The following is a 223828-nucleotide window of genomic DNA, read 5'->3' as shown; positions in this document are numbered from 1 at the left end:
TTGGGCGCGGCTGCTGGACTGGAAGCTGCTGGACAGCAGCAACGATGAAGACGGCGTGCGCCTGCACTGGCAATTGCAGCTGTGCGACTGGAAGGTCGACCTGCATGCGCACCTGGGCCAGAGCATGGACCTGCGCCTGAGCACCGAGCATCAGGACACTGAACCCTGCCAGTTGAGCCAGGCTTTGCACGCTTACTGGCGTATTGGCGACGTCGGTGAGGTAGCGCTGTCTGGGCTCGATGGCGCCCAGGGTTACGACCAGTTGAACCGCCAGGCCTGCCAGCAGCAGGGCGAGTTGCGGGTCGAGGGCGGTTGCCAGCGGGTGTTCCAGCACGAAGGCGAATTGCAGCTCAAGGATCACGCCTGGCAGCGCGAGCTGTGCATCGATACCGGTGACGATGCCGACACCGTGGTCTGGCATCCGGGGAGCCGGCCGCTGCTGGGGGTGAGCTGGAATGAGGTGTCGCGGTTTGTCTGCGTCGAAGCGGCTGCCGGGGGCACCGACAGCCTGCGCCTGGCGCCGGGAGAGCAGGCGCACCTGAGCTTGCAGGCGCGGGCTGCGGTGTAGGGCGCAGGTTGCGGTGTAGCCGGCAGGCCGGCGAACCGGCCTGCCTCAGTTGAACTCGTCGCCCACCGGGTAGCGGCTGGCGTTGAGGCTTTCCTTGATCTTGCGCAGGTGCGGCTGGAAGTCCACGCCCCGGCGCAGGGTCATGCCGGTGGCCAGCACGTCGAGCACGGTGAGCTGGATGATCCGCGAGGTCATCGGCATGTAGATGTCGGTGTCTTCCGGCAGCGGAATGTTCAGGCTCAAGGTACTGGCCTTGGCCAGGGGCGAGTTCTCTGCGGTCAGCCCCAGCACCGATGCGCCGTTTTCCCGGGCAATGCGTGCCACTTCCACCAGTTCGCGCGTGCGGCCGGTGTAGGAGATGATCACGAACAGTTCGCCGGTGTGGGCCACCGAGGCGATCATGCGCTGCATCAGCACGTCGGCATGGGCGGTGACCGCCAGGTTGAAACGGAAGAACTTGTGCAGCGCATCCATGGCCACCGGGGCCGAGGCGCCGAGGCCGAAGAAGTGGATCTGCCGGGCCTGGATCAACAGGTCGACGGCCTTGCTGATCAGGTTCGGGTCCAGGGCCTGGCAGGCGCTGTCCAGGGAGGCGATGGCGCTGCCGAAGATTTTTTGCGTGTAGGCTTCGGGGTTGTCGTCGGCCTCCACCGCGCGGCTGACGTAGGCCGCGCCGCTGGCCAGGCTCTGGGCCAGTTGCAGCTTGAGTTCCGGGTAGCCGCTGACGCCGAAGGAGCGGCAGAAGCGATTGACCGTCGGCTCGCTCACCGAAGCGGCCTGGGCCAGGGCGGCGATGCTGAAGCGAGTCGCCTGCTGCGGGTTGAGCAGGATGACTTCGGCGACTTTACGTTCCGCTTTGTTCAGTTCTTCAAGGCGGTTCTGGATCTGCTCCAGAAGATTTCGCACTCGGTCCATTAAAGTTTCCTAGATCGGCTAGACAGGCGCCGCGGCAGAGCCGCGACAAGCGCCCGCAATGCGAAGTTGAGAGGAGGCCTATCCTACTGATGGCTCGGAACGACCACCACCTGGAATCTGTATTTTGTAAAAATGTTGTGTTTATTACTACATTTTTCCTTGAGTGATGCCTTGAAAAAAGGTATTTGTAGCTTAACTTGATAAAAGAACAAACATCATGCCTTCGATTACGGTTGAACCCTGCACCTTTGCCTTGTTCGGCGCGCTGGGCGATCTGGCGCTGCGTAAGCTGTTTCCTGCCTTGTACCAACTCGATGCCGCCGGTCTGCTGCACGACGACACGCGGATTCTGGCCCTGGCCCGTGAGCCGGGCAGCGAACAGGAGCACCTGGCGAACATCGAAACCGAGTTGCGCAAGTACGTCGGCGACAAGGACATCGATGCCCAGGTTCTCAAGACCTTCCTGGCCCGCCTGAGCTACCTGCACGTGGATTTCCTCAAGGCCGAGGACTACGTGGCGCTGGCCGAACGCGCCGGCAGCGAACAGCGGCTGATCGCCTACTTCGCCACTCCGGCCGCGGTCTATGGCGCGATCTGCGAGAACCTGTCCCGGGTCGGGCTCAACCAGCACACCCGCGTGGTCCTGGAAAAGCCCATCGGCTCGGACCTGGATTCCTCGCGCAAGGTCAACGACGCGGTGGCCCAGTTCTTCCCGGAAAACCGCATCTACCGGATCGACCACTACCTGGGCAAGGAGACGGTGCAGAACCTGATCGCCCTGCGTTTCGCCAACAGCCTGTTCGAAACCCAGTGGAACCAGAACTACATCTCCCACGTGGAAATCACCGTGGCCGAGAAGGTCGGCATCGAAGGCCGTTGGGGTTACTTCGACAAGGCCGGCCAACTGCGGGACATGATCCAGAACCACCTGCTGCAGCTGCTGTGCCTGATCGCCATGGACCCACCGGCGGACCTCTCCGCCGACAGCATCCGTGACGAGAAGGTCAAGGTGCTCAAGGCCCTGGCGCCGATCAGTCCGGAAGGCCTGACCACCCAGGTGGTGCGCGGCCAGTACATCGCCGGCCACAGCGAGGGCCAGTCGGTGCCGGGTTATCTGGAGGAAGAAAACTCCAACACCCAGAGCGACACCGAAACCTTCGTCGCCCTGCGGGCCGATATCCGCAACTGGCGTTGGGCCGGGGTGCCGTTCTACCTGCGCACCGGCAAGCGCATGCCGCAAAAACTGTCGCAGATCGTCATCCACTTCAAGGAACCGTCACACTATATCTTCGCCCCCGAGCAGCGCCTGCAGATCAGCAACAAGCTGATCATCCGCCTGCAGCCGGACGAAGGCATTTCGCTGCGGGTGATGACCAAGGAGCAGGGCCTGGACAAGGGCATGCAACTGCGCAGCGGTCCGCTGCAACTGAATTTTTCCGACACCTATCGCAGCGCGCGGATCCCCGATGCCTACGAGCGGTTGTTGCTGGAAGTGATGCGCGGCAATCAGAACCTGTTTGTCCGCAAAGATGAAATCGAAGCCGCGTGGAAGTGGTGTGACCAGTTGATCGCCGGGTGGAAGAAGTCCGGTGATGCGCCCAAGCCGTACGCGGCCGGGTCCTGGGGGCCGATGAGCTCCATTGCACTGATCACGCGGGATGGGAGGTCCTGGTATGGCGATATCTGATTTGCAACTGCCGGCGGGTGTAGCCGCCCACGAGTTCCGCAGCCCGACCCTGTTGGCCGAAGGCCAGGCACTGCGCGTGGCCCACCTGCTGCGCGAGGCCATTGCCGCCCGCGGCAAGGCGACCCTGGTGGTGTCCGGTGGTCGCAGCCCGGTGGCGTTTTTCCAGGCCCTGGTCAAGCAGGAGCTGGATTGGTCCAAGGTGCTGATCACCCTCGCGGACGAGCGCTGGGTGCCGGTGGAACACGCCGACAGCAATGCCGGCCTGCTCAAGCGTTACCTGCTTCAGGGGCCGGTGGCCAAGGCCGGTTTCTTAAGCCTCTACAGCGCTGCGGCCAATCTGGAGGAGGCGGCCCAGCAGGCCGATCGTCTGCTGGCGGAGTTGCCGGGCATCGATGTGCTGGTACTGGGCATGGGCGATGACGGACACACCGCGTCGCTGTTTCCCAACAGCCCGAACCTGGCCGAAGCGCTCCAGGCCGACGGCACTCGCCGCTGCTGGCCGATGCTGGCGCCAAGCGTGCCCCATCAGCGCCTGAGCATGAGTCGGGCCTTGCTGGCCTCGGCCCGTCATTCGCTGTTGTCGATTTCCGGTCAGTCCAAGCTGGCCACCCTGAGTGCCGCACTGGCTGGTGACGCTGTCGCCGAGATGCCGATTCGCGCCTTCCTGCAAACCCCGTTAGAGATTTACTGGTGCCCATGAGCCAAGGATCAGCCGCTATGACAAACCTATCCCCGACCGTTTCCATGGCGGACAAAGTTGCCCTGATCGACAGCCTCTGCGCCAAGGCGCGGATCCTGCCGGTGATCACCATCGCCCGGGAGCAGGATGTACTGCCACTGGCCGATGCCCTGGCCGCCGGTGGCCTGACGGCCCTGGAAGTGACCCTGCGCTCCCAGTTCGGCCTCAAGGCCATCCAGATCCTGCGCGAGCAGCGTCCGGAGCTGGTGACCGGTGCCGGCACCGTGCTCGATCCGCAGATGCTTGCCGCGGCGGAGGCGGCGGGCTCGCAGTTCATCGTCACCCCGGGGATTACCCGTGACCTGCTGCAAGCCAGCGTGGCCAACCCGATCCCGCTGCTGCCGGGGATCAGCAACGCCTCCGGAATCATGGAGGGGTATGCCCTGGGTTATCGCCGCTTCAAGCTGTTCCCGGCGGAAGTCAGTGGCGGTGTGGCGGCGATCAAGGCCCTGGGCGGGCCGTTCGGCGAAGTCAAATTCTGCCCGACCGGCGGCGTCGGCCCGGCCAATATCAAGAGCTACATGGCCTTGAAGAATGTGATGTGCGTGGGCGGTAGCTGGATGCTCGATCCTGAGTGGATCAAGAACGGCGACTGGGCGCGGATTCAAGAATGCACGGCCGAGGCCCTGGCCCTGCTGGACTGAAGTTTTATCTGATTCGTTGGTGTGTTCTACGGCTTTACGGTGCGCTTGGTCGGTGCACCGTTTTTTTTGCCTGGAGAAAAGTCCGGTAGCGTTCGAGCGCCCCGGCCTGCAACGCGGCGATGCTTGGCAGGCGCGGCTGTTGCCGGGCCGGGGGCGCTGCTCGCGGATCTTAATGGCGGGCCAGATCGGTCACGGCCTGGATCAGCCGCTGCATGTGCTCAAGGGGTGTCGCCAGCCCCGGCGTGATGCGGATGCAGGGGCCGAACCCTGCGCCGTTGCGGACCACGGTGAACAGGTTGTAGTCCTGCAGCAGGCGATTCACCAGGGCCTGCTGGTCTGGGTGCCCGGTGAAGCGCAGGGCGCTGATGGCGCAGCACAGGCGCGGGTCCTGCGGGGTCATGATCTCGACCCCCGCCAGCTCGCGCAGCGCTTCGCTCCAGGTGTGTCGCAGGTAGTTCAGGCGCGCGCCCTTGGTTGCCGCGCCGCCCATGGCCCGGTGTTCCTCGAACACCCGGGGCAGGGTCATCAGCGCAGGAATGTTCGGGGTGCTGTAGGGCGTGCGGGCGCGCACGTCGTCCCTTGGAAAGTGGAACTCGTCCATGTCCGGGTCGATGTCGTCCAGGCGCTCGGGGTGGATATAGAGAAAGCCCAGGCTCAGCGGTGCGCCGATCCATTTATGCAGGTTGAAACCGGCGAAGGCGATGCCCAGCTCGGCCAGGTCGAAGTCGATCTGGCCCAGGGCATGGGCGCCGTCGAGGATGATATCGACACCATGTTCCCGGGCCGCGGCGGCAATCGCCTGGACCGGCATGACCAGGCCGCTGCGATGAGTGACGTAGGTCAGGGGCATCAGTTTGAGCCTGGGGTAACGCTGGAAGGCAGTGGTGTAGGTGCCGACAAGGCTGTCAAAACTGGCAGGGTGCACGTGGACGATTTCTATCACTTCGACCCCGCGCTGGCGGGCCAGCCAGCGCATGGCGCTTTTGACCGTGTCGTACTCCAGGTCGCTGACCAGGACCTGGTCGCCCGGTTGCAGGCGGTTGTAGTTGCGGATCAGCGACTGCAGGGCGTCGGAGGCGCAGCGGGTCAGGGCCACGGCATTGTCCGGGACCCCCAGCAGTGCGGCCAGCTGGCCGCGGATCTGCAGGGCGTCGACCTGTTCGAAGCGCTGGCGTACCAGCACCGAGTTGCTGCGGTTCACCCACTGGATGTGGTGCTGGTATTCCTCGGCCACGGTGCGGGTCATGCGCCCGAAATAGCCGTTTTCCAGGTTGATCGGGCCCGGTTCGAGGTCGAACTGGCGGGCAATGCCTTGCCAGTGTTGTTCGTCGCGGGCAAGTGTGTCGGCAGTCCTTGGCATGGCGGGCTCTTGTTCAGTGACGGGGCTTGGGTTTGCCGTGTTTGGCGCGCAGCGGGTCCAGCAGGTCGGACAGGCCGTTGTGGTCGATTTCCTGCATCAGGGCCAGCAGGCCACCCAATTCCCCCTTGGGGAAGCCTTCGCGGGCGAACCAGTTCAGGTAGGGGCCGGGCAGGTCGGCGAGGATGCGGCCCTTGTATTTGCCGAAGGGCATTTCCCGGGTGACCAGCAGTTCAAGTGTTTCAGGAGTCATGGGGGTCGCCAGGCGGTGGTACGAACGCCTGTGAAAATACAGGCATTCTGCATGCAGGCCAAATGACAGATCATGCAAATAACGCGGATACAGATTTTTGGATATTTTCTAACTTTTTGAAATATAAGTAAAAAATTTATATCCAGTGTCTGGCATGGCGGGTGCAAAGGTTAGGTCAGCAGTTAACTCAACCGTTGACTCAACTCTCCCCACCCGTAAGGAACCAGAAAATGACTGACTTGAATAAAGAAGCGATTTCGGTACTCAACAGCCTGATCGAGACCAGCAAGGACGGTCAGGAGGGGTTCAAGACCTGTGCCGAAGACATCAAGCATCCGGAGCTCAAGGCGCTGTTCATTAAGCGCTCCAGCGACTGCGCGACGGCCGCTGCGGAATTGCAGGCGGTGGTGCGCTCCATGGGCGGCGATCCGGAAACTTCCACCAGTGTCAGTGGCGACCTGCATCGCCGTTGGGTCGACCTCAAGTCGCTGGTGACCGGCAAGGACGAGGAGTCGGTGCTCAACGAGGCCGAACGCGGTGAAGATCACGCGCTGAAGTCCTACAAGGAAGCCCTGGAGAAAATCGGCAAGCACAACCTGGTGGGGATTCGTGATGTGGTGGAGCGCCAGTACCACGGCGTGCAACGCAATCACGATCAGGTCAAAGCCTTGCGCAACCAGGCCCGTGCCCGTTCGTAAGTCATAAACCTGTCAAAAACGCCAGCCAGCCTGGCGTTTTTTTATGCCCGGGATTTAGTGCTGGACGGGATTTAGTTAGCTAGCTAATAATTAGCCCGCGCCCGCTCGTGGCGATCACGACTATGGTTAATTCATCCCTTCGAGAGTCCCGGTTCGTGCCTATTACCTTGCAGGCGTTGCTTGCGCCCAGCCTTCCCGCTTTGCAGTTCGCGATCAAGACCCTGTTGGGCGGCGGTCTGGCGCTGTGGCTGGCCTTGCGCTGGGGCCTGGAGCAGCCGGCCTGGGCGCTGATGACCGCGTTCATCGTCGCCCAGCCGTTGTCCGGAATGGTTCTGCAAAAGGGGCTGGCCCGGCTGCTGGGGACCTTGATCGGTACCCTGATGTCGGTGCTGTTCATGGGGCTGTTCGCCCAGACCCCCTGGCTGTTTCTGCTGGCCCTGGCCCTGTGGCTGGGGGTGTGTACCGCCAGCTCCACGCTGCTGCGCAGTGCCTGGTCGTATTCCTTCGTGCTGGCGGGCTACACCGTGGCGATCATCGCCTTGCCCGCCATCAGCCACCCGTTGACCGTGTTCGATCAGGCCGTGGCCCGTTGCACGGAAATCTCCCTGGGGATCATCTGCGCCACGGCCAGCAGTGCCCTGATCTGGCCGATGCGGGTAGAGCGGCAACTGGCGGATCAGGCTCGCAGCGCCTGGCACAGCGGAATGCAGGCGGCCCGCGCGACCCTGGCCGGCGATGCGCTGGCACGTCAGGGCTTGCTGGAGATACTCGGGCGCATTGTCGCCGTGGATTCCCAGCGGGAACACGCCTGGTTCGAAGGGCCAATGGGCCGCCAGCGAGCGCGGGCCATCAGTGGCCTGAGCCAGAAGCTGCTGATGCTGTTGCGGATTGCCCGGTCGGTACGCCGCCAGTGGAAACAGTTGGACGCCGACGAGGCCAGGCAACTGCAGCCCTTGATGGAGCCGGTGCAGGAGGCCCTGGGCGGCTCCGACAAACAGGCTCTGCAGGCGTTGCGTCCGCGCCTGCTGGAGGCCTCCCATGATTCCCGGCTCAGCGCGGCGCAGAGCTTTTGCCTGGCACGCCTGGCGCTGCTGCTGGACACCGCCCTGGCGGCAAGCAACGCGCTGGAAGCGGTGCAGGAAGGGCGCGCGCCGCTGGAGCAGCCGGCGACCCTGACGCCTCATCGCGACCTGTCGCTGGCCCTGGTGTTCGGTGCTCGCAGTGCCTTGGCATTCCTGACCGTGGCCAGCTTCTGGCTGGCCACGGCCTGGCCGGCGGCCTCCGGGGCCATGCTCCTGACCTGCGTGGTCTGCAGCCTGTTCGCCAGTCGTGAAAACGGCGCGCAGATCGGCATGAGCTTCATGCGCGGGATCTTCCTGGCGATTCCGGCGGCGTTCCTGGTGGGGCAGATCCTGCTGCCGCAATGGAGCGGATTCGCGATGTTGGCCATGGCCATGGGGGTGCCGCTGTTCTTCGGCGCACTGGGCATGGCCAAGCCGCAGATCGGCGCCACGGCCACCTCGTTCTGCCTGCACTTCATCGTGTTGATCTCGCCGATGAACCGCATGAGTTTCGATGTCGCCAGTTTCTTCAATAACGCCCAGGCCATGGTGCTGGGGGTGGGGGCTGCGGTGCTGGCCTTTCACCTGTTGATCCTGCGCGATCCGGCCTGGCATGGCCGGCGTCTGTTGGCGGCGACCCTGAGCGATCTGGTGCGCCTGACCCGGCGTAACCTGCGGGGCGCGGAAAGCTGGTTCGGCGGGCGCATGGCCGACCGTCTGCTGCAACTGGCCCGGCATTACCCGGAGCTGCCGGAACCGGCCCGCAGCCGCTGGGACGATGGTCTGCTGGGCCTGGATATCGGTGACGAACTGCTGCACCTGCGCCTGAGTCTGGCGGTGGCCCAGGTGCCGGTCAGTGCCGCGCAGCGCGAGTATTTCGAGCACTTGCAACGGGTTCTGCAACAGGGACCGGCGGGCCCCTGCCAGGAAGCGCTGGCGCAGCCCAGCGCTACGTTGCTCGCCGCCCTGGAACAACAGCCGCCCAGCGACGCCTTGAAGCTGGCCAAGGGCGCGGTGGTGCAATTGCACAACAGCTGGCGCAGTTGGTGCCGGCAGCAGGAGGACAGCCATGGGGCTGCGTGAGTGGTCGTTGGGCGGGGTGCTGCTCAGCCCGTTTCTGATTTATGTGGTGCTGGCCCTGGTGGTCACCGCCGGCCTGCGAGGGCTGGTGCGAGTCACCGGGCTGGGGCGCTGGATCTGGCATGAAGCCCTGTTCGATTGCGCCCTTTACGTGTGTGTCCTGACCCTGATCACGGTGGTCCTGGGACCTTTATAAGGAGTTGATTATGCGTACACCCGTACGTGTCGTAGTGACCTTGTGCCTGGTGGCGGTGGCGATCTTCGCCGGGTATCACCTGTGGCAGTACTACATGCTCACGCCCTGGACCCGGGATGCGCGGATCCGTGCCGATGTGGTGATCGTGGCCCCGGACGTATCCGGCTGGGTGCGCGAGCTCAAGGTGGCGGACAACCAGCATGTCAAGGCCGGTGATTTGCTGCTGAGCATCGATCGCGACCGTTTCGAGGCCGCGCTGGAGAAGGCCCAGGCGGTGGTGCAGACCCGCCAGCAGCAACTGAGCCTGCGCGAGCACGAGGCCAGCCGCCGCGCCGCCCTGGGGCCCCAGGCCATCAGTGCCGAACTGCGGGAGAACGCCCAGATCAACGCCGGTATCGCCCGCGGCGAACTGCGCCAGGCCCAGGCCGAGGCCAAGGTCGCCGAATTGAACCTGGCCCGCAGTCAGGTGCACGCGCCCCGCGATGGGCACATCACCAATCTGCGTCTGGCCGAAGGCAACTATGTCAACGCCGGGCAGCCCGTGATGGCGTTGATCGATGATTCGACGTTCTACGTGCAGGCCTATTTCGAGGAAACCAAGCTGCCGCGGATTCAGGTCGGCGATCCGGTGAAGGTCTGGCTGATGAGTGCCGGCGATGCCTTGCAGGGGCACGTGCAAAGCATCAGCCGGGGTATTACCGATCGCAACGCCACCCCTGACGGGCAACTGCTGGCGGAAGTCGAACCGACCTTCAACTGGGTGCGCCTGGCCCAGCGGATACCGGTGCGGATCAAGCTCGACAAGGTGCCTGAAGGCATCAACCTGAGTGCCGGCATGACCGCCAGCGTGCAAGTGGAGGAGGGGGGCAAACGGTAGGAACCGGCAAACCGCTGGGCGTCGCCTGTGCCGGCAAGCCGGCTCCTGCCGTGAGCTAGGCTCAGCCGATGGTGATGGCCGGCAGGGTCGGCAAGGTCACGGTCTGTTGCTTGCGTGGGGCAAGGATCTCGGCCTCGCCGTCCACCACCAGCTCATCGCGCTGATTGAACACGCGGGTGGCGATGCGCACGCGGAACTTGGGCAGTTTTTCGAGGATTTCCAGGCGCACGGTCAGGGTGTCGCCGATCTTCACCGGCTTCTGGAAGCTCATCTGCTGGCCGATGTAGATGGTGCCCGGGCCTGGCAGCTCGCAGGCCACGGCGGCGCTGATCAGCGCGCCGCTGAACATGCCGTGGGCGATGCGCTCCTTGAACATGGTGGCGGCGGCGAACTCGGGGTCCAGGTGCACCGGGTTGTGGTCGCCGGACATGGCGGCGAACAGCTGGATGTCACGTTCTTCGACAGTCTTGCTGTACTGGGCGGTCTGACCGACTTCCAGGGCTTCGTAAGGGGTGTTGGTAACCTGGGTCATGTTGCTGAAATCCTCTGACAGATAAATGAACGTAGCGACTGCGCCAGCCCTTACTCCGCGCGGGGCGGGCGACGGTGTAGCAGGGCCTGATCGAGCCAGGCTAGGACGTCGTGGGTCACTTGGTCACGGTTGCTTTCGTTGAACAGCTCATGACGCGCTTGCGGGTAGATATTGAGTTGCAGGCACTGGCTGCCGGCCTCGCGCAGGGCGTTGGCCAGATCCTTGAGACGCTTGCCGGCGCTTACCGGATCACATTCACCGCCCATCACCAGCAACGGCAGGCCCGGATCGATCTGCGCCAGGTTGGAAATCTTGCTGATCTGCTGCAGGCCGCCCAGCAGGTCGATCCATAGCTGGTTGCTGCAGCGGTAGCCGCACAAGGGGTCATTCACGTACTTGTCGACTTCCACCGGGTCGCGGCTGAGCCAGTCGAAGGCGGTGCGATTGGGTTTGAAGGCCTTGTTGAACGAGCCGAAGGACAGCCACTCGATCAGGGCGCTGCGTCCTTTTGCGCCCTGGCGCCAGCGTTCGAAACGGGCGATCAGGCTGGCGATGCGGTACAGGGCCACGGGCTGGAAGTTCGAGCCGCTGAGGATCGCCCCATGCAGGCTGGCGCTGTGGTGCAGCAGGTACGCCTGGGCGATGTAGCTGCCCATGCTGTGGCCCAGCAGCACGATGGGGGTGCCAGGGTGCTGCTGGCCGATGTGCTGGTTGAGGCTGGCCAGGTCGCCGACCACCTTGTTCCAGCCGCCGTGATCCGCGTAGTGGCCGAGCACGCCGTGCTGCGCGGTGTTGCCGTGGCCGCGCTGATCCGGGGCATAGAGGCCATAACCTTGGGCGCACAGGGCCGCCGCCAGTCGGGCATAGCGCCCACTGTGCTCGGCCATGCCGTGGGACAGCAGGATCACCGCCTTGAGCGGAGGCTCGGGCAGCCACTGGTTGACGAAGAGCCGTTGGTGGTCGCTTGTGGTCAACCAGAAGGTGTCGTGGGTCATGGCGATTCCTTTGCTCGGAGACGCTGCACTTTATAGCGCATCAAGGTGTGTCCGTCCGATTCGTCGGCCTGTTGGACGCAAGATTCACACAGTTAATGACACACTTGCGCATATTTGCCTGAATCGCCATAGCTGCTAACGTCCGAGGAGCCCCGCCGCTGATAGCGTTACAGTGGCGGCCCGGACCGTTCAGGCAAAAAGAGGACAAGAATAATGCAACCTGATTTCTGGAATGATAAGCGCCCCGCCGGCGTGCCCAACGAGATCGATCTGGGGGCCTACAAGTCGGTGATCGAGGTGTTTGAGCGTTCCTGCAAGAAGTTTGCTGACCGCCCGGCGTTCAGCAACATGGGGGTGACCCTCACCTACGCCGAGCTGGAACGCTACAGCGCGGCCTTCGCCGGTTATCTGCAAAGCCATACCGACCTGGTTCCGGGGGATCGTATCGCGGTGCAGATGCCCAATGTCCTGCAGTACCCGATCGCGGTGTTCGGCGCGCTGCGGGCCGGGCTGGTGGTGGTCAACACCAACCCGCTGTACACCGCGCGGGAGATGCGTCATCAATTCAAGGATTCCGGGGCCCGGGCCCTGGTCTACCTGAACGTGTTTGGGCAGAAGGTTCAGGAAGTGTTGGGCGACACCGACATCCAGTTCCTGATCGAAGCCAGGATGGGCGACATGCTGTCCAGTGCCAAGGGCTGGCTGGTCAACACCGTGGTGGACAAGGTCAAGAAGATGGTGCCGGCCTATCACCTGCCCCAGGCCATCGCCTTCAAGAGTGCCTTGCGCCTTGGGCGCGGCCTGGGGATCAAGCCGCTGCAGGCGGGGCTGGAGGATGTCGCCGTGCTGCAGTACACCGGTGGCACCACCGGCCTGGCCAAGGGGGCAATGCTGACCCACGGCAACCTGGTGGCCAACATGCAGCAGGCCCGGGCCTGCCTCGGCCAGCACGGGCCCGATGGCCATACCCAGTGGCGCGAAGGCCAGGAAGTGATGATCGCGCCGCTGCCGCTGTACCACATCTATGCCTTCACCGCGAACTGCATGTGCATGATGGTGACCGGCAACCACAACGTGCTGATCACCAACCCGCGAGACATCGGCGGCTTCATCAAGGAGTTGAAGAAGTGGCGGTTTTCCGCGCTGCTGGGGTTGAACACGCTGTTCGTGGCGCTGATGGATCATCCGGAATTCAAGAACCTGGATTTTTCCAGCCTCAAACTGACCAACTCCGGTGGCACGGCCCTGGTCAAGGCCACGGCGGAACGCTGGCAGCAACTGACCGGATGCCGGATCACCGAAGGCTATGGCCTCACCGAAACCTCGCCGGTGGCGTGCACCAACCCCTACGGCGACCGCTCGCGGTTGGGCACGGTCGGTCTGCCGGTGCCGGGCACCACCTTGAAGGTCATTGATGACCAGGGCAACGAGCAACCGCTGGGCGAGCGCGGCGAGCTGTGCATCAAGGGGCCGCAGATCATGAAGGGCTACTGGAACAAGCCCGAAGCCACCGCGGAGGTGCTGGACGCCGAAGGCTGGTTCAAGTCCGGGGATATCGCGGTGATCGATCCGGACGGTTTTGTGCGCATTGTCGATCGCAAGAAGGACATGATCATCGTCTCGGGTTTCAACGTGTACCCCAACGAGATCGAAGATGTGGTCATGGCGCACCCCAAGGTCGCCAACTGCGCGGTGATCGGCGTGCCGGACGAGCGTTCCGGCGAGGCGGTGAAGCTGTTTGTGGTGCCCCGTGAAGCGGGGGTCAGCCTGGAAGAGCTCAAGGCCTACTGCAAGGAGAATTTCACCGCCTACAAGGTGCCCAAGCACATTGTCCTGCGTGAGTCGCTGCCGATGACGCCCGTGGGCAAGATCCTGCGCCGCGAGTTGCGTGACATCGCCTGATCCTTGAGTTCCTCCCTCGGGGGCCAGCCGGTTGACGCAACGGGCTGGCCCCCGAGTCATTTAAGGGGTGCAAAGCCCCGGACTAGAGCGGAATTCAAAGTGATAGAATTTTTACTCTAAAAATGACCATTAAATGGTCTTGAGTCAAAAATGTGACTATTCAGGCCTTCTTTGGCTCTAGGCGGCCTTTTTCAAAGCTGCTACTCTCGGCGCGCTTTGTGACTTCTCGGCCTGAGTAAACAGCCAGACTCACCAACAATAGACACCAATAAAAAACACAGACAAATAATAATCGCATCAACTGCGGTGATGAATTCGCGTTGCTGAGGAGTGGGCTTCCATGATCGAAGACTTTTGGAAGGATAAGTACCCAGCTGGAATTGCTGCCGATATCAATCCAGACGAGTATCCGAATATTCAGGCGGTATTGAAACAATCCTGCCAACGTTTCGCTGACAAACCGGCCTTTAGCAACCTTGGCAAGACAATCACCTACGGTGAGTTGTATGAATTGTCCGGGGCCTTCGCCGCGTACCTGCAGCAGCATACCGATTTGCGGCCCGGCGATCGAATCGCTCTGCAACTGCCCAACCTGCTGCAATACCCGGTCGCGGTATTCGGCGCGATCCGCGCCGGTCTGATCGTGGTCAACACCAACCCGCTGTACACCGCGCGGGAAATGGAACACCAATTCAATGACTCCGGGGCCAAGGCCCTGGTCTGCCTGGCCAACATGGCCCATCTGGCGGAAAGCGTGGTGCCCAAGACCGGGGTCAAGCATGTGATCGTCACGGAAGTGGCGGATCTGCTACCGCCACTCAAGCGCCTGCTGATCAACAGTGTGGTCAAGTACGTGAAGAAGATGGTGCCGGCCTATCACTTGCCCCAGGCGGTCAAATTCAATGACGCCTTGAGCAAGGGCCGCGGCCAGCCGGTGCAGGAAGCCAATCCCGCCAGCGGTGACGTGGCCGTGCTGCAGTACACCGGCGGTACCACCGGCGTGGCCAAGGGCGCGATGCTGACCCACCGCAACCTGGTGGCCAACATGCTGCAGTGCAAGGCGTTGATGGGCTCCAACCTCAATGAGGGCTGCGAGATCCTCATCACGCCGTTGCCGCTGTACCACATCTATGCGTTCACCTTCCATTGCATGGCCATCATGCTCATGGGCAACCACAACATCCTGATCAGCAACCCGCGGGACTTGCCGGCGATGGTCAAGGAACTGTCGAAGTGGAAGTTCAGCGGTTTTGTCGGCCTCAACACCTTGTTCGTGGCCCTGTGCAACAACGAAGCCTTCCGCAAGCTGGATTTCTCTGCGCTGAAAGTCACCCTCTCCGGAGGCATGGCCCTGCAGCTGGCGGCCGCCGAACGTTGGAAGGAAGTGACCAACTGCCCGATCTGCGAAGGCTACGGCATGACCGAAACCAGCCCGGTGGCCACGGTCAACCCGATCCAGAACATCCAGATCGGCACCATCGGCATTCCGGTGCCTTCGACCCTGTGCCGGGTGGTCAACGACGCCGGCGAAGAGCTGGCGCTGGGCGAAGTCGGCGAGTTGTGCGTGAAGGGCCCGCAAGTGATGAAGGGCTACTGGCAGCGCCAGGACGCCACCGACGAAGTCCTCAGCAGCGAAGGCTGGCTGAAGACCGGTGACATTGCCCTGATCCAGCCGGACGGCTATATCCGCATCGTCGACCGCAAGAAGGACATGATCCTGGTTTCGGGCTTCAACGTTTACCCCAACGAACTGGAAGATGTGCTGGCCTCGCTGCCGGGCGTGCTGCAGTGCGCGGCGATCGGCATACCGGATGAAAAATCCGGCGAGACCATCAAGATCTTCATCGTCGCCAAGCCGGGAGTGACCCTGACCAAGGAACAGGTGATGGAGCACATGCGCGCCAATGTCACCGGCTACAAGGTGCCCAAGGCCGTGGAGTTCCGCGATGCCCTGCCGACCACCAACGTTGGCAAGATCCTGCGCCGCGAACTGCGTGACGAAGAGTTGAAGAAGCTCGGCGTGAAGAAGTAGGCCGCAGCGTCCACAAAAAAGCCCCGCCAGTGCGGGGCTTTTTCATGGGCGCGCGCCAGCGGCGGCTTATTGCTGGAACTGGGCAAAGCTCACGCCGGTGCCGGCGGGGCGCACGTCCTTGAGGAAGGAGTCCTTGTCGGCGCTCAGCTCCAGGCTCAGGGCGGCCTTGCGCTTGCCTTGGTTGCGGATCACCAGGCCTTCGAGTTTTTCCCGCAGGAACACCGTCGGCACTTTCAGGTGCAGCAGTTGGTCGGTGTCCGGGGTGTGCAGCAGCAGGTGGACCCACTCGTACTGACCGATGGCCAGGCGGGTAACCAGGATATCGAACCACCAGATGTTGCGATTGCGGTTCAGCTCCGCGAAATGGCAGTTGTTGACGCCCAGCACCGCACCGCCCAGTTCCTGGTTTCTGCGGGCGATGGCCTGCTTTTTATCGAGTTTCATAACATTCCTACGGGGATTGGATCTTCAGTGCTTGGCCTGAACAGGCCGAGCATTCTCCCGGGTTGCCCGGCAAACATAAAGCGCAACCTGGCAACGGCGATGAAATGCCCGACGAAAAAAATTGAAACTCTGCGCAACGGCCACGAGTCAACCTTGGGTAACGACGCAAATCCTCTTTGTTTGATCAATGAATGTTCTACGGAGAAATACCATGGGCAGCACAGCAGATAAGGCAAAAGGTCTGGCCAACGAAGCCATCGGCAACGTCAAGCAAGGTGTCGGCAAGGCCACCGACAACACCAAACTGCAAGTAGAAGGCAAGGTGCAGGAGAAGAAGGGTGAAGCCCAGCAAGCCTTGGGCAAAGCCAAGGATGCGGTGAAGAAAACCATCGACAAGGCCTGAAACTCCCGGGATCGATGATGCACCGCAGCGGCCATCCAAGGATGGCCGTTTTTATGTTCAGGCTCAGAGGGGCAATCAGCCAATCCACGTGTTGTCATGGTTGCGGTTCGCCAACTGAGCTAATTTGTTGTAGAAAACGCCCCCTGAGTCGCTTTCGACTTCAACCTTTTTGCGGCGAAAGGAGACGCTATGATTTTTCCGGACCTCAAAGGTTTGCCCTTGCACCGAGTGCTGATTCGCACGGTGCATGAATTCATTGCGGACGAGATGTCCACCTACGCCTCGGCACTGGCCTACCAGATGCTGTTCTCGCTGTTCCCCTTCATCCTGTTTCTCATTGCCCTGATCGGTTTCTTGCACTTGCCGGACTTCTTCAGCTGGCTGCGCCTGCAATCGGAACTGGTGTTGCCGCCCCAGGCGCTGGAGCAGGTCAACCCGGTGATCGACCAATTGCAGCAGTCCAAGGGCGGGCTGCTTTCCGTGGGTATCGTCATCGCGCTGTGGACCGCCTCGGCCGGCGTGCGCCTGATGATGAGCGCGATGAACGCGGCCTACGACGTGGTCGAGGGGCGGCCGATCTGGAAGCGTTTTCCGCTGTCGATCTTCTACACCGTGGGTATCGCCGGCATGCTCCTGGCCGCTGCGGCGCTGATGGTGCTGGGGCCGCAGGTGATGACCTGGCTGGCCGGGCAGGTGGGCCTGGAAGAGTTCATCGTCACCCTGTGGACCATCCTGCGCTGGCCGGTGATCGTGCTGCTGATGATGGTGGCCGTGGCCCTGATGTATTACGTGATGCCGGATGTGAAGCAGAAATTCCGCTTTATCACCCCCGGTTCGGTGCTGGCGGTGGTGGTGTGGATCGTCGCGTCCCTGGGGTTCGCCTACTACGTGAAAACCTTTGCTAACTACAACGCCATGTATGGCAGTATCGGCGCGATCATCGTGCTGCTGCTGTACTTCTATATCTCTTCGGCCGTGCTGTTGCTCGGAGCGGAGATGAATGCGGTGATCGAACACATGTCGGCCGAAGGCAAGGACCCTGGCGAAAAGGACTTTGACGGGCTCGGCGATAAACAACACGTTTCTGGACTGGGCCGGGACCACTCGCTCCATCCCACTACTGACGAAGCCTGAACATGATCCGTGAAATCCTCAAAATGGGCGATGAACGCCTGCTGCGTATTGCCCCGCCGGTGCCGCCCGAGATGTTCGACAGTCCGCAGTTGTGGGAGCTGATCGACGATATGTTCCAGACCATGGAAAGTGTCGGAGGCGTGGGGCTGGCAGCGCCGCAGATCGGTGTCGACCTGCAGCTGGTGATCTTCGGCTTCGAGCACAGCGAACGTTATCCGGACGCCGAAGCGGTGCCCCAGACCATCCTCATCAATCCCCTGATCACTCCGCTGAGCCCGGTGCTGGAAGAAGGCTGGGAAGGCTGCCTCTCGGTTCCCGGACTGCGCGGAGCGGTGCAGCGCTACCAGCACATTCGCTACGAAGGCTTCGATCCCAAGGGCGAGCCGGTGGTGCGCGTGGCGTCGGGCTTTCACGCCCGGGTGGTGCAGCATGAATGCGATCATCTGATCGGTCGGCTGTACCCGTCGCGGATCAGTGACTTCAGCAAGTTCGGGTTCACTGAGGTGCTGTTTCCCGATCTCGATCCCAACGCCGACGATTGATCTTCCGGCCTCGGCTCACGGGGGCTGGTCGCAGGCCGGGGCGCCCATGGCCAGCAACGGCTTGCTGCGTTGGTAGCGGGCCAGGCGTTCGGCCAGGGGCGCTGGCAGGTGCGTCGCGCGGGTGAAACTCATGCGTTGATACAAAGTTTCCAGGTCCGGGTGGCAGAACAGCCAGAGCGGGCCTGGCACGGCCTGTCGGGCTTGCTGCACCAACTGCGCCGCCAGCCCCTGGCCACGGTGGGACGGGGCGACGAACAAACCTGTCAGCCAATGCCCCTGAGCCACCGGGGCCAGGCTCATCCCGGCAATGACCTCGCCCTCCCTGACCACCCACAGCTGACCCTCGGCCGAGGCACGCATGGACGAACGGTGCTGGCGATAGAACTTGTTCAGCAAGGGACGAGAGGCCTCGTCGAGCGGGCCGATCTGCAGGCTGGGCATGAGGTTTCCGGGGTTGCAACGGGACACGGCGGATTATAAAGGAACCCTGGCTGTCCATAGGTGCTATACCTCAAGCCTATCCCGCCACAGTGGAGTCGCAGTCATGTCCAAAGGTATGAACGCCAAGAAAAACGCCAAGAAGAAACCGGCCAAGAGCGCGGACGAGAAACGCGCCGAGAAAAAGGCCAAGAAAACCGAAGTGAACATCTTCGGCCATTGATCGCTTTGATCAAGCCCGCACTGCGGGCTTGGTTTTGTCTGCTCTCGGGCGCGCCTGGTTCTCTCCAGCTCCTCTATGCCATTTCCAGCGCCAGTGCCTCTCGCACGGTCGGGCGCTGCTCGATTCGTGCCTGGTACTTCAGCAAGGCTGGCCAGGCGACCAGGTCGATGGCAAACACCGCGGTCCAGCGCAGCACGGTGAACAGATAGGCATCGGCAATGCTGAACTGTCCACCCTGCAGGTAGTCCTGGTGCTCCAGGATCTGCTCCAGCAGCGCCAAGCGCTTGAACAGCTTTTGCCGGAACAGGTCCTTGGCCTTGTCATCCAGCGCTGAGTTGAACAGCCAGCCCATGATTCCGTGAACCTCGCTGGTGATGAAGTTCAGGGTTTCCTGCAGCCGTACCCGTTGCCAGCTGCCCTGTGGGGCCGCCAGACCGGCCTCGGGCTTGAGGTCGGCGAGGTACTGCAGGATCGCCGGGCCCTCGGTCAGCACTTCGCCGTTGTCCAGTTGCAGGGCGGCAACGTAGCCCTTGGGGTTGATGGCGAGGAAGTCCTCACCATCGGCCGTGCGCTTGCTGCGATTGTCGACACGGATCGCTTCGAACGGCAGTTGCAGTTCCCGCAGCACGATATGGCAGGCCAGGGAGCAGGCTTGAGGGGCGTAGTAGAGTTTCATCGGCGGCTCTCGAGTGAAGGGTCGAAGCAGTGTCGGCGAGGCTGCTGGCATGGGTAAAATTCATTTTTCAGAAAGCAGCCATAAGGACAGCTACTGCCATGATGAACCTGATGCACTGGCGCCTGCTGGTGGCGATCGCCGAGTGCGGCACCATCACCCGTGCCGCCGAGGAAGTGGGGATGACCCAGTCCGGGGCCAGCCAGGCTCTGGCGCAGATGGAGGACATGCTTGGTGTACAGGTGTTCATCCGCGAGCGTCGTCAGGCGCTGCCTACGGCTATCGGCCTGCAGGTGCTGGAGCAGGCGCGGGTGATGCTGGGGGCCCTGGCCCAGGTGCGGCGCCAGGTCGACGCGGCCCGCGGCATGCTCCACGGCAGCCTGCGCCTGGCGGGGTTTCCCATGGTCCTGGCGCAGGTTCTGCCGCCCTTGCTGCGGCGCTTCAGGCAGTTGCACCCGGGGATCGAGGTGGTGCAGCTGGAGGTCAGCGACGATGAGGTCGAAGCCCTGCTGGAGGCGCAGCTGGTGGACCTGGGGGTGGTGCTGAACCCCGCGGCCGGGCGTCGTTCGTGGTTGCTGGGGCTGGACTCGTGGGTGGCGGTGTTGCCCCGGGAGCACCCCTGGCAGGCGGCGAGCATCGACCTTGCGACCTTGCTGGCACAGCCCTTTGTCCTGGCCACTGGCGGTTGTTCGGTGAATGCTCGCAGTCTGGCTGCCGACGCCGGCGTGCCACTGGCGGACGTGCGGATCGAAGTGCGGGAGTGGAACAGCGCATTCAGCCTGGTGCGTGAAGGGCTGGGGGTGACCCTGGTACCGGAAAGCACCCTGCCGGAGCTGCGCCAGGGGTTGCGGGTGCTGCCGTTGAGTCGGCCCATCGAGCGTCGGTTTGCCCTGGTAGCGGCACCGGGTCGTGAGGCCAACGGTATGGTTCAGGCGTTCGTGCAGATACTTGAGGGCGGTTAGTCAGAACATTCTTTAATGCCTTGTTGGGCACTTGTTGAGAATGCTTCCAATGATGTTGAAAGTTGTGAAAACCGACTGACTGGTGGCCTTGCATAGGGGGCGCGGCTGTCTATGCTCAGTTGTGAAAAAACCTATGGATAGCGTTGTCCGGTACTGTCCCATCACCCCTCGATGTTTGCCCTTGCAGCGGGTGTTTGCACATTGTTTATCCAGGGAACGGCAGCGATAACATGAACAAAGACGAGAGTGCGCAACTAGAGGCACCAGCGGTTCGGGAGTAATTAATTAGATGGAGTTTCTTTTCTTTGTTGGGTCGGCCCGTTTATCGGGCATCAAGAAAAGGATGGCTTGATAAGAGCGTTGCAATATGAACTCTCCGATTGAACATCATTGATCACCTGACAATTCCTCTCTCATATGAAGGGGGGTGTTTGCCGTGTTTTATCGAACGTTGTAGTGGCTCAGTTGAAAGACTAGGAACTTCCGTCAATCAAAAGACAGCGTTGAAGGTGATACAACCATGTTTAACCTACATCACAAGGCTGACCTGCAAGAGATCGAGCGTTTTAATTGTGCGCTGGCCGAGGCCAACGCCAAGCTGGCGGCAATCAGCCGCTCCATGGCGATGATCGAGTTTTCGCCCGATGGCATCGTGCTCGATGCCAACGAAAACTTCTGCCAGACCATGGGTTATTCCGCTGAAGAGATACGTGGCAAGCATCACCGGATCTTTTGCGAGGAAGAGTTCTACCGCAGCGAGGAATACGCCAAGCTCTGGCGCGACCTGGGGCGGGGAGAACCGGTCAGCGGCACCTTCCTGCGGCTGAACAAGCGGGGCGAGGAGATCTGGCTCGAAGCCAGCTACATGCCGGTGTTCGATGCCGATCGTCGGGTCAAGAGTGTGATCAAGGTGGCGTCGGACATCTCCGAACGCATCCATATCGAACATGAAAACCAGAGCCTGCTGAATGCCATCGGCCGTTCCATGGCGATTATCGAGTTCAGTCCGGACGGCACTATCCTCAAGGCCAACGACAACTTCCTCAAGACCATGCAGTACCCCTTGAATGAAATCCTTGGCCAGCACCACAGCATGTTCTGTCACCGGGCTGAAGCCGAGTCATCGGAGTACAAGCAATTCTGGGCTTCGTTGAACCGTGGCGAGTATCACTCCCATCGTTTCGAACGGGAAAACAAGTACGGCCAGACGGTGTTCCTGGAAGCCTCGTACAACCCCCTGTTCGACACCAAGGGCCGCTTGTACAAGGTGGTCAAGTTTGCCAGCGATATCACCCAGCAGATGACCAGCCTGCAATCCGCCGCCGAATCCGCCCACAGCACCTCGGTACAGAACGACGCCTGTGCCCAGAAGGGCTCGCAGGTGGTGCAGCAGACGGTGCAGATTATCCAGCAGATCTCTCACGACCTGAACGCAGCGGCGCGCAGCATCGATGCGGTGAGCAAGCAGTCGGAGATCATCGGCAGCATCGTCCAGACCATTCGCGGAATCGCCGACCAGACCAACCTGCTGGCGCTCAATGCGGCCATCGAGGCGGCTCGGGCCGGCGAGCATGGGCGAGGCTTTGCGGTGGTGGCGGACGAGGTGCGCAGCCTGGCGGCGCGCACCAGTCAGGCCACGGTGGAAATCGTCGAAGTGGTGCGCAAGAACCACGACCTGTCGATGAGCGCGGTCACCAGCATGCAATCGAGCCTGAGCCGCACCGGCGTCGGGGTCGAACTGGCCAATGAGGCGGGGGAGGTGATCCTGGAGATCCAGCAAGGCTCGCGACATGTGGTGGATGCCATCAGCCAGTTCAACTCGACCCTGCAGTTGCAGTGATCGGGGGGCGGCGGGCACAAAAAAGGGTTCCCGTTGGGAACCCTTTTTCGTCGTGCGCGATTACAGCGAGGCGAGGAATTTCTCGTCGATCGGCTTGGCGCTGGTCTTGGTGTCAGCCTCTTCCTTGGCCAACTGCATCTTGTCCTTCAGGCGCTCGGCGATTTCCTGGTTGATCGCCAGCTGGCGCTCCGGTGGCAGGTCTTTCAGGTCCTCTTCGGTCAGGCCCATATCCTTGAGGATGCTGTCGCGCAGACGCTGTTCGGGCGTCTTGCTCATGTAGTCCTTGAACTCGCTCAAGGCGCTGGACTCGGTGGCGCTATTGGCCTGTGGCGTGCTGGAAGTCGGCGGCGTGGCCTGGAGCAGGACACGGGTCTTGGCGAACGCGGCATTGACGTTGTCGTCCACGGTATTGCCTTGCAGGCTGGACTGGGACGTCGGCACGGTGACGGAGTTCTGGGCCTGCTGCAGCATGCCGCTGTACAGCGCGCTGGCGGCTGCAGTGGTCGGGTCCATATCGGTGCGCGAGGTGGGCTGCACCGAAACGGATTTCTGGGCGTTGACCAACATTATCGGGAACCTGTGTGAGAGAACTAGGCGAGTAGTTCAGCAAGATCCATGCCTAATAAAATCGGCCTTCAATATCAAGGGATTGGCGCGCTCGAGCACTGCCGGGCTGTCCGCGGGCGGACAAGTCTTGCCGCTTTCTGGCAAGCGCCGCCCGGGTTTGCCGAGGGCCGCGCTCAGTAGGTGATGGGTATGCCGAAGTCCTCCTGGAAGGCGTCGTCCACCGGCTCATAGCCGAGGACCCGCGTGGTGTCGCTGAGGTCCAGGCGCTTGAAGCGATTGTTGGAGATACCGTGGCCGATGAAGTGCTGCACCCCGGGGGTTTCCACGGCCCGTTGCAGCAACTGCAGGGCGTCTCGGGGGCTGAGCCAGGCGCTGAGGTCGCGGCTGCTGGTCAGCTCGTGATGCTCGGGGAACTCGAAGGCGCCGATGCGCAGGGCGATGCAGGACAGCCCGCGCCTGGCGGCATAGAAGGCACACAGTGCCTCGCCGTAGCACTTGCTGACCCCATACAGGTTGGCCGGCATCACCGGCATGTTGGCCGTGATCTGTCGATCCACCGGGTAGCCTTCGATGGTCTGGGCGCTGCTGGCGAACACCAGGCGCCGGCAGCCGGCGTTGACGGCGGCCTCGAACAGGTAGGTGGTGGCGAGGATATTGTTGGGCAACAGTTGCTCGAAACTGGCGCTGGCATGGGGGATGCCGGCCAGGTGGACGACGACGTCGATGCCCGGCAGGAGACGGCCAATGGTCTGCGGGTCGTCAAGATCCAGGCGCACGAAGCGGTGGGGCGCCGGGATCTCGAAGTCCGGTTCGACGCGGTCGGTCAGGGTGAAGCGGTAGCGCTCCTGCGAGCCCTGGAAGAATACTTTGCCGATCCGGCCACAGGCGCCGGTCAGCAATACGTTGAGTCCATCCATGTCCAATCTCCGGTGGCTAGGTAATGCTGTGGCCCAGGCTAGGGGGTGCCGTTGCGTCCGTGCAGGCGAAAGCCCGGACGCAGGCTGAGGCGCTCGTAGTAGGCGTCTATGGCGGGGAAGTCCGGGTGCTCCATGGGGGTCATCTTCCAACGGTTGACCGAGAGCCCGAGGACGATGTCCGCCAGGCTCGGGTGCTCCCCGAGGACATAGGCTGCGGAGCGCTGCAGCTGTTGTTCGAGTATCGCCATCTTGGCGTTCCAGGCCTGCAGGCTGGCGTCGATGCGCCGAGAGTCCTGGTAGTCCGCATGCCGGCGCACCAGGCCCATGAAGGCGTAGCTCCAGGCCGGGTTGAGTTCGCAGGCCTGCCAGTCCATCCACTGTTCCACCAGGGCCCGGGCCCGTGGGGCGATTGGCAACAGGCCGCTGCCGGGGTGCAGGTTGGCCAGGTAGCGGCAGATGCTGTTGGACTCCCACAGGGCGCCGGCGTCATCGATCAGCACCGGAACCTGGGCATTGGGGTTGAGGGCGAGGAACTCGGGAGTGTGGGTCGATTGGAAGCCGCTGCCCCAATCTTCCTGTTGGTAGGAAAGGCCGAGTTCCTCGCAGGTCCACAAGACTTTTCTGACGTTGATGGACGAGGCTTTGCCGAGAATTCTGTAGGGGGTTCCCATGACGCTTCCTTGTTCGTGGCTCAGGCGGGCCATGGGAATCTATCAGTGTGCCTGGTCCTCGGCGATGGCCAATGTGCCTCCGGATGTTTGTCCGCGCTTCAGGCCGGGTCGGGCAAGGCCGAGGCCGGCAGGCCGAAGACCCGGTCGAACAGCCAGTTGAAGACGAAGGTGTAGCAAGGGATGAACAGGATCAGCGCCAGGTCCAGGAGAAAGGCCTGTACCAGGCTGATGCCCATCCACCAGGCAATCAGCGGGATCAGGAACACGATCAGGGTCAGTTGAAAGCCCACGGCGTGGGCGATGCGTCGCTTGACGGTGCGGGTGCGTGACGGCTGGCGGCTTTCCCAGCGTTCGAACAGACTGGTGTAGATGAAGTTCCAGGTCACCGCGATGCTGGTGATCACCACCGCCAGCGGGCCGGTGCTGCTGGGCGAGGTGCCGGACAGCAGGGCCAGGCCGAGGGCCGAGAAGGTCATGCCGAACACCTCGAACAGGGATACGTAGAGCAGTTTGCGTTTCACGCCTTGCATGGGAATTCCTCGGTATTGAATGCAGGTGGCCAGGGCTGGGCTGGCACGGGGCGCGAAAGATAGCTTCAATGTCCATGATAGAAAAAGTCGGAAGCTTTCAGTTTTACTGATAGGTTGTGCCCATGAATTTTTCCAGCGACAGCATCCAGTTGTTTCTTGCCGTGCTTGAGCGCGGTTCCTTTTCTGCGGCGGCCCGCGCCCTGGGCAAGGTGCCCTCGGCGGTGAGCATGGGCATTGCCAACCTTGAGGCCGAACTGGGGTACGCCCTGTTCGATCGCCGTCATCGCGAGCCGGTGCCGACGCCCCTGGCCCTGTCGCTCGCGCCCCATGCCCGGCTGATTGCCGATCAGCTCAAGCAGTTGCAGGTGCATGCCATCGAGCTGTCCCTGGGGCTGGAGAGCACACTGTCGATCGCGGTGGTGGATGACATCGACAAGCAGCGGTTGCTGGCAGCCATCAAGCTGCTGGCCGAGCGCTATCCGTTGCTGGATGTGGAAGTGCTCAGCGCTCCTCAGGATGACGTGCTGCAACTGCTGCACAGCGGACGGGTCAGTGTCGGCGTGGCCTTCGCCGGCCTGAGCGTGAACGCCCTGGAATACTTCCAGTACGCCGGCAGCGAACGGATCATCGCCTGTATTTCACCCCGGCATCCGCTGTTTTTGGCCAGTGATGGGGCGCTGTATCTGGAGGAGTTGATCCGGGTTCGCCAGGTGGTGGTGGCCAGCCGCGACCTGCCCATCAGCGATACCCGGCCCCTGGTGGGCGAGTCGCTGTGGCGCACCGACAGCCTGGCCATGGCCCTGCACATGGTGGAGGCCGGGATCGGCTGGGGCAATTTCCCGCTGTCGGTGATCCAGCCGCTGCTGACGGCAGGTCGCTTGCAGCGCCTGAAGTTCAAGAACCTCGACAACGGCCTGTCGCTGCCGGTGCATGCGGTGTGGCTCAAGAGCCGGCCGCTGCAGAAGGGCGCCCTGGCCCTGGTGCAACTGCTCAGTGGCGAAGATCCGGCGCTGGGGCCGCTGCCCGGCCCCGGGTTCTAGGCCAGGGCCTGCTGGCGCAACCAGCGCAGCAGCAGACCGGCCGCCGAGTCGTCGCTGATCGCTTGGGCCGAGAGCAGGTAGTAGGCACTGCCGTCGGCGACGAAGCCGAATGGGGCGCACAGCAGTCCGTCGCGCAGATCGTCGCGCACCAGTTGCCAGGGGGCGATGGCCAGCCCCAAGCCCGCCACCGCGGCTTGCAGGCTGAAGTAGAAATGCTCGAAGACCTGCTCCGAAGACGCCTGAGGCCGCGGCATCGGGTGCAACTGCAGCCAGTGTTCCCAGGCTTGCGGCCGGGTTGCGCTGTGCAGGCGCGGGGCGTGGTCCGCGAGAACTGCCTGCTCGTTTGACTGCGGCGCCCAGTCAGGCTGTTTGTCCGGACGGCACACGGGGCCAATGGCTTCGTCGAACAGCCAGTGGGCCTGGGTCTGCTCGCTCCAGGCGAAATCATTGCGGCGGATCGCCAGGTCGATGCCGGCGTTGAACGAGAAGGGCCCGCCGCCAGCCAGCAACTGGATGGCTATGTCGGGGTGGGCGGCCTGGAACGCCGGCAGGCGCGGAATCAGCCAGCGCATCAGCAGGGTCGGTTCACAGGACAGCACCAGCGGTGCCCCGGGGGGCGGAGCCCGCAAGCGGCGGCTGGTGTTCTCGATCAGGTCCAGGGCCTGGGTCACGCTGTGCAGCAGTTCGGCCCCGGCCGAAGTGAGAAACACCCGGTGACTGCGTCGCTCGAACAGGGCAGTGCCCAGGTCGTCTTCCAGGCTGCGCACGGCGCGGCTGATGGCGCCGTGGGTCAGGTGCAGGGCTGCGCCGGCCCGGGTGAAACTCTCCAGGCGAGCGGCCGCTTCGAAGCAGCGCAGGGCGCCTAGGGGCGGCAGGCGTCGGCGCGAGGTCTGTGAGTTTTTATCACCAAGAGTGTCAGTTTTCATCGTTGGCCTTACCCCGGGAGATCCCCATACAGTAGCGCCGGATTGTATAACCAAGGCGTTGGCAACGTGACAGAACTGTTAGTCGTAATCACCATCACCATTCTCGCGGTACTCAGCCCTGGGGCCGATTTTGCCCTGATCACCCGTAACAGCCTGATGCTCTCGCGCCGTCACGGCGTGCTGACTGCAGTGGGGATCGGGCTCGGGGTCATGCTGCACATCGGTTACAGCCTGCTGGGGGTGGGGCTGCTGTTGCAGCAGTCGCCGCTGTGGTTCACCGGGCTGAAGCTGGCCGGGGCGCTGTATCTGATCTACCTGGGCATCCGCTTATTGCGCAGTCCCGCCCAGGGACCGGAGGACGTGGCGGGGTGTAGCCAGGTGTCGTCCTGGGCGGCCTTGCGCAGCGGTTTCCTGACCAATGCGCTGAATCCGAAGACGATGATCTTCGTCCTCAGCCTGTTCATGCAGGTGATCCAGCCGGGCACGGGGGTGGCGGTGCAGATCGGCTACGGGGCGATCATCGTCCTGGCCCACCTTCTGTGGTTCGTGGCCGTGGCGCTGTTTTTTTCGGCACCGGCCATTGCCGACCGGCTGTTGGGCTACAAGCGCCGTATCGATCAGCTGTTCGGGGTGCTGCTGATCGGGTTCGGGCTGTTGCTCAGTGTGCTTGGCGTGCAGCCCTGAGGCCTCAGGTACTTTCCCGGATCCGCAGTTCGAACCCCATGTCCACCACGGGCTCGGTCACGCTGTTACCGGCCAGCAGGGTCAGCATCTGCTCGGCGGCGCGGCGGCCGATGGCTTCCCTGGGGGTGCTGATGCTGCTCAGGCGCGGCACCATGTGCTCCGAGGACGGCAGGTCGTTGAACCCCAGCACCGCCACTTGCTCCGGGATCTTGATCCCGCAGCGCATGGCTTCGAGCAAGGCGCCCTGGGCCAGGTCGTCGTTGCCGAAGAAGATGGCGTCCACTTGCGGCTGGCTTTGCATCAGTTGCAGGAACAGTTCGCCGCCCAGGCCGACGGAAGACGGGCGCGGGGTCAGCAGTTCCAGGTCGGGGTTGTACAGCCCGGCGTCCTGCAGGGCGCGGCGGAAGCCTTCGCCCCGCAGCAGGGTGCGCTGATCCAACTGCGCGCCGACGTAGGCCAGGTGCTTGCGGCCGCGGGAAATCAGGTGCCGGGCGGCAGTCTCGCCAGCGTTCAACTGGGAGAAACCCACGCAGTTGAGCCCGGCGCCGGAGTCCAGATCCATCATGTAGACGCAGGGAATGTTGTTGGCCTCGATCATCCGCCGGGAGCTTTCGGTACGGTCGAAACCGGTCAGCAGCAGCCCGCGCGGCTGGTAGGTCATGTAGTTGCGCAGCAGGTTTTCTTCTTCGTCCCGGGAATAGTGGTAGTTGCCGATCAGCACTTCGAAGCCCTTGGGCCGCAGGACCTGATGAATGGCTTCCAGGGTTTCGATGAACAGCAGGTTGGACAGCGACGGCACCAGCACCACCACCGACTGGCTCTGGGCCGAGGCCAGGGCGCGGGCGGCGGAGTTGACCACGTAGTTCAGCTCCTGCGCGGCCTTCTGCACTTTTTCCACCAGCTCGGTGGCCACGCTGCTGACGCCGCGCAGCGCCCGGGAGGCGGTGATCGGACTGACACCGGCCAGTCGCGCCACTTCGTTGAGGGTAGGGCGCCCCGTGGTACGGGAGCTTTTATCGTTTTTATGAGGGGTCATCAGACGGCTTGCCAAACAAAATTCAAGTCACTAAGGTAGCGCTGTCCTGAAACAGCTGCAATGCGTGAGCGAGGTGTGCCTGACCCTCGCTCTTTGGTTTGGCGGACTATATACGCGGCAACCCACAAAAATGACAAGAAGGCGTCGGCAGACACTGTTTTTGTACTAGAACTAGAACTAGCGAAGGTAGCGCTGTCTGCGCGCTGAGGTGTTACATGAGTCAACCAATTACCGCCCTGGTCATCATGGGTGTTGCCGGCTGTGGCAAATCCAGCGTCAGCCAGGCCCTGTGCCAGCGCAGCGGCGCCACGGCCATTGAAGGCGATACGTTCCACCCTGCCGCCAATATCGCCAAGATGAGTGCCGGCATTCCCCTCGACGACGACGACCGTGCCGGCTGGCTCGACAGCCTGTGCGAGGAGTTGCGCCGCACCCTGGCCGCCGGCCAGCGCCCGGTGCTGACCTGTTCGGCGTTGAAGCGCAAATACCGTGAACGCCTGCGCGCCGCCACCCCCGGCCTGGGTTTCATCTTTCTCGAACTGACGCCGGCAGTGGCCGCCGATCGCGTGGCACACCGGCCAGGGCATTTCATGCCTTCGACCCTGATCGACAGTCAGTTCGCCACCCTCGAATCCCCCGTGGGGGAGCCGCTCACCCTGGCCCTGGATGCCAGCACCCTGAGCGTCCAGCGCCTGGCCGAACTGGCCAATCAATGGTGGCTGGAGCATGGCCTTGAACCTTCGCGCTAAGCGTCGGTTCGAAATAGGTAGCGCTATCCCACTCGGCCCTTGTTTTTAACGCTTTAATAAAAACAACAAACCGGAGGCAATTCCATGTTTGGCATGTCCCAAGAGACCTATCTGCTGGTTGATGCAGTGGTCACAATCATCGGCCTGATCGTCTTGATCACCCGATTCAAGCTGCATCCCTTTATTGCCCTGACCATCGCCGCGGGCTTCCTCGGCCTGACCTCGGGCATGCCAGTGGACAAGATCATCAAGGCGTTCCAGGACGGCTTTGGTGGCGTGCTCGGTTTTGTCGGCATCATCCTGGCGCTGGGCACCATGCTCGGCAAGATGATGGCCGAGTCTGGCGGCGCCGATCAGATCGCCCAGACCCTGATCCGCTCGTTCGGCAAGGAGCGGGTGCAGTGGGCGATGATGTTCGCCGCCTTCCTGGTGGGCATCCCGTTGTTCTTCGAGATCGGCTTCGTGCTGCTGATTCCGCTGGTGTTCATCGTCGCCCGGCGCACCGGGGTGTCGCTGATCAAGATCGGCATTCCGCTCCTGGCCGGCCTGTCGGCGGTGCACGGCCTGGTGCCGCCGCATCCGGGGCCGCTGCTGGCCATCGGCGTGTTCGGCGCCGACATCGGCAAGACCATTCTTTACGGCCTGATCGTTGCCCTGCCGACCGCCATCATTGCCGGTCCGATCTACGGCACCTTCATTGCCAAGTACATCCCGGGCCACCCGTCCCAGGAGCTGGTGGACCAGCTGGCCCGTGAAAACACCTCGCAGAACCTGCCGAGCTTCGGCGTGACCCTGCTGACCGTGCTGTTGCCGGTGTTCCTGATGCTGCTCAAGACCTTCGCCGACGTGGCGCTGCCGGACGGGCATTTCTTCCGCATCTGGATGGACATGATCGGCCACCCGATCAGTGCCTTGCTCCTGGCCTTGCTGCTGTCGCTCTACACCTTCGGCTACAAGCAGGGCATCGGCTCCAAGCAGATCCTCGGTTTGCTCGACGCCAGCCTGGCGCCTACCGCGGCGATCATCCTGATCATCGGTGCCGGCGGTGGCTTCAAGCAGATGCTGGTGACCAGCGGCGTGGGTGATGTGATCGGCCACATGGCGGTCAATGCGCAGATCTCGCCGATCCTCCTGGCCTGGCTGGTGGCGGCGGTGATTCGCATCGCCACCGGTTCGGCCACCGTGGCGACCATTACCGGCGCGGGCATCGTGGTGCCGGTGGTGGGGATGATCCCCGGGGTCAACCGCGAGCTGCTGGTGCTGGCCACCGGTGCCGGCTCCTTGATCCTGTCCCACGTCAACGACGCCGGTTTCTGGCTGGTCAAGCAGTACTTCAACATGACCGTGGCCGAGACCTTCAAGACCTGGACGGCGATGGAAACCATCCTCTCGGTGGTGGGCCTGATCTTTATCCTGTTGCTGTCGTTGGTGGTTTAAACGGCGGGGTTGACCCCTGTAGCTGCTGTCGAGCCTGGGCAAAGGCCCGAAGCTGGATAGGCAACTGAATCGCCGCGAGTGCTACGCACTCGTTCGCAGCCTGCGGCAGCGGCTACAGTACAGGCACAAAAAAAACCGCATCGCTGCGGTTTTTTTTGTGGCTGAAAGGCTCTCAGCTTTTCTGCACCAGGCCATCGGCGCGGAACATGCTGCGAATGCCGCGCACCGCCTGGCGAATCCGGTCCTGGTTCTCGATCAGGGCGAAGCGCACGTGATCGTCGCCGTACTCACCGAAACCCACCCCCGGCGACACGCAGACCTTGGCCTCGGCCAGCAGCTTCTTGGCAAACTCCAGGGAGCCCAGGTGTGCATAGGCTTCGGGAATCTTGGCCCAGACATACATCGAGGCCTTGGGGTTCTCCACCATCCAGCCCAGCTCATGCAGGCCCTTGACCAGCACATTGCGCCGTTGCCGGTACTGCTCGGCAATGTCCTTGACGCACTGTTGGTCGCCTTCAAGTGCCGCGATTGCTGCTACCTGCAGGGGGGTGAAGGTGCCGTAGTCGTGGTAGCTCTTGATCCGCGCCAGGGCACTGACCAGCTCCGGGTTGCCGACCATGAAGCCGATGCGCCAGCCGGCCATGTTGTAGCTCTTGGACAGGGTGAAGAACTCCACCGCGATGTCCTTGGCCCCGGGCACCTGCATGATCGACGGGGCTTTCCAGCCGTCGTAGACGATGTCGGCGTAGGCCAGGTCGTGGATCACCAGCACGTCGTACTGCTTGGCCAGGGCGATCACTCGCTCGAAGAAATCCAGCTCCACGCATTGGGCAGTGGGGTTGGAGGGGAAGCCCAGGATCATCATCTTCGGCTTGGGGATCGAACCGCGAATGGCCCGCTCCAGTTCGGCGAAGAAGTCCACGCCGGGCACCAGTGGCACCGAGCGCACCTGGGCGCCGGCAATCACCGCGCCGTAGATGTGGATCGGGTAGCTGGGGTTGGGCACCAGCACGGTGTCGCCCTGGTCCAGGGTGGCCAGCATCAGGTGCGCCAGGCCTTCCTTGGAACCGATGGTGACGATGGCTTCGCTTTCCGGGTCGATGTCGACCTCGTAGCGATCCTTGTACCAGCGGGAAATCGCCCGGCGCAGCCGTGGAATGCCTTTGGAGGTGGAGTAGCCGTGGGTGTCCTCACGCTGGGCAACGGTCACCAGCTTTTCGACGATATGCGGCGGAGTCGCGCCGTCGGGGTTGCCCATGCTCAAGTCGATGATGTCTTCGCCGCGCCGACGCGCAGCCATCTTCAGCTCGGCAGTGATATTGAAAACGTAAGGGGGGAGACGATCGATGCGCGCAAAGCGGCGCGGCGAACCTTGTTCGGCCATTGTTGCCTCGAAAAGACGTAAGCGCCCGGAACCGTCCGAGCGACGTTGGCCACTGCGGTGGCCTGCGGGGCAGACGATAAGGGCGGCGCCGGCGGCTTGTCCAGAGGGGCGGAAAATTATTTTCGCAGCGTCGGGGGGATTTGCGGGGGGCGATGATTTGCCGCTATAACGTGCACGCTTTTTGCCTGCAAGGGCTGCGGCCCAGGTCGGCCAGGGCGATTTTCCAACGCTCGGCGGACCAGGACAGCCCTTCGAACCACCGCATCAAACGGGATGAATGATGGAGTTTACCAGCGGCTTCTTGCTGAGCCTTTCGCTGTGCCTGGACATTGGCGTGGCCAATATCGCGATGATCACCCTGGCCATGCAGCGCGGCTATTTCCAGGGCTTCTGCCTGGGCCTGGGGACCTGCGTCGGTGACCTGATCTATGCGCTGCTGGCCCTGGCCGGGATGACCGTGCTGCTGCAGTACGAAAGCGTGCGCTGGGTGCTGTGGATTGGCGGTTCGGCGCTGCTGGTGTATTTCGCCGCGAAGATGATTTACGCCGCGCTGCACCACAGCGCGGTGCTGGCCACGGCCGGGGAGGCGGACAAGGGCTCGCCGCGCAAGGAGTTCCTGCGCGGGATCTTCCTGGCCATGTCCTCCCCCAGCGCGATCCTCTGGTTCGCCGCCGTGGGCGGCACCCTGATTGCCCGATCCGGGGGCGGCGGGATCGCCAATTCCGGGCTGTTCCTTGCCGGGTTCTTTTGTGCCGGGCTGCTCTGGACCCTGGGCCTGTGCCTGGCCGCGACCCAGGGCGGCAAGCTCCTGGGGGACAAGCTGCTGCGCTACTCCTACCTGGCATCTGCGGCGATCTTCTGCTATTTCGCGGTGTACGTGATCCTATCCGGCTACCAGGAGTTTATCGTCGGCGCCGGCGTGAGCGACCTTCCGGCACTCTGATCCAGGCCCTGGCGATTGGCTTCTATACTGGATCCGAACCCATCATTTCTGCGGCAGGAGTGGCATTCATGGATGAGCAAAAACAGGGCGCAGGTCCCGAACCGCGCTTCGAAAGAGAGCGTTTTCTGCTGATCGCCGGCTTCAGCGAGCGGTTTACCCCTGGCACCGGCCAGGACATCGGCCAGCTGTGGCAGCGTTTCATCCCCCACATCGGCCGGGTGCCGGGGCAGGTGGATGAGGTGACCTACGGCGTCTGCTGCAACCCCGACGGCCAGGGCAGCTTCGAATACCTGGCCGGGGTCGAGATCAGCAAGCTCGACGATCTGCCCGAGCGTTATCGCTGGATCGAAGTGCAGCCGCAGAACTACGCGGTGTTCGAGCATGGCGGATCCCTGCAGGAGCTGCCCCAGACCTTCAACTACATCTGGAACACCTGGTTGCCCCAGTCCGGCCGCGAGGCCGCCAATGCGCCGGAGTTCGAGCGCTACAGCGCCGATTTCAACCCCGAGACCGGCAGCGGCGTGGTGGAGGTCTGGCTGCCGCTCAAAAGTGAATGATCCCCTCGGGGGCGCGGTCCGGCCCCCGATTTTCCCCGCCTGCCGCGCAATCTATACGCCGTCTTAATACCGCCCCCTGCAATCAGTGCCCGACCTTGATACGCCCTCACCTAACCTGCGTGGCGCAGAGGAGAGCGGCGCACGGCCCGTGGCCGACTCCCTGCCGGCGCCCGTTGCCGGGTGCCTGACCGGCTGCCTCCGGCGCCGCCATGGGCGGCGTCGGCGCGGCCTCAATGAATTAAGGGGAAAAGCCTTGCTGACACTGGAATTCATCTACGGCGCCAGCGGTTTTTGCGCCGTGCTGCTGTTTGTCTACCTGGGTTACGCGCTGATCCGTGCCGAGAAATTCTGATGACCGCACCCAGCGCTACCCCGGCATTTTCATTCGCCCGTCCGGGCATTTTCGAGAAAGGAAACCAGCCATGTACGACCTGATCTTCGTGGGCCTGTCCCTGGGGTTCTTTGTACTGACGGCCCTGGTCATCGTCGCCATGGGCAAGATTTGAACGGAGCATCGACATGTTGAGTACTGTGCTGGAATACGCGGTGATCCTCGGGGTAATGACCGGGCTCGCCGTACTCATGGGCAAATGGCTGGCCCGGGTCTTCAGCGGCCGCGGCCACGCCTTGCCCGAGCGGGCCACCTACCGCCTGCTGGGGATCGACCCCGGCGAAACCATGGGCTGGGCCCGCTATGGCTCGGCGCTGTTGCTGTCCAACGCGGCGATGATGCTCCTGGGCTACCTGGTGCTGCGCCTGCAAAGCGTCATGCCCCTCAACCCCCTGGGGCTGGCGGCGCAGACCCCGGACCTGGCGTTCAACACCGCCGCGTCCTTTATCACCAACACCAACTGGCAGGCGTACTCCGGGGAAAGCAGCCTGTCGAACTTCAGCCAGATGGCGGTGATCACCTTCCTGATGTTCGTCGGCGCCACCGCCGGTGTTGTCGCCGCGGCCGGTTTCATTCGCGGCCTGAGCCGTTCCAGCTCGGCGGATATCGGCAACTACTGGGTCGACTTCACCCGCACCCTGTACCGGGTGATGCTGCCTTTGTGCCTGGTCATGGCCCTGGTCTATGTCTGGCAGGGCATGCCCCAGACCCTCAACTCCCAGGCCCTGGCCACCACCCTGGAAGGCGCCCAGCAGCAGTTGATCGTCGGCGCCGTGGCCAGCTTCGAGTCGATCAAGCACATCGGCACCAACGGTGGCGGCTTCTTCAGCATGAACGCTGCCCATCCGTTCGAGAACCCGACCCCGCTGACCAACGTCCTGCACATCCTCAGCATGTTGCTGATCCCTTCGGCGCTGACTTACGCCTTCGGCAGCATGCTGCTGCGGCGGCGTCAGGGCTGGGTGTTCTTCGGCACCTTCCTGGTGATGTTCGTCGGCTTCCTGGCCATCGTCTTCACCGCGGAGCAGGGCGGCAACCCGCTGCTGACCCAGGTCGGTGTCGACCAGCAACTGTCGGCGACCCAGAGCGGCGGCAACATGGAAGGCAAGGAGCTGCGCTTCGGCATCGCCGACACCGCGCTGTTCGTCACCACCACCACCGGCGCCACCACCGGTTCGGTGAACGCCATGCACGACTCGCTGACCCCCATGGGCGGCTTCGTGCCCCTGGCGCAGATGATGCTCAACTGCGTGTTCGGCGGTGACGGCGTGGGCTTTATCAACCTGATCCAGTACGCCCTGCTGACGGTGTTCCTGGTGGGCATGATGATCGGCCGCAGCCCGGAATTCCTCGGCAAGAAGATCGAGGCCCGGGAGATCAAGCTGGTGATGCTCTCGGTGCTCGCGCACCCGATCTGCATCTTGGGTTTCACCGCCCTGGCAGCGTTGTGGCCGGACACCCTGAACAGCCTCAACAACCTTGGCCCCCATGGTTTCAGCGAGGTGCTCTACGCCTACGCCTCGGGCACCGCCAACAACGGTTCGGCATTTGCCGGGCTCAACGCCAACACGCCGTTCTTCAACACCACCATCGGCCTGGCGATGCTCATGGGGCGTTTCTTCACCATGCTGCCGATGCTGGCCGTGGCCGGTTCCCTGGCGGCGAAAAAGAACATCCCGGCCGGTGCCGGCACCATTCCCACCGCCACGCCGCTGTTCATGTTCCTGGTGGTGTTCGTGGTGCTGGTGGTCGGTGGCCTGACTTTCCTGCCGGCCCTCGCGCTCGGCCCGCTGGTGGAGCAACTGCAGTTGCTGGCCGGCCAGACCTACAAGTAAGGGGTTGTGATGACTACGCAAATGCAAACCCAAGGCACCACTGTGGTGCTGTTCAAGGGCCTGTTGCGCCCGGTGCTGGTGGCGGCAGTGTTATTCATGCTGCTGACCGGGCTGGCCTATCCGCTGGCGACCACGGTGCTGGCCAACCTGCTGTTCCCGTTCCAGGCCCAGGGCAGCCTGGTGCAGCGTGACGGCCTGGTGGTGGGCTCAAAGCTGATCGGCCAGTCCTTCAGTCGCCCGGAGTATTTCCAGGGTCGCCCGAGCATGACCCTGGGCAGCGATCCGCTGGACCCGAGCAAGAGCGTGCCCCAGCCCTACAACGCCGGGGCCAGTGGTGCCAGCAACCTGGGCCCCACCAGCCAGAAGCTGGTGGACAGCGTGACCGCGCGGGTCAGCGCCTACCGCCAGCTCAACGGCCTGGCGGCGGACATTCCGGTGCCGGTGGACGCGGTGACCGCTTCGGCTTCCGGCCTGGACCCGCACATCTCCCTGGCCAACGCCCAACTGCAACTGAACCGGGTGGCCCGCCTGCGCAACCTGCCGCTGGCCGAGCTGCAGGCGCTGCTGCAGGCCCACAGCGAAAGCCGCACCTTCGGCCTGCTGGGCGAGCCCCGGGTCAATGTGCTGCAACTCAATCTCGCGCTGGATGCCCTGGCACCCGTGCCTGCCTCGCCCCTTGCGGTCAGTGAGTAAGAGATACCGATCATGAGTAAGAACCCTCGTATAGCGTTGTTCGACCGTGGGCTGCTGTCCACGGCGTGCCTGGATGCGGTGAAGAAGCTGCTGCCCCAGGCGCAGTGGAAGAACCCGGTGATGTTCGTGGTCTACCTGGGCAGCATCCTCACCACCCTGCTGTGGTTCCAGTCCCTGGGCGGCGAGGGCGAGGCCTCCAGCGGCTTCATCCTCAGCATCACCCTGTGGCTGTGGTTCACCGTGCTGTTCGCCAACTTCGCCGAAGCCCTGGCCGAGGGCCGCAGCCGGGCCCAGGCCGCCAGCCTCAAGGGCATGAAGCGCCAGACCCTGGCCAAGCTGTTGCAGCAGCCCAGGCATGGCGCCGCCTGGCTGCCGATGGCCGCCAGCGAGCTGCGCAAGGACATGGTGGTGCTGATCGAGGCCGGCGACCTGGTGCCTTTGGATGGCGAGGTCATCGAAGGCGTGGCCACGGTGGACGAGAGCGCCATTACCGGTGAATCGGCGCCGGTGATCCGCGAGGCCGGGGGCGACTTTTCCTCGGTCACCGGCGGCACCAAGGTGCTGTCCGACTGGCTGGTGGTGCGCATCAGCGTCAACCCTGGCGAGTCGTTCCTGGACCGCATGATCTCCATGGTGGAATCGGCCAAGCGCCAGAAAACCCCCAACGAGGTGGCCCTGACCATTCTCCTGGTGGGGCTGACCCTGCTGTTCCTGCTGGTGATCGTGACCCTGAGCCCGTACTCGATCTTCGCCGTGGCCATGAGCGGCACCGGCAGCGTGATCAGCGCCACGGTGATGGTGGCGTTGCTGGTGTGCCTGATCCCCACCACCATCGGCGGCCTGCTCTCGGCCATCGGCGTGGCGGGCATGAGCCGGATGATGTCGGCCAACGTCATCGCCACGTCCGGGCGCGCCGTGGAAGCGGCGGGGGACGTCGACGTGCTGCTGCTGGACAAGACCGGCACCATCACCCTGGGCAACCGTCAGGCCAGTGCCTTCCTGCCGGCCCCGGGGATCAAGGACAGCGAGCTGGCGGACGCCGCGCAACTGGCTTCCCTGGCCGACGAAACCCCGGAAGGCCGCAGCATCGTGGTGCTGGCCAAGCAGAAGTTCGACATCCGTGGCCGCGATATCGAGGCCCTGGGCGCCAGCTTCGTGCAGTTCAGCGCGCAGACCCGCATGAGCGGCGTCGACCTGCCGGAGGGGCGCAGCATCCGCAAGGGCGCGGCCGATGCCATTCGCCGGCACATCGAAGCCCTGGGGGGCAGCTTCCCGCCAGCCTTGCAGGCCAAGGTGGATGAAGTCTCGCGGCGCGGCAGCACGCCGCTGGTGGTCAGCGACGGCGCCCAGGCCCTGGGCGTGGTGGAACTCAAGGACGTGGTCAAGGGCGGGATGAAGGAGCGCTTTGCCGAACTGCGGCGCATGGGCATCAAGACCGTGATGATCACCGGCGACAACCGCCTGACCGCAGCGGCGATTGCCGTGGAGGCCGGGGTCGATGACTTCCTCGCCGAGGCCCGTCCCGAAGACAAGCTGCAACTGATCCGCGACTACCAGGCCAAGGGCAAGCTGGTGGCCATGACCGGCGACGGCACCAACGACGCCCCGGCCCTGGCCCAGGCCGACGTGGCCGTGGCGATGAACAGCGGCACCCAGGCGGCAAAGGAAGCGGGCAACATGGTCGACCTGGACAGCAACCCGACCAAGCTGATCGAAGTGGTGGAAGTCGGCAAGCAGATGCTCATGACCCGCGGCGCCCTGACCACCTTCAGCGTGGCCAACGACGTGGCCAAGTATTTTGCTATCGTACCGGCCGCGTTCGTCGCCACTTACCCGCAGTTGGCGGCGCTGAACGTGATGCACCTCAACAGCCCGAACTCGGCGATTCTCAGTGCGGTGATCTTCAACGCGCTGATCATCGTGTTCCTAATCCCCCTGGCGCTCAAGGGGGTGAAGTACCGATCCATCGGTGCGGCGGCCCTGCTTAACCGCAACCTGCTGATCTATGGCCTGGGCGGGGTGCTGGTGCCCTTTGCCGGGATCAAGCTGATCGACATGCTGCTGGCCGGGCTTGGCCTGGTCTGAGGCAAGGACTGACAATGCGGCGCTCCCCGGAGCGCCGCATTGTTCATTTAAGGAAGCTCATGACTGTGCTCGATGCGAGTTCCCCGCCCCGCGACGGGCGTCCCGACCCCGACGCGCTGCTGGAAAAGCTGCAGCAGGACGAACAGGCCGCCCAGCGCGGCAAGCTGCGGATCTATTTTGGTTCCAACGCCGGGGTCGGCAAGACCTGCGCCATGCTCACCGCCGCCCGCAGCGAAGTGGCCCTGGGCCGCGACGTGGTGGCCGGGGTGGTGGAAACCCATGGCCGGCGGGAAACCGCCGAGCTGCTGCAAGGCCTGGAGGTGCTGGAGCGTCACCGCCTGATGCACCGCGACTACGCCTTGCCCGAATTCGACCTGGACGCCGCCCTGGCGCGGCGTCCCGCGGTGCTGCTGGTGGACGAGCTGGCCCACAGCAACGTCCCCGGTTCGCGCCACCCCAAACGCTGGCAGGACGTGGAAGAACTGCTGCGGGCCGGGATCGATGTCTGGACCACCCTCAACGTCCAGCACCTGGAAAGCCTCAACGACATCGTCAGCGGCATCATCGGCATCCGCGTGCGCGAGACCGTGCCCGATCACCTGTTCGACGAAGCCCACGAAGTGCTGGTGATCGACCTGCCGCCGGATGACCTGCTGCGCCGCCTCAAGGACGGCAAGGTCTACATGGGGCCCCAGGCCGAGCGCGCTTCACGGCATTTCTTTCGCAAGGGCAACCTGTTGGCCCTGCGCGAACTGACCCTGCGTCGCACCGCCGACCGGGTCGATGCGCAGATGCGCGACTACCGCCGCGAACGCTCGATCAATGCCCTGTGGCCGGCCCGCGAGCGCCTGCTGGTGGGGGTGGCCGGTGATCCGGCGGACGAACGCCTGGTGCGTGAGGCCGCGCGCCTGGCGCAGAAGCTCGAAGCCGACTGGATGGTGGTGCACGTGGCCTCGGCGCAGCGCCGCGGCCACGGCTCCAGCCGTTATGCGGCGGCGATGAAGACCCTGGCCCTGGCCGCCGAGTTTGGCGCCGAAACCGCGACGCTGCCCGGCCTGGACGTGGCCGAGGCGCTGGTGGCCTGTGCCCGCGAGCACAATGCCAATCGCCTGGTGCTGGGCCATTACCCGCGCAAGGTCTGGCAGTTCTGGCACCAGTCGGTGAGCGACCGGATCAGCCGCCAGCATCCGGAAATCGATCAGATCGTGATCGCCAACGGCCCCTTGAGCCGACGCCCGGTGCCTGCGGACAAGCCCGAGGCCGGGCTGCCACCGAGCCGCGCGCCGGCCTACCTGTGGGCCAGCCTTGCCTGTTTTGCCGCCACCGCGGTGGCGGCGCTGCTGCTCCAGGTGTTCGACCCGGCCAACGTGGTCATGCTGTTCCTGCTCACCGTGGTGCTGGTGGCGCTGCGCTTTGGGCGCGGCCCGGGCGTCTGGGCGGCGATGCTGGCGGTGTTGTGCTTCGACTTCTTCTTCGTCCAGCCGGTATGGTCGTTCACGGTCAACGACACCCAGTACTTCTTCACCTTCGCCCTGATGCTCGGCATTGCCCTGATCACCGGCCAGCTCACCGCGCGCCTGCGCCATCAGGCGCGCACCGCCGCCGAGGGCGAGCGCCGTGCCACTTCCCTGGCCGGGCTGGCCCGGGAGCTGTCGGCGGCGCTGACCGAGGAGCAGATCTGCGCCGTGGCCCTGCGCACCTTCAGCGGGGTGTTCGAGGCCCGGGTCGGGCTGGCGCTGCCGGACGCCGACAATCGCGTGCGCGCCCTGAGCGCCAATGTCCTGACCATCGACGAAAGCATCGCCCAGTGGGCCTATGACCACGCCCAGCCGGCGGGGCGCGGCACCGACACCCTGGCAGCCGCCAAGGGCTGCTACCTGCCCCTCAAGGCGCCGATGCGGGTGCGCGGGGTGCTGGTGCTGGAACTGGCGGATGCCGAACGCCTGGCCGAACCGGAGGAGCGGCGCCTGCTGGAGGCGTGCATGAGCCAGCTGGCGATTGCCCTGGAGCGCGTGCATTACGTCGAAGTGGCCCAGAGCACCGTGGTGCAGATGGAGGGTGAGCGCATGCGCAACACGTTGCTGGCGGCGATCTCCCACGACCTGCGCACGCCCCTGACCACCATCATCGGCGCCGCCGACGCCGCCTTGCCCCACGCCACCGAGGGCCCGCTCAAGCCCCTGCTGGCGGGTATCCACGATCAGGCCTCGTCCATGCAGCGCCTGATCGAGAACCTGCTGGACATGGCGCGCATGCAGGAGCGTGGCGTGCGTCTCAAGCGCCAGTGGAACTCCCTGGAGGAAATTGTCGGCAGCGCCCTGCGCCAGTTGCGCGAGCCGTTGGCCAAGCATCAGTTGCGGGTCGTCATGGCGCCGCAGTTGCCCCTGGTGGAAGTGGACGCGCTGCTGCTGGAACGGGTGCTGGTGAACCTGCTGGACAACGCCGCCAAGTACACTCCGGCCGGCACCCTGGTGCAGATCAGTGCCCGTCAGGTCGACCAGCAGATCATTTTGCAGGTCAGCGATTCCGGCCCCGGCTGCCCCAAGGGCAGTTCCCCGGACAGCCTGTTCGAAGCCTTCAGCCGCGGCCAGCAGGAGTCCGCCGTGGCCGGCATCGGCCTGGGCCTGGCCCTGGCCAAACGCATCGTCGAAGCCCATGGCGGGCGGATCGAGGCCCAGCCTCACGCCGACGCCGGGCTGAGTTTTGTCATCACCTTGCCGGCGGGACAACCGCCTTCCCTGGAAGCCCTATGAGCAGCCCACGCATCCTGATCGTCGAGGACGAAGCCAATATCCGCCGCTTTGTCGGCATTGCCCTGGAGGACGAAGGCTTCCAGGTGTTCGAGGCCGACAGCGTCAAGCGCGCGCTGATCCATGCAGCCAGCCGTCAGCCGGACCTGGTGATCGTCGACCTGGGCCTGCCGGACGGCGACGGCAAGCAACTGATCAGCGAGCTGCGCGGCTGGCTGGCGGTGCCGATCCTGGTGCTTTCGGCCCGGGATCGGGAAGACGAGAAAGTCGCCGCCCTGGATGCCGGGGCCGACGACTACCTGGTCAAGCCGTTCGGCGTGCCGGAGCTGCTGGCGCGGATTCGCGCGCAGTTGCGCCGTCATGGCCAGAGCGGCGCGGCAGCGGCCACCAGCAAGGTGAACTTCGGGGTGATCGAGGTCGACCTGGCGACCCATGAAGTGCGCCGCGAAGGGCAGTTGGTGCACCTGACGCCAATCGAATACCGTCTGCTCTGTGCGCTGATCCGCGGCCAGAGCCGGGTCCTGACCCATCGCCAGCTGCTGCTGGAGGTCTGGGGCCTGGATTACGTCGACCGCGCCCATTACCTGCGGGTGCACATGGCCCATCTACGGCAGAAGCTGGAGGCCGATCCGGCGCAGCCCCAGCATCTGATCACCGAGTTGCAGGTGGGTTATCGCCTGGTGGGGCTCTGATCCCGGCGCGTGGCGCCGCTCAGGGATTTCTCGCCGCGGCGCCGCTCATGCACAAAGTCGATGTACAGGGTGATGCAGCCGAAGGTGGCGATGCCGAACAGCAGAAAAAGGCCGATCTGGATGTTGCTCATGGGGAAGGTCCTGTGGGCAAGACGCGGCACGACCGGCTCGACAGGGCCGGCCAGCAGGCGTCGGGGAGCTGATAGATAATCCCTGGGCGGCCTGCTTGCCAGGGTTTATATGAAAGCTTTACGGCGTCCCCGATGATCCCTATGCCCTGCATACGCCAGGCTCGGCACGGCGCCACTCTTGCTAGAATCCGCCACCCTTCACCGACTTCAGGTTGCCGCCCCATGACCGCTTCGAACCCGCTGATCCGCACCGTACTGCCCACCGACCTGGACCGTTGCTTCGCCATCGAAACCCTGGCCTACGAAGGCGACGAAGCCGCGACCCGGGAAAAGATCGCCACCCGCATCGCCACCTGGCCCGAGGGTTTTATCGTCGCCGAGGTGGACGGCGTGGTGGCCGGCTTCATCAACGCCGGCGCCACCTTCGAGGTGCAGATGGCCGATGAAGCCTTCAAGGAACTGATCGGCCACGACCCGGCCGGTTCCGAAGTGGTGATCATGTCGGTGGTGGTGCACCCGGACTTCCAGGGCCTGGGCCTGTCCCGGCAATTGCTGAACGCCTTCATCGCGCGCATGGGCCAGATGGGCAAGGCGCGTATCCACCTGATGTGCAAGGAACGCCATGTGGCGTTGTACCAGCGCTTCGGTTTTGTCTACGTCAAGGCGTCGGCGTCGGACCACGGCGGCATGGCCTGGCATGAGATGGTGCTGAGTCTTGCGCGCTGATGCCGTGAAACCGTCGGTTTGATGAAGAGAAACGCGGCGGATCTGGATCGTTCCTGGCCCACTCGGGTCACTCAGAACGCCAGCACCATCCGCCGCTCATAGCCGATCCGGCCCTTGCAGGCCTCGCCGTTCTCCACCCAGCCCAGCTTGCGGTACAGCCTGAGGGCTGGCTGGTTGTCGCCGTCCACCGCCAGGTTCAGGCCCTTGAGTCCGGGCCACTGTTGGCGCGCGGCGGCGGGAATGGCTTGCAGGCAGGCCTGGCCAAAGCCTTGACCCTGGAACCGCTGGTCCACTTGCAGGGCGTGCAGGCTGGCGCTGTCGGCGTCGGCCCAGGCCGGCAGGCAGGGCGGGCGCTTGAGCAGCACAAAGGCCACCGGCCGCTCGTCGCTGAGCAGGGCAAAGCCCTTGATCGCCCCCTGGGGCGCATTGACCAGGGAGTGCAGCGCGCCATGAATGTCCCCGCTAAACGCCTTCTGTCCGGGCCGCACTTCAAGCTCCAGCAAGCGCGCATGCTGGTGGCTGTCGAGCTGTTCATAAGGCACGAGGCGTGTGGTCACGGGCAGGGCGATCCGGTCGGGAGGAGGGGGCGGATTCTAGCGATTTTGTGCAACGGGTAAATTTTTTTCTGTGGCTTGTCGATTGCGCGAATGGCCAGGCGACTAAGGGTGAACCGAACAGCCAGGGCCCGGTGTGCCGGGGCTGTTCACCGCGGTTGATTTCACTCACGAGGAGTTTGGCCATGCTCAATCCATCCAACGAAGCGCAGGTGCGCAGCCTGATCGATCATTGGCAGCAGGCAGTGGTGGCCCGGGATATCGAGCGCATCGTCAGCTATTACGCCGATGACATCACCTCCTTCGATGCGGTCGGGGCCTTGCAGTTCAAGGGCAAGGCCGCCTATCGCGCGCACTGGGAGGCGTGCATGCAGGTTTGCCCCGGCCCGGGCATTTTCGAGTTCCACCAACTGCAGGTGCGGGCCGACGAAGACTTGGCCTTCGCCCACTGGCTGGCCCATTGCGGCGGCACCGACGCCGAGGGTGTGACCAAGGCCTGCTGGATGCGCGTCAGCGCCGCCTATCAACGTCGCGACGGCCAGTGGCAGGTGGTGCATGAGCACTGGTCGGCGCCGTTCGACATGCTCACCGGGACCACCCGGTTCGACCTGCAACCCTGAACAGCGAGCGGTTCGCCAAAGTGCAAAACAGCGACCATAGTTGCTCAGCCCGAGTCCGGAGGTGCCCATGAAATACCTATGCCTGGTCTACAGCGACGAGCGCTTGCTGCACAGCCTGCCCGACAGTCCCGAGGACGCCGAGTGCCTGGCCTATGCCGAGTCGGTGCAGGGCAGTGGGCGGATGCTCGCCGCCGAGGCGCTGCAATCGGTGCAGTGCGCCACCACGGTGCGCATGCGCGGCGGCAAGCTGTCGATCACCGACGGCCCGTTCGCCGAAACCAAGGAACAGCTGGCCGGTTTCTACCTGATCGAGGCCCGGGACCTGAATGAAGCGATCCAGGTCGCCGGGCATATTCCGGCCGCCCGGGTCGGCAGCGTCGAAGTGCGTCCGGTACGTGAATTGAAGCCCTGAACATCCCCCTGAACAGGAGTTTTTCGATGACATTCCCAACCGCGGGCCGCAGGTCCGCCGAGCATGAACTGTCGATCAGCCGCTTGATCGACGCACCGCGCAATACGGTATTTCGCGCCTGGACCGAGCCGGCCTTGCTGGTCCAGTGGTGGGGGCCCCATGGCATGACCACCCCGGAGTGCGAAATGGACCTGTGGGTCGGCGGCCAGTTTCGTACCCTGATGCGCGCTCCGGACGGCAGCGAGTACCCGACCATGGGAGTGTTCCTGGAGATCGACGCCCCGTCGCGGCTGGTGTTTACCGATGCCTACCTGCCGGGCTGGATTCCTTCGGGCAAGCCGTTCATGACGGCGCAAGTGACCTTCGAGGAGCAGGGCAACAAGACCCTCTACACCGCCCGTGCCATGCACTGGAGCGAAGCCGACCGCAAGGCTCACGAAGCCATGGGCTTTCATGACGGTTGGGGGCAGAGCCTGGAGCGCCTGGTGGCGCTGGTGACCCAGGGCCTGCCGGACTGATGGCCGAGCAAGACCGGGAGGCGCTGGCGGGGCTGGTGGCGCAGGTCTATCGCGAGCAGTCGCGGCGGATCCTCGCCACCCTGATCCGCCTGCTGGGGGATTTCGACCTGGCCGAGGAGGCGCTGCACGAGGCTTTCTTCGTGGCTGTCGAACGCTGGCAGGCCGATGGCGTGCCCGACAACCCCCGGGCCTGGCTGGTGTCGGTCGGCCGCTTCAAGGCGATTGACTCCCTGCGCCGACGAGCGCGCTTCGCGGCCTCCCAGGCGGCGCTGCTCAGCCAGTTAGAACAGCTCGAACAGGACGACTGGAGCGTCGAGGATGTGCAGGATGACCGCCTGCGGCTGATCTTCACCTGCTGCCACCCGGCATTGGCGGCGGATGCCCAGGTGCCATTGACCCTGCGCGAGATCTGCGACCTGAGCACCGAGGAAATCGCCCGGGCCTTCCTGGTCACCCCGGCCACCATTGCCCAGCGCATCGTGCGCGCCAAGGCGAAGATCCGCGACGCCGGGATTCCCTATCAGGTGCCGCAACTGAGTGAATTGCCCGAGCGCCTGGAGAGCGTGCTGCGGGTGATCTACCTGGTATTCAACGAGGGTTACTCGGCCTCCATGGGCGCCGAACTGACCCGAGATGAGCTGACCCGCGAAGCCATTCGCCTGGGCTACCTGTTGCTGGAGCTGTTGCCCGAGGCGGAGGTTATGGGCCTGCTGGCGCTGATGCTGTTGCACGAGTCACGGCGCACGGCGCGGATCTCTGCCACTGGCGAGTTGATCCTGCTGGACCAGCAGGACCGTTCGTTGTGGCAGCAGGACTTGATCGCGGAAGGTTGCGCCCTGGTGGAGCGCGGCCTGCGCAGCGGGCACGCGGGGCCTTATTGCCTGCAGGCGGCGATTGCCGCGGTGCATGCCGAGGCCGCGAGTGCGGAACAGACCGATTGGGCGCAGATCGTCGGTCTGTATGACATCCTGCTGCGTTTGCAGCCTTCGCCGGTGATCCGCCTCAACCGTGCCGTGGCCCTGGCCAAGCGCGATGGACCGGCTGCGGGGCTGGAGCAAGTGGAGGCCATCCTGCAGCGTGGCGACTTGCAGGATTACCACCTGGCCCATGCCGCGCGGGCCGATTTCTGCCGGCAACTGGGGCATATCGCCGCCGCGCGCGAGTCCTACCAGCACGCCTTGGCCCTGGCCCGGCAAGGCCCCGAGCGACGCTTTCTCGAACAGCGCCTGGCCGAGCTCGGCTCCCGCTAGAAGCTGGCGATTCAGGGCGGCTGGCGGGGGGCGGCCAGGAGCCGGTGAACGCGGTCATTGCAGCATCCGCGCCAGCAACCAGCTGCCCGCCGGACCCGGTGGGTGCAGGCGTGACCAGAGCGCGTCCACCGCCACGGTGCGTGGCCAGCCCCGGACCTGCAGCTCCTGCAACCTGTCTGCGCCGAACCCTTCCACCAGCCAGCGCGGCAGGGGCGCCCAGCCAAAGCCGCCCTGCGCCATCTCCAGCAGCATCAGGTAGCTGGGGGCCGACCAGACCCGGCCCTGGCTCCGGCTCTCGTAAGGGTTGAGCACGGTCGCCAGGCGCAGTTCCCGGTGCTGGCGCAGGGCTTGTTCGTCGACCTGATCCCGCTCTGCCAGGGGATGGTTGCGCGACACGTAGAGTGACATTTCACCCCGTTCATCCAGGGTCTTGTGCTCCAGGTCCGCCGGGTAATCGTCCTGCTGCTCGGCAAAGGCGATGTGCGCCCGGCCGCTCTGCACCAGGGCGATCAGGTCCTCGCACTCGGCGATCAGGCATTCCAGCTCCAGGTCCGGATAGCGCTGTTCGAAGGCGCTGAGGCAGCTTTCGAAACGATCCGACTGGTAGGTGTCGGACAGGGCAATGGTGAGTTTCGCCTCGACCCCTCGGGACAGTTGGCTGGCGGTCATTTCCAGGCGGCTGGTGGCGGCGAGGATCTCTTCGGCGCACTGCAGCAGCACGTGCCCGGCCGGTGTCAGCCCGGGCTTGCGGCTGCTGCGGTCGAACAGCTGGACATCCAGGTCGATCTCCAGGCTCGCCACCGCCGCGCTGATGGTGGACTGGCTCTTGCCCAGCTTGCGTGCGGCAGCGGAAAAGGAGCCCTGGGTGGCGGCCTGGACGAACGCCAGCAGCACTTCATGTGAGGCCATGAACTATCGCCTTGATCGATGGTTATTGATTATCAAGTATCGGCCTGCTCTTGGATGATCGCCAGCACCTTTACTTCAGGAGTACGGCAATGAGCCTGCCTAAATCCCTTACCGAACGTATTTTCCAGGCGGTCGCCTTTGAGCTGCTGGCGGTGTCGATCTGTACTCCGCTGCTGTCCTGGATCATGGACAAGCCCATGGTCGACATGGGCCTGGTGACCCTCGCCATCGGCCTTCTGGCCCTGGGCTGGAACGTGCTGTTCAACGGTCTGTTCGATCGTTTGCTCAAGCGTCTGGAGCTTGAACACACCGCCAGGACCCGGGTCCTGCATGCCTTGCTGTTCGAAGGCGGGCTGGTGGCCTTCTGTGTGCCGCTGATTGCCTGGTGGCTGGATATCAGCCTGTTGCAGGCCTTGCTCCTCGACATCGGCGTGTTGTTGTTCTTCCTGCCCTACACCTACCTCTACCACTGGGCCTACGACGTGCTGCGGGGCAAGTGGCTGCAAACGCGCCTGGCCCATTGAACGGGAGGGCGTCCCGGGATTGACCGCCTTCGGTGGCGGGCGGCGAAAATCTCCGGGGCGCCTATCATGGCGTAGACACCGGCGGCGACGCAGCAGACAAAACTGGACACTGTCCTGATGTTTTTCTGAAAATATGCGCCAGCAGGTTCGAGTCACTGAACCTGCCGCCCTCCCGACTATCTGAAGACCATGACTATTTCCCGCAACTGGATCATCTGCGAGCACTGCGATTCGCTGTACGAATCGGTGCCGCTCGGCAAGGGCCAGGCCGCCCAGTGCTCGCGCTGCGGCGCGCTGCTGGCCCGCGCCCGTCACCTGAGCGTGCAGCAGCTGTTCGCCCTGTCGATCACCGCCGGGGTGTTATTCGTCTTCGCCAACCTGTTTCCGGTGATCAAGATCAGCCTCGAAGGCCTGAGCAACGAGGCGACCCTCTGGCAATCGGTCGAGGCCCTGGCTCAGGGGCGCATCAGCCTGATCGCGGCGATCACCGGCCTGACCATCATTCTCGCGCCGTGCCTGCAGATCATCCTGCTGTGCTGGGTGCTGGGCTTTGCCAACGTCGGCCGTGCGGCGCCGGGCTTCAAGGCCTGCATGCGGGCCCTGGAGCACCTGCGCCCCTGGAGCATGCTCGAGGTGTGCCTGCTGGGCATCCTGGTGGCCATCGTCAAGCTGGCGGGGATGCTCGATGTGCATCCGGGGATGGGCCTGTGGGCCCTGGCGATGCTCACGGTGCTGATCATCCTGATCTCCGGCAAGGACATCCGCTACCTCTGGGATGACCTGGAGGGCCGCTACTGATGAGTGCGCCGCCCTACGCCCGGGATTACCAACTGATGCTGTGCCACACCTGCGGCCAGGTCTGCCAGGACTTCGAACACCGCTGCCCGCGCTGCGATGCCGTGGTGCATGCGCGCAAGCCCAACAGCCTGGCGCGTACCTGGGCCTTTCTGCTGGCCAGCCTGATCTTCTACATCCCGGCCAACCTGCTGCCGGTGATGCACACCAGCATCTTTGGCAGCGCCAGTGAAAACACCATCATGAGCGGCGTGGTGGAGTTCTGGAAACACGGCTCCTGGGACATCGCCCTGCTGATCTTCATTGCCAGCGTGGTGGTGCCCTGCAGCAAGTTCTTTGTCCTCGGCACCCTGTTGGTGACCTGCCAGCGCCGCAGCCTCTGGGCCCAGCGCGAGCGGGCCAAGCTGTACCGCTTCATCGAGCTGATCGGCTACTGGTCGATGCTCGACGTGCTGGTGGTGGCCCTGGTGGCGGCCCTGGTGCAGTTTCGTGCCCTGAGCTCCATCGATCCGCGGATGGGCATTCTGTTTTTTGGTTTGGTGGTGGTGCTGACGATGTTGGCCGCCATGAGTTTCGATCCCCGGCTTATCTGGGACGCAGAGGTTGAAGATGTCTGAGCATCCAGGTTCCAACGCAGCAAATCCTCGGCCCGCGCCTGGTGCTCCGGCGCTGCGCACGCGGCGCTTCAATGTCTCGCTGGTGTGGCTGGTGCCGATCGTCGCGGCCCTGGTGGGGTTGTCGATGGTGGTGCACAAGTCGCTGTCGGCGGGGCCGGAAATCACCATCAGCTTCCAGACCGCCGAAGGCCTGGAGGCCAACAAGACCCAGGTCAAGTACAAGAACGTGGTGATCGGCAAGGTGACCTCCATCGCCTTGAGCGACGACCGCAAGAAGGTGCTGGCCAAGGTCGAGCTGGATCAGTCCGCCGAGCCCTTTACCGCCGACGACTCGATGTTCTGGGTGGTGCGCCCTCGGATCGGCGCCAACGGCGTTTCCGGGGTCGACACTCTGCTCTCCGGAGCCTTTATCGGCGCCGACGCCGGCCGCTCGGAAAAGCGCAAGGACAGCTTCAAGGGCCTGGAAACCCCGCCGCCCATCACCTATGGGCAGAAGGGCAAGCGCTTCACCCTGCACACCGATGACCTGGGCTCGCTGGATATCGGTTCGCCGGTCTACTACCGGCGCATTGAAGTGGGGCAGGTGGTGTCCTACCAGTTGGCCAACAGCGGCAAGGGCGTGGACGTGAAGATCTTCGTCAACGCGCCCAACGACAAGTACGTCACCACCGACACCCGCTTCTGGAACGCCAGCGGCGTCGACGTGACCCTCGGCGCCAACGGCCTGAAGGTCAACACCGAGTCGGTGTCGTCGATCCTCGCCGGCGGCATTGCCTTCGTCGAACCCAAGTACAGCCCCAATGCCCAGCCGGCCGAAGAGAACGCCGAGTACACCCTGTTCGGCGACCAGGACACCGCCCTGGCCCCGCCGGACGGCGCGCCCTATTACATCCGCATGCGCTTCGACCAGGCCCTGCGCGGCCTGTCGCTCAATGCCCCGGTGGAGTTCCTCGGGGTGAACATCGGCAAGGTGGTGTCCATGGACCTGGACTACGACGAACAGCGCAAGTATTTCCCGACCCTGGTCGGCGCGGTGATCTATCCCGAGCGCCTGGGCAAGGCCCACGAAAAACTGGTGAAGCAGACCGGCGGCGAAGACGACGCGCGCTCGGCCAAGCTGATCGGCACCTTCGTCAAGAACGGCCTGCGGGCCCAGCCCCGCAGCGGCAACCTGCTGACCGGGCAGCTGTACATCTCCCTGGACTTTGTCGCCAACGCCAAGCCGGTGGCCTACGACGCGGCGGCGCGGCCGCTGGAGATCCCCACCATCCCGGGCAGCATGGACAAGTTGCAGGAGCAGTTGCAGGCCGTGGTCGACAAGATCAGCAAGCTGCCGATTGACTCGATTGCCGCCAACCTCGATGGCAGCCTCGCGCAGATGCAGAAGACCCTCAAGCAGGTCAATGGCGAGGTGCTGCCGCAGATGCGCGACACCCTGGAGCAATCGAAGAAGACCCTGGCCAGCGCCAACGAGAGCTTCTCCGAGGACTCGCCGCAGCGCCAGAAACTCAGCCAGGCCATGGAAGAAGTGCAGCGCACCGCGCGTTCGGTACGGGTGCTCAGCGACTTCCTCGGGCGTCATCCGGAAGCGCTGATCCGCGGGCGCCTCAAAGACAACCAACCGGATGCCTACCAGTCGCCATCCTCCTCTGTTCGCGAATCCGTACCGGAAGCCCAGCCATGAAAACCCGTGCCCTGTTGCTCTGCCTGACCCTGGGGCTGGCCGCCTGCAGTTCCGCGCCCACCCGTTACTACACCTTGCTGCCGCCAGTCGCCGAAGGCAGCGGCGCGGCCCGCGCTGATGGGCCGCAGTTCGAAATGTCCACGGTGCGCATTCCGGTGCAGGTGGACCAGCCGCAACTGGTGGTACGCCAGGACAGCGGCAGCCTGGCGATCCTCGAAACCCAGCGCTGGAGCGCACCGCTGGTGGACGAATTCCACGATGCCCTGGCCAGCCAGATGGAGCAGAAACTCGGCACCCGCAACCTAGAAGGGCTGCCCAAGCAGCCCGGGCGTCCGGTGCTGTCATTGCAGACCGATGTGCGGCGTTTCGAATCCCTGCCCGGTCGCTATGCGCTGATCGATGTGGTCTGGAGCCTGCGCCTGCGGGGCGAGGGCGGCCCGGCCCGCAGCCTGACCTGCAGCAGCCAGATCCGTCAGCCGGCGGGTATCGAACTGAGCAGCCTGGTGCAGGCCCACCAGCAGGCCATCGCCCAGCTGGCCGGGCAGATCGCCGCCGCCGCGCAGCGCTGGACCTGTCCCTGAATCAGCCCTGTCGCCGCTGCCGCAGGCGGTGAACGGCTTGGGCGGCATCCCGATGCAACAGAGGCCAGGATGCTGAGGCCGCTGCGGGTTTGGCGGGCGATCGCCGGGCAAGGCCCTGTGGGCCTACGAGGGGGCTCAGCGTCGTGCCAGGTGTTGCTGGGGCGCGAGGAAGGCGTCGTGGAAGTAGGCACGCAAGGCCTGCATCGCCGGGGTGAAGGTGCGTTCGCGATGCCAGGCCAGCCCCACGCTCATCGGCGTGACCGCGTCGCTCAGGCTCAGGGTCTCGATGCGCTTGCCCTCCAGGGACCAGGGCCGGTGCACCAGGTCCGAAAGAATCGCCACGCCGCTGCCGTTGGCCACCATGCTGCGCACCGCCTCCACCGAGCTGGTGCGCACCCGCACGTTGGGCTGCTGGCCGGCCTGTTCCCAATAGCGCATGGCGCTCTGTTCGGCTTCGTCGACGGTGAGCAGGATGAACGGCTCCTGGGCCACGTCCGCCAGGCTGATGCTGGTGCGTTCGCACAGCGGATGGTGGGCCGGCAGCCATAGCCGGCGCTCGGAGTTGAACAGGGTCTGCGAGACGATGTCCGGGTGGGTCAGGTTGGCGGTGAGCACCACCGCCATGTCGAAGCGGCCTTCCAGCAAGCCTTGTTCGATGGCCTGGCGTTCCTGTTCATGCAGCTCGATGGTGACGTCCGGGTGCCAGTGCTCCAGGCGCTGCAGGTGGTGCGGCAGGAAGTAGCCGATCACCGTGTAGCTGGCCGCCAGGTGCAGCACGCCGCTGGCCCGGTAGTCCGGCAACGGGCTGTTCAGGGCATCCTCGACGCTGCGCAGTATCACGTAGGCGCGGTTGAGAAAGTGCCGCCCGGCATCGGTCAGGTTCATGCCCTGGGCCGAGCGCACGAACAACTGCACGGCGAGCATGGCCTCCAGTTCCTTGATCGCCGTGGTCACCGCCGACTGCGAAATGTTCAAGTGAATCGCCGCCTGGGAGATCTGCCCGATCTCGGCGGTGGCCACGAAATAGCGCACCTGGCGCAAGGTCAACGACATGGCCCATTCCCCTCTTGTCCTGTAGGAGCCGGCTTGCCGGCCAAGGCCATCGCGCGAACGCCGATGCCGTCACCTACAGCGCTGTCCGATAGTTTTATCTGTTTTTCAGAAGAAGCTCTATCTGATAATAGATCTTCCCAAGGGGTCAAGGCCGCTCTAATTTCTGTTGCACGAAGTCACAAGAGTTGGAGCAACAGTGATGCAGGCAGTGGATTTCAATTCGGACATGGGCGAGAGCTTCGGCCCCTGGACCATCGGCGATGGCGTCGACAACGAACTGATGGGCTTCATCAGTTCGGCCAACATCGCCACCGGCTTCCATGCCGGCGACCCCGGCACCATGCGCCGCACCATCGAGCAGGCCAAGCGCCGTGGGGTGGCCATCGGCGCTCACCCGGGGTTTCGCGACCTGGTGGGTTTCGGTCGCCGGCACATCAATGCCCCGGCCCAGGAGCTGGTGGACGACATGCTCTATCAGCTCGGCGCCCTGCGTGAGCTGGCCCGGGTGCAAGGCGTGAAGCTGCAACACATCAAGCCCCACGGCGCGCTCTACATGCATCTGGCCCGGGACGAGGAGGCGGCGCGGCTGCTGGTGGAAAACCTGCGCAAACTGGAGCCCGAGCTGCTGCTGTATTGCATGCCCAACTCGGTGATCTGGCACGTGGCCCGGGAACTGGGGCAGCCGGTGATCCGCGAGTTCTACGCCGACCGCGACTACGACCTCAGCGGCTCCATCGTGTTTACCCGCAATGTCCGCGCCCTGGACCCGACCGCGGTGGCGGCCAAGGTGCTGCGCGCCTGCCAGACCGGCCTGGTGCGCACCGTCGAAGGCGAGGAGTTGTTCCTCGAGTTCGATTCCATCTGCCTGCACAGCGACACCCCGGGCGCCCTGGATTTGGTCGAGGCCACCCGCACCGCGCTGGACCAGGCCGGCATCGAGGTGCGCGCACCGCGCTGAGCGCATCCAGAGCCAGCCATCGACAAGAAGCACCGCGCACAGATGCGGGCCTCACCCGAGTTTTGAATTTTTGCCTGCCTTTCTACAACTATTCCAAAAGGAACAGACATGGCCGAACACAGTGTTATCACCCCCTTGCCGGGCACCTTCTATCGCAAGGCCACCCCTGAATCGGCGCCTTTCGTCGAGGTCGGCGACCTCGTCAGCGCCGATACCGTGATCGGCCTGATCGAAGTCATGAAGCAGTTTTCCGAACTGACCGCCGGGAGCGCGGGCCAGGTCAGCGCCTTTGCGGTGCAGGACGGTGATCCGGTGGAACCGGGTCAGGTCGTCGCGACGCTCAAGCAGTGAGGGCCGGGGCATGACTCAAGCAATCAAGAAATTGCTGGTGGCCAACCGTGGCGAGATCGCCGTGCGCATCATTGGCGCGGCCAAGGCCCTGGGCATTCCCACGGTTGCCGCGTGCAGCGAGGCGGATGCCGACTCCATGGCCGCGCGCCTGGCCGATGAAGTGCAGATCATCGGCCCGGCCCGGGCCGACAAGAGCTACCTGAATATCCAGGCCCTGCTCGCGGCCTTGCAGGCCAGCGGTGCCAACGCGGTGCACCCGGGCTATGGCTTTCTTTCCGAGAACGCCGGTTTCGCCGAGGCAGTGGTCGAGGCCGGGGCGATTTTCGTCGGGCCCAGCGCCGAAACCATCCGCCGCATGGGGGACAAGGCCGAAGCCCGGCGCACCGCCCAGGCGGCCGGGGTGCCGGTGGTACCCGGTTCACCGGACGAGCTCTTTGACCTGGAGGCCGCGCTCAAGGCCGCTGACAGCGTGGGCTTCCCGCTGTTGATCAAGGCCAGTGCCGGTGGTGGCGGGCGCGGGATCCGCCTGGCCCAGAACGCTGCACAACTGGCCGAGGAGTTCCCGCGGGCGCAACGCGAAGCCCAGACCGCGTTCGGCAACGGCGCGGTGTACCTGGAGCGTTTCATCGGCCGCGCGCGGCATATCGAGGTCCAGGTACTGGGCGATGGCCAGCACGCGGTGCACCTGTTCGAGCGCGAGTGCTCACTGCAACGGCGGCGGCAGAAGATCTTCGAGGAAGCGCCGTCGCCGGTGCTCAGCGCCGCGCAGCGTGAGCAGTTGTGCAGCAGCGCCGTGCGCCTGACCCAAGCCTTGGGCTATCAGGGCGCTGGCACCCTGGAATACCTGTATGACGACAGCACCGGCGAGTTCTTCTTTATCGAGATGAACACGCGGATCCAGGTCGAGCACCCGATCAGCGAGCTGATCACCGGCGTCGATCTGGTCCAGGCCATGTTGCGCATTGCCGGGGGCGAGCCCCTGGGGTTGCGCCAGAGCGATATCCAGCTCAATGGCGCGGCCTTGCAGATGCGCCTGAACGCCGAAGACCCGGCGCGGGATTTCTTCCCCAGCCCGGGTCGGGTCGAGCAACTGGTCTGGCCGCAGGGGCCGGGAGTGCGGGTCGATAGCCACCTGTACCCGGGCTATGCTGTGCCGCCGTACTACGACTCGCTGCTGGCCAAGCTGATCGTCCACGGAGCCGATCGCGACCAGGCCCTGGCCCGGGCGCGCCTGGCCGTGGAGCAGACCACCCTGAGCGGCATGGCCAGTACCTTGTCGCTGCACCGTGAACTGCTGGCCGAACCCTGGTTGCAGCAGGCCGACTTTCACACCGGAACCCTGGAAACCTGGCTGGCCACGCGCCGCGCCGGAGGTGTCGCATGAGCCAGCCGATCCGCTACAGCTTTGGCGCCGACGAGCACCTGTTCGCCGAAGTCAGCGACAGCATGTCCCTGGAAGCCTTCTTCAAGGGCATGGCGGTGACCCGCGCCGTGGAGCGCCTGGAATTGGACGGGGTGCTGGATGTGTGCCTGGCCAATGCCTCGTTCCAGATCCGTTTCGACCCGGACCGCATCGCTCCGCAAGCCCTGCTGGAAGCGGTGCAGCAGGCCGAGGCCGGAGCGGTGGCCGAGCGCAGCCTGCACACGCGGATCATCGAGATCCCGGTGCTGTACAACGACCCCTGGACCCATGAAACCCTGATGCGCTTTCGCGACCGGCACCAGGACCCCAGCGCCACCGATCTTGAGTACGCGGCGCGGATCAACGGCCTGGCGGACGTCGAGGCCTTCATTGCCGCCCACAGCGGCGCGCCCTGGTTCGTCTCCATGGTGGGCTTCGTCGCCGGGTTGCCGTTCATGTTCCAGATGGTCGAGCGCCAACGGCAGTTGCAGGTGCCCAAGTACCTGCGGCCGCGCACCGATACGCCCAAGCTGACCCTGGGCCACGGTGGCTGTTTCGGCTGCATCTACTCGGTGCGTGGCGCCGGTGGCTACCAGATGTTCGGCGTCACTCCGGCACCGATCTACGACCCGCAGCAGCAACTGGCCTACCTCAAGGCGCACATGGTGTTCTTCCGTCCAGGGGACATCGTGCAGTTCAAGCCCATCGACCGCGAGGCCTATGACCGGGCGGTGGCCGAGGTCGAGGCCGGGCGCTTCGACCTGCGCATCCGCGAGGTGGAGTTTTCCCTGGATGCCTTTCTCGCCGATCCGGTCGGCTATCCCAAATCGCTGCAGGAGGTGCTGGCATGATCAAGGTCATCAAACCGGGCCTGGCCACATCGGTGCAGGACTTGGGCCGCGAAGGTTTCTATCACCTGGGGATTCCGCCGTCCGGGGCCCTGGACCAGTACGCCCTGAGCGCGGCCAACCAATTGGTCGGCAACCCGGCAGGCGCGGCGGGGCTGGAGTGCACGCTGCTCGGGCCGGAGCTTGAGTTCAGCGCCGACGCCCTGGTGGCGGTTTGCGGCGCCCACATGACCCCCAAGCTCGATGGCGTGGACATGCACCTGGACACCGCCTTTGCGGTCAAGGCCGGGCAAGTGCTGCGCTTCGACTTTCCCAAGGCCGGGGCCCGAGCCTATCTGGCGGTGGCCGGTGGCATCGATGTGCCGCTGGTGTTGGGCAGCCGCTCGACCTACGCCCTGGGCGCCCTCGGTGGCTTCCAGGGTCGGCGTCTGGCGGCCGGGGATGAGCTGCCGGTGGGCGTCGCCAGCGGCAAGGGGCGAGCCGGTGCCAGCTTGCCCATGGCGCTGCGCCAGTCCCTGGGCGGCGAGATCACCCTGCGGGTGGTGCCGGGCCTGTACTACGAACGCTTGAGCGACGCGGCCAAGGCCAGCTTCTTCGCCGAACCCTGGACCGTGGGCTCGGAAGCGGACCGCATCGGCTACCGCTTCAAGGGCGGCAGCGCCTTGAGCTTCCAGCCCCGGGAGCAGCCGTTCGGCGCCGGTTCCGATCCTTCGAACATCGTCGACAGCTGCTACCCGATCGGCTCGATCCAGGTGCCGGCGGGGCTGGAGCCCATTGTCCTGCACCGGGACGCGGTGTCCGGTGGCGGCTACGCCATGATCGGCACGGTGATCAGCGCCGACCTTGACCTGATCGGCCAGATGCAGCCCAACCAGAAGGCCCGCTTTGTCGCGGTGACCCTCGAAGAAGCGCTGGAGGCCCGGCGCTCCTACAAGAAAAAGCTCGGCTGTCTGAGCAAACTGTTTCCTTCCTGATTCTGCCCGCCGCATCGCGCGGGCCATGCCAAACGGTACGCCAACGCCGCACTTCGGTGCGGTGACGGCTGCCCGCGCTTCAACCCTTGATCGGTTCTGGAGTACACGCACATGGCAGCTTTATCGCAAGCGAATCAAACCGGGCAGACCCCGGCCAACGTGGCCCTACCCAGCGATGCACGCATGGGCCGGCTGTCCCTGACCATGGCCTGGTGGGCGGTGTGCAGCGCGATGTTCTATATCGTGGTCGGCGCCTCCCTGGCCTTGTCCTATGGCACCCGCAATGCCTTGATCGGCATGCTCCTGTCGGTGCTCAGCTATGGCCTGATCAACAGCGTGCTCAGCCGTTTCGCCATGCGCAGCGGGCTCTCGGTGGCGCTGTTCTCGCGGTTGCTGTTCGGCAGCACCGGGGCTTGCCTGGCGACCCTGATCTTTTTCTCCACGGCCATCTACTACGCGGTGTTCGAGGGCTCGGTGATCGCCGTGGCGCTCAACCACCTGTACCCGCAACTGCTGTACCCGCTGGCGGCGCTGGTGGTGGTGCTGTACAGCGTGCCGCTGATCCTGGGCAGCGTGCAGCACTGGCTGGACAAGCTCAACGGCGTGCTGCTGCCGGTGTACCTGGGGGGCTTGCTGTTCGCCGTGGGCCTGTCCATCAGCCGTTATGGCTACCAGCCGCAATGGCTGGATTTCGGCCCGGCCAATCCCAGCAGCACGGGCTGGTGGGATTGCTTCGTGGCCTACATGGGGGTGTGGATCCTGATGCTGTTCACCTTCGACTACGCGCGCTTCGGCAAGCCCGCAGATGCCGGCTACCACGGTCGCTGGAACTTCGGCATGCCGTTCTACGCGGTGACGTTCCTGCTCAACGGTGCGGCGGGGATCTACCTGGTGAGCAGCATTCCCCATGAGGGCGCCCTCAATGAAGTCTCGGTGGTGATGGCCATCCTGCAGTTGATGGGGCTCTGGGGCCTGTTGTTCGTCTGGGCCACCCAGACCCGGATCAACACCGCCAACTACTACCTGGCGACCCTGAACATGCAGGCGTTCTTCGCCCGCTTCGGCTTGCGCGGCTCCTACCTGATGTGGGCGGTGGCCGTGGGCATCATCGTCTACGGCCTGATGCTGGCGGACGTGTTCGCCTACCTGCTCAAGGCCCTGGCCTATCAGGGGATCTTCGTGGTGGCCTGGGTGGGTGTGGCCCTGGCGCAGATCCTGCTGGGGCGTACCGACGGCGCGGCGCTCGATCGCGTGGCGGCCTTCAACCCGGTGGGGCTGACGGCCTGGTTCGGCGGCACGGCCCTGGGCCTGATGCTGATGTGGGCGGGGGGCGGCCTGGCGAGTTTTTCCGCGCCACTGACCGGGGTCCTGGCGTTTGCCTTGCAGGCCGGGCTCGCCGCTCGCTTGCAGCGCGGCCTGCCCGCCGCCGGCTGAGCGGGCGACGGCGCAGGCGCTGGCTGCTCAGAACAGTTGGGTGAACAGCCAGTACAGGCTGCCGGAGAGCAGGATCGCCGCCGGCAGGGTCAGGACCCAGGCCATGGCCAGGTTGCGGATGGTGCGCATCTGCAACCCACCGCCATTGGCCACCATGGTCCCGGCCACCCCCGAGGACAGCACGTGGGTGGTCGATACCGGCAGGCCGAACAGGTCCGCCGCGCCGATGGTCAGCATCGCCACGGTTTCCGCCGAAGCGCCCTGGGCGTAGGTCAGGTGGGTCTTGCCGATCTTCTCGCCGACGGTCACGACGATGCGCTTCCAGCCGACCATGGTGCCCAGGCCGAGGGCGATGGCCACGGCGATCTTCACCCACAGCGGAATGAAGCGGGTGGCGTTGTCGATCTGCTGCTTGAACAGCTGCAGCTTGTCCCGGGTGTCCTGATCGAAGTGGCCAACCTGGTGCTTGTCCATCAGGCGGATTGCTTCGCTGGTCAGGTACATGTCGTTGCGCACGTTGCCCATGGCTTCGGCGGGTACCTTGGCCAGGGAGCCGTAGCCCTTCACTTCACTGCCGATGGCACCGGTCAGGGCGGCCAGGGCGGGGATCAGTTCCGGTGTCGCTTGCTTGCTGCGCATGTACTCCGAGAGCACCGCGCGAGGATCGGCCGGTGCCGGTTGCGGGGCGCTCTTGATCAGGGCTTGCTGGGTGACTTCGGCCACCGCGGCGAACTGCAACGACTGGTCGGCGGGCATGGTGCGGTTCAGCGCGTAGGCCATGGGCAGGGTGCCCACCAGGATCAGCATGATCAGGCCCATGCCTTTCTGGCCGTCGTTGGAGCCGTGGGCGAAGGACACCCCGGTGCAGGTCAGGATCAGCAGGCCGCGAATCCACCAGGGTGGCGGCGCGTCGCCCTTGGGCGCCTTGTACAGGGCGCGGTTCTTGACGAACAGGCGCAGGGCCAACAGCAGCAGGGCGGCGAACACGAAGCCGATCAGTGGCGAGAACAACAGCGCGTAGCCGACCTTGGTGGCCTGGCTCCAGTCCACGCCGCTGGTGCCGTCGCGGCCGTGCATCAGTGCGTTGGCCACGCCGACGCCGATGATCGAGCCGATCAGGGTGTGGGACGAAGAGGCTGGCAGCCCCAGCCACCAGGTGCCGAGGTTCCACAGGATGGCGGCGATCAGCAGGGCGAAGATCATGGCGAAGCCGGCGGAGGAGCCCACTTGCAGGATCAGCTCCACCGGCAGCAGGGCGATGATGCCGAAAGCCACCGCGCCGCTGGACAGCAGCACCCCGAGGAAGTTGAACAGGCCGGACCAGACCACCGCGAACTGCGGCGGCAGGGAGTGGGTGTAGATCACCGTGGCCACGGCGTTGGCGGTGTCGTGGAAACCGTTGACGAACTCGAAGCCCAGGGCGATCAGCAGCGCCACGCCCAGCAGCAGGAACGGGGTCCAGGTGGTGACCGTGGTGCCCAGCTCGTGCATGTCGTGCACCAGGCTGTAGGCGGTGAACAGCAAGCCCATGGCCAGCACGGCGAAGAAGATCACCAGGGTGAAGGCACCGGGTTTTTTATCCAGTTGCGGTTTGATGTCGGGGCTGGGAGACGCGGCAGTCAGTGACGGGGTGGCCATTGCCGGACAATCCTGTTGCTGGAAAGGAGTGTCGCCCATGATCGTTGCCAAATGTTACAGGGAGACTGCCTCAGATCAGTGTTTGCGCAATTGAGCCGTTCCGTTGATCCGATCCCGCTCATCCCGTAGGAGCCGGCTTGCCGGCGAAGAGGCCCTCAAGCCAAGCACCTGCCTTGGCGGACGCCTGCGCCGGCAAGCCGGCTCCTACAAGGCGGGGTCAGTAGTCCTGGCGCTTGCGGAAGGCCCAGCGCCCGGCGATCAGGGTGAAGGTGGCCACCAGCGCCACCAGGATCCAGAAGCCCTCCGGGTCGCCGGAAAACGGAATGCCGCCGACGTTCATGCCGAAGAAGCCGGCAATGATGTTGATCGGCAGCGCCAGCACCGTGACCACGGTCAGGGTGAACAGGGTGCGGTTGGTCTGTTCGTTGAGGTTGGCGGCAATCTCTTCCTGCAGCAGTTTGATCCGTTCGCCCAGGGCCGTGAGGTCGTTGATGATCAGGGCGAACTCTTCGGTGGATTTGCGCAGCTCCTTGACGTCGTCCTTCTGCAGCCATTGCGGCGGGCGGTTGAGCAGGCGCAGCAGGGAACCCGGTTCCAGGGCCAGCAGGCGTTGCAGGCGCACCAGCACCCGGCGCATGGCCCCCAGTTCGGCACGGTTGCTGGAGACCCGGGCGGCCAGGAGCTGGTCCTCGATCTGGTCGACGCTGAGGCTGGTCTTGCGCACGATCTGGGTCAGCACCTCGCCCTGGTCGCGCAGCAGGTGCACCAGCAACTCCAGGGGCGAGCGAAAGCGTTCGCCGGCCTTGACCGAGGAGCGCAGCTTGTCCACCGAATGCAGAGGCTGCAGGCGGGCGCTGATGATCAGGTTGCTGCGCACGCAGACCCACAGGGTGGAGATGTCCGAGGACACCATGCTGCTGAAGTTGAACACCACGTCGTTGACCACCGCCAGCAGGGCCGAGTCCACGTGTTCGATGCGGGTCGAGCGCGAACCTTCGTGCAGGGCTTCGAAGAACTCCTCGGGCAGTTGCAGGTGGGCCTTCATCCAGCGCTCGCAGGCCGCGTGGGCCAGGTTCAGGTGCAGCCAGAGGAATTCATCACTGTCCTGGGGGTGTTGCAGGGCTTGCAGGGCCTTGGCGGAATCCAGTTCATGACCGCGTTCGCCGGGGCGAAAACTGAAACCGTAGAGCAGGCCAAACAGATCGGAATCGCGGTGAATCTGGTCGAGGCTGTGGTTCATGGGGGCTCGCAGGAGGGACAGTGCCTGGCGCGGGTTTTTCAGGTTCACTTGGGCCACATCATGGCAAGGCTCTTTGACAGTTTTGTGACGTTTGTACGTGCACAATCCGCGGCGCTCTACCGGTGGTCGGCGACGTTCAAGAATGCCGCGCGGATGCCGATCACGCTCACATGCAACACGCATTCGACCCGGTTCGAATGTGCCTGACAGGGAAGTTCGGACCTACGCAAGCCCTTGAGTGGGCCTGCTCTATCCCTGCCATGAGATCTTCTCGATGTTTTTGCAAAAATCCCTGAGAGCGCAAATTCTTGCCCTGCTGAGCGGTAGTCTGCTGGCGATGCTGTTGATCGCCCTGGCGTGTTTTCACTTGTTGTCCGGTGGCGTGCAGAGCTACCGCGAGCTGATCGACGGCCCGCTGCGCAGTTCACAACTGATCGACGAGGCCAACCTGCAGTTCAAGAGCCAGGTGCAGGAGTGGAAGAACGTGCTGCTGCGGGGCAAACAGCCCCAGGAACTGAACAAGTACTGGCAGCAGTTCGAAGACCGCCAGCGCGATGTGCAGAACATCCTCGGCCAGTTGGCCCGGACGCCCGGGATGGAGGCTTCTCTCAAGAGTCGGGTGCAGCGTCTGGCGGATGAGCACCGGCAGTTGGGTTCGGCCTATCAGAAGGGCCGCGATGCCTACGTGGCTGGCGGTGCCGACCCGAGCGCCGGTGACGCCGCAGTGAAAGGCGTGGACCGGGCTACCAGCGAGCAGATGAGTGAGCTGGTGACCGAACTGCGCAAGAACGGCGAACAGCAATCCCGCGAGATCAGCACGGCGGCCGACCGCACGGTGTGGATGGGGATCCTGGTGATGCTGGTGTCCGGCCTGCTGATCGGCCTGCTCAGCCTGTGGCTGGTCAACCGCAGCCTGGTGGAGCCGATCCGCCAGTTGATCGACTACGTCGCCCAGCTCAGCCGTGGCCAGTTGGCCCAGCGGGTGGCCAGCGAGCGTCAGGACGAACTGGGCAAGCTGGCGGCCGCCGCCAACACCCTGCGCGACTTCCTGGCCCAGACCTTCAGCAGCCTGCAGCGCAGCGCCTCGGACCTGGACAGCTCCAGCGGCGAGCTCAATGCCATCGCCACGCTGATGTCCCAGGGCACCAACGAACAGTTCAGCCGCACCGATCAGGTGGCCACGGCGATGAACGAAATGTCCGCCACCGCCCAGGAAGTGGCACGCCACGCCGCCGACGCCGCGCGTGCCGCGGACGATGCCGACCAGTCGGCGCAGCAGGGCGAGCAGGTGATGCAGAGCACCATCCACAGCATCACCCAGATGCGTGGCGAGATCGCCAACACCGCGACCGTGATCCGTCGCCTGGAAGCCGACAGCGGGCGTATCGGCAAGGTGCTGGAAGTGATCCAGGGGATTGCCGAGCAGACCAACCTGCTGGCGCTCAATGCCGCCATCGAAGCGGCCCGGGCCGGTGAGGCCGGGCGCGGATTCGCCGTGGTTGCCGACGAGGTGCGCAGCCTGGCGCAACGCACCGCGGCGTCGATCATCGAGATCAACCAGATCATCCAGAGCGTGCAGACCGGCGCGGTGGACGCGGCCCTGGCCATCGAGAGCGGCCAGTCCCGCAGCGAGCAGAGCGTGCAGCAGGTGACCGAAGCCGGTGCCATGCTCGAACGCATTACCCAGGCCGTGGAGGCGATCCGCGACATGAACCGGCAGATCGCCACCGCCGCCGAAGAGCAGACCTCGGTGGCCGAGGACATTTCCCGCAACCTGACCGAGATCACGTCGATTGCCAGTACCAATCTGGACAATGTGCAGCGCACCGAGGCGGCGAGCCGTGACCTGCATGGTCTGTCGGGCCAGTTGAACGAGGTCACGTCGCGTCTGAGCGCCTGACGCCGATCATCCTGTATCGGCCTGCTTACCAGGCCGATACAGGATCACTCTCAATTGGCGGGGGACGCTGTCGATGACCGGGTATCTTTCCCCAATCAGGACCCACGCCATGGTCAGCATCACGTCAATTGCCATCAGCCAGACCCCGGTCACCCCGAGCAAGACGCGGATTGACGCCAGTGCCGGCGACAGCAGCGCCACCAGCACCGGCAACGCCACCGACGTCGGCGCAGCCGGCAAGGTACCGGCTGCGGGCGGCGCCGCGGCGGCCGGGGACAGCTCCGGCAGCGAAGACTCCAGCAGCGATACGGTGAAGGAGCTGCGCAAGCAGATCGCACAGCTGCAAAAGCAGTTGCAGGAGCAGCAACAGCAGCTGCAAGCGGCGCAGACCAGCCAGGAAAGTGCCGACGCCAAGGCGGCAGCGGTGGCGGCGGCCCAGGCTCAGGTGGCCACTACCAGCGCGTCCCTGCAAACCGCGACGGCGGCCTTGCTCCAGGCGTTGCAGGAGTCGGAGAGCGGCTCCTCGGGCTCGCTAGTCAGCACCAGCGCCTGAACTGTTCGTCCGCTACACGGCACAAGGCCGCGCCCCTTTTCGGGAGCGCGGCCTTGTGCCGTGTGGCGGGTTAGCGATCCTGCTTGTTGCTCAGGACCTTGCCGGTCTTGGCGTCCAGGTCCACGTCCCACTCGATGCCTTTGCTGTCACGCAGTTCCACCTGGTAGACGTAGGCGCCGGTGGCGGTCTGCTCCAGCTCGGTGTCGGTGATGCTGGCGGCGGTGGTGCCGGGGTGCTGGGCCAGGGCGGCCTGGTTGAGTTGTTCCAGGTCCATGATGGCGCCGGACTTGAGCAGGCCCGGGATCAGGTCCGGACGGACATCGGCCTGGGCCAGGCCGGCGGTCAGGGTCAGGGCGGCAGCGGCGAACAGTGCAGAGAAACGGGTCATGGTGTTGATTCCTTGGCTTGATGGCTTTCGATGGGCACAGATTAGCCAGTGCAACTTAATTCACCCTTAATTCAGCGCCGTGTTTGCGTCGTTTGTTCAAGCCGCGGGCCGGGTGACCCCGGCAAGCTGGGCTCTCGCTTTTTAAGGAGACACCAAGAATGAAACGCATGCTGGCGTGGTTGTACGGTCCCTTGTTTCTTGGCGGATTCATCGCCGGTGGGGTGTATTGGATGAGTGGCGGGCAGGCTTGTGCCCTGGGTTTGCTGGTGCTGTTCGCTGCGGCGCTGCTGGTGTCGTTCCTGGCGGAGTGGGCGCTGCCTTACGAGCCGGCCTGGAACCGCTCCCAGGGCGACCGGCTGCGCGATGCCTTGCACGCGCTGGTCAATGAAAGCCTGAATGCGCTGGGGCTGCTGGCCTTGCCGGGGCTGGTGGCCGTGCTCGGTGGCGATGGCCTGTGGCCCCGGGACTGGCCGCTCTGGGGGCAGTTGCTGCTGGCGATAGTGATCGCCGACGGCGGGATCAGCCTGGCCCATTACGCCAGCCATCGCTGGGCCTGGCTGTGGCGCCTGCACGCGGTGCACCACAGTGTGCAGCGCCTGTACGGTTTCAACGGGCTGCTCAAGCACCCCCTGCACCAGATGCTGGAGGCCTCGGCGGGGTTGCTGCCGCTGGTACTGCTGGGCATCCCGTTGCCGGTGGCGCAGCTGCTGGCCCTGGCCATTGGCGTTGCCTTGCTGTTGCAGCATTCCAACGTCGATATGCGCATGGGGCCGCTGCGGCGGGTATTTGCCTGGGCTCCGGTGCATCGCTTTCACCACATGAAGTATGGCCGCGCCGGCGATGTGAACTTCGGGCTGTTCTTCAACCTCTGGGACTGGCTGTTGGGCACCGGGTTCTATCGGGACGACTACGCGATGCGCCAGGGCGACCTGGGCATCGGCAGCCGCCCCGACTACCCACTGGCGTATTGGCCGCAGTTGCTGGAGCCGTTCAGGGTCCAGCGCTATGCGGCCGAGCCCAAGGTGCCTGCGGCGCTGCGCCGGCCGGTCAATCCAGCAGGCGAGGCCTGAGGGTTTTCAGGGCCTGGCCGGCGGTGACCCCGAACAGCGCTTTCAGGGTGCGGGAGAAGTGCGCGCTGTCGGCAAAGCCGGCGCCGTGGGCCGCCTGGGCCACGGGCTGGCCGTCGAGCAACAGGGCCATGGCCAGGCGCAGACGCCGCCACAGCACCAGGCGCCGCACCGGCACGCCCACGTCGCGGGCGAACAGGCGCTCCAGCTGGCTCAGGGACAGGTGGGCCCTGGCCGCCAGTTGCGCCGCCACCACCTTGCCTGCGAGCCCTGCATCCAGGGCCTGCAGGGCCCGCGCCACACGCCGGTCGGCCAGGGGCAGGCGCGGGCAGGCGCGCAGCGCCGCCTCCAGTGTGGGCAACGAGGGGTGCAGGTTGTGAACGCAGGCCAGCAGGTCCTCGGCGGCGATCGACAACGGCTCGGCATAGACCGTGAAGGCGTTGTCGGGCGCCTGGAGAATGGCATGCCGCTGCAGCGCCTGGATCATCAGGAAGTGTCCGCTTTGACGCGTGCCGTCGAGCTCCAGCGTCACCGGTTGCTCGGGGGCGATGATCAGTTGATGGGCGTAGTGGGCATGGGGCGCGGTGCGCCCCATGGCTCCCTGTATCAGGCCGAAGTCATGCCCCAGCCAGAGCTCGCCGCTCCAGTGCGAGACAGACATTCAGTAACCGCCGGCCTCCAGCAGTTGGGCCACGCTGGCGTTGGCCGGACGCTTGAAGTACTTGAGCAGCTCGGCGCTGCGGTTGGTGAAGATACCGTCGACCCCGGCGTCCATGACCTTCTTGAAGTCCACCGGCTCGTCGAGGGTGTAGGCGTGTACCAGCAGGCCCTGATCGTGGGTGTACTGATTCATCCAGGGTTGCACCAGATCCGCGTAGCTTTGCTCGCCGCCCGCCGTCAGTGCCGTGGAGGGACCGGTGCCGATGGCGCCCTGGGCCTTGGCGTAGTCGATCCAGCGTTTGAATTCGCCGGGGTCCTTGGGTTGCTGCTTGGCGTAGAAGGCCGCCTTGTCGGTTTCGCCGCTGTTGGCGAAGGTGACGCTGGACGCCGGTTCGATGCTGCCGGGCCCGATCCACAACAGCAGCACCTTGGGCACCTGGGGCATTTCCTTGTGCAGCAGATCCAGGCTGTGTCTGTCGAAGGTCTGCAGCACCACCTTGCCTTTGCCCTGGCCCACGGCCAGCTCGCTCTTGGCCAGTTTTGAGCCCGCCGGGCTCAGCCAGCCGCGATCCTGGAGCTTTTCCTTGAGCTCGTGCTCGATGCCGGGGAACAGCTGCGGCTCCTTGGTTTCGATGTACAGCCCGGGCTTGTGCTGCGTGCTGCCTTGGGCGATGTCGATGATCTCGTCCAGGGTCAGGATCTTCAGGCCGGCAAAGCCCGGCCGGGCGCGATCCGGATGCGCCTGGTTGAACCAGCTGCCGGCGTCGAGGTGCTTGAGCTCGGCCATGGTGAAGGCGTTGGGCGGGCTGTCCTTGCGCTCGGGGAATTTCTGCGCCACGTCGGTGGTGCGTAGCAGGTTGTTGTCATGCAGGGCGAAGAGCACGCCGTCCTTGCTGCGCTGCAGGTCAAGTTCCAGATAGTCCGCCCCCAGATCCCGGGCCAGCCGGTAGGCCGCCGCAGTGGACTCTGGGGCATCGAACGAGGCGCCACGGTGGGCGATCACGGCTGGCTGGGGGATGCCCAGGCGCGCCGCCAGGGCATTCGGATCCGGCTGTTCAGCGGCCTGGGCCAGGCCGCAACCGAGCATCAGGCTCAACATCAGGGCGCAAGGGGTGAAGGTCGCTGGCATGCTCGAAATCCTTTCGTGGAGGCGGGGGCAAGGACCTATCTTTTAGCAACACAATGACGCTTGTGCTATCTCAAGGGCGACATAAATCCTTCTCATGCGCATCATTCAGGGTTTTTTCCGGCGCTTTGCAGTACTCTTGGGCGCGCAGTTTCCCCAGCAGAGGGAAGCCTGAAAACAGCCCTTTCCTTGCCTCGCGTGTAGACCATCGATCACCCAGTCCTGTGGGACTTACCGTGAGGTTTACCATGAGCATCACCTCTGAACTCATCTGCCAGGCCGCCGACCAGCTCAAGGGTTTTGTCGGTTTCAATCGCAAGACCGGCCGTTACATCGTGCGTTTCAGCGAAGACTCCTTCGGCATGGATGTGGCCGACGACGCCATAGTGCCGGCCAGCGAATTTGTCTGGGCGCCGGTGTCCGATCAGGCCATGAGCCTCAAGCGCGAGCAGATCCAGTTGTTGCTGGACCAGAACATCGACGATCGGATCAACATCAGCGAACCGCTACGGGTCTATATGCGCCGTAGCGATCTGCCGGAAATCCAGGCCGTGCGCAGCCTGCTGCCGACGGCTCAGGATTGATCCGGTGGCCGGCCTGAACCGCTGTGGGCCGCGGTTCAGGCCTGGGCTTGGGGGTCGAAGGCGTAGGCCCGTTCGACCTGGCCGACCCGGGTATGACAGGACTGGTACCAATCCTTGCGTCCGCGCTCGCGGATGGCGCTGTGTTCGGCGTGGTGCTTCCACGCCAGGATTGCCGCCTCACTGCTCCAGTAGGACACGGTGATCCCGAAGCCGTCCGCGCCCCGAGCCGATTCGACCCCGAGAAAGCCCGGTTGCCGACGCGCCAGTTCCAGCATGCGCTCGGCGGCCTGATCGTACTCGGGGTCCGCGGCACCGCGTTGGGAGCTGAAGATCACGGCGTAGTAGGGCGGGGCGGGTGTCTGGCCGATCATCCTCGGGTCTCCAGGCAGGCATTGAGCAGGGCGCTGACCAGGGGCGGCGTGTGGCCCTTGAGGGCCGCGCGTTCGGGCTGGAACAGGGTGGCGACGAAAAATGGATGATCGGCGAGCTCCACGGCGCGCAGATCTCCCAGGCGGTCGTGGCCGCTGGCGCGCAGGGCGCCAGCGAGCAGGGGCCCGGCAAAGTCCGGATTGACGCCGTAGCGGCAGCGATAGCCTTCCTCGATGTGCCGGGTGCCATAGGCCTTGGCGATCCGACTGCCGTCTTGCAGTTCGATGCGCTCACGGGCCTCCACCAGGGCGCAGCTCAAGGGGGTGAGCAGTGCGCGCTCGGCATCGGGGGCGATCTCGCCGTGTTCGGCATCGGTCCAGCCCAGCACGTTGCGCGCGTATTCCAGGACCGCATGCTGAAAGCCGCCGCAGGTGCCGAGGAAGGGGCGCTGTTGCTCCCGGGCCACGCGGATCGCCAGCAGGGCGCCGTGGATATTCCGGTAGGGGCTGCCGGGCACGCACCAGATGGCGTCGAAGCCTTGCAACAGGTGCTCCTCAGTCAGCTCGGCAGTGGCCAGCCATTGCACGTCGAGGGTGATGGCGGCGTCGGCTGCGGCCTGATCCAGGGCCAGGGGAATGGCCTGGTGCGCGGTGATCAGTGGGTCGTGATCCCCCACCAGGGCGATGCGCAGGGTGGGGGGCGAGGCGGGTGCTTGCATGGGCTTCTCCGGTAGGGGCACTGACTTGTCGATTGCCTGGGGCCACTATAGATTGGCGTCCACGCAATCAATATTGGCGTTTACCCAAGTGATCAATGCAGCAGCGCACTATCAGCTGGACTACCCCGATCTGTCGCTGGTCCTGGCCCTGGTCCGTGGCGGCTCCCTGGCCCGTGCCGCGGCCCTGCTCAAGGTGGATGTTTCGACGGTGTTTCGTGCCGTGCGCCGCCTGGAGGCCGGGCTCGGTCAGCAACTGTTCGACAAGAGCCGTGCCGGCTACCTGCCTACCAGCCTGGCCCAGGCCCTGGCATTGCAGGCCGAACAGGCGGAACAGGCCCTGGAGGCGGCGCGGATCGGTGTGGCCCAGGGCGGCGAGGTGATCAGCGGCACGGTGCGCCTGACCTGTACCGATTCGGTGTTGCAGGGCCTGTTGCTGCCGGCCCTGGCGCAGTTCATGCCCAAGTACCCGGCGCTGGTCATCGAACTCTGCACTTCGAATGATTTCGCCAACCTCAACCGTCGCGATGCGGACATCGCCGTGCGCCTCACCGCGACGCCTCCGGAGCATCTGGTGGGGCGCTGCCTGGGGGCGGTGGCGTATCGGGTGTGCACCAGCCCGGCGTATCGGCACCGGGTGGATTGCACCGATCTGGCGCGGGTGGCCTGGATTGCCCCGGATGACTTTCTGCCGGATCACCCCACGGTGGTCTGGCGCCGTCAGCAGTGGCCCGGCGTGCAACCCAGTTATCGCTGCAACAGCATGCTGGCGGTGACCGAGCTGGTGCGGGCCGGCCTGGGGGTGGCGGCGTTGCCGGACTTTCTCCTGGGCGGTGGCGACCTGGAAGCCCTCGGCGAGCCCCTGGAGCATGCAACCGCCTTGTGGCTGTTGACCCGCCCGGACTGTCGGGCCCTGCGCTCGGTGGTGACGCTGTTCGATGAGCTGGGGCGTCATCTGCGCTGGCCCTGAACAGTTCAGGCCGCTGGTGGCTCCTTGCGGACGAAGTGCGCGTGCATCTCGCTGGTGAGGTTTTCGATGCGTTCGCTCAGTTGCTTGGTCATTTCCGTGAGGCGGGTGTTCTGCTCCAGCAGCTCCAGCAGTTGCCCGGTGGTTTGCGCGGCCTGGGCCTGGCGTTCGCTGTTGGCGATGGCCAGGGCCTCGCGGTGCTGGGCGTCGGCGTCGGACTGGGCCTTGTCGCGGGCGGCCTGGCGGGTCTGGGCCAGCAGGATCAGCGGCGCGGCGTAGGCCGCCTGCAGGCTGAAGGCCAGGTTGAGAAGGATGAAGGGATAGACGTCGAACTGAGTGACGCCACTGAGGTTGAGGGCGATCCAGATCACCACGATCAGGGTCTGTGCCCCGAGAAAGGTCGGGGTGCCGAAGAAACGGGCAAAGGCCTCGGCCTTCAAGGCGAAGGCATCGTTGCCGAAGGTGGGGGCCAGGTGGGCATGGGCGCGGTGAAAGCGCAGGTGATCGGTGACCGGAGTGGTTTCTTCGGGCGTGTTGCTGGAACTCATGATGGCCTCCGCCAGGCACTGGGACGTCAGGCCACTATAGTCCTCAAGGCTGTCCCGGACGTCATGATCGACGCCGGGAAACCCCTCCCTTACAGCGCATCGCGTTCGTTGGCGAACATGCTCACGGCTTGCACCGCGTCACTGGCCCCATCGCGAATCTGCAGGATCACAGTGCCGGCCTGATCCGCCAGTTGCACGCCCTTGGCCGCCCGTTCCCGGGTGCCGTCCATGCTCTTGATGGCTTGCAGGGTTTCGTTCTGGATCATGTCGATCATGCTGGCGATTTCCGCAGTCGAGCCGCTGGTGCGCGCTGCCAACTGGCGAACCTCATCGGCCACCACGGCGAAGCCGCGCCCCTGTTCTCCGGCCCGGGCGGCCTCGATGGCGGCATTGAGGGCCAGCAGGTTGGTCTGGTCGGCAATCCCGCGGATGGTGTTGACGATGGCGGTGATCTGTTCCGAACGTTCGCCCAGGCGGGCGATCAGGGTGGAGGAGTCCTCGATGTTATGGGCGATCTGGCGCATTTCGCTGGCGGCCTGCTGGATCACGCCGGTGCCTTGCTCGGCGACTTTCCGGGTCTGTACCGAGATGTGATAAGCCTGGCTCGCGCTATGGGCGTCATGCTCGTGTTTCTCCACCTGCTGGGTGACGTCGGCGGCGTACTTGACCACTTTGCACAGGCGTCCGCTGGCGTCGTAGACCGGGTTGTAGTTGGCTTCCAGCCACAGCGTGCGGCCGTGCTTGTCGATCCGTTCAAAGCGACCGTTGAAGAATTCGCCCTTGTTCAGGCGATTCCAGAAGTCCTGGTAGGCGCTGCTGTTGACCAGCTCGGGCTTGCAGAACATCCGGTGATGCTTGCCCTGGACCTGCGCCAGGCTGTAGCCCATGCGGCTGAGGAAGTTGGCATTGGCGCTGATGATGCTGCCATCGAGGTTGAACTCGATCACGGCCATGGCCCGGTCGATGGCATCCAGCTTGTTGCGTGCCTCGGCCTCTTCCTGGATTCGAGTGGTGACATCCAGGGCGTACTTGACCACTTTGTACACCGTGCCCGAGGCGTCGCGGATAGGGTTGTAGCTGGCTTCCAGCCATAGGCTCTGCCCGGCACTGCCAACCCGTTCAAAGGTTCCGGACTGGAACTGACCTTCTCTGAGGCGTGCCCACAATTGCTGGTAGTCGCTGCTGCGGGCGTACTCCGGGGTGCAGAACAGGCGGTGGGATTGGCCGAGGACCTGGTCTTCGCGATAGCCCAGGGTCTTGAGGAAGTTGTGGTTGGCGCGCAATACGCAGCCTTGCAGATCGAACTCGATCACCGCCATCGAGCGGTCGATGGCCTCCAGCAGGCTCGATTGCTCGGCAACGGTCCGGTTCAGGGTGTCGATGGTCTTGTTGTGGCGGTTGAATAGCATGTGGGCAGGTGCTCTGTGGGAGAAACGTTGCGTCGATCCCTATTGAGTGCGCCGGTACGCCGAATGCTCCCCGGCGCTCGGCATTATCTGCTCAATGTCAGCGTTCCATGACTGACAGAAGATACATTCGCAGCGATGCAACGGGGACGCTTCAGGCGCGCGTCGGTGGCCGCGTCAAGGGAGACGTAGCGGCTGCGAATCGATTTAGTTGGATTGATTGGCTTCGGTGGCGGCAGTTGCGGTTGTGGGCATCCGTTGCAGCGAAGTGGCGGCATTATGATGGCAACTGCCTGGATAAATCCAAATAAACTTGTACAAAAATATTTTTTACTTCCTTTTTGTATAAGTTTTTTCGGTTTTATGCCAAATGCGATTGTGCTGCATAGCCGTTGGCATCGTTGCTGGCTATCCGGTTGCGTCCGGTTTTTTTCGCCTGGTACAGGGCCTGGTCCGCGGCATTGAGCCAGGTGGCCGGATCCTCGAAACCGGCATCGAAGGCGGCCAGACCAATACTCAGGCTGACATTCAGCTCGTTCACTTGCGGGTGCCGGTACTGGCTGAAGACCCGGCGCAGGCGCTCCATGATATCGAGCGCCTGCTGCTGGCTCATGCGCGGCAGGATCACGCAGAACTCGTCGCCACCGTAGCGGCCGGCCAGGTCATCGTGGCGCAGGTTGCGTCGCAGTTCGTTGCTCAAGTGACGCAGCACGGTATCGCCAATGATGTGGCCGTAGGTGTCGTTGATCGCCTTGAAGTGGTCGATGTCGATCAGGGCGATGCAGGCGTGCATCTGCCGCTGCCGGCACTTGTGGAACTTGATGTGCAGCAGGTCCTTCCAGGAACCGTGGTTGAGCAGGCCGGTGAGGCTGTCGGTGCGGCTCAGGGCGCTCAGGGCGCGCTTGTGTTCGGACAGTTTGATCGCCAGGCGATAGCAGACCATGCCCACCGCCAGGGGATAGAGGGTCAGCATGGGCAGGCAGGCGTAGATCTGCAGCGGGCTGATGTGGGTGGTGATGTGTGGCCCGAACAGCGCCCAGGACAGCAGCACCCCGGTGCATTGGGCCAGACTGCCGCGAATGAACAGGCGCAGGCCACCTGCGGCCACGTTGTTCATGGCCATCATCGAGAGGATGGTGACCGCCGGCAGCGGGTTGAACTGCATGGTCGCGGCCCAGAAACCGCCCAGCAGCGAGTCATACAACAGATTGCGCCGCTCTGCCCGGTAGGGAAACGCCGAACGGGCGGACAGTTGATAGGCCAGGTGGGGCCAGATCAGGCCGTTGAACAACAGCAGGCCCCATATCCAGTCGGGCAGTGCCAGGGGAGCGAGTGCTGCGAGGACACTGATGCCGCCGATGCCCAGGCCGATGATCCTTGGCCAATAGATGCGTCGGGCAAATGACAGCCCTTTGCCGCGTTGGTTTTCCATAAATTCCTGCACCAGGTTTTGCACTGAAACACTTTGTGGTGTTTTTTGCGGCCTTGCCGTTTATCGGATCAGTCTGGTGAATATTGTCATTTATTCCACTAGGAATAATCAGTGTCCTTCGAAGCCATTTCACGGTGGCCGGGGCAGGGCATGCCGGTCGATCGCGCTGAATCAGGCCTGGTAGTGGCTCAGAAACATGTCCAGTGCCGACTCGATGACCCGGGTCTGCAGGTCCGCCGCCAGGGGCGGTTGGCCCAGGGTGATCTGCGGCCAGAACGCGAAGCTCTTGAGCAGCCCGTGCATCTGCTGGGCAGCGAACTCCGGGTCCAGCGGCTTGAGACGACCGTCGGCCAGGGCGCCGCGGATCCACAGGGTCAGGCCTTCCTCCCGTTCGCCGAGTCGCGCCACCATGTCCTGAGCCCGCTCGGGGGAGTGGATGGTGGCAGCAATGGCCACTCGGGCCAGGTCGAGGAAGTTGTCGTCGGCCAGCAGTTGCAGCTTGGCCCGCAACAGGGCTTCCAGTTGCTCGCGCAGGGGCTGGTCGTGGCGATAGACGACGTCCGCTTGGGCGCTGATGCTGGCCCAGAGCTTGTGCAGGATCTCGGCGAACAACTCCTCCTTGCTTGGAAAGTGGTTGTACACCGTGCGCTTGGATACTCCGGCCGTGGCGGCAATCTTGTCCATGCTGGTGATGTCGAAGCCGCTGGCGCGGAATTCGCTGATCGCCGCCTGGATGATGGCATTGCGTTTAAGGTCGGTGAGGCGCTTCGGAGCTGTCATAAGTTGGGTTCGATCAGGGTGGGCGGCTAAATCAATCGGCAGTCTACTTCGTCTTAATCCTGTTGCAATGTAGAAACTACACTGTGTAGTGTAGTTCTCCTTCAAAACGATGATTGGCGGCTGATGCTTGCGTGCCTTGGCCAGTAGATCGTCCCGTAGAACCACCTCGGAACCTTGCCGCGTTCCACGGAGTCCTTTCAATCATGGCCAATGTCTCGTCCAGCCTAACCCGCGCCTCTGGTCAGCCAACCTCTCGTCAGGAGCAGGGCGCCTTTCGCAACCATGCATCGGTGCGACGTGCCGGTTTCGGCAAGACCCTGCAGATCTTCTGGAACATGCTGTTCCACAAACCGCGCAACACCCGCCCTGCAGGGGCGATTCCGGTGCAGGAACTGACCCGCGAGCAATTGCTGGCAGCGCCTAATCACAGCGTGTTTCGCCTGGGCCACTCCACCGTGCTGCTGAAGATGCGCGACAAGTTCTGGATCACCGACCCGGTGTTTGCCGAGCGGGCCTCACCGGTGCAATGGGCCGGGCCAAAGCGCTTTCATCAGCCGCCCATCAGCCTGGAGGCGCTGCCGGAGATCGAGGCGGTGATCCTGTCCCACGATCATTACGACCACCTGGACCACCAGACGGTGCTGACCCTGGCGGACAAGACCCGGCACTTCCTGACCCCGCTGGGCGTGGGCGACACCCTGATCAAATGGGGGGTACCGGCGAGCAAGGTGCGGCAGCTGGATTGGTGGCAGGGATGCGACGTCGATGGCATACGTTTTGTCGCCACGCCGTCGCAGCACTTTTCCGGTCGTGGCCTGTTCGATGGCAACCGCACCCTGTGGGCCTCCTGGGTGATGATCGATGGCCCGACACGGATCTTCTTCAGCGGTGACACGGGGTATTTCGACGGCTTCAAGCGCATCGGCCAGCAGTACGGTCCCTTTGACCTGACACTGATGGAAACCGGGGCCTACAACGTCGAATGGCCCCACGTGCACATGCAGCCGGAGCAAACCCTGCAAGCCCATATCGATCTGCGTGGCCGCTGGCTCCTGCCGATCCATAACGGCACCTTCGACCTGGCCATGCATGCCTGGCACGAACCCTTCGACCGTATCCTGGCCCTGGCCTGGGAACGCAGCATCAGCATCACCACGCCGCAGATGGGCGAAGCCTTCAGCCTGACGCAGCCTCAGCGGGGCAGCACCTGGTGGCTGGAGGTGGATGGCGTGCTGGAGCAGATGGGCATCGAGTCCGCGTGAACCAGGACTGGCCACGAAGGTGGCCAGTTACCCGATTCATCTGGTTTCGACCCTGGCGCTGAGCGCCGGTCTGGTGTCGGCCGCTGCCCGGGGCCGTCGATCATTCGATCATGGCGTAGTCAGGGCGCTCCATCGGATTGGGGGTCGCTCCACGGATGTTCATGCCGCGGCCGGGGGTGAAGCCGGGGAAGAACACCAGGCCTTGCGCCTCAAGGCAGAAGGCCAGGGCCAGCCGGGTGACGTCACGCACCTCGTAGCCGGCCTCAAAGCGCTGAATGGCTTGCACCGAGACGCTGGACTCGCGGGACAGCCGGTCCATGTCCCAGCCCAGCATGTCGCGGGCCTGAGCACAGTGCTGCGGAGTGAACTGATAAAGGGCGATACGTTCCAGGGTTATTTTCATCGCTAGAGAGGCCATGGTTTTCTCCGGGAGGTTAGGCAATGCGTTGGCTTGATACTGGTTATTTGTACAGTGGTTTTGCTTGCTGATCAAACTCAATTACGGCCAACCCCCGAGCCTTTGGTCACAAGGTTTTACCTGGGAACGCAGCCTCCTGATTCAGGTAGGTGCTGGGGGATTGCCCCAATACCCGGCGGAACATGGTGGAGAACGCCCCGGGGCTGTCGTAGCCGAAGTCCAGGGCGATGCGGGTGACCGGCTCGGCTGCAGCCAGCCGGGCCAGGGCCAGGACCACACAGGCCCGTTGTCGCCATTGAATGAAGCTCATGCCCGTCTGCCGGCGAAAGCTGCGGTTGAAGGTGCGCAAGCTGATATGCAGCTGTCCTGCCCAGTGTTCCGGGGATTGGTGAATATCCGGGCGAGCGAGGAAGGCCTGGCACAGCCCCAGCAGTGCACCGGCGGCCGGCAGGGGGATATGCAGCGGCAGCGGGCGACTGCGCTGCAACTCAAGCAGAAGGAGGTCGATCAGCAATCCGTCCCTGCCGTGCTGCGGGTACTCCAGGGGAAGCTCCACCGCCTCCAGAAGCAACTGGCGCAACAGGGGCGAGACGCTGATCACCTGGCAGTCGCTGCTGTCCAGCGGCGCTGCTGCGGGTTCGATGTACAGACTGCGGGTGCTGACCCCGAGCATCAGCACCTCATGTTCCACCCCGGGCGGGATCCAGACCGCCCGCTGCGGCGGCACCACCCAGTTCCCCTGGGCCGTGCCCACCTGCATCACGCCGGTGGCGCCATACAACAGTTGCGCCCGGCGATGACGGTGGCGCGGCAGGCGCTGGCCGTCGGCATAGTCGGTGCCGATGGCCACGACCGGACGCGGTGTCCGGTCCAGTGAGTCGATGGAGATGTTGCGCATGCGACGAGGTTCCTGGCTGGCGTAAACGCAAACATTATTGGCTGACTTGCTGAAGTCGGCCAGGGCTCGATCTTTTATTGTCCGCAGCTTCTTTCCCGGACGGATGCGGCTCGATGTTCTATCTACTGCTGGCAGTTTTTGGTTGCATGACCGGCGTCAGCGCGGTGCTGTTCGGCTTCGGCGGCGGTTTTGTGGTGGTGCCGCTGTTGTACTGGATGCTGCTGAGCAGCCAGGGCGCCGACTCGGCGGCGGGGCATTCGGCCATGCACATCGCTGTGGCCACTTCGACCTGCGTGATGATCGTCAATGCTCTGCTGGCCAGTTGGCGGCATCAGCGGGCCGGCAATCTTGTTCGCCATTACCTGTGGCCTCTGGGGGCCTACATCGCCCTGGGGGCAATGTGCGGAGCGGCCGCGGCGATGTGGGTCAGCGGCGAGGTGATTCGGTATGCCTTCATTGCCTACCTGGGCATCACCATTGCCGACTGCCTGCTGCGGCGCGGCTTTCTTGAGCCGGTGAACCAGGCTCAGGCGCGTCGCCTGGGCACCGGCGAAACTCTATTGGGTGGTGTAGGAATAGGCGTAATCGCGACGTTTCTCGGGGTGGGGGGCAGCGTCATGACAGTACCTCTGTTACGCCGTTGCGGTTTGAGCATGACCCAGGCCACCTCCATGGCCAATCCCCTGAGCGTGCCGGTGGCCCTGGCCGGAACCGCTACCTACCTGGCCCTGGCGCACTTCAGTCCAGCCGATTTCGGGCCCGGGTTCATCGGCTATGTGGACCTGTTGGCGTTTTCGCTATTGTCCCTTGGCTCGTTGCTGGGTATCCGTCTGGCCACGCCCTGGATCGGTCGTATCCCGGATCGGGTGCATGCGCGGGTGTACATCGGCCTGCTGCTGGTGGTGCTGGTCAGCCTGTGCCTGACGTGACAGGGGCATCGCCGCGGGCAGAACCTGGTGGGGGCTGAGACTACTGTGCGTGAAGCCCCGGTGCCTCGCGGATCACGAAGTGGTCCAGGTTCTCGATGTTGGCGCTGAAGACCCCGAAGGTCGCTTCGGGGTTTTTCTTGCTCGGCACTTGCTTGAGTGTCGGGGTGACACCGTAGAAGAAACAGTACAACTCGCGCTGGCTGTCGATGGCGCTCTTGATCTCTTCGAGGAAGGCTTTGCGCTTGCGATAGTTGTCGATCAGTTTCTTGCTCAGGTAGACGTTGACCGAGTAGGGCTTCTTCTTCGATTCGCCATCGGCCTTGAACCAGACCTTGTGCTCGAAATCGATGCGAAAGCTCTGGGTGTAGTCCTTGATTTCCTTGATCTTGCCCCAGTAGATCAGCCCCTTGTTGTCCAGCAGGTACTCGATCTTCTTGAAGAACGAGGCGTAGGACGCGGTGTGCTCGCCGATCTTCAGCGGCATGCGCTTGAGCAGTTCCTTGTCGTCGATGTTTGACACGAAACATTCCACCGGGTGGGCGAAGACACAGGTCTTGTCCGGGGTGCTATCGCGCCCGGCGTGGTTGTGTTGCAGGCCCGCTGGCACGGCGGGCGGATTGTCCCGGGGCGTCTCTGCCGCCGCAGTCGGGCTGCTCGGTCGGCGCTTGTACTCGCGGCGGGTCAACAGCAGTTCCGAAGGGAAGTGTTCCTCGCGTTCATCCTCGGCGGCTGCGCCTTCGATGCTGCCGGCACCTTTGCTGAGCCGGTAAGGGCAGCTTTCTATATGCAGCGTGCCGGGCAGGTTCTTGAAGTGCGGGGTGCGAAGGTAATTGACGTTCTTGGCATTGAAGGTGCCCAGCTGATTGGCGGCATCGAAGGCAGCGCGACATTCATCGTTGGGGCACTGGAAGTTTTCCTGGGCGGAATCGAAAGCCACGGTTTCATCGAAATTCAGATCCCGCACGTCATAGATCGACAACTTGTCGTCGAGGCTGATGCAGTAGGCGGTATCGAATTTCATGAGCGCTTTGATCCTTAAGCGGGGGAGGGGTCTTTATAACCACAGCTCCTGCAGCCTGCACGCATTTTAATGGGCCATCTGCGCAGTCTGTTTCCACGGCCAATAAAAAAGCCCTGAACAAGTCAGGGCTTCTTATTTGTTGCATTGAACCGCGAATCAATCCCAGCTCAGTGCACCGCCAGTTTGATACTCGATCACGCGGGTCTCGAAGAAGTTCTTCTCTTTCTTCAAGTCCATGATCTCGCTCATCCATGGGAACGGGTTGGTGGTGCCTGGGTACTCTTCCTTCAGGCCGATCTGCGACAGGCGACGGTTGGCGATGAACTTGAGGTAGTCCTCCATCATCGCCGCGTTCATGCCCAGCACGCCGCGCGGCATGGTGTCGCGAGCGTATTCGATTTCCAGTTGGGTGCCCTGGAGGATCATCTGGGTGGCTTCTTCCTTCATCTCGGCATCCCACAGGTGCGGGTTTTCGATCTTGATCTGGTTGATCACGTCGATGCCGAAGTTCAGGTGCATGGATTCGTCGCGCAGGATGTACTGGAACTGCTCGGCAACGCCGGTCATTTTGTTGCGGCGGCCCATGGACAGGATCTGGGTGAAGCCGCAGTAGAAGAAGATGCCTTCCAGAACGCAGTAGTAGGCGATCAGGTTGCGCAGCAGCTCCTTGTCGGTGTCGACGGTGCCGGTTTCGAACTTCGGATCGGAGATCGAACGGGTGTACTTCAGGCCCCAGGCGGCTTTCTTCGCGACCGATGGAATCTCGTGGTACATGTTGAAGATCTCGCCTTCATCCATGGCCAGCGATTCGATGCAGTACTGGTAGGCGTGGGTGTGGATCGCCTCTTCGAATGCCTGGCGCAGGATGTACTGGCGGCATTCCGGGTTGGTGATCAGGCGGTACACGGCCAGTACCAGGTTGTTGGCAACCAGGGAGTCGGCGGTGGAGAAGAAGCCCAGGTTGCGCATGACGATGCGGCGCTCGTCGTCGGTCAGGCCTTCCGGGTTTTTCCACAGGGCGATGTCGGCGGTCATGTTGACCTCTTGCGGCATCCAGTGGTTGGCGCAACCGTCGAGGTACTTCTGCCAGGCCCAGTCGTACTTGAACGGCACCAGCTGGTTGAGGTCGGCGCGGCAGTTGATCATGCGCTTTTCGTCAACCGCGACGCGGGCGGAAGAGCCTTCCAGCTCGGCCAGGCCTTCGGCGATGTCGAGCTGGTCCAGGGACGCCTTGGCCCGGGCAACGGCAGCGGAGTCATTGGCGGTCACGGCGCGAGCTTCCAGAGCTGCGGCACCACCGGCGCTGTCGAGGCGGTCCATGTTGGCTTCAGTGGCGTGGCCGGCGTTGGCGCCTTTGACTGCAACTTCGCCTTCTTCTTTGTCGAATTCGTCCCAGCTCAGCATGACGTGTCGTCTCCTGCTCGAGGGCCAGATGCCCGTGTGAAAACAAAAGGGTTGGCTTTTCACACGGCGCTACTGGCCGCGTTAAATCAATAGAAATCGTTTGTTGCAGCTGTGAACGCAGGCAATAAACAGAAATATGTGTCCTGTGTGCCTTGAGGCTGCTGTCGGGCGGAACTGAGGCTTTCGGTTCCGGCGCGTGATTCAGCAGGTCGTTTTCATCCGGTAAGGGAATGTTGCGGGCCCGTTTTGAGGACGCATTATAAGGATATTTTCCGGCTCGTGGGGTGACCGATGGGCGCAGGCGGGCCGAGGAAGGCAGGGGATCCAGAGCAAAGCGCGGGTTTACAAGGCTTTGACCGCGGAAGATTTTTTTCGGGCTGAAAAAAATCAGCCGGAAATGGCCAAAAAATAGCCAATTTTACTAGATGTTGTGTTTTTGCAAGCCATTTCACTGTTTTGAACACAACTCAAATCCACCTGGATTGGGCCAGGCAAGGGGCTGGGAACCGGCCTCGGCGGTGGCGAAAAGGTTGCGTGCGATTGCCGTGGTCGCACGTCGCGGGGGCGATGCTGTTGGCCGGACCCCGAACGGGGGCGCTGGCGAGGCATCTTTGCCGCAAGAGGGATTTCTTGCGGCCGGCAGTCATCAAGGTCTATGCAATGAACTTGGCTATTAACCGTTAGAGCAACCGTTGCCCATTACGCGGTATTGAAGAATATGCCGTTGACCGTGGGAGTCTTCATATTCCATACGCGCTGGTACAACTTCGCATACTTCTGGAACTTCGCTCATGGAGATAACTTTGGCGATATCCAGATCAGTGGAGTAAGTGTATTCCTCTACCGGTACTTGTTGCTGTGCGACATCAGTCGGGATCTCATCAGCCATCGCGGTAACGCACAGACTACTGAGGGCCAGAACTAATAAAGCTTTCATTTGCGTTTTACCTTTCTAAGGTCGTGTGGGGTCACGCAGCCTTTATGAGGCTGCGTGTGGAGCTTGAGTAAACGTTTGATTAACTGCCTTCGTGGGGGCTGCAACTTGGTTAATCAGATTGCCTGTTTGGCGAGACGGATTTTAGGCCCCGGGTGGCGGGTCATATAGGTGTACTTTTGATAAACACCTTTGACAGTTTTTGTAACAATCGCCGAAAAAGGCCTGTCCGGATGCCTGCTTGAATATTTTTGCCGAGGCTGAATGTCGCTGTAACCAGCGTTCTTGAAGGGGTGCGGCAAATAGCCGGGCATTTCGCAGGGGGTTGTTACTACCATCGTCGAATGGTTCTATAGGCGCCCCCCGGCTACAACGGGGTCATACAAAAACAACTATGTCACCGAGGTAAGAAAGATGAGTGCGGCTTCTCTGTATCCCGTTCGTCCCGAGGTTTTGGCCAATACGCTGACTGACGAGGCGACCTACAAGGCCATGTACCAGCAGTCGGTCGTTAACCCGGACGGTTTCTGGCGTGAACAGGCCAAGCGTCTCGACTGGATCAAGCCTTTTACCACGGTGAAGCAGACTTCCTTCGACGATCACCATGTCGATATCAAGTGGTTTGCCGATGGCACCTTGAACGTCTCCTACAACTGCCTGGATCGTCATCTCGCCGAGCGTGGCGATCAGATCGCGATCATCTGGGAAGGCGATGATCCTTCCGAAAGCCGCAACATCACTTACCGCGAACTGCATGAAGAAGTCTGCAAGTTCGCCAACGCCTTGCGTGGCCAGGACGTGCACCGTGGCGACGTGGTGACTATCTATATGCCAATGATTCCCGAGGCGGTGGTGGCCATGCTGGCCTGTACCCGTATCGGTGCGATCCACTCGGTGGTGTTCGGCGGGTTCTCCCCTGAAGCGTTGGCCGGGCGCATCATCGACTGCCGTTCGAAAGTGGTGATCACCGCCGACGAAGGCATCCGTGCCGGTAAAAAGGTTCCGCTCAAGGCCAATGTCGACGACGCCCTGACCAACCCGGAAACCAGCAGCATCCAGAAGGTCATCGTGTGCAAGCGCACCGGTGGCGACATCAAGTGGAACCAGCATCGCGACATCTGGTACGAAGACCTGATGAAGGTCGCCGGCAGCGTCTGCGCGCCGAAAGAGATGGGCGCCGAAGAAGCGCTGTTCATCCTTTATACCTCCGGCTCCACCGGCAAGCCCAAGGGTGTGCAGCACACCACGGGCGGCTACCTGCTCTATGCATCGCTGACCCATGAGCGGGTGTTCGACTACCGTCCGGGTGAAGTCTACTGGTGCACCGCCGACGTCGGCTGGGTCACCGGCCACACCTATATCGTCTATGGCCCGCTGGCCAATGGCGCCACTACGGTGCTGTTCGAAGGCGTGCCCAACTATCCGGACGTGACCCGGGTGGCGAAGATCGTCGACAAGCACAAGGTCAACATTCTCTACACCGCGCCGACCGCGATCCGCGCCATGATGGCCTCGGGCACGGCTGCCTGCGAAGGCGCCGATGGCAGCAGCCTGCGCCTGCTGGGTTCGGTGGGCGAGCCGATCAACCCGGAAGCCTGGGACTGGTACTACAAGAACGTCGGCCAATCCCGTTGCCCGATCGTCGACACCTGGTGGCAGACCGAAACCGGCGCCACCCTGATGAGCCCGCTGCCGGGGGCGCATGCCCTGAAGCCGGGTTCTGCCGCGCGTCCGTTCTTCGGCGTGGTGCCGGCCCTGGTGGACAACCTGGGCAACATCATCGAAGGCGCCGCCGAAGGCAACCTGGTGATCCTCGATTCGTGGCCAGGTCAGGCGCGCACGCTGTACGGCGACCACGACCGTTTCGTCGATACCTACTTCAAGACGTTCCGTGGCATGTACTTCACCGGTGACGGTGCTCGTCGCGACGAAGACGGCTACTGGTGGATCACCGGCCGGGTGGACGATGTGCTCAACGTTTCCGGGCACCGCATGGGCACCGCCGAGATCGAAAGCGCCATGGTTGCGCACCCGAAAGTCGCCGAAGCGGCGGTGGTGGGCGTGCCTCACGACATCAAGGGCCAGGGCATCTATGTCTACGTGACCCTCAACGGTGGGGAAGAGCCGAGCGAAGCCCTGCGTCTGGAACTGAAGAACTGGGTGCGCAAGGAGATCGGTCCGATCGCCTCGCCGGATGTCATCCAATGGGCGCCGGGACTGCCGAAGACCCGTTCCGGGAAGATCATGCGGCGGATTCTGCGCAAGATCGCGACGGCGGAGTACGACGGTCTGGGAGATATCTCCACCTTGGCCGACCCAAGCGTGGTGCAGCATCTGATCGACACCCACAAGACCATGAACGTCGCCTGAGGCGGGTTCCGAGTCACCCAGCCCCGTCCGGCCTTGCGCCGGGCGGGGCTTTTTTGTGCCGGGGCGATTCCCCGGCAAACCGCCTGCTACAGCCTCCGCGCGCCTGGAGCGAGGCACGCTTGCCGGTGCAGGCGAGCGAATAAATATCGGATTTATCCATGTGCCGGGTGCGAATGTTACCGATGCCGTCGAAGATGTAACCCGGCGCCCATTTTCGGGGCAATGGGAAACGCCGAGCCCCATTTCAGGGCTGTTTATATCCATATAAAAAATAAGTCATCACGCTGCGCTTGCCGTAATAGAAGGCTTTGCCAATAATAGGCCCGCAATTTGCAGCGTAGATCGGTTCCCTATCATTTGCTCTTGCATAGTTTTGAAGAGCTGTCAATGTGCTCCCCCGGTATTCTCGATGCTTCTGTAATTTGTTGTCGCATTGAGGAAATATCGGCTTCCAGCCTGTCGTTAGAATGCCGGTCACTCGCTCGTCGTTGCCTGTGTGTGAGTCCTCTCCCGGGCTTTTAAGGACGCAGCGCCGTCTTTGCAGTTTTACCCATTCGCATATTGGGCTGTCGCTCACTCTGCCGTTTTCGCCCTTTACCGATGGAGTTCTAAGATGAAGAAACTCGTGCTTCTTGGCGCCCTGGCACTGTCCGTGCTCTCCCTGCCGACTTTCGCCGATGAAAAGCCCCTGAAAATTGGTATCGAAGCGGCCTACCCTCCGTTTGCCTCCAAGGCGCCGGATGGCAGCATCGTCGGTTTCGACTACGACATCGGCAACGCTCTGTGTGAAGAGATGAAGGTCAAGTGCGTGTGGGTCGAGCAAGAGTTCGACGGCCTGATCCCGGCACTGAAAGTGCGCAAGATCGACGCCATCCTCTCGTCGATGTCGATCACCGACGATCGCAAGAAGTCCGTGGACTTCACCAACAAGTACTACAACACCCCGGCACGTCTGGTGATGAAGGCCGGCACCCAGGTCAGCGACGGTCTGAGCGAGCTCAAGGGCAAGAACATCGGCGTGCAGCGTGGTTCGATCCATGAGCGTTTCGCCCGTGAAGTGCTGGCTCCCCTGGGCGCACAGATCAAGCCTTACGGCTCGCAGAACGAAATCTACCTGGATGTGGCCGCCGGTCGTCTCGACGGCACCGTGGCCGACGCTACGCTGTTGAATGACGGCTTCCTGAAAACCGATTCGGGCAAGGGCTTTGCCTTCGTCGGTCCGGCTTTCACTGACGTCAAATACTTCGGCGACGGCGTAGGGATCGCAGTGCGCAAAGGTGACAAGGCCGAGCTGGACAAGATCAACGCTGCCATCGCTGCCATTCGCGAGAACGGCAAGTACAAGCAAATCCAGGACAAGTACTTCGACTTCGACATCTACGGCAAGTAAGACCGTCGAAACAGTCAGTCCGAGATGGCGCAAGCAGCAGAATCTCTGAAGTTTGCGCCATTTTTTCATCCCAATTTTCGAGGACCTGAATCATGTTGAAAGGCTACGGGGCTGTCATCCTCGATGGCGCTTGGCTGACGCTTCAGCTCGCCTTGTCGTCCATGGCCCTGGCCATTGTTCTGGGTCTGATCGGGGTCGCGCTGCGTCTCTCGCCGGTGCGCTGGCTGGCCTGGCTTGGCGATCTGTATTCCACGGTGATCCGTGGCATTCCCGATCTGGTGCTGATCCTGCTGATCTTCTACGGCGGCCAGGACTTGCTGAACCGCGTCGCGCCGCTGCTGGGCTACGACGACTACATCGACCTCAATCCGCTGGCGGCCGGTATCGGCACCCTGGGCTTCATCTTCGGTGCCTACCTGTCGGAAACCTTCCGTGGCGCCTTCATGGCGATCCCCAAGGGGCAGGCGGAAGCGGGCATGGCTTACGGCATGAGCAGCTTCCAGGTGTTCTTCCGGGTGATGGTGCCGCAGATGATTCGCCTGGCGATTCCCGGCTTCACCAACAACTGGCTGGTGCTGACCAAGGCCACCGCGCTGATTTCGGTGGTGGGCCTGCAAGACATGATGTTCAAGGCCAAGCAGGCGGCGGATGCCACTCGTGAGCCTTTCACCTTCTTCCTCGCAGTGGCGGCCATGTACCTGGTGATCACCAGCGTCTCGTTGCTGGCATTGCGTCACCTTGAGAAGCGCTACTCGGTAGGCGTAAGGGCGGCTGATCTATGATCTTCGACTACAACGTCATCTATGACGCCTTGCCGCTGTACTTCAGCGGCTTGCTGACCACCTTGAAACTGCTGGCACTGTCGCTGTTCTTCGGCTTGCTGGTGGCTCTGCCCCTGGGGCTGATGCGGGTCTCCAAGCAGCCGCTGGTGAACATGACGGCCTGGCTCTACACCTACGTGATCCGCGGCACGCCGATGCTGGTGCAGCTGTTCCTGATCTACTACGGCCTGGCCCAGTTCGAAGCGGTGCGGGAGAGTTTCCTCTGGCCCTGGCTGTCCAGCGCGACCTTCTGTGCCTGCCTGGCCTTTGCCATCAATACCAGCGCCTACACCGCGGAAATCATCGCCGGCAGCCTTCGGGCCACGCCCAATGGCGAGATCGAGGCGGCCAAGGCCATGGGCATGTCGCGCTACAAGATGTACCGCCGCATTCTCCTGCCGTCGGCCCTGCGCCGGGCGCTGCCGCAGTACAGCAACGAAGTGATCATGATGCTGCAGACCACCAGTCTGGCGTCCATCGTGACCCTGATCGACATCACCGGCGCGGCGCGCACGGTCAACGCGCAGTACTACCTGCCGTTCGAGGCCTACATCACCGCCGGCGTGTTCTACCTGTGCCTGACCTTTATCCTGGTGCGCCTGTTCAAGCTGGCCGAAGGCCGCTGGCTGCGCTACCTGGCACCGCGGAAGCACTGACATGCAGCGTATCGATCATCCATTGCCCTGGAGCCATCTGGGTAGCGAGCGCAGCATTTCGGTGTTCCGTTTCGGCAGCGGCGAGCGCAAGGCCTATATCCAGGCCAGCCTGCATGCTGACGAACTGCCGGGCATGCGTACCGCCTGGGAGCTGAAAAAACGCCTGGCCGAGCTGGAGGCCCAGGGCGCCCTCAACGGTGTTGTCGAGCTGGTGCCGGTGGCCAATCCGCTGGGTCTGGGACAGTTGCTGCAAGGCAATCACCAGGGCCGTTTCGAGGCCGGCAGTGGCAAGAATTTCAACCGTGATTTCGTCGAGTTGAGCGCGCCCGTGGCCCAGCGCCTGGACGGGCGCCTGGGGGATGATCCGCACGCCAATGTACGCTTGATCCGTCAGGCCATGGCTGAGGTGCTGGCCGAGTTGCCGCCGGCAGCCAGCCAGTTGCAGGGTATGCAGCGGGTGCTGCTGAGCCATGCCTGCAATGCCGATGTGGTGCTGGACCTGCATTGCGATGCCGAGGCCGCGCTGCACATGTATGCCTTGCCGCAGCACTGGCCGCAATGGCGTTCCCTGGCGGCGCACCTGGATGTGAAGGTCGGCCTGCTGGCGGAGGACTCCGGTGGCAGTTCGTTCGACGAAGCCTGCTCGCTGCCGTGGCTGCGCCTGTCGCGGCAGTTCCCTGATACGCAGATTCCCCTGGCCTGCCTGGCGACCACCCTGGAGCTGGGTGGTCAGGCCGACACCGGGCGCCCCCAGGCCGAGGCTTACGCCGAGGGCATCCTGGCGTTTCTGGCCGAGCAGGGGCTGATTGCCGGTGAGTGGCCGGCACCCGGGCACGACGCCTGCGAGGCCATGCCCTTTGAAGGCACCGAGCTGCTGTATGCGCCGCACCCCGGCGTGGTGAGCTTTCTGCGTCCGGCCGGGAGCTGGGTGGAAGTGGGCGAGCCGATTTTTGAAGTGATTGATCCCCTATCCGATCGGGTCAGTACGGTGTGTGCTGGCACCAGCGGCGTGTTGTTCGCCGTTGAGCGGCTGCGTTATGCCCAACCCGGTTTCTGGCTGGCCAAGGTGGCGGGGCGCGAAGCGCTGCGTCACGGGCGCTTGCTCAACGACTGACTGTTTTTGTGAGAACCGACCGCATGTACAAACTTGAAGTCCAAGACCTGCATAAGCGCTATGGCAGTCACGAAGTGCTCAAGGGCGTGTCCCTGAAGGCCGCGGCTGGCGATGTGATCAGCATCATCGGCTCCAGTGGCTCGGGCAAGAGCACCTTTTTGCGCTGCATCAACCTGTTGGAGCAGCCCCATGCCGGCAAGATCCTGCTGAACAACGAAGAGTTGAAGCTGGTGGCCAACAAGGACGGCGCGCTCAAGGCTGCCGATCCCAAGCAGTTGCAGCGCATGCGCTCGCGCCTGTCGATGGTGTTCCAGCACTTCAACCTGTGGTCGCACATGACCGCGATTGAAAACATCATGGAAGCACCGGTGCACGTGCTGGGGGTGTCCAAGGCGGAGGCTCGCGAGAAGGCCGAGCATTACCTGGCCAAGGTGGGCGTGGCGCACCGCAAGGATGCCTACCCGGGGCACATGTCCGGTGGTGAGCAGCAGCGCGTGGCCATTGCCCGGGCGCTGGCCATGGAGCCGGAGGTCATGCTGTTCGACGAGCCGACCTCGGCCCTGGATCCGGAGCTGGTGGGCGACGTGTTGAAGGTCATGCAGGCCCTGGCCCAGGAAGGCCGCACCATGGTGGTGGTGACGCACGAAATGGGCTTTGCCCGTGAGGTGTCGAACCAGTTGGTGTTCCTGCACAAGGGTGTGGTGGAAGAGAGCGGCAACCCGCGGGAAGTGCTGGTGAACCCGCAATCAGAACGTTTGCAACAATTCCTCTCCGGTAGCCTCAAGTAATCACTGCCGTTATGCACCAAATTAGGTCATGCTGCGCACCGCGCGCCAGATGGTCTAACTTGGTGTTGCCACCCTTGGCTTCTAACACTGTTTTCGTTTCGGATTGCCCGCCATGACTGCCCATCGAATTGGTTTCCTGATTTGGCCCAGCACTAAAGCCTTGACGCTGGCGCTGGCCGAGGAGGCCTTGCGTGTTGCTCAGCGGGTGCATCCGGAGGTGGTTTATGAGTTGGCGTTCCTGCAGGCCGAGGCACCGGCCGAAGGCGCCTGGCAACTGCCGGGCGAGCCTTGGGCGGGCAAGCTTGAGGGCTGCCAGAAGCTGTTCCTTTTGGCAGACGAGCCGCCCGGCCCCATGAGTTCCGGGCTCGGCAGCGCTCTCAAGCAGCTGGTGCGGGCCGGCTGCGTGATTGGCGGGCTGTCGGCCGGGGTGTATCCGCTGGCGCAGTTGGGCCTGCTCGATGGTTATCGGGCAGCGGTGCACTGGCGCTGGCAGGACGATTTTGCCGAACGCTTTCCCAAGGTCATCGCCACCAGCCACCTGTTTGACTGGGACCGTGATCGCCTGACCGCCTGTGGCGGCATGTCGGTACTGGACCTGTTGCTGGCGGTGCTGGCGCGGGATCACGGCGCCGAGCTGGCGGGTGCGGTTTCGGAAGAGCTGGTGGTGGAGCGCATCCGCGAGGGCGGCGAGCGGCAACGTATTCCGTTGCAGAATCGTCTGGGGTCCAGCCATCCAAAGCTGACCCAGGCGGTGCTGCTGATGGAGGCCAATATCGAGGAGCCGCTGACCACCGACGAGATTGCCCAGCATGTCTGTGTATCCCGTCGGCAATTGGAGCGCATCTTCAAGCAGTACCTGAACCGCGTGCCCAGCCAGTACTACCTGGAGCTGCGCCTGAACAAGGCCCGGCAGATGCTGATGCAGACCAGCAAGTCGATCATTCAGATCGGCCTGTCCTGTGGTTTCTCCTCCGGCCCGCACTTCTCCAGCGCCTACCGCAACTTCTTTGGCGCCACCCCGCGCGAAGATCGCAATCAACGGCGCAGCAGCAGCCCGTTCGAACTCTCCTCCGTACCTTCCGAGCGCGGTTGATCCGCCTTCTGTAGGCGCCGGCTTGCCGGTGCAAGCGTCCTGACGCCCGCTCACCGGGCCTGCGCTGCAGCTAACTACCTGGATAATTACCTTGGGCAAAATGCCCGCTGAATCTGCCGCTAGAGCCCTGCGCAGTTTAAACTGCGCCTTTGCGACGCTATTTGTCGCATTGCCATAAACCCGCGTAAAACCGGGGTTGGCGCTATAAGAAGTTGTCGCTTGGCGACAAGGCCGGGCACAAAACTGTCCTTACAATCCCTCCATCGCTCGCCAGTTCCAGGCGGGTGTTCCTCTTCAGGAGACTCCGATGTCCGTTGAGCAAGCTCCGGTGCAACGCGCCGATTTCGACCAGGTGATGGTTCCCAATTACGCACCTGCGGCTTTCATTCCTGTGCGCGGCTCGGGGTCCCGAGTCTGGGACCAGTCGGGACGGGAGCTGATCGACTTCGCCGGCGGCATTGCGGTCAACGTACTGGGCCACGCCCATCCGGCGCTGGTGGGGGCTCTGACCGAGCAGGCCAACAAGCTGTGGCATGTGTCCAACGTCTTCACCAACGAGCCGGCCCTGCGCCTGGCCCACAAGCTGATCGACGCCACCTTCGCCGAGCGCGCGTTCTTCTGTAACTCCGGTGCAGAAGCCAACGAGGCCGCCTTCAAGCTGGCCCGTCGCGTGGCCCACGATCGTTTCGGTGCCGAGAAGTACGAAATCATCGCCGCGCTGAACAGCTTCCACGGCCGTACCCTGTTCACCGTGAACGTCGGTGGCCAGTCGAAGTACTCCGATGGCTTCGGTCCGAAAATCACCGGCATCACCCACGTGCCGTACAACGACCTGGCTGCACTGAAGGCCGCGGTTTCCGATAAGACCTGTGCGGTGGTGCTGGAGCCGATCCAGGGCGAAGGCGGCGTATTGCCGGCCGAGCTGGCTTACCTGCAAGGCGCTCGCGAACTGTGCGATCAGCACAACGCGCTGCTGGTGTTCGACGAAGTGCAGACCGGCATGGGCCGTAGCGGCGAGCTGTTTGCCTACCAGTATTACGGCGTGACCCCGGACATCCTCACCAGCGCCAAGAGCCTGGGCGGCGGTTTCCCGATCGCGGCGATGCTGACCACCGAAGCGCTGGCCAAGCACCTGGTGGTCGGTACCCACGGCACCACCTACGGCGGTAACCCGCTGGCTTGTGCGGTGGCCGAGGCGGTGATCGATGTGATCAATACTCCGCAAGTGCTCAACGGCGTGAAAGCCAAGCACGACCGCTTCAAGACCCGACTGCTGCAGATCGGCGAGAAGTATGGCCTGTTCACCGAAGTCCGCGGCCTGGGCCTGTTGCTCGGTTGCGTGCTCAGCGAAGCCTGGAAAGGCAAGGCCAAGGACGTGTTCAACGCCGCCGAAAAAGAAGGCCTGATGATTCTGCAGGCCGGTCCGGACGTGGTGCGTTTCGCCCCGAGCCTGGTGATCGAAGACGCCGATATCGATGAGGGCCTGGACCGCTTCGAGCGTGCCGTGGCGAAACTGACTCAAGCCTGATTCAGGTTGCAGTACTCCTCGGCGCCGGCTGTTGCAGCTGGTGTCGAGCCCCATTCCTGTGCCGGGCTGTCCCGGCATTTTTTTCCCTGCGTCGGACGGTTTCCGACCTGTTTTAGAGTAAGGAGTGACACCATGCTGGTGATGCGCCCCGCGCAAATGGCTGATCTGGGCGAGGTACAGCGTCTGGCTGCAGACAGCCCGATTGGTGTCACCTCCTTGCCGGATGATGTGGATCGCCTGCGCGACAAGATCGCCGCGAGCGAGGCTTCGTTTGCCGCTGAAGTGAGCTTCAACGGCGAGGAAAGCTATTTCTTCGTTCTCGAAGACACCGACAGCGGCAAGCTGGTGGGCTGCTCGGCCATCGTCGCGTCCGCCGGTTATTCCGAGCCGTTCTACAGCTTTCGCAATGAAACCTTCGTTCACGCGTCCCGCGAGCTGAAGATCCACAACAAGATTCATGTCCTGTCCCAGTGTCACGACCTGACCGGCAACAGCCTGTTGACCAGTTTCTATGTGGTGCCGGAACTGGTGGGTTCGCCCTGGTCGGAGCTCAACTCCCGCGGCCGCCTGCTGTTCGTTGCCAGTCACCCGGAGCGTTTCGCCGACTCGGTGGTGACCGAGATCGTTGGTTACAGCGACGAGCACGGTGATTCGCCGTTCTGGGACGCCATCGGGCGCAACTTCTTCGACCTCAACTACGCCGAGGCCGAGCGCCTGTGCGGCCTGAAAAGCCGGACCTTTCTCGCCGAGCTGATGCCCCATTACCCGATCTACGTGCCGCTGCTGCCGGACGCCGCCCAGGAAGCCATGGGCCAGGTGCACCCGCGGGCGCAGATCACCTTCGACATCCTGATGCGCGAAGGTTTTGAGACCGATCACTACATCGACATCTTCGACGGTGGCCCGACCTTGCATGCACGGGTTTCGGGGATTCGTTCGATCGCCCAGAGCCGCGTGGTGCCGGTGAAGATCGGCGAGGCCATCAAGGGCGGCGGTCGTCAGTATCTGGTGTCCAACGGCCAACTGCAGGATTACCGCGCGGTGCTGCTGGAGCTGGATTACGCCCCGGGCAAACCGGTGACCCTGGATCTGCAAGCCGCCGAAGCCCTGGGCGTCGGCGAAGGTGCCAGCGTGCGTCTGGTGGCGGTTTAAAGCCTGCTTCCACGACCTGGAAAGCATGCCTGGAAAGCAGCGAGTTTCGCGCAGGCCATCAGCGGCCTGCGTCTGAGGAGATAGCATGATCGTTCGTCCCGTACGCAGCAGCGATTTACCCGCGCTGATCGACCTGGCCCGCAGCACCGGCACCGGCCTCACCACCTTGCCGGCCAACGAAGAGCGCCTGACCCACAGGGTCGGCTGGGCGGAAAAGACCTTTCGCGGCGAAGCCGAGCGCGGCGATGCGGACTACCTGTTCGTGCTGGAAGACGACAACGGCCGGGTGGTGGGCATTTCCGCCATCGCCGGTGCCGTCGGGCTGCGCGAGCCCTGGTACAACTTTCGGGTCGGCCTGACGGTCAGCGCCTCCCAGGAGCTGAACATCTACCGCGAGATCCCCACGCTGTTCCTGGCCAACGACCTGACCGGCAACTCCGAGCTGTGCTCGCTGTTCCTTCACGCCGATTACCGCACCGGCCTCAACGGCCGCATGCTGGCCAAGGCGCGGATGCTGTTCATTGCCGAGTTCCCGCAGCTGTTCGGCAACAAGATCATTGCCGAGATGCGCGGCATGTCCGATGAGAATGGCCGCTCGCCGTTCTGGGAAAGCCTGGGTCGGCACTTCTTCAAGATGGAGTTCAGCCAGGCCGACTACCTGACCGGGGTTGGCAACAAGGCGTTCATCGCCGAGCTGATGCCCAAGTTCCCGCTGTACACCTGCTTTTTGTCCGAGGATGCGCGCAACGTGATCGGCAAGGTTCATACCGACACCGAGCCGGCCCTGGCCATGCTCAAGAGCGAAGGCTTCAGCTACCAGGGCTACGTCGACATCTTCGATGCCGGCCCGGCGGTGGAATGCGAAACCAGCAAGATCCGCGCGGTGCGTGACAGCCAGGCGCTGGTGCTGGCCATCGGCACCCCGGGCGACGACGCCACGCCGTTCCTGATCCACAACCGCAAGCGCGAGGACTGCCGCATTACCGCGGCGCCGGCACGCTTTGCCGCGGGCACCCTGGTGGTCGATCCCCTGACCGCCAAGCGCTTGCAACTCAACGCCGGCGACCAGGTCCGCGCGGTTCCGCTGTCTGCTTCTCGGGAGTCGAAATAATGAGCACGCTGTACATCGCTGGCCAATGGCTGGCCGGCCAGGGCGAAGCCTTCACCTCGGTCAATCCGGTGACCCAGGCGGTCATCTGGTCCGGCAACGGTGCCACTGCCGCGCAAGTGGAAAGCGCCGTGCAGGCCGCCCGCCAGGCGTTTCCGGCCTGGGCCAAGCGTTCCCTGGAGGAGCGTATCGGTGTGCTCGAAGCCTTTGCCGCTGCGCTCAAGGCGCGTGCCGACGAACTGGCCCGCTGCATCGGTGAGGAAACCGGCAAGCCGCTGTGGGAAGCCGCCACCGAAGTCACCAGCATGGTCAACAAGATCGCCATCTCGGTGCAGAGCTACCGCGAGCGTACTGGCGAGAAGAGCGGCCCTTTGGGCGACGCCACCGCTGTGCTGCGACACAAGCCCCACGGCGTGGTGGCGGTGTTCGGCCCTTACAACTTCCCTGGGCACCTGCCCAACGGGCACATTGTTCCCGCGCTGCTGGCCGGTAACAGCGTGCTGTTCAAGCCCAGCGAGCTGACGCCGAAAGTCGCCGAGTTGACGGTGCAGTGCTGGATCGAAGCCGGCTTGCCGGCAGGCGTCCTCAACCTGCTGCAAGGCGCCCGGGAAACCGGTATCGCGCTGGCCGCCAATCCGGGTATCGATGGCTTGTTCTTCACCGGTTCCAGCCGCACCGGCAATCATCTGCACCAGCAGTTCGCCGGGCGTCCGGACAAGATCTTGGCGCTGGAAATGGGCGGCAACAACCCGCTGGTGGTGGATCAGGTCGCTGACCTGGACGCGGCGGTGTACACCATCATCCAGTCGGCCTTCATTTCGGCCGGTCAGCGCTGCACTTGCGCCCGCCGCCTGCTGGTGCCGCAAGGCGCCTGGGGTGATGGGTTGCTGGCGCGCCTGGTGGCAGTCAGCGCGAGCATCGATGTGGGTGCCTATGACCAGCAGCCGGCGCCGTTCATGGGCTCGGTGATTTCCCTGGGCGCCGCTCGCGCGCTGATGGATGCGCAACGGCAACTGCTGGCCAATGGCGCCGTGGCCTTGCTGGAAATGACCCAACCCCAGGCTCAGGCCGCCTTGCTGACCCCAGGCATTCTGGATGTGACGGCGGTGGCTGAGCGTCCGGATGAAGAGCTGTTCGGGCCGTTGCTGCAAGTGATCCGCTACGCTGATTTCGATGGGGCGATTGCCGAGGCCAACAACACTCAGTACGGCCTGGCTGCCGGCCTGTTGTCGGATTCCGCCGAGCGCTACCAGCAGTTCTGGCTGGAAAGCCGGGCGGGCATCGTCAACTGGAACAAGCAGTTGACCGGCGCCGCCAGCAGCGCGCCGTTCGGTGGGGTGGGTGCTTCGGGCAACCATCGGGCCAGTGCCTATTACGCGGCGGATTACTGCGCGTACCCGGTGGCTTCCCTGGAAACCCCGAGCCTGGTGCTGCCGAGCGCGTTGACGCCGGGTGTGCGCTTGTCCTGACTGGCGTGGCCTTTTCGCCGGTAAGCCGGCTCCTGCAGAACGCTGTGGGAGCCGGCTTGCCGGCGAGCGAGCGCACTGCGTTCGCCATGTGTAGATACCGATGCCTATAACAAACAGATTCGTGGAGCCTCGCTGATGAAATCCTATGAAGTCAATTTTGACGGTTTAGTGGGGCCGACCCATAACTATGGCGGCCTGTCCTACGGCAACGTGGCCTCCCAGAGCAACAGCCAGCAGGGCTCCAATCCCAAGGAAGCGGCGCTGCAAGGCCTGGCGAAAATGAAAGCGCTGATGGACATGGGCTTTCAGCAAGGCGTGCTCGCCCCGCAAGAGCGCCCGGACGTGGCGGCCCTGCGCAAACTGGGTTTTGCCGGCACTGATGCCCAGGTCATCCAGCTAGCCGCCAAGCAGGCCATGCCACTGCTAGTCGCCAGTTGCTCGGCATCGAGCATGTGGGTGGCCAACGCCGCCACCGTCAGCCCGAGTGCTGACACCGCCGATGGCCGCGTGCATTTCACCGCCGCCAACTTGAACTGCAAATACCATCGCAGCATCGAGCACCCGACCACCAGTCGCGTGCTGGGGGCGATGTTCGCCGACCAGAAACACTTCGCCCATCACGCCGCGTTGCCGGCGGTGGCGCAGTTCGGCGATGAAGGCGCGGCCAACCACACGCGCTTCTGCCGTGATTACGGCCAGGCCGGTGTCGAGTTCTTCGTCTTCGGTCGCAGCGCGTTCGATACCCGTTACCCGGCACCGCAGAAATACCCTGCGCGCCAGACCCTGGAAGCCTCGCAAGCCGTGGCTCGCTTGCATGGCCTGAGCGAGGAGGGCGTGGTCTATGCCCAGCAGAATCCATCGGTGATCGATCAGGGCGTGTTCCACAACGATGTGATCGCGGTGGGCAATGGCGAGGTGCTGTTCTATCACGAGGATGCGTTCCTCGAGACCGAGAAGATGCTCGCCGAGCTGCAGGGCAAGCTGGGTCGGCGCGGCGGCAACTTCCAGTCGATCTGCGTGCCGCGCGCGCAAGTGACGGTGGAAGACGCCGTGCGCTCCTACCTGTTCAACAGCCAGCTGCTGTCCCGCGCCGATGGTTCGATGCTGCTGATCGTGCCGGAGGAGTGCCGCGGCAACGAGCGCGTCTGGCAATACCTGCAAAGCCTCACCAGCTCGGGCGGACTGATCCGTGAAGTGAAGGTCTTCGATCTCAAGCAGAGCATGCAGAACGGCGGTGGCCCGGCTTGCCTGCGCTTGCGGGTGGCCTTGAATGAAACTGAGCTGGCGGCGGTCAATCCTGGGGTTATCATGACCGCGCCGTTGTACGACACCCTGACCCAATGGGTTGGCAAGCACTACCGCGACCGTCTGTGCGAAAGCGATCTGGCGGACCCGCAGCTGCTGCTTGAGTGCCGGACGGCACTGGATGAACTGACGCAAATCCTTAAACTGGGCGCGGTTTATCCCTTCCAGATCAATTGAAAGCCCGCGCCCGGCCCATTCGACCGGGCGTGCCGCTTCACCCCAGATGAGAACGACCCCCATGAGCGATACCCTGCAGCTGATCCTTGAAGACAGCGACGGCACCCAACTGCAAACCTCCTGCACCCGTTTCGCGGTGCTGTGGCAGGGCAAGGAAGTATGGATTCAACAGGACGGCCGCGGCCAACTGCTGATCGGCGTGGACGTGGAGGAGGGTGACGACGAGTACGCCAGTCTGCTGCTGCGTCCGCTGGCGACCAACCTGGTCAGCCTGCAACTGGAAATGGAACCGGCCGACGCCGGTGACGATGATCACGTGCATGGCCCCGACTGCGGCCACGCTCACTAAGGAAGCCGCGCTATGCTCGCCCTCGGCAAACTGCTTGAACTGACCCTCGCCGGCCGTGAACCGGCAGAGAAGACTCAACTGACTGTCGACGGCGTGCGCATGCGCTGGCTGAGCGAGGGCGCCCTGGAAGTCCGGCCGCCCGAAGCTCGCGATAACGGTCTGGACCTGCTGCTGTCAGCCGGTATCCATGGCAACGAGACGGCTCCCATCGAGCTGCTCGACCGTCTGTTGCACGACATTGCCCGGGGCGACCTGAAGCCTCGGGCACGCATTCTGTTCCTGTTTGGCAACCCCGAGGCCATGCGCCGCGGCGAGCGTTTTGTCGAGCAGGACGTCAACCGGCTGTTCAATGGCCGACATGAATCGAGCAGTGGTATCGAAGCCCTGCGTGCCTGCGAGCTGGAGCGTCTGGCGGCGAGCTTTTTCAGTCTGCCGCAGCGCCAGCGCCTGCATTACGACCTGCACACGGCGATCCGCGGTTCGAAGATCGAACAGTTCGCCCTGTATCCGTGGAAGGACGGGCGTCAGCATTCGCGCCGTGAGCTGGCGCGCCTGCGGGCGGCGGGCATGGAAGCGGTGCTGCTACAGAACAAGCCCTCCATTGTCTTCAGCGCCTACACCTACGATCAGCTGGGGGCCGAATCCTTCACCCTGGAGTTGGGTAAGGCCCGGCCGTTCGGGCAGAACCAGGGGGTCAATGTCGAGCGCCTGGAAACCCGCCTCAAGCAGATCATCGACGGCAGCGAGCCCGGGCAAGAGCAGGACAGCCTCGATGGCCTGCAGCTGTTCAGCGTGGCGCGGGAAGTCATCAAGCACAGCGACAGCTTCCACCTGCACCTGCCGGCGGACGTGGAGAACTTTTCCGAACTGGAAGTGGGTTACCTGCTGGCCGAGGACATTGCCCAGACCCGTTGGGTGATCGAGGAGGAGGGCGCGCGGATCATTTTCCCCAACCCCAAGGTGAAGAACGGCTTGCGTGCCGGGATTTTGATCGTGCCGGCCACCGCCGACGGCCTGGCCTGAGGTTCGCCGGCAAGCCGAACCCCGCAGGGGCCGGCTCGCCGATGATGGGCTAACGCTTAAACCGCGACCGCACGCTGCTCATTGCGGCGCAGGGCGCGCAGCTTGTGCAGGGTGTCGGCGCAGGTCTTCGCCGCTTCCTGGCCCTTGTGCACGAAGTGCTCGAAGAAAAACTTCTGGTGCTCCTCACCCGCATGGAAGTGATGCGGGGTCAGCACCACCGAGAAGACCGGCACTTCAGTTTCCAGTTGCACTTGCATCAGGCCGCTGATCACCGACTGGGCGACGAACTCATGACGGTAGATGCCGCCGTCCACTACCAGGCCTGCCGCAACGATGCCGCTGTAGCGACCGGTCTTGGCCAGCAGCTTGGCGTGCAGGGGAATTTCGAAGGCGCCACCGACTTCGAAGAAGTCGATATCGGATTCCTGATAACCCTGAGCGAGCATTTCGGCGACAAAGCCCTGACGGCTCTGGTCGACTATTTCCTTGTGCCAGCAAGCCTGGATGAAGGCGACGCGCTCGTTGGGGTGGTGTTTGTTTTTGCTATCGATTGCGGTGGGTTGCATCTGTTCTGACTCCTGTTTGTATGAAAAACAGGGCGTATATGAATCGAATGGGATTTAAGGGTACGCGCAGAGCTCCCGTGGAGAGTCCACGTCTGCCTGGCAGCGGCCCTTAGGCGCCAATCCCGTTCTCTCTTCATCCGGACTATGACCGTCGGCCCCGGGATCGCACCGGGTCTGCTGACCTTGTCGGCACCTGTGGACCTGCCACGGGTGTCACCAAGCGCTCGCGGGCTATGCACATTGCGCGCAATTACCGCCGGTGGGGAATTGCACCCCGCCCTGAGAACGATTGCCCGGGGTTTTCCCGGGCGGTGAGTTTTTAACACAGATCTGGCGGGGAAGCATCGCGCCTTTTGGATAATGTTCATCGGATTTTTCATCCTCTGGCGCAAGATTTTCTACAGTTGCTGCTTGATTAATCGTCCACAGGGCCGCAGTAATTCGCTTCGAAAGGGAATTCCCCCTGTCCAAGCGTGGACCCTGGTGTCCCCCTGTAGCTGGAGCCTGATGTGATGAGCGTGATCGATCTTCGTAGTGACACCGTGACCCAGCCGACCCCGGGCATGCTCGATGCCATGGCGCGCGCCCGTACCGGAGACGATGTCTACGGCGAAGACCCGACGGTCAATCGGTTGGAGGCCGAGCTGGCCGGGCGTCTGGGGTTTGCCGCGGCCCTGTTCGTGCCTTCCGGCACCATGAGCAATCTGCTGGCATTGATGGCCCACTGCGAGCGGGGCGACGAATACATCGTTGGACAGCAGGCCCACACCTATAAATATGAAGGCGGTGGCGCCGCGGTGTTGGGCTCGATCCAGCCCCAGCCGCTGGAGCTGCGGGCAGATGGCTCCCTCGACCTGGAGCAGGTGGCGGCGGCGATCAAGCCGGATGACTTTCATTTTGCCCGCACGCGCTTGCTGGCCCTGGAAAACACCATGCAGGGCAAGGTGCTGCCCCTGGCCTACCTGGCCCAGGCTCGAGCCTTCACCCGTGAGCGGGGGCTGGCCCTGCACCTGGATGGCGCACGGCTGTACAACGCGGCGGTGAAGCTGGGGGTGGATGCCCGGGTGATCGCCGGGCACTTCGACTCGGTATCGGTGTGCTTGTCCAAGGGCCTCGGCGCGCCAGTGGGTTCGGTGTTGTGCGGCTGCACAGCGCTGATCGGCAAGGCGCGGCGCCTGCGCAAGATGCTGGGTGGGGGCATGCGTCAGGCTGGTGGCCTGGCGGCGGCGGGACTCTATGCCCTGGAGCATCAGGTGCAGCGTCTGGCGGATGACCATGCCCACGCACAATTGCTGGCTCAAGGGTTGAGCCAGGCCGGCTACAGTGTCGAGCCGGTGCAGACCAACATGGTGTACGTCGAGATGGGAGAGCGGGCCGAAGCCCTCAAGGCATTCGCCGCCGAGCGGGGGATCAGGCTCAGCGCGGCGCCACGCTTGCGTCTGGTTACCCATCTGGACGTGGATGCCGGGCAAATCGAGCAGGTGGTGAGCACTTTTGTCGAGTTTTCCCGTAACTGACAGTGTTCTCCGTCCAATTGACTGTTTGTATCGTACAAACACGCTGTACCAAGTGATTAACGCCGATATAATGCGGCCCTTTGCCGTCGTTTCGTCTGTTGACGTTGCGCACAGGCCTTTGGCCGCAGTCTCCGTGGAAGAACCTAATGAAAAGCGCAGAAATCCGTGAAGCCTTCCTTCGCTTCTTCGAAGAGCAAGGCCACACCCGTGTAGCCTCCAGCTCTTTGATCCCAGGCAACGACCCTACCCTGCTGTTCACCAACGCGGGGATGAACCAGTTCAAGGACTGCTTCCTGGGCCAGGAAAAGCGCGCCTATACCCGCGCTGTCAGCAGCCAGAAGTGCGTCCGCGCCGGTGGCAAGCACAACGACCTGGAAAACGTCGGTTACACCGCTCGTCACCACACCTTCTTCGAAATGCTGGGCAACTTCAGCTTCGGTGACTACTTCAAGCGCGATGCCATCACCTTCGCCTGGACCTTCCTGACTTCCGACAAGTGGCTGAACCTGCCGAAGGAAAAGCTCTGGGTCACGGTTTACGCCAGTGACGACGAAGCCTATGACATCTGGACCAAAGAGGTCGGGGTGCCGGCAGAGCGCATGGTGCGCATCGGAGACAACAAAGGCGCGCCTTACGCTTCGGACAACTTCTGGACCATGGGTGATACCGGCCCTTGCGGTCCTTGCACCGAGATCTTCTACGATCACGGCGCCGACATCTGGGGCGGCCCACCCGGCTCGCCGGAAGAAGACGGTGACCGCTACATCGAAATCTGGAACAACGTGTTCATGCAGTTCAACCGCACCGCCGATGGCGTGTTGCATCCGCTGCCGGCACCGTCGGTGGACACCGGCATGGGCCTGGAGCGGATCAGTGCGGTGCTGCAGCACGTGCACTCGAACTATGAAATCGACCTGTTCCAGAGCCTGCTGGATGCCGCGGCCAAGGCCATCGGTTGCACCAACGATGCCCAGGCCTCGTTGAAAGTGGTGGCCGACCATATCCGTTCCTGCGGTTTCCTGATTGCCGACGGCGTGCTGCCGTCCAACGAAGGCCGCGGTTATGTGCTGCGTCGGATCATTCGTCGTGCTTGCCGTCACGGCAACAAGCTGGGGGCCAAGGGCAGCTTCTTCTATCAGATCGTCGCCGCGCTGGTTGCCGAGATGGGTGAAGCTTTCCCTGAGCTGAAATCCCAGCAGGCGCATATCGAGCGAGTGCTCAAGGCCGAAGAAGAGCAGTTCGCCAAGACCCTGGAGCAGGGCCTGAAGATCCTCGAGCAGGATCTGGCCGCACTGGACGGCTCGGTGGTTCCGGGCGACGTGGTGTTCAAGCTCTACGACACCTATGGTTTCCCGATGGACCTGACCGGCGACATCGCCCGTGAGCGCAACCTGACCCTCGATGAGGAAGGTTTCGAGCGCGAGATGGAAGCCCAGCGTGTGCGTGCCCGGTCTGCCAGCTCCTTTGGCATGGACTACAACAGCCTGGTCAAGGTTGATGTGGCCACTGAGTTCACCGGCTACCAGGCCACCAGCGGTTCGGCCAAAGTGGTTGCCCTCTATAAGGAAGGGCAGTCGGTAGACATCCTTAATGAAGGCGAAGAGGGCGTCGTGGTGCTTGACCAGACCCCGTTCTACGCTGAGTCCGGCGGTCAGATCGGCGACTGCGGTTACCTGCAGGCCGGCAGTGCACGTTTTGATGTGCGCGACACCACCAAGACCGGTGGCGCGTTCCTGCATCACGGCGTACTGGCCAAGGGCAGCCTGATCGTCGGCGCCCCGGTTGAAACCCAGGTCGACGCCGACGTGCGTCACGCCACCTCGCTGAACCACTCGGCCACCCACTTGCTGCACGCTGCCCTGCGCCAGGTGCTGGGCGAGCACGTCCAGCAGAAGGGCTCGCTGGTGGACAGTCAGCGTCTGCGTTTCGACTTCAGTCACTTTGAAGCGATCAAGCCTGAGCAGATCAAGGCCCTGGAAGACATCGTCAACGCCGAGATTCGCAAGAACACGGCGGTGGAAACCGAAGAGACCGACATCGACACCGCCAAGAAGAAGGGCGCCATGGCGCTGTTCGGCGAGAAGTACGGCGACAGCGTGCGTGTGTTGAGCATGGGCGGAGACTTTTCGGTGGAGCTGTGTGGTGGTATCCACGCCAATCGTACCGGCGACATCGGCTTGCTGAAGATCACCAGCGAAGGCGGCGTGGCGTCGGGCGTGCGGCGTATTGAAGCCGTTACCGGTGCTGCGGCTCTGGCGTACCTGAACGCTGCGGAAGAACAACTCAAGGAAGCGGCGACCCTGGTCAAGGGTAGTCGCGACAATCTGATCGACAAGCTGTCGGCGGTGCTGGAGCGTAATCGTCTGCTGGAGAAGCAGCTCGAGCAGTTGCAGGCCAAGGCTGCCAGCGCTGCCGGTGACGATCTGTCCGCTCAGGCGGCTGACGTCAAGGGCGTGAAGGTACTGGCTGCGCGCCTCGACGGCCAGGACGGCAAGGCGCTGCTGGCGCTGGTGGATCAGTTGAAAAACAAACTCGGCCGCGCAGTGATCCTGCTCGGCAGTGTCCATGAGGAAAAGGTCGTACTGGTTGCCGGTGTAACCAAGGACCTGACTGGCCAACTCAAAGCCGGTGATTTGATGAAGCAAGCCGCTGCGGCAGTGGGCGGTAAGGGCGGTGGTCGTCCAGACATGGCCCAGGGCGGTGGTGTTGATGCTGCTGCACTGGATGCCGCGCTGGCCTTGACCGTTCCATTTGTCGAGCAGGGCATTTAAGGCGCCGAGCCGGGCCCGTCGTCTAGTGGCGGGTCCTTGCGCTGTGCAGTTTGATTGTTTAACGGGCGCCCCTTTACGGGCTGAGGCGGCTTAGAAAATGGCTTTGATCGTACAGAAATTTGGAGGCACTTCGGTCGGCTCTGTGGAGCGGATCGAGCAGGTCGCTGACAAGGTGAAGAAGTTCCGCGAAGCCGGCGATGACCTGGTGATTGTGCTGTCGGCGATGAGTGGCGAAACCAACCGCCTGATCGATCTGGCCAAGCAGATCAGTGGCGAAGCCATACCGGTTCCCCGTGAGCTGGATGTGATCGTGTCCACCGGTGAGCAAGTGACCATCGCTTTGCTGGCCATGGCATTGATCAAGCGCGGTATTCCAGCGGTGTCCTACACCGGGAATCAGGTGCGCATTCTCACCGACAGTGCTCACAATAAAGCGCGAATCCTGCAGATTGATGATCAGAAGATTCGCAGCGATCTGAAGGCTGGTCGTGTGGTCGTGGTTGCCGGTTTCCAGGGCGTTGATGAGCACGGCAACATCACCACGTTGGGGCGTGGCGGTTCCGATACCACCGGGGTGGCGCTGGCCGCGGCCCTGAAGGCTGACGAGTGCCAGATCTATACCGATGTGGACGGTGTCTACACCACCGACCCGCGTGTGGTACCCAAGGCTCAGCGCCTGGACAAGATCACCTTTGAAGAGATGCTGGAAATGGCCAGCCTCGGATCCAAGGTACTGCAGATCCGCGCGGTCGAGTTTGCTGGCAAGTACAACGTTCCGCTGCGCGTGTTGCACAGCTTTCAGGAGGGTCCGGGCACCCTCATTACTATTGATGAAGAGGAATCCATGGAACAGCCGATCATTTCCGGCATCGCTTTTAACCGCGATGAAGCCAAGCTGACTATCCGTGGCGTGCCAGACAATCCTGGCGTGGCCTTCAAGATTCTCGGCCCGATTAGCGCGTCGAACATTGAAGTCGACATGATCGTGCAGAACGTTTCGCACGATAACACCACCGACTTCACCTTCACCGTTCACCGCAACGACTACCTGGCTGCCCAGACCGTGCTGGAAAACACCGCACGTGAAATCGGTGCCCGTGAAGTGGTCGGTGATACCGACATTGCCAAGGTTTCGATCGTTGGTGTCGGCATGCGCTCTCATGCGGGCGTAGCCAGCCGGATGTTTGAAGCCCTGGCGAAGGAAAGCATCAACATCCAGATGATCTCCACTTCTGAAATCAAGGTGTCGGTGGTGATTGAAGAGAAGTACCTGGAGTTGGCGGTACGTGCGCTGCACACCGCATTCGAGCTTGACGCTCCGGCCCGACAGGGCGAGTGATGCGTGTTTGAAAGGGGCGCGGTCTGACCGCGCCCTTTGTGTTTTTGATCGGCACGGGAGAAAACTGTTCTTTTGCCCGTGCTAGTCAATACTTAGGCGTGTAGGACTGCAGCCGCCCTGGTTGTAGGCCGACACCCTTTTTTTTGCAGACTGTAGTCCCTGAAAATGTAATGCGTGAGGAGATAGGTATGCTGATTCTGACTCGTCGGTGCGCAGAAAGCCTGATCATTGGTGATGGCGAGATCACTGTGACCGTGCTCGGCGTCAAAGGTAATCAAGTGCGTATTGGTGTCAACGCCCCCAAAGAAGTGGCGGTTCACCGTGAGGAAATTTACCTGCGGATAAAGAAAGAGAAGGACGAAGAACCAAGCCATTAATTTTTATCGTTTTTTTTGTTTGCAAACGGGGAGAAAGCTGGTTAATATACGCCCCGTGTTGCGGAGAGCTGGCCGAGTGGCCGAAGGCGCTCCCCTGCTAAGGGAGTACACCTCAAAAGGGTGTCGGGGGTTCGAATCCCCCGTTCTCCGCCATTATTTGCTTAGTACGTTGTAATCTGGCTTCTTCTGTAAGTTGTTGAAATTACTAGAAAAAGTGCTTGACAAGAAGATTAAACGGCCTATAATGCGCGGCAACAAATGCACTCGTAGCTCAGCTGGATAGAGTACTCGGCTACGAACCGAGCGGTCACAGGTTCGAATCCTGTCGAGTGCACCATTTAAGAGTTAGTTGCAGCGATGTAGTTAACTTGGCTTCAACCAGTTGTGGTCTGGTCTAAAAACACAAAATGCACTCGTAGCTCAGCTGGATAGAGTACTCGGCTACGAACCGAGCGGTCACAGGTTCGAATCCTGTCGAGTGCACCATACACCAGAAAGCCCGCATCGAAAGATGCGGGCTTTTTGCTTTCTGCGATTTACCCATCTATCTCTCTTCTTACGGTTTGGGGCTGGAACGGCTTGGTTCGTTGGCAGTCGAATAGCCAGCCTGCCTCCAGGTTTTTTCTGTTGGCATGTGTTTTCTGTTTCGGCGCGGGCGTCGCAGTTTCACAGATTCGGACGCTGCTTAGGTTTGTGCCGCAAGCGCTTGTTCTTGCCACGATTTTTTAACGTTTAAAGCTGCCAAGGGGTGTATCATTGCGCCCGTCAGCCCCGCCGGGGCTTGTGGAATACCTCCATGGACTTACCCAGTAGTTATTCAGTATCCCGTTTTCACAATCATGAACTGACTGATTGATCCTTCCGGCGTGCTCCTCTGCTGGGAGTGGAGTTCGCCTATGACCGAAGTAGAAGTAAAGAAGACGCAGGAAAGCCTGCAGGACCGCCTCGCTCAAGTCGTTGAGCTGCTGCAGCGCCAGCGGGTAGTCGAAGACCTGACACACCGTCAGGAAGGTCACCACCACGATCGGGTCGAGAACCTGGTCCACCGGCAGAATCTCGTCGAGTTGCAGCGCAAGCTTGATGATCTGCACTCTGCCGACGTTGCCTACATCCTTGAAGCCTTGCCGCTGGAAGAGCGACTGACCGTTTGGCAATTGGTCAAGGCTGAGCGCGATGGCGACATTCTTCTCGAAGTATCCGATTCCGTTCGTGAAACCCTGATCGCCGACATGGATGATCATGAGCTCCTGGCCGCTGCCAAAGAGATGGACGCTGACGAACTTGCTGACTTGGCTCCCGAGCTGCCGCGAGACGTTGTCCATGAGCTGATGGAGGCTCTCGATGGCCAGCAGCGTGAGCGTGTTCGTTCTGCGCTGTCTTATGACGAGGAGCAGGTCGGTGCGTTGATGGACTTCGAGATGGTGACGATCCGCGAGGATGTCAGTCTCGAAGTGGTGCTGCGTTACCTGCGCCGGCTCAAGGAGCTGCCTAGTCACACCGACAAGCTGTTCGTGGTGGATTACGACGGTGTGCTCAAGGGCGTACTGCCGATCAAGCGCCTGTTGGTCAATGATCCGGACAAGCAAGTCTCGGAAGTCATGGCCAGCGATCCGGTGAGCTTTCATCCTGATGAGGATGCCTATGACGCGGCTCAGGCATTTGAGCGCTATGACCTGATTTCTGCTCCTGTGGTCGATAAGAATGACAAGTTGATCGGTCGTTTGACCATCGACGAAATGGTCGACCTGATTCGTGAAGAGAGTGAAACCGAAGTCCTCAATATGGCGGGTCTGCGCGAGGAGGAAGATATCTTCGCCTCGGTCTGGAAGTCCTTGCGCAACCGTTGGGCCTGGCTGGCCATCAATCTGATCACGGCGTTCGTTGCGTCGCGCGTGATTGGTCTGTTTGAAGGTTCTATCGAGAAATTGGTAGCCCTGGCTGCACTGATGCCGATTGTTGCCGGTATTGGCGGCAACTCGGGTAATCAGACCATCACCATGATCGTTCGGGCCATGGCCTTGGATCAGGTAAGCACCGGTAATACTTCGCGCTTGATGCGCAAGGAGCTGGCGGTGGCTCTGATCAATGGCCTGGTCTGGGGAGGGGTGATCGGTGTTGTTGCCTATATGCTCTACGGGAGCTGGTCGCTGGGAGTGGTGATGACTGCTGCGATGACCCTGAACCTGTTGCTGGCAGCTTTGATGGGGGTTCTGATTCCCATGACTCTGGCGCGCCTGGGGCGCGATCCGGCAATGGGGGCTAGCGTAATGATTACGGCTATGACCGATAGTGGCGGTTTCTTTATCTTTCTCGGCCTGGCGACAATCTTCCTGCTTTGACTCTTCCTTTATGCATGGGTAACCCGCGAAGCGCCTTTATGGCGCTTCGTTGTTTTTATCGCAGGCAAAAAAAAGCCAGCAACTAGGCTGGCTTGAGCATTCTGGGGGGGGGGGGGTCAGTTGGCGTCTGCGGCCATTTCAGCGTCGTGGGCTATCAGCGAAACCAAAGCGTTTTGCTGACGATGTGAAAGTTGGCGGAAGCGTTGAAGTAGTTCGCGCTCATGCAAGGACAGCTCTGGGCTGTCCAGGCGCATGCTCAACTCTTCACCCAAGGCGCCTTCCTGAATAAGACTCTGTTCCAGGCGCGCGATGATTTCGGAGTTCATGCTGCGGTGATGATTGCGAGCCACCTCGGCAATGCGTTCACGCATCCCGTCGGGTAGACGTACGACGAACTTGTCAGCCGTACGGCTGGAATAAATTGCCTGTTTCAATGGGCGCATATATTTAACCGGTTAGTTCAGGGGAGCGGTTCTCGGAATTGGCCGCGAGCTGTCTTTTAGGACAAGCCGTATTGCCAAATGTTCAACCTGAATTGTTAAGAGGCCCGTATCATGCCTCAAAATTGCCAGATCCTTGGCGTCAATTCTGTGACAAATATTGAACTGGATAAAGGCGTTATGCCAGCACCAATTATCAGAAATGCGGACTGGTTTGAAAAGATCGCCGACTCCACATTGTGGGCCGCATTCTCCTATCCGACGGGGGTGTTAGTGCACGGACGAGCGTGCATGCTATGTGGATGAGAGCGTAATCCCTACTTGTTTAGAGGATAGTGGCAAATGGCCGATTTACTAGGTGGGCTGTCCTGGGTGGCGACTCATGCCGGGTAGGGTGATTTATCTGATGGGGCCCTCAGGAGCCGGCAAGGATAGCTTGATTGATGCGGCTAGGCAGCCTATCAGCACATTGGGGTGTGAGGTGGCAAAAAGAGTGATCACCCGCTCGGCTGAGTCTGTGGGCGAGGAAGCGCTCGAAGTTACGTCCGAGGAATTTGAACGGCGTGTCGCGTTGGGTGAGTTTGCTTTGTTCTGGCGTGCCAATGGTTTGGGTTATGGCATTCCCAGGCAGATTGATGCTTGGCTTGCACAGGGGCGAAATGTCCTGGTCAATGGTTCTCGAGGGTATTTGCGTCAGGCGCGAAAGCGCTATCCCGATCTGATTCCTATAGTTCTGACGGTCGATAACGAAGTGCTGCGCCGGCGTTTGCTGCGTCGTGCCAGGGAAAGCCTACCGGAGATTGAGCGTCGTCTGCAGCGCAACCAGCAGTTTGTCAGTGCTGCCTGGCTGGATGAAGAGCGTGTCATACGCTTGGATAATTCGGGTGCGCTCGAGGCCACTTTGGTGCGTCTGTTGGCCATACTCCGTGAGCAGGGTGTCAGCGCAGTACCGGGTCAAACTTGATCTTGCGTCCGGCCAGAAGTGCCAACAGGAACAGGCCGAACATCGAGCCGCAGATGATCAGCGCAGCATTTCCTAGTGAGTCGTCAGGTAGTAGCAAGGCGGAAATGCCGCTGAGTAGAGTCAGAAAAAGCAGGCTTTTGGCTGCATTGGATATGATGGCTCCTGGGGCGCGTTATTAAATAGCCCTGCGTATATTTTGTTTGGTGCTGGGTTGCTGCTGATGCTGTCTATTGGGCTGTTGGGCAGAAGAGCTGGGCTGGGTGTTGATTATCGACAGGTACGGTTTAGGGTCTTGCTTGTAATTAGGAGGCACGGGCTGGCAGATCTGGCGTTGTCTACAGGTTGAAGGCGCAAGGTCGCAAGCTCGATGCTGGCGATCACATTTAATACGAAGCAGAACGCTGTGTATGGGCGTTATCTCTGCATTCTTCATCTGCTTACTAAGGCAGTTCGCGTGCCAGGAGTTTATCCTTAAATAAATCCTTTAAAAACAAAGGCTTGATTTGGTGGCGAGAGAGCGGCCAGTTGTATTTTGCAAGGATTGCTTTTGGTGGTAACGCAATTTGCACGCTGGGATCTTCGGCTAACAAATCGCTTCTGGCCGTTCGTGTAAAAAGCCCTATGGATGACATGACAAACGTGGCCTTGGCCGTTAACATGCTCGCCGTCCTTTGCGCCTGACATCCTCAGGTGCTCGTTGTTTTGTCTCAGTAGCTCAATTGGATAGAGCATCCCCCTCCTAAGGGGAAGGTTGGCAGTTCGAACCTGCCCTGGGACACCATCTTTCTCCAAGATTCCCTCCTTCTTATAGTCGCCACCTGTATCAAGGTCGGTCGTGGCTTTTTGTTTGGCCAAACTCCTGCTTCTCTTCTTTGAAACCTGATGCCTTCGGTGTGTGCGTTGCTCTCTGGACGCCAGCGTCATTGTTCGGTCGCTGCTGTAATGGCCTGGTTTCATTGCTGGAGTGCTGCGGCGCTCGTGGAGGTTATGGCGGCGTGCTTTCGCCTTGTTAACGATTCGATCGTCTCGGTCGAAAGCGGTTAAAAAGAGGTGTTGACAGCAGCGTGTAACGCTGTAGAATTCGCCTCCCGCTAACGAGAGATCGAAAGCGCAAGTGGTTGAAGTTGTTGAGGAAATCTTCAAAAACTTCTTAAAAAATCGCTTGACAGCAAATGAGGCTGCTGTAGAATGCGCGCCTCGGTTGAGACGAAAGATCTTAACCAACCGCTCTTTAACAACTGAATCAAGCAATTCGTGTGGGTGCTTGTGGAGTCAGACTGATAGTCAAAAAGATTATCAGCATCACAAGTTACTCCGCGAGAAATCAAAGATGTAACCAACGATTGCTGAGCCAAGTTTAGGGTTTTCTCAAAACCCAAAGATGTTTGAACTGAAGAGTTTGATCATGGCTCAGATTGAACGCTGGCGGCAGGCCTAACACATGCAAGTCGAGCGGCAGCACGGGTACTTGTACCTGGTGGCGAGCGGCGGACGGGTGAGTAATGCCTAGGAATCTGCCTGGTAGTGGGGGATAACGTCCGGAAACGGGCGCTAATACCGCATACGTCCTACGGGAGAAAGTGGGGGATCTTCGGACCTCACGCTATCAGATGAGCCTAGGTCGGATTAGCTAGTTGGTGAGGTAATGGCTCACCAAGGCTACGATCCGTAACTGGTCTGAGAGGATGATCAGTCACACTGGAACTGAGACACGGTCCAGACTCCTACGGGAGGCAGCAGTGGGGAATATTGGACAATGGGCGAAAGCCTGATCCAGCCATGCCGCGTGTGTGAAGAAGGTCTTCGGATTGTAAAGCACTTTAAGTTGGGAGGAAGGGTACTTACCTAATACGTGAGTATTTTGACGTTACCGACAGAATAAGCACCGGCTAACTCTGTGCCAGCAGCCGCGGTAATACAGAGGGTGCAAGCGTTAATCGGAATTACTGGGCGTAAAGCGCGCGTAGGTGGTTTGTTAAGTTGGATGTGAAAGCCCCGGGCTCAACCTGGGAACTGCATCCAAAACTGGCAAGCTAGAGTATGGTAGAGGGTGGTGGAATTTCCTGTGTAGCGGTGAAATGCGTAGATATAGGAAGGAACACCAGTGGCGAAGGCGACCACCTGGACTGATACTGACACTGAGGTGCGAAAGCGTGGGGAGCAAACAGGATTAGATACCCTGGTAGTCCACGCCGTAAACGATGTCAACTAGCCGTTGGGAGCCTTGAGCTCTTAGTGGCGCAGCTAACGCATTAAGTTGACCGCCTGGGGAGTACGGCCGCAAGGTTAAAACTCAAATGAATTGACGGGGGCCCGCACAAGCGGTGGAGCATGTGGTTTAATTCGAAGCAACGCGAAGAACCTTACCAGGCCTTGACATCCAATGAACTTTCCAGAGATGGATTGGTGCCTTCGGGAACATTGAGACAGGTGCTGCATGGCTGTCGTCAGCTCGTGTCGTGAGATGTTGGGTTAAGTCCCGTAACGAGCGCAACCCTTGTCCTTAGTTACCAGCACATTATGGTGGGCACTCTAAGGAGACTGCCGGTGACAAACCGGAGGAAGGTGGGGATGACGTCAAGTCATCATGGCCCTTACGGCCTGGGCTACACACGTGCTACAATGGTCGGTACAAAGGGTTGCCAAGCCGCGAGGTGGAGCTAATCCCATAAAACCGATCGTAGTCCGGATCGCAGTCTGCAACTCGACTGCGTGAAGTCGGAATCGCTAGTAATCGCGAATCAGAATGTCGCGGTGAATACGTTCCCGGGCCTTGTACACACCGCCCGTCACACCATGGGAGTGGGTTGCACCAGAAGTAGCTAGTCTAACCTTCGGGGGGACGGTTACCACGGTGTGATTCATGACTGGGGTGAAGTCGTAACAAGGTAGCCGTAGGGGAACCTGCGGCTGGATCACCTCCTTAATCGACGACATCAGCTGCTTCATAAGCTCCCACACGAATTGCTTGATTCATTGAAGAAGACGATAGAAGCAGCTTTAAGCTCCAAGCTGATAGCTCCAAGCTAACAGTTACAAGCTCGAAATTGGGTCTGTAGCTCAGTTGGTTAGAGCGCACCCCTGATAAGGGTGAGGTCGGCAGTTCGAATCTGCCCAGACCCACCAATTTTGTTATGGGGCCATAGCTCAGCTGGGAGAGCGCCTGCCTTGCACGCAGGAGGTCAGCGGTTCGATCCCGCTTGGCTCCACCATAAACTGCTTCTGAAAGCTTAGAAATGAGCATTCACATTGAATGTTGATTTCTAGTCTTTTGATTAGATCGTTCTTTAAAAATTTGGGTATGTGATAGAAAGATAGACTGAACGTTACTTTCACTGGTAACGGATCAGGCTAAGGTAAAATTTGTGAGTTAAATTGCAAATTTTCGGCGAATGTCGTCTTCATAGTATAACCAGATTGCTTGGGGTTATATGGTCAAGTGAAGAAGCGCATACGGTGGATGCCTTGGCAGTCAGAGGCGATGAAAGACGTGGTAGCCTGCGATAAGCTTCGGGGAGTCGGCAAACAGACTTTGATCCGGAGATCTCTGAATGGGGGAACCCAGCCATCATAAGATGGTTATCTTGTACTGAATACATAGGTGCAAGAGGCGAACCAGGGGAACTGAAACATCTAAGTACCCTGAGGAAAAGAAATCAACCGAGATTCCCTTAGTAGTGGCGAGCGAACGGGGACTAGCCCTTAAGTGGCTTTGAGATTAGCGGAACGCTCTGGAAAGTGCGGCCATAGTGGGTGATAGCCCTGTACGCGAAAATCTCTTAGTCATGAAATCGAGTAGGACGGGGCACGAGAAACCTTGTCTGAATATGGGGGGACCATCCTCCAAGGCTAAATACTACTGACTGACCGATAGTGAACTAGTACCGTGAGGGAAAGGCGAAAAGAACCCCGGAGAGGGGAGTGAAATAGATCCTGAAACCGTATGCGTACAAGCAGTGGGAGCAGACTTTGTTCTGTGACTGCGTACCTTTTGTATAATGGGTCAGCGACTTATTTTCAGTGGCGAGCTTAACCGAATAGGGGAGGCGTAGCGAAAGCGAGTCTTAATAGGGCGTCTAGTCGCTGGGAATAGACCCGAAACCGGGCGATCTATCCATGGGCAGGTTGAAGGTTAGGTAACACTGACTGGAGGACCGAACCGACTACCGTTGAAAAGTTAGCGGATGACCTGTGGATCGGAGTGAAAGGCTAATCAAGCTCGGAGATAGCTGGTTCTCCTCGAAAGCTATTTAGGTAGCGCCTCATGTATCACTGTAGGGGGTAGAGCACTGTTTCGGCTAGGGGGTCATCCCGACTTACCAAACCGATGCAAACTCCGAATACCTACAAGTGCCGAGCATGGGAGACACACGGCGGGTGCTAACGTCCGTCGTGAAAAGGGAAACAACCCAGACCGTCAGCTAAGGTCCCAAAGTTATGGTTAAGTGGGAAACGATGTGGGAAGGCTTAGACAGCTAGGAGGTTGGCTTAGAAGCAGCCACCCTTTAAAGAAAGCGTAATAGCTCACTAGTCGAGTCGGCCTGCGCGGAAGATGTAACGGGGCTCAAACCATACACCGAAGCTACGGGTATCACGTAAGTGATGCGGTAGAGGAGCGTTCTGTAAGCCTGTGAAGGTGAGTTGAGAAGCTTGCTGGAGGTATCAGAAGTGCGAATGCTGACATGAGTAACGACAATGGGTGTGAAAAACACCCACGCCGAAAGACCAAGGTTTCCTGCGCAACGTTAATCGACGCAGGGTTAGTCGGTCCCTAAGGCGAGGCTGAAAAGCGTAGTCGATGGAAAACAGGTTAATATTCCTGTACTTCTAGTTATTGCGATGGAGGGACGGAGAAGGCTAGGCCAGCTTGGCGTTGGTTGTCCAAGTTTAAGGTGGTAGGCTGGAATCTTAGGTAAATCCGGGGTTCTAAGGCCGAGAGCTGATGACGAGTTACCTTTTAGGTGACGAAGTGGTTGATGCCATGCTTCCAAGAAAAGCTTCTAAGCTTCAGATAACTAGGAACCGTACCCCAAACCGACACAGGTGGTTGGGTAGAGAATACCAAGGCGCTTGAGAGAACTCGGGTGAAGGAACTAGGCAAAATGGCACCGTAACTTCGGGAGAAGGTGCGCCGGTGAGGGTGAAGGACTTGCTCCGTAAGCTCATGCCGGTCGAAGATACCAGGCCGCTGCGACTGTTTATTAAAAACACAGCACTCTGCAAACACGAAAGTGGACGTATAGGGTGTGACGCCTGCCCGGTGCCGGAAGGTTAATTGATGGGGTTAGCTAACGCGAAGCTCTTGATCGAAGCCCCGGTAAACGGCGGCCGTAACTATAACGGTCCTAAGGTAGCGAAATTCCTTGTCGGGTAAGTTCCGACCTGCACGAATGGCGTAACGATGGCGGCGCTGTCTCCACCCGAGACTCAGTGAAATTGAAATCGCTGTGAAGATGCAGTGTATCCGCGGCTAGACGGAAAGACCCCGTGAACCTTTACTATAGCTTTGCACTGGACTTTGAATTTGCTTGTGTAGGATAGGTGGGAGGCTTTGAAGCGTGAACGCCAGTTTGCGTGGAGCCATCCTTGAAATACCACCCTGGCAACTTTGAGGTTCTAACTCAGGTCCGTTATCCGGATCGAGGACAGTGTATGGTGGGTAGTTTGACTGGGGCGGTCTCCTCCTAAAGAGTAACGGAGGAGTACGAAGGTGCGCTCAGACCGGTCGGAAATCGGTCGTAGAGTATAAAGGCAAAAGCGCGCTTGACTGCGAGACAGACACGTCGAGCAGGTACGAAAGTAGGTCTTAGTGATCCGGTGGTTCTGTATGGAAGGGCCATCGCTCAACGGATAAAAGGTACTCCGGGGATAACAGGCTGATACCGCCCAAGAGTTCATATCGACGGCGGTGTTTGGCACCTCGATGTCGGCTCATCACATCCTGGGGCTGAAGCCGGTCCCAAGGGTATGGCTGTTCGCCATTTAAAGTGGTACGCGAGCTGGGTTTAGAACGTCGTGAGACAGTTCGGTCCCTATCTGCCGTGGACGTTTGAGATTTGAGAGGGGCTGCTCCTAGTAGCGAGAGGACCGGAGTGGACGAACCTCTGGTGTTCCGGTTGGTCACAGCCAGTGGCATTGCCGGTAGCTATGTTCGGAAAAGATAACCGCTGAAAGCATCTAAGCGGGAAACTTGCCTCAAGATGAGATCTCACTGGGATCTTGAATCCCCTAAAGGGCCGTCGAAGACTACGACGTTGATAGGTTGGGTGTGTAAGCGCTGTGAGGCGTTGAGCTAACCAATACTAATTGCCCGTGAGGCTTGACCATATAACACCCAAGCAATTTGCTTAAGAAGCGAGTTGCGGTGTGTGAAGACGAAACAAACCGAAAGTTTGCAAACACACAAACCTATTACATACCCATTCGCTGGCACGTTGCACAAGCAACGGACTGGCTACCGAATTTCTTGACGACCATAGAGCGTTGGAACCACCTGATCCCATCCCGAACTCAGAAGTGAAACGATGCATCGCCGATGGTAGTGTGGGGTTTCCCCATGTGAGAGTAGGTCATCGTCAAGATTAAATTCCGAAACCCCAATTGCGAAAGCAGTTGGGGTTTTGTTTTTGCGCTGCAGAAAAGTTGCGCTGCTGCGGCCGGCCATGACCGCTCGGCTACGGTTGCCAGCACCCCGCGACAGTGCCTGGGTTGCAGCCTACCCCTGCTGGAGCGGGCTCTACCGCCATTGGCTTGGAAGGGGGGGGCGGTCGACTGAGTGCACCAGAGCCGCTGTTCTCGCTCTCTCCGATCAGGCCCTGTAGCAGGGGCTGCCTCCCAGCACCCACTCATGGAGTCACCTGGGATTGTTCAGGTCGCGGTGATCGGTGTTGCTGATACTCGACTGGGAGAAGAGGGGGATGCTCTATGTAATGCTGCTCCCCGGAACCAGCTTGGCGGCTGATGCGCTGAGCGGATGGTTCCGCCAGTACATGACCATTACAGGGTTCCCAGCAGCAGCGTGAAGTTCGTCCTCGACTCCCCTGCCAATAGGACGGGCAGGGGCCTCATCAGGCCGATGAGGCCATTCAATGGTACGGGGACAGGACACTTCCCCACTTGTGTGATTTCAATCCGCTACTGGCGAGAACGCCGGCAACCCCTGCCAGGCAACCCCAGCCCACATGCCGCTGCCCGGCGTCAGCAGGCGGCCAAGGCTTGCTTCGTTGAACGCCTGCCCCAGTGAGTCAGCCCTGAATGCCGCTACCCACTGACTGCGTCCGAGCATGAAGGCTTTGCCGAAGTCTTCCCAGTCGCTGAAGCAGTCCTGGGCTCGCTGTGCGTTGAGGAGCAGGATCCGCCAGCCGCTCTCGGTTTCGATCCAGCCCATCAGCATTGCGCAACGGACGAAGAAGGCGCAGCGCACGCAGGCAAAGGCCATGGCCGCTCGTGGATCGTCGCTGGCGTTCAGGCCGTGCAGGTCAATCCGAAACCACTGGCGTTCCAGAGTGCTGTTCAAATGCTCACGGACTTCATCATCTGTGGCATTGCTGCGAAAGCCGATCTGATGCAGCAGTGGGGCCCTGAGAGTAGTTTTCGCCTGATCCATGAAGTGGGTGGTTTCGGGATCGAAGAAGCCCGTCATCCCGGTGGCGTCGACCATGGGTTGCGCCAGCGTCAACGCCCAGCGTTTGCGCGGGGTGAATACCACCAGCGAGGTAGGCGATTGGCGGCGGTAGTAGCGCCAGACCAGCCAGGCGCCGAAGGCTACTGCTATTACTGTCATCATTTGCGGTTCACCGATTCCTGGCCTGCCAGGCCGCTATTTCCTCCGCCTGGAGTGGGGACATATCTGTCCATGTCACCCCTTCGGTCCGGTATGACGGGGCGTCGGCGTGGGGTTGTGGCCAGGGACTTTTCTTGAAGATGTGCCGGGTGGCGTACTTGACCGACGGCGCTCGGGGCGCCACCTCCAGCAGCAGGTCGGACTGACGGGCCGCCACCAGCCACTCGACCATGGCCGAAGGAGCATCCAGCCGGTAGAACAGTTGCGGGTAGCGCGCCACCAGGCGCGTCTGGGTCTGGGCGTCGCTGACTTCCTCAATGCGCAGCCAGCCGGCTTCGGTGCGCACGATGCCGATGGCAATGCAGTCGGCCGGGGTCTGCAGGTCGGTATCCAGGGTATTGAGGAACCGCAGCAGGTCCTGAAAGTAGCGTTCGATAGGGGGACGGTTCTGCTTGCCTTTGACTTGCTCCACGGTCAATGCGCCATCCTCCTGGATGATCAGGCTGACGGTGATGTGGGGCTGGCCTTGGGCATCACGCAGGCTGAACACGCGCATGCTCTGTTGTTCCACGGCTTCGGCATAACGCTCGCCGTAGCCGCCGGTCAAGGCTCGGCGGTTGGCAAACTGCCCCAGGCAGTGGCGCATCACGTAGCTTTCGAAGGCCATTTCTGCTCGCAGCAACGGGCTTTGCGGGCGCAGCTCGACCCAGTTGTGATCGGCGCAGGCCAGGGTCAGATCCAGGGCGTCGGCCGAGCTTTGACGCCAGCCCTGCTCAACACGGGCTGCCATCTGTGCATGCTCTTTTTCCCACAGTGCCAGGGCCTGGGGGCAGGTGATGCGATCGAGCTTGCCCTCCAGTGCCGTGCCTTTGCGCGACGTCAGGAACTCCACGAGCACAGCCTCATGCTGCAGCAACTGTGGTTCCAGTGGGTCGATCCAAACCAAGGGCGCCACTGTGTTTGGACTTTCTTCGCTCACGGCTTTGGCCGCGGCCTTGAAGTGCCCGGCTACCCAGGCGGGCAAGGTATCGCTGCCCAGGGCGCTAGCGGCTTCCTCCAGGCTGAAAATGGGGCGCGCCGGCTCAAAGTTACCGACCAGATGTCGGTAGAAGTGATTGAGCAGCCAGCTCTGCACCGGCCCTTCATCGCCTCGGCCCTGACTGCGTTGAGCGATGCCGGCCTTGAGTTGGTCGGCATTGAGCAGATTGCGCGGGGCATAGCTGGAGGTGCGTGGGTCGGTGCCTATTTCCATATCTGCCACCAGCTTTTCTTGCCGACTGTTTGCGCCGGTGCCTGGAGCTGCGCCAGGAGCTGTTCGGTGCGGGCCCGGCATTTGATGTCGTAGTCATCTTCGTCATTGCACAGGGCCAGGGTGCGTGTGCAGTAGTCGATGGCTTCGGCGGTGCGTCCCCGGGCGTGGTGGAAGTCTACCGAGGAGGACATCACCGAGACTTCGTTCATGGCCAGGACCAGTGGTTCATAGCGCTGCCAGAGGCTGTCCGCATTATCCGGGTGGGCATGGGCCAGATAGCGCGCCAACTTGACTCGGGCAAACAGGGCTGAGCTGTCCAGTTGCTGGTCGCTGACGCCTTGTTCTTCCTGCCATTTGAGCAGGCGTTCGAGCCAGATGAGGATTTCGCTGTCGCGATCCAGCGAGTACAGGGCGTAGGCCACCGAAGCGATGTAGTCGTTTGGATCGTGGCGGCTGTAGCCGAATTCCGCCGAGTAGTGCCACAGCTGTTCTGCGGCTTCGACGATGCCGGGCTTGTCGTCCATGCGAATGCGTGCGCTGAGCAGGCCGTTGTAGTGTTCGGCGAACGAGCTGGCAGCGATGCCTCGCAGGTGCAGGTCAATCGCCTCCTCGTTGCGGTTCTGTTCGTTGTAGTAGCGATAGTTGATCGCCAGATTGTTGCAGAGCATGGAATACAGGTGGGCACAGGCGTCAAACGGGTGACCGCTGCCGCTGGCGAAGTAGCGTTCCATATGGGCCTGGCCCTGCTCGTAGGCATCTCTCTGTGCCTCGCGCAGCAACCAATAGGCCTGGTCGCGGGCTTCTTTGGGCAGTTTGTCGGCCTCGGCTTCCACCAGATCGTCGATGAACGCCGCGTAGTTGTAGCCATACATGCCGCTGGCCAGGATCGGCTTGGGTTGCTTCAGGGCCTCGATCACCCCCAAGTTCTTGACCTGCGCCGCAAACAGCGAAAAGGCGCTGCGGTTGTCCTGCATCCGTCCGGCCTGGATGGCCGCCTGCAGTTGGCTGGCCTCGCTGGCAGCATCGATCAGGCCGCGTTCAGCGTCATGCACGGCGGCCAGGCGCCGGATCCACGGGTGCTCGGGGGCACGGCGCAGGGCTTCGGCCCGTGCTGCGGCAAACAGTGGATCAAGCAACTGCGGATCCTCCATGGCTGCATGCAGCGCCGCGAGCAGCGCGGAGGCGCCCGCCTCGTTGGCATCGAGCTCTGGCAGTGCCGAGAGAAAGCTCTGCAGGACCTCTTCATTGATGCAAGCGCGCATCACGCAGATTGGCCACCAGGGGTTGTGATCCTCGGGGTCCTGCAAGCGGTTGAGGATCAGGCGCGCGGTGGCCGGCCACATTTCGGTTTGTCGCTCGTAGACATCGATGAAGGCGCGATGCCCAGCTTCCTCGATGCGTCCGGCTTCCATCAGCCAGGGCAGTTCATATTCGATGAAGTTGCTACCGCCGTCGGAGTCCAGGCTCAGGGCGGCGGCGTTACAGATCTTCAGGGCTCCGGCCAGGTCACCCTGGGCGTGCAGGGCGCGGGCGGCCAGGCGTGCGGTGCGCACCTCCCACTCGCGGCGCCTTGGCAGGGAGAGGTGGGCGGTCAGTTGGGCGATGGGTTGCTCGAACAGCGCCAGGCGCAAGGGGATGATCTCGATCAGCGCATTGCCCAGCCACAGCCAGTCGCCTTCGTCGATGTCCTGATCAGGCCCGGCGCTGCGCAGCGCATTGATCGCTTCCAGGGCGGCGCTGCGGGCGTCTTCATCACGCTCGTGATAGGTCAGGACGCGGGCGCGGCGCTGATACTGATCGGCGGCATCCCAGGCTCGCAGTGCCACGCGGGCAGGGTTGCTCAGAGTCAGGGCGTAGCGCACTTCGATGGTTTTTACTGCGACTTCGAGGCGGCCGCCCTCCAGTTCGTCGAAGATCCGGAAGCGACGGTAATGCTCGACATTGAAGTCCAGCGTTTGCGTGGCCATCTGGTTGAGCTGTTCGAGGACCTCGAGCAGGGTCGCGTCGTCATCCAGATAGCTGGCGACCCGCAGGCGCAGGATGGCCAGGTTCATCAACAGTTCGGCGCGCGCCGGCTCGGGCGAGGCCTGCAGCAGGACGTTGCCATCGTTCTCGATTACCGCCCGGGCCGCCGCTGAGTCGCCGGCCTGCATCCACAGGGTGTGCAGGCGGTCGATGGACGCCAGAGAGTCGGCCCGCAGGGGCTGTGCCTGCAGTTGGGCCAGCCAGGTATTGCCTTCCTGCTCCTGCTGTTGCGCCTCAAGGCGGTCCATGAACTGTTCCAGTTCGATGCCGGTTATCACGCTGCTGTCATGCGCCATCGTTAACTCCATTTGATAATGACCTGCGCATCCGGTGATGCACTGCCTGGCGGACCGGCATTGCCTCGTCGTGGGTACCGTCTTCGGGTGTCATGCCGATCCTTCGACACCCGGGTAGCAAGCCGGTGGCGCCTGCTACTGATAGACCCCCTGGCTCCGGCCGACCCTGCGCGCAGTGTCGGTATTCCAGGCCAAAAACGATCGAGGCTTCAAGGCGCAGCACGCTATCAGGTGATGTTTCGGAATCCAAGGTTTGCCCATGCAGCAACGCTGTTTTTCTGCGCAGGGCCGTCTAGGCTGGCAGCTGTTAAATCCTCTCGTGCCTCTATAAGGGATTGGCAAGTCCGGCCGATAACTTCAGTGGACAATTGTGTTCCCAAGCGGCGACCTGCATCACAGGTCGACTTGAAAGTGCTTGATAGCCTGTGGCCAGCAGCTATTATCTGCGCGCCAAAAACAGGCTGCGAAGCCGGGCGGGTCTTGCTGTCCCTGGATTGATCTTCTTACTTGCCTGGAATCTTCGATGCTGGCGTACCACCAAAAGAGCTTTTTGATCGTCGATGATTTCTCGGACTTCCGCAGTTCGGTGCGTTCGATGTTGCGTGAGCTGGGCGTCAAGGACGTGGACACCGCCGATAGCGGCGAACAGGCCCTGCGTATGTGCGCGCAGAAGCGCTACGACTTCATTCTTCAGGATTACCACCTGGGCGACGGCAAGAAAAACGGCCAGCAGGTGCTGGAAGACTTGATGCTGGAAAAGCTCATCAGTCACGAGAGCGTGTTTCTCATGGTGACTGCCGAGAGCAGCCAGGCAATGGTGCTCAGTGCCCTGGAGCACGAACCCGATGCCTACCTGACCAAGCCGTTCAACCGTTCCGGCCTGGCCCAGCGCCTGGAGCGTCTGCAGCAGCGCAAGACCCTGCTCAAACCCATTCTCCAGGCCCTGGACCGCGGCAAGCCGGTGGAGGTGCTCAATGCCTGCGTCGCCCTGTGCAAGCAAGACCCGCGTTACGCGCCCCTGTGCCTGCGCTATCGGGCCGATGCCTTGCGCGACATGCATCAGAACGAGGCCCTGGAGCGTCTGTACAACAGCATCCTGGCCGATCGGCCGCTGCCTTGGGCCTACGTCGGCCTGGGCCGCTTGCTGTTCAAGCGTGGACAGATAGGTGAAGCCAAGGCGGTGTACGAAAAAGCCCTGAAGACATTCCCGATGATGCCGGGGCTGTACGACGGATTGGCCGATGTGCTGGTGGCCGAAGGTGATACCAAGCGCGCCCAGAGCGTGCTCGAAGAGGCCGTGCGCCTGTCGCCGCTGGCGGTGCGTCGTCAGGCGTTGCTGGGCAAGCTGGCCATGGCCAACGAAGACTTTGACAGTGCTTCCAGGGCCTATCGCCAAGCTGTATCCCAGGGCGCCCAGTCGCGCTTCAAGGACCCGGAAAGCAACCTGGGCCTGGCCCATGCCCTGATCAGCAAGGGCAGCGAAAAGGGCCTGGACACCCGCACCCGCCTGGAGATCAATCAGACCCTGAGTGCGGTAGCCAAGGAAAATCCCACCGACCCGGGGCTGCAGATTCGTGCGCGTTTGATGAAAGCCACCAGTCTGCTGCTCAATGATGCGGAAACCGCGGAGAAGCTCACCGAGCAGGCGCTGATGCGTCTGGACGGCATGGAGCAGTTCATGAGTCCGGAAGCGGCATTGCTGGTGGCCAAGCAGTTGCAGATGCTCGGGCAGGCTAGTGCCGGCGCGACGATGTTGAAGAACTGTGCGGAGATCTACGGCGACGATCCGAAGGTCATGCAGAACATCGCCAAGCTCACGGACGATCCGACTATTCTCAGTTCGTCCAATGCGGCGGCCGACATCAACCGCCAGGGCGTGCGCAGTTACAAGGCCGGCAACCTCAGCGAGGCTCGCGAGTTGTTCCGCAAGGCCCTGGCCATGCAGCCGAAGAACATCAGTATTGCCCTGAATATGGCGCAGTCGCTGTTGCACGGCACAGACCCGAATACAGACGCGGCACTCCTGGAAGAATGCCAGGCATGCCTGAAAATGGTCGGCATGATGCCCGATACCGATGCGCGTTATCCGCGCTACCAGAAGCTGCGAAGCAAGGCGTTTGGCGAATGAACGAAGAGCAACAGGCGCTCGATTTTTCCACGGTGATCGCCTCCACCGTACACGACATGAAAAACTCCCTGGCCATGCTGATGCAGGCCCACGGTCAGTGGCAGGCTCGACTCTCCGAGGCGCAGCGCGCGCCCGAACAGGGAGTGATCGATTACCACTTCGCCCACCTCAACGGCATGCTGGTGCAGCTCCTGGGGCTGTACAAGCTGGGCGTCAATCAGTTGCCGTTGCAGCCGGCCTACCATGAGCTGGATGACTTCATCGAGGCGCAGTTGGTGAACCATCAGGATGTGTTCAAGAGTCGCGGCATCTCGGCCACTTATGAGGTCGATCCCTTGAGCCCCCTGGGCTTTTTCGATCGAGAACTGATCGCCTCGGTGCTGGCCAATTGCATCAACAACGCGCTGCGTTATGCCCGTCATGCCCTGTTGATCACGGTCAGTGACGAAGAGGGGCAGGTGGTGCTGTCCATCAACGACGACGGCGACGGCTACCCGCAGGCGCTGATCGAGCGCCAGGACGATTATGTCCAGGGCATCAATCAGAGCAGCGGCAGTACCGGGCTGGGGCTGTATTTTGCTGGGCGCATCGCCCAGTTGCACCAGCGCAATGGTGTCTGCGGACACACCCGTATCAGCAACGGAGGCCCCTTGGGCGGCGGGCTGTTCAAGCTGTATCTGCCTTGAGCGTCTTGTCAGTCCGGGTGCAGAAGAGGTTCTGAAAGGCCTGGCCTGGCCGGTCAGCGCTTGTGGGGGCTCTCTTTCTTCTACAGGTTCGTGCCGGACCTGGCTTTATGGGTTGTTCGCCGGGAGCGGGTCCGCTCCCGGGATTTTATTCTTGCCTGCTTGAAATCCTGAACGGGTGATGCGTATTTTGTACGGGTCGCCGTTCGCGGCTCGTATAACAACAAGGATTGAGTCATGACAACCGATGGCCACAGTTCACTCGCCGAGCGATTGACGGGCATTGATGAGATTGAATGCGTCACCGCGGATCTCAATGGCGTGCCGCGGGGCAAGGTGATGACCGCCGAGGGCTTTCTCGAAGGGCGGCGCTTGCAGATGGCTCGGGGGGTGCTGCTTCAATGCATCATGGGCGGGTATCCGCCGGCACGTTTTTACGGCAGCGACGACGGCGACCTGGCGCTCAATGCCGACCCCCGGCAGATTCACCGCCTGCCCTGGAGCCAGACGCCGCGGGCGCTGGCCATCTGTGACGCGGACGAACTCAGTGGTGAAAGTTCGCGTCTGTCTACCCGGGGCCAACTCAAGCAGGTGATCGCGCGTTATGCGGCCCTGGGCCTGGCGCCAGTGGTAGCCACTGAGCTTGAGTTCTTCGTGTTTGCGGCCAATGACGATCCTGCTCAGGCCTTTCGGCCGCCGGTTGGCCTGGATGGTCGACGGGAAGAGGGGTATTCGGCGTTCAGTGTCAGCTCCAACAACGGCCTGCGGCCGTTCTTCAAGGAAGTCTATGAATGCATGGCGGCCCTGGGCCTGCCTCGCGATACGTTCATGCATGAGATGGGCGTCAGCCAGTTCGAGATCAACCTGTTGCATGGCGATCCGTTGCTGCTGGCGGATCAGACTTTCCTGTTCAAGCACCTGCTCAAGGAAGTGGCGCTCAAGCACGGGTTGATCGTGGTCTGCATGGCCAAGCCGCTGGCCCGCACGCCCGGCAGCTCCATGCATATCCACCAGAGTCTGGTGGAGATCGGCAGTGGGCGTAATGTCTTCAGTGACGAGGCCGGGCAACCGACGGCGATGTTCCGTCATTTCATCGGCGGCCTGCAGGCCGGCCTGGCGGATTTCACGGCGTTGTTCGCGCCTAACGTGAACTCCTATCAGCGCTTGTGCCATCCTTACGCTTCGCCGAACAATGCCTGCTGGTCGCATGACAATCGGGCTGCGGGGCTGCGTATACCGGCCAGTTCACCGGTGGCGCGACGGGTGGAAAACCGCCTGCCGGGCGCGGATGCCAACCCGTATCTGGCAATTGCCGCCAGCCTGGCTGCGGGTCTGCATGGGATCGAGAACGAACTGGAGCCCACGGCGGCGATCCAGGGTGAGTTCGAAGTACCGGACAATTTGTCCCTGCCTTGTACCTTGCATGCGGCACTGGAGCGTCTGAAACGTAGTCAGTTGGCCAGGGAACTGTTCGGCACCGAGTTCATCGAAGGCTACATCGCTTCGAAGACCATGGAGTTGACCAGCTTCTTTGATGAAATCACTCCCTGGGAGCGGCGTGTGTTAGCGGCCCAGGCATAACCTAACCCGTCGCTGGCCGGGCCCCGATCTGTCCGGGGGCCGGCACCTCATTCAAGGAGCCGCTCGGAACGCCGATGCGCCAAATCTGGAAATCCTTTCGAGCGCTTTATTTCGCTTCGCTGATGATGTTGATCGGCTCGGGTCTGCTCAGCACTTATCTGGCCCTGCGCCTGGCTGCCGACCATGTCGATGGCCTGTGGGTGGGAGCCCTGATGGCGGCGAACTATTTCGGCCTGGTATTGGGCGGCAAGCTGGGTCATCGGCTGATTGCCCGGGTCGGCCACATCCGTGCCTACGCCACCTGTGCCGGGATCGTCGGCGCGGCGGTGCTTGGGCACGGTCTGGTGGACTGGCTGCCTGCCTGGCTGGTGCTGCGGATGATCGTCGGCCTGGGGATGATGTGTCAGTACATGGTCATCGAAAGCTGGCTCAATGAGCAGGCCGACGCCAATCAGCGTGGCCTGGTGTTCAGCGGCTACATGATCGCTTCTTACCTGGGGCTGGTGCTGGGGCAGTTGATACTGGTCATGCACCCGGCTCTGGGGCCGGAGCTGTTGATGCTGGTAGCCCTGTGCTTTGCCTTGTGCCTGGTGCCGGTGGCCATGACCCGGCGTATTCACCCGGCACCTCTGCACCCGGCGCCGATGGAGCCGCGCTTCTTTATCAAGCGGGTGCCGCAGTCCCTGAGTACCGTATTGGGCTCGGGCCTGATCGTCGGCTCGTTCTACGGCCTGGCGCCGCTCTACGCCTCGCAGCAGGGGCTTAGCACCGAGCAGGTGGGTCTGTTCATGGGCAGCTGTATCTTTGCCGGGCTGGTGGTGCAATGGCCGCTGGGCTGGTTGTCCGATCGTTATGATCGGGCCCTGTTGATTCGTTGTTTTGCCTTGTTCCTGGCAGTGGTGGCCTTGCCCTTGGCGGTGCTGCCGGCAGTGCCTCTGGAACTGCTGTTCGTCCTTGGATTCCTCTGTTCTCTGGTGCAGTTCTGCCTTTATCCGCTGGCGGTGGCTTTTTCCAATGACCATGTGGAAAGTGATCGACGGGTCTCGCTGACGGCGATGCTGTTGGTCACCTATGGCGTTGGGGCAAGCGTCGGCCCGTTGGTGGCTGGGGTGCTGATGAAGTTGTTCGGCAGCCAGATGCTCTATGCCTTCTTCAGTTTCTTTGCCCTGGTGCTGGTCTGGCGGATTCGACCGAAGGCGGTGACCAATCTGCATCAGGTGGACGATGCGCCGCTGCATCACGTGGCGATGCCGGACAGTATGTCCAGTTCGCCTCTGGTGGCGGCTCTCGATCCGCGGGTAGACGAGCAGGTGGTCCAGGATCAGATGCAGACCGCTCCCGCGCCTGACGCCACGCCGGCTGCAGAGCCCGATACGCCGCAAGCGCCGGATGAGGTGCCGCCCGAGGATTGCGCTCGGGATCACCTGAGCGGGGCCAGGCCCTAGAAATGCAAAACGGGCAGTCGCCGCAAGGCTCTGCCCGTTTTCAATGGTGTCTGCTGAATCAGAGGTCGTCTTTGTCGAAGCGCCGTGCTTCACGCTGCAACTGATAGACGAAGCGCTCTACCTGGCGCTGGACCAGGCCGCTCATGTTATGAAAGCGCACGCCGGCAAACGTGGTGTCGATGCGTTCTTCGTGGTGCAGATAGCGCAGCTCGACCGGGGCAGTCATGCTGCCGAAGGGCAGGGCGGCGATAAAACGTTCGTAGACCTGGCCCAGTTGCAGGCGCGAGGAAATATCGCCATCGAAGCGCAGTTTGCAGCCGGTGGCGGAGATATCCAGCAGCTTGCCGGTCAACGGGGACTTGAGTTTTTCGCCGCTCAGTTCGATATCCACCAACTGCGCCAATTTGAGTGCGGCACGGAAAGCGTTGCGGCGCTGATGGTAGACCACTTCGTCCGGCAAGGTGGTGCGGTAGCAGCGGCCGCCATTGGACTCGTCCAGGGTTGGCGTGCCATTGCTTTCCCAGGCGATGCGCACGCCTTCATGAAAGCCTTCAACACGAAACGGTTCGCCTGCCAGCAGGAAGCGCTCGCCGTCGCGGGGAATCATTTCATCGAGAGCAATCATGTTGCTGTCGCGGTCCACTTCCACCAGATAGCTCTGGAAACGCTGGCTGCGCTCATGGAAAGTGATGATCAGCGGGTCGTGGCTCTCTTGCAGCAACCGCAGGTTGGAGGAAATTTCCAACGCAGTGGTGAACACCTTGGGTGGCTGCGGAGCATCTTCCGCGTTTGAGGCGTTGAACACGGTTCATCAATCTCCAGACAAAATACAACTACACGCAGGAGCTGGCATTCTGCCAGCATGTTTCACGGCTTGGTAGCGCGCGCTCATTTTTGGGGTTTAAGCCTGACTGAGTGGGCGGGGCTTCGCAAGCATAGAGGTGGAGCCGCGGGCGTCATAAAGGGCTGGGGGTTCGCCGCCGTTGAGAATTTTCAACTGGTTGGCAGTGCTGGCCTGCTGAATCTGGATCGAGCGGCCATTGAGCTCGTTGGTGGCCTGGCAGTCGGCGAGCAGTTGGGTCAGTCGGCTGCCCTGCTCAAGCAGTTGATCGCCCACGCTCGAGTGACTGGCCAGTTGTTCAAGACCGGCACGATTGGTCGGCAGGTTAAGGCTGGCGAGGATCTCTGTGCGTTTGCGGCCATGCTGTTCCAGCAAAATGACCAGGGCCTGTTTCTGCGCCAGAATATCCTCCAGCAGCGGCATGTCACGGCCGTGCAGGGCTACGGATTCGGCTCTGAGCAGTTCCAGCAGTTGTTGCGCTGGAGCAAGGTCGTCGTTGATCAGTTGCAGTAGATTCGTGTCGTGCATGGCTGGCCTTGGGGATTAAGCGTCCAAAAGCCTGGCGCAAGCCTGGGGCTAGCGCTGGGCTTCGAAGTTGAGCAGTTTGCTGGCTACACGGTTGCTGTCGACCTTGTAGCTGCCATCGGCAATGGCTTGCTTCAACTCGGCCACTCGGGCCTTGTCGACAGCAGGCTGATCGCGCAGCTTGTCGGTGATTTTCTGCAACTGTTGAGCCTCATTGCTGAGGTGTACCGATTCCCCGCTTTTGCTGGTCTCGGCTGCAGTTGCCAGCGGCACGGACTTGCCGGCATCGCCGGTTTCCTTGCTGGTGCCGGTACGCGTACTGCCTGTCAGTAAAGGGGAGCTGTTTAAACGGCTGAAGTCGATGACCATGATGAAGAAAACCTCTGGGTATTTGGACGCTTGCCATGTTTTCGGCCATACCCTGAAAAACTTTAGGCTCGATTGTCGATAAGCCAACGCAGGGATCTGCGACCTCTGATTGGCCACAGTTTAGGGAACGAGCGAGTCGAGCGCCAGTTATCTACATGGCAACTTCCACCTGTCCAGGGGCGGTGACACGAGCCTTGATCACTCGTTGCGAATTCAGGTTCTTGACCCGAATCTGCTCGCTCATACCGCCGTTAGACAGTGCTTCTCCCGGCATTCGTACATTCAGGGTGCCGCTGCGTGCCGAGATCACTACGTGATCGCCTTTGCGCACCACCTCTGCCTGTTCCAGATGACCCAGGGTAACAAGTTGGTCGGCGACCATTGGTCGGACAAGTTTCTGACCAATGGCCTGGTCTACCGAGGTCAGGTAGCCCTGATTGCTCAGGCTGATGTCCCGCTCGCGCAGCACAACGTCTTCGGGCTCGATGATGCCGGCGCGTTTGAGCGGTCGTGAACTGGTGACCACTTCGCGGAACAGTTTGACCTGGGCCGGGACGAACACGGTCCAGGGCGAGCTGCCTTCGCAGCGTACCTTGACCGTGACCCTGCCCAGTGGCTGGGCAGGACTTTCCAGGCTCGCTGTCAATTCCTTGTCGCACGCCGGCATGCGCATACGGGGATCCAGCTGGTTGACCTGAATTTCGTAGCGTCCTTCCGTTTGACTGGTAGCCAGGTAGTCTTCTACCGTGAATTCAAGAAACCCTTGAGTGACGCCGATAAGTAGATCAGGCAGGGTGACCGAATCAGCAACGGCAGGGCCGCCAGGGTTTAAGATACACAACGCCGACAGCCCGCAGAGCAATGTGCGGTAGGGGGATGTCAGGCGTCGGAAAAATGTCGTTTTGGCGTTCATAACAGTTAAAAAGCAAGCGCCGTGCCGTTTAGCAATGAGCGTGCGTCGGATCTTAAAGCTTCGGGGAGTCTGGGCATGGCTGGTGTAATGGATTCGGTAAACCAGCGCACGCAATTGGTTGGGCAGAATCGCCTGGAGCTGCTGCTGTTCCGTCTGGACGGTGAGCAGCTCTACGGGATCAACGTGTTCAAGGTTCGCGAGGTGCTGCAATGCCCCAAGCTGACCCTGATGCCCAAATCCAATCCTGTGGTGTGCGGTGTCGCGAATATACGAGGGGCGACCATTCCGATCCTGGATCTGGCAATGGCCACCGGTGCTGGCGGGTTGCAGGATCAGAGCAATCCGTTCGTCATCATCACTGAGTACAACACCAAGACCCAAGGGTTTCTGGTGCGCTCGGTGGAACGCATCGTCAATATGAACTGGGAAGAAATCCATCCGCCGCCCAAGGGGACTGGCCGTGACCATTACCTCACGGCTGTCACTCGGGTGGACAATCAGTTGGTCGAGATCATTGACGTCGAGAAGGTGCTGGCGGAAGTCGCCCCTACCTCGGAGTCCATTTCGGTGGGCGTGGTGGATGTCGAGACCCAACACAAGGCTGTTTCCCTGCGGGTGCTGACCGTTGATGACTCATCGGTGGCGCGCAAACAGGTGACTCGCTGCCTGCAGACCGTAGGTGTCGAGGTGGTGGCCTTGAACGATGGGCGACAAGCGTTGGACTACTTGCGCAAGCTGGTGGATGAGGGCAAGAAGCCGGAAGAGGAATTCCTCATGATGATTTCCGACATCGAGATGCCCGAAATGGACGGCTACACCCTCACGGCCGAGATACGTAATGATCCACGCATGCAAAAGCTGCATATCATCCTGCATACTTCGTTGTCAGGGGTGTTCAATCAGGCGATGGTGAAGAAGGTCGGTGCCGATGACTTCCTTGCCAAGTTCCGTCCTGATGACCTGGCTTCCCGGGTAGTTGACCGGATCAAAGCAGCAGACCACAGCTGAGGGCATCAGCCCCTGGCGGACATAAGATTTAAGAGGCGGCAGCATTGTCTACGGGTAATTTGGATTTTGAACAGTTCCGGGTCTTCCTGGAAAAAGCCTGTGGTATTTTGCTCGGGGAAAATAAGCAATATCTCGTCTCGAGCCGTCTCAACAAACTGATGGAGCAGCAAGGTCTCAAAACCTTGGGTGAGCTGGTTCAGCGGATTCAGACCCAGCCGCGCAGCGGATTGCGCGAGATGGTGGTGGACGCGATGACGACCAACGAAACCTTGTGGTTTCGTGACACCTATCCCTTCGAAGTATTGAAGAACAAGGTGCTTCCCGAAGCGATCAAGGCCAGCCCCAACCAGCGTTTGCGGATCTGGTCGGCGGCTTGCTCGTCGGGACAGGAACCCTATTCGTTGTCGATGTCCATCGATGAGTTCGAGCGCAGCAACATGGGCCAGTTGAAGATGGGGGTGCAGATCGTTGCCACCGACCTGTCTGGAACCATGCTCAACAACTGCAAGACCGGCGAATATGACAGCCTGGCAATTGGGCGCGGGCTTTCTGCCGAGCGTCTGCAGCGTTATTTCGACCCCAAGGGGCCGGGACGCTGGGTGGTCAAGGCGCCGATCAAGAGTCGAGTGGAGTTTCGCTCGTTCAACCTGCTGGACAGCTATGCCAGTCTGGGCAAGTTCGATGTCGTGTTTTGCCGCAATGTGCTGATCTACTTCTCGGCCGAGGTCAAGAAGGACATCCTGATGCGCATTCACAGCACTCTGAAACCTGGCGGTTATCTGTTTCTGGGGGCTTCCGAAGCGCTCAATGGCCTGCCGGACCATTACCAGATGGTGCAATGCAGCCCGGGGATCATCTACCAGGCGAAGTGATCAACAGTTGCAGCAGCGAAAAGGAGGCCATCAGGCCTCCTTTTTTGTGCGCGTCAGTTTCTTGCAAACAGTGGCAAATGCGGCAGGGCGCTTGCCGCTTTGCCGGCGATTCGCGGAAGGCCATTGCCGCTTTTCTGGCATTGCCGTCTTGCCGCTGTCGGCAAAGCCTTGATTTACGGGGCTTAAGGACTTGGCACGTAGCTTGCTAAAGCCAGATTACGAAAAATCAGGTCACCCAAAGGTTTCCGACATGAGCATCAGCTTCGATAAAGCGCTCGGTATCCACGAACAGGCTCTTGGCTTTCGCGCCAAGCGCGCCGAAGTGCTGGCCAACAACATCGCCAACGCCGACACCCCGAACTACAAGGCTCGGGATCTGGACTTTTCCGCCGTGCTCGCCGAGCAGAACGAAAAGGTCAAGAACGGCACCTTCGCGTTGAACATGACCAACACCCGGCACATCGAAGCCCAGGGCCTGAGCAGTGGCGACGAGTCGCTGCTGTATCGGACCCCGATGCAGCCTTCGATCGACCAGAACACCGTGGACGCCCAGCTGGAGCAATCGAGCTATGCGCAGAACTCGGTGGACTTCCAGGCCAGCTTCACGCTGCTCAACAGCAAATTCAAAGGGCTGGTAGCAGCCCTGCGCGGAGAGTAATCCATGTCCCTCGCCAGTGTTTTCAATATTGCCGGTAGTGGCATGAGCGCTCAGACCACGCGTCTGAACACCGTCGCCAGTAACATCGCCAACGCCGAGAGCGTGTCGTCGAGCATCGACCAGACCTATCGCGCGCGTCATCCGGTATTCGCCACCATGTTCCAGGGTGCCCAGAGTGGCGGCAGCGATTCGCTGTTCCAGAACCAGGACGCCGCAGGCCAGGGCGTGCAGGTGCTGGGCGTGGTGGAAGACCAGAGCAATCTGGAAGCTCGCTACGAACCGAACCATCCGGCCGCCGACGCCAAGGGTTATGTCTACTACCCCAACGTCAACGTGGTGGAAGAAATGGCCGACATGATTTCCGCCAGCCGCTCGTTCCAGACCAACGCTGAAATGATGAACACCGCCAAAACCATGATGCAGAAGGTCCTGACCCTCGGTCAGTGATAAGGGGCGAAGCCAATGAGCGTTACTGACACCACCAGCGGCCCGTCCCTCAAGGACGTATTGGCCAACTCGTCAAAGAAAACCACGACCACTACCAGTGCCGACGGCCTGGCGGCCGCTACCAACAGCACCACTGGCAAGCAGTCCCTGGGCAAGGATGCGTTCCTCAAGCTGCTGGTGACCCAGCTGAACAACCAGAACCCGCTGGATCCTCAGGACAACAGTGCGTTCGTTGCCCAGTTGGCGCAGTTCTCCACCCTGGAAGGGATTACCACCCTCAATAGCTCGGTGAACTCGATCACGGGCAACTACAAGTCGTCTCAGGCGTTGCAGGCTTCGTCCCTGGTGGGCCGTTCGGTGATCGTGCAGACCGGCACTACCCAGGTTGACACCAGCAAGAGCATGACCGGCTCGGTCACCGTGCCATCCAGCGTCAGTTCGGTCACCGTGACCGTCACCGATAAGAATGGCAACACCGTCAAGACCATCGACATGGGCAGCCAGAAGGCCGGCAGCGCCAGCTTCGTCTGGGATGGCACCAAGACGGACGGCACCAAGGCGGATCCGGGCAGCTACAGCTTCAAGGCCAGCACCACCATCGATGGCAAGGGCACTGATCTGATCACCTACCTGCCGGCGACGGTCAACAGTGTGACTATCAGCCAGACCGGCGGCGAGTTGATGTTGAACCTTGCCGGCATGACCAGCCCGATTGGCCTGTCCAAAGTACAAACCATTGGTATCTAGAGCCGACTAACCGGCACAAGGAGTGGAATATGTCTTTCAATATCGGCCTTAGCGGTCTCTACGCTGCCAACAAACAGCTGGACGTTACCGGCAACAACATCGCCAACGTCGCCACCACCGGCTTCAAGTCCTCCCGCGCGGAGTTCGCCGACGTCTACTCGGCCACCAAGCTGGGCAGCGGCACCCAGGTGATTGGTAACGGCGTGCGCCTGGCCAACGTTTCCCAGCAGTTCACCAACGGTGATATCAACAACACCGGCAACGTGCTGGACATGGGCATCCAGGGCCAGGGCTTCTTCGTGCTGAGCACCAACGGCTCCCTGACCTACACCCGTGCCGGTACCTTCAAGACCGACAAGGATGGCTTCATCACCAACAGTGATGGCACTGCACGTCTGCAAGGCTATGCCGTGGATGCCAATGGCAAGATCATCAACGGTGTGTTGACCGACCTGCGGATCGACACCTCGAACCTGGCGCCCAAGCCAACCGACTCGATCTCCTCGACCATCAACCTGAACTCCGACGCCGATCCGATCAACGTCAACCCGGTGGCGCCGGCTCCGGCTTATGTGTTCGATCCGACCAAGAACACCACCTACACCAAGCAGTTCAGTACCCCGGTGTATGACACCCAGGGCAACAAGCACGTCATGGATCAGTACATGATCAAGACGCAGAACCCTAACGAATGGCAGACCTACACCCTGATCGATGGTCGCAACCCGGATGGTACGGCTTTCACCATGGCCAACCAGGCGCCGATCACTATCAAGTTTGACTCCTCGGGCAAGCTGCAGACCCTGACGCCGCCTGCTGCACCGGCCGTCAGCCAGTTCACCGTCAATGGCAACAATATCGCCATGACCGCCTGGACTCCGGGTGATGTGGTCAACGGTGTCTTCGTTCCCAATGGTGCAGCGCCTGCGCCGGGCGGCGTGAAGATCGATATGACCAAGACCGGTTCGGTATTCGGCGATACCAACCGCTCGGTGATCGCGCAGAACGGTTACTCCACTGGCCAGATCTCCAGCCTGACCATCGACGGCACCGGCGTCATGCTGGCCAACTTCAGCAACGAGCAGACCAAGCCGATCGGCCAGATCTCCCTGGCCAGCTTCACCAACGAGCAAGGCCTGCAGCCGGTAGGCGGCACCCAGTGGAAAGAAACCTACTCGTCGGGTATTCCAGGTTATGACGCACCGAAGACCGGAACCCTGGGCGCGGTAGTGTCCAACTCCCTGGAAGAGTCCAACGTCAACCTGACCAACGAACTGGTGAACCTGATCAAGGCCCAGAGCAACTATCAGGCGAACGCCAAGACCATCTCCACCCAGAGCACCATCATGCAGACCATCATCCAGATGACCTGATGCGGGTTGGCTGACACGCTGTACGAAAAGCCCCTCCTTGAGGGGCTTTTTTGTGCCTGTTCGATGGCGCTGTTTACCCTGCAGGAGCCTCTGCCGTAGGGGCTGGCTTGCCAGCGAGGGCGCTCTCTGAAGCAGTGCAAGGCTTCGGAGCTGTTCGCCGGCAAGCCGGCACCTGCAGCTGCGTTGCGGGCAAAAGAAAACCCCCGATAAACCGGAGGTCTATCGGGGGTTGTGGCAGGTGCCCGCAGGCACCTGTCAGCTCAGCTTATTGGCAAGCTTCGCAATCCGGCTCGTCGATGGCGCAAGCCTTCGGCACTGGAGCAGGACCAGCAGGAGCGGCCAGGACCGAGTCGTCACCGTGGTTGCCGCCGCTGGAAACAGCGTTCAGCTTGCCGGTGTTGATGGTCGACTTCTCGGTGCTGGTGGCGGCCAGGGCGCGGAGGTAGTAAGTGGTTTTCAGGCCACGGTACCAAGCCATGCGGTAGGTCACGTCGAGTTTCTTGCCCGAAGCACCGGCGATGTACAGGTTCAGCGACTGAGCCTGGTCGATCCACTTCTGGCGACGGCTGGCGGCGTCGACGATCCACTTGGTTTCCACTTCGAAGGCGGTCGCGTAGAGCTCCTTGAGCTCCTGCGGGATGCGCTCGATCTGTTGTACCGAACCGTCGTAGTACTTCAGGTCGTTGATCATCACCGAGTCCCACAGGCCGCGAGCTTTCAGATCGCGTACCAGGTACGGGTTGATCACGGTGAATTCGCCTGACAGGTTCGACTTCACATACAGGTTCTGATAGGTCGGCTCGATCGATTGCGATACGCCAGTGATGTTGGCGATGGTCGCGGTCGGTGCGATGGCCATGATGTTGGAGTTACGAATGCCTTTCTGCACGCGGGCACGTACCGGCGCCCAGTCCAGGGTTTCGTTGAGGTCCACATCGATGTACTTCTGGCCACGGGCCTCGATCAGGATCTGTTGCGAGTCCAGCGGCAGGATGCCCTTGGACCACAGCGAGCCCTGGAAGGTCTCGTAGGCGCCGCGCTCATCGGCCAGGTCGCAGGAAGCCTGGATCGCGTAGTAGCTGACCGCTTCCATGGACTTGTCGGCGAACTCGACGGCCGCGTCGGAACCGTAGGCGATGTGCTGCAGGTACAAAGCGTCCTGGAAGCCCATGATGCCCAGGCCTACTGGACGGTGCTTGAAGTTGGAGTTCTTCGCCTGCGGCACCGAGTAGTAGTTGATGTCGATCACGTTGTCGAGCATGCGCACGGCGGTGTTCACGGTGCGTTGCAGCTTGGCGGTGTCGAGCTTGCCGTCCTTGATGTGGTTCGGCAGGTTGATCGAGCCCAGGTTGCAGACCGCGATCTCGTCCTTGTTGGTGTTCAAGGTGATCTCGGTGCACAGGTTCGAACTGTGGACCACGCCCACGTGCTGTTGCGGGCTGCGCAGGTTGCATGGGTCCTTGAAGGTCAGCCATGGGTGGCCGGTTTCGAACAGCATGGACAGCATCTTGCGCCACAGGTCTTTGGCCTGGACGGTCTTGAACAGCTTGATCTTGTTGTATTCGGTCAGGGCTTCGTAGTACTCGTAGCGCTCTTCGAAGGCCTTGCCGGTCAGGTCGTGCAGATCCGGCACTTCCGATGGCGAGAACAGGGTCCACTTGCCGTCATCGAAGACGCGCTTCATGAACAGGTCGGGGATCCAGTTGGCGGTGTTCATGTCGTGGGTGCGACGACGATCATCACCGGTGTTCTTGCGCAGCTCGATGAACTCTTCAATGTCCATGTGCCAGGTTTCCAGGTAGGCACAGACAGCGCCCTTGCGCTTGCCACCCTGGTTCACGGCGACGGCGGTGTCGTTGACCACTTTCAGGAAAGGCACGACGCCCTGGGATTTGCCGTTGGTGCCCTTGATGTAGGAACCCAGCGCACGCACCGGCGTCCAGTCGTTGCCCAGGCCGCCGGCGAATTTCGACAGCATGGCGTTGTCGTGGATGGCGCCGTAGATGCCCGACAGGTCGTCCGGAACGGTGGTCAGGTAGCAGCTCGACAGCTGTGGACGCAGGGTGCCGGCGTTGAACAGGGTCGGAGTCGAAGCCATGTAGTCGAAGGACGACAACAGGTTGTAGAACTCGATGGCGCGGTCTTCGCGCTGTTTCTCTTCGATCGCCAGGCCCATGGCCACGCGCATGAAGAAGATCTGCGGCAGTTCGAAACGCACGCCATCCTTGTGGATGAAGTAGCGGTCGTACAGGGTTTGCAGGCCCAGGTAGGTGAACTGCTGGTCGCGTTCGTGGTTGATCGCCTTGCCGAGTTTTTCCAGGTCGAATTCGGCCAGGACCGGGTTCAGCAGTTCGAACTCGATACCCTTGGCGACGTAGGCCGGCAGTGCCTTGGCGTACAGGTCGGCCATTTCGTGGTGGGTGGCGCTTTCGGCGACTTCGAGGAAGCCCAGGCCTTCGGCACGCAGGGTGTCCATCAGCAGGCGGGCGGTGACGAACGAGTAGTTCGGCTCGCGCTCCACCAGGGTGCGAGCGGTCATCACCAGAGCGGTGTTGACGTCCTTCAGGGCTACGCCGTCGTAGAGGTTCTTCAGGGTTTCGCGCTGGATCAGGTCGCCGTCGACCTCTTCCAGGCCTTCGCAGGCTTCGCTGACGATGGTGTTCAGGCGGCCCATGTCCAGGGGTGCGAGGCTGCCATCGGCGCGAGTGATGCGGATCGATGGGTGGGCCTGTACCGGCGCTTCGCTGCTGGAGCGGGTGGCGCGTTCCTTGGCGCGGGAATCGCGGTAGATCACGTAGTCGCGGGCCACTTTCTGTTCGCCGGCACGCATCAGGGCCAGTTCGACCTGATCCTGGATCTCTTCGATGTGGATGGTGCCGCCCGAAGGCATGCGACGCTTGAAGGTTGCGGTGACCTGCTCGGTCAGGCGCGCCACGGTGTCGTGGATTCGCGACGAGGCAGCGGCGGTGCCGCCTTCAACTGCGAGGAACGCTTTGGTGATAGCGACGGTGATCTTGTCGTCGGTGTAGGCAACGACAGTGCCGTTACGCTTGATCACGCGCAATTGGCCAGGGGCGGTAGCAGACAGATCCAGGTTGGAATCGGCGGCCTGCGGCGCATTGGCCTGCGGGTTCTCGCGAGTTGTGTCGGTTTGCATGGGTGTCTCCACGTTCTCTATGTTTGTTTGGGCACCAATGAGGTGCCCACCGTTCCGTCCTGAAGCACTACAACCGGCAGAGGCCGGGCATAACGACTTCGGGACAGTTCAGGAAGGGGGCTATGGGCGCCGCTTCCATGCCGAAGTCTTGGGCGTCGAGCCAGTGGCTCGGCACCTTATTCCTGGTGGGTGACAGTATTGTGGCTGCAACACCCGTACCGCTTTCTCCTGGACAGGGTGGAAAACGATGCCATCCGCACGCGCGGTGTTGGTCTTTTGAAACAGCGATTGGTTCCACCAAACGGGGCAAGAAAAGGGCTTGAGTTTCTCGTCTGAATTGTGTTTGGTTTTTTGTGTAAAACCCTAGATATAGGGATTTTTAGCCGCCGGGCTACAAGATAATGCGTTTGGGGGACTGATTGCAACGTACTGCCTGTGGATAAGGTTGTGCGTAAATTGTGTATGGACTGGGGTAAAACTCATGCAGCCCGCAGTCCCAGTGCATGCAACCGTCCGTCACTGTTTTTTATCCCTGAAAATTGCCTTGGGCGGATTTTTGCGGGCGCGAACCCTATCACAAAAAATCGCCCCGACCGAGTCGTTTTAGTCGCTTGTGTGGGGGCGCATGCCGGTTGCTACAATCCGCCGCGGTCCATGCAGCGACGACTGCGTTTTCCACGACAGGTTATCCGCCTTTTTCATGACAAAAAGACGGGTGCCTTGTGTCCAATGAGTGCTGGCAATAAAGAGGTCGAGCGTGGAGCAAGAAGCCTGGCAGGTATTGATTGTCGAGGATGACCAGCGTCTGGCTGAGTTGACCCGTGAATATCTGGAGAGCAACGGACTGCAGGTGGCGATCGAAGGCAATGGCGCCCTGGCTGCCGACAGGATCATCGCCGAGCAGCCGGACCTGGTGATCCTCGACCTGATGCTGCCCGGCGAGGACGGCCTGAGCATCTGCCGCAAGGTCCGGGATCGCTACGATGGGCCGATCCTCATGCTCACCGCCCGCACCGATGATATGGATCAGGTCATGGGGCTGGACCTGGGGGCCGATGACTACGTGTGCAAGCCCGTGCGTCCCCGCCTGTTGCTGGCCAGGATCCAGGCGCTGCTGCGGCGCAGCGAGACGCCCGAGCCCGCCCCGGAGAAAAGCCGGCGCCTGTGCTTCGGGCCCTTGGTGGTGGACAGCGCCCTGCGCGAAGCCTGGCTGAGCGACGTGGGAATCGAGTTGACCAGCGCCGAATTCGATCTGCTGTGGCTGCTGGTGGTGAATGCCGGGCGGATTCTGTCCCGCGAGGAAATCTTCAATGCCCTGCGGGGGATTGGTTATGACGGCCAGGACCGCTCCATCGACGTGCGCATCTCGCGCATCCGTCCCAAGATCGGCGATGACCCGGAGCACCCGCGGCTGATCAAGACCATTCGCAGCAAGGGTTATCTGTTCGTCCCCGAAGCCGCTGCCGACATGCCCTTGTGAACTCGATCTTCCTGCGTATCTACGGCGGCATGTGTGCCGCGCTGATTCTGGTGGCGCTGCTGGGGGTGCTGGCCTTGCACCTGCTCAACGAAGTGCGCAGCGAGCAATACCGCGAACGCTTGGCCCACGGCACCTTCTCGCTGATGGCGGACAATCTGCAGCCGATGAGCGAGATCGAGCGTCGCCGGGCCTTGCTGGTGTGGCAGCGCTTGCTGGGCATTCCCCTGAGCCTGAAGACCTTCAGCCAGACCGATCTGGACAGCAGCCAGCGTGGCCGGGTGCTGCGCGGGCAGGCGCTGGTGGAACAGACCGGTCCCTTCGCGGCCCGGGTCTACCGCCTGGTCAGCGAGCGGGAGCAGTTGCTGCTCAGTGCCGAGGTGCAGCAGATCAGCGAACAACTGGCCCGGGCCACCATCTACCTGCTGGCGGACGAGCTGGTGCGCTACCCGGTGGCCGAGCAGCCACAGCGTCTGGCGGCGCTCAAGCAGGCCAAGGGGTTTGGCTTCGACATGCACCTGGCGACCCTAGATGCCGCGGATATGGATGAGGACCAGCGCCGTCGGGTGGCTGAGGGCGATACGGTGATGGCCCTGGGCAAGGGCGGTGACTCGATCCGGGTCTTCGCCGGTCTGGTGGGCACGCCCTGGGTGCTGGAAATCGGTCCCCTGTACCAGATGAACCCTTATCCGCCGCAATGGCTGGTGTTGATTGCCGTGCTCGGGCTGAGCCTGATCGGGTTGATCGTCTACCTGTTGGTGCGCCAGTTGGAGCGCCGCCTCAGCGGCCTGGAGTCGGCGGCCACGCGGATTGCCAAGGGCAGCCTGGAAACCCGGGTGCCGGCCCGGGGCGCGGATTCGGTGGGGCGCCTGGCGGCCGCCTTCAATGGCATGGCCGAACACCTGCAACGGCTACTGGCGATCCAGCGTGAACTGGTGCGGGCGGTGTCCCACGAATTGCGTACCCCGGTGGCGCGCCTGCGTTTTGGCCTGGAGATGATCGCCTCGGCGAGCACCGACCAGGCTCGGCAAAAGTACCTGGACGGCATGGACAACGATATTCAGGACCTCGATCGGCTGGTGGACGAGATGCTCACCTATGCCCGCCTGGAGCAGGGTTCGCCGGCCCTGAACTTCCAGCGCATCGACCTCGATGCCCTGATCAATCAGGTGATCGACGAGCTGGCGCCGTTGCGGGCCAATCTCAAGGTCCATCGCGGCCTGTGCCTGTCTGCGGTCGAGTGCGATGGCGCCTGGGTCGAGGCCGAGCCGCGTTATCTGCACCGGGCGCTGCAGAATCTGGTGAGCAACGCCATGCGCCACGCACACTCCCAGGTGACCGTCAGTTATCAGGTGGGCCAGTTGCGCTGTCGGGTGGATGTGGAGGATGACGGGCCCGGTGTACCGGAAAGTGCCTGGGAAAAAATCTTCACGCCGTTCCTGCGTCTGGACGACAGTCGGACCCGGGCTTCCGGTGGACATGGATTGGGCCTGTCCATTGTGCGGCGGATCATTCACTGGCACGACGGTCGGGCGCTGATCAGTAAGAGCAACAGTCTCGGGGGCGCCTGCTTCAGCTTGAGCTGGCCGCGGCATCAGGAGCCCCGTTGAGGACGCGCGTGTTCAGGGTTTGATCGCGATCAGGCTCAGCAACTGGCCTGCCTCGACGACGAACTGACCCAGCAGTTCGCGGCCGTGGTGCCATTCCTCGGACAGGTCGGTGAGCAGGCGCATGCGCACCTGGCCCGCTGGCGACCACTCCAGCACTTCGGCATGTTCGAAATAGAAGCTTTTCTGCACCAGCGGATACAGGGCCTTGTACAGGCTTTCCTTGATCGAGAAGGTCAGGGTCACGGCCAGGGCGTGCTGCTCGGCCGGCAAGCGGTCGCGACGCAGCAGCTCCGCCGGGGTGAGGATCTGCCCGGCCAGATTGGCTGCACGTTCCTCGCCGAGGAGCTTTTCCAGATCCATGCCCAGGGCCCGCCAGTGCTGCTTGTCGGCGACGATGGCGGCCGCCCGGCCGGTGCTGTGGGTGATCGAGCCACAGATATGTTCCGGCCAGACCGGTGCCCGGTCGGCGCCGATCGGCGGCACCCAGTCCAGTTGTTGCAGTTGGCGCAGGGCCTCCCGCGCGCACAGGCGCCCGGCGAGAAATTCCGCCTGGCGCTTGGCAACTGAGCGCTGGATGCTGGGCGGTGCGGGAATGCCGCTGCGCTGGAAATCGTCCGCAGTCAGTTGCCCGGGGTCGAACCGGGTGCTCAGCCAGCGGGTGTGGGGCAAGGCTTCCGGCAAGGGCCAGGAGGCCTCCGGAGGGGTGCAGCAGAGGGGGAGAGAGGGGAGTGCATTCATGGCCGCTAGTTTGCCGGGTTGACGGGTTCGAGGGTAGCGCCGCGTGCTGCCCAGCGAGGGGCTGGCGCTCCGTACGGGAAGCTGGTTGGGGTTAAACGCCGGTAAAAACAATCATGTGGCTCTGGTTCAGGCGAGGTTAAGGAGATGTTCAGGGGGAGTTCAGGGCGGGCTGGTTACTCTGGCCCGGCACCCAAAAAGCCAATAGCGCAAAGGAAACTTCCTATGACTTCATTGAAAAAACTGATCCTCGCCTTTACCGTGCTCGGCGCCAGCGCCGCCGTTCAAGCCGCTGACAGCAACTTCGCTAGCCTGACCTTCGGCCAGACCAGCGACAAGGTTAAAAAGTCCAGCCAGCTCAACAGCAACCTCGGTCATCCGAATGCCGATGGCGTGATCGGCAAGGACAACACCTGGGGCGTGCGCCTGGGGCAACAGAACGACCAGGGCCGCTACTACGCCACTTACGATTACGTTTCCGGCTCTCACAACGGCATTAAACTGCGTCAGCAGAACCTGCTGGGCAGTTACGATATGTTCCTGCCGGTGACCGGTACCACCAAGCTCTTTGGCGGCGGCACGGCCGGCCTGACCAAGCTGACCCAGGAGTCCCCGGGCTTCAGCCGCGACAGTGACATCGGCTACGCGGTCGGCGTGCAGGCCGGTGTCCTGCAGCAGATTTCACAGAACACCTCGGTGGAGCTCGGCTACCGTTACCTGCGCAGCAATGCCGGGACCGAGATGAGCGAACGGGGCGGCAGCAAGCAAGGTTCACTGAGCCTGACCAGCAGCGCCCAGACCTATCTGTCGGCCAACTACGCTTTCTGATAAGCGGCCTGGCCTGAACCGCGCCGGACCATGCCTTGGGCATGGTCCGGCGCGGGTGCATTGATCATCAGGGCGCAGGGGCGCCCCTGGAGATGTCGAATTTTGCCTGGGAGAGCGTTATGAAGTTGCTGGTCGTCGAAGATGAGGCGCTGTTGCGTCATCACTTGCAAACCCGCCTCACCGACAGCGGTCACGTGGTCGAGTCCGTGGCCAACGCCGAGGAGGCGTTGTACCAGACCGAGCAGTTCAATCACGACCTGGCGGTGATCGACCTGGGCTTGCCCGGCATGGGCGGACTGGACCTGATCCGCCAGCTGCGCGCCCGGGGCAAGGCATTTCCGATCCTCATCCTCACCGCTCGCGGCAACTGGCAGGACAAGGTCGAAGGCCTGGCCGCCGGTGCCGACGACTATGTGGTCAAGCCCTTTCAGTTCGAGGAGCTGGATGCGCGGCTCAATGCGTTGCTGCGCCGCTCCAGCGGCTTTACCCAGTCGACCATCGTTGCCGGGCCGCTGTTGCTGGACCTGAACCGCAAACAGGCGTCCCTGGATGAGCAGCCCCTGGCGCTGACTGCCTATGAATACCGGATCCTCGAATACCTGATGCGCCATCACCAGCAGGTGGTGGCCAAGGACCGTTTGATGGAGCAACTGTATCCGGACGACGACGAGCGCGATCCGAATGTCATCGAGGTGCTGGTGGGGCGCCTGCGGCGCAAGCTTGAAGCGCCTTCGGGCTTCAAGCCCATCGATACGGTGCGTGGGCTGGGCTACCTGTTCAACGAGCGCTGCCGATGATTCGATCGCTGCGCCTGCGCCTGATGCTGGCCGCCACCACCCTGGCGGTGCTGTTCATGCTGGCGTTGCTGCCGGCCATGCAGGGCGCGTTCAGCCTGGCGCTGCAGGACTCCATCGAGCAGCGCCTGGCCTCCGACGTCACCACCCTGATTTCGGCGGCGCGGATCGAAAACAATCGCCTGCAGATGCCCGCACAGTTGCCCGACGAGCGCTTCAACCTCGCCGACAGTCGCCTGCTGGGCTACATCTACGATCGCGAGGGGCATCTGGTCTGGCGCTCCCGGGCCACCCAGGAAGAGAACATCAACTACCGTCCGCGGTACGACGGGCGTGGCAACGAGTTCGCCAGGATCCGCGAAGCCAATGGCCAGGAGTTCTTCGTCTACGACGTCGAGATCAAGCTGCTGGGAGGCAAGAATGCGGCCTTCAGTATTGTGGCGCTGCAGCCGGTGCGCGAGTACCAGCAGACCCTCGAAGGCGTGCGGGAGAACCTCTATCTGGGATTTGGCGCGGCATTGCTGGTGCTTCTGGCGCTGCTGTGGATGGGCCTGACCTGGGGCTTGCAGGCCCTGCGACGCCTGAGTCAGGAGCTGGACCAGATCGAAAGCGGCACCCGCCAGAGCCTGAGCGAGGAACACCCGCGGGAGCTGTTGCGGCTGACCGGCTCCTTGAACCGCCTGCTGCAAAGCGAGCGCGAACAGCGCAGCCGCTATCGGGACTCCCTGGATGACCTGGCCCACAGCCTGAAAACCCCGCTGACGGTGTTGCAAGGGGTGAGCGAGGATATGGCCCAGCGGCCTCAGGATCGGGAGCAGGCCTGGGTCCTGCAAGCGCAGATCGAGCGCATGAGCCAGCAGATCAGCTATCAGTTGCAGCGTGCCAGCCTGCGCAAGAGCGGTCTGGTGCGCCATCAGGTGCGTCTGCGGCCGGTGTTGCAGAGCCTGTGTGACACCCTGGACAAGGTCTATCGCGACAAGCAGGTGCGGGTGTCTTTCGATTTGCCCGAGCGCTGCTATGTGCCGATCGAGCAGGGCGCCTTGCTGGAGTTGCTCGGCAACCTGCTGGAGAACGCCTACCGCCTGTGCCTGGGCTCGGTACGCATCAGCGTGCGCGAAACCCTCGACGGCGCTGAATTGTGCGTGGAGGACGACGGTCCCGGCGTGCCGCCGGATCAGCGGGCGCGGATTCTCCAGCGCGGTGAGCGCCTGGATCGCCAGCACCCGGGGCAGGGCATTGGCCTGGCGGTGGTCAAGGACATCATCGAGAGTTACGGCGCGCAGCTGACCCTGGGGGACTCGGCCCTGGGCGGTGCGGCATTCCGCATTCACTTCCCGGCTCTCTAGCGGTACACCCTGTGCTAGCGGTCCCGGGCTCGATAGGCGCCCGGGGTCAGGCCGGTCCATTTCTTGAACGCCCGATGAAACGCCGACGGTTCGGAAAAGCCCAGGTGCTCGGCGATCTGTTGCAACGACAGGTCGGCGCGGCCCAGGTGGAAGATGGCAATGTCGCGGCGCAGTTCATCCTTCAAGCCCTGAAAGCTCGAGCCTTCCTCGCGCAAGTGGCGGCGCAGGGTCTGCGGGCTGACGTGCAGGTGCTGCGCGACGCTTTCCAGATCGGGCCAGCGCTCGCGGTCGTGGCTGAGCAGGCGGCGTAACTGGCTGCTAAGGCTGTCGCCTTCGTCCGGCCGCGACAGCAGGTCGGCGGGGGAGCGTTCGAGGAAGTGCTTGAGGGTGCGTTCATCCTGCAGCAGCGGCATGCCCAGGTAGCGGCTGTGGAACAACAGGCTGCTGCGTTGCTGTGCGAACTCCAGGGGGCAGGGGAAAAGCAGGTCGTATTCCGCGGCGTGTTCGGGTTTCGGATAGCTGAAGCCGGCCTGCTCCAGGCGAATGCGCTGGCCGATCAACCAGCTGCCCAGGCGGTGCCAGATCACCAGCAGGCTTTCGCTGAGAAAGTGCTCGGGGTCCCACAGTTCAGAATCATCCAGGCTCAGTCGAGCCATTTCTCCCTCACGCGTCAGACTCAGACGCGGAGCTTCCGGAAACAAGCTATAAAACAATAAGCCGCGCTGCAGTGCTTTTTCCAAGGTGCGGCAATGGATCAGGGCGTGGCACATCATGGCGAACGTCCCGCGTTTGCTGGGGCCATGGGCGAAGCCGAGGTATTCGTCGTCCAGCTCCAGCCACAGCTGTTGCAGCAGGCTGGTGAACTGCTCCGGAGCGATGCGCGCCTTGGGTTGGTTCAACAGCTCCGGGCTGATGCCCAGTCGCTGCAGGAGCGGCTCGCAATCGTGGCCGCGACGGCGCGCCCCGCCTAAGGCGGCGCGGGCAAAGTGGCTGGCGATGGTGCGTTCACGCATGAGGCTGGTCCGTCCATTGAGTGGCGGATGTTAGCCAGCCCCCTCACGAGGGAACAAGGCGGATATCCGCCAAATTGTAGGACGAGGCTCGATGAATGGGCGGATATCCGCCAGCTTCACCGGGCGCAACGAATGCAAGGATCGGCCCGCCCCCTGATGTCTAAAGGCCTGCAGGGCTTTTGGGCAAGGTGGCACGGGCTTTGCGATAGAGCCGGAAGATCTGCCAGCACGCAGTTCGACACAACAAATCCCTCCAGTGCAGGAGGGTTCGCACTTTAGGCACCGCATGCATCGACGGAAGCTGTATGCCGGGGCTCTTGAGGAACTTTGCAATGACGACTCGTCAGCCACTGTACAAATCCCTGTATTTCCAGGTGATCGTTGCCATCGCCATCGGCATCCTGCTCGGTCACTTCTACCCTCAGACCGGCGTGGCCCTCAAGCCCCTGGGTGACGGGTTCATCAAACTGATCAAGATGGTCATTGCCCCCATCATTTTCTGCACCGTGGTGAGTGGCATCGCCGGCATGCAGAACATGAAATCGGTCGGCAAGACCGGCGGCTATGCGCTGCTGTACTTCGAAATCGTCTCCACCATCGCCCTGCTGATCGGCCTGATCGTGGTCAACGTGGTGCAGCCGGGTGCCGGCATGCATATCGACGCCTCGACCCTGGATGCCTCGAAAGTCGCGGCCTATGTGACCGCAGGCAATGACCAGAGCATCGTCGGCTTCATCCTCAACGTGATTCCGACCACCATCGTCGGTGCCTTTGCCAACGGCGACATCCTGCAAGTGCTGATGTTCTCGGTGATCTTCGGTTTCGCCCTGCATCGCCTGGGTGCCTATGGCAAGCCGGTGCTGGACTTCATCGACCGCTTCGCCCACGTGATGTTCAACATCATCAACATGATCATGAAGCTGGCGCCCCTGGGTGCGCTGGGTGCCATGGCGTTCACCATCGGTGCCTACGGCGTCGGCTCCCTGGTGCAACTGGGCCAGTTGATGATCTGCTTCTACATCACCTGCGTGGTGTTCGTGCTGGTGGTCCTGGGGGCCATCTGCCGTGCCCACGGCTTCAGCGTGATCAAGCTGATCCGCTACATCCGTGAAGAGTTGCTGATCGTGCTGGGCACTTCCTCCTCGGAGTCGGCCCTGCCGCGCATGCTGATCAAGATGGAGCGCCTGGGTGCCAAGAAGTCGGTGGTCGGCCTGGTGATTCCAACCGGTTACTCGTTCAACCTCGACGGTACGTCGATCTACCTGACCATGGCCGCGGTGTTCATCGCCCAGGCCACTGATACCCACATGGACATCACCCACCAGATCACCCTGCTGCTGGTGCTGCTGCTGTCCTCCAAAGGCGCCGCGGGCGTCACCGGCAGCGGCTTCATCGTCCTGGCGGCAACCCTGTCGGCCGTGGGGCACCTGCCGGTGGCCGGCCTGGCGCTGATCCTGGGTATCGACCGCTTCATGTCCGAGGCTCGCGCCCTGACCAACCTGGTAGGCAACGCAGTGGCCACCCTGGTGGTCGCCAAGTGGGTCAAGGAGCTGGACGAAGACAAGCTGCAAGTCGAACTGGCTTCCGGTGGTCGTGCCATCAGCGACACCCGCGAAACGGATGATCTGGGTGTGGCCGAAGGTCCGGCACCCACCATCAAGTAAGCCTGGCTGAACATAAGAAACCCGCTACGGCGGGTTTTTTATGGCCTGGTGGATGAGCGCAACGGTCAGTCCGGCTGAGCATTGTGGTAATTGTTGCAGTGCTTGCGGCTGCCTACTCTCTGGCGGTCGATCAAGAGGAGAGGGCACATGCAAGGGCCGTTGGCTTCACTCAAGGTACTGGATTTCTCCACCCTGCTGCCGGGGCCGTTCGCCTCGCTGCTGCTGGCGGACATGGGCGCCGAGGTGCTGCGCATCGAGTCGCCGACCCGCATGGACCTGTTGCGGGTGCTGCCGCCCCACGATCGGGGGGTGTCCGCCAGCCACGCCTACCTCAATCGCAACAAGCGCAGCCTGGCCCTGGACCTCAAGCGGCCCGAAGCACTGGAGGTGGTGCGGCAACTGCTGCAGGAGCATGACATTCTCCTCGAACAGTTTCGCCCGGGGGTGATGGAGCGCCTGGGGCTGGGCTACGAAGCCTTGAAGGCGATCAATCCGCGGCTGATCTACGTGTCCATTACCGGCTATGGCCAGACCGGGCCCTACAAGGACCGCGCCGGACACGACATCAATTACCTGGCCCTGGCCGGACTGGCCAGCCAGACCGGGCGTCGCGATCAGGGACCCTTGCCCCTGGGCATTCAGGCGGCCGACATCGCCGGTGGCTCGCTGCACGGGGTGATTGGCCTCTTGGCGGCGGTTATCGCCCGTCAGCACAGTGGTCAGGGCCAGCACCTGGATATCAGCATGACCGACTGTGTGTTCAGTTTGAACGCCATGGCCGGCGCCGGTTATCTGGCCTGCGGGGTCGAGCCGGGGATGGAGCAGCAGGCGCTCAACGGCGGCAGTTTCTACGACTACTACCGCAGTCGGGATGGTCGCTGGCTGTCGGTGGGCAGCCTGGAGCCGGTGTTCATGCAACAGTTGTGTCAGGCCCTGGGGCGTCCGGAGCTGGCGGCCCAGGGCTTGTCGCCTGTACCGGAGCAGCAACAGGCCCTCAAGCAGGCCTTGCAGATCGAGTTCGAAAAACACGACTTCGCCGAACTCTGCCAGCTGTTCGCCGGGCTCGACGCCTGTGTCGAGCCGGTCCTGAGTCTGGCCGAGGCGGTGCAGCATCCGCAGTTGCAGGCCCGGCAACTGGTCAGCCAGGTGCCCCGTGAGGACGGCAGCCTCCAGGCGCAGATCGCCTGTCCGCTGAAGTTCTCCCAGGGCTTGCCCGAGCCGCGGCATATCGGCGCCAGGCTGGGCGCCCATTGTGTTGAGGTGCTGACGGAGCTGGGCTACAGCGCCGAGCGCATCGAGGCACTTCGAAGCGAGGGGATCATCGGCTAGGAACCGGCCGGCGAAACGCGTTGGCTTCTGTCACTCGACCCTGGTTTCCCCGCTGTACACCAGGGTGTGCCGGCAGCGTCGGCACAGGTAGCGGCGACCTTGTGCCACCAGCTTGTGGCGCTGGGCCGAAAACGGGAAATCGCTCTCGGCGCAGGGGCAGCGATAGATGTAGCGGGTCACGCTGCGGCGTTTGATCGCATAGGTGTGGCAGCGATTGGGCGGCAGTTCATAGACCCCGCGCATGATCAGTTGCCATTCCTCGCCATGGGGCTGGATGCGCTCGCCAAACAGTTGGTGAGCGATCAGGTGGGCTACCTCATGGGCCACCGTCTGCTTGAGGAAGTCTTCGGTGTTTTCCCGGTACAGCTGGGGATTGAAGCGCAGCAGGTTTTCATGCAAATGAGCGACCCCGGCTTTCTGGCCGCGCAACTTGAGGCTGACCACCGGGCGTTTGAAAGGACGTTTGAAAAAGGATTCAGCGAGTAGGAAACAGTCTTCGACGCGGGTATTGAGTTGCTCGGGCATGCTTAACGGCTCTCCAGAGTGGCTGAGTATGCCGCAAAGACCGGCGAATCCGAATCGTTCAGGCGCCGAATGGTCGCAGGATCGGGCCCATTAAGAAGGCCGCCTTGCGGCGGCCTGTGCTGGCAGATGGAGGATTATTATTGGTGCGGCGTCAGTTGGTGTACACGGGGCCGACGCCCAGGCCCCAGACAATCACGGTGAAGGCCATGATCGCGACCAGCACCACCAGTCCCACCGCCAGGACCGAGCTGGAAAACAGGAAGCCCTCGTCAGACGGGATGTTCATGAAGGTCGGCAGTCCGACGTAGAGCAGGTACACGGTGTAGCAGATTGCCGCGGTGCCGATGATCATCCCCAGCCACATGTGTGGATACAGGGCCGCCAGGCCGCCGACGAACAGCGGGGTCGCGGTGTAGGTGGCAAAGGCTACGCAGCGCGCCAGACTCGGGCTGGCATCGTAGGTCCGGGCCATCCAGTGAATGAACGCGCCCATCACCGCCACGCCGCAGAGCATGGCCAGGTACGACATGATGGTCATCCACAGGGCGCTTTCCATGGTCAGCATCACCGGCGCGCGGTTGCCGATGACCCAGCCGACCTGGGTGGTGCCGATAAAGGCCGAGACAGCGGGGATCGCCGCCAGAATCAGCGTGTGAGTGAGGTACATGTGACTGATGCTTTCCTCGGCATCGCCACGGATTTCTCGCCATTCCTGATCGGGGTGGGTGAAGAGTCCTACGACATGATGAATCATGGTCAGTCACTCCTTAAATGTTGCCATCGCCCCCCAACGGAGCGCTTACAGCCAAGTGGCATGGTCAGTATAGGTCTATACGGGTGTGCGACCTTATGTCGCAGTATAGGAAGGAGTTTTCCTCAGATGTGCGCCGCTTTAGAGCAAATTGCGCTGTAAAACCCGTGGGTAATCGCGGTCGTGTCGGTTACCCCCGTCTGGCTGGATAGCACCTTGCGGCGCTTTCACGGGGCCGGGGTTTTGCTTAAAATGCTCGGCTTTTCGTCACACACCTCGCGGATTCCAAGCGCCATGGGCACTCTTACGGTCAACCAGAACAAACTGCAGAAACGCCTTCGTCGACAGGCGGGCGAAGCGGTCGCCGATTTCAACATGATCGAAGAGGGCGACAAGGTCATGGTCTGCCTGTCCGGCGGCAAGGACAGCTACACCATGCTCGACGTGCTGCTGCACCTGCAGAAGGTGGCGCCGATCAAGTTCGAGATCGTCGCGGTGAACATGGACCAGAAGCAGCCCGGCTTTCCCGAGCACGTGCTGCCGGCCTACCTCAAGGAATTGGGGATCGAGTACCACATCGTCGAGAAGGACACCTACTCGGTGGTCAAGGAACTGATCCCCGAAGGCAAGACCACCTGCTCGCTGTGCTCGCGCCTGCGTCGTGGCACCCTGTACACCTTCGCCGACGAGATCGGTGCCACCAAGATGGCCCTGGGTCACCACCGTGACGACATCGTCGAGACGTTCTTCCTCAACATGTTCTACAACGGCTCGCTCAAGGCCATGCCGCCCAAGCTGCTGGCCGACGACGGGCGCAACGTGGTGATCCGGCCGCTGGCCTACTGCAGCGAGAAGGACATCCAGGCCTATTCCGACCTCAAGCAGTTCCCGATCATTCCCTGCAACCTCTGCGGCTCCCAGGAGAACCTGCAGCGCCAGGTGGTCAAGGAGATGCTTCAGGAGTGGGAGCGCAAAAGCCCTGGGCGTACCGAGAGCATCTTCCGCGGCCTGCAGAACGTGATTCCGTCGCAACTGGCGGATCGCAACCTGTTCGACTTCACCAACCTGCGCATCGATGACAACGCCACGCCGCGCTTCGTCAATGTGGTGAACCTCTGATCGGCAATCGCTGAACCAGGGCCGCGGCGTCCCGAGTCCCGGGGCGCCGCGGCCTGTCCTCAGGTGCCCGGCACCCGCGGCACGAAGGCCACGCTGCCCTCTGCGTATTTCTTCGCCAGGCGCTCACCGTGGGTGGGCCGTGTGCGGATCAGCTGATGGTCGTTGCCCAGGTATTCCAGCATCAAGGGTTGATCCTTGTACTGCTGCACGAATATCAAGGTGCGCTGAGGATCCCAGTGCTGGCCGCTGGTCTTGTCCAGCCAGGCCATGAAGTCGGCGCTCGTGCCCGTTCGAGGAAAATCCGCGGTTTGCGGCACGTAGTAGAACGCACCTCCCTGGTTCTGCAGGTACATCGGCAATTTGTTGTCCACTTCCACCAGCACCATGCGCCATTGATTCCAGGGGGCGATCCGGCTGGCCTCGGTTTTCACCTGGGCGCCGAACTGCATCACTCCGCCACCGCCATTGCTCCAGGGATAGGCGACTCCCAGTACCAACAGCAGCACCACTGCCGCGCCGGCAAAACCCAGGGTCCAGCGCCGGTCAGCGGGTTTGCCGCTGGCGCGTTTTTGCTGCAGGTGCCGGTTCAGCCACCAGGCCCCCAAAAGCTGGGCGAAGGGCACCAGCGGCAAGACGTAATAGCTGCGTCGGCTGCCGCTGGCGGTGAAGAACAGGAACAGCAGGCCCAGGGCCCAGACCAGCCAGCGCTCGTTGGGCTGCAACTGGCGCCAGTGGCGCACCGCAACCCACAGACCGAGCAGCCAGCAGGGAACCCAGGGCAAGGTATAGGCCGGCAGGTAGATCAGGTAGGTATAGATCGGCCCCTGATGGTCGAACGGGTCGAAAAAGCGCACCACGTTTTCCCGAAACACCAGGTCCAGGCCGCTTTGGCTGTAGGTTGGTGTGCCGTACAGGTGCGAGAGCAGGAACGGCACCATGTACAGCAGGCCTGCCACCACTAGGGCCAGGCACAGGCGCAGATTCAGGTGGCGTTTCCAGCGGCCCTGGCTGAGCAGGTGAGGCAGCAGGGCCAGCCCCGGCAAGACGAAACCTATCAGCCCCTTGAGCAGCGATGTGGCCGCCAGCAGCAGGAAGAACACCGTGTAACGACTCAGGCGGGTGTCATCCGGATCTCGCCAGTACCACCAGATAGAGGCCAGTACGCCGCATACCGTGAGAATGTCGGCGGTGGCTACCCGCGCCCAGAACGCGAAATAGAATGTGGTGGCCAGCATCCAGCCGGCGATCAGACCGGTGCCTTTGTGGAACAGTCGCTCACCGATCAGGTACACCAGCCAGATGCTCAGCCAGGCGGCGAGTACCGACGACAGGCGCAAGGACCAGTGACCCAGTCCGCCCATCAGCCAGGCACTGGCAGTGATCAGCCAGTAGGACGGCAGGGGCTTGTCGTAATAGGGCGTGCCTTTGAGGTACGGGTCGAAGTAATTGCCGCTCTGCAGCATCTGCAGCGCGATGTTGGCCCAGCGGGTTTCCGGGCCCCACAGCTCGCGGGAGCCCAGGCCCAGCAACAGGATCAGGGCCGATACGCCCAGGAGCAGGATCAGGGCCTTGCGCTCGCTGTGGTCGAGATTCATAGACGGATTTCCATGGACTGACTCGAAAAGACTGCACGGGCCCGCAGGGCCGGACAGGCAAAAAAAACGTCAGCGCCGAACGGCTCGACGCTGACGCTGGCTGGCTCACGGGGCAGGCTACGGCTGGCTCTGTGGCACGATCAGGATCAGCAGGTTGCCCTCTTCATAGCGCTTGCCTCCCGCTGGCAGCAGCGCGACTTCCTCGTTCTCCACCACGTTCTTGACCCGCATGACCACGCCCACGGAGCCCTGCTTGCGAGCCTCGGTCATCCATTGTCCGACGTCGGCCATGCTCACCTTGCGTTGTTCCGAGTCTGGATAAGCCAGGCCGTATTTCAGCTCGCCCTCGGTGTTGTACAGCGACACCTGCGGACGTTGCAGGCGCCAGGCCAGGGCCGAGGCCGCACCCAGGTCATTGCTGAGCAGGGTCTTGGTCTGCTTGAGCTCTTGCAGATGTTCCTTGATGAACTGGTCGGGCATCTCGTTGTGCACGATCAGTCCGGGCATGCCGGCGGGCAGCAGCGCCACCAGCAGCCAGATGCCCAGGGCCGGGGCGGGCCAGTATTGCAGCGGCCTGGAGGCCGGCAGCAGGTTGGCGATGATCCAGCCCATCAGCATGATGAACACCAGGGACAGGCTGAGCATTTCGTTGTGGCCATAAACCGGCCGGGTGAGCTGGATCACCAGCAACGCCACCAGTGCCCCCACGCCGATCAGCAGATTGAGCAGGCTGTTGAGGCGAATGGCTCGACCCTGGCGATCGCTGACGCGGTCGATCAGTGCGTTACCCATGAGCACCGCCAGTGGCAGCAGGCACGGCATGATGTAGGTCGGCAGCTTGCCCCGGCTCAGGCTGAAAAACACCAGCGGCAGCAGCAACCACAACAGCAGAAAACCGCTGTTGGCCTGGCGCTTGTCCTTCCAGGCCTGCATCAGTGTGCCGGGCAGCAGCAATGCCCAGGGCAGGCAGGAGACGACCAGCAGAGGCAGGTAGAACCACCAGGGCCGGGTGTGTTGGGCGTTTTCGGCGGCAAAGCGCCGAATATGCTCGTGCCAGAAGAAAAAGCGCCAGAAGTCCGGCTCATGGGCGTGCACGCTGAGCGCCCAGGGCAGGCTGATACCGATGGCCACCACTACCGCCACCAGCCCGTAGCGCAGCAGTTCGCCCAGGCGACGTTGCCAAAGCATATAGGGCAGGGCGATCAGTACCGGCAGCAGCCACGCCAGGAAGCCCTTGGTCATGAAGCCCATGCCGCACGCCGCCCCGAGCACCGCCCAGGCCAGGAGGCGAGCGCGTGTGGCCTGGCTGTCCAGGGCGAACCACAGGGCCACCAGACTCAGGTTGACCCACAGCGTGAATTGCGGGTCGAGGTTGGAGTATCCGGCTTGCCCGGCAATCAGGCCGAAGCTCATGTACAGCAGCGCCGCGGCGAAGCTCTTGCGTGGATCGTTCCACATCCGGCGCGTGATGAGATAAGCCAGCAGCACGCTCAAACCGGTGCTCAGGGCCGAGGCGATGCGCACCCCGAACAGGTTGTCGCCGAACACCGCCTGGCCGATGGCGATCATCCAGTAACCGGCAATGGGTTTTTCGAAGTAACGGATACCCATGAAGTGCGGCGCGACCCAGTCGCCGCTGAGGAGCATTTCCTGGCTGATCTGCGCGTAGCGGGTTTCATCGGGAATCCACAGGCCATGGCTGGCCAGCGGCAGCAGGTAGAACAGGCTGAAGGCCAACAGCAGAAATGGCAACGCCCAACGCTTGATCATGCCGTTGCTACTCCCACGCACAGTGTTGCCTGAAGGTGTGGCGCTCGTTCCATAAGCCGGGTGGGTAAAGTGCGGTGCATTTCTGTCCTCGAAGTCAGGTAAGGATTTCAACGTGCAAGTTGCATGGCCGGGGCGAGTTGAGGATCAGCGATGACGGCATCTACAAATCGCTTGAAACTCCGTGAGTGCTGCCCGGTTTTTAATGGCTGCATTTTTTATAGCGGTTTTTATGAAAAATGCTCTGCTCTCTAATAGTGCAACTTGCAATAAAGTCAATTAAATGTGGGCTGTTAGTCTGTCGATTCGCTGAATGAAGTCTGTTGTCTAGTTGTCAAAAAGAGTTACAAATTGTTCGGCGCTTCTTTAAGTACTTGTGGCCAGCTCTTGGCGTTCAGTATTCCCAGTATTTGCAGTTTTCCGTCTGCACCGAGCGTCAGGAACAAGGAACTGGTGTACTCGGTGGCCAGGGCATGGGCGAAGCCCATGCGGCTCTCCAGATCACTGATGCAGCCGCTGTGGGTGACCAGGATCAGGTTGCGCCCCTGAAGCTTATGGGCCTTTATATCGTTCTCGAAATTGTCGGCGCAGTTCAGCAACCAATCCTGAGAGCTGGTGACCTGATTGAACATGGCCTGTGCGGTTTGCAGGGTACGGGTCATGGGGCTGCTGATGACGTCGGTACGGTCCATGCCGATGCTCCGGAAGGCCTTGCCCAGGTCGGTCGCGGTAGCACTGCCCAGGCGGGTGATGCCATCTGCGGGGCCCAGGCAGGGGTTGGCCGATCGGTCACAGCGCTCGGCGTGGCGCACCAGGGCGATGACATCTCCGGCCTTCCAGTGTTGATAGATTCCGCTGCGTTGCATCTGATGATCGCCAGCGAGATCCAGAGGAGTCGCCGGCCAGAGTACAAAACCGCTTATCAGGGCGATCAGGGTAATAGTGAGCGCGCTGATGATGATCTTTCCGGAGCGCCAAATGCGGGCGGTGTCGGCCCGGGGTCTGGTTTGTTTGATGTTGTGCACGTCGCTTACCTGAATCTATTTTTGAGAAATACTTTTAATTCGGGTTGGAACTAGTGTTCTGCAGCAGACCGACATGCGCACCGGCACCAGCGTAGTCACTGGCCCCCAACTTAAGGGAGTCCAGGTGTCGGATTGGTGAAAGCGATGTGAAAAAAACGAATGGCGCGGCACGTGCCTGTTTAAGACCAGACAGCCGTTACTCAGCCTGTTGGCTTGAAAGAAACGTTGTTATTCGTTAACCGGCGGACGCAGGGAATCTGCGCGTGGCGGCTATTTAACGCTGCTGTTCCTGGTGTCTATGACAAGCCGGTGAAACTTTATCCTGAGAAAAAGAACGGCGTGGAAAAACTGCGCATCAGTTCAGCGTTCTGTCAGCCAAAGGAGGGAGAGGGGCGATGCAAGACTGCTTCCAGCCACTGTCCGTGGCAGAAGCAGTCAAGAGGGAGCGGGGATCAGTGGTTGACGGTGTAGGCCAGCATCGCCGACAGCTGGCACAGGGGACGACCACTTTCCTCTTGCCACTGGTTGAACACCGCTTGCACCAGCGCCTGGTCGCGTTTGCTGCTGGGCACCTTGTCGATGATGTTCTGGGCATTGAGGGCGGCCACTACGTCCCAGGTGGGGATGAAGGTGTCCTTGCCCACCATGCGCAGGAAGCGTGGCGCCGACAGGCCGCCCATCTGGTTGCCGTGCTTGGCCAGGTACTGCCAGAGCCCGGTGATGTCCTGCACCGGCCAGTCGGCTATGAAGGCGCCGAAACTGCCGTGCTGCTGTTGCACGTCGAGGATCATCTGCGCATTGCGTGGCACGCTCTTGAGCTTGCCCAGGTGACGAATGATCCGCGTGTCTTGCATCAGCCGCTCCAGATGTTCGGCGCCCATGAGCACCACCTTGTCCGGATCGAAGCCGAAGAACACCTGTTCGAACGCTGGCCATTTGGCGTCCACCAGGCTGTGTTTCAGCCCCGCGCGAAAGACCCGCAATGCCAGTGTCGACAGGTAGCGATCAGCGCTCAAGGCACGCAGATACTCGTTGCTTGCCGGGGTTGGCAGTTGGGCTTCCAGGGCCGCGGCGGAACCGAAGCGGTTGAGACAGTATTCATTCAGCCATTTGTAATCGTGCATGCCTGCTCCTGGAGGGGCGGTCGGAGAGTCGGTTGAACAGGGTTGGGGCCTTGGCTGGCGATACAAGTTCCCCGGGACCGGGGAACTTGCGTCAGGTTCAGGCCGGGGTGGCGCCTTCGCCGGCGAGCCGGCGGTTGAGCTGGAAGCGCCAGCGCACGTAGAGCAGCGCCGAAGTGAACACCGCCAGGCTGGCGAACATTTCCAGCAGGCCGAACAGCTGGCGATTCGGGTCATAGGCCGCCAGCGCGCCCTTGATGAAGTACAGGTTGACCACAAAGCACATCCACGCGTGCCCCCGGGCACTGCCGCTGAGCATGCCGGGTGCCATGAGCAGCAGGGGCACCAACTCGATCAGCAGGATCACCCAGGGCCGGGCACCGTGCAGGTCGGCCACCAGCAGGTAATACCCGCACAGCAGGCCCACCAGGCCGAAGAAGCAGATCAGGCTGGTGATCCGGGCCAGACGCACCCGGGGTTCCAGCCATTGCACCGTCGGCAGGATCTTCGGCTTCTTAGCCACGGCCGTTCTCCAACTGCAGGGCGGTTTTCGCCAGGCGCAGGCCCAGGGCCCGGCACAGGGCGATTTCATGCTCGTCCAGCGGGCTCTTGCCGTCAGCTCCGGCGTGATGGCTGGCGCCGTAGGGGGTGCCGCCGCCACGGGTCTCCAACAGGGCCGACTCGCTGTAGGGCAGGCCGGTGATCAGCATGCCGTGATGCAGCAGCGGCAGCATCATCGACAGCAGGGTGGCTTCCTGGCCGCCGTGCAGGCTGGCGGTGGAGGTAAACACACCGGCGGGCTTGCCCACCAGCGCGCCGGTCAGCCAGAGGTTGCTGGTGCCGTCGAGAAAGTACTTCAGGGGCGCCGCCATGTTGCCGAAGCGGGTCGGGCTGCCCAGGGCCAGGCCCGAGCAGTGCTTCAGGTCGTCGAGGCTGGCGTACAAGGCACCACTGTCGGGGATGCTCGGGGCCACGGCTTCGCATTCGGTGGAAATTCCCGGGACGGTGCGCAGGCGGGCTTCCAGGCCCGCCTGTTCGACGCCACGGGCGATCTGCCGGGCCATCTCGTTGGTCGAACCGTTGCGGCTGTAATACAGGACCAGGATGTACGGCGCGCTCAAGGCAGAATCTCCAGCACATTTTCCGGTGGGCGACCGATGATGGCCTTGTCGGCGGTTTCGAGAATCGGGCGTTCCATGAGTTTCGGGTGCCCGGCGATGGCAGCGATCAGTTGCTCTTCGCTCAGGCTCTGGTCGGCCAGGTTGAGGCTCTTGTACTCGTCTTCGCCGGTGCGCAGCAGCTGGCGCGCGCTGATGCCGAGCTTGCCCAGCAGGCGTTGCAATTGGGCGGCATCCAGTGGGGTTTCCAGGTAGCGGACCACGGTCGGGGCCAGGCCGCGTTGTTCCAGGAGTTCCAGCGCACCGCGGGATTTCGAGCAGCGCGGGTTGTGGTAAAGCGTCAGATCGGTCATGTGCGGGTCGCATCTTGCGTAAGGTGGCGGCTATTCTACCCGCGCGACGGGCTCTCCTGAACCTTGGGAGTCGATAGGTCGCAGCGACCCGGGGTCGGCAGTGTTATTCAAGACATCTTTCAATACAGGAAACAGCGCATGGCAAGGCAATTGGCGGCGGCATTGGCGATCATTACAACCCTGCTGCTGAGCGGCTGTGGCAATGACTACGGGGTCGACCAATATGGCCGGAAAGTCGCCGTCGAGCGTATCGACAAGCAGTGGCTGGTGCTCAATTACTGGGCCGAGTGGTGCGGCCCTTGCCGCACCGAGATCCCTGAGTTGAACTCCCTGGACGAGCAGCTCAAGGGCCAGTCGGCCACCGTGCTGGGGGTCAATTTCGACAATGTGCAGGGTGAAGAACTCAAGAACGCCAGCGAGAAGCTGGGGATCAAGTTCACCGTGCTGGCGCAGAACCCGGCGGAACTCTTCGAACTGCCACGCAGCGAGGCGCTGCCGGTGACCTACATCATCGACGACAAGGGCAAGGTGCGTGAGCAGATGATGGGGGAGCAGACGGCTGCGGGCGTGCTGGCCAAGTTGCAGGCCCTGCGCGGGCATTGATGGCGCTTGGACGCTAGCGGCTGGCCAGGCTGCGAAGGTCCTGAAGGAATGCGGGGGCCTGAAGCTCGCTGGGGATTCAGGCCCCCGGATGTTGTTCGCCGTTTGCAGGCTCGGCAGCGGCTACAGGAATATCAGCCTTCTTCCAGCCACCAGCGCAACGGTTTGCCTTCGGCGGGCCAGAAACGCACTTGCTCGATCGGCGAGACATCCCAGCGTTCGACGTTTTCCAGGGCCTGCAGAAAGCGGCGCTCCTGCTCCATCAAGGCCGGGGCACAGAGTTTGCGGGTGCTGCCGACCTTGCCGAAGCTGAGCTTCTCGCCGTCCAGGGTGTAAGGCGCGAACCAATGGTTGCAGCCGCCATTGCCGTAGGCGCGACCATCCTCGCCCAGGGTGATGGTCAGGTGGCTGTAATCGATCAGCGGACGCTCACCGATCCATTCCAGAACATAGCTGCGGTCCTGCTGCAGCTTCAGCGGCTCGGCGGCGCAGCCCAGCAGGCCAGCCCCCAGCGCCGCGGTCAGCATCAGGCGTTTCATTGGCCGGCCTGCTGGCATTTCGGGCAGCGGTGCTGCTCACCTTCGCTGCGCCAGCCAAGTTCGGCGATCCGCGCGCTGGCGGCGGGCTTCTGGGCCTTGTTGCCCAGCTTGGCATCCACCGCGAACTCGAAGTCGAGGGTGGCGGCGCAGCTGTCGCAGTTGACCTGCCACTGGTGAATTGCCAGTTCGCCAAATACCGGGCCGCGGGCCACGGCGACCCACTGGCCGACGGGATTGATCAGGTGGCGCACAGTCTCCACCGTCAGGCGCATGGACAGGTCCCTGCTGCCTTTGAGGGTGACCAGCAGCACGTCGTCGGTGCGGATGGAGCCACCGTTGCCGGTGACTTGATAGCGGCCCGGCACCAGTGCGCGGCATTCGATCAGGGTGTGTTGCGGGTTCATCAGGTTGTAGCGGAAATCGTGTTCGACCATGGGTCCTCCAAATCTGCCGCGTATGCTAGCACGGGCCCCTGCGCCGCAGGTCGCGGGCAGGCGACCTTCGATCAGCCCGCGCGGATGTCACCCCAGGACCCGATTCTGCGCTTGTCCTGCGGCCCAGCTGGCGATGTTGTGCAAGGTGGTCTCGGCGATGGCGGCCAGGGCTTCGTGGGTCAGGAACGCCTGGTGCGCAGTCACAATCACGTTGGGGAAGGTCAGCAGCCGGGCCAGCACGTCGTCCTGCAGGGGCAGGTCGGAGCGGTCCTCGAAGAACAGTTGCGCCTCCTCTTCGTAGACATCCAGCCCCAGGTAGCCCAGCTGCCCGCTTTTCAGGGCGTCGATCAGCGCCGGGGTATCCACCAGGCCGCCGCGCCCGGTATTGATCAGCATTGCCCCGGGCTGCATGTGGGCCAGGCTGTCCTGGTTGATCAGGTAGCGACTGTGGTCATTGAGCGGGCAATGCAGGCTGATGATCTGCGCCTGGGCCAGCAGTTGCGGCAGCTCCAGATAACGGGCGCCGAGGGCTTCCACGGCCGGATTGGGGAAGGGGTCGTAAGCCAGCAGTTGGCAGCCAAAACCCGCCATGATCCGGGCGAAGGTGGCGCCGATCTGCCCGGTGCCGACAATGCCCACGGTCTTGCCCACCAGGTCGAAGCCGGTCAGGCCGTGCAGGGTGAAGTCGCCCTCGCGGGTGCGGTTGTAGGCTCGATGCAGGCGCCGGTTCAGCGCCAGGATCAGGGCCACCGCGTGCTCGGCCACCGCATGCGGGGAATAGGCCGGGACTCGCACCACCTCCAGGCCCAGGCGCTGCGCCGCCGCCAGGTCGACGTGGTTGTAGCCGGCCGAGCGCAGGGCGATCAGGCGAGTGCCGCCGGCGGCCAGTTGTTCCAGCACTGGGGCGCTCAGGTCATCGTTGATGAAGGCGCAGACCACTTCATGGCGTTCGGCCAGGGCCACGGTGTCCAGGCTCAGGCGGGCGGCCTGGAACTGCAGTTCGATACTCGCCGGCAGGCTGGCGCCGAGAAAACTCTCGCGGTCGTAGTTCTGGCTGCTGAATAGAATCGTGCGCATGCTTGCATCCTTGTTCGGGGCGCCCAGCATGCCTGCCGGGCACTGTTCGGGTCTTGCCCTGGGTCAGGCGTTGATCCGCGCCTCGGCGGCCAGGCGACCGATTGCGTGGTCCAGCTCGTCAAGGGCGGCAAAGGCCTTGGCGTCCTCCTGCTTGAGCAGGGTTTCGCTGCGTTGGCAGGCGGCACGCAACTGCGGCACCCCGCAATAACGAGTGGCGCCGTGCAGACGGTGCACCCGCTCGATCAAGGCGCCATGGTCGTTGGCCGCCCGGGCGGCTTTGATCGCCTCGCGATCGGCTTCCAGGGATGCCAGCAACATGGCCAGCATGTCCGCTGCCAGATCGGCCTTGCCGGCGGCCAGGCGCAGGCCTTCGTCCTGATCCAGCACTTGCAGTTCCAGGCTCACTTCAGAGCGTTCGCTGGCCCGTTCCGGGCCCTGGTTGCGCAGGGCCAGGCCGGTCCATTTCAGCACCACCTGGGCCAGTTGTCGTTCGCTGATGGGCTTGGTCAGGTAGTCGTCCATGCCGCTTTGCAGCAGGGCGCGCTTTTCGTTGGCCATGGCGTGGGCGGTCAGGGCGACGATCGGCAGCGGTGTCCCATGGCGCTCGCTTTCCCATTGGCGGATCGCCTCGGTACTTTGCCGACCGTCCATGCCGGGCATCTGCACGTCCATCATCACCAGGTCGAAAGGCTCGTTCTGGATCGCGTTCAGCGCGGCGTAACCGTTGTCCACCGCCAGCACCTTGGCGCCCATGTCTTCCAGCAAGGTCTGGATCAGCAGCAGGTTGGCCGGGTTGTCATCGACACACAGCACCCGTGGTGCGCGGCTGGAGAGGGGTTCCTCCGGCTCGCTGCGGGGCCGGCGCGGAGTGACCAGATCGGACAGGGCCCGGCGCAGTTTGCGGGTGCAGGCCGGCTTGGCCTGCAGCTGACTGTGGGGATTGGGCACCGAGAGGTGGAACAGCGTCTGTTCGGTGGTCGGGCACAGCACCAGGACCTTGCAGCCCAGATGCTCCAGGTCCCAGATGTGCTGGCTCAGGCGCTCGGGAGACATGTCGTTGCTGGTGATGCCCAGCACCGCCAGGTCAATCGCCTGATCGCTCTGGTGCACCCCGGTAATGCCATTGGTCAGGGCTTCCAGGGTGTTGAACGGGGTCACCTCCAGGCCGCAGTCTTCCAATTGGTGCAGCAGGGCCTGGCGGGCCAGTTCGTGATTTTCCAGGACCGCCACCCGTCGTCCCAGCAGCGGCGGGCCGGGCAGGTCCTCGGCATCGTCGCGGGTCTTGGGCAGGTTGAGGCTGATCCAGAACTCCGAACCTTCACCCGGGGTGCTGTCGACCCCGATCTCGCCGCCCATCTGCTCGATCAGGCGCTTGGAGATCACCAGCCCGAGCCCGGTGCCGCCGGGTTGGCGCGACAGCGAGTTGTCGGCCTGGCTGAAGGCCTGGAACAGGGCGCGTACATCCTGGTTCGACAGGCCGATGCCGGTGTCCTGGATGCTGATGCGCAGTTGCACGCTGTCTTCGTGCTCTTCTTCCAGCATGGCCCGGGCGACGATGGTGCCTTCGCGGGTGAACTTGATGGCGTTGCTCACCAGGTTGGTGAGGATCTGCTTGAGTCGCAGCGGGTCACCGACCAGCGACAACGGCGTGTCGCGATAGACCAGGCTCACCAGTTCCAGCTGCTTGGCGTGGGCGGCCGGGGCGAGGATGGTCAGGGTGTCCTGCAGCAAGTCCCGCAGGTTGAACGGAATGCTGTCGAGCACCAGCTTGCCGGCTTCGATTTTCGAGAAGTCGAGGATTTCGTTGATGATCCCCAGCAGGCTGTCGGCGGATTTTTCGATGGTGCCCAGGTAATCCAGCTGGCGCGGTGTCAGCTCGCTTTTCTGCAGCAGGTGGGTGAAGCCGAGGATGCCGTTGAGGGGTGTGCGGATTTCATGGCTCATGTTGGCCAGGAACTCCGACTTGATGCGGCTGGCTTCCAGGGCTTCCTTGCGCGCCAGATCCAGTTCGATGTTCTGGATCTCGATGGTTTCCAGGTTCTGGCGCACGTCTTCGGTGGCCTGGTCGATGCTGTGCTGCAGTTCTTCCTGGGCGTTCTGCAGGGTGCTGGCCATGCGATTGATGCCGGAGGCCAGTTCATCCAGTTCGTGGCTGCCCAAGGGTGGCAGGCGGGTTTCCAGGTTGCCGTCCTTGAGTTGCGCCACCGCCTGCTTGATCTGGGTCAGCGGGTTGTTGATGGTGCGCCCCATGCGCACCGCCAGCAGGGCGGTACCGGCCAGGCCGGCGGCAATCAACAGCAGGCTGGCGAACAGGCTGCGGTAGCCACGCAGCAGCATGCCGCTGTGGGACAGCTCCAGTTCCACCCAGCCCAGCAGGCGGTCGGATTCATCGGGGATCAGGTCGCCGGCCAGGTTGCGATGGCGGCCGAATACCGGCAGTTGGTAGCGGGTCGCGTCATTGCCGCTGCGCTGCATCATCTGCGTGCCGTTGCCGCTGGGTGGCGGGTTGAGCATGCTCGGTCCCGCGTGGGCCACCAGCGTGCGATCAGGGGCCAGGAAAGACACCGCGCGCACGTCCTGCTGTTCCAGGGCCTGGGTGGCGATGCGCTCGAGCATCTGCGCGTTGTGGTTGCCCATCGCCGGTGCCACCAGCGAGGCCAGTTGTTCGGCAATCATTTCGCCGCGCTGCAGGAGCTGGGCCTGCAGTTCGGAGAGCTGCATCCAGGTGAAATAGCCGCCCAGCACCAGGGCCATGAGGCTGGTGGGCAACAAGGTCAGCAACAGTACGCGGCCTTTGATTCCCAGTTTCTTGAGCACGCCACTCTCCTGCTTCCACGCTGTTTTGAAAGGTCTACGGGCACGTCCGTGATGCGCCACCCGCGCAGTGTAACGATTTGCCGAAGGCTGATCTTGGCAAATTGCGCCCTGGCGGTCGGCGGCTGGAATGCCTGCGACCAAGGCATTGGTTGCCGCGCTCCGGGCAATCTTGAATAATCGCCCAACTGAGAATGACTTGCAGAAGCTAATGACTCCCGTAGCTGTTGAGCCTCCCCGTATCCTGACCATTGAAGATGACCCGGTGCTTGGTGCCTATGTGCATGAGCAACTGGGTCGCTGCGGCTTCGCCGTGACCTGGTGCCGCAACGGCCAGGAAGGCTTGGGGATCGCCCGCAGCCAGCGCTTCGATGTGGTGCTGATGGACATCCTGCTGCCCGGCATGGATGGGCTCACCCTGCTGACCCACTTGCGCCAGAGTCATTCCACGCCGGTGCTGCTGATGTCGGCCCTGGGGGCGGAGGCCGATCGCATCAGCGGTTTTCGCCTCGGAGCCGACGACTACTTGCCCAAACCCTTCAGCCTGACCGAGTTGCGGGTACGCATCGAGGCGATCCTGCGCCGGGTGGCCCTGGATCGGCGGCCGATGTCGCCGGTACCGAGCTGCAACGTGCAGAGCCTGAGTTTCGACGACGAGCTGTGCGACGTGCAGTTTGCCGGGCAGTGGGCCGGGTTGACCCGCAGCGAATACCGCCTGCTGGAAACCCTGCATCGCAACGTCGATGAGGTGCTGAGCAAGGCCTTCCTTTATCAGCATGTCCTGCAGCGCGGCTACGCGGCCCATGACCGCAGCCTGGACATGCACGTCAGCCAAATCCGCCGCAAGCTCAAAACTCTGGGCTACAGCGAGCGGGAGTTGCGCACCGTGTGGGGCAAGGGCTACGTCTTGAGTGCCGCCGATGAGCTGGCCTGAACTGCCCGGCCGGCATTCGCTGTTCTGGAAACTGGCCTGCCTGCTGGTGGCGTTCTGTCTGCTGATGATCTGGCTGAGCTGGTCCTGGGGGCGCTATGTGGAGCAGAGGAACCTGTACCTGTCCGATGACGCCCGGGCGACCTTGGAGCATTACGCCGTTGAGGCCGAGCAAGCCTGGAACAGCGGCCAGAGTGCCGGTGTCGATGCCTGGCTTGTGCAGATGGCCGGCCGTGAGCAGACCTGGGTCGGCGTCATCGGCAGCGACCTGCAATCGCTGAGCAGTCAGCCGCTGACCCCGGCCGAGGCCCAGCGCCTGACCTTCCTGCGCGGTGCGCACTGGCCGGTGAGCCGGCATGTCCATGGTCTGCCGTGGCTGAAAATTCCATTCCCCGGGGATCCGTCCCTGGGCAGCCTGGTGATCGAGCTGCCACAGCGCTTCATGCCCGGGCGCTATCGCGTGTTCTGGCAGGTGATCACCAACGGTGTGATCCCGGGCCTGTTCACGCTTTTGCTGTGTGTCGGTCTGTACCGTTTGCTGGTGGTGCCGCTCAAGCAACTGCGCGAGCAGGCCAATGCCTGGCGTGCCGGGCAACTGAATGTGCGTCTGTCCAGCGAGACCACTGAGCGCAAGGATGAGTTGGGAGAGCTGGGGCGGGCCTTCGATCAGATGTCCGAACGCTTGCAGAGCACCGTGGCCGTGCAACAGCAATTGCTGCGCGATCTGTCCCATGAGTTGCGTACGCCCTTGAGTCGCCTGCGGGTGGCTTGCGACAGCGAGCAGAACCTGGGGGCGCTGCGCGAGCGCCTGGCCCGGGAGGTCGATGGCATGCAGCGCCTAGTGGAAGACAGCCTGCAACTGGCCTGGCTGGATACCGAGCGCGGACCATTGCCCGTGGAGCAGATCCAGGTCCAGGCGCTGTGGGAGATGCTCAGCGAGAACGCCTGCTTCGAAAGCGGCTGGTCGGCGGCGCAGCTGTGCTGTGAGCTGGACGCCGATTGCTGGGTGCGCGGCCACCTCAATACCCTGGCCCAGGCCCTGGAAAACATCCTGCGCAATGCCATCCGCCATTCCCCGGCCGGCGCCCGGATTACGCTGGCGGGACAACGGGAAGGCGAGAATTGGCACCTGTGGCTGGACGACCAGGGGCCGGGCGTGGCCGAAGAGGACCTGGAGCGGATCTTCGCGCCGTTCATCCGTCTGGATGGATCGCGGCCGGGGGACGGCGGCTTCGGCCTGGGCCTGAGCATCGCGCGCAATGCAGTGGTGCGTCAGGGCGGGCAGTTGTGGGCGCAGAACCGCGAGCATGGCTTGCGTCTGCATCTGCGCTTGCCGGGAGCCTGAGCACGGGCCCTGGCCGGCCTTAGATCAATAAGCCATAAGTCCCGCACTTTGCGTGATATGGCGCTTGGACGTTTGCCGGTATGATAGGCGCCCCCGCAGTCTGGATTGCGAATACGCCATGACCTTGCAGTACCCAACCATCGCCGATTGCGTCGGCAACACCCCGCTGGTTCGTTTGCAGCGCCTGCCTGGCGCCACCAGCAATACCTTGCTGCTCAAGCTTGAGGGCAATAACCCGGCGGGTTCGGTCAAGGACCGTCCGGCACTGTCGATGATCACTCGCGCCGAGCTGCGCGGGCAGATCCAGGCCGGCGATACCCTGATCGAAGCGACCTCGGGCAATACCGGCATCGCCCTGGCCATGGCTGCGGCGATCAAGGGCTACAAAATGATCCTGATCATGCCCGACAACTCCAGCGCCGAGCGCAAGGCGGCGATGACCGCCTATGGCGCCGAGTTGATTCTGGTCAGCCAGGAAGAGGGCATGGAAGGCGCCCGCGACCTGGCCGAACGCATGCAGGCCGAAGGCCGTGGCAAGGTGCTCGATCAGTTCGCCAACGGCGACAACCCCGAGGCCCACTACACCGGCACCGGTCCGGAAATCTGGCGCCAGACCCAGGGCAGCATCACCCACTTCATCAGCTCGATGGGCACCACCGGCACCATCATGGGCACTTCGCGCTATCTGAAAGAGCAGAACCCCGAGGTACAGATCATCGGTCTGCAACCCATGGAAGGTTCGGCCATTCCCGGCATTCGCCGCTGGCCCGAGCAATACCTGCCGAAGATCTATCAGGCCAGTCGGGTCGACCGGATTGTCGACATGGCCCAGAGCGAAGCCGAAGACGTGACCCGGCGCCTGGCCCGGGAAGAAGGCATCTTCTGCGGCGTGTCCTCCGGTGGCGCGGTGGCGGCGATGCTGCGCCTGTCCCGGGAAGTGGAAAACGCGGTCATGGTCGCGATCATCTGTGACCGTGGCGATCGTTACTTGTCGACCGGCATTTTCGATGCGCCCAACTGATGGCTAAGCAAGAGAGAGGCCTGCGCTTCCAGCCTGCGGGCGGCAGTCGGGCCCCACAGATTCCGGTGGGCAAGAAGCAGCGCCTGAACATCCAGCGTCTGGCCAACGACGGTCGTGGCATCGCCTTTGTCGATGGCCGCACCTGGTTTGTCAGCGGAGCCCTGGCCGGCGAAGAAGTCGAAGCACGGGTACTGGGCAGCCATGGCAAGGTGGTGGAGGCCCGGACCGAGCGTCTGTTCAGCGCCAGCGAGCTGCGCCGCCCGGCAGCCTGTGCCCACGCCGGGCGTTGTGGCGGTTGCAGCGTGCAGCACCTGCCCCATGCCGAACAGCTTGCCCTGAAACAGCGCATGCTCGCCGAGCAGTTGTCCAAGGTCGCGGGGGTCGAACCCGAGGTCTGGGCGGCGCCGTTGAGCGGTCCCGAGTTCGGCTATCGGCGTCGCGCCCGGGTGGCGGTGCGCTGGGACGCCAAGGGCAAGCAACTGGAGGTGGGTTTCCGTGCTGCTGGTAGCCAGGACATTGTCGCCATCGACGATTGCCCGGTGCTGGTACAGGCCTTGCAACCCATCATGAGCCGCTTGCCGGCCATGTTGCGGCGCCTGAGCAAACCGCAGGCGCTGGGACATGTCGAGTTGTTCAGCGGTTCGGCCCTGGCCCTGCTGTTGCGGCACATGGCGCCACTGTCCGAAAGCGACCTGGCGATCCTCAAGGATTTTTGCGATTTCCATCAGGCGCAGTTGTGGTTGCAGGGTGAAGGCGAGCCTCAGCCCCTGGATCCATCGCAGACCCTGGGCTACCGCCTGGAAACCTGGGATCTGCATCTGGCGTATCGGCCGGGGGACTTTGTCCAGGTCAATGCCGGGGTCAACGAGGCGATGGTGGCCCAGGCTCTGAAGTGGCTGGCGCCGCAACCGCAGGAGCGGGTGCTGGATCTGTTCTGCGGCCTGGGCAACTTTGCCTTGCCGCTGGCCCGGCAGGTGCGGGAAGTGGTGGCGGTGGAAGGCGTGGCGGCCATGGTGGCGCGCGCCGCTGACAACGCCGCCAGCAACAATTTGCATAACACACGCTTTTTTCAAGCCGATTTATCCCAGCCTCTGAGTGCTGCCGAGTGGGTTGATGAAGGCTTTTCTGCGGTACTCTTGGACCCACCCCGTGACGGTGCTTTCGAGGTAGTTCGCCACTTGGCGAGCCTGGGTGCCAAACGGTTGGTCTACGTGTCATGCAATCCGGCAACTTTGGCCCGTGACACGGTCGAATTGATCAAGCAGGGCTACAGGTTAAAACGTGCCGGGATCCTCGATATGTTTCCTCAGACGGCGCATGTCGAGGCCATGGCGTTATTCGAAGCGAGCTAGGATGGCTTGTCTAATCCGACTGATCTTTCAGGTGTGGTTCGCTGGCCCCGCGAGCTGCCCCTGAGCGTTGAAGGTCAGCGATTTGACGCATTGAATGTGCGTCGTAGGGAAGGTAAAGCAAGATGGTACAGGTGAGAGCGCACCAGCCGATCAACACCGACGGCAGTATCAATCTCGAGGCATGGCTCGATCATACGGTCAGCGTCGATATGGCATTGGACCGTGAGGCCTTGAAAGAAGCCTGCGAGTTCGCTCGCGAGGCAGAGTTGAAACACATTGCCGCCAAGGGTCTGAACGCCGAGGACGTGTCGAGTTTCAGCACGGGCCTGGAGATTGCGGAGATCCTTGCCGACCTCAAGCTGGATCAGGATTCCCTGGTCGCCGCCGTGCTGTACCGCGGTGTCCGCGAGGGCCAGATCCAGTTGCCGGCGGTCAGCCAGCGTTTTGGTCCGGTGGTGGCCAAGCTGATCGATGGCGTGCTGCGCATGGCCGCCATCTCGGCCAGTCTCAGCCCTCGTCAATCCCTGGTACTCGGCACTCAGGCTCAGGTGGAAAACCTGCGCAAGATGCTGGTGGCCATGGTCGATGACGTGCGCGTGGCGCTGATCAAACTGGCCGAGCGGACCTGCGCCATTCGGGCGGTGAAAAGCGCCGACGAAGAGAAGCGCAACCGGGTTGCCCGGGAAGTGTTCGATATCTATGCGCCTCTGGCTCACCGCTTGGGCATTGGCCATATCAAGTGGGAACTGGAGGACCTGTCCTTCCGTTATCTGGAGCCTGAGCAATACAAGCAGATCGCCAAGCTCCTGCACGAGCGGCGCCTGGATCGCGAGCGCTTCATCAGCGACGTGATGAACCAACTGCAGAACGAACTGAAGGCCACCGGGGTCAACGCCGACATCAGTGGGCGGGCCAAGCACATCTATTCCATCTGGCGCAAAATGCAGCGCAAGGGCCTGGAGTTCAGCCAGATCTACGATGTGCGCGCCGTGCGGGTACTGGTGCCGGAAATGCGCGACTGCTACACCGCGCTGGGTATCGTGCACACCTTGTGGCGGCATATCCCCAAAGAGTTCGACGACTACATCGCCAACCCCAAGGAAAACGGCTACCGCTCGCTGCACACCGCAGTGATCGGCCCCGAGGGCAAGGTGCTGGAAGTGCAGATCCGCACCCACGCGATGCACGAGGAAGCGGAGCTGGGGGTGTGCGCCCACTGGAAATACAAGGGCACCGACGTCAAGTCCGGCTCCAACCATTACGAAGAGAAAATCTCCTGGCTGCGTCAGGTGCTGGAATGGCACGAGGAGCTGGGGGACATCGGCGGCCTGGCCGAACAGTTGCGGGTGGATATCGAGCCGGATCGGGTGTACATCTTCACCCCCGACGGCCATGCCATCGACCTGCCCAAGGGCGCCACGCCGCTGGACTTCGCTTATCGGGTGCACACCGAGATCGGCCACAACTGCCGGGGCGCGAAGATCAACGGGCGCATCGTACCGCTCAACTACAGCCTGCAGACCGGCGAGCAGGTGGAGATCATCACCAGCAAGCACGGTACGCCAAGCCGCGACTGGCTGAACCCGAACCTGGGCTACGTCACCACGTCCCGGGCGCGGGCGAAGATCGTCCACTGGTTCAAGCTGCAGGCTCGCGATCAGAACGTCGCCGCCGGCAAGACCCTGCTGGAACGCGAGCTGAGCCGTCTCGACCTGCCTCAGGTGGACTTCGACAAGCTGGCCGACAAGGCCAACATGAGGACCGCGGAGGACATGTTCGCCGCCCTGGGCGCGGGTGACCTGCGCCTGGCGCAACTGGTCAACCTGGCCCAGCAGCTGGTGGAGCCGGAGCGCGGCAACGAACAGCTGGAGCTGATCCCGCGCAAGGCCGCCGGCTACAAGCCAGGCAAGCGCGGCGATATCCAGATCCAGGGCGTGGGCAACCTGATGACCCAGATGGCGGGCTGCTGCCAGCCGCTGCCGGGGGATGCGATCGTCGGCTACATCACCCAGGGCCGTGGCGTGAGCATTCACCGCCAGGACTGTGCTTCGGTGCTGCAACTGGCCGGGCGCGAGCCGGAACGGATCATCCAGGTCAGCTGGGGGCCGGTGCCGGTGCTCACCTATCCGGTGGACATCATCATTCGCGCCTACGACCGTTCCGGCCTGCTGCGTGACGTGTCCCAGGTCCTGCTCAATGAGCGGATCAACGTACTGGCGGTCAATACGCGCTCGAACAAGGAGGACAACACTGCGTTGATGTCCCTGACCATCGAGATTCCGGGCCTGGACGCATTGGGACGTTTGCTGGGGCGCATATCCCAGTTGCCGAACATCATCGAGACCCGGCGCAATCGAACCCCGTGATGCCCGCATGAAATGGATGAACTGATGTACAGCCTTGAAGACCTGTTGCACCTGATGGCGCGCCTGCGGGACCCGCAATACGGTTGCCCGTGGGACATCAAGCAGACCTACGCCAGCATCGTTCCCCATACCCTGGAGGAGGCCTACGAGGTCGCCGACGCCATCGAGCGCGGCGACTTCGACCACTTGCAGGGTGAGCTGGGCGATCTGTTGTTCCAGGTGGTGTATTACAGCCAGTTGGCCCGGGAGGAGGGGCGCTTCGAATTCGATGCGGTGGTGGACAGCATCACCCGCAAGCTGATCCGTCGGCATCCTCATGTATTCCCCACTGGCGATCTGTACGCGCCGCTGGATATCCCGCGGCTCGATGAGGAGCAGGTCAAGGAGCGCTGGGAACAGATCAAGGCCGAGGAGCGCGCAGAGAAGTCCGACGCTCCGCAGCAGCTGTCCCTGCTCGATGATGTGCCGGTGGCCCTGCCGGCCCTGTCCCGCGCGGCCAAGTTGCAAAAGCGCGCGGCGCAGGTCGGCTTCGACTGGCCGGAAGCCCTGCCGGTGGTGGACAAGGTGCGCGAAGAACTGGACGAGGTGCTGGAGGCCATGGCCGACAACGACCCGGCGGCCATCACCGATGAAATCGGTGACTTGCTGTTTGTCGTGGTCAATCTGGCCAGGCACCTCAAGGTCGACCCGGAAACCGCCCTGCGTAGCGCCAATGCCAAGTTCGATCGGCGCTTCCGATTTATCGAGCAGGCATTGCGCGACACCGGTCGTCCCGTGGAAGATTGCACCCTCGAAGACTTGGATGCCCTGTGGGGTGAAGCCAAACGTCAGGAAAAGAATTTGCCCAGCTGCGGCTGAGGCCGTTGCCTAAGTGAGTAAGCACCATGAGCCTTTCCCTTCGCGACCAGTTGCTCAAAGCAGGGCTGGTCAACCAAAAGCAGGCCAAGCAGGTCAGCAAAGACAAGCAGAAGCAGCAGCGACTGGCCCATAAAGGCCAGATCGAACTCGATGATTCCCAGCAGCGCGCAGCCCAGGAAGCCATGGCCGAGAAGGTCAAGCGTGACCAGGAGCTCAACCGTCAGCAGCAGGAGAAGGCCGAGCAGAAGGCTCGTGCAGCGCAGATCAAGCAACTGATCGAGGTCTCGCGTCTGCCCAAGCTGAACACCGAGGACTACTACAACTTCGTCGACGACAAGAAGGTCAAGCGCCTGTCGGTGAACACCCTGATGCGCAACAAGCTCAGCAGTGGTTCCCTGGCCATCGTCCACCACGGTGGTGGCTATGAGGTGATTCCGCGGGAGGCGGCGCTGAAGATCCAGGAGCGTGACCCGCGGCGTATCGTGCAACTGAACACGCCTACCGAGGCGCCGGACGAGGACGATCCGTACGCGGCCTATCAGATCCCTGATGATCTGATGTGGTAAGCACCCAGTAACCACCAACCCCGCTCATGGCGGGGTTGGTGGTTTTTGCGCGGGGGGATTTGCGTGGAATCCCGGCGCCTCTGTGTCGAGGTTGAATCAGGAGCTCTGGGACGCTCGGTTCTGCTCGAGTTTTTCCAGTTCGGCCTTGTAGCTGTGGGCATCGCTCTCGGAGTGGAACATGCCCACCAGCATGTCTTGTTGATGCACATCCCAGATCCGTACACCCGCGGCTACGCCTTCATGGGACATATGTGAATCGTCGCGTTCAGTTACTTTTACAGTCATCTGCTGGCTCCAATCTCTGTTGATCTGCAGCAAGGCGTGTGCAGGCCTCTGTTATATGTTTTGTTAGCTTGCTAAGTAAATTGCCTGGATTTGCAACAGACCTTTGCAGGATTGGCGACAATCCTGCAGCCCGCGAAAACCGTGACATTTCGCCGCAGTGGCCGATCTTTCATGACAAAAGTTTCATCTTGGCCCCATTGCGCCAGGGCCTCCGTGCGGGCTTGGCGAGTCAATTCCGGGCAAAAAAAAGCCCCGCTTTCGCGAGGCTTCCAGGGTGCTGCGGCTTAACTGCCTTTGACTGTCTTGCCGTTGACGGTGCCGTTGAGGAGCATGATGTTGTACTCCTTGCCGTCGGTTTCCACCTGTTGCAGGCGTACCAGCAGGTAATCCCAGTCCTTGGCGAACCACATCACGGTGATGCGTTTGCTTTGTGTCGGGTCGCGGACGCGCTCGACCTTGATGGCATCGATCTGGCCGGCCTTGGTGTCGACTTTTTCCGAACCCAGGACGCGGAAATCGTAGGTATCGACTTCACCGCCGTCGACCACTTGATAGCTCATGGTCTTCTTGCCGGCGGCCACGTCGTGCTGCAGGGCCAACTGGTAGGTGGACTTGTCCACCATGCCGGTGTTCAGCGGCAGCTTGACCGCATCCCCACGGTCGGTGCCGGTGACCATCTTGGCGTTCCAGTCGAAATCCAGGTCGGCTTTCTTGGCCTTGCCCAGACCGCCACGCTCGAAGTGATAGGACTGGGGCACCAGAGTGTCCTTGTCCAGGGTCAGGGTGCTTTCCTCGCTCAGGCTGGCGATCATCATCGACGCCTTGAAGCTGAGTTTCCAGGCGCCATTGGCGGTTTTTTCCAGGCTGCGTTCAGCCGTGCCGCTCATGGGCAGTTGCTTCCAGTCGGCGGTGTAGCTGGCGGAGAACGGGTGAAGGTCTGCCGCCTGCACAACCGGCAGGGCAAACAGAGCACAAGCGAAGAGCAGGGCGCGACGCATAAAATCTCCTAGGTTCGAATCAAATAGCCGCTGGCGGCCAGTAATTGACCATCCAGTAAAGCACCCTGATCGCCGAGCATCAGCCGACCTTCGGCAAACCAGCGTACGGCCATGGGGTAAATCCGGTGTTCCTGGATGTGCACTCGCTGCGCCAGGCTTTGCGGCGAGTCGTGCAACTCTACCGGGATCACAGCCTGTACGACCAGTGGCCCGCCATCGAGTTCCTCGGTAACGAAGTGCACACTGCAGCCGTGCTCAGTATCCCCGGCCTCCAGCGCCCGCTGGTGAGTGTGTAACCCTTTGTATTTGGGCAGCAGCGAGGGATGGATATTCAGCAGTCGGCCCTGGTAGTGACGAACGAATCCGGCGCTGAGGATGCGCATGAATCCGGCCAGGACCACCAGTTTCGGTTGGAAGGTGTCGATCAGCTCGATCAGCGCCTGATCGAAGGCCTCGCGGCCTTCGAAAGCGGTGTGATCGAGGAAGCGGGTCGGGATGCCCGCTTCCTGGGCGCGCTGCAGCCCATAGGCGTCGGCACGGTTGGAGATCACGGCGGCAATGCGGACCGGACTGTCGTCGGTCCGCGCGTTGTCGATCAGGGCTTGCAGGTTACTGCCGGTGCCGGACAGCAGCACCACAACATCACAGGTCGGCGACATCCGCTCTTGCATCAGTGAGCCTTGAGGTTCTTCAGCTCGACCTGGGCCGCGCCTTCGGCTGCGGTGGCGATCTGGCCGATGACCCATGGCTGTTCGCCGGCTGCACGCAGGACGTTCAGGGCATTTTCAACCTGATCCTGAGCCACGCAGATGACCATGCCGACGCCGCAGTTCAGAACGCGGTGCATTTCGTGTTCGTCGACGTTGCCTTGCTCTTGCAGCCAGTCGAAGACCGCCGGGCGTTTCCAGCTCGCCACGTCGACCACCGCCTGGGCGCCTTTTGGCAGCACGCGGGGGATGTTGTCCAGCAGGCCGCCGCCGGTGATGTGAGCCATGGCCTTGACCGCACCGGTGTCCTTGATCAGCTTGAGCAGCGGCTTGACGTAGATGCGGGTCGGGGCCATCAGCAGATCGGTCAGTGGCTTGCCGTCCAGCTGGATGCTTTCGATGTCGGCGCCGGAGACTTCGATGATCTTGCGGATCAGCGAGTAGCCGTTGGAGTGCGGGCCGGAAGACGGCAGGGCCAGCAGGGCGTCACCGGTGGCCACTTTCGAGCCGTCGATGATTTCGGCCTTTTCCACCACGCCGACGCAGAAGCCGGCCAGGTCGTAGTCTTCGCCTTCGTACATGCCGGGCATTTCAGCGGTTTCGCCGCCTACCAGGGAGCAGCCGGACAGTTCGCAGCCGGCGCCGATACCGGTGACCACCTGGGCGGCGGTATCCACGTTGAGCTTGCCGGTGGCGTAGTAGTCGAGGAAGAACAGCGGCTCGGCGCCGCAGACCACCAGGTCGTTGACGCACATGGCTACCAGGTCGATGCCGATGCTGTCGTGCTTGTTCAGGTTCAGGGCCAGGCGCAGCTTGGTGCCGACGCCGTCGGTGCCGGAGACCAGTACAGGCTGCTTGTAGCCGGCCGGGATTTCGCAGAGGGCGCCGAAACCGCCCAGGCCGCCCATGACTTCCGGGCGCGCAGTGCGCTTGGCGACGCTCTTGATGCGTTCGACCAATGCTTCACCGGCGTCGATGTCTACACCGGCGTCTTTGTAGCTCAGGGAGGGTTGCTTGCTCATGATCCAGGCCTTTAGGGGGGATTCAGGGGTATCGACCGAACCAGAGAGCCTGCCCGAGCACTGGGAAAGTGTTTCAGGGTGCCCAGCTGGTGCCGGTCTGCGAAGGCGCGCGATTTTATCAGGCTTGAGGGGCAGCGGCCATCCTCGGGCCGACGGGTAGAGGCATATCCGCTTAAAAAAACCGCGATTGGCCGTGTTGGTGGTCCTGCCCATGCCTGTATAAGGTATAGCGCTCAAGTGGCTATCGTTATGACAGCGTGAAAACAGTCGGGCGACGGGTGAATGTTTTACCGGGGTTTGTGGTCACAGCCTTGCTCGCAATGGTTCATGCGCGCTGTTTCAATCGTGTTTTTTGTCGTCGGGAATCTTCCATGCGTCTGGGTCAATTTCTGTTTGTGGGCTGTTTGTCATTGGTCAGCCTGGCGAGTCATGCCGAAACCCTCAATGGCCTGTATCAAGTACGCGAGCCGGTGAGCAGTCAGTCGCCCGAGGAGCGCGACCAGGCCACCCAGCGGGCCCTGGAGACCCTGGTACTGCGCCTGACCGGCGATGCCAAGGCAGCTCAGGGGCCGGGGCTGGCGGCCATCCGCAAGGACCCGCAGCAGATCATCAGCCAATACGGCTACGACGCCGGCCCGCCGGAAAGCCTGCAAGTGGACTTTGATCCGGTCAGCACCGATCGTGCCCTGCGCCAGGCGGGCCTGCCGTTGTGGGGCAGCAACCGGCCATCGATCCTGGGCTGGTGGTTGAGCGACTCCACCGAAGGTTCGAGTCTGGTCGGCGACGGTCAGGCCAGTGCCGCGCCTTTGCGGCGTGCAGCGCAGCATCGCGGCTTGCCGCTGCGCCTGCCTCTGGGCGATCTGGATGAGCAGATCGTTGCCACGGCGCCCAACCTTGAAGGTGCCGACCCGGCTCCGCTGCGCCAGGCATCGGAGCGTTACGGTGCCGATGCGCTGTTGGCGGTGCATGCCCGTGAAGAAGGGGGGCAGTGGCAGGCCAAGTGGCGTTTGTGGCTGGGCGATCAGAAAGAGCAGGGCACTGTTCAGGGCGCGGATACGGCGGCGCTGGCCGATGGCGTGCTGCTGGCGGTGAGTCAGCGCCTGGCGCCGCGCTTCGTCACGCGGCCTGGAGTCTCCAGCGAACAATTGCTGGAAGTGCAGGGCATGACCCTGGAGCACTACGCGGCGCTGGGGCATCTGTTGGAGCCGTTTGGCGCGCAGATTCAGAGCATCGACGGTGATCGCGTCATCTATCGGGTCAACGGCAGCGCGGAGCAACTGCGGGCGCAGTTGTCCCTGGCCAAGCTGCAGGAAATTCCCGCCGGCGAGGCGCAAGCCCCTGTGCAGGGCGCTGAAGGGGCGGCGCCGGCGGTGGCTGCGCCACAGGCCGCACAATTGCGTTTTCGCTGGTAGCAGATTGGTTTCCTTCTATATAGAAGCTGGAGTGGTTTATGGCTGATACGCGGCGTTGGGTCTGGTTGGGGGGCGTGCTCCTGGTCTGTGGGTTCATCTATCTGTTGCACCCCATCCTCAGTCCGTTCCTGGTGGCGCTATTGCTGGCCTATCTGTTCGACCCGCTGGTGGATCGTCTGGAGGCGTGGGGGCTGTCGCGTACCTGGGGCGTAGTGGCGGTGTTTGCCCTGTTCACGCTGATCATCATGGCGCTGTTGCTGGTGCTGGTGCCGATGCTGGCCAAGCAGTTGCTGCGCCTCTACGAGCTGGCGCCGCAGATGCTTGATTGGGTGCAGCACACCGCTATGCCCTGGGTTCAGGCCCGGTTGGGCCTGGCGGACGGCTTCTGGAAGTTCGACAAGGTCAAGGCTGCGATCAGCGAGCATATGGGCCAGACCACCGACATTGTTGGCGTGGTGCTGAGCCAGGCGACGGCGTCGGGGCTGGCGCTGATCGGTTGGCTGGCCAACCTGGTGCTGATTCCGGTGGTCAGCTTCTATCTGCTGCGGGACTGGGACCTGATGATGGCCAAGATCCGCAGTCTGCTGCCGCGCAATCGCGAAGAGCGGGTGGTGTCCCTGGCGGGAGAGTGCCATGAGGTGCTAGGGGCGTTTGTCCGTGGGCAATTGCTGGTGATGCTGGCCCTGGGAATGATCTACGCGGCGGGACTGATGCTGGTGGGGCTCGAGTTGGGGCTGTTGATCGGCCTGATTGCCGGCTTGGCGGCGATCGTGCCGTACATGGGCTTTGTCATAGGCATTGGTGCTGCGCTGACTGCCGGCCTGTTCCAGTTCGGCGGTGACCTGTACCCCATGATCGGCATCGTTGCCGTGTTCATGGTGGGGCAGGCGCTGGAGGGGATGGTGCTGACGCCGCTGTTGGTGGGCGACCGTATTGGCCTGCATCCGGTGGCGGTGATCTTTGCCATTCTCGCCGGCGGCGAGCTGTTCGGTTTTACCGGGGTACTGCTGGCCTTGCCAGTGGCGGCGGTGATCATGGTGCTGGTGCGGCACGTGCACGATCTGTACAAGGATTCAGACCTCTATAGCGGTGCCGAAGACCCAGATCTGTAGGCCGGTGCGCAACGAGTGGCGACAATGAGTGTTCGCGGGCGTGCGCTGGCAGGCGCTCATTGGCTGTTGCCCGGGCTGTCAAAGTTGGCCCCTGAATGCTGTTTTGCTGACGCAAACCTTTGATTTTGCTTGTGGTCTGCTGCATTGTGCGCTCGGCGTCACGGGTATAAACTTTGCAAACTTTACACAGAGGCCACTAACGGTTCCTTTGGAACTGTTCAGTCAGCATGAAACCGATTCAGCTGCCCCTAGGTGTGCGTCTGCGTGACGACGCCACCTTCATCAACTACTACCCAGGCGCCAATGCCGCTGCACTCGGCTACGTCGAGCGCCTTTGCGAAGCCGACGCCGGCTGGACCGAAAGCCTGATCTATCTCTGGGGCAAGGACGGCGTGGGCCGTACGCACTTGCTGCAGGCGGCCTGTTTGCGTTTTGAACAGTTGGGGGAGCCTGCGGTTTATCTGCCGCTGGCGGAGCTGCTGGATCGCGGTATCGAGATTCTCGACAACCTGGAGCAGTACGAGCTGGTGTGTCTGGATGACCTGCAGGCGGTAGCGGGCAAGGCTGATTGGGAGGAGGCGCTGTTCCATCTGTTCAATCGCTTGCGTGACAGTGGCCGGCGCTTGCTGATTGCCGCTTCGACCTCGCCCCGTGAGTTGCCGGTGAAGCTGGCGGATTTGAAATCCCGCCTGACCCTGGCGCTGATTTTTCAGATGCGCCCGCTCTCCGATGAAGACAAATTGCGTGCCTTGCAACTGCGCGCGTCTCGTCGTGGGCTGCACCTGACCGACGAAGTCGGGCATTTTATTCTGACCCGTGGAACCCGCAGCATGAGTGCTCTGTTCGAGCTGCTCGAGCGTCTTGATCAGGCCTCGTTGCAAGCTCAGCGCAAGCTGACCATCCCCTTTCTGAAAGAGACCCTGGGCTGGTAAAACCAAGGCCTGCAGCCGTTTTCTTGCAGGCCTTCGGCATATTTCAGGCGTCAGAAAACGCGCTTTTGGAAGGGGTTCCAAAGAGCGTCGGACTTAAAATGGGCTTAAAGCCTTAGATGTACGGAAGAAACTCATAAGTCACATTCTGATCGATTGAATTTGCAAATGAGGGCGATAGAAGGCATAGTCGCGTCTTCATTTATTTCAAGCCACGGTCGTGCCCATGCTAAATCGCTTCGCACCCCTCGTGCCTCTCGCACTCGTTACCCTGTTGTTTGGTTGCGCTTCCCACACTCCGGTGTCTCAGCAGCAAACTGCCCAGCAGGCTCAGGTCTCCGTCAAAAATCAGTCTTCCGCTGTTTACCAGGAAGAGCTGGCAACTGAAAAGGAACTGGCAGAGTTCTCTGACAGCAAGCCTTACCAGTTGCCAGTTCTGGCTGACAGCATCCTCGAGCGTGGCATGTCCCTGATCGGTACCCGCTACCGTTTCGGTGGTACCTCGGAAGCCGGCTTCGATTGCAGCGGTTTCATCGGCTATCTGTTTCGCGAAGAGGCGGGCATGAATCTGCCACGCTCCACTCGTGAAATGATCAACGTCAAGGCTCCTCTGGTGGCGCGCAACAACCTCAAGCCGGGTGATTTGCTGTTCTTCAGCACCAACGGTCGCGGGCGCGTCAGTCATGCCGGTATCTACTTGGGCGATGATCAGTTCATCCACTCCAGCAGCCGCCGCAGTGGCGGTGTGCGGGTCGATAGCCTGGGTGACAGCTACTGGAGCAAGACCTTCATCGAAGCCAAGCGGGCTCTCGCCATGGCGCCAACCGTGGTCACCGCACGCAAATAAACAGATAGTTAGTAGGGCGAACTTAAAGTCTTACTTGAAGTTTGGCGCGTAGACGCTAGAATCCTGATCTATTGTTGAAACTAACCGCGTAAGCCCTGCTTACGCGGTTTTGTTTTCAGTACCACGGCAGAGAAAGCCGCATCCCGATCAGGATTGTTCAGCTTATGTCGACCTCGGCCCGATTTGCCCTTATTGCCCTCGCCGCGCTGCTCAGCGCTTGCGCCAGTCGTACTCCGCCACCTGTGCCTGTGGTACGTGCACCGGTTTTCAATTCCTCCCAGGCTTTTTCTCCCGTTGCTGAAGATGTGCTGTTCCGCGCCTTGGGTCTGGTCGGCACGCCTTATCGTTGGGGCGGCAATACTCCGGATTCCGGGTTCGATTGCAGCGGCCTGATTGGCTATGTCTACCGCGATGCCGCGGGTATCTCCCTGCCACGTTCGACCCGGGAAATGATCGGCATGCAGGCGCCGGACGTGGGCAAGAACGCCTTGCAAACCGGTGACCTGATCTTCTTCGCCACCAATGGCGGCTCCCAGGTCAGCCATGCCGGGATCTATGTTGGTGAAGGGCGTTTTGTCCATGCTCCGGCCACCGGCGGTACGGTGAAGCTCGACAGCCTGTCCAAGGCCTACTGGCAGAAAGCCTACCTGAGCGCCAAGCGCGTGCTGCAGCCGGAACACCTGGCGCACAATCCATAATCCACTCTGGTCGAGGTGCTTGTGACTGCGCGTACGCTCAACCTCGACGATGCCCTGTATCAATACCTGCTGGATGTTTCCCTGCGCGAAACGCCGCTGCTGCGACGTCTGCGGGATGAAACCCAGGCCCTGCCCAATGCCCGTTGGCAGGTGGCGCCGGAGCAGGGGCAGTTTCTTGCGCTATTGATCAAGTTGACCGCTGCTCGCCAAGTGCTGGAAGTGGGAACCTTTACCGGCTACAGCGCCTTATGCATGGCGCAGGCCCTTCCCGCAGACGGCTCGTTGATCTGTTGCGACCTGCCCGGCGACTACAACGCTACGGCTCGTCGTTACTGGCAGGAGGCGGGGTTAGCGCAACGCATCGAACTGCGCCTGGCTCCGGCGCTGGACACCCTGGCCGGCCTGGAACTGGCCGGCCGGCTCGAATCTTTCGACCTGATCTTCATCGACGCTGATAAAGCCAACTACCCGGCCTATCTGGAGTCCGCGTTGCGTCTGTTGCGAGTCGGTGGCCTGGCGGTGTTCGACAACACCTTGTGGAGCGGGCGTGTGCTGGAGGTGGAGCCCGCCAGCGAAGATACCCGAGCCATCCAGGCGCTCAATCGGGCCTTGAAGGACGACTCGCGCATCGATCTGTCGCTGCTGCCCCTGGGGGACGGCTTGACCCTGTGCCGCAAGCGCTGAATCAGGGGGCTTTGGCGGCCGATACCCGCCAGATCGTATTGCCGACGTCATCGGCCACCAGCAAGTCGCCTTGCTGATCGATCACAACCCCAACCGGGCGTCCGTAAGCCTTCTCATCGGCGCTGAGAAAGCCGCTGAGCACGTCCACGGGCGGCCCCTGGGGCTTGCCGGCGCTGAAGGGGACGAAGATGACTTTGTAGCCGCTATGGGGCTTGCGGTTCCACGAGCCATGCTGACCGATGAAGGCGCCTTCGGTGAATGGAGCGGGGAGCTTGCTGCCTTGGGCGAAGGTCAGCCCCAGAGAGGCTGTGTGCGGGCCGACGGCGTAGTCCGGGGCGATGGCCTTGCTCACCAGGTCGAGGTTCTGCGGTTTGACCCGGACATCCACATGCTGCCCGTAGTAGCTGAAGGGCCAGCCGTAGAAGGCGCCGTCCTTGACCGAGGTGATGTAGTCCGGCACCAGGTCGCTGCCGATCTCGTCGCGCTCGTTCACCGCGGTCCATAGCGCCCCGCTGACCGGCTCCCAGGCCAAGCCGTTGGGATTGCGCAAGCCGGTGGCGAACAGGCGGTGCTGTCCGCTGTTCCGATCCACCTCCCAGATCGCGGCGCGGCCTTGCTCCTGGTCCAGGCCATTTTCCCCGACGTTGCTGTTGGAGCCGACGGTGACGTAGAGCTTGCTCCCGTCCGGGCTGGCGATGACGTTCTTGGTCCAGTGGTGATTGAGCGTGCCGCCGGGCAGATCGACGACCTTGGTGCCGGCTGCGGTGATCCGGGTGTCGCCGGCCTGGTATGGAAAGCGCAGCAATTTGTCGGTGTCCGCCACATACAGGTCATTGCCGACCAGGGTCATGCCGAACGGCGAGTTCAGGTTGTCCAGGAGCACGCTGCGGGTTTCGGCCACGCCGTCGTGATCCTGATCCCTTAGCAGGGTAATGCGGTTGGCGCTGGGCACCGCAGCGCCGGCGCGGCCCATGATTTTTCCGGCGATCCAGCCGCGAATGCCCCGGCTGTCATCGGGTTTGGGCGGTGCATTGGTTTCCGCCACCAGTACGTCGCCGTTGGGCAGGACATAGAGCCAGCGTGGATGATCGAGGCCTTCGGCGAAGGCATTGACCTGGGTGCCGGCTGCCGCCAATGGCTTGCTGCCCTTGGGCCAGCCAATCGCCGGGGCGATGTTCACCGTGGGGATCAGCGTCGGGTTGGGCTCCGGCAGCTTGGGGGTTGGGCCGGTGCCGTCGGAAACTTGCAGGCTGGAGGTTTCGCCACAGGCCGTAAGGCCGGCGGCGATCGCGATAAGCAAAGCGTGTCGAGACTTGAGCATGCTGATTTCCCTATGAATGCACGGACGTCCTAGTCATAGAGGAGCATAGCCGGCGTATGGTTCCGCCTGATCAGCGGGCTTCCTTGAACAGTGCGGCGACCCCGGGATGGTAGAGGCCGGCCTCGTTGTGCAGCTTGCGATAGGCGTAGGGAAAGTACCAGGCCACCGCGCAGCAGTGTTCCTTTTGCAGTTCGTCGAGCATGTCCTGGAGTTCTTCCGGGGTGGCGCTGTGCTGAGCCTTCTGCGGGCTGACAAACAGGCAGCCGAGCCGCAGGTCGCCGGGGTAGCTGATCTTTCTCGCGTCACCGGCAATGTCGAGCAAGGCCTGGGTCAGGTGCAGGCCGTTGACCTGGGGCCAGCGCTGGGTGGCCTGAATGTAGGCGCGTTCTTCCCGGGTGGCCAGGTACAGATCGGTGCGTGCGTTGCGGGCGCCTTCTTCCTGCTGCTTTTTGCTGGGGCTGTGTTCGAGGCTGACCATCTCCGCCATCCAGGCGGCGGCGGAAAGCAATCCCAGGTTGGCCTGCTCGTCGAACCAGTAAGGGGTTTCGCTGTCGCCACGAACAGCGTTGTAGCGGTCAATGCAATCAAACCAGCGTTCCAGCATCGGGCGCAGGAATTCCAGCTTTGGATTGCTGATGATCATGCCTTGCATCGGGGTCCGTCCTTATTGTTGTCTGGCGGTGGGTGGGTTGAGTTATGGCTATTTGATATCAACTCGCTGAGTGTGGCACAAGATTGGCGCCAGTTTGTTGATGCGGTGCAGTTTTGTGTGCCAAGCGACGCCTGGCTTTAATTGACGCTCCACCCCCAACCCTCTAACCTTCGCGACTTGTTTCAGGTGCTCTGTGGCCGCTGGTCGACAGAGTGAAACAGGGAAGCCGGTCAGGGCCTGTTCCAGCGATGGACATGGCGACGATTCCGGCGCTGCCCCCGCAACGGTAGATGAGTCAAGGCTGCGCCAGATGCCACTGTGTCCACGACATGGGAAGGCGCGCAGTCAGGCAGCAATGCCCCTCATGAGCCCGGAGACCGGCCTGATCCATCCAACGGCATCACGGTGGGCGATGCCAGGCTTGCGCCGTCTATTCCTTTTCCTGCCCGCCGTTCCCCAGCCCCAACGGAGAGCTGCCCCATGAGTGAATCCCCCGATCGTGACGAGCGCCATGTGGCGCGCATGTTGCGCAAGAAAGCCGTGATCGATGAGCGCATCGCCAACTCGCCCAACGAATGTGGCCTGTTGCTGGTGCTGACCGGCAATGGCAAGGGCAAGAGCAGTTCGGCTTTCGGCATGTTGGCGCGGTCCATGGGCCACGGCATGCAGTGCGGCGTGGTGCAGTTCATCAAGGGTCGTAACAGCACCGGCGAAGAGCTGTTCTTCCGGCGTTTTCCGGAGCAGGTGCGCTTTCATGTGATGGGCGAGGGCTTTACCTGGGAAACCCAGGATCGCCAGCGCGATATCGCCGCGGCCGAAGCGGCCTGGGCGGTATCCAGAGAACTGCTGAGCGACCCGGAGATTGGTCTTGTTGTACTCGACGAGCTGAACATCGCCCTCAAGCACGGTTACCTGGATCTGGACCAGGTGCTCAGCGACCTGCAGGCCCGTCCGCCCATGCAGCATGTGGTGGTGACCGGTCGCGGGGCCAAGCCGGAGCTGATCGAACTGGCGGATACCGTCACCGAAATGGGCATGGTCAAGCATGCCTTCCAGGCCGGCATCAAGGCGCAGAAAGGTGTTGAGCTGTGAGTGTGACTTCATGACCGATGTTCGTCATTGCCCGGCGGTATTGATTGCCGCACCGGCTTCCGGCCAGGGCAAGACCACCGTGACCGCCGCCCTGGCTCGCCTGCACCGCAATCAGGGGCGCAAGGTACGGGTGTTCAAATGCGGTCCGGACTTTCTCGACCCGATGATTCTCGAACGCGCCAGCGGCGCTCCGGTGTACCAGCTGGACATGTGGATGGTGGGCGAGCAGGAAAGCCGGCGCTTGCTCTGGGAAGCCGCGGCTGACGCCGACCTGATCCTGATCGAAGGGGTCATGGGGCTGTTCGACGGCACCCCCTCCAGTGCCGATCTGGCACGGCATTTCGGGGTGCCGGTGCTCGCAGTGATCGATGGCACCGCCATGGCCCAGACCTTCGGGGCGCTGGCCCTGGGCTTGGCCCGTTACCAGCCGGACCTGCCGTTCGCCGGGGTGCTGGCCAACCGGGTCGGCACCTTGCGCCACGCGCAGTTGCTCGAAGGCAGCCTCACCGAAGGCTTGCGCTGGTACGGCGCCCTGTCCCGGGAAACCGATATCGAACTGCCCAGCCGGCACCTGGGGCTGGTGCAGGCTCGTGAACTGAACGATCTCGACCTGCGCCTGGATGCCGCCGCCGAGGCGTTGGCCAGCAGCTGCCAGGTGGAGCTGCCGCCTGCGGTGAGTTTTGCCGCGCCAGCGCCAGTGGCCTGCGCGCCCTTGCTGGAGGGGGTGCGCATCGCCGTGGCCCGCGACGAGGCGTTTGCCTTCACCTACGGTGCCAGCCTCGATCTGTTGCGGGCCATGGGGGCGCAGTTGCATTTCTTCTCCCCTATCCATGACACGCAGTTGCCGGAGGCGGACAGCCTGTACCTGCCCGGTGGCTACCCAGAGTTGCACCACCAGGCCCTGGCGCAGAACCGCGCCATGCTCGACGCGATTCGTGCCCACCATGGTGCGGGCAAGCCATTGCTGGCCGAGTGTGGCGGCATGCTGTACCTGCTCGACTCCCTGACCGACGTCGAAGGCCGGTGCGCCGAGCTGCTGGGGCTGCTGCCCGGCGCGGCGGTGATGCAGAAGCGTCTGGCCGCCCTGGCCTTGCAGGCCGTGGAGTTGCCGGAGGGCGGCTTGCGTGGCCATACCTACCATCACTCCCTGACCACGACCGCCCTTGAGCCGATTGCCCGTGGCATCAGTCCCAACGGTGGGCGGGGGGCAGAGGCGGTGTATCGCGACGGGCGGATGACCGCTTCTTACGTGCATTTCTACTTTCCGTCCAATCCGGCAGCGGTAGCGGCGTTGTTCGCTCCATCTCCTGCAGGGAGTGTGAGCGGTGAGTGAGCAGGGATTTTCTGCGGCGGAGCGTGAGGCCGTGTATCGCGCCATCGCCGAACGCCGGGACATGCGGCATTTCGCCGGCGGTAGTGTCGAGCCCGAGTTGCTGCGCCGTTTGCTGGAGGCGGCGCATCAGGCGCCCAGCGTGGGGCTGATGCAGCCCTGGCGTTTTATCCGCATCAGCGATCGCCCGTTGCGCGGGCGTATCCAGCAGTTGGTGGAGGAGGAGCGGGTGCGCACCGCCGAGGCGCTGGGCGAGCGTTCCGATGAGTTCATGCAGCTTAAGGTCGAAGGCATCCATGACTGTGCCGAGGTGCTGGTGGCGGCCCTGATGGATGGCCGCGAGCGGCATGTCTTCGGCCGGCGGACCCTGCCGGAAATGGACCTGGCCTCGCTGTCCTGTGCCATTCAGAACCTCTGGCTGGCGGCGCGCAGCGAAGGTCTGGGCATGGGCTGGGTGTCGCTGTTCGAGCCCCAGGCCCTGGCCGACCTGCTGGGGTTGCCCGCCGGTGCCAAGCCCCTGGCGGTGCTGTGCCTGGGACCGGTTACCGAGTTCTATCCGGCGCCGATGCTGGCGCTGCAGGGCTGGGCGCAGCCCCGGCCATTGAGTGAGTTGCTGTATGAGAATTACTGGGGAGTGAGTCAATGAGCGTGGCGTTGCTGAGTGTCGCCGCCGTGGCGCTGGACGCGCTGCTGGGCGAACCCAAGCGCTGGCATCCGCTGGTGGCCTTCGGCCGTATGGCGGATCGTATCGAGCAACGTTTCAACGCCGCGGGCCGGGGCTGGCGCAGTCATGGCGTCAGCGCCTGGGTGCTGGCGGTACTGCCCCTGACCCTGTTGGCCACCGCGCTGTCCTGGCTGCCCTATATCGGTTGGCTGGTGGAGATCCTGGCGCTGTATTGCGCCCTGGGCCTGCGCAGCCTCGGCGAGCACGTCGAGCCGGTGGCTCAGGCCTTGCGCAGCGATGATCTGCAGGAAGCACGGCACCGGGTGGGGTTCCTGGTGAGCCGCCAGACCAGCGAACTGGACGCCACCGCCGTGGCCCGTGCGGCTACTGAATCGGTGCTGGAGAACGGCAGCGACGCCGTGTTCGCCGCGTTGTTCTGGTTTGCCGTGGCCGGCGCACCGGGGGTGGTGCTCTATCGCCTGAGCAACACCCTGGATGCGATGTGGGGCTACCGTAACGAGCGTTTCGAGCGTTTCGGCTGGGCGGCGGCGAAGATCGACGACCTGCTCAACTACATTCCTGCGCGTCTGGTGGCCCTGACCTACGCCTTGCTCGGCAAGACCCGGCTGGCGCTGAAGTGCTGGCGCCGCCAGGGCCCGACCTGGGACAGCCCGAATGCCGGCCCGGTCATGGCGGCCGGAGCGGGAGCCCTGGGAGTGGAGCTGGGCGGGGCGGCGATCTATCACGGTGAGTTGCATCAGCGTCCGCCTCTGGGCGAAGGCGAGCCGGCCAGTGCCGACTCCATTGATCGTGGCTGGCAGTTGGTGCAGCGAGGTGTCTGGCTGTGGTTGTTGATTCTGTGTCTGGGGGCTGAATTCTATGCTTGAGCACGGCGGAAGGTTGCGCAAGGCGGCCCAGGAATACGGGATTGCCGAAGAGGCCTGGCTGGATCTGTCCAGCGGATTGGCGCCCTGGCCGTTTCCCATTCCGGCCATTCCCTTGCGGGCCTGGGCGCGCCTGCCGGAAACCGATGACGGTCTGGAACAGGCGGCCTGTGCCTACTACGGTGCCGATGAAGTACTGCCGGTGGCCGGTTCCCAGGCCGCGATCCAATTGCTGCCGCGACTGCGGCGGGCGGGCAAGGTCGGGGTGTTGTCGCCCTGTTATGCCGAGCACGCCGAAGCCTGGCGCCGCAGTGGCTACCGGGTGCGAGAGGTGCTGGAGCAGGAAGTGGATTTTTTTCTCGACAGCCTCGATGTGCTGGTGGTGGTCAACCCCAACAACCCCACCGGCCTGAGCCTGACTCCGGAGCGCCTGCTGGACTGGCATGCCCGCCTGGCCCAGCGCGGCGGCTGGCTGGTGGTGGATGAAGCCTTCATGGACAACACCCCGGACCTGAGCCTGGCCCGGCATGCCCATCAGGTGGGGCTGATTGTCCTGCGCTCGTTTGGCAAGTTCTTTGGCCTGGCCGGCGTGCGCCTGGGGTTTGTCCTGGCCGAGCGTCGGCTGCTCAAGCTGCTGGCGGAGCATGTGGGGCCCTGGGCGGTCAGTGGACCGACCCGAGTGCTGGGGCAGGCGTGCCTGCGGGATGTCGAGGGGCATGTGCGGCAGCGCCGGCGCAGCGAGGTAGCCAGCCAGCGCCTGAGTCAGGTCCTGGAAGGGTTCGGCTTCAAGCCCCAGGGCGGCTGTGCCCTGTTCCAATGGCTGATCACCGCCGAGGCCGAGCAGCTTTATCAATTCATGGCACGGCGCGGCATTCTGCTGCGGCTGTTCGCCCACAACAGCAGCCTGCGCTTCGGCCTGCCCGCCGACGATGCCGACTGGGCACGCCTGGAGCAGGCGCTGCAGGCCTATCGCAAGGATTACCCATGACCACCCTGATGGTGCAGGGCACCACCTCGGATGCCGGCAAGAGCACCCTGGTTACCGCGCTGTGTCGCTGGCTGTTGCGCCAGGGCGTCAGCGTGGTGCCGTTCAAGCCGCAGAACATGGCGCTCAACAGTGCGGTGACCGCCGACGGTGGCGAAATCGGTCGGGCCCAGGCGGTCCAGGCCCAGGCGGCCAACCTGGTGCCCCACACCGACATGAACCCGGTGTTGCTCAAGCCCAACAGCGACACCGGCTCCCAGGTGATCATTCACGGTCGCGCCGTGACCACCATGAATGCCGTGGCCTATCACGACTACAAGGCCATCGCCATGCAGGCGGTGCTGGCTTCCCATGAGCGCCTGCGGGGGGCTTATGAGGTGGTGATGGTGGAGGGTGCCGGCTCGCCGGCGGAGATCAATCTGCGTGCTGGCGACATCGCCAACATGGGCTTTGCCGAGGCGGTGGACTGCCCGGTGCTGCTGATCGCCGATATCAACCGCGGCGGGGTGTTCGCGCATCTGGTGGGCACCCTGGAACTGCTGTCACCCAGTGAGCAGGCGCGGGTCAAGGGCTTCATCATCAACCGCTTCCGAGGCGACCTGGCCCTGCTGCAACCGGGACTGGACTGGCTGGAGGCCCGCACCGGCAAACCGGTGCTCGGGGTGCTGCCCTATGTGATGGACCTGCACCTGGAAGCCGAGGACGGCATCGATCAGCGTCAGGCCGGCAAGGTCGAGCAAGTGCTCAAGGTGGTGGTGCCGGTGTTGCCGCGGATCAGCAACCACACGGATTTCGATCCGCTGCGCTTGCATCCCCAGGTCGACTTGCAATTCATCGGGCCCGGGCAGGCGATTCCTGCCGCCGACCTGATCATCCTCCCCGGTTCGAAAAGCGTGCGCGGCGACCTGGCCTACCTGCGCAGCAACGGCTGGGAGCAGGCTCTTGCCCGGCACCTGCGCTACGGCGGCAAGGTGCTGGGTATTTGCGGCGGCCTGCAGATGCTCGGCGAGCAGTTGCATGACCCGCTGGGGCTCGAGGGCACAGCCGGTTCCAGCCCGGGCCTGGGCCTGCTGGCCTTTGCAACCGTGCTTGAAGAGGAGAAGCAGCTGCGCAACGTCAGTGGCCGCCTGACCCTGGAGAATGCGGCGGTCAGTGGCTATGAGATTCACGCCGGGGTCACTCGTGGCCCGGCCCTGGAGCAGGCCGCCGTGCAGTTGGACGATGGGCGTAGCGACGGAGCCTTGAGCGCCGACGGGCAGATTCTCGGTACCTACCTGCACGGCTTGTTCGAAACCCCGGCGGCCTGCAGCGCGCTGCTGCGCTGGGCCGGCCTGGAGGCGGTGCAGGAGGTGGACTACCACGCCTTGCGCGAGCGCGATATCGAGCGGCTGGCGGATCTGGTGGAGCAGCATCTGGACACCCGCGCGCTGCTCACGCTCTGTGGTCGCTAGAACCGCGGTGAACATTCATTTCAAAGGTGCTCAAGCATGCTGCAACTGATTCTCGGCGGTGCCCGTTCCGGCAAGAGTCGCCTGGCGGAACAACTCGCCACCGACAGCGCCCTGGCGGTCACCTATATCGCTACCAGCCAGCCTCTGGATGGCGAGATGAACCAGCGTATCGCCCATCATCGCGAGCGTCGGCCGAGTCATTGGGGCTTGATCGAAGAACCTCTGGAGCTGGCCCGGGTGCTGCAGCAAGCCGCCGCCCCCGGGCATTGCCTGCTGGTGGATTGCCTGACCCTGTGGCTGACCAACCTGCTGATGCTGGATGACCGGGAGCGTCTGCTGGCCGAGCGCGACGCCTTGTTGCAGTGCCTGCCCGGTCTGCCGGGAACGATCATTTTTGTCAGCAACGAAACCGGAATGGGTGTCGTGCCGCTGGGCGAATTGACTCGCCGTTACGTGGATGAAGCCGGTTGGCTGCATCAAGCTCTGGCCGAGCGGTGTCAGCGTGTGGTGCTGACGGTGGCCGGCCTGCCCCTGACTTTGAAAGGAACTGCGTTATGAGTAACTCCTGGTGGCTGAATCCATGCAAGGCGATCGATGCGCAGATGGTCGAGCAAGCATTGGCGCGACAGCAGCAACTGACCAAGCCGGCCGGCTCTCTTGGCCAGCTGGAGCCCCTGGCGGTGCGCCTGGCCGGTTTGCAGGGCCAGCTCAAGCCGGGCCTTGAGCGGTTGTGGATCGCGATCTTCGCCGGTGATCACGGGGTGGTCGCCGAAGGGGTGTCCGCCTATCCGCAAGAGGTCACCGGGCAGATGCTGTTGAACTTTGTCAGTGGTGGGGCGGCGATCAGCGTGCTGGCGCGGCAACTGGGGGCGCAACTGGAAGTGGTGGACCTGGGAACGGTGGCGTCCGGTTTGAACCTGCCGGGGGTGCGCCACCTGAACCTGGGCGCGGGTACGCAAAATTTTGTCCAGGGACCGGCCATGACCCCGGATCAGGGTGAGCAGGCCCTGCAGGCCGGGCGTGACAGCGTGCTGCGGGCCCGTGCCGAGGGCGCCCAGCTGTTTATCGGCGGTGAAATGGGCATTGGCAACACCACGGCTGCCAGCGCCATTGCCTGTGCCTTGCTGGATATCCCGGTGGCCCGGTTGGCCGGTCCGGGCACCGGCCTGAATGCCGCCGGAGTCAGCCACAAGGCTCAAGTGATCGAACGGGCCCTGGCGCGGCATGCCGCCTCCCGTGGCGATGCCCTGCAAACCCTGTTCAACCTGGGCGGGTTTGAAGTGGCGGCGCTGGTGGGCGCCTATCTGGCGTGTGCCCAGGAAGGCATCGCGGTGCTGGTGGATGGTTTTATCTGCAGCGTCGCGGCGCTGGTGGCGGTGCGCCTGAATCCGGCCTGTCGTCCCTGGCTGCTGTTTGCCCATCAGGGTGCGGAGCCGGGACACCGGCATGTGTTGCAGACCCTTGAGGCCGAGCCGCTGCTGGACCTGGGCTTGCGTCTGGGGGAGGGCAGCGGTGCGGCGCTGGCGGTGCCATTGCTGCGTCTGGCCTGCGATCTGCACGGGCAGATGGCGACCTTCGCCGAGGCGGCGGTGGCGGATCGCCCGGCATGACCTTGCACCTGGACCTGTTGCGCCACGGGGAAACCGAACTGGGCGGCGGCCTGCGCGGCAGCCTGGATGACGCCCTGACGGAGCGTGGTTGGCAACAGATGCGCGATGGGGTTCAGGGGCGCGGGCCTTGGGACCGGATCGTCAGTTCGCCGTTGCAGCGCTGTTCGCGGTTTGCCGAGCAACTGGCTGCCCGGCTGGAGGTGCCCCTGAGTTTGGCGCCTGATCTGCAGGAGCTGCATTTTGGCGCCTGGGAAGGGCGCAGCGCGGCGGCGCTGATGGACACCGACGCGGAGGACCTGGGGCGTTTCTGGGCCGATCCCTACAGCTTCACACCGCCCCAGGGAGAGCCGGTGGCGGACTTTTCCCGGCGGGTGCTGGGGGCCATTGATGGCTTGTACCAGTCGTGGGCCGGGCAGCGGGTGCTGCTGATCAGTCATGGCGGGGTCATGCGCCTGTTGCTGGCTCGGGCGCGGGGGCTGCCCCGGGAGCAGTTGTTGAGTGTCGAAGTGAGTCATGGCGCGTTGTTCAGCCTGAAAGTCGCCCCGGGCCTGCTGAGCGAGGAGGGCTGAGATGCTGCCGTTCTGGATTGCCTTGCAGTTTCTCAGCAGCTTGCCGGTGCGCTTGCCGGGCATGCCGGAACCTCAAGAGCTGGGGCGCTCCCTGTTGTTCTATCCGCTGGTGGGGCTGGTGTTTGGCCTGTTGCTGTGTGGGTGGCATGCGCTGCTTGCGGGAACACCGTTGCTGCTGCATGCAGCGCTGTTGCTGGCTGCCTGGGTCCTGCTCAGCGGCGGCCTGCACCTGGACGGGCTGGCCGACAGCGCCGATGCCTGGCTGGGGGGCTTTGGCGATCGCGAGCGCACCTTGAGCATCATGAAGGACCCGCGCAGCGGACCGATCGCGGTGGTGACTCTGGTGTTGGTGTTGCTGCTCAAGTTCGCCGCGCTGGTGGCGCTGATCGAGCAGCAGCAGGCGTTCGCCTTGTTGCTGGCGCCATTGATCGGGCGTGCGGCGCTGCTGGGGTTGTTCCTCAGTACGCCCTATGTTCGCGCCGGCGGCCTGGGACAGGCTCTTGCCGATCACCTGCCGCGGCTAGCGGGGCGGCAAGTGTTGGGGGTGAGCGTGCTCGGTTGTTTGCTGCTGGGCAGCTACAGCGGACTCTGGGCGCTGCTGCTGGCGCTGGTGCTGTTTGTCTGGTTGCGCCAGTTGATGATGCGGCGTTTGGGCGGCACCACCGGCGACACCGCCGGGGCGTTGCTGGAGTTGCTGGAAGTGACCGTGCTGCTGGCGGTGGTGGCATTCTGAGGCAGATCCGGATCTGCCGATTGAGTGGAAAATTCTTGCCTTGAATTAATCGCGGGTATATACACGCACCATGCTTCCCTCTCAATGTTTGTGCACCAATCTGCGTCGTGCCGCGCGTGGCGTCAGCAGGTATTACGACGGCGTCCTCGATGGCTTCGGGATTAACGTCGCCCAGTATTCCTTGCTGAACAATCTGCTGCGTCTCGATCAGCCGAGCATTTCCAGCCTGGCGGAGGCCATGGGCCTGGATCGCAGTACCCTGGGACGTAATGTGCGGGTGCTGGAGGCGGCCGGTCTGGTCCGCTTGCTGGAAGGTGATGATCAGCGCAATCGTCTGGTGCAACTGACCGAGGCGGGGCACGAGCGACTGGCGGCGGCCTTGCCGGCCTGGGAGGCGGCTCAGCAGCGACTGATCGATCGCCTGGGCGCGCAGAAGCGTGAAACCTTGTTGGCCTTGCTGAACGAACTGGCCTGATGCTGCTTCGTTCGATTACAAGCGGGTATATACCCGTAACTGGAGAATAAAAATGTCATCGATGTGGCGCACCAGTGGTTGGGTCCTCCTCGGCAGTGCATTGATCCTGGCGCTGTCCCTGGGCGTGCGGCACGGTTTTGGCCTGTTTCTGCCGCCCATGAGTGCGCAGTTCGGTTGGGGGCGTGAAGTGTTCGCCTTTGCCATTGCCCTGCAGAACCTGATCTGGGGGCTGGCCCAGCCCTTTACCGGAGCCCTGGCCGATCGCTTTGGGGCGGCCAGGGTGGTGTTGATCGGCGGCGTGCTGTACGCGGTCGGGCTGGTGTTCATGGGGCTTTCGGATTCGGCGCTGAGCCTGTCCCTGAGTGCCGGGTTGCTGATTGGCATCGGTTTGTCCGGAACCTCCTTCTCGGTGATTCTCGGGGTGGTCGGTCGTGCCTTGCCGCCGGAAAAGCGCAGCATGGGCATGGGGATCGCCAGTGCTGCTGGCTCCTTCGGCCAATTCGCCATGCTCCCGGGAACCCTGGGGCTGATCGGCTGGCTGGGCTGGTCGACGGCATTGCTGGTGCTGGGGCTGCTGGTGGCGCTGATCGTGCCGCTGGTCAGCATGCTCAAGGACAAGCCGCTGCCGGTGCTGGGGCATGAACAGAGCCTGGGCGAGGCCCTGCGTGAAGCCTGTTCTCACTCGGGGTTCTGGTTGCTGGCGTTCGGTTTTTTTGTCTGTGGTTTCCAGGTGGTGTTCATCGGCGTGCACCTGCCGGCCTATCTGGTGGATCAGCATCTACCGGCGACAGTCGGAACCACGGTGCTGGCGCTGATCGGCTTGTTCAACATCTTTGGCACTTACACGGCGGGCTGGTTGGGCGGGCGGATGTCCAAGCCACGGCTGTTGACCGGTCTGTACCTGCTGCGGGCGGTGGTGATCGGCCTGTTCCTGTGGCTGCCGGTGACCCAGACCAGTGCCTACCTGTTCGGCATGGCCATGGGCTTTCTCTGGCTGTCCACCGTGCCCTTGACCAATGGCACGGTCGCGACCCTGTTCGGGGTCAGGAACCTGTCGATGCTTGGCGGCATCGTCTTTCTGTTCCATCAGCTGGGCTCCTTCCTTGGCGGTTGGCTGGGGGGCGTGGTGTATGACCGTACCGGGAGTTATGACTTGATCTGGCAGGTGGCGATTCTTCTCAGTCTGTTGGCCGCGGCTCTCAATTGGCCGGTGCGCGAGCGGCCGGTAGCGCGCTTGCAGGCGAGTGCAGCATGAAGTCATGGCTGGGTTGGAGCGCCGGCCTGGGCGTTGGCCTTGTGCTGTTGTGGCTGGCCTGGTGGGGGTGGCATCGCGGCGGACTGGCGCTGATGCAGTTGGGTATGGGTGCTTGCTAGGTGGGCGCAGGGGCGAGTAACGTCGGTGTCCGACCACTCTTGAAGGACATTGAACATGGCTAAGCGCTGGTTTGTGGTTCCGGCATTACTCACACTGTTTGCCGGTTCGGCCTGGGCGGCGGATTGTCCGGCGTTGCTGCAGGGATCTGTGCCCAAGTTGCACGCCAAGGAATCCATCGATCTGTGTCAGCGCTTCGCCGGCAAGCCGCTGGTGGTGGTCAATACCGCGAGCTTCTGTGGGTTCGCTCCGCAATTCAAAGGCCTTGAAGCGCTGTATCAGCGTTACAAGGAGCAGGGGCTGGAGGTGGTGGGCGTGCCGTCCAACGACTTCAAGCAGGAGTCCAAGGACGGGGCCGAGACGGCCAAGGTCTGCTACGTCAACTATGGCGTGACCTTCACCATGACCGAGCCACAGAAGGTCCTGGGGACGGATGCGGTGCACCTGTTCAAGGTACTGGCGCAGCAGAGCAGCGCGCCGAAGTGGAATTTCTACAAATACGTGGTGGATCGACAGGGCAATGTGATTGCCAGCTTTTCCAGCCTGACCAAACCGGATAATCCGGAATTCCTGGAGGCGGTGGAGAAGGCGTTGGCGTCGAAGTCTTGAGCTTTTCGTCCCGGTAAATGAAAAAGCCCTGCCTTGTGAGAGGCGGGGCTTTTTTATTCAGCTCTGGAGGCGCAGGCCTCTGAACGATTAGAAGCGGTAGGTTGCACCTACGCCAAAACCGTTTGCGCTGTTTTCGTACTCGGCGTTGTACGTCTGGCCGAGTGCGTTTTTGCGGTTGACGTTGACTTTCTCTTCCTTGAGGTACGAGTAGGCCACGTCGATGGTCAGGTCGTCTGTCGGGCTCCAGCCGGCACCCAGGCTGAAGATGGTCCGGTCGCCGGTAGGGATACGAGGCGAGCGGTCAGTGTTGTTGGTCGGCGCTTGGTCAAAGGTCAGACCGGTACGCAAGATCCACTGTTTGTTCAGCTGATACGAGGTGCCGATGGCGTAAGCCCAGGTGTCGTGCCAGTTCTGCTCTTCCTTGATGGTGCCAAGGTTCAGGATTGGGGCCAGTGCACCGCCGGAGGAGGCAGTCACACCTTCGTTGTTGACGGTGATGTCCTTCAGGCGGCTCCAGCGGGTCCAGGTGGTACCGGCATAGAGCTTCCAGGCATCGTTCAGCTCTTGGGTGACCGAAAGGTCATAGGACTCTGGAGTTTCGATCTTCAGAGAGGCGTCATAGCGATTGCTTTTCAAGAGAAGCGGGTTGGTACCGGCTCCTGGAGTGACTTCAGTATGGCCTTCCAGTTTGTAGTTCACTTTGGAGTGGTAGGTCAGGCCGACACGAGTGGTGTCGGTCGCCTGGACCAGAACCCCGATGTTGTAGCCGTAACCAATGTCGTCGCCTTTGATCTGGACCCGGCCGTCATTAGGCGAGGCAGGAGTGGTCAGCGCCGATTCCAGCACGCCGGAAATCCGGTTGATGGTCGGGCCAAAACCGATGGAGACCTTATCGTTGAAGGCGTAGCTGACCGTTGGCTGGAAGGTTACGACTTTAACTTCGCTCTTACTGCCGAAGTTACGTCCCTGAAAGTTGTTTTCATAATCGGTGATCAGGCCAAACGGAGCATAAACGCCCAGGCCGAATGCCCATTGGTCATCGATTGGTTTGACGTAGAAGCCCATGGGTACGGCGGTGAAGGGCACCATATCGCCCTTGTTGGTGCCTCTGCGGCTGCCGCTGGTGTCCTTGAGGTCGGTGGATGCATCGATAGCAGCCATACCGCCAGTGACTTGCTGGCGTTTGAGGCGGGACATGCCGGCTGGGTTACCAAATACAGTACTTGCGTCATCGGCAGCGGAAGAACGTCCCGCGAAACCCGTACCCATGCCGCTAATGCTTTGTTCGTTAAGAGCAAAGCCGCTGGCAAATAGCTGAGTAGAGGCAAGTGCAACTGCGAGACTGATGGTGGATTTGAGCATGACTTTTTTCATTATTAGAACTCCTGGTGATCACCGAGGCGAAAATTACCAACATTTCGGCTACGGCGCTATAGGCTAAATCAGTAGATTTTCCGGCATTTTGTAGGACAATCCGACCAAAATCGGCTTTTTTCTCTGATTTTGTAAAAGCCGGTATCAGCAGGCGACTTGGCTCAACGGTGAAACACAGGTTTGCCAGGCGCAGGCGAAATCTCTCAAACGTCCTTGTGGTTGAAAGGTCTTCCTCCAGATACGGGCCATGCCGAGCAGATCGTCGGCTGCGGGGAGCGGGGTGTGTTGTTGTTCCACCAGCAACCAGGCGATGGCGGTGGCGTAGCGCAGATTGACGGTCAGTTCCAGGTGCGGTCCGGCGAGGAACGCATGCTGGCTGGCCAGTCCTCTCACCAGGCTGGCCCGTTCCGGGTCCAGCGCCAGGTAGTGATCCCAGAGGGCCTGGTGGCGCACTTCAGTGATGCGGTACAGGCCGTGGCCACGGCGATCGTGCAGTGCCGAGCCCAGCGCCGACTGACTGGCGGCAATGCCCAGCAACAAGGCTTCAGCGGTTTTGCTATGACTGCCCAGGTACATCAGCGTCGGGCGAATGACATAGCGGCACAACTCGCTGGCGGCGATACCCATAATGCCCTCGAGGGGTGAAGGTGGCCGGCGAAACCCGAAGGTGCTTGGCAGCAATGAAGGGATCAGGTTTGCCGGAAGCGGCGCGGGCCGCCTGACTTGAAGTGTAGTGTCATATCTATGTTGTAAAGGCCTGTTTTTAAAACATTTCCGAGCTCTTGTTATAAGCCTTATATCTATTGGTGCTTTGGTTGGAGGCGGGCATTGGCGAATCGCAGGCAATAAAAAGCCCCGCGATCAGGCGAGGCTCTTGGGGTTTCAGCGCTTTGGCGTATCAGGCCACCAGGGCCTGGCGTGTACGCTCGATCACGGCCTGCAGCGGTTCGGCGCTGGAGTATTGATCGGGATACAGGCGTTCGCTGTGACGGGCGATGCCGTGTTCGTTGACCAGGGTGAAGCTGAAGCAGCCTTTGCGAGCGGCCATGATCAGGCAGTTCAACGGAGCAAAAGCGTGGGTTAGGGTGCGAATGGCATCCTGAGTCTGGAGTTGAGTGGACATAATTATTAGGTGTTCCTACAAATGACACGGTTAAGAACCGTGCAGCGTTAAAACGTTCCAGTAACGTCGACCACCATTGGTCAGACGAAGAACCCGACTGGAACAAAGCAGCCAGTTGCAGCGCTGTAATAAGGTTGCGCTAGGGGCTGGCAGGTAGGTACTTAGGAGGGCAGGCAACACAACAAGGGCAAAGGTTCTGTGCCCAGGGTGGCGATCCTGATCAATTTGCAGGTTGGTTCGGTCAGAGTAAGTAACTTGGGCACGGCCTTTGATTTCGTTTCAAGGGCGGTGTCAGTTTGAGAATTACCTGGAAACCAGCGAGGTGGTCGGTCCTTGATATTCGACGTTGTTCTCGTTAGGAGAGGTGTCGGTGGGACTTGTTCGACCAGAATTGACTTTCAGCTTGGTACTAACGGGGCGGAGTCTATTGGGTTGAAGGCCGGAATGCAAGTGTGCTAGGAAAAATATTCCCTGGGCAACGACATCACGGGGTGACGATTGTGTCACCTGCGAGACGGCGCGGTGTACGAAAGTGGTGCATTGGCGAGCTTAATGTGCGCAGGGTTGTGCACACTTGTTGCGCCACATGTCACCGGGTTGTCACCTTCCCCGGGGCGGCTCCCATAGCCTGTCTCGAGAATTTAAGTCAATGATAAACATCGTCTTTTTTTACTGGTGAAAAAATCGTCAGTTTGACTGCAAGGCCCGTCTCATGGGGCTTTGGGAGGGTTGTGGAGGGGTTGTCCACTGAGTTATCCACAGCTTCTGTGGATTGTCCCAAGCGCTTGCTCTAGCACGGGCATGCTGGCTCTTTTGGTCTTTACCCGAGCGAAAAAAGGAGTAGAGTGGCGCGCCTTCCGATCTGCCCCCACAGTGCTTTATGAAGTTTCGCTCAGTATCACCCTCTGTTACCGCCACCCCTGCCAGTGTTACCGAGCCCAAGCGCTTTTCCCTGCGGGTTGCCCTATGGCTGCTGGACAGTCCACGCCTGGGGCACAACACCAACGTCAAGTACTTTGCCGGGCGTTTGCTCAAGCAACCTGCGCGTGATGGCGTGGTAGCGGCGCAGAGTCGCCTGGGGCAGTTGATGTGCCGCGAGTGCGGCAACGCTCGGGACCGGCGAATCGGTCATGATCTCTTGCGCCAGGCTGCCCGTGCCGGCGACCGCCGTGCGCAACTTGAGCTGGGTCGCATCGAAGACTGAGCTGTCCAACCTCTGGTGGCTTGGTTAACCTTCATTTCTTATTTCGATGACAGGAATCGCTATGGCTATGGACTTGACCAGCCTGCTGCTCGGCCTGGCGGGTGCGGCGTTGCCGTTACTGATGTTGGCCTGGCAGTTGCAGCGGCGCGCCAGTTCCAGTCAGAGCGAGCTGGCGCTGCTGGAGGAGCGTCTGGCCACTGCCCAGCTGGCCCAGGAAGGCCTGGCTGCGCAGTTGGATGCCTGCCGCGATGAAGTCAGTGATCTGAGTCAGGCCAATGCCCTCAAGCAAGCGGACCTGGCCGCCTTGCGGCGTGAAGTGGAGCTGCTGCAGATCGAGCGCGATAACGCCCGTGACGCGGCCCACGCCTGGAACCTCGAGCGAGCCGCCAAGGAGAACGAACTGCGTCGCCTGGATGCCCAGGCCGCTTCGTTGCACGCCGAACTGCGCGAGCAACAGGAAAGCCACCAGCAGCGCCTGACCGATTTGCAGGGTTCCCGGGACGAACTGCGGGCCCAGTTTGCCGAACTTGCGGGCAAGATTTTCGACGAGCGCGAACAGCGTTTCGCCGAAACCAGCCAGCAGCGTCTTGGGCAGTTGCTGGACCCGCTCAAGGAGCGCATTCAATCGTTCGAGAAACGGGTCGAGGAAAGCTATCAGGCCGAGGCCCGCGAGCGGTTTTCCCTGGCCAAGGAACTGGAGCGCCTGCAGCAACTGAATCTGCGTCTGAGCGATGAGGCCACCAACCTGACTCGCGCCCTCAAGGGCCAGAAGACCCAGGGCAACTGGGGCGAACTGATACTTGAACGGGTCCTGGAGCACGCCGGCCTGGAGAAAGGGCGCGAATACCAGACCCAGGTCAGCCTCAAGGGGCCGGACGGCGAGCGTTTCCAGCCCGACGTGCTGATCATGCTGCCGGGCGACAAGCAGGTGGTGGTGGATTCCAAGGTCAGCCTCACCGCCTATCAGCAGTATGTCGGCAGCGATGACCCGCAGATTGCCCAGGCGGCCCTGAAGCAGCATGTGCTGTCGTTGCGCAATCACGTCAAAGGCCTGTCCGGCAAGGACTACAAGCGCCTTGAAGGGCTGCACAGCCTCGACTTCGTGCTGCTGTTCGTGCCCATTGAGGCGGCCTTTTCCGCGGCCCTGCAGGCCGAGCCCAATCTGTTTCAGGAAGCCTTCGATCGGCACATCGTGATTGTCAGTCCGACCACCTTGCTGGCCACTCTGCGGGTGATCGACAGCCTGTGGAAGCAGGAGCGCCAGAGTCAGAACGCCCGGGAAATCGCCGAGCGCGCAGGTTGGCTGTATGACAAGTTCGTGTTGTTTATCCAGGACCTGGATGAAGTCGGCAATCGCCTGCAGCAGCTGGACAAGGCTTATTCGGCGGCGCGCAACAAGCTTACCGAGGGCCGGGGCAACCTGGTCAGTCGCAGTGAACAGCTCAAGTTGCTGGGCGCCCGTGCCAGCAAGAGCCTGCCGAGCGATTTGCTGGAGCGCGCCATGACTGATGCCGAAGGGCGCGAGCTGGAGTTGCCGGAGTAATCCGCCGCAGGCTCAGCCCAGTGGCAGATGCCGGCTCAACAGGGCGCGCAAGGCCGCCGGTTTAACCGGTTTGGCCAGATAATCCAGCCCCGCCGCGTGCACCTGGGCGACCATCTCCGGACGTCCATCGGCACTGATCACCACGCCAGGCACCGGCTCCCCCAGCTGAGTGCGTAGCCAAGCCATGACGTCGGTGCCGGTTTCGCCATCGTCCAGGTGGTAGTCCACCAGCGCCAATTGTGGACGGATGCCGTCCTTGAGCAGCGCCGCGCACTCCTCGCGGTTGCGCGCGGTCCAGACCTGACACCCCCAGCGCGTCAACAGGCTATTCATGCCGATCAGAATGCTGTCCTCATTGTCCACGCAGAGCACTTGCCCGCCATTGAGCGACTGCCCGTTGAGCTCGGCGGTCTTGCCCGGGGCAATGGCGCTGCTGCGGGCCAGGGGCACGCTGACACTGAAGACGCTGCCCCGACCGGGCCAGGAACGCACCTGCAGAGGGTGGCCGAGCACCCGGCACAGGCCATCGGCAATCGCCAGGCCCAGGCCCAGGCCTTTTTCGGCGCGGGTCTGGTGACTGTCCAGGCGCTTGAACTCCTCGAAGATCACCTGCTGCTTGTCCTGGGGGATGCCCGGTCCACGGTCCCAGACTTCCAGGCTCAATGAGTCGCCGCGACGGCGTACCCCCAGCAGCACCGGCCCCTTGGCGTAGCGGAAGGCGTTGGTGAGGAAGTTCTGCAGGACCCGGCGCAAGAGCTTGCTGTCGCTGTCGACCCGCAAGCGACTGCCGCGCACCCGGAACTGCAGGTTCTGTTCCTGGGCCAGAGCCTTGAACTCCGCTCCCAGGGTGTCAAACAGCTCGTTGAGCACGAAGGGCTTGCGTTCAGGGGTGATCTTGCCGTTCTCCAGGCGCGAGATGTCCAGCAGGTCGCTGATCAGGTCCTCCGCGGAGCGCAGCGAGCTGTCCAGGTGCAGCACCAGTTGCTGGGCTTCGGGCGAGAGTCCGTCGTCCTGATGGGAGAGGGCGGCGGAGAACAGTCTTGCCGCGTTCAGCGGTTGCATCAGGTCGTGACTGACGGCGGCAAGGAAACGGGTCTTGGACTGGTTGGCGGCTTCCGCCGTGCCCTTGGCTTCGGTCAGCGCGGCGTTGAGCTGGGACAGTTCGTGGGTGCGTTCCGCCACTCGCTGCTCCAGGCCTTCGTTGGCCTCGGTGAGGGCCTGCTCGGCCTCGCGGAAGGGGGTGATGTCGGTGAAGCTCATGACGAAGCCGCCGCCGGGCATCGGATTGCCGATCAACTCGATGACCCGGCCGTTGGGGAACAGGCGCTCGGACGTATGGGCCCGTCCCTGGCGCATCCAGTGCAGGCGCCGGGCGACATGGACTTCCGCTTCCCCCGGGCCGCACAGGCCGCGTTCGGCATTGTGGCGAATGATGTCGGCAATCGGCCGGCCGACGCTGATCAGGCCGTCCGGGTAATCGAACAGCTCCAGGTAGCGACGGTTCCAGGCCACCAGTTTCAGCGACTGGTCCACCACGCTGATGCCCTGGGTGATGTTTTCGATCGCCCCTTGCAGCAGGGCACGATTGAACTGCAGCACCTCCGAGGCTTCGTCGGCGATGCGCACCACGTCTTCGAGCTGCATCTCCCGGCCTTCGATCGCGGCCTTGACCACGGCACGGGTCGAGGAGGCGCCAAGAACACCGGCGAGCAGGCGTTCGGTGTGGGCGATCCATTCGCCGTCGGCGTTTTGATTCGGGTTGAAGCCTTTGCCCTGGCGATAGGCGAAGCGAATGAAGCTCTGGCGGGCGCGTTCCTCGCCGACGAAGCGCGCGGCGAGCTTCAGCAGGTCATCGATCTGCACCGCCAGCATGGAGCGCGAGCTGAGGCGGCCGCTGATTTCCTGGCCGATGAAGCGTCCGGCCTGCCAGTGCTCGGAAACCCGGGTGCGGGACAGCACCGAGACCCAGGCGAAGAGGGTGAAGTTGCCGGCCAGGGACAGCACCACGCCCTGGGTCAGGGGCGTGATCGGCAGGTTCAGCGGGTTGCCGTGCAGCCAGGCCAGACCGGGGAAACTGCTCAGGGACCAGCCCAGGCTGTGGGCGGCGATGGGCAGGATCAGGGTGTAGAACCAGATGAAGGTGCCGGCGGCGAGCCCGGCGAACACCCCGCGACGGTTGGCCTGCTTCCAGTACAGCGCGCCGAGCATGGCCGGCGCCAGTTGGGTCACCGCGGCAAAGGCGATCTGGCCAATGGTCGCCAGGCTTGCGGTGGAGCCCAGCAGGCGATAGCTGACATAGGCCAGCAGCAGGATGACCACGATGCTGACCCGGCGGACCGAGAGCATCCAGTGGCGGAACACTTCAAAGGGCCGCTCGGCATTCTTGTGGCGCAGCAGCCAGGGCAGCAGCATGTCGTTGGACACCATGGTCGACAGCGCCACGCTGGCCACGATCACCATGCCGGTGGCGGCCGAAGCGCCGCCGATGAACGCCAGCAGGGCCAGGGACGGATGGGCCTGGGCCAGGGGCAGGCTGATGACGAACGAGTCCGGCAGCACGCTGCTGGGCAGGAGCATCTGTCCGGCCAGGGCAATGGGCACCACAAACAGCGCCGCCAGGGCCAAATAGGCCGGGAACACCCATTTGGCCAGGCGCAGGTCCTGGGGTTCGATGTTCTCCACCACAGTGACGTGGAACTGCCGTGGCAGGCAGATGATCGCCATCATCGCCACCCCGGTCTGGACCACCATCGATGGCCAGTTGATGGTTTCCTTCCAGTATTGCTCCAGGCGCGGCGCCAGCATGGCCTGGTTGAACAGGTCGTCGAAACCGTCATACAGACCGAAGGTGACGAAGGCGCCCACGGCGAGAAAGGCGAACAGCTTGACCAGTGACTCGAAGGCAATCGCCAGCACCATGCCGCGGTGGTGCTCGGTGGCATCCAGGTTGCGGGTGCCGAAGACGATGGTGAACAGCGCCAGGATCAGCGACACGATCAGCGCCGTGTCCTGGGCCCGGGTGCCCATGGCATCGGCCCCGGCGCCGATCAGCAGGTTGACTCCGAGGACGATGCCCTTGAGCTGCAGGGCGATGTAGGGCAGCACGCCCACCAGGCAGATCAAGGCCACCACCACCGCCAGGGATTGGGATTTGCCGTAGCGCGCGGCAATGAAGTCGGCAATCGAGGTGATGTTCTCCTGCTTGCTGATCATCACCATCTTCTGCAGCACCCAGGGCGCCAGTACCAGCAGCAGGATCGGGCCCAGGTAGATCGGCAGGAAGGCCCAGAGCTGCTCGGCGGCCTGGCCGACCGCGCCGAAGAAGGTCCAGCTGGTGCAGTAGACGGCCAGCGACAGGCTGTATACCCAGGCCCTGACCCGTGGCGGCAGGGGCGTGCTGCGCCGATCACCGTAGAAAGCGATGGCGAACATGATGGCCATATAGGCCAGGGCAACGGCGGCGATCAGCCCGCTGGACAACGACATGGATACTCCGGAGCAAAGACACCGGGCACCTCAGCCCGGCCAGACAGTCTGGCACGATGTGTCGTTGGCGTCAGTGTCGACCAAGGTATCAGCGCGGTCTGATGTCGCAGGGCCGGGCCGCCGTATCCGCAGGCTAGGGCAGGAGGGCCAGCTCGATCAGGGCGTGCAGTTCCGGCACCGACAGCGGGGTGGCGGAGAACAGGATGCGGAACACCGTCGGGGCCACGATCAGGTTCAGCAGGCGGTCGATGTCCGGCAGGCGTTCTTCACTGTCCCGATAGCGTTCGAGGATGGTCTGCAGTTGAGCGCTGAGGATCGTCACGCAATAGCCTGGCGTGGCGCTGCTCTGCACGTCGCGCATCATGTTGCGCCCGGGTTCCGAGCTCATTTCATCCAGGTACTGCTCGGCCCAGGCGCGCAGGTCGCCTCGCAGGCTGCCGGTGTTCGCCGGTTCGCTGTCCGGACGCATGCGCGCCAGGGCGACATCGGCCAGCAGCGCCGAGAGGTCGCCCCAGCGCCGATAGATGGTCGACGGGGTGACACCGGCGCGAGTGGCAATTTGTGGCACGGTCAGGGTCGAACGCTCCTGTTCTTCAAGGAGTTCGCGAACCGCCGTATGGATCGATTCCTGAACCCGGGCGCTGCGGCCGCCGGGGCGTAAAGCTTCTTTAATGGCCATGGGGTCGAACCTTAACACAAAGAATTTGCTTTAAGCCCTGGCCGGTAGCACACTGCGCAAAAGCAAAATATTAGCTTTAGTGGAGCGTGCTCATGTCCGGTGCAATCAATGCTTGTGGGGCCAGCCGTCGCAGTCTGGTGTTTCTGGCCCTTACCCTGCTGAGTTTCCTGGCGGCGTCCAGCGTGCCGACACCGCTGTATCACCTGTATCAGGAGTCCCTGCATTTTTCTCCGGCGGTGTTGACCCTGGTGTTCGGGGTTTATGCCCTGAGCCTGTTGGCAGCGTTGTTGACCGTGGGTTCGCTGTCGGACTACCTGGGACGGCGGCCGGTGATTTTTGTCGCCCTGCTGCTCAATTGCCTGGCGATGCTGCTGTTCATCAATGAAAGCGGGGTGCAATGGTTGATTGCCGCGCGCGTGATGCAGGGCTTTGCCACCGGCATGGCCACCAGTGTGCTCGGCGCCGCGCTGCTGGATGTCGATCGTCGCCAGGGCCCGCTGGTCAACAGTGTGGCGCCCCTGCTGGGCATGGCCTGCGGCGCGATGGGGGCCAGCCTGCTGGTGGAGTTCGCACCCCTGCCGCTGCAGCTCAGTTACTGGCTGCTGTTGGGGGTGTTCGGCGTTCAGGCCCTGTATGTCTGGCGCTTGCCGGAAAGTGTCAGCGCGCAACCCGGCGCCTGGGCCTCGCTGCGCCCGAGGCTGCATGTGCCGCCGCAAGCACGTCGGGCTTTATGGCTGGCGTTGCCGGTGGATGTGGCGGTGTGGGCGGTGGGCGGTTTCTATCTGTCCCTGGCGCCATCGCTGGTTCGCGCCGCCACCGGCTCCACTTCGAACCTGATCGGCGGTGCCATGGTGGCGGTCCTGACCCTCAGTGGTGCGGTGATGATCTTTTCCTTGCGCCAGCGTCCGGCCGACAAGGTCCTGCGCTTGGGGGCCGGGTTGCTGGCGCTGGGGGTGATGCTGCTGCTCGGGGCCGTGCACAGTGCCAGCCTGACAGTGTTTTTTGTCGGCACCCTGGTGCTGGGCGGCGGCTTTGGTGCCGGTTTTCTCGGCGCGTTGCGCAGCGTGGTGCCGCTGGCCTTGCCCCATGAGCGCGCGGGCCTGATGTCGGCGTTTTATGTCTTGAGTTACCTGGCGTTCTGCCTGCCGGCCTTGCTGGCGGGAAACCTGACCCGTCGCTTCGGCCTGATTGCCACCACCGATGGTTACGGTGCGCTGCTGATCCTGTTGTCCCTCGGCGCGCTTCTGGTGCTGGTGCGTCGTCCCCTGCAGCCCTGTGCGGCGCCGGGAGCCTGAGCAAATGCTCGATTGCCCGGCAGTAGGCTTGATGGTCCATGGGCCGGTTTGCCCTGGGGGGCTGAGTGCAGGTGCGTCGGTTGGCGAAAGGGTCGCCCACGTTCACTATGGGCGCCTGTTCCCTGTTCCCTGTTGCCATGGAGTGCCTTATGTCCCCTGAGCCTGATCATCGGTTGTTCGACCGGCTGGCGCATCGCTGGTGTTTCACCTTACCGGTAACGGTCCGCCGCGCGGGTCGCTCAGCGTCCTGGGTGCCAGGGAGGTCGGCATGAAGGTCATTCGCAGCGCAGACTTTACCGGCGAGCGGGCCTGGGCGGCCCTGGACATCGCCAACATGAACGGCATCACCACGCGCCTGCACTGGACTGACCAGCCTTACCGCTGGCACGTCAATGACGGTGAGGAGGTATTCGTGGTGCTGGGTGGCCAGGTGCAGATGCGTTATCGCCTTGAAGGGCTGGAGCAGTCAGTGCTGCTGGAGGTGGGCGACATTTTTTATGCCGACCTGGGGACCGAACATGTGGCTCATCCTCAGGGTGTTGCCAGGGTGTTGGTGATCGAATCCGCGGGTAGCGTCTAGTTATATATCTGCAAAATAGATAACAGATAGAGAAATTACCCGTTATATAGATATTCGATTCGGTTCTACCATGGACTCCACCTCATCAGAGGACAGGAGACACGCCATGCCATGCACCCACAGCATCAAAACCGGCCGCCGGCCCTTGAGTCATCTGCAACACCCGCGCGAAGCCATTCGTCAGTTCACTCCCAACTGGTTCGCCGCCACCATGGGCACCGGAGTTCTGGCCCTGGCGCTGGCCCAATGGCCGGCCCCGGTGCCGGGCCTGCATCAGGTGGCCGAAGGCTTCTGGTGGTTGACCATCGTCCTGTTCTTGCTCTTTACCGCGATGTACACCGCACGCTGGGTGCTGTTCTTCGATGAGGCGCGGCGGATCTTTGCTCACTCAACGGTATCGATGTTTTTCGGCACCATTCCCATGGGGCTGGCAACCCTCATCAACGGCTTGCTGCTGTTCGGCATTCCACGCTGGGGTGAGGCGGCGGTGCATCTGGCGCAAGTGTTGTGGTGGCTGGATGTGGCCATGTCCCTGGCTTGCGGGGTGTTGATCCCCTACATGATGTTCACTCGGCAGGAGCACAGCATCGATCAGATGACCGCCGTCTGGTTGCTGCCGGTGGTGGCGGCCGAAGTGGCAGCGGCCAGCGGTGGCTTGCTGGCGCCGCATCTGGCGGATGCCCATGCCCAGTGGGTAGTGCTCAGTACCAGTTACGTGTTGTGGGCTTTCTCGCTGCCGGTGGCCTTCAGCATCCTGACCATCCTGCTACTGCGCATGGCCTTGCACAAATTGCCCCACGAAAGCATGGCCGCCTCCAGCTGGCTGGCCCTGGGGCCGATCGGCACCGGCGCGTTGGGCATGCTGGTGCTGGGCGGCGACGCGCCGGCGATCTTTGCTGCCAATGGCCTGCCAGGCGTCGGTGAGATTGCCGCCGGCCTGGGGCTGGTGGCGGGCCTGACCCTTTGGGGTTTTGGCCTGTGGTGGATGTTGATGGCCGTGCTGATCACCCGCCGTTACCTGCGTGAGGGCATTCCCTTCAACCTCGGCTGGTGGGGCTTTACCTTCCCGCTGGGGGTGTATTCGCTGGCGACCCTGAAGCTGGGCAGTACCTTGCACCTGGGCTTCTTCAGTTTGTTTGGCGCGGTGCTGGTGGCGGCATTGGCGGTGATGTGGCTGATCGTGGCCAAGCGCACGCTGCAGGGCGCCTATAAGGGAGAGTTGTTTGTTTCGCCGTGCATTGCGGGCTTGGGGAAATAATCGCCAAAGATAGGTAAGGTTGTGGCCTGGATCGATATTCGACATTCCAATAACAGTATCCACGCCACTCAGGGACATGGACGATGAGTCACCCTTCGCAGTTCACCTTGCTCCGCAAGCGGCGGTTCCTGCCGTTTTTCATCACGCAATCCCTCGGCGCGTTCAACGACAACATCTTCAAGCAGTCGTTGATTCTGGCCATTCTCTACAAGCTGAGCATCGAGGGGGATCGCTCGATCTGGGTCAACCTGTGTGCCTTGCTGTTCATCCTGCCGTTCTTTCTGTTTTCTGCCCTGGCCGGGCAGTTTGGCGAGAAGTTCGCCAAGGACGCGTTGATCCGCCTGATCAAGCTGGGGGAGATCGCGATCATGGTGGTGGGGGCGGTGGGTTTCGCCTTCGATCACCTGTCGCTGATGCTGGTGGCGCTGTTCGCCATGGGGACTCACTCGGCGCTGTTCGGGCCGGTGAAGTACTCGATCCTGCCCCAGGCCCTGCACGAGGAGGAACTGGTGGGCGGCAACGGCCTGGTGGAAATGGGGACTTTTCTGGCGATCCTGGCAGGCACCATTGGCGCCGGGATCATGATGTCCTCGGCGCATTACGCGCCGATTGTCTCCAGCGCCATGATCGGTGTCGCGGTGCTGGGCTACCTGGCCAGCCGGGCCATTCCCCGGGCGGCCGCTGCGACCCCGGACCTGCGCTTGAACTGGAACATCTTCAGCCAGTCCTGGGCCACCTTGCGCCTGGGCCTGGGGCAGACTCCGGCTGTGTCGCGCTCCATTGTCGGCAATTCCTGGTTCTGGTTTGTCGGGGCGATCTATCTGACCCAGATTCCGGCCTATGCCAAGGAGTGGATGCACGGTGACGAGACGGTGGTGACCCTGATTCTCACCGTGTTCTCGGTGGGTATCGCGGTGGGTTCGATGCTGTGCGAGAAGCTCTCGGGGCGCAAGGTCGAGATCGGCCTGGTGCCGTTCGGCTCATTTGGCCTGACGGTGTTCGGTCTGTTGCTGTGGTGGCATTCCGGCGGAATTCCGCAGAGCGCCAGCGGACATGGCTGGCTCGAAGTCCTGGGCTTTGCCCACGCCTGGTGGGTGCTGTTCGACGTGCTGGGCCTGGGGGTCTTCGGTGGCTTCTATATAGTGCCGCTGTATGCGCTGATCCAGTCACGCACTCCGGAGAACGAACGGGCTCGGGTGATCGCCGCCAACAACATTCTCAATGCGTTGTTCATGGTGGTTTCGGCGCTGGTTTCCATCGTCATGCTGAGCATGGTCGAGCTGACCATTCCTCATCTGTTCCTGGTGGTGTCGCTGCTCAATATCGCGGTCAACGTCTACATCTTCAAAGTGGTGCCGGAATTCAGCATGCGCTTCATGATCTGGCTGCTCAGCCATTCCATGTACCGTGTCGAGCATCGCAACCTGGAGCAGATCCCCGATGAAGGGGCGGCGTTGCTGGTGTGCAACCACGTGTCGTTCGTCGATGCCTTGTTGATTGGCGGCGCTGTACGTCGGCCGATTCGCTTCGTGATGTATTACAAGATCTACAACCTGCCCGTGCTGAACTTTATCTTCCGCACCGCCGGGACCATTCCTATCGCCGCACGGCATGAGGACCTGGAGATCTACGAAAAGGCCTTCAAGCGGATTGCCCAGTACCTGCGCGATGGTGAGCTGGTGTGCATTTTCCCCGAGGGCAAGCTGACGGCCGATGGCGAGATCAATGAGTTCAAGGGCGGGCTGACGCGGATTCTCGAAGAAACCCCGGTGCCGGTGATTCCCATGGCCCTGCAAGGCTTGTGGGGCAGTTTCTTCAGCCGCGATCCGAGCAAGGGCTTCTTTCATCGCATCTGGTCGCGAGTGACCCTGGTGGCCGGGCCGGCGGTGGCGGTGGAAACGGCGGAGCCGGCGTACTTGCAGACCCTGGTGGCGCAGTTGCGCGGCCCGCGGCGCTAGTTTCTGCCGGATACAAAAACGCCCGCAATGCTGCGGGCGTTTTCATGTCTGCGGGGTGGCGGTCAGCTGGCGCTGACTTTCAAGCCCACCAGGCCGGCGATGATCAGCGCCACGCTGGCCAGGCGCACCAAGGCCATGGATTCGCCGAACAGGATGATCCCGGCGATGACCGTGCCGATGGCACCCACTCCGGTCCAGATGGCGTAGGCGGTGCCCAGGGGCAGCTCCTTCATGGCCAGGCCGAGCAGGCCCAGGCTGATGGCCATGGCGAGGATGGTCAGGGCGGTGGGCAACGGACGGCTGAAACCGTCGGTGTACTTCAGGCCGACGGCCCAGCCTACTTCGAACAAACCGGCAAACAACAAAATGATCCAGGACATGCTGACCTCATCGGTGGATGGGGTCGTCCCCAGAATGAATCACTCGATCGAGTGGCGAGGTCGTCCTCGCGTTGCGCAGTATACTGCCCAGTTTTGTTTGGGCGATCAGTTTTTCCGCTCAGTCGCTGAGCTGTTTTGTTTCCAGTTTTTGCTCGCTTTCGTCATTCATGCGGCGGAAGTAGGTAGAGAGCAGCGCCCCGGAAATATTGTGCCAGACGCTGAACAAGGCGCTGGGCACCGCCGCCAGGGGCGAAAAATGGGCGCTGGCCAGGGCGGCCCCCAGGCCGGAGTTCTGCATGCCGACTTCCAGGGCCAGGGATTTGCGCTGGGCCAGGGGCAGTTTGAAGAGTCGGCCGGTGAAATAGCCCAACAGGTAGCCGAAGCTGTTGTGCAGCATCACCACCGCCATGATCAGCAGTCCGGACTCGGCGATTTTTGCCTGGCTGGCCGCCACCACGGCGGTGACGATGATGACGATGCTGACCACCGACACCAGCGGCAACACCTCCACCGCGTGCTGCACCCGCTGGCCCAACAGGCGTTGGGCCAGGACGCCGAGCACGATCGGCAGCAGCACCACCTGCAGGATCGACCAGAACAGCTCCATGAACGACACCGGTAGCCAGGCCGAGGCCAGCAACCAGATCAGCGCCGGGGTCAGCAGCGGGGCGAGCAGGGTGGTCACCGCGGCAATCGCTACCGACAGCGCCAGGTCGCCCCGGGCCAGCCAGGTCATGACGTTGGAGGAGGTGCCGCTTGGGCAGCAGCCGACTAGAATCACTCCGACGGCGATTTCCGGCGGCAGGTGAAATGCCTGGCAGAGCACCCAGGCCACGCCCGGCATGATCACGAAATGCGCCACGACTCCCAGGGCCACGCGCCAGGGATGCCGCGCCACTTCGGCGAAGTCTTCGAGTTTCAGGGTCAGGCCCATGCCGAACATCACCAGGCCCAGTAGCGGCACGATGGCGCCCTTGAGGCCGATGAACCAGCCGGGTTGGAAGAATGCCAGGACGGCGAAGATCAGTACCCAGTAAGCGAAGGTGTTGCCGACAAAGCGGCTGAGTGCAGCCAGTGCGCGCATGACCTGTTCCTTGTTATGTGAAAACGCCACCGAAGGCGGTGGCGTCTGGTGCGGAGCGGCTATCCGGACAAGGCGTCAGATGCCTTGCGGAATCTCCTCGCCGCCCAGGGCTTCGAACAGCGCCGGCAGGAAGTCGCCGAAGGTCAGCATCATCAGGGTGAAGCTGGCGTCCTGCTGGCCGAGGGCTTCATCGCCACCGTCCTGTTCTGCCTGGTCCTGCAGCAGGTCTTCGAACTTCAGGCGCTTGACCACCATCTTGTCGTCGAGCATGAAGGACAGCTTGTCCTGCCAGGCCAGGGACAGTTGAGTGACCACCTTGCCGGTGCTCAGGTGCAGCTGGATTTCCTCGCCGGTCAGGTCCTGGCGCTTGCAACGCACAATGCCGCCGTCCTCGTGGGTGTCGCGCAGCTCGCATTCGTCGAGCACGAAGAAGTCGTCGGCGGCTTTCTGTGTCTTGACCCAGTCGGTCATGATTGCGCTCGGGGCGATCTTCACGGTCAGCGGACGTACTGGCAGGGTGCCGAGGACTTCACGCAGGGTGGAGAGCAGGTCTTCGGCGCGCTTTGGGCTGGCCGAGTTGACCAGGATCAGACCCTGTTTCGGGGCGATGGCGGCGAAAGTCGAAGAGCGACGGATAAAGGCACGGGGCAGGAACGCCTGGATGATTTCATCCTTGATCTGGTCGCGCTCCTTCTTGTAGACCTTGCGCATCTGTTCGGCTTCGATCTCTTCGACCTTTTCCTTCACCGCGTCGCGCACCACGCTGCCAGGCAGGATGCGTTCTTCCTTGCGCGCGGCCACCAGCATGAAGTCCTGGCTGACGTGAACCAGCGGGGCATCTTCACCTTTGCCGAAAGGGGCGACGAAACCGTAAGTGGTCAACTCCTGGCTTGCACAGGGGCGCGCCAGTTTGGTCGCCAGTGCAGTTTCCAGCGCCTCAGCATCAAAAGGCAGATCTTGGGTCAGGCGATAGATCAGCAGGTTTTTGAACCACATGGGGTGAATCTCTCCTTTATACAAAGGAGGGCATTATTCTCTTCGCTGCTGCTCAGGCCAACCCTTCGCTAAGCCTTTGGAAGGCCTGAAAAAATTATTATAAAAAGTGCTTGCCAGAGTACGGACTGCTCCGTAGAATGCGCGCCACACCGAACGTGAAGGGTGATTAGCTCAGCTGGGAGAGCGTCTGCCTTACAAGCAGAATGTCGGCGGTTCGATCCCGTCATCACCCACCATTCGCATTCAGTGTTACGCGCAGCGGTAGTTCAGTCGGTTAGAATACCGGCCTGTCACGCCGGGGGTCGCGGGTTCGAGTCCCGTCCGCTGCGCCATATTCGGTAACCTGGAACACTGAACGCCAGGTCACCACAGAAAGCCCGCTAACGCGGGCTTTTTGCTGTAAAGAGTTGGCGGGTAGCGCGGCAAATCATGGGAATTCAGATTTTTTTGATTAATTTATCAATTAAATCAACACTTTAAGAATTTCTGTGGCATAATGCGCCCCGCAACGAAGGTAAAGGGTGATTAGCTCAGCTGGGAGAGCGTCTGCCTTACAAGCAGAATGTCGGCGGTTCGATCCCGTCATCACCCACCACTTACTTTCAACGCTACGCGCAGCGGTAGTTCAGTCGGTTAGAATACCGGCCTGTCACGCCGGGGGTCGCGGGTTCGAGTCCCGTCCGCTGCGCCATATTCGGTAACTTGGAACACTGAACGCCAAGTCACCACAGAAAGCCCGCTAACGCGGGCTTTTTGCTGTCTGGGATTTGGTTTGGTGCAGATCCTGTGCGAAAAAAAGCGGCCCTTGGGCCGCTTTTCTCGTTTATGGCTTACTGCTCGGCGTTTCGGCTATGCCGATAGTCGCTGACCGCTTCGTACACCGCCTTGCGCAAGCGGTTGATACCGCCAATGGGGCGATGGGCTTCGATGCCGAACCAGGGGTTGAAGGATTGGTTGTCGCAGGCCAGGTTCTGCGCCGGGGTGTCGAAGTCCTGGGCTGGAATGGTCAAGCGGGCCACGGTTTCAAAGGGGGCGCCGCTTTCCTTCCATTCGATGCTGGTGTCTTCGATCGGCATGAACCGGCTCGGGTTCTGACGCTGGATCTGCAGGACGAAGCAGGCCGGAACCCGATCGGTGGAAAGTTGCTGGGTCAGGGCGCTGCGCAGGAAGTTGGGCAGGTCCTGATTCTGCGCCGGCAGGCTGTAGGCCGGGCAACTGTCAGGGTCCGGCATGACCCGGAACTTGGCGTTGGCATCGCCGAACTTGTAGGGCGAAACCGAGAAGTAAGTGCTCTGGGTCGGGCTGGCCGGTGCCGGTGACAGCGTGGCCAGGGCAATGAACAGGTGGCGGATCTGCCAACGGCGAGGATCCCAGCCAGGAAAGAAGGCGCCGACTTTCTTGCCGTCCGCCTGTGCCGCGATGTTCTGCTGATACTCAGCCACATCGCTGACGAAGAAGTTCGGATGGTTGAACATCACGAAGTCCTGCTCGCGTCGCCCCGATTCCGCAGGGATCAACTGTTGCCCTGGCACCTCCAACAGTTTGATTGCCATGCCGCGGGCGTCGCGAATGCTGTCGAACTGCGGATAGGCATTGCCATTGGACAAGCGCACCGTCGCTTGCCAGGTCTGGCCAGGATTGGCGAACACGCCCTGGCGCAGCTCCGGACTCAGGTCCTTGAGGACCTGGACCTCGGCTTTTACGCAGCCATGGGCCTTGGCATGGGCATCGCGCAGGTAGCGGGTGCCCTCGCGGTGCTGGTCGACGATGCGCACGGCAGTCTGGATGATGTCCTGGGTGCGCGCGGCCTCATCGGCGGGAATCTGCTCTTGTACCGCCACCGGACCGCGGTGCTGCCAGGCGAACCAGGCGCTGGACAGCGCCCAGGCCAGGAGGCCGATGACCAGCAGCAGTAGCAGCGTCCTGCCCAGCAATGCGCCAAGGCGCAGCCACAGCCTGGCCAGCAGCGACGGTCGTTTTCTTGCGAGATCGAGTTTCATGGCAGTTGTGACTCCAGCGGTCCGCCCAGCACTTTCAGGTATTCCAGCAATGCCCAGCGCTCCTCCGGCTGCAGCAGCGGGCCGATAACCCCGTTGCCTCGCTGGCCGGCGCGGAACTCGTGACCGCTGTTGTGGTTGCCGCTGATGCGGGTGTCGAATTCAAAACCGTTCTTGAAGGCTTCCGGACGATAGCCCAGGTGTTTGGGGTCGTACTCGAAGGTGCCGCGATAGAAGGTCGTCGAGCGCTCCGATTGCGGAGACAGCAGTTGATACAGGTTGGGCACCGAGCCGTTGTGCAGGTAGGGTGGGGTTGCCCAGACCCCGGCCAGCGGGCGGGCCTTGTAGGCGCGCAGCTCGCGTACCCCGATTGGCAGGCCGTAGCCGTCCAGTCGTGGGCGCTCCTCGGGGCTGACCTTGGCGTCACGGTAGGCGCGTTCTTCAACGAAAGCGGTGATGTAGGCCAGGCCCTTGGCCGCCGAGAGTTGACGCAGGTCCAGCGGTTCGGTGGGCGTCGGGTGCAGCTCGACATTGGATTTTGCCAGCTCGGCGGTATCCCACTGCAGGGCGCTGAGGTCATAGCGCAGGTCGGCGATATTGCTGGCGGAGTTCGGGTCGGTGCCAATCACGGAAACCGGGAGCATTTTCAGCTGTTGAACCGGTCGGCCGTTGGACTCGCTCACCGACGGCTGATGGCAGCCAGCGCAATGCTGGGCGAACAGCTCACGACCCTTGGCCGCCAGGGGCTTGTCGACGGCGCCCAGCAGTGTTTCCGGCCAGGCAGGGGGCTTGAGGCGCTGCAAGGTTTCTTCGATGAGGTTGAGGTCACGAACCCGCACGCTGGATGGATAGCGTGATTCGCCAGTGAGCGGCTGGCCGTTGGCGTCGAACAGGTTCAGGGTCGCGCCGACGCCTAGGGCTTCGCCGATATTGCGCGCCATGGGTTGCTGCGCCGAGCCGTTCCACTGTACCCAGTCGAATGTCCAGATATCCCACAGTTGCGGATAGTCCACGGGGGCGTTGGCGATGCGGTAGTTCTCTGGGGAAATCGCGTCGCCGAAACTGGCGTTGGCGATGCGCCCGAATGCGTCGGTACGGCCCGGCCCTTCCTCGGTGGGATAAAGGCCGCGGTGGGTGTCGTTCCAGGCCACTTGCAGGAAGTTGTCCAGTGAGCGCTTGAAGTCTTTGCGCAGTTGCGGGTGCTGCGCCTCGTAGTTGTCGCCCAGGACTTTGCGAGCGAAACGCTCGAACTTCCAGGGGTTGTAGTAGGTGGCGGCCAGGCTGGCCACCAGCGCCTGGCCGAAGCTGCCGCCGCGCAGGGTCGGCACGCTTGAAGGTAGTACGTGTTGCGCCGAGCCTCCGTCGATGCGCAGGGCCTGATGGTTGAAGCGCAGTTCGCCGGTGTGACAGGCCGCGCAGGTGATGTCCAGGTATTGTTCCGGGCTGCCGGGGTTTTGGTGGCGCGCGAAGCCTACCGGAAGGTTGCCGGGATTCTGCGCTGTGGCTTTCTGTCCGGGCTCCACCAGAAAGCCGAAGCGTGCCAGGTACTCGGGAGCGGCAAAGGACTGTTCGGAGAAGGGCAGTTCCAGGGCAACAAACCATTCATAGCGCAGGCCTTTGACCTGTGTGCCTTGGGGGGTGAAATAGTAGGTCTGGCGGTCTGCTGCATCCCATTGATCCAGGTAGTGCACCTGTTCGACGGGGACATATTCAGCCAGCTTGGGGTTGGCGATGTAGTACAGGACCACGGCCAGGACTGTGCCGATCAGTACGGCGATTATCAGTAATACACGGTAGATGAGGCGCAAGATGTACGTCCTTGTCGAATTTGCCTTCCTTATGCCTGAGCGTCATTGACGCGGCAAGTAGCCATTACTTGCGCTATGGTTATTCGCGCTCGTTCCAGCGCCTCATTCAGCCGCCTGGGCGGGGCGTTCTCCACAGCACAAAAACGTGTTTAAAGACGTGAACTTATCGGACATTTACTACTCTTACGCCGGTAGCCATTGGTCGTGGTCGCCTGATAAGCTCGCGGCTTTATTCGATTGCCCTTTAGGCGCATGAACAAGGAAATAGCATGAAACAGCATCGGTTGGCGGCGGCGGTGGCCCTGGTTAGCCTGGTACTTGCGGGTTGTGATTCGCAGACCAGCGTAGAGCTGAAAACCCCGGCGCAAAAAGCTTCCTACGGTATCGGCCTGAACATGGGCAAGAGCCTGGCTCAGGAAGGCATGGATGACCTGGATTCCAAAGCCGTAGCCCAGGGCATCGAAGATGCCGTCGGCAAGAAAGAACAGAAGCTGAAAGACGAAGAACTGGTCGAAGCCTTTGCCGCGCTGCAAAAGCGTGCTGAAGAGCGTATGGCCAAGATGAGCGAAGAGTCGGCGGCTGCCGGCAAGAAATTCCTCGAAGAAAACGGCAAGAAGGCCGGCGTGACCACCACCGCTTCCGGCCTGCAGTACGAAGTGTTGAAGAAGGCCGATGGCGCTCAGCCAAAGCCGACTGACGTGGTCACCGTTCACTACACCGGTACCCTGACCAACGGCACCGTGTTCGACAGCTCGGTTGAGCGTGGCAGCCCGATCGATCTGCCGGTCAGCGGCGTGATCCCTGGTTGGGTTGAAGGCCTGCAACTGATGCACGTAGGCGAGAAGTACAAGTTGTACATCCCTAGCGATCTGGCTTATGGCGCGCAGAGCCCAAGCCCGTCGATCCCGGCCAACTCGGTGCTGGTATTCGAGTTGGAACTGCTGGGGATCAAGGATCCAGCCAAGCAGGACGCCGCCAAGTAACCTGTCTTTGCGCCTGAAGCAACGCCCCGTTTTACGGGGCGTTGTCGTTTCTGCAAGGCTCATCTGGCAATTAATCCGAACCTGCGGCCTCGCCGGTGGTCAGAACGGGTTGTCAGCTGCGGGTAGTCGTTGAGGGCTGCCAAGTCAATGAAATTATGGGTTTTTTTATGTGAGTAAAAAACGCCCGATCTGAGCTCAGCCCTTGTGAGACGGGGCTTTCAGCCGTGAAAAATAGCTCTGTTCACAAGGTTATCCACAATTTGTGTGGATAACATTTCAGTGGGAGTGATGATGAAAACACCCTGGAACTTTGCTCGCTTCCTGCCTTTGGCGGGCCGGTTGCTGAGCCGCGGTCGTTTGCCGACGCTATTGTTCGCTGTCGCCAGCAAGGGGGCGATTCAGGGAGGGCGCTTGGGCAAGGTCAAAGAGGACCTGCGCCTGCTCCAGGCGTTATGCCTGGCTTACTGGCGAGGCGAATATCAGGCAATCAGCGCCAAGTCCTTGTTGTCGGTGGTGGCGGGGCTGATGTATTTCCTCAGTCCGGTGGATGCGATTCCCGATTTCATCCCGGTGTTCGGCATGCTCGACGACATTGCCGTGCTGGCCTGGCTGATGAAGACCCTGGATGACGAGCTCAGCGCCTTCCGCGCCTGGCGTGGCCGGCAGCGGCCGGAAAAGCTGGCGGTAGTCGAACGTCTGCCGGATACACCGGAACAGCTGCGGTTGGAGGGGCCACGGCAAAATTGAGTCGATTGACTCGCAGGTTCAACAATCATGCTCCCCGCGACCGCAGCCGCTGTTAGGATTACACTTCAAAGGAAAAGTCCGACTCGATAAGTGTCGTTGTCCTACGGGGTAGTAATGGATATTCAGATTATTGAACGCGATGGCGAGCCCGAATACGCGGTTCTGCCGTGGGCTCAGTATCAAGCTTTATTGACAGCCGCAGGCCTCACCGAACCACTATCGCATGTTGGCGCTACGTCTCAGGCAGCGCCACCGGCCCAGAGTCTTCCGGGCCTGGATCAATTACGCAATCTGCGCGAAGGGAAGGGCATCGCCATCGAGGCGCTGGCCCGCAAAGTAGGTATCAGTCCGTCTTACCTGGCCCTGATTGAAAGTGGCGAGCGTCACCCTGACGCTGCGATTCGCCGCAGCCTGGCCTGGGAATTGACGGTGCCGGGGTGGAGGGAGCAATCGTGAGTGTAAGGATCAGTCGTCAGCACTGGGATGGGCTGTTGGGTGAGCTGGATCAAGCCCGTCGTCAACGTCACCTTTTAACCTATCGTGCGCTGCTGGAGCGATTGCAACTGCCCAGTCCGGCGATGCAGACCTTGACGGCCGCTCTGGAGCACCTGGCGGCCCTGGATGCCCGGGCCGAACAGCCGCTGCGCAGCTCATTGGTGATCAGCCAGGGCGCCAGTCGTTTGCCGCGGACCGGATTCTTCGAGTGTGTCGAGCGCCTGGGACGTTTTTCCGGGCCTTCCGACGGGGTGGCTGCCGCTTCATGGCACGCCTCGGAGGTGGTGCGTGTGTTCGAGTACGAATACCCCGAATCAGCGGAGGCTTGAATGTTCCTGCCACTCAAGGCGCGTCTCGGTTATTGGCTGGCGCGCCGCTTGTTTCATTGGCCCTGGTTTATCCGTCAACCCCGTATCTGGCGTTGGATGGAAGGGCAGTTCGCGCGCATGGCCAATCTGGGTAACGTCGCTGCGCAGAGTTTCTATGGGCATATCCTGACCTTTCGCGGACAAGGGCTGGGTGCGCGTGAGGAAGGTCAGCGCCTGTTGCGCCTGGCGGCATTGGCGGGTGACGGCAAAGCGGCCTATCAGCTCGGTGTGATCAGTCTGGCCGGCTCGCCCAGCAAGGCGCCCGATGCGGCCGAGGCCGCCCGTTGGTGGCGGCTCTCGGCGCAGGCCGGTCATCCTCTTGCGGAGCTCAAACTGATGCAGCTCGATCAATCGGCTGATCCCGCAGCGGCTCATTGAGGGAGTGCGTTCCCAGGCTGGCTGCGGCATCCAGGCTGTCGATCACATGGATGCTGTAGCCCTGGACGTTCTTGGCGTGATGCTTGGCCTGGGAGGCCAGTTCTGCCAGCTGACTGGAGTCCAGTTGTCCACAGGCCTCCGAATACAGGTGCACCACGCCGATAGACAGCGATAGCAGGGGAAATTCCTGGCGCACGCCCTGGCGGTTGGGCGCGATAAAACAGCCGGCTTCCAGGTGTTCGCTGCGATAGAAGCGCCGACACTGACTGTGGAAGTCGTCCAGTAACTGATTCAGGCGCCTGCGCCAGTCTTCCGGCCCCAGCACCAGCAAGAAGTCATCGCCGCCGATATGCCCGACGAAGTCGCGGCTGGGATCGACCCGATCATTCAGGCATTGAGCCAGGCACAGCAGCACTTCATCGCCACGGCCGTAACCGTAGATATCGTTGAAGGGCTTGAAGCTGTCGATATCCACATAGCAGATCACCGATTCCCGTCCCTGCTGTAGCAAGCGCGTCAGGCACTGCTGGATGGGGACGTTGCCCGGCAGCAGGGTCAAGGGGTTGGCGTAGCGAGCCTGCTGGATTTTCAGCTCGGTGATCAGCTTGAGTACGTCTATGACCCGCCCCAGTCCCAGGTACTGGCCGTTGAGGGTGATGATGAAGTCTTCCTCGATGCGTTGTCGTGCGCGACTGGTGATCAGGCGACTGACCTGCTGCAGGGATTGGCTGAGTTCGACGGCGAGGAAATCATCGTTCATCAGGCGACTGATGGGTTTGCGGGCAAACAGGTCGGTGGCGAAGGGTTTGAGCAGGGCGTCCGAGAGTGAATGTCGATGAACGATCCCGCAGGGCTGGCCCTGCTCGTCAAGAACAGCCAGGGAATTGAGGTTGGCTTGCCGGCGAAAGGCTTCCAGGACGTTGGCCGTGGGCGTATTGCGGGCAACCGCTGGTTGCTCGTTGAGCAAGGCGCTGAGATCGCTGCCTTCGTCGTTGAGCGCCACGCTGGGGTTGTCGTGTTTGGGCATCATCGTCCGCGCATCACGGGGCGGCTGCTCCTGCGGCCGGCACAGCAAGTAGCCCTGGACCAGATCGACCCCCATTTCCGTGAGCACCGCCAGCTCCTCGAACATCTCGATGCCTTCGGCGATGACCTGGGCGCGGGAAGCCTTGGCGATCTGCAGGATCGAACCGACGAACTCGCGTTTGAGCGCGTCCTGATGAATGCCATCGATAAAGTGTCGATCGATCTTCACATAATCCGGTCGCAACTCGGACCACAGGCGCAGGCTTGAATAGCCGGCGCCGAGGTCGTCCAGGGCGATGGAAAATCCCATGTCGCGGTAGTGATGCAGAGCATTCTGCAGCAGCTGAAAGTCGTCGATGGGCGTCTGTTCGGTGAGTTCGATCACCACCTGGCTCGGCGGGATGCCGAAGTCCTGCAGCAGTTGCAGGGTGCGCCCGGGCTGGTGGGCCGCTTCCAGCAGGGATTCGGGGGAGACGTTGAGAAACAGTTTGCCGGGCAGTTGCTGCTCGCTGAAGCGTTTGCAGGCGCTGTGGCGGCAGGCGATCTCCAGTTCGCTCAGGCGACCTGCCTGGCGTGCCACCGCAAACAGGGCGACAGGGGAGTGCAGGGGGCTGTTGGAGGGGCCGCGACTCAAGGCTTCGTAACCCAGGATGCGCCGCTCGGAAAGGCTGATGATCGGTTGGAACAGGCTGTGCAAACCGCTTTGAGCCAGGATTGAACTCAATGCACTCAGCTGTTCGGTCGTGGTCATGGCGATCTCTGTCGATGAAAAAAGGACCGGGCGCCGCTCCAGTTCAAGAGCGGCGCCCGGTCCTTTATTTCACGACAGAATGATGACTGTTTAATGACGATCCGGGGAGCGATCGAATTAAATTGCCATCATCTTCAGTGCTTGGCCACCGAGGTGTTGAGCTTCAGATAGTCCAGCAGGATGCGCCCGGTTTCACTCAGGTAGGCGTCATCTTCCGGCTTGGTCTTGTCCGGCTCGGCAGCGGCCAGCGCGTCTTCGTCCTCTTTCTTCAGCTCTTTGAGCGGCTCTTCGCCCTTGGCCTTGCGACGAGCGTTTTCCAGGGCCAGTTGCTTGGCTTCGATGTCGGCATGTTGTGCGCGACGCTCGGCTTCGTTGAGGCTGACGGTCTTTTCCGCCATCAGTTTCTGTGCCAGGGCCAGTTTGTCGCGGATGAACACGAACTCCGGATCTTTCGCCGAACGGCTTTCGTGTTCGGCCTTGAGCTGGGCCAGGAACGGCTTGAACGGATCCATGGCGGGCTTGATGGCCGGGCGGATGGTGTCCCATGGCATGGCTTCAGGCAGGGCGCTTTCGCCGATTTCCTTGGTGTCGATGATCGATGGGTAGCCGATGTCCGGCAGCACGCCCTGATGCTGGGTGCTCTGTCCGGAAACCCGGTAGAACTTGGCCAGGGTCAGCTTCAGCTCGCCGTGGTTCAGTGGCTGAATGGTCTGCACCGTGCCTTTACCGAAGGTCTGGCCACCGATGATCAGTGCGCGGTGGTAGTCCTGCATGGCGCCGGCGAAAATTTCCGAAGCCGAAGCCGAGAGGCGGTTGACCAACAGCGCCATCGGCCCTTTGTAGAAGGCGCCGGGGTTCTCGTCTTCGAGCACATCAACACGGCCATCGGCGTTGCGTACCAGGACGGTCGGGCCCTTGTCGATGAACAGGCTGGTCAGTTCGGTGGCTTCCTGGAGAGAGCCGCCGCCGTTGTTGCGCAGGTCGATGACGACGCCGTCGACCTTGTCTTTCTGCAACTCGGTCAGCAGTTTCTTCACGTCGCGGGTGGTGCTCTTGTAGTCCGGATCACCGGCGCGGAAGGCCTTGAAGTCCAGGTAGAAGGCCGGGATCTCGATCACCCCGAGCTTGTAGTCCTTGCCGTCCTGCTTGAGGTTGAGGATCGACTTCTTCACTGCCTGGTCTTCGAGCTTCACCGCTTCACGGGTGATGGGCACGATCTTGCTGGTCTGATCATTTGGCGCGTTGCTCGCCGGGATCACTTCCAGGCGCACCAGGGTGCCTTTCGGGCCGCGGATCAGCTTGACCACTTCGTCCAGGCGCCAGCCCACCACGTCGACCATTTCCTTGTTGCCCTGGGCAACGCCGATGATCTTGTCCGCAGGCGCTACTTGCTTGGTCTTGTCCGCCGGGCCTGCCGGCACCAGGCGCACGACCTTGACCTGGTCGTTGTCGCTCTGCAACACGGCGCCGATGCCTTCCAGCGACAGGCTCATGTTGATGTCGAAGTTTTCCGCGTTATCCGGCGACAGATAATTGGTGTGCGGATCGTAGGACATGGCGAAGGTGTTGATGTAGGCCTGGAAGATATCTTCGGCTCGGGTCTGGTCCAGGCGCGCCAGTTGGTTCTTGTAGCGCTTGGTCAGGGTTTCCTGGATCTGCTTGGGATCCTTGCCGGCGATCTTCATCCGCAGCACTTCGTCCTTGACGCGTTTGCGCCACAGGTCGTCGAGTTCTGCGGTGGTCTTGAGCCATGGCGCGTCCTTGCGGTCGATCAGCAAGGTTTCCTTGGCGTTGAAGTCGATCTTGTCGACGCCTTTGTTGAGTTCCGCGAGGGCGAAGTCCAGACGCGCTTTGACCCGGTCCAGATAACGCTTGTAGATGGTGAACCCGGCGTTCAGGTCGCCGCTCTTGAGGAAGTCGTCAAACTGGGTTTTCCATTTGTCGAATTCCGCAATGTCGCTGGCCAGAAAGTAGCTGCGCGACGGATCCAGCAGCTTCAGGTAGCTGTCATAGATGATCACCGAGCGCGCATCGTCCAGCGGCGGTTTGCTGTAATGGTGGCGTTTGAGCAGTTCTACAACATTGAGGCTGGCAATTACCTCATCGCGATCGGGCTGAAGGTTGTCCCAGCTATTGGCTGCGAACGTATTGGTCGACATCGGCAGTAAGCCGAAACCAATGAAAAGGGCGAGGGCGGTGCTGGGGAACAAATGCTTCATGCTGATTCGACGCGGGGGCAATTGATAACGCATATTAGGCCGTCTTTGAAGTCGCCGGTTCCATAAGGGCCGGTCGCATAATGCAAAAAGCCCGGTGCTACCGCTCCGGGCTCAGTCCAGACTCACTATGGAGGCACTGTGAAAGCATTGCAAGGCGTTGAAGGTCATGTGGAGTGGGTTGAAGAACCAAGTCCGGCCTGTGATGTAGGGCAAGTTCGCATTCGTGTGGCGGCTGCGGGGCTCAATCGTGCCGATCTGCTGCAGCGAGCCGGACTTTATCCGCCGCCGCCGGGAGCCAGCCCGATCCTGGGGCTGGAGTGCTCCGGGATTATCAGCGAAGTCGGCCCGGGTTCGTCCTGGCAGATCGGCGATCGGGTGTGCGCGCTGCTCGCCGGTGGCGGCATGGCCGAGGAAGTGGTGGTGGATGCGCGCCATGTGCTGCCGGTGCCTGAGGGGCTGTCCCTGGTCGAGGCGGCGGCACTGCCCGAGGTCTACGCCACCGCCTGGCTCAATCTGTTCCAACTGGCGGCGCTCAAGCCCGGGGAGAAGGTGCTGTTGCACGCCGGGGCCAGTGGTGTCGGTTCGGCCGCCATTCAATTGTGCAAGGCGTTCGGCAATCCGTGTTGGGTCAGTGTCGGTTCCGCCGATCGCCTGGCCTATTGCGAAAGCCTGGGTGCCCAGGGCGGTGTGGTACGCACCGATGGCCTGGAGGCGCTGCGGGACTTCGGCCCATTCGATGTCGTCCTTGATCCGGTAGGCGCCAATTACGCGGCCGACAACATCAAATTGCTGGCCGTGGATGGGCGTTGGGTGTTGATTGGCTTGATGGGGGGGCGCGAAGCGCAATTGGACCTGGCCCAGGTTCTGGCCAAGCGCATCCAGTTGCTGGGCTCGACCCTGCGCAGCCGCAACGAGCAGTTCAAGGCCGACCTGCTGAGCGACCTCGGGCAAAATGTCTGGCCGCTGTTCACCGAAGGGCGTCTGAGCCCGCAGTTGGCCAAGACCTTCCCGATTCAGGACGCTGAAGCCGCCTTCGCCGAACTGGCGACCAACAAGGTATCGGGCAAGCTGGTGCTGGTGATCGACTCCAGCTTGATCTGAACCCTGTAGAAGCAGGCCTGCCGACGAAGGGGGCGTCAGGCCTGACAGGCTGCTGGCTGGCCGCCAGCTCCTGCACCAGCCAGCTTCGGGGAGCTTGGGGGTGGGTCACTTCCAGTGATGGATCAGCCAGCCGGCCTTCTCGGCGTGCTCACGCAATACCGGGTCCGGGTTCACCACTTGCGGATGATCCACTCGCAGCAGCAACGGCAGGTCGTTGCGCGAGTCGGAGTAGAAGGTCGCGCCTTCCAGGTTTTCTTCCTCGGCATCCAGCCATTCCAGCAGACGGGTGATCTTGCCTTCGCGGTAAGTCAGGGTGCCAACGGTGCGGCCACTGTAGACCCCATGCTGCACTTCCAGCTCGATGCCCAGCACTTCGTCGATGCCCAGGCGGGCCGCTATCGGCTTCACCAGATGGGTGCCCGAGGCCGAAATCACCAGGATCCGGTCGCCGGCCTGGCGATGGGCGGCAATGGCCTTGCAGGCATCGCTGAAGATGATCGGTTCGATCACCTCTTCGACCCAGGGCTCGACCAGGTGTGCGACTTCTTGCGGCGTGCGTCCGGTCATGGGCTCCAGGCTGAAGTCCATGAACTCCTCCATGGCCAGCTTGCCATGGCTGTAGGCGTCCATCAGTTCATGGTTGCGGCGCATGAACGATTCGCTGTCGACCCAGCCCAGGCGGCCCATCTGTTCGCTCCAGAGGGTGGCGCAGTCGCCGTGAATCAGGGTTTCGTCCAGATCAAAAATTGCCAAGGCCATCAGTGCCGCTCTCTCTTCAGGATCAATTGCGTGAATGCCATCAGGCTACCTCACACAGGGCTGCCGGATCGATGGTCAATGCCAGACGCTGGCCGTCTGCATGAAGGTCATCGGCCGAACGATTGAGTACATCCACCACCAGTTCCACGCCACGGGCTTCGATCCGATAGCGGATCACGTTGCCCAGCAGGCTGTGACTGCGTACCAGGGCATCGAGTTGCCCTTCCTTGCGCAGTTCGATGGCTTCCGGGCGAATGGCGATGCGCCCGTTGACTGGCCGTTGCAGCAACTTGCTGGCGCTCTCGGCGGACAGCAGGTTGTAGTTGCCGATAAAGCCCGCGGCGAAGGCATCCACCGGTGCCGTGTAGAGGGTTTCGGCGTCGCCACTCTGGACGATCTTGCCCTGGTTCATCAGGAAAATCCGGTCGGACAGGGTCAGCGCTTCTTCCTGGTCGTGGGTGACGAAGATGGTCGTCAGTCCCAACTCCCGCTGGATGTTGCGGATCTGTTCACGCAGGTGCTTGCGGATCCGCGCATCCAGGGCCGACAGCGGTTCGTCCAGCAACAGCAGGCGCGGGCGGGTCACCAGGGAGCGGGCCAGGGCCACGCGCTGGCACTGGCCGCCGGACAGTTGATGCGGGTAGCGGCTGGCGTAGTCGTTGAGCTCCACCAGTTGCAGGGCTTCCTGCACACGCTTGTGGCTGTCGTCGGCGTTGACCTTCTGCATGCGCAGGCCAAAGGCCACGTTCTGTTCCACCGTCATGTTTGGAAACAGCGCGTAGCTCTGGAACACCATGCCGATCCCGCGTTTCTGCGGGCTCAGGGGCACGATGTCCTGGCCGTCGAGGAGGATCTTGCCGCCGTCCACCGGGGTCAGCCCGGCGATGCAGCGCAGCAGCGTGGATTTGCCGCAGCCGGACGGGCCCAGCAGGGTGACGAACTCGCCCTTGCGGATTTCGCAATTGATGTCGCTGAACACCGTGGTGCCGGCGTAGTTCTTTTGCAGGTGTTGGACGCTGACGAAGCTCATTGGCTTTTGTCCTTGTTCAAGATGTTGGCGGCCCAGGTCAGAACCAGCACAAAGAAGAAGTAGGAAATCACCAGGGCGCTGGTGAAGTGGCCGCTGCTGTTGCGCATGTTGTTCAGGTAGACCTGCAGGGTTTCATAGCGGGTGCCCACCAGGATGTTGGCGAACACGAACTCGCCGAACAGGAACGAGAACGACAGCAGCAGCGCCACCATCAGGCCCTTGCGCAGGTTCGGCAGGACCACCAAGAAGGCCGCCTGCCAGGTGCTGGCGCCGAGCAGTTGGGCGGCGTCCATCAGGTCCCGCAGGTTGATCGCCTGCAGGTTGTTGGTGATGGCCCGGTACATGAACGGCAGCGCCACGGTGAAGTAGCAGCCGATCAGGATCCAGGGCGTGCCGACCATGGCCAAGGGCCCCGAACCATAGAGCTGCAGCAGGCCCACCGAGGACACCACCGGCGGCACCGCGAAGGGCAGCAGGATCAGGATGTTCATCAGCGCATCGAGCTTGGGAAAGTGGTAGTGCACCACGAACAGCAGCGGCAGGATCAAGACCACCGACAGCACCAGCGCGCCGACGCAGACCAGCAGCGACTGGCCGAAGGCGTTGAGAAAGCGCGGGTCACTCCACAGTTGCAGGTACCACTTGAAGGTCAAGCCGCTGGGCAGGATGGTGGCCGACCAACTGCTGGCGATGGAGTAGACAAAGGTCCCCAGCAGCGGCAGCAGCAGGATGGCGAACAGCAAGTAGACCACCACCCGGTGGTAGAGCGCGGCGGAGCCGGGTTCAGCGCGAGACATGGTAGCTCCTCTTTAACAGCAGCTGATGGACGATGGTCACCAGGGTCATCAGCGCTACCAGCACCACGGCCAGGGCGCTGGCCATGTTCGGATCCAGGGAGATGTCCCCGGAAACCATGGCGGCGATGCGGATCGGCAGCACGTTGAAGTTGCCGGTGGTCAGGGCATAGACCGTGGCGTAGGCGCCCAGGGCGTTGGCCAGGAGGATGACGAAGGTGCCGAGCAATGCCGGGGTCAGCACCGGCAGGCCGATATGCCGCCAGAACTGCCAGCCGCTGGCCCCCAGCAGTGCGGCGGATTCGCGCCAGTCTTCCCGCAGGGCGTCGAAGGCCGGATAGAGCAGCAGCACGCCCAGGGGGATCTGGAAGTAGGTGTAGAGGATGATCAGCCCGGTCTTGGAGTACAGGTTGAAGTCCTGAATGATCCCCGACTGCTTGAGCATGATGGTGATGGTGCCGTTGAAACCCAGGAGGA

At 62.2% G+C, this 223828-nt stretch carries 211 protein-coding genes, 10 tRNA genes, 3 rRNA genes, 4 pseudogenes and 2 riboswitches (2 of these 230 running past the window's edge); of the genes and pseudogenes, 143 read left to right on the top strand and 85 right to left on the bottom strand.

Annotation, left to right across the window (positions count from 1 at the left end; all coding sequences use genetic code 11):
* Window positions 1–568, top strand: the 3' portion of a protein-coding gene (locus POS17_RS23060) for a D-hexose-6-phosphate mutarotase (protein ID WP_060840676.1). The gene continues 287 nt to the left of window position 1, outside the view; only the last 568 of its 855 coding nucleotides appear in the window; its start codon lies off the left edge, out of view; the stop codon is at window positions 566–568.
* A 45-nt stretch (window positions 569–613) separates the two neighbouring features.
* Here POS17_RS23060 and POS17_RS23055 read toward each other — a convergent pair whose 3' ends face one another.
* A complete protein-coding gene (locus tag POS17_RS23055; RefSeq protein ID WP_170001736.1) occupies window positions 614–1474 on the bottom strand; it encodes a MurR/RpiR family transcriptional regulator in 861 nt (286 codons plus the stop codon).
* A gap of 226 nt (window positions 1475–1700) precedes the next feature.
* On the opposite strand from POS17_RS23055, the gene zwf reads away from it, so the two are divergent.
* From zwf to POS17_RS23040, 3 genes are read left to right on the top strand one after another with little or no spacing between them, the layout of a single operon-like run.
* Window positions 1701–3170, top strand: a complete 1470-nt coding sequence (gene zwf / locus POS17_RS23050; RefSeq protein ID WP_060840675.1) for a glucose-6-phosphate dehydrogenase — start codon at window positions 1701–1703, stop codon at window positions 3168–3170.
* Window positions 3157–3870 (top strand): 6-phosphogluconolactonase, encoded by a 714-nt coding sequence (gene pgl, locus POS17_RS23045; protein WP_060840674.1) that lies wholly within the window; start codon window positions 3157–3159, stop codon window positions 3868–3870. Before zwf ends, pgl begins: the two co-directional genes overlap by 14 nt.
* A 17-nt stretch (window positions 3871–3887) precedes the next feature.
* Window positions 3888–4553, top strand: a complete 666-nt coding sequence (locus POS17_RS23040) for a bifunctional 4-hydroxy-2-oxoglutarate aldolase/2-dehydro-3-deoxy-phosphogluconate aldolase (protein WP_060840673.1) — start codon at window positions 3888–3890, stop codon at window positions 4551–4553.
* Window positions 4554–4722: 169 nt separating this feature from the next.
* On the opposite strand, the gene POS17_RS23035 is transcribed toward POS17_RS23040, so the two are convergent.
* Entirely contained in the window at window positions 4723–5913 is a 1191-nt protein-coding gene (locus POS17_RS23035; protein ID WP_060840672.1) for an aminotransferase class V-fold PLP-dependent enzyme, read from the bottom strand.
* Window positions 5914–5926: 13 nt separating this feature from the next.
* Complete coding sequence (locus tag POS17_RS23030; RefSeq protein WP_015636734.1) at window positions 5927–6163, bottom strand: DUF3820 family protein; 237 nt, start codon at window positions 6161–6163, stop codon at window positions 5927–5929.
* Between the two features lie 230 nt (window positions 6164–6393).
* On the opposite strand from POS17_RS23030, the gene POS17_RS23025 reads away from it, so the two are divergent.
* The 4 genes from POS17_RS23025 to POS17_RS23010 all read left to right on the top strand — a co-directional run bounded on the left by POS17_RS23025 (window position 6394) and on the right by POS17_RS23010 (window position 10075).
* On the top strand, window positions 6394–6861 hold the full coding sequence (locus POS17_RS23025; protein ID WP_060840671.1) for a ferritin-like domain-containing protein: 468 nt from the start codon (window positions 6394–6396) through the stop codon (window positions 6859–6861).
* Between the two features lie 155 nt (window positions 6862–7016).
* Window positions 7017–9005 (top strand): FUSC family protein, encoded by a 1989-nt coding sequence (locus POS17_RS23020; RefSeq protein WP_060840670.1) that lies wholly within the window; start codon window positions 7017–7019, stop codon window positions 9003–9005.
* Window positions 8992–9198 (top strand): DUF1656 domain-containing protein, encoded by a 207-nt coding sequence (locus tag POS17_RS23015; RefSeq protein ID WP_060840669.1) that lies wholly within the window; start codon window positions 8992–8994, stop codon window positions 9196–9198. The genes POS17_RS23020 and POS17_RS23015 overlap by 14 nt, the downstream gene beginning before the upstream one ends.
* A 10-nt stretch (window positions 9199–9208) precedes the next feature.
* Window positions 9209–10075, top strand: coding sequence for an efflux RND transporter periplasmic adaptor subunit (locus POS17_RS23010; RefSeq protein WP_060840668.1), 867 nt, complete (start codon window positions 9209–9211; stop codon window positions 10073–10075).
* 61 nt (window positions 10076–10136) lie between these two features.
* Here the strand turns inward: POS17_RS23010 and POS17_RS23005 are convergent, their stop codons facing one another.
* A complete protein-coding gene (locus POS17_RS23005; protein ID WP_011062855.1) occupies window positions 10137–10607 on the bottom strand; it encodes a MaoC family dehydratase in 471 nt (156 codons plus the stop codon).
* A 50-nt stretch (window positions 10608–10657) separates the two neighbouring features.
* Window positions 10658–11602: an alpha/beta hydrolase gene (locus tag POS17_RS23000; protein ID WP_060840667.1), complete on the bottom strand. Its 945-nt coding sequence runs from the start codon at window positions 11600–11602 to the stop codon at window positions 10658–10660.
* Window positions 11603–11815: 213 nt separating this feature from the next.
* Here POS17_RS23000 and fadD2 point away from each other — a divergent pair, with 213 nt between their 5' ends.
* Entirely contained in the window at window positions 11816–13504 is a 1689-nt protein-coding gene (fadD2, locus tag POS17_RS22995) for a long-chain-fatty-acid--CoA ligase FadD2 (RefSeq protein WP_060840666.1), read from the top strand.
* 340 nt (window positions 13505–13844) lie between these two features.
* Window positions 13845–15536: a long-chain-fatty-acid--CoA ligase FadD1 gene (gene fadD1, locus POS17_RS22990; protein WP_060840665.1), complete on the top strand. Its 1692-nt coding sequence runs from the start codon at window positions 13845–13847 to the stop codon at window positions 15534–15536.
* Window positions 15537–15602: 66 nt separating this feature from the next.
* Here the strand turns inward: fadD1 and POS17_RS22985 are convergent, their stop codons facing one another.
* Window positions 15603–15980, bottom strand: coding sequence for a hypothetical protein (locus tag POS17_RS22985; RefSeq protein WP_060840664.1), 378 nt, complete (start codon window positions 15978–15980; stop codon window positions 15603–15605).
* 211 nt (window positions 15981–16191) lie between these two features.
* On the opposite strand from POS17_RS22985, the gene POS17_RS22980 reads away from it, so the two are divergent.
* The 3 genes from POS17_RS22980 (at window position 16192) to def (ending at window position 18059) form a co-directional block, all read left to right on the top strand.
* Window positions 16192–16383 (top strand): CsbD family protein, encoded by a 192-nt coding sequence (locus tag POS17_RS22980; RefSeq protein WP_060840663.1) that lies wholly within the window; start codon window positions 16192–16194, stop codon window positions 16381–16383.
* Window positions 16384–16572: 189 nt separating this feature from the next.
* Complete coding sequence (locus tag POS17_RS22975; protein WP_060840662.1) at window positions 16573–17517, top strand: YihY/virulence factor BrkB family protein; 945 nt, start codon at window positions 16573–16575, stop codon at window positions 17515–17517.
* 2 nt (window positions 17518–17519) lie between these two features.
* Entirely contained in the window at window positions 17520–18059 is a 540-nt protein-coding gene (gene def / locus POS17_RS22970) for a peptide deformylase (RefSeq protein ID WP_047305712.1), read from the top strand.
* A 15-nt stretch (window positions 18060–18074) separates the two neighbouring features.
* Here def and POS17_RS22965 read toward each other — a convergent pair whose 3' ends face one another.
* A complete protein-coding gene (locus tag POS17_RS22965; RefSeq protein ID WP_060840661.1) occupies window positions 18075–18500 on the bottom strand; it encodes a GNAT family N-acetyltransferase in 426 nt (141 codons plus the stop codon).
* 293 nt (window positions 18501–18793) lie between these two features.
* Window positions 18794–19396 carry a glutathione transferase GstA gene (gene gstA, locus POS17_RS22960; RefSeq protein WP_060840660.1) on the bottom strand — a complete coding sequence of 201 codons (603 nt, stop codon included), beginning with the start codon at window positions 19394–19396 and terminating at the stop codon, window positions 18794–18796.
* A 98-nt stretch (window positions 19397–19494) separates the two neighbouring features.
* Here gstA and POS17_RS22955 point away from each other — a divergent pair, with 98 nt between their 5' ends.
* The 3 genes and pseudogenes from POS17_RS22955 to POS17_RS32805 all read left to right on the top strand — a co-directional run bounded on the left by POS17_RS22955 (window position 19495) and on the right by POS17_RS32805 (window position 22195).
* Complete coding sequence (locus tag POS17_RS22955) at window positions 19495–20355, top strand: LysR family transcriptional regulator (RefSeq protein ID WP_060840659.1); 861 nt, start codon at window positions 19495–19497, stop codon at window positions 20353–20355.
* A 520-nt stretch (window positions 20356–20875) separates the two neighbouring features.
* Window positions 20876–21643 (top strand): annotated as a pseudogene (locus tag POS17_RS32810) (PAS domain-containing protein); the annotation flags it as partial.
* 12 nt (window positions 21644–21655) lie between these two features.
* A complete protein-coding gene (locus POS17_RS32805) occupies window positions 21656–22195 on the top strand; it encodes a methyl-accepting chemotaxis protein (RefSeq protein WP_442963174.1) in 540 nt (179 codons plus the stop codon).
* 60 nt (window positions 22196–22255) lie between these two features.
* On the opposite strand, the gene POS17_RS22945 is transcribed toward POS17_RS32805, so the two are convergent.
* The 4 genes from POS17_RS22945 to POS17_RS22930 all read right to left on the bottom strand — a co-directional run bounded on the left by POS17_RS22945 (window position 22256) and on the right by POS17_RS22930 (window position 24880).
* On the bottom strand, window positions 22256–22762 hold the full coding sequence (locus POS17_RS22945) for a hypothetical protein (RefSeq protein ID WP_060840657.1): 507 nt from the start codon (window positions 22760–22762) through the stop codon (window positions 22256–22258).
* A gap of 173 nt (window positions 22763–22935) precedes the next feature.
* Window positions 22936–23679, bottom strand: a complete 744-nt coding sequence (locus POS17_RS22940) for an NAD-dependent epimerase/dehydratase family protein (RefSeq protein WP_060840656.1) — start codon at window positions 23677–23679, stop codon at window positions 22936–22938.
* 38 nt (window positions 23680–23717) lie between these two features.
* Complete coding sequence (locus POS17_RS22935; RefSeq protein ID WP_060840655.1) at window positions 23718–24350, bottom strand: glutathione S-transferase family protein; 633 nt, start codon at window positions 24348–24350, stop codon at window positions 23718–23720.
* 98 nt (window positions 24351–24448) lie between these two features.
* Window positions 24449–24880: a PACE efflux transporter gene (locus POS17_RS22930; RefSeq protein WP_016967280.1), complete on the bottom strand. Its 432-nt coding sequence runs from the start codon at window positions 24878–24880 to the stop codon at window positions 24449–24451.
* Between the two features lie 122 nt (window positions 24881–25002).
* On the opposite strand from POS17_RS22930, the gene POS17_RS22925 reads away from it, so the two are divergent.
* Window positions 25003–25920, top strand: a complete 918-nt coding sequence (locus POS17_RS22925) for a LysR family transcriptional regulator (RefSeq protein ID WP_060840654.1) — start codon at window positions 25003–25005, stop codon at window positions 25918–25920.
* Here POS17_RS22925 and POS17_RS22920 read toward each other — a convergent pair.
* On the bottom strand, window positions 25917–26846 hold the full coding sequence (locus POS17_RS22920) for a LysR family transcriptional regulator (RefSeq protein WP_060840653.1): 930 nt from the start codon (window positions 26844–26846) through the stop codon (window positions 25917–25919). The genes POS17_RS22925 and POS17_RS22920 overlap by 4 nt on opposite strands.
* A 66-nt stretch (window positions 26847–26912) precedes the next feature.
* Between POS17_RS22920 and POS17_RS22915 the strand changes: the two genes are divergently transcribed.
* Complete coding sequence (locus tag POS17_RS22915) at window positions 26913–27530, top strand: LysE family transporter (protein ID WP_060840652.1); 618 nt, start codon at window positions 26913–26915, stop codon at window positions 27528–27530.
* A 4-nt stretch (window positions 27531–27534) separates the two neighbouring features.
* Here the strand turns inward: POS17_RS22915 and POS17_RS22910 are convergent, their stop codons facing one another.
* Window positions 27535–28566, bottom strand: a complete 1032-nt coding sequence (locus POS17_RS22910; protein WP_060840651.1) for a LacI family DNA-binding transcriptional regulator — start codon at window positions 28564–28566, stop codon at window positions 27535–27537.
* Window positions 28567–28781: 215 nt separating this feature from the next.
* Here POS17_RS22910 and POS17_RS22905 point away from each other — a divergent pair, with 215 nt between their 5' ends.
* On the top strand, window positions 28782–29315 hold the full coding sequence (locus POS17_RS22905) for a gluconokinase (protein ID WP_060840650.1): 534 nt from the start codon (window positions 28782–28784) through the stop codon (window positions 29313–29315).
* An 84-nt stretch (window positions 29316–29399) separates the two neighbouring features.
* Window positions 29400–30752 carry a GntP family permease gene (locus POS17_RS22900; protein WP_060840649.1) on the top strand — a complete coding sequence of 451 codons (1353 nt, stop codon included), beginning with the start codon at window positions 29400–29402 and terminating at the stop codon, window positions 30750–30752.
* A 172-nt stretch (window positions 30753–30924) separates the two neighbouring features.
* Here POS17_RS22900 and alaC read toward each other — a convergent pair whose 3' ends face one another.
* Window positions 30925–32136: an alanine transaminase gene (alaC, locus tag POS17_RS22895; RefSeq protein ID WP_060840648.1), complete on the bottom strand. Its 1212-nt coding sequence runs from the start codon at window positions 32134–32136 to the stop codon at window positions 30925–30927.
* Between the two features lie 280 nt (window positions 32137–32416).
* On the opposite strand from alaC, the gene POS17_RS22890 reads away from it, so the two are divergent.
* From POS17_RS22890 to POS17_RS22855, 9 genes are all read left to right on the top strand, one after another.
* A complete protein-coding gene (locus tag POS17_RS22890; RefSeq protein ID WP_060842003.1) occupies window positions 32417–33079 on the top strand; it encodes a LysE family translocator in 663 nt (220 codons plus the stop codon).
* 68 nt (window positions 33080–33147) lie between these two features.
* Window positions 33148–33636 (top strand): GyrI-like domain-containing protein, encoded by a 489-nt coding sequence (locus tag POS17_RS22885; protein ID WP_060840647.1) that lies wholly within the window; start codon window positions 33148–33150, stop codon window positions 33634–33636.
* Between the two features lie 253 nt (window positions 33637–33889).
* Window positions 33890–33988, top strand: a complete 99-nt coding sequence (gene kdpF, locus POS17_RS22880; RefSeq protein ID WP_016968152.1) for a K(+)-transporting ATPase subunit F — start codon at window positions 33890–33892, stop codon at window positions 33986–33988.
* Complete coding sequence (locus POS17_RS32215; protein ID WP_164990748.1) at window positions 33972–34142, top strand: hypothetical protein; 171 nt, start codon at window positions 33972–33974, stop codon at window positions 34140–34142. Before kdpF ends, POS17_RS32215 begins: the two co-directional genes overlap by 17 nt.
* A 13-nt stretch (window positions 34143–34155) precedes the next feature.
* Window positions 34156–35862, top strand: a complete 1707-nt coding sequence (kdpA, locus tag POS17_RS22875) for a potassium-transporting ATPase subunit KdpA (RefSeq protein WP_060840646.1) — start codon at window positions 34156–34158, stop codon at window positions 35860–35862.
* A gap of 9 nt (window positions 35863–35871) precedes the next feature.
* The gene (kdpC, locus tag POS17_RS22870; protein ID WP_060840645.1) at window positions 35872–36555 is read left to right on the top strand and encodes a potassium-transporting ATPase subunit KdpC; all 684 of its coding nucleotides are present in this window, start codon (window positions 35872–35874) and stop codon (window positions 36553–36555) included.
* A 12-nt stretch (window positions 36556–36567) separates the two neighbouring features.
* The gene (kdpB, locus tag POS17_RS22865) at window positions 36568–38640 is read left to right on the top strand and encodes a potassium-transporting ATPase subunit KdpB (RefSeq protein ID WP_060840644.1); all 2073 of its coding nucleotides are present in this window, start codon (window positions 36568–36570) and stop codon (window positions 38638–38640) included.
* Between the two features lie 59 nt (window positions 38641–38699).
* The gene (locus POS17_RS22860) at window positions 38700–41393 is read left to right on the top strand and encodes a sensor histidine kinase (RefSeq protein WP_060840643.1); all 2694 of its coding nucleotides are present in this window, start codon (window positions 38700–38702) and stop codon (window positions 41391–41393) included.
* Entirely contained in the window at window positions 41390–42082 is a 693-nt protein-coding gene (locus tag POS17_RS22855) for a response regulator (protein ID WP_060840642.1), read from the top strand. The genes POS17_RS22860 and POS17_RS22855 overlap by 4 nt, the downstream gene beginning before the upstream one ends.
* Here the strand turns inward: POS17_RS22855 and POS17_RS32210 are convergent.
* Window positions 42061–42213: a hypothetical protein gene (locus POS17_RS32210; protein ID WP_164990749.1), complete on the bottom strand. Its 153-nt coding sequence runs from the start codon at window positions 42211–42213 to the stop codon at window positions 42061–42063. The genes POS17_RS22855 and POS17_RS32210 overlap by 22 nt on opposite strands.
* A gap of 222 nt (window positions 42214–42435) precedes the next feature.
* On the opposite strand from POS17_RS32210, the gene POS17_RS22850 reads away from it, so the two are divergent.
* The gene (locus tag POS17_RS22850; protein WP_060840641.1) at window positions 42436–42939 is read left to right on the top strand and encodes a GNAT family N-acetyltransferase; all 504 of its coding nucleotides are present in this window, start codon (window positions 42436–42438) and stop codon (window positions 42937–42939) included.
* A 71-nt stretch (window positions 42940–43010) separates the two neighbouring features.
* Here POS17_RS22850 and POS17_RS22845 read toward each other — a convergent pair whose 3' ends face one another.
* Entirely contained in the window at window positions 43011–43496 is a 486-nt protein-coding gene (locus tag POS17_RS22845; RefSeq protein ID WP_060840640.1) for a GNAT family N-acetyltransferase, read from the bottom strand.
* A 182-nt stretch (window positions 43497–43678) separates the two neighbouring features.
* Here POS17_RS22845 and POS17_RS22840 point away from each other — a divergent pair, with 182 nt between their 5' ends.
* The 4 genes from POS17_RS22840 (at window position 43679) to POS17_RS22825 (ending at window position 46293) form a co-directional block, all read left to right on the top strand.
* Window positions 43679–44113, top strand: a complete 435-nt coding sequence (locus POS17_RS22840; protein ID WP_060840639.1) for a YybH family protein — start codon at window positions 43679–43681, stop codon at window positions 44111–44113.
* A gap of 67 nt (window positions 44114–44180) precedes the next feature.
* Window positions 44181–44525, top strand: a complete 345-nt coding sequence (locus POS17_RS22835; RefSeq protein WP_060840638.1) for a YciI family protein — start codon at window positions 44181–44183, stop codon at window positions 44523–44525.
* A 26-nt stretch (window positions 44526–44551) separates the two neighbouring features.
* Window positions 44552–45043: an SRPBCC family protein gene (locus POS17_RS22830; RefSeq protein ID WP_060840637.1), complete on the top strand. Its 492-nt coding sequence runs from the start codon at window positions 44552–44554 to the stop codon at window positions 45041–45043.
* Window positions 45043–46293: an RNA polymerase sigma factor gene (locus POS17_RS22825; RefSeq protein ID WP_060840636.1), complete on the top strand. Its 1251-nt coding sequence runs from the start codon at window positions 45043–45045 to the stop codon at window positions 46291–46293. Before POS17_RS22830 ends, POS17_RS22825 begins: the two co-directional genes overlap by 1 nt.
* A 54-nt stretch (window positions 46294–46347) precedes the next feature.
* On the opposite strand, the gene POS17_RS22820 is transcribed toward POS17_RS22825, so the two are convergent.
* Window positions 46348–47202, bottom strand: coding sequence for a LysR family transcriptional regulator (locus POS17_RS22820; RefSeq protein WP_060840635.1), 855 nt, complete (start codon window positions 47200–47202; stop codon window positions 46348–46350).
* An 89-nt stretch (window positions 47203–47291) separates the two neighbouring features.
* Here POS17_RS22820 and POS17_RS22815 point away from each other — a divergent pair, with 89 nt between their 5' ends.
* From POS17_RS22815 to POS17_RS22795, 5 genes are all read left to right on the top strand, one after another.
* A complete protein-coding gene (locus POS17_RS22815) occupies window positions 47292–47726 on the top strand; it encodes a multidrug/biocide efflux PACE transporter (protein WP_060840634.1) in 435 nt (144 codons plus the stop codon).
* Window positions 47727–47915: 189 nt separating this feature from the next.
* Window positions 47916–48524 carry a paraquat-inducible protein A gene (locus tag POS17_RS22810; protein WP_060840633.1) on the top strand — a complete coding sequence of 203 codons (609 nt, stop codon included), beginning with the start codon at window positions 47916–47918 and terminating at the stop codon, window positions 48522–48524.
* On the top strand, window positions 48524–49138 hold the full coding sequence (locus POS17_RS22805; protein WP_060840632.1) for a paraquat-inducible protein A: 615 nt from the start codon (window positions 48524–48526) through the stop codon (window positions 49136–49138). The genes POS17_RS22810 and POS17_RS22805 overlap by 1 nt, the downstream gene beginning before the upstream one ends.
* Window positions 49131–50822: a PqiB family protein gene (locus tag POS17_RS22800; RefSeq protein WP_060840631.1), complete on the top strand. Its 1692-nt coding sequence runs from the start codon at window positions 49131–49133 to the stop codon at window positions 50820–50822. Before POS17_RS22805 ends, POS17_RS22800 begins: the two co-directional genes overlap by 8 nt.
* Window positions 50819–51403, top strand: coding sequence for a PqiC family protein (locus POS17_RS22795; protein WP_060840630.1), 585 nt, complete (start codon window positions 50819–50821; stop codon window positions 51401–51403). The genes POS17_RS22800 and POS17_RS22795 overlap by 4 nt, the downstream gene beginning before the upstream one ends.
* 135 nt (window positions 51404–51538) lie before the next feature.
* Here POS17_RS22795 and POS17_RS22790 read toward each other — a convergent pair whose 3' ends face one another.
* Window positions 51539–52456: a LysR family transcriptional regulator gene (locus POS17_RS22790; RefSeq protein WP_060840629.1), complete on the bottom strand. Its 918-nt coding sequence runs from the start codon at window positions 52454–52456 to the stop codon at window positions 51539–51541.
* A gap of 199 nt (window positions 52457–52655) precedes the next feature.
* Between POS17_RS22790 and POS17_RS22785 the strand changes: the two genes are divergently transcribed.
* From POS17_RS22785 to POS17_RS22760, 6 genes are all read left to right on the top strand, one after another.
* The gene (locus POS17_RS22785; RefSeq protein ID WP_060840628.1) at window positions 52656–53414 is read left to right on the top strand and encodes a 5-oxoprolinase subunit PxpA; all 759 of its coding nucleotides are present in this window, start codon (window positions 52656–52658) and stop codon (window positions 53412–53414) included.
* Between the two features lie 108 nt (window positions 53415–53522).
* Entirely contained in the window at window positions 53523–53765 is a 243-nt protein-coding gene (locus tag POS17_RS22780) for an acetyl-CoA carboxylase (protein WP_060840627.1), read from the top strand.
* Window positions 53766–53775: 10 nt separating this feature from the next.
* Entirely contained in the window at window positions 53776–55149 is a 1374-nt protein-coding gene (locus POS17_RS22775; protein WP_060840626.1) for an acetyl-CoA carboxylase biotin carboxylase subunit, read from the top strand.
* Entirely contained in the window at window positions 55146–56018 is an 873-nt protein-coding gene (locus POS17_RS22770; RefSeq protein WP_060840625.1) for a 5-oxoprolinase subunit B family protein, read from the top strand. The genes POS17_RS22775 and POS17_RS22770 overlap by 4 nt, the downstream gene beginning before the upstream one ends.
* A complete protein-coding gene (locus POS17_RS22765) occupies window positions 56015–56989 on the top strand; it encodes a biotin-dependent carboxyltransferase family protein (protein ID WP_060840624.1) in 975 nt (324 codons plus the stop codon). Before POS17_RS22770 ends, POS17_RS22765 begins: the two co-directional genes overlap by 4 nt.
* Before the next feature lie 111 nt (window positions 56990–57100).
* A complete protein-coding gene (locus POS17_RS22760; protein ID WP_060840623.1) occupies window positions 57101–58423 on the top strand; it encodes a purine-cytosine permease family protein in 1323 nt (440 codons plus the stop codon).
* Window positions 58424–58450: 27 nt separating this feature from the next.
* Here POS17_RS22760 and POS17_RS22755 read toward each other — a convergent pair whose 3' ends face one another.
* Both POS17_RS22755 and POS17_RS22750 read right to left on the bottom strand, forming a co-directional pair.
* The gene (locus tag POS17_RS22755; protein ID WP_060840622.1) at window positions 58451–60061 is read right to left on the bottom strand and encodes an inorganic phosphate transporter; all 1611 of its coding nucleotides are present in this window, start codon (window positions 60059–60061) and stop codon (window positions 58451–58453) included.
* Window positions 60062–60278: 217 nt separating this feature from the next.
* Window positions 60279–61301: a transporter gene (locus tag POS17_RS22750; protein WP_060842002.1), complete on the bottom strand. Its 1023-nt coding sequence runs from the start codon at window positions 61299–61301 to the stop codon at window positions 60279–60281.
* 274 nt (window positions 61302–61575) lie between these two features.
* On the opposite strand from POS17_RS22750, the pseudogene POS17_RS32800 reads away from it, so the two are divergent.
* The 3 genes and pseudogenes from POS17_RS32800 to POS17_RS22740 all read left to right on the top strand — a co-directional run.
* Window positions 61576–62268: pseudogene (locus POS17_RS32800) on the top strand (methyl-accepting chemotaxis protein); the annotation flags it as partial.
* 165 nt (window positions 62269–62433) lie between these two features.
* Window positions 62434–63201: a methyl-accepting chemotaxis protein gene (locus POS17_RS32795; RefSeq protein ID WP_442963173.1), complete on the top strand. Its 768-nt coding sequence runs from the start codon at window positions 62434–62436 to the stop codon at window positions 63199–63201.
* Between the two features lie 109 nt (window positions 63202–63310).
* Window positions 63311–63754 carry a hypothetical protein gene (locus tag POS17_RS22740; protein ID WP_060840620.1) on the top strand — a complete coding sequence of 148 codons (444 nt, stop codon included), beginning with the start codon at window positions 63311–63313 and terminating at the stop codon, window positions 63752–63754.
* Window positions 63755–63824: 70 nt separating this feature from the next.
* Here POS17_RS22740 and POS17_RS22735 read toward each other — a convergent pair whose 3' ends face one another.
* Window positions 63825–64142 carry a PepSY domain-containing protein gene (locus POS17_RS22735; RefSeq protein WP_060840619.1) on the bottom strand — a complete coding sequence of 106 codons (318 nt, stop codon included), beginning with the start codon at window positions 64140–64142 and terminating at the stop codon, window positions 63825–63827.
* A gap of 158 nt (window positions 64143–64300) precedes the next feature.
* On the opposite strand from POS17_RS22735, the gene POS17_RS22730 reads away from it, so the two are divergent.
* On the top strand, window positions 64301–65212 hold the full coding sequence (locus POS17_RS22730; protein ID WP_060840618.1) for a sterol desaturase family protein: 912 nt from the start codon (window positions 64301–64303) through the stop codon (window positions 65210–65212).
* Here POS17_RS22730 and POS17_RS22725 read toward each other — a convergent pair.
* Both POS17_RS22725 and POS17_RS22720 read right to left on the bottom strand, forming a co-directional pair.
* Complete coding sequence (locus tag POS17_RS22725) at window positions 65190–65870, bottom strand: helix-turn-helix domain-containing protein (RefSeq protein ID WP_060840617.1); 681 nt, start codon at window positions 65868–65870, stop codon at window positions 65190–65192. The two genes, POS17_RS22730 and POS17_RS22725, sit on opposite strands and share 23 nt — an antisense overlap.
* Window positions 65871–66998: a glycerophosphodiester phosphodiesterase gene (locus tag POS17_RS22720; RefSeq protein WP_060840616.1), complete on the bottom strand. Its 1128-nt coding sequence runs from the start codon at window positions 66996–66998 to the stop codon at window positions 65871–65873.
* A gap of 245 nt (window positions 66999–67243) precedes the next feature.
* On the opposite strand from POS17_RS22720, the gene POS17_RS22715 reads away from it, so the two are divergent.
* The gene (locus POS17_RS22715) at window positions 67244–67579 is read left to right on the top strand and encodes a DUF2025 family protein (RefSeq protein WP_016968120.1); all 336 of its coding nucleotides are present in this window, start codon (window positions 67244–67246) and stop codon (window positions 67577–67579) included.
* Between the two features lie 35 nt (window positions 67580–67614).
* Here POS17_RS22715 and POS17_RS22710 read toward each other — a convergent pair whose 3' ends face one another.
* Together POS17_RS22710 and POS17_RS22705 are read right to left on the bottom strand one after the other, a co-directional pair.
* On the bottom strand, window positions 67615–67950 hold the full coding sequence (locus POS17_RS22710) for an antibiotic biosynthesis monooxygenase family protein (protein WP_060840615.1): 336 nt from the start codon (window positions 67948–67950) through the stop codon (window positions 67615–67617).
* A complete protein-coding gene (locus tag POS17_RS22705) occupies window positions 67947–68666 on the bottom strand; it encodes a CTP synthase C-terminal region-related (seleno)protein (protein WP_060840614.1) in 720 nt (239 codons plus the stop codon). The genes POS17_RS22710 and POS17_RS22705 overlap by 4 nt, the downstream gene beginning before the upstream one ends.
* Between POS17_RS22705 and POS17_RS22700 the strand changes: the two genes are divergently transcribed.
* Window positions 68665–69633: a LysR family transcriptional regulator gene (locus POS17_RS22700; RefSeq protein WP_173655914.1), complete on the top strand. Its 969-nt coding sequence runs from the start codon at window positions 68665–68667 to the stop codon at window positions 69631–69633. The two genes, POS17_RS22705 and POS17_RS22700, sit on opposite strands and share 2 nt — an antisense overlap.
* 5 nt (window positions 69634–69638) lie before the next feature.
* Here POS17_RS22700 and POS17_RS22695 read toward each other — a convergent pair whose 3' ends face one another.
* The 5 genes and pseudogenes from POS17_RS22695 to POS17_RS22680 form a co-directional block, all read right to left on the bottom strand.
* Complete coding sequence (locus POS17_RS22695) at window positions 69639–70178, bottom strand: DUF1003 domain-containing protein (RefSeq protein ID WP_060840613.1); 540 nt, start codon at window positions 70176–70178, stop codon at window positions 69639–69641.
* A gap of 89 nt (window positions 70179–70267) precedes the next feature.
* Window positions 70268–70708, bottom strand: a pseudogene (locus POS17_RS32790) (methyl-accepting chemotaxis protein); the annotation flags it as partial.
* Between the two features lie 108 nt (window positions 70709–70816).
* Window positions 70817–71497 (bottom strand): annotated as a pseudogene (locus POS17_RS32785) (PAS domain-containing protein); the annotation flags it as partial.
* Window positions 71498–71945: 448 nt separating this feature from the next.
* Complete coding sequence (locus POS17_RS22685; protein ID WP_060842000.1) at window positions 71946–73016, bottom strand: diguanylate cyclase; 1071 nt, start codon at window positions 73014–73016, stop codon at window positions 71946–71948.
* Window positions 73017–73187: 171 nt separating this feature from the next.
* Complete coding sequence (locus POS17_RS22680) at window positions 73188–73796, bottom strand: TetR/AcrR family transcriptional regulator (RefSeq protein WP_060840611.1); 609 nt, start codon at window positions 73794–73796, stop codon at window positions 73188–73190.
* 203 nt (window positions 73797–73999) lie between these two features.
* Between POS17_RS22680 and POS17_RS22675 the strand changes: the two genes are divergently transcribed.
* Window positions 74000–75058: an MBL fold metallo-hydrolase gene (locus POS17_RS22675; RefSeq protein WP_060840610.1), complete on the top strand. Its 1059-nt coding sequence runs from the start codon at window positions 74000–74002 to the stop codon at window positions 75056–75058.
* Window positions 75059–75158: 100 nt separating this feature from the next.
* Here the strand turns inward: POS17_RS22675 and POS17_RS22670 are convergent, their stop codons facing one another.
* On the bottom strand, window positions 75159–75476 hold the full coding sequence (locus POS17_RS22670; RefSeq protein ID WP_060840609.1) for an XRE family transcriptional regulator: 318 nt from the start codon (window positions 75474–75476) through the stop codon (window positions 75159–75161).
* A 106-nt stretch (window positions 75477–75582) separates the two neighbouring features.
* Entirely contained in the window at window positions 75583–76374 is a 792-nt protein-coding gene (locus POS17_RS22665; protein ID WP_060840608.1) for an AraC family transcriptional regulator, read from the bottom strand.
* Window positions 76375–76487: 113 nt separating this feature from the next.
* Here POS17_RS22665 and POS17_RS22660 point away from each other — a divergent pair, with 113 nt between their 5' ends.
* A complete protein-coding gene (locus POS17_RS22660) occupies window positions 76488–77303 on the top strand; it encodes a sulfite exporter TauE/SafE family protein (protein WP_060840607.1) in 816 nt (271 codons plus the stop codon).
* 40 nt (window positions 77304–77343) lie between these two features.
* On the opposite strand, the gene POS17_RS22655 is transcribed toward POS17_RS22660, so the two are convergent.
* The 3 genes from POS17_RS22655 to POS17_RS31255 all read right to left on the bottom strand — a co-directional run bounded on the left by POS17_RS22655 (window position 77344) and on the right by POS17_RS31255 (window position 80665).
* Entirely contained in the window at window positions 77344–78324 is a 981-nt protein-coding gene (locus POS17_RS22655) for a hypothetical protein (RefSeq protein WP_060840606.1), read from the bottom strand.
* 156 nt (window positions 78325–78480) lie between these two features.
* A complete protein-coding gene (locus POS17_RS22650) occupies window positions 78481–79728 on the bottom strand; it encodes a ribonucleotide-diphosphate reductase subunit beta (protein WP_060840605.1) in 1248 nt (415 codons plus the stop codon).
* 673 nt (window positions 79729–80401) lie between these two features.
* The gene (locus POS17_RS31255) at window positions 80402–80665 is read right to left on the bottom strand and encodes a DUF2790 domain-containing protein (RefSeq protein ID WP_016968107.1); all 264 of its coding nucleotides are present in this window, start codon (window positions 80663–80665) and stop codon (window positions 80402–80404) included.
* Window positions 80666–81076: 411 nt separating this feature from the next.
* On the opposite strand from POS17_RS31255, the gene acs reads away from it, so the two are divergent.
* The 14 genes from acs (at window position 81077) to astE (ending at window position 97005) form a co-directional block, all read left to right on the top strand.
* Window positions 81077–83032: an acetate--CoA ligase gene (gene acs, locus POS17_RS22640; protein WP_060840603.1), complete on the top strand. Its 1956-nt coding sequence runs from the start codon at window positions 81077–81079 to the stop codon at window positions 83030–83032.
* Between the two features lie 613 nt (window positions 83033–83645).
* On the top strand, window positions 83646–84422 hold the full coding sequence (locus tag POS17_RS22635) for an ABC transporter substrate-binding protein (protein WP_060840602.1): 777 nt from the start codon (window positions 83646–83648) through the stop codon (window positions 84420–84422).
* 92 nt (window positions 84423–84514) lie between these two features.
* Window positions 84515–85204, top strand: coding sequence for an ABC transporter permease (locus POS17_RS22630; protein ID WP_016968104.1), 690 nt, complete (start codon window positions 84515–84517; stop codon window positions 85202–85204).
* On the top strand, window positions 85201–85899 hold the full coding sequence (locus tag POS17_RS22625; RefSeq protein ID WP_016968103.1) for an ABC transporter permease: 699 nt from the start codon (window positions 85201–85203) through the stop codon (window positions 85897–85899). Before POS17_RS22630 ends, POS17_RS22625 begins: the two co-directional genes overlap by 4 nt.
* Window position 85900: 1 nt before the next feature.
* Entirely contained in the window at window positions 85901–87013 is a 1113-nt protein-coding gene (locus POS17_RS22620) for a succinylglutamate desuccinylase/aspartoacylase family protein (RefSeq protein ID WP_060840601.1), read from the top strand.
* A gap of 23 nt (window positions 87014–87036) precedes the next feature.
* Window positions 87037–87801 carry an ABC transporter ATP-binding protein gene (locus POS17_RS22615; protein WP_011062773.1) on the top strand — a complete coding sequence of 255 codons (765 nt, stop codon included), beginning with the start codon at window positions 87037–87039 and terminating at the stop codon, window positions 87799–87801.
* Between the two features lie 112 nt (window positions 87802–87913).
* On the top strand, window positions 87914–88894 hold the full coding sequence (gene argR / locus POS17_RS22610; protein WP_060840600.1) for a transcriptional regulator ArgR: 981 nt from the start codon (window positions 87914–87916) through the stop codon (window positions 88892–88894).
* Window positions 88895–89201: 307 nt separating this feature from the next.
* A complete protein-coding gene (locus tag POS17_RS22605) occupies window positions 89202–90422 on the top strand; it encodes an aspartate aminotransferase family protein (protein WP_060840599.1) in 1221 nt (406 codons plus the stop codon).
* Between the two features lie 132 nt (window positions 90423–90554).
* Window positions 90555–91574, top strand: a complete 1020-nt coding sequence (gene aruF, locus POS17_RS22600; protein ID WP_060840598.1) for an arginine/ornithine succinyltransferase subunit alpha — start codon at window positions 90555–90557, stop codon at window positions 91572–91574.
* An 85-nt stretch (window positions 91575–91659) separates the two neighbouring features.
* Window positions 91660–92685 carry an arginine N-succinyltransferase gene (astA, locus tag POS17_RS22595; protein WP_016968175.1) on the top strand — a complete coding sequence of 342 codons (1026 nt, stop codon included), beginning with the start codon at window positions 91660–91662 and terminating at the stop codon, window positions 92683–92685.
* Window positions 92682–94151: a succinylglutamate-semialdehyde dehydrogenase gene (gene astD, locus POS17_RS22590; protein ID WP_164990750.1), complete on the top strand. Its 1470-nt coding sequence runs from the start codon at window positions 92682–92684 to the stop codon at window positions 94149–94151. Before astA ends, astD begins: the two co-directional genes overlap by 4 nt.
* Before the next feature lie 135 nt (window positions 94152–94286).
* Window positions 94287–95633 carry an N-succinylarginine dihydrolase gene (astB, locus tag POS17_RS22585; RefSeq protein WP_060840596.1) on the top strand — a complete coding sequence of 449 codons (1347 nt, stop codon included), beginning with the start codon at window positions 94287–94289 and terminating at the stop codon, window positions 95631–95633.
* 61 nt (window positions 95634–95694) lie between these two features.
* Complete coding sequence (locus POS17_RS22580; RefSeq protein ID WP_016968178.1) at window positions 95695–95982, top strand: hypothetical protein; 288 nt, start codon at window positions 95695–95697, stop codon at window positions 95980–95982.
* A gap of 12 nt (window positions 95983–95994) precedes the next feature.
* On the top strand, window positions 95995–97005 hold the full coding sequence (gene astE, locus POS17_RS22575; RefSeq protein WP_060840595.1) for a succinylglutamate desuccinylase: 1011 nt from the start codon (window positions 95995–95997) through the stop codon (window positions 97003–97005).
* 56 nt (window positions 97006–97061) lie between these two features.
* On the opposite strand, the gene POS17_RS22570 is transcribed toward astE, so the two are convergent.
* Complete coding sequence (locus tag POS17_RS22570; protein ID WP_060840594.1) at window positions 97062–97571, bottom strand: 6,7-dimethyl-8-ribityllumazine synthase; 510 nt, start codon at window positions 97569–97571, stop codon at window positions 97062–97064.
* A 120-nt stretch (window positions 97572–97691) separates the two neighbouring features.
* A riboswitch (FMN riboswitch) is annotated at window positions 97692–97862 on the bottom strand.
* Between the two features lie 221 nt (window positions 97863–98083).
* Between POS17_RS22570 and ltaE the strand changes: the two genes are divergently transcribed.
* The 8 genes from ltaE to mgtE all read left to right on the top strand — a co-directional run bounded on the left by ltaE (window position 98084) and on the right by mgtE (window position 105914).
* Window positions 98084–99088 (top strand): low-specificity L-threonine aldolase, encoded by a 1005-nt coding sequence (ltaE, locus tag POS17_RS22565; RefSeq protein ID WP_060840593.1) that lies wholly within the window; start codon window positions 98084–98086, stop codon window positions 99086–99088.
* 146 nt (window positions 99089–99234) lie between these two features.
* Window positions 99235–101859 (top strand): alanine--tRNA ligase, encoded by a 2625-nt coding sequence (gene alaS, locus POS17_RS22560; RefSeq protein WP_060840592.1) that lies wholly within the window; start codon window positions 99235–99237, stop codon window positions 101857–101859.
* A gap of 97 nt (window positions 101860–101956) precedes the next feature.
* A complete protein-coding gene (locus tag POS17_RS22555) occupies window positions 101957–103198 on the top strand; it encodes an aspartate kinase (RefSeq protein ID WP_016968182.1) in 1242 nt (413 codons plus the stop codon).
* Window positions 103199–103386: 188 nt separating this feature from the next.
* Window positions 103387–103575 carry a carbon storage regulator CsrA gene (csrA, locus tag POS17_RS31250; protein ID WP_002554426.1) on the top strand — a complete coding sequence of 63 codons (189 nt, stop codon included), beginning with the start codon at window positions 103387–103389 and terminating at the stop codon, window positions 103573–103575.
* Between the two features lie 62 nt (window positions 103576–103637).
* Window positions 103638–103728: transfer RNA gene (locus POS17_RS22545), tRNA-Ser, on the top strand.
* Window positions 103729–103835: 107 nt separating this feature from the next.
* Window positions 103836–103912: transfer RNA gene (locus POS17_RS22540), tRNA-Arg, on the top strand.
* A gap of 72 nt (window positions 103913–103984) precedes the next feature.
* Window positions 103985–104061, top strand: a tRNA-Arg gene (locus POS17_RS22535).
* A gap of 410 nt (window positions 104062–104471) precedes the next feature.
* The gene (gene mgtE, locus POS17_RS22530; protein WP_060840590.1) at window positions 104472–105914 is read left to right on the top strand and encodes a magnesium transporter; all 1443 of its coding nucleotides are present in this window, start codon (window positions 104472–104474) and stop codon (window positions 105912–105914) included.
* A 116-nt stretch (window positions 105915–106030) separates the two neighbouring features.
* On the opposite strand, the gene POS17_RS22525 is transcribed toward mgtE, so the two are convergent.
* Entirely contained in the window at window positions 106031–106357 is a 327-nt protein-coding gene (locus POS17_RS22525; RefSeq protein ID WP_016968184.1) for an Arc family DNA-binding protein, read from the bottom strand.
* A gap of 379 nt (window positions 106358–106736) precedes the next feature.
* On the opposite strand from POS17_RS22525, the gene phnN reads away from it, so the two are divergent.
* Window positions 106737–107318, top strand: coding sequence for a phosphonate metabolism protein/1,5-bisphosphokinase (PRPP-forming) PhnN (gene phnN, locus POS17_RS22520; RefSeq protein WP_060840589.1), 582 nt, complete (start codon window positions 106737–106739; stop codon window positions 107316–107318).
* On the opposite strand, the gene POS17_RS32505 is transcribed toward phnN, so the two are convergent.
* Together POS17_RS32505 and POS17_RS31935 are read right to left on the bottom strand one after the other, a co-directional pair.
* Window positions 107293–107472, bottom strand: coding sequence for a PA3371 family protein (locus POS17_RS32505; protein ID WP_060844374.1), 180 nt, complete (start codon window positions 107470–107472; stop codon window positions 107293–107295). The two genes, phnN and POS17_RS32505, sit on opposite strands and share 26 nt — an antisense overlap.
* Before the next feature lie 286 nt (window positions 107473–107758).
* A complete protein-coding gene (locus tag POS17_RS31935; RefSeq protein ID WP_148654990.1) occupies window positions 107759–107977 on the bottom strand; it encodes a hypothetical protein in 219 nt (72 codons plus the stop codon).
* 45 nt (window positions 107978–108022) lie between these two features.
* On the opposite strand from POS17_RS31935, the gene POS17_RS22515 reads away from it, so the two are divergent.
* The 6 genes from POS17_RS22515 (at window position 108023) to rrf (ending at window position 113899) form a co-directional block, all read left to right on the top strand.
* Window positions 108023–108099: transfer RNA gene (locus POS17_RS22515), tRNA-Arg, on the top strand.
* 606 nt (window positions 108100–108705) lie between these two features.
* Window positions 108706–110244 (top strand): 16S ribosomal RNA (locus POS17_RS22510).
* 123 nt (window positions 110245–110367) lie between these two features.
* Window positions 110368–110444 (top strand) — tRNA-Ile (locus POS17_RS22505).
* Between the two features lie 10 nt (window positions 110445–110454).
* Window positions 110455–110530 (top strand) — tRNA-Ala (locus POS17_RS22500).
* Between the two features lie 221 nt (window positions 110531–110751).
* Window positions 110752–113645 (top strand): 23S ribosomal RNA (locus POS17_RS22495).
* 138 nt (window positions 113646–113783) lie between these two features.
* Window positions 113784–113899: ribosomal RNA gene (gene rrf, locus POS17_RS22490) — 5S ribosomal RNA — on the top strand.
* Together the 16S, 23S and 5S rRNA genes with 2 tRNA genes alongside form the textbook arrangement of a ribosomal RNA operon.
* A 545-nt stretch (window positions 113900–114444) precedes the next feature.
* Here rrf and POS17_RS22485 read toward each other — a convergent pair.
* From POS17_RS22485 to POS17_RS22475, 3 genes are read right to left on the bottom strand one after another with little or no spacing between them, the layout of a single operon-like run.
* A complete protein-coding gene (locus POS17_RS22485) occupies window positions 114445–115104 on the bottom strand; it encodes a DUF1266 domain-containing protein (protein WP_060840588.1) in 660 nt (219 codons plus the stop codon).
* A 7-nt stretch (window positions 115105–115111) separates the two neighbouring features.
* The gene (locus POS17_RS22480; RefSeq protein ID WP_060840587.1) at window positions 115112–116353 is read right to left on the bottom strand and encodes a hypothetical protein; all 1242 of its coding nucleotides are present in this window, start codon (window positions 116351–116353) and stop codon (window positions 115112–115114) included.
* Complete coding sequence (locus POS17_RS22475; protein WP_060840586.1) at window positions 116344–118674, bottom strand: hypothetical protein; 2331 nt, start codon at window positions 118672–118674, stop codon at window positions 116344–116346. Before POS17_RS22475 ends, POS17_RS22480 begins: the two co-directional genes overlap by 10 nt.
* Window positions 118675–119197: 523 nt before the next feature.
* Between POS17_RS22475 and POS17_RS22470 the strand changes: the two genes are divergently transcribed.
* From POS17_RS22470 to POS17_RS22455, 4 genes are all read left to right on the top strand, one after another.
* Window positions 119198–120802 (top strand): tetratricopeptide repeat-containing response regulator, encoded by a 1605-nt coding sequence (locus POS17_RS22470; RefSeq protein ID WP_060840585.1) that lies wholly within the window; start codon window positions 119198–119200, stop codon window positions 120800–120802.
* Window positions 120799–121488, top strand: coding sequence for a sensor histidine kinase (locus tag POS17_RS22465; protein ID WP_060840584.1), 690 nt, complete (start codon window positions 120799–120801; stop codon window positions 121486–121488). Before POS17_RS22470 ends, POS17_RS22465 begins: the two co-directional genes overlap by 4 nt.
* A 336-nt stretch (window positions 121489–121824) precedes the next feature.
* Window positions 121825–123066: a glutamine synthetase family protein gene (locus POS17_RS22460; protein ID WP_173655956.1), complete on the top strand. Its 1242-nt coding sequence runs from the start codon at window positions 121825–121827 to the stop codon at window positions 123064–123066.
* A gap of 74 nt (window positions 123067–123140) precedes the next feature.
* Complete coding sequence (locus POS17_RS22455) at window positions 123141–124511, top strand: MFS transporter (protein WP_060840582.1); 1371 nt, start codon at window positions 123141–123143, stop codon at window positions 124509–124511.
* 58 nt (window positions 124512–124569) lie between these two features.
* Here the strand turns inward: POS17_RS22455 and POS17_RS22450 are convergent, their stop codons facing one another.
* The 4 genes from POS17_RS22450 to flgA form a co-directional block, all read right to left on the bottom strand.
* On the bottom strand, window positions 124570–125316 hold the full coding sequence (locus POS17_RS22450; RefSeq protein ID WP_060840581.1) for a flagellar brake protein: 747 nt from the start codon (window positions 125314–125316) through the stop codon (window positions 124570–124572).
* A 96-nt stretch (window positions 125317–125412) separates the two neighbouring features.
* Window positions 125413–125880, bottom strand: a complete 468-nt coding sequence (locus POS17_RS22445; protein WP_060840580.1) for a flagella synthesis protein FlgN — start codon at window positions 125878–125880, stop codon at window positions 125413–125415.
* Between the two features lie 48 nt (window positions 125881–125928).
* Window positions 125929–126246, bottom strand: a complete 318-nt coding sequence (flgM, locus tag POS17_RS22440; RefSeq protein ID WP_060840579.1) for a flagellar biosynthesis anti-sigma factor FlgM — start codon at window positions 126244–126246, stop codon at window positions 125929–125931.
* Between the two features lie 151 nt (window positions 126247–126397).
* Window positions 126398–127159 (bottom strand): flagellar basal body P-ring formation chaperone FlgA, encoded by a 762-nt coding sequence (flgA, locus tag POS17_RS22435; RefSeq protein ID WP_060840578.1) that lies wholly within the window; start codon window positions 127157–127159, stop codon window positions 126398–126400.
* 75 nt (window positions 127160–127234) lie between these two features.
* Between flgA and POS17_RS22430 the strand changes: the two genes are divergently transcribed.
* The 6 genes from POS17_RS22430 (at window position 127235) to flgE (ending at window position 132264) form a co-directional block, all read left to right on the top strand.
* Window positions 127235–128167: a chemotaxis protein CheV gene (locus POS17_RS22430; RefSeq protein ID WP_060840577.1), complete on the top strand. Its 933-nt coding sequence runs from the start codon at window positions 127235–127237 to the stop codon at window positions 128165–128167.
* A 44-nt stretch (window positions 128168–128211) separates the two neighbouring features.
* Complete coding sequence (cheR, locus tag POS17_RS22425; protein WP_016967561.1) at window positions 128212–129039, top strand: protein-glutamate O-methyltransferase CheR; 828 nt, start codon at window positions 128212–128214, stop codon at window positions 129037–129039.
* A 250-nt stretch (window positions 129040–129289) separates the two neighbouring features.
* Window positions 129290–129697, top strand: a complete 408-nt coding sequence (gene flgB / locus POS17_RS22420; protein ID WP_016967562.1) for a flagellar basal body rod protein FlgB — start codon at window positions 129290–129292, stop codon at window positions 129695–129697.
* A gap of 3 nt (window positions 129698–129700) precedes the next feature.
* Window positions 129701–130144, top strand: a complete 444-nt coding sequence (gene flgC, locus POS17_RS22415) for a flagellar basal body rod protein FlgC (RefSeq protein ID WP_011062742.1) — start codon at window positions 129701–129703, stop codon at window positions 130142–130144.
* A 15-nt stretch (window positions 130145–130159) separates the two neighbouring features.
* The gene (gene flgD / locus POS17_RS22410) at window positions 130160–130891 is read left to right on the top strand and encodes a flagellar hook assembly protein FlgD (protein WP_060840576.1); all 732 of its coding nucleotides are present in this window, start codon (window positions 130160–130162) and stop codon (window positions 130889–130891) included.
* Window positions 130892–130920: 29 nt separating this feature from the next.
* Window positions 130921–132264: a flagellar hook protein FlgE gene (flgE, locus tag POS17_RS22405; protein ID WP_060840575.1), complete on the top strand. Its 1344-nt coding sequence runs from the start codon at window positions 130921–130923 to the stop codon at window positions 132262–132264.
* Window positions 132265–132529: 265 nt separating this feature from the next.
* On the opposite strand, the gene POS17_RS22400 is transcribed toward flgE, so the two are convergent.
* A complete protein-coding gene (locus POS17_RS22400) occupies window positions 132530–135421 on the bottom strand; it encodes a ribonucleoside-diphosphate reductase subunit alpha (protein WP_060840574.1) in 2892 nt (963 codons plus the stop codon).
* 757 nt (window positions 135422–136178) lie between these two features.
* Between POS17_RS22400 and POS17_RS22395 the strand changes: the two genes are divergently transcribed.
* Both POS17_RS22395 and POS17_RS22390 read left to right on the top strand, forming a co-directional pair.
* Window positions 136179–136901: a response regulator gene (locus tag POS17_RS22395; RefSeq protein WP_060840573.1), complete on the top strand. Its 723-nt coding sequence runs from the start codon at window positions 136179–136181 to the stop codon at window positions 136899–136901.
* Window positions 136898–138508 (top strand): ATP-binding protein, encoded by a 1611-nt coding sequence (locus POS17_RS22390; RefSeq protein WP_060840572.1) that lies wholly within the window; start codon window positions 136898–136900, stop codon window positions 138506–138508. The genes POS17_RS22395 and POS17_RS22390 overlap by 4 nt, the downstream gene beginning before the upstream one ends.
* A gap of 12 nt (window positions 138509–138520) precedes the next feature.
* Here the strand turns inward: POS17_RS22390 and POS17_RS22385 are convergent, their stop codons facing one another.
* Window positions 138521–139246: a 4'-phosphopantetheinyl transferase family protein gene (locus tag POS17_RS22385; protein ID WP_060840571.1), complete on the bottom strand. Its 726-nt coding sequence runs from the start codon at window positions 139244–139246 to the stop codon at window positions 138521–138523.
* Between the two features lie 222 nt (window positions 139247–139468).
* On the opposite strand from POS17_RS22385, the gene POS17_RS22380 reads away from it, so the two are divergent.
* The 3 genes from POS17_RS22380 (at window position 139469) to POS17_RS22370 (ending at window position 142211) form a co-directional block, all read left to right on the top strand.
* Window positions 139469–140071, top strand: a complete 603-nt coding sequence (locus POS17_RS22380) for a hypothetical protein (RefSeq protein WP_060840570.1) — start codon at window positions 139469–139471, stop codon at window positions 140069–140071.
* A gap of 119 nt (window positions 140072–140190) precedes the next feature.
* Window positions 140191–140868 (top strand): response regulator, encoded by a 678-nt coding sequence (locus POS17_RS22375; RefSeq protein ID WP_016967571.1) that lies wholly within the window; start codon window positions 140191–140193, stop codon window positions 140866–140868.
* Window positions 140865–142211: an ATP-binding protein gene (locus POS17_RS22370; protein WP_060840569.1), complete on the top strand. Its 1347-nt coding sequence runs from the start codon at window positions 140865–140867 to the stop codon at window positions 142209–142211. The genes POS17_RS22375 and POS17_RS22370 overlap by 4 nt, the downstream gene beginning before the upstream one ends.
* Window positions 142212–142225: 14 nt before the next feature.
* Here the strand turns inward: POS17_RS22370 and POS17_RS22365 are convergent, their stop codons facing one another.
* Complete coding sequence (locus POS17_RS22365; protein WP_060840568.1) at window positions 142226–143224, bottom strand: AraC family transcriptional regulator; 999 nt, start codon at window positions 143222–143224, stop codon at window positions 142226–142228.
* A 332-nt stretch (window positions 143225–143556) separates the two neighbouring features.
* Here POS17_RS22365 and POS17_RS22360 point away from each other — a divergent pair, with 332 nt between their 5' ends.
* Together POS17_RS22360 and POS17_RS22355 are read left to right on the top strand one after the other, a co-directional pair.
* Window positions 143557–144888: a dicarboxylate/amino acid:cation symporter gene (locus POS17_RS22360; RefSeq protein ID WP_060840567.1), complete on the top strand. Its 1332-nt coding sequence runs from the start codon at window positions 143557–143559 to the stop codon at window positions 144886–144888.
* Window positions 144889–145035: 147 nt separating this feature from the next.
* Window positions 145036–146217 (top strand): CaiB/BaiF CoA transferase family protein, encoded by a 1182-nt coding sequence (locus tag POS17_RS22355; RefSeq protein ID WP_060840566.1) that lies wholly within the window; start codon window positions 145036–145038, stop codon window positions 146215–146217.
* A gap of 30 nt (window positions 146218–146247) precedes the next feature.
* Here the strand turns inward: POS17_RS22355 and POS17_RS22350 are convergent, their stop codons facing one another.
* Together POS17_RS22350 and POS17_RS22345 are read right to left on the bottom strand one after the other, a co-directional pair.
* A complete protein-coding gene (locus POS17_RS22350) occupies window positions 146248–146742 on the bottom strand; it encodes a SprT family zinc-dependent metalloprotease (RefSeq protein WP_016967576.1) in 495 nt (164 codons plus the stop codon).
* 151 nt (window positions 146743–146893) lie between these two features.
* Entirely contained in the window at window positions 146894–147496 is a 603-nt protein-coding gene (locus POS17_RS22345; protein ID WP_016967577.1) for a Yip1 family protein, read from the bottom strand.
* 291 nt (window positions 147497–147787) lie between these two features.
* On the opposite strand from POS17_RS22345, the gene ttcA reads away from it, so the two are divergent.
* Window positions 147788–148612, top strand: coding sequence for a tRNA 2-thiocytidine(32) synthetase TtcA (gene ttcA / locus POS17_RS22340; protein WP_060840565.1), 825 nt, complete (start codon window positions 147788–147790; stop codon window positions 148610–148612).
* Between the two features lie 59 nt (window positions 148613–148671).
* Here the strand turns inward: ttcA and POS17_RS22335 are convergent, their stop codons facing one another.
* The 7 genes from POS17_RS22335 to arsC all read right to left on the bottom strand — a co-directional run bounded on the left by POS17_RS22335 (window position 148672) and on the right by arsC (window position 155591).
* A complete protein-coding gene (locus POS17_RS22335; RefSeq protein WP_060840564.1) occupies window positions 148672–150207 on the bottom strand; it encodes an ArnT family glycosyltransferase in 1536 nt (511 codons plus the stop codon).
* Between the two features lie 117 nt (window positions 150208–150324).
* Window positions 150325–151977: a lipid IV(A) 4-amino-4-deoxy-L-arabinosyltransferase gene (gene arnT / locus POS17_RS22330; protein WP_060840563.1), complete on the bottom strand. Its 1653-nt coding sequence runs from the start codon at window positions 151975–151977 to the stop codon at window positions 150325–150327.
* A 341-nt stretch (window positions 151978–152318) separates the two neighbouring features.
* On the bottom strand, window positions 152319–152999 hold the full coding sequence (locus POS17_RS22325; RefSeq protein WP_082729924.1) for a histidine phosphatase family protein: 681 nt from the start codon (window positions 152997–152999) through the stop codon (window positions 152319–152321).
* 452 nt (window positions 153000–153451) lie between these two features.
* Entirely contained in the window at window positions 153452–154123 is a 672-nt protein-coding gene (locus tag POS17_RS22320; RefSeq protein ID WP_060840562.1) for a DNA-3-methyladenine glycosylase I, read from the bottom strand.
* A 97-nt stretch (window positions 154124–154220) separates the two neighbouring features.
* Window positions 154221–154643 carry a DUF2069 domain-containing protein gene (locus tag POS17_RS22315; RefSeq protein WP_060840561.1) on the bottom strand — a complete coding sequence of 141 codons (423 nt, stop codon included), beginning with the start codon at window positions 154641–154643 and terminating at the stop codon, window positions 154221–154223.
* A complete protein-coding gene (gene wrbA / locus POS17_RS22310) occupies window positions 154636–155241 on the bottom strand; it encodes an NAD(P)H:quinone oxidoreductase (protein ID WP_060840560.1) in 606 nt (201 codons plus the stop codon). Before wrbA ends, POS17_RS22315 begins: the two co-directional genes overlap by 8 nt.
* Window positions 155238–155591: an arsenate reductase (glutaredoxin) gene (gene arsC, locus POS17_RS22305; RefSeq protein ID WP_060840559.1), complete on the bottom strand. Its 354-nt coding sequence runs from the start codon at window positions 155589–155591 to the stop codon at window positions 155238–155240. The genes wrbA and arsC overlap by 4 nt, the downstream gene beginning before the upstream one ends.
* Window positions 155592–155729: 138 nt before the next feature.
* Between arsC and POS17_RS22300 the strand changes: the two genes are divergently transcribed.
* Complete coding sequence (locus POS17_RS22300; RefSeq protein ID WP_060840558.1) at window positions 155730–156194, top strand: TlpA disulfide reductase family protein; 465 nt, start codon at window positions 155730–155732, stop codon at window positions 156192–156194.
* Between the two features lie 131 nt (window positions 156195–156325).
* Here POS17_RS22300 and POS17_RS22295 read toward each other — a convergent pair whose 3' ends face one another.
* The 4 genes from POS17_RS22295 to POS17_RS22280 all read right to left on the bottom strand — a co-directional run bounded on the left by POS17_RS22295 (window position 156326) and on the right by POS17_RS22280 (window position 161058).
* Complete coding sequence (locus POS17_RS22295) at window positions 156326–156730, bottom strand: META domain-containing protein (protein WP_060840557.1); 405 nt, start codon at window positions 156728–156730, stop codon at window positions 156326–156328.
* Complete coding sequence (locus POS17_RS22290) at window positions 156727–157164, bottom strand: hypothetical protein (RefSeq protein ID WP_060840556.1); 438 nt, start codon at window positions 157162–157164, stop codon at window positions 156727–156729. Before POS17_RS22290 ends, POS17_RS22295 begins: the two co-directional genes overlap by 4 nt.
* A gap of 87 nt (window positions 157165–157251) precedes the next feature.
* On the bottom strand, window positions 157252–158241 hold the full coding sequence (locus POS17_RS22285) for a 2-hydroxyacid dehydrogenase (protein ID WP_060840555.1): 990 nt from the start codon (window positions 158239–158241) through the stop codon (window positions 157252–157254).
* A gap of 63 nt (window positions 158242–158304) precedes the next feature.
* Window positions 158305–161058, bottom strand: a complete 2754-nt coding sequence (locus tag POS17_RS22280) for a response regulator (RefSeq protein ID WP_060840554.1) — start codon at window positions 161056–161058, stop codon at window positions 158305–158307.
* Between the two features lie 208 nt (window positions 161059–161266).
* On the opposite strand from POS17_RS22280, the gene POS17_RS22275 reads away from it, so the two are divergent.
* The 7 genes from POS17_RS22275 (at window position 161267) to POS17_RS22245 (ending at window position 169494) form a co-directional block, all read left to right on the top strand.
* Entirely contained in the window at window positions 161267–161989 is a 723-nt protein-coding gene (locus tag POS17_RS22275; protein WP_060840553.1) for a response regulator transcription factor, read from the top strand.
* Window positions 161976–163331: a sensor histidine kinase gene (locus POS17_RS22270; RefSeq protein ID WP_060840552.1), complete on the top strand. Its 1356-nt coding sequence runs from the start codon at window positions 161976–161978 to the stop codon at window positions 163329–163331. The genes POS17_RS22275 and POS17_RS22270 overlap by 14 nt, the downstream gene beginning before the upstream one ends.
* A 118-nt stretch (window positions 163332–163449) precedes the next feature.
* Window positions 163450–164352, top strand: a complete 903-nt coding sequence (cysM, locus tag POS17_RS22265; RefSeq protein ID WP_060840551.1) for a cysteine synthase CysM — start codon at window positions 163450–163452, stop codon at window positions 164350–164352.
* On the top strand, window positions 164352–165704 hold the full coding sequence (gene rlmD, locus POS17_RS22260) for a 23S rRNA (uracil(1939)-C(5))-methyltransferase RlmD (RefSeq protein ID WP_060840550.1): 1353 nt from the start codon (window positions 164352–164354) through the stop codon (window positions 165702–165704). Before cysM ends, rlmD begins: the two co-directional genes overlap by 1 nt.
* A gap of 122 nt (window positions 165705–165826) precedes the next feature.
* A complete protein-coding gene (relA, locus tag POS17_RS22255; RefSeq protein WP_060840549.1) occupies window positions 165827–168070 on the top strand; it encodes a GTP diphosphokinase in 2244 nt (747 codons plus the stop codon).
* A gap of 24 nt (window positions 168071–168094) precedes the next feature.
* Window positions 168095–168928 (top strand): nucleoside triphosphate pyrophosphohydrolase, encoded by an 834-nt coding sequence (mazG, locus tag POS17_RS22250; protein ID WP_060841998.1) that lies wholly within the window; start codon window positions 168095–168097, stop codon window positions 168926–168928.
* A gap of 26 nt (window positions 168929–168954) precedes the next feature.
* Entirely contained in the window at window positions 168955–169494 is a 540-nt protein-coding gene (locus POS17_RS22245) for a DUF2058 domain-containing protein (RefSeq protein WP_060840548.1), read from the top strand.
* Window positions 169495–169590: 96 nt separating this feature from the next.
* Here POS17_RS22245 and POS17_RS22240 read toward each other — a convergent pair whose 3' ends face one another.
* From POS17_RS22240 to purM, 4 genes are all read right to left on the bottom strand, one after another.
* Window positions 169591–169779, bottom strand: a complete 189-nt coding sequence (locus POS17_RS22240) for a hypothetical protein (RefSeq protein WP_060840547.1) — start codon at window positions 169777–169779, stop codon at window positions 169591–169593.
* 284 nt (window positions 169780–170063) lie between these two features.
* Window positions 170064–170777, bottom strand: coding sequence for a DUF3108 domain-containing protein (locus POS17_RS22235; protein WP_047305628.1), 714 nt, complete (start codon window positions 170775–170777; stop codon window positions 170064–170066).
* Between the two features lie 8 nt (window positions 170778–170785).
* Window positions 170786–171436, bottom strand: a complete 651-nt coding sequence (gene purN / locus POS17_RS22230; protein ID WP_060841997.1) for a phosphoribosylglycinamide formyltransferase — start codon at window positions 171434–171436, stop codon at window positions 170786–170788.
* Window positions 171437–171447: 11 nt separating this feature from the next.
* Complete coding sequence (gene purM, locus POS17_RS22225; protein WP_060840546.1) at window positions 171448–172506, bottom strand: phosphoribosylformylglycinamidine cyclo-ligase; 1059 nt, start codon at window positions 172504–172506, stop codon at window positions 171448–171450.
* Window positions 172507–172877: 371 nt separating this feature from the next.
* Here purM and POS17_RS22220 point away from each other — a divergent pair, with 371 nt between their 5' ends.
* From POS17_RS22220 to POS17_RS22195, 6 genes are all read left to right on the top strand, one after another.
* Window positions 172878–173918, top strand: a complete 1041-nt coding sequence (locus POS17_RS22220; protein ID WP_060840545.1) for a DUF2066 domain-containing protein — start codon at window positions 172878–172880, stop codon at window positions 173916–173918.
* 38 nt (window positions 173919–173956) lie between these two features.
* Window positions 173957–175030 carry an AI-2E family transporter gene (locus POS17_RS22215; protein ID WP_060840544.1) on the top strand — a complete coding sequence of 358 codons (1074 nt, stop codon included), beginning with the start codon at window positions 173957–173959 and terminating at the stop codon, window positions 175028–175030.
* 227 nt (window positions 175031–175257) lie between these two features.
* Window positions 175258–175962, top strand: coding sequence for a DnaA regulatory inactivator Hda (hda, locus tag POS17_RS22210; RefSeq protein WP_007898944.1), 705 nt, complete (start codon window positions 175258–175260; stop codon window positions 175960–175962).
* 223 nt (window positions 175963–176185) lie between these two features.
* Complete coding sequence (locus tag POS17_RS22205; RefSeq protein WP_016966222.1) at window positions 176186–176806, top strand: C40 family peptidase; 621 nt, start codon at window positions 176186–176188, stop codon at window positions 176804–176806.
* A gap of 164 nt (window positions 176807–176970) precedes the next feature.
* Window positions 176971–177504 carry a C40 family peptidase gene (locus tag POS17_RS22200; protein ID WP_060840543.1) on the top strand — a complete coding sequence of 178 codons (534 nt, stop codon included), beginning with the start codon at window positions 176971–176973 and terminating at the stop codon, window positions 177502–177504.
* Window positions 177505–177525: 21 nt separating this feature from the next.
* On the top strand, window positions 177526–178188 hold the full coding sequence (locus POS17_RS22195) for a class I SAM-dependent methyltransferase (RefSeq protein WP_060840542.1): 663 nt from the start codon (window positions 177526–177528) through the stop codon (window positions 178186–178188).
* Window position 178189: 1 nt separating this feature from the next.
* Here the strand turns inward: POS17_RS22195 and POS17_RS22190 are convergent, their stop codons facing one another.
* Both POS17_RS22190 and POS17_RS22185 read right to left on the bottom strand, forming a co-directional pair.
* On the bottom strand, window positions 178190–179509 hold the full coding sequence (locus tag POS17_RS22190) for a PQQ-dependent sugar dehydrogenase (protein ID WP_060840541.1): 1320 nt from the start codon (window positions 179507–179509) through the stop codon (window positions 178190–178192).
* A gap of 70 nt (window positions 179510–179579) precedes the next feature.
* A complete protein-coding gene (locus POS17_RS22185; RefSeq protein WP_060840540.1) occupies window positions 179580–180161 on the bottom strand; it encodes a hypothetical protein in 582 nt (193 codons plus the stop codon).
* A gap of 167 nt (window positions 180162–180328) precedes the next feature.
* Window positions 180329–180561: riboswitch (cobalamin riboswitch) on the top strand.
* Between the two features lie 80 nt (window positions 180562–180641).
* Here POS17_RS22185 and cobO point away from each other — a divergent pair.
* The 13 genes from cobO (at window position 180642) to POS17_RS22120 (ending at window position 191935) form a co-directional block, all read left to right on the top strand.
* Complete coding sequence (gene cobO, locus POS17_RS22180; RefSeq protein ID WP_060840539.1) at window positions 180642–181253, top strand: cob(I)yrinic acid a,c-diamide adenosyltransferase; 612 nt, start codon at window positions 180642–180644, stop codon at window positions 181251–181253.
* A gap of 10 nt (window positions 181254–181263) precedes the next feature.
* Complete coding sequence (locus POS17_RS22175) at window positions 181264–182586, top strand: cobyrinate a,c-diamide synthase (protein WP_060840538.1); 1323 nt, start codon at window positions 181264–181266, stop codon at window positions 182584–182586.
* The gene (gene bluB, locus POS17_RS22170) at window positions 182579–183229 is read left to right on the top strand and encodes a 5,6-dimethylbenzimidazole synthase (protein WP_060840537.1); all 651 of its coding nucleotides are present in this window, start codon (window positions 182579–182581) and stop codon (window positions 183227–183229) included. Before POS17_RS22175 ends, bluB begins: the two co-directional genes overlap by 8 nt.
* Window positions 183226–184134 (top strand): adenosylcobinamide-phosphate synthase CbiB, encoded by a 909-nt coding sequence (gene cbiB, locus POS17_RS22165; protein ID WP_060840536.1) that lies wholly within the window; start codon window positions 183226–183228, stop codon window positions 184132–184134. The genes bluB and cbiB overlap by 4 nt, the downstream gene beginning before the upstream one ends.
* Window positions 184127–185119, top strand: coding sequence for a threonine-phosphate decarboxylase CobD (gene cobD / locus POS17_RS22160; RefSeq protein ID WP_060840535.1), 993 nt, complete (start codon window positions 184127–184129; stop codon window positions 185117–185119). The genes cbiB and cobD overlap by 8 nt, the downstream gene beginning before the upstream one ends.
* Complete coding sequence (locus POS17_RS22155; RefSeq protein ID WP_060840534.1) at window positions 185116–186567, top strand: cobyric acid synthase; 1452 nt, start codon at window positions 185116–185118, stop codon at window positions 186565–186567. Before cobD ends, POS17_RS22155 begins: the two co-directional genes overlap by 4 nt.
* Before the next feature lie 36 nt (window positions 186568–186603).
* Window positions 186604–187125, top strand: a complete 522-nt coding sequence (gene cobU / locus POS17_RS22150) for a bifunctional adenosylcobinamide kinase/adenosylcobinamide-phosphate guanylyltransferase (RefSeq protein ID WP_060840533.1) — start codon at window positions 186604–186606, stop codon at window positions 187123–187125.
* Window positions 187122–188177 carry a nicotinate-nucleotide--dimethylbenzimidazole phosphoribosyltransferase gene (gene cobT / locus POS17_RS22145; protein WP_060840532.1) on the top strand — a complete coding sequence of 352 codons (1056 nt, stop codon included), beginning with the start codon at window positions 187122–187124 and terminating at the stop codon, window positions 188175–188177. The genes cobU and cobT overlap by 4 nt, the downstream gene beginning before the upstream one ends.
* On the top strand, window positions 188174–188746 hold the full coding sequence (cobC, locus tag POS17_RS22140) for an alpha-ribazole phosphatase family protein (RefSeq protein ID WP_060840531.1): 573 nt from the start codon (window positions 188174–188176) through the stop codon (window positions 188744–188746). The genes cobT and cobC overlap by 4 nt, the downstream gene beginning before the upstream one ends.
* Window position 188747: 1 nt before the next feature.
* A complete protein-coding gene (locus POS17_RS22135; RefSeq protein ID WP_060840530.1) occupies window positions 188748–189479 on the top strand; it encodes an adenosylcobinamide-GDP ribazoletransferase in 732 nt (243 codons plus the stop codon).
* 70 nt (window positions 189480–189549) lie between these two features.
* Window positions 189550–189954, top strand: a complete 405-nt coding sequence (locus tag POS17_RS22130; protein WP_047305612.1) for a MarR family winged helix-turn-helix transcriptional regulator — start codon at window positions 189550–189552, stop codon at window positions 189952–189954.
* A 52-nt stretch (window positions 189955–190006) separates the two neighbouring features.
* Window positions 190007–191209 carry an MFS transporter gene (locus POS17_RS22125; RefSeq protein ID WP_047305611.1) on the top strand — a complete coding sequence of 401 codons (1203 nt, stop codon included), beginning with the start codon at window positions 190007–190009 and terminating at the stop codon, window positions 191207–191209.
* A 174-nt stretch (window positions 191210–191383) separates the two neighbouring features.
* Window positions 191384–191935: a glutathione peroxidase gene (locus POS17_RS22120; RefSeq protein WP_016967460.1), complete on the top strand. Its 552-nt coding sequence runs from the start codon at window positions 191384–191386 to the stop codon at window positions 191933–191935.
* A gap of 87 nt (window positions 191936–192022) precedes the next feature.
* Here the strand turns inward: POS17_RS22120 and POS17_RS22115 are convergent, their stop codons facing one another.
* The 3 genes from POS17_RS22115 to POS17_RS22105 all read right to left on the bottom strand — a co-directional run bounded on the left by POS17_RS22115 (window position 192023) and on the right by POS17_RS22105 (window position 194432).
* Entirely contained in the window at window positions 192023–193309 is a 1287-nt protein-coding gene (locus POS17_RS22115) for an OmpP1/FadL family transporter (protein WP_016967459.1), read from the bottom strand.
* Between the two features lie 144 nt (window positions 193310–193453).
* The gene (locus POS17_RS22110; RefSeq protein WP_016967458.1) at window positions 193454–193936 is read right to left on the bottom strand and encodes a hypothetical protein; all 483 of its coding nucleotides are present in this window, start codon (window positions 193934–193936) and stop codon (window positions 193454–193456) included.
* Window positions 193937–194207: 271 nt separating this feature from the next.
* Window positions 194208–194432: a hypothetical protein gene (locus POS17_RS22105; RefSeq protein WP_060840529.1), complete on the bottom strand. Its 225-nt coding sequence runs from the start codon at window positions 194430–194432 to the stop codon at window positions 194208–194210.
* Between the two features lie 880 nt (window positions 194433–195312).
* On the opposite strand from POS17_RS22105, the gene POS17_RS31230 reads away from it, so the two are divergent.
* Together POS17_RS31230 and rmuC are read left to right on the top strand one after the other, a co-directional pair.
* Window positions 195313–195636: a hypothetical protein gene (locus POS17_RS31230; RefSeq protein ID WP_082729289.1), complete on the top strand. Its 324-nt coding sequence runs from the start codon at window positions 195313–195315 to the stop codon at window positions 195634–195636.
* A 175-nt stretch (window positions 195637–195811) separates the two neighbouring features.
* A complete protein-coding gene (gene rmuC, locus POS17_RS22095; protein WP_164990747.1) occupies window positions 195812–197179 on the top strand; it encodes a DNA recombination protein RmuC in 1368 nt (455 codons plus the stop codon).
* A gap of 12 nt (window positions 197180–197191) precedes the next feature.
* On the opposite strand, the gene POS17_RS22090 is transcribed toward rmuC, so the two are convergent.
* Both POS17_RS22090 and POS17_RS22085 read right to left on the bottom strand, forming a co-directional pair.
* Window positions 197192–200665, bottom strand: coding sequence for a hybrid sensor histidine kinase/response regulator (locus POS17_RS22090; protein WP_060840526.1), 3474 nt, complete (start codon window positions 200663–200665; stop codon window positions 197192–197194).
* A gap of 133 nt (window positions 200666–200798) precedes the next feature.
* Window positions 200799–201344 carry a TetR/AcrR family transcriptional regulator gene (locus POS17_RS22085; RefSeq protein ID WP_060840525.1) on the bottom strand — a complete coding sequence of 182 codons (546 nt, stop codon included), beginning with the start codon at window positions 201342–201344 and terminating at the stop codon, window positions 200799–200801.
* Between the two features lie 92 nt (window positions 201345–201436).
* On the opposite strand from POS17_RS22085, the gene POS17_RS22080 reads away from it, so the two are divergent.
* The 4 genes from POS17_RS22080 (at window position 201437) to POS17_RS22065 (ending at window position 206435) form a co-directional block, all read left to right on the top strand.
* The gene (locus POS17_RS22080; RefSeq protein WP_060840524.1) at window positions 201437–202639 is read left to right on the top strand and encodes an MFS transporter; all 1203 of its coding nucleotides are present in this window, start codon (window positions 201437–201439) and stop codon (window positions 202637–202639) included.
* Between the two features lie 268 nt (window positions 202640–202907).
* The gene (locus POS17_RS22075; protein ID WP_060840523.1) at window positions 202908–203219 is read left to right on the top strand and encodes a cupin domain-containing protein; all 312 of its coding nucleotides are present in this window, start codon (window positions 202908–202910) and stop codon (window positions 203217–203219) included.
* A gap of 106 nt (window positions 203220–203325) precedes the next feature.
* Window positions 203326–204477: a TDT family transporter gene (locus tag POS17_RS22070; protein ID WP_060840522.1), complete on the top strand. Its 1152-nt coding sequence runs from the start codon at window positions 203326–203328 to the stop codon at window positions 204475–204477.
* 83 nt (window positions 204478–204560) lie between these two features.
* The gene (locus POS17_RS22065; protein WP_060840521.1) at window positions 204561–206435 is read left to right on the top strand and encodes an MFS transporter; all 1875 of its coding nucleotides are present in this window, start codon (window positions 204561–204563) and stop codon (window positions 206433–206435) included.
* A gap of 62 nt (window positions 206436–206497) precedes the next feature.
* Here the strand turns inward: POS17_RS22065 and sugE are convergent, their stop codons facing one another.
* From sugE to rdgC, 3 genes are all read right to left on the bottom strand, one after another.
* Window positions 206498–206815, bottom strand: a complete 318-nt coding sequence (gene sugE, locus POS17_RS22060; protein ID WP_016967450.1) for a quaternary ammonium compound efflux SMR transporter SugE — start codon at window positions 206813–206815, stop codon at window positions 206498–206500.
* Between the two features lie 118 nt (window positions 206816–206933).
* The gene (locus tag POS17_RS22055) at window positions 206934–207899 is read right to left on the bottom strand and encodes a bile acid:sodium symporter family protein (RefSeq protein ID WP_060840520.1); all 966 of its coding nucleotides are present in this window, start codon (window positions 207897–207899) and stop codon (window positions 206934–206936) included.
* A 75-nt stretch (window positions 207900–207974) separates the two neighbouring features.
* The gene (rdgC, locus tag POS17_RS22050; RefSeq protein WP_016967448.1) at window positions 207975–208895 is read right to left on the bottom strand and encodes a recombination-associated protein RdgC; all 921 of its coding nucleotides are present in this window, start codon (window positions 208893–208895) and stop codon (window positions 207975–207977) included.
* Between the two features lie 160 nt (window positions 208896–209055).
* Here rdgC and POS17_RS22045 point away from each other — a divergent pair.
* The 4 genes from POS17_RS22045 (at window position 209056) to POS17_RS22030 (ending at window position 209586) form a co-directional block, all read left to right on the top strand.
* Window positions 209056–209131: transfer RNA gene (locus POS17_RS22045), tRNA-Val, on the top strand.
* Window positions 209132–209150: 19 nt separating this feature from the next.
* Window positions 209151–209227 (top strand) — tRNA-Asp (locus tag POS17_RS22040).
* 187 nt (window positions 209228–209414) lie between these two features.
* Window positions 209415–209490, top strand: a tRNA-Val gene (locus POS17_RS22035).
* A gap of 19 nt (window positions 209491–209509) precedes the next feature.
* Window positions 209510–209586: transfer RNA gene (locus tag POS17_RS22030), tRNA-Asp, on the top strand.
* A 139-nt stretch (window positions 209587–209725) separates the two neighbouring features.
* Here the strand turns inward: POS17_RS22030 and POS17_RS22025 are convergent.
* Window positions 209726–210895, bottom strand: a complete 1170-nt coding sequence (locus POS17_RS22025; protein WP_060840519.1) for a catalase family protein — start codon at window positions 210893–210895, stop codon at window positions 209726–209728.
* The gene (locus POS17_RS22020) at window positions 210892–212700 is read right to left on the bottom strand and encodes a di-heme-cytochrome C peroxidase (RefSeq protein ID WP_060840518.1); all 1809 of its coding nucleotides are present in this window, start codon (window positions 212698–212700) and stop codon (window positions 210892–210894) included. Before POS17_RS22020 ends, POS17_RS22025 begins: the two co-directional genes overlap by 4 nt.
* A 269-nt stretch (window positions 212701–212969) precedes the next feature.
* On the opposite strand from POS17_RS22020, the gene POS17_RS22015 reads away from it, so the two are divergent.
* The 5 genes from POS17_RS22015 (at window position 212970) to POS17_RS21995 (ending at window position 215671) form a co-directional block, all read left to right on the top strand.
* Entirely contained in the window at window positions 212970–213683 is a 714-nt protein-coding gene (locus POS17_RS22015) for an FKBP-type peptidyl-prolyl cis-trans isomerase (RefSeq protein ID WP_016963891.1), read from the top strand.
* A gap of 291 nt (window positions 213684–213974) precedes the next feature.
* On the top strand, window positions 213975–214430 hold the full coding sequence (locus POS17_RS22010; RefSeq protein WP_060840517.1) for a YkvA family protein: 456 nt from the start codon (window positions 213975–213977) through the stop codon (window positions 214428–214430).
* A 114-nt stretch (window positions 214431–214544) separates the two neighbouring features.
* Window positions 214545–214886 (top strand): helix-turn-helix domain-containing protein, encoded by a 342-nt coding sequence (locus POS17_RS22005; protein ID WP_060841996.1) that lies wholly within the window; start codon window positions 214545–214547, stop codon window positions 214884–214886.
* On the top strand, window positions 214883–215254 hold the full coding sequence (locus tag POS17_RS22000) for a hypothetical protein (RefSeq protein ID WP_003179080.1): 372 nt from the start codon (window positions 214883–214885) through the stop codon (window positions 215252–215254). Before POS17_RS22005 ends, POS17_RS22000 begins: the two co-directional genes overlap by 4 nt.
* Window positions 215255–215671 (top strand): sel1 repeat family protein, encoded by a 417-nt coding sequence (locus POS17_RS21995; protein WP_060840516.1) that lies wholly within the window; start codon window positions 215255–215257, stop codon window positions 215669–215671.
* On the opposite strand, the gene POS17_RS21990 is transcribed toward POS17_RS21995, so the two are convergent.
* Both POS17_RS21990 and POS17_RS21985 read right to left on the bottom strand, forming a co-directional pair.
* A complete protein-coding gene (locus tag POS17_RS21990; RefSeq protein ID WP_060840515.1) occupies window positions 215622–217448 on the bottom strand; it encodes a bifunctional diguanylate cyclase/phosphodiesterase in 1827 nt (608 codons plus the stop codon). The genes POS17_RS21995 and POS17_RS21990 overlap by 50 nt on opposite strands.
* A 134-nt stretch (window positions 217449–217582) precedes the next feature.
* On the bottom strand, window positions 217583–219667 hold the full coding sequence (locus tag POS17_RS21985; protein WP_164990745.1) for a carboxy terminal-processing peptidase: 2085 nt from the start codon (window positions 219665–219667) through the stop codon (window positions 217583–217585).
* A 138-nt stretch (window positions 219668–219805) separates the two neighbouring features.
* On the opposite strand from POS17_RS21985, the gene POS17_RS21980 reads away from it, so the two are divergent.
* Complete coding sequence (locus POS17_RS21980; protein ID WP_060840513.1) at window positions 219806–220768, top strand: NAD(P)H-quinone oxidoreductase; 963 nt, start codon at window positions 219806–219808, stop codon at window positions 220766–220768.
* 105 nt (window positions 220769–220873) lie between these two features.
* Here the strand turns inward: POS17_RS21980 and POS17_RS21975 are convergent, their stop codons facing one another.
* The 4 genes in view from POS17_RS21975 to POS17_RS21960 are tightly spaced (at most 40 nt apart) and all read right to left on the bottom strand, a layout consistent with a single transcriptional unit that may run on beyond the window.
* Window positions 220874–221527, bottom strand: coding sequence for an HAD family hydrolase (locus tag POS17_RS21975; RefSeq protein WP_060840512.1), 654 nt, complete (start codon window positions 221525–221527; stop codon window positions 220874–220876).
* 40 nt (window positions 221528–221567) lie between these two features.
* Window positions 221568–222557 carry an ABC transporter ATP-binding protein gene (locus POS17_RS21970; RefSeq protein WP_060840511.1) on the bottom strand — a complete coding sequence of 330 codons (990 nt, stop codon included), beginning with the start codon at window positions 222555–222557 and terminating at the stop codon, window positions 221568–221570.
* Window positions 222554–223354 carry an ABC transporter permease gene (locus POS17_RS21965; RefSeq protein WP_060840510.1) on the bottom strand — a complete coding sequence of 267 codons (801 nt, stop codon included), beginning with the start codon at window positions 223352–223354 and terminating at the stop codon, window positions 222554–222556. The genes POS17_RS21970 and POS17_RS21965 overlap by 4 nt, the downstream gene beginning before the upstream one ends.
* Window positions 223341–223828 carry the 3' portion of an ABC transporter permease gene (locus POS17_RS21960; RefSeq protein ID WP_060840509.1) on the bottom strand. The gene runs 358 nt beyond the window's last position, so the window shows 488 of its 846 coding nt (coding positions 359–846); its start codon lies off the right edge, out of view; the stop codon is at window positions 223341–223343. The genes POS17_RS21965 and POS17_RS21960 overlap by 14 nt, the downstream gene beginning before the upstream one ends.

This window comes from Pseudomonas sp. Os17, assembly GCF_001547895.1.
Classification (GTDB): domain Bacteria; phylum Pseudomonadota; class Gammaproteobacteria; order Pseudomonadales; family Pseudomonadaceae; genus Aquipseudomonas.
The sequence above is the reverse complement of the archived record's forward strand: the minus strand, read 5'-3'. Positions and strand labels throughout refer to the sequence as shown.

What these genes read in the sequence shown, in the direction of transcription:
- arsC (WP_060840559.1), bottom strand. Translation starts at nt 155,591, where the DNA reads ATGACCGATCTGACGCTTTACCACAACCCGCGCTGCTCGAAATCCCGC.
- zwf (WP_060840675.1), top strand. Translation starts at nt 1,701, where the DNA reads ATGCCTTCGATTACGGTTGAACCCTGCACCTTTGCCTTGTTCGGCGCG.
- POS17_RS22335 (WP_060840564.1), bottom strand. Translation starts at nt 150,207, where the DNA reads ATGAATCTCGACCACAGCGAGCGCAAGGCCCTGATCCTGCTCCTGGGC.
- POS17_RS22630 (WP_016968104.1), top strand. Translation starts at nt 84,515, where the DNA reads ATGTTGAAAGGCTACGGGGCTGTCATCCTCGATGGCGCTTGGCTGACG.
- POS17_RS22125 (WP_047305611.1), top strand. Translation starts at nt 190,007, where the DNA reads ATGTCATCGATGTGGCGCACCAGTGGTTGGGTCCTCCTCGGCAGTGCA.
- POS17_RS22715 (WP_016968120.1), top strand. Translation starts at nt 67,244, where the DNA reads ATGAGCATCACCTCTGAACTCATCTGCCAGGCCGCCGACCAGCTCAAG.
- POS17_RS22925 (WP_060840654.1), top strand. Translation starts at nt 25,003, where the DNA reads ATGAATTTTTCCAGCGACAGCATCCAGTTGTTTCTTGCCGTGCTTGAG.
- POS17_RS22785 (WP_060840628.1), top strand. Translation starts at nt 52,656, where the DNA reads ATGCAGGCAGTGGATTTCAATTCGGACATGGGCGAGAGCTTCGGCCCC.
- POS17_RS22860 (WP_060840643.1), top strand. Translation starts at nt 38,700, where the DNA reads ATGACTGTGCTCGATGCGAGTTCCCCGCCCCGCGACGGGCGTCCCGAC.
- POS17_RS22985 (WP_060840664.1), bottom strand. Translation starts at nt 15,980, where the DNA reads ATGAAACTCGATAAAAAGCAGGCCATCGCCCGCAGAAACCAGGAACTG.
- POS17_RS22455 (WP_060840582.1), top strand. Translation starts at nt 123,141, where the DNA reads ATGCGCCAAATCTGGAAATCCTTTCGAGCGCTTTATTTCGCTTCGCTG.
- POS17_RS22725 (WP_060840617.1), bottom strand. Translation starts at nt 65,870, where the DNA reads ATGTCTGTCTCGCACTGGAGCGGCGAGCTCTGGCTGGGGCATGACTTC.
- POS17_RS22820 (WP_060840635.1), bottom strand. Translation starts at nt 47,202, where the DNA reads ATGGCCTCACATGAAGTGCTGCTGGCGTTCGTCCAGGCCGCCACCCAG.
- POS17_RS22775 (WP_060840626.1), top strand. Translation starts at nt 53,776, where the DNA reads ATGACTCAAGCAATCAAGAAATTGCTGGTGGCCAACCGTGGCGAGATC.
- argR (WP_060840600.1), top strand. Translation starts at nt 87,914, where the DNA reads ATGACTGCCCATCGAATTGGTTTCCTGATTTGGCCCAGCACTAAAGCC.
- POS17_RS22355 (WP_060840566.1), top strand. Translation starts at nt 145,036, where the DNA reads ATGCAAGGGCCGTTGGCTTCACTCAAGGTACTGGATTTCTCCACCCTG.
- ttcA (WP_060840565.1), top strand. Translation starts at nt 147,788, where the DNA reads ATGGGCACTCTTACGGTCAACCAGAACAAACTGCAGAAACGCCTTCGT.
- POS17_RS22635 (WP_060840602.1), top strand. Translation starts at nt 83,646, where the DNA reads ATGAAGAAACTCGTGCTTCTTGGCGCCCTGGCACTGTCCGTGCTCTCC.
- csrA (WP_002554426.1), top strand. Translation starts at nt 103,387, where the DNA reads ATGCTGATTCTGACTCGTCGGTGCGCAGAAAGCCTGATCATTGGTGAT.
- fadD2 (WP_060840666.1), top strand. Translation starts at nt 11,816, where the DNA reads ATGCAACCTGATTTCTGGAATGATAAGCGCCCCGCCGGCGTGCCCAAC.
- POS17_RS22940 (WP_060840656.1), bottom strand. Translation starts at nt 23,679, where the DNA reads ATGGATGGACTCAACGTATTGCTGACCGGCGCCTGTGGCCGGATCGGC.
- POS17_RS22700 (WP_173655914.1), top strand. Translation starts at nt 68,665, where the DNA reads ATGGGCTTCTCCGGTAGGGGCACTGACTTGTCGATTGCCTGGGGCCAC.
- POS17_RS21995 (WP_060840516.1), top strand. Translation starts at nt 215,255, where the DNA reads ATGTTCCTGCCACTCAAGGCGCGTCTCGGTTATTGGCTGGCGCGCCGC.
- POS17_RS22350 (WP_016967576.1), bottom strand. Translation starts at nt 146,742, where the DNA reads ATGCCCGAGCAACTCAATACCCGCGTCGAAGACTGTTTCCTACTCGCT.
- POS17_RS22580 (WP_016968178.1), top strand. Translation starts at nt 95,695, where the DNA reads ATGAGCGATACCCTGCAGCTGATCCTTGAAGACAGCGACGGCACCCAA.
- POS17_RS22710 (WP_060840615.1), bottom strand. Translation starts at nt 67,950, where the DNA reads ATGATCGGCCAGACACCCGCCCCGCCCTACTACGCCGTGATCTTCAGC.
- POS17_RS22085 (WP_060840525.1), bottom strand. Translation starts at nt 201,344, where the DNA reads ATGGCCATTAAAGAAGCTTTACGCCCCGGCGGCCGCAGCGCCCGGGTT.
- POS17_RS22005 (WP_060841996.1), top strand. Translation starts at nt 214,545, where the DNA reads ATGGATATTCAGATTATTGAACGCGATGGCGAGCCCGAATACGCGGTT.
- POS17_RS22105 (WP_060840529.1), bottom strand. Translation starts at nt 194,432, where the DNA reads ATGTCCACTCAACTCCAGACTCAGGATGCCATTCGCACCCTAACCCAC.
- POS17_RS22650 (WP_060840605.1), bottom strand. Translation starts at nt 79,728, where the DNA reads ATGCTGAGCTGGGACGAATTCGACAAAGAAGAAGGCGAAGTTGCAGTC.
- POS17_RS22790 (WP_060840629.1), bottom strand. Translation starts at nt 52,456, where the DNA reads ATGTCGTTGACCTTGCGCCAGGTGCGCTATTTCGTGGCCACCGCCGAG.
- POS17_RS21975 (WP_060840512.1), bottom strand. Translation starts at nt 221,527, where the DNA reads ATGGCCTTGGCAATTTTTGATCTGGACGAAACCCTGATTCACGGCGAC.
- POS17_RS22070 (WP_060840522.1), top strand. Translation starts at nt 203,326, where the DNA reads ATGCCATGCACCCACAGCATCAAAACCGGCCGCCGGCCCTTGAGTCAT.
- POS17_RS22665 (WP_060840608.1), bottom strand. Translation starts at nt 76,374, where the DNA reads ATGCGCAACATCTCCATCGACTCACTGGACCGGACACCGCGTCCGGTC.
- POS17_RS22365 (WP_060840568.1), bottom strand. Translation starts at nt 143,224, where the DNA reads ATGCGTGAACGCACCATCGCCAGCCACTTTGCCCGCGCCGCCTTAGGC.
- aruF (WP_060840598.1), top strand. Translation starts at nt 90,555, where the DNA reads ATGCTGGTGATGCGCCCCGCGCAAATGGCTGATCTGGGCGAGGTACAG.
- cobU (WP_060840533.1), top strand. Translation starts at nt 186,604, where the DNA reads ATGCTGCAACTGATTCTCGGCGGTGCCCGTTCCGGCAAGAGTCGCCTG.
- POS17_RS22215 (WP_060840544.1), top strand. Translation starts at nt 173,957, where the DNA reads ATGGCTGATACGCGGCGTTGGGTCTGGTTGGGGGGCGTGCTCCTGGTC.
- POS17_RS21965 (WP_060840510.1), bottom strand. Translation starts at nt 223,354, where the DNA reads ATGTCTCGCGCTGAACCCGGCTCCGCCGCGCTCTACCACCGGGTGGTG.
- POS17_RS22615 (WP_011062773.1), top strand. Translation starts at nt 87,037, where the DNA reads ATGTACAAACTTGAAGTCCAAGACCTGCATAAGCGCTATGGCAGTCAC.
- POS17_RS31935 (WP_148654990.1), bottom strand. Translation starts at nt 107,977, where the DNA reads ATGTTAACGGCCAAGGCCACGTTTGTCATGTCATCCATAGGGCTTTTT.
- POS17_RS22660 (WP_060840607.1), top strand. Translation starts at nt 76,488, where the DNA reads ATGTTCTATCTACTGCTGGCAGTTTTTGGTTGCATGACCGGCGTCAGC.
- POS17_RS22240 (WP_060840547.1), bottom strand. Translation starts at nt 169,779, where the DNA reads ATGACTGTAAAAGTAACTGAACGCGACGATTCACATATGTCCCATGAA.
- phnN (WP_060840589.1), top strand. Translation starts at nt 106,737, where the DNA reads ATGCCGGGTAGGGTGATTTATCTGATGGGGCCCTCAGGAGCCGGCAAG.
- POS17_RS22320 (WP_060840562.1), bottom strand. Translation starts at nt 154,123, where the DNA reads ATGCACGATTACAAATGGCTGAATGAATACTGTCTCAACCGCTTCGGT.
- POS17_RS22935 (WP_060840655.1), bottom strand. Translation starts at nt 24,350, where the DNA reads ATGGGAACCCCCTACAGAATTCTCGGCAAAGCCTCGTCCATCAACGTC.
- POS17_RS22200 (WP_060840543.1), top strand. Translation starts at nt 176,971, where the DNA reads ATGTCGACCTCGGCCCGATTTGCCCTTATTGCCCTCGCCGCGCTGCTC.
- POS17_RS22025 (WP_060840519.1), bottom strand. Translation starts at nt 210,895, where the DNA reads ATGAAACTCGATCTCGCAAGAAAACGACCGTCGCTGCTGGCCAGGCTG.
- POS17_RS32795 (WP_442963173.1), top strand. Translation starts at nt 62,434, where the DNA reads ATGTCCCAGGGCACCAACGAACAGTTCAGCCGCACCGATCAGGTGGCC.
- POS17_RS22830 (WP_060840637.1), top strand. Translation starts at nt 44,552, where the DNA reads ATGACATTCCCAACCGCGGGCCGCAGGTCCGCCGAGCATGAACTGTCG.
- POS17_RS22930 (WP_016967280.1), bottom strand. Translation starts at nt 24,880, where the DNA reads ATGCAAGGCGTGAAACGCAAACTGCTCTACGTATCCCTGTTCGAGGTG.
- POS17_RS22445 (WP_060840580.1), bottom strand. Translation starts at nt 125,880, where the DNA reads ATGCACGACACGAATCTACTGCAACTGATCAACGACGACCTTGCTCCA.
- POS17_RS22065 (WP_060840521.1), top strand. Translation starts at nt 204,561, where the DNA reads ATGAGTCACCCTTCGCAGTTCACCTTGCTCCGCAAGCGGCGGTTCCTG.
- POS17_RS32805 (WP_442963174.1), top strand. Translation starts at nt 21,656, where the DNA reads ATGACCAGCCTGCAATCCGCCGCCGAATCCGCCCACAGCACCTCGGTA.
- POS17_RS22055 (WP_060840520.1), bottom strand. Translation starts at nt 207,899, where the DNA reads ATGCGCGCACTGGCTGCACTCAGCCGCTTTGTCGGCAACACCTTCGCT.
- POS17_RS22385 (WP_060840571.1), bottom strand. Translation starts at nt 139,246, where the DNA reads ATGAATGCACTCCCCTCTCTCCCCCTCTGCTGCACCCCTCCGGAGGCC.
- cobT (WP_060840532.1), top strand. Translation starts at nt 187,122, where the DNA reads ATGAGTAACTCCTGGTGGCTGAATCCATGCAAGGCGATCGATGCGCAG.
- POS17_RS22470 (WP_060840585.1), top strand. Translation starts at nt 119,198, where the DNA reads ATGCTGGCGTACCACCAAAAGAGCTTTTTGATCGTCGATGATTTCTCG.
- cbiB (WP_060840536.1), top strand. Translation starts at nt 183,226, where the DNA reads ATGAGCGTGGCGTTGCTGAGTGTCGCCGCCGTGGCGCTGGACGCGCTG.
- POS17_RS22735 (WP_060840619.1), bottom strand. Translation starts at nt 64,142, where the DNA reads ATGACCCGTTTCTCTGCACTGTTCGCCGCTGCCGCCCTGACCCTGACC.
- POS17_RS22740 (WP_060840620.1), top strand. Translation starts at nt 63,311, where the DNA reads ATGGTCAGCATCACGTCAATTGCCATCAGCCAGACCCCGGTCACCCCG.
- POS17_RS22130 (WP_047305612.1), top strand. Translation starts at nt 189,550, where the DNA reads ATGCTTCCCTCTCAATGTTTGTGCACCAATCTGCGTCGTGCCGCGCGT.
- POS17_RS22220 (WP_060840545.1), top strand. Translation starts at nt 172,878, where the DNA reads ATGCGTCTGGGTCAATTTCTGTTTGTGGGCTGTTTGTCATTGGTCAGC.
- flgC (WP_011062742.1), top strand. Translation starts at nt 129,701, where the DNA reads ATGTCCCTCGCCAGTGTTTTCAATATTGCCGGTAGTGGCATGAGCGCT.
- POS17_RS22980 (WP_060840663.1), top strand. Translation starts at nt 16,192, where the DNA reads ATGGGCAGCACAGCAGATAAGGCAAAAGGTCTGGCCAACGAAGCCATC.
- flgM (WP_060840579.1), bottom strand. Translation starts at nt 126,246, where the DNA reads ATGGTCATCGACTTCAGCCGTTTAAACAGCTCCCCTTTACTGACAGGC.
- POS17_RS23015 (WP_060840669.1), top strand. Translation starts at nt 8,992, where the DNA reads ATGGGGCTGCGTGAGTGGTCGTTGGGCGGGGTGCTGCTCAGCCCGTTT.
- POS17_RS22890 (WP_060842003.1), top strand. Translation starts at nt 32,417, where the DNA reads ATGGAGTTTACCAGCGGCTTCTTGCTGAGCCTTTCGCTGTGCCTGGAC.
- astA (WP_016968175.1), top strand. Translation starts at nt 91,660, where the DNA reads ATGATCGTTCGTCCCGTACGCAGCAGCGATTTACCCGCGCTGATCGAC.
- mazG (WP_060841998.1), top strand. Translation starts at nt 168,095, where the DNA reads ATGTACAGCCTTGAAGACCTGTTGCACCTGATGGCGCGCCTGCGGGAC.
- POS17_RS23000 (WP_060840667.1), bottom strand. Translation starts at nt 11,602, where the DNA reads ATGACCCACGACACCTTCTGGTTGACCACAAGCGACCACCAACGGCTC.
- POS17_RS22090 (WP_060840526.1), bottom strand. Translation starts at nt 200,665, where the DNA reads ATGTCGTTGTCCAGCGGGCTGATCGCCGCCGTTGCCCTGGCCTATATG.
- mgtE (WP_060840590.1), top strand. Translation starts at nt 104,472, where the DNA reads ATGACCGAAGTAGAAGTAAAGAAGACGCAGGAAAGCCTGCAGGACCGC.
- POS17_RS23010 (WP_060840668.1), top strand. Translation starts at nt 9,209, where the DNA reads ATGCGTACACCCGTACGTGTCGTAGTGACCTTGTGCCTGGTGGCGGTG.
- POS17_RS22680 (WP_060840611.1), bottom strand. Translation starts at nt 73,796, where the DNA reads ATGACAGCTCCGAAGCGCCTCACCGACCTTAAACGCAATGCCATCATC.
- POS17_RS22720 (WP_060840616.1), bottom strand. Translation starts at nt 66,998, where the DNA reads ATGCCAGCGACCTTCACCCCTTGCGCCCTGATGTTGAGCCTGATGCTC.
- POS17_RS22955 (WP_060840659.1), top strand. Translation starts at nt 19,495, where the DNA reads ATGATGAACCTGATGCACTGGCGCCTGCTGGTGGCGATCGCCGAGTGC.
- cobO (WP_060840539.1), top strand. Translation starts at nt 180,642, where the DNA reads ATGAGTGAATCCCCCGATCGTGACGAGCGCCATGTGGCGCGCATGTTG.
- POS17_RS22965 (WP_060840661.1), bottom strand. Translation starts at nt 18,500, where the DNA reads ATGCCCAGCCTGCAGATCGGCCCGCTCGACGAGGCCTCTCGTCCCTTG.
- POS17_RS22185 (WP_060840540.1), bottom strand. Translation starts at nt 180,161, where the DNA reads ATGCAAGGCATGATCATCAGCAATCCAAAGCTGGAATTCCTGCGCCCG.
- kdpC (WP_060840645.1), top strand. Translation starts at nt 35,872, where the DNA reads ATGACTACGCAAATGCAAACCCAAGGCACCACTGTGGTGCTGTTCAAG.
- flgA (WP_060840578.1), bottom strand. Translation starts at nt 127,159, where the DNA reads ATGAACGCCAAAACGACATTTTTCCGACGCCTGACATCCCCCTACCGC.
- POS17_RS22360 (WP_060840567.1), top strand. Translation starts at nt 143,557, where the DNA reads ATGACGACTCGTCAGCCACTGTACAAATCCCTGTATTTCCAGGTGATC.
- POS17_RS22620 (WP_060840601.1), top strand. Translation starts at nt 85,901, where the DNA reads ATGCAGCGTATCGATCATCCATTGCCCTGGAGCCATCTGGGTAGCGAG.
- acs (WP_060840603.1), top strand. Translation starts at nt 81,077, where the DNA reads ATGAGTGCGGCTTCTCTGTATCCCGTTCGTCCCGAGGTTTTGGCCAAT.
- POS17_RS31230 (WP_082729289.1), top strand. Translation starts at nt 195,313, where the DNA reads ATGAAGTTTCGCTCAGTATCACCCTCTGTTACCGCCACCCCTGCCAGT.
- POS17_RS22805 (WP_060840632.1), top strand. Translation starts at nt 48,524, where the DNA reads ATGAGTGCGCCGCCCTACGCCCGGGATTACCAACTGATGCTGTGCCAC.
- POS17_RS22695 (WP_060840613.1), bottom strand. Translation starts at nt 70,178, where the DNA reads ATGAGTTCCAGCAACACGCCCGAAGAAACCACTCCGGTCACCGATCAC.
- kdpA (WP_060840646.1), top strand. Translation starts at nt 34,156, where the DNA reads ATGTTGAGTACTGTGCTGGAATACGCGGTGATCCTCGGGGTAATGACC.
- POS17_RS22905 (WP_060840650.1), top strand. Translation starts at nt 28,782, where the DNA reads ATGAGTCAACCAATTACCGCCCTGGTCATCATGGGTGTTGCCGGCTGT.
- POS17_RS22245 (WP_060840548.1), top strand. Translation starts at nt 168,955, where the DNA reads ATGAGCCTTTCCCTTCGCGACCAGTTGCTCAAAGCAGGGCTGGTCAAC.
- POS17_RS22285 (WP_060840555.1), bottom strand. Translation starts at nt 158,241, where the DNA reads ATGCGCACGATTCTATTCAGCAGCCAGAACTACGACCGCGAGAGTTTT.
- flgB (WP_016967562.1), top strand. Translation starts at nt 129,290, where the DNA reads ATGAGCATCAGCTTCGATAAAGCGCTCGGTATCCACGAACAGGCTCTT.
- POS17_RS22115 (WP_016967459.1), bottom strand. Translation starts at nt 193,309, where the DNA reads ATGAAAAAAGTCATGCTCAAATCCACCATCAGTCTCGCAGTTGCACTT.
- POS17_RS22110 (WP_016967458.1), bottom strand. Translation starts at nt 193,936, where the DNA reads ATGGGTATCGCCGCCAGCGAGTTGTGCCGCTATGTCATTCGCCCGACG.
- POS17_RS22885 (WP_060840647.1), top strand. Translation starts at nt 33,148, where the DNA reads ATGGATGAGCAAAAACAGGGCGCAGGTCCCGAACCGCGCTTCGAAAGA.
- POS17_RS22345 (WP_016967577.1), bottom strand. Translation starts at nt 147,496, where the DNA reads ATGATTCATCATGTCGTAGGACTCTTCACCCACCCCGATCAGGAATGG.
- POS17_RS23005 (WP_011062855.1), bottom strand. Translation starts at nt 10,607, where the DNA reads ATGACCCAGGTTACCAACACCCCTTACGAAGCCCTGGAAGTCGGTCAG.
- POS17_RS21970 (WP_060840511.1), bottom strand. Translation starts at nt 222,557, where the DNA reads ATGAGCTTCGTCAGCGTCCAACACCTGCAAAAGAACTACGCCGGCACC.
- cobD (WP_060840535.1), top strand. Translation starts at nt 184,127, where the DNA reads ATGCTTGAGCACGGCGGAAGGTTGCGCAAGGCGGCCCAGGAATACGGG.
- POS17_RS22485 (WP_060840588.1), bottom strand. Translation starts at nt 115,104, where the DNA reads ATGATGACAGTAATAGCAGTAGCCTTCGGCGCCTGGCTGGTCTGGCGC.
- POS17_RS22375 (WP_016967571.1), top strand. Translation starts at nt 140,191, where the DNA reads ATGAAGTTGCTGGTCGTCGAAGATGAGGCGCTGTTGCGTCATCACTTG.
- POS17_RS22465 (WP_060840584.1), top strand. Translation starts at nt 120,799, where the DNA reads ATGAACGAAGAGCAACAGGCGCTCGATTTTTCCACGGTGATCGCCTCC.
- POS17_RS22300 (WP_060840558.1), top strand. Translation starts at nt 155,730, where the DNA reads ATGGCAAGGCAATTGGCGGCGGCATTGGCGATCATTACAACCCTGCTG.
- POS17_RS22475 (WP_060840586.1), bottom strand. Translation starts at nt 118,674, where the DNA reads ATGGCGCATGACAGCAGCGTGATAACCGGCATCGAACTGGAACAGTTC.
- POS17_RS22155 (WP_060840534.1), top strand. Translation starts at nt 185,116, where the DNA reads ATGACCACCCTGATGGTGCAGGGCACCACCTCGGATGCCGGCAAGAGC.
- POS17_RS22705 (WP_060840614.1), bottom strand. Translation starts at nt 68,666, where the DNA reads ATGCAAGCACCCGCCTCGCCCCCCACCCTGCGCATCGCCCTGGTGGGG.
- POS17_RS22080 (WP_060840524.1), top strand. Translation starts at nt 201,437, where the DNA reads ATGTCCGGTGCAATCAATGCTTGTGGGGCCAGCCGTCGCAGTCTGGTG.
- purN (WP_060841997.1), bottom strand. Translation starts at nt 171,436, where the DNA reads ATGTCGCCGACCTGTGATGTTGTGGTGCTGCTGTCCGGCACCGGCAGT.
- POS17_RS22205 (WP_016966222.1), top strand. Translation starts at nt 176,186, where the DNA reads ATGCTAAATCGCTTCGCACCCCTCGTGCCTCTCGCACTCGTTACCCTG.
- POS17_RS22755 (WP_060840622.1), bottom strand. Translation starts at nt 60,061, where the DNA reads ATGGCCACCCCGTCACTGACTGCCGCGTCTCCCAGCCCCGACATCAAA.
- cysM (WP_060840551.1), top strand. Translation starts at nt 163,450, where the DNA reads ATGACCTTGCAGTACCCAACCATCGCCGATTGCGTCGGCAACACCCCG.
- astB (WP_060840596.1), top strand. Translation starts at nt 94,287, where the DNA reads ATGAAATCCTATGAAGTCAATTTTGACGGTTTAGTGGGGCCGACCCAT.
- POS17_RS22275 (WP_060840553.1), top strand. Translation starts at nt 161,267, where the DNA reads ATGACTCCCGTAGCTGTTGAGCCTCCCCGTATCCTGACCATTGAAGAT.
- POS17_RS22570 (WP_060840594.1), bottom strand. Translation starts at nt 97,571, where the DNA reads ATGCAACCCACCGCAATCGATAGCAAAAACAAACACCACCCCAACGAG.
- POS17_RS22685 (WP_060842000.1), bottom strand. Translation starts at nt 73,016, where the DNA reads ATGGAAAACCAACGCGGCAAAGGGCTGTCATTTGCCCGACGCATCTAT.
- purM (WP_060840546.1), bottom strand. Translation starts at nt 172,506, where the DNA reads ATGAGCAAGCAACCCTCCCTGAGCTACAAAGACGCCGGTGTAGACATC.
- POS17_RS22135 (WP_060840530.1), top strand. Translation starts at nt 188,748, where the DNA reads ATGCTGCCGTTCTGGATTGCCTTGCAGTTTCTCAGCAGCTTGCCGGTG.
- rlmD (WP_060840550.1), top strand. Translation starts at nt 164,352, where the DNA reads ATGGCTAAGCAAGAGAGAGGCCTGCGCTTCCAGCCTGCGGGCGGCAGT.
- ltaE (WP_060840593.1), top strand. Translation starts at nt 98,084, where the DNA reads ATGAGCGTGATCGATCTTCGTAGTGACACCGTGACCCAGCCGACCCCG.
- POS17_RS22855 (WP_060840642.1), top strand. Translation starts at nt 41,390, where the DNA reads ATGAGCAGCCCACGCATCCTGATCGTCGAGGACGAAGCCAATATCCGC.
- POS17_RS22800 (WP_060840631.1), top strand. Translation starts at nt 49,131, where the DNA reads ATGTCTGAGCATCCAGGTTCCAACGCAGCAAATCCTCGGCCCGCGCCT.
- POS17_RS22770 (WP_060840625.1), top strand. Translation starts at nt 55,146, where the DNA reads ATGAGCCAGCCGATCCGCTACAGCTTTGGCGCCGACGAGCACCTGTTC.
- POS17_RS22750 (WP_060842002.1), bottom strand. Translation starts at nt 61,301, where the DNA reads ATGAACCACAGCCTCGACCAGATTCACCGCGATTCCGATCTGTTTGGC.
- astE (WP_060840595.1), top strand. Translation starts at nt 95,995, where the DNA reads ATGCTCGCCCTCGGCAAACTGCTTGAACTGACCCTCGCCGGCCGTGAA.
- POS17_RS21990 (WP_060840515.1), bottom strand. Translation starts at nt 217,448, where the DNA reads ATGACCACGACCGAACAGCTGAGTGCATTGAGTTCAATCCTGGCTCAA.
- POS17_RS22270 (WP_060840552.1), top strand. Translation starts at nt 161,976, where the DNA reads ATGAGCTGGCCTGAACTGCCCGGCCGGCATTCGCTGTTCTGGAAACTG.
- POS17_RS23035 (WP_060840672.1), bottom strand. Translation starts at nt 5,913, where the DNA reads ATGCCAAGGACTGCCGACACACTTGCCCGCGACGAACAACACTGGCAA.
- POS17_RS22815 (WP_060840634.1), top strand. Translation starts at nt 47,292, where the DNA reads ATGAGCCTGCCTAAATCCCTTACCGAACGTATTTTCCAGGCGGTCGCC.
- POS17_RS22625 (WP_016968103.1), top strand. Translation starts at nt 85,201, where the DNA reads ATGATCTTCGACTACAACGTCATCTATGACGCCTTGCCGCTGTACTTC.
- POS17_RS22010 (WP_060840517.1), top strand. Translation starts at nt 213,975, where the DNA reads ATGAAAACACCCTGGAACTTTGCTCGCTTCCTGCCTTTGGCGGGCCGG.
- POS17_RS22370 (WP_060840569.1), top strand. Translation starts at nt 140,865, where the DNA reads ATGATTCGATCGCTGCGCCTGCGCCTGATGCTGGCCGCCACCACCCTG.
- POS17_RS22525 (WP_016968184.1), bottom strand. Translation starts at nt 106,357, where the DNA reads ATGCGCCCATTGAAACAGGCAATTTATTCCAGCCGTACGGCTGACAAG.
- def (WP_047305712.1), top strand. Translation starts at nt 17,520, where the DNA reads ATGATCCGTGAAATCCTCAAAATGGGCGATGAACGCCTGCTGCGTATT.
- POS17_RS22190 (WP_060840541.1), bottom strand. Translation starts at nt 179,509, where the DNA reads ATGCTCAAGTCTCGACACGCTTTGCTTATCGCGATCGCCGCCGGCCTT.
- POS17_RS32210 (WP_164990749.1), bottom strand. Translation starts at nt 42,213, where the DNA reads ATGAGCAACATCCAGATCGGCCTTTTTCTGCTGTTCGGCATCGCCACC.
- POS17_RS22075 (WP_060840523.1), top strand. Translation starts at nt 202,908, where the DNA reads ATGAAGGTCATTCGCAGCGCAGACTTTACCGGCGAGCGGGCCTGGGCG.
- flgD (WP_060840576.1), top strand. Translation starts at nt 130,160, where the DNA reads ATGAGCGTTACTGACACCACCAGCGGCCCGTCCCTCAAGGACGTATTG.
- POS17_RS23025 (WP_060840671.1), top strand. Translation starts at nt 6,394, where the DNA reads ATGACTGACTTGAATAAAGAAGCGATTTCGGTACTCAACAGCCTGATC.
- POS17_RS22290 (WP_060840556.1), bottom strand. Translation starts at nt 157,164, where the DNA reads ATGGTCGAACACGATTTCCGCTACAACCTGATGAACCCGCAACACACC.
- POS17_RS22605 (WP_060840599.1), top strand. Translation starts at nt 89,202, where the DNA reads ATGTCCGTTGAGCAAGCTCCGGTGCAACGCGCCGATTTCGACCAGGTG.
- POS17_RS22675 (WP_060840610.1), top strand. Translation starts at nt 74,000, where the DNA reads ATGGCCAATGTCTCGTCCAGCCTAACCCGCGCCTCTGGTCAGCCAACC.
- POS17_RS22015 (WP_016963891.1), top strand. Translation starts at nt 212,970, where the DNA reads ATGAAACAGCATCGGTTGGCGGCGGCGGTGGCCCTGGTTAGCCTGGTA.
- POS17_RS22430 (WP_060840577.1), top strand. Translation starts at nt 127,235, where the DNA reads ATGGCTGGTGTAATGGATTCGGTAAACCAGCGCACGCAATTGGTTGGG.
- POS17_RS22835 (WP_060840638.1), top strand. Translation starts at nt 44,181, where the DNA reads ATGAAATACCTATGCCTGGTCTACAGCGACGAGCGCTTGCTGCACAGC.
- flgE (WP_060840575.1), top strand. Translation starts at nt 130,921, where the DNA reads ATGTCTTTCAATATCGGCCTTAGCGGTCTCTACGCTGCCAACAAACAG.
- sugE (WP_016967450.1), bottom strand. Translation starts at nt 206,815, where the DNA reads ATGTCCTGGATCATTTTGTTGTTTGCCGGTTTGTTCGAAGTAGGCTGG.
- POS17_RS22555 (WP_016968182.1), top strand. Translation starts at nt 101,957, where the DNA reads ATGGCTTTGATCGTACAGAAATTTGGAGGCACTTCGGTCGGCTCTGTG.
- POS17_RS22175 (WP_060840538.1), top strand. Translation starts at nt 181,264, where the DNA reads ATGACCGATGTTCGTCATTGCCCGGCGGTATTGATTGCCGCACCGGCT.
- alaC (WP_060840648.1), bottom strand. Translation starts at nt 32,136, where the DNA reads ATGGCCGAACAAGGTTCGCCGCGCCGCTTTGCGCGCATCGATCGTCTC.
- POS17_RS22235 (WP_047305628.1), bottom strand. Translation starts at nt 170,777, where the DNA reads ATGCGTCGCGCCCTGCTCTTCGCTTGTGCTCTGTTTGCCCTGCCGGTT.
- POS17_RS22480 (WP_060840587.1), bottom strand. Translation starts at nt 116,353, where the DNA reads ATGGAAATAGGCACCGACCCACGCACCTCCAGCTATGCCCCGCGCAAT.
- POS17_RS23030 (WP_015636734.1), bottom strand. Translation starts at nt 6,163, where the DNA reads ATGACTCCTGAAACACTTGAACTGCTGGTCACCCGGGAAATGCCCTTC.
- POS17_RS22380 (WP_060840570.1), top strand. Translation starts at nt 139,469, where the DNA reads ATGACTTCATTGAAAAAACTGATCCTCGCCTTTACCGTGCTCGGCGCC.
- gstA (WP_060840660.1), bottom strand. Translation starts at nt 19,396, where the DNA reads ATGAAACTCTACTACGCCCCTCAAGCCTGCTCCCTGGCCTGCCATATC.
- POS17_RS22810 (WP_060840633.1), top strand. Translation starts at nt 47,916, where the DNA reads ATGACTATTTCCCGCAACTGGATCATCTGCGAGCACTGCGATTCGCTG.
- POS17_RS22945 (WP_060840657.1), bottom strand. Translation starts at nt 22,762, where the DNA reads ATGTTGGTCAACGCCCAGAAATCCGTTTCGGTGCAGCCCACCTCGCGC.
- cobC (WP_060840531.1), top strand. Translation starts at nt 188,174, where the DNA reads ATGACCTTGCACCTGGACCTGTTGCGCCACGGGGAAACCGAACTGGGC.
- POS17_RS22765 (WP_060840624.1), top strand. Translation starts at nt 56,015, where the DNA reads ATGATCAAGGTCATCAAACCGGGCCTGGCCACATCGGTGCAGGACTTG.
- POS17_RS22120 (WP_016967460.1), top strand. Translation starts at nt 191,384, where the DNA reads ATGGCTAAGCGCTGGTTTGTGGTTCCGGCATTACTCACACTGTTTGCC.
- POS17_RS22670 (WP_060840609.1), bottom strand. Translation starts at nt 75,476, where the DNA reads ATGGCCTCTCTAGCGATGAAAATAACCCTGGAACGTATCGCCCTTTAT.
- POS17_RS23040 (WP_060840673.1), top strand. Translation starts at nt 3,888, where the DNA reads ATGACAAACCTATCCCCGACCGTTTCCATGGCGGACAAAGTTGCCCTG.
- POS17_RS22975 (WP_060840662.1), top strand. Translation starts at nt 16,573, where the DNA reads ATGATTTTTCCGGACCTCAAAGGTTTGCCCTTGCACCGAGTGCTGATT.
- POS17_RS22850 (WP_060840641.1), top strand. Translation starts at nt 42,436, where the DNA reads ATGACCGCTTCGAACCCGCTGATCCGCACCGTACTGCCCACCGACCTG.
- POS17_RS22655 (WP_060840606.1), bottom strand. Translation starts at nt 78,324, where the DNA reads ATGAAATTCGATACCGCCTACTGCATCAGCCTCGACGACAAGTTGTCG.
- rdgC (WP_016967448.1), bottom strand. Translation starts at nt 208,895, where the DNA reads ATGTGGTTCAAAAACCTGCTGATCTATCGCCTGACCCAAGATCTGCCT.
- POS17_RS22910 (WP_060840651.1), bottom strand. Translation starts at nt 28,566, where the DNA reads ATGACCCCTCATAAAAACGATAAAAGCTCCCGTACCACGGGGCGCCCT.
- POS17_RS22900 (WP_060840649.1), top strand. Translation starts at nt 29,400, where the DNA reads ATGTTTGGCATGTCCCAAGAGACCTATCTGCTGGTTGATGCAGTGGTC.
- POS17_RS22760 (WP_060840623.1), top strand. Translation starts at nt 57,101, where the DNA reads ATGGCAGCTTTATCGCAAGCGAATCAAACCGGGCAGACCCCGGCCAAC.
- POS17_RS22920 (WP_060840653.1), bottom strand. Translation starts at nt 26,846, where the DNA reads ATGAAAACTGACACTCTTGGTGATAAAAACTCACAGACCTCGCGCCGA.
- hda (WP_007898944.1), top strand. Translation starts at nt 175,258, where the DNA reads ATGAAACCGATTCAGCTGCCCCTAGGTGTGCGTCTGCGTGACGACGCC.
- POS17_RS31255 (WP_016968107.1), bottom strand. Translation starts at nt 80,665, where the DNA reads ATGAAAGCTTTATTAGTTCTGGCCCTCAGTAGTCTGTGCGTTACCGCG.
- pgl (WP_060840674.1), top strand. Translation starts at nt 3,157, where the DNA reads ATGGCGATATCTGATTTGCAACTGCCGGCGGGTGTAGCCGCCCACGAG.
- POS17_RS22400 (WP_060840574.1), bottom strand. Translation starts at nt 135,421, where the DNA reads ATGCAAACCGACACAACTCGCGAGAACCCGCAGGCCAATGCGCCGCAG.
- POS17_RS22780 (WP_060840627.1), top strand. Translation starts at nt 53,523, where the DNA reads ATGGCCGAACACAGTGTTATCACCCCCTTGCCGGGCACCTTCTATCGC.
- kdpB (WP_060840644.1), top strand. Translation starts at nt 36,568, where the DNA reads ATGAGTAAGAACCCTCGTATAGCGTTGTTCGACCGTGGGCTGCTGTCC.
- relA (WP_060840549.1), top strand. Translation starts at nt 165,827, where the DNA reads ATGGTACAGGTGAGAGCGCACCAGCCGATCAACACCGACGGCAGTATC.
- POS17_RS21985 (WP_164990745.1), bottom strand. Translation starts at nt 219,667, where the DNA reads ATGAAGCATTTGTTCCCCAGCACCGCCCTCGCCCTTTTCATTGGTTTC.
- POS17_RS22295 (WP_060840557.1), bottom strand. Translation starts at nt 156,730, where the DNA reads ATGAAACGCCTGATGCTGACCGCGGCGCTGGGGGCTGGCCTGCTGGGC.
- fadD1 (WP_060840665.1), top strand. Translation starts at nt 13,845, where the DNA reads ATGATCGAAGACTTTTGGAAGGATAAGTACCCAGCTGGAATTGCTGCC.
- alaS (WP_060840592.1), top strand. Translation starts at nt 99,235, where the DNA reads ATGAAAAGCGCAGAAATCCGTGAAGCCTTCCTTCGCTTCTTCGAAGAG.
- POS17_RS22840 (WP_060840639.1), top strand. Translation starts at nt 43,679, where the DNA reads ATGCTCAATCCATCCAACGAAGCGCAGGTGCGCAGCCTGATCGATCAT.
- POS17_RS22825 (WP_060840636.1), top strand. Translation starts at nt 45,043, where the DNA reads ATGGCCGAGCAAGACCGGGAGGCGCTGGCGGGGCTGGTGGCGCAGGTC.
- POS17_RS22795 (WP_060840630.1), top strand. Translation starts at nt 50,819, where the DNA reads ATGAAAACCCGTGCCCTGTTGCTCTGCCTGACCCTGGGGCTGGCCGCC.
- POS17_RS22730 (WP_060840618.1), top strand. Translation starts at nt 64,301, where the DNA reads ATGAAACGCATGCTGGCGTGGTTGTACGGTCCCTTGTTTCTTGGCGGA.
- POS17_RS22460 (WP_173655956.1), top strand. Translation starts at nt 121,825, where the DNA reads ATGACCGCCGAGGGCTTTCTCGAAGGGCGGCGCTTGCAGATGGCTCGG.
- arnT (WP_060840563.1), bottom strand. Translation starts at nt 151,977, where the DNA reads ATGATCAAGCGTTGGGCGTTGCCATTTCTGCTGTTGGCCTTCAGCCTG.